The sequence below is a fragment of the Arthrobacter sp. TJ-217 genome (assembly GCF_058269255.1).
Genome location: NZ_JBZCNJ010000008.1, coordinates 1 through 223,713, shown reverse-complemented (window position 1 = coordinate 223,713; position 223,713 = coordinate 1). Strand labels below are relative to the sequence as shown.

Here is a 223,713-nt window from a genome sequence, read left to right as displayed (position 1 = left end):
TCAGCACCTTCGGTGCTTCCTCGGGGGCGTCCTTGGTGGCGGCCGAGGAGGTGCAGGCGGTGAACGCGAGCGACGCGGCCAGCGCGGTGGTGATGACCGCGAATTTGGGGGTGTATTTCATGTCAGTGCTCCGATTCGGTGGAGGGGGTTGTTCCTGATGCTGCGCGCCTCCGGCGCCGGTGCGCCCGGACAAGGAGTGCCACGCTGACGAGGATGACGACTCCGGAGGGGATCGAGAGCGCCAAGATGGGAACCACCGTGGTGGTCAGGACGTTGGCGGCCAGTGCTGCGGTGAGTACTGCCCAGAGCACGATGGTGCGGCCGGGTTCATGTCCTTGGACATGGGGATGGTGGGTCATGTGAAAACCATTCGGGTTGGAGGGCTAGTTGGTTGGTGGGTGGGGGGTGGTGGGTTAGAGGCTGCGGCGTTTCAGGGCGAGGGCGGCGCCGGTCAGCAGAAGCGCGGTCAGGACGGTGAGGGTTCCGAGAGAGCCCGCGCCGGCGAGTGCGTTGGGTGCGCTGATCAGGGCGTGGGATAAGGTCACGGGCATCAGCTGGGCCCAGATCGGAGAGGTCCCGGTGGCGAGCTGGATGATTCCCAGGAGGAGTGGTTCCAGGACCAGGACGGCGAGCATGACCAGGACCGCGGTGAGCTGGTTCCGCAGCAGCAGACCGACGGCCAGTCCGATCAGGCTCAGGAACGTGATGGCCAGGACGCCGCGGCCAAGGGAGCCCAGAATGTCGGGCAGGGCCGCGGCCAGGGCCGTTCCGTCAAGGATCAGCGTGAGGACCAAAGTGATGACGGACACGGCGGCGAGGATCAGTCCTGTTGCGGCGCCGATCAGCGCGGTGGCCCCGGTCTTGGCCAGGACGATGCGCTCACGGCGCGGTTGGGCCAGTGCCGTACCGACCATGCCGCCGAAGCGGAAATCGCTGATCCCGGCCAGGACGCCCAGGAGGATGACCGCGATCAGGACAATCCCGAGGGAACTACTACCTCCGAGGAGGTTCAGCACTGCCAGCTGCTCGGAGGCCAGCGTCATATCGATGACCGTCCCGCCGGCGGCTTCCGGGCCCGAGGCTCCGCTCTGGGCGAGGTAAGGATCCAGGACGGTGGCGAAGAGCTGCGTGGCAACCAGGCCAAGGGCCGCGATGAGGACCGCGATCCGCGTCGCAGGGATGGTGGTGAGTTTGAGGATTTCAGCGCGCAGCATGGGTGGTCCGTTCGGAAGAGCTGATCATGGAGAGGTAGAAGTCCTCAAGGTCGCCCTCGGAGGCGGCGAGGGCCTCGGTGAGCGTGGTCGCTGAGCGCACCTGCCCATCGGCGATGGCCACGATGTCATCCGCGATCTGCTCCACATCGGCGAGGATGTGGGAGGACAGCAGGACACTGCCGCCATGGTCGGCGAAGGAACGCAGGTAGTGCTTGAGCCAGTAAATGCCGGCAGGATCCAGGCCGTTGGCCGGCTCATCGAGCACCAGGATCTTCGGATCACCCAGGATCGCCGCAGCGATGGCAACACGCTGGCGCATGCCCAGGGAGTAATCACGGATCCGGCGGTCGGCGTCGGCGCTCAGGCCCACAATATTGAGCACCTCCTCCACACGGGCCACCGCATGGTAACCCTGCGCGGCGGCGATCCTCAGGTGCTGGCGTGCGGTGCGCCCGGGGTGAAGACCGCCCGCATCCAGGACCGCTCCAACGACCCGGGTGGGATCGGACAGGTCGCGGAAAGGCTTCCCGAACACCAGCGCGCTCCCGGCATCAGCGGCGATCAAACCCAGCAGCATACGGATCGTGGTGGTCTTACCGGCACCATTGGGCCCAAGCAGGCCCGTGATGCGGCCGGCGCCGACGCTGAAGCTAACATCCTCGACCCGGCGGACACCGCGGAAGGACTTCGAAAGGTGCTCAACGAGGAGGGGTTCAATCTCTTGCGTGCTCATACTTCCAAGATGCCAGCTGCGCGCCCCCCGCACCCCAGCCCCAGGGACAGTCCTTCACTAGCCCCAAGACCAGTCCTTCACTAGCCAAAAGGACAGTCTGCAGCCGTCCGAGCCACGCACCCGCTGTGGTGCTCCCCCGATGCCCTATTCCGTTGACTCAGCCCAGGAATATAAAACAACAGTGCCGTCACCACGGATACTTCGCGCATCTCATGTTGATACCGATGAAAGACTTCCGCTAGCCGGCCCGGGGGTCTCTTCAGTCGTGAGCAGTGGAAACCTGCTTACGGGTTCGAGCATCTGCTCCCTGGCGTACTGGAATGTAATCATCACTACGGCGACAGTGGGTGTGGCGAGGAAGGCCCCTTCGATTCCGAACAGGGATGCGCCGGCTGCTACACCGATGAGAACCACTGCAGGATGAAGCTTCAAAGATCGTCCGACCAGCAGTGGTTGAAGTACGTTGCTCTCAAGCTGCTGCACAAGCAGGACCAGGCCCAGCACGATCAAGGCTGTGATCCATCCTTCCGTAAGGAGTGCCACGATCGAAGCGAGGAGCCCGGTGGTTACTGCCCCAATAACCGGAAGGAATCCGCCGAAGAAGATCAACACCGCAAGGGGTAGAGCGAGCGGAACGCCGAGGAGCCAGAGACCGATCCCGATGAAGACGGCGTCAACAAGTGCTACTGCTGCCTGTGAGGATATGTAGGCCGATAATGTCCGCCAACTCCTCGATGTCACTTCCGCGGTATGAACGAGAGCCGTACCTGTTGTCCACCGCAGAAGCCACCCCGAAAACCGGTCTCCGTCCTTCAAGCAGAAGAAGGTGAGAATCAACGTCAGCAAGAAGGTCACGGTGAGGGAACCGACTGTTCCCAAGCCGAGGGAAACCTGCGTCAGGACCTGACCCGCGTTCTCCTGCAGCCAGGTAACCGCTGGCTTCAGGACTTCGTTGAGGTCCGCTTTCGAGAAGGACAAAGACTCAGCGAAAGCCTCAAGGTTCTGAAGGTTCGCGGCCATCTGCGTTGACAGCTCTCGCACCCCGTTCATGGACAACGCCGCGGCAGCCCAACCGATCCCGGCCGCAGCACCCGCCAACGCGACAATGGTGATGGCCGCCGCTGCGGCCGCTGGCATAGCGCGACGTAAGAACCGCGTGACCGGCCAGAGGACCGAGGTCAGCAGCAACGCGAGAATGAGTGGGAGAACCACCACCCACACCTTCGACAGCAAGTAACAAACCCCAATGACCGCGGCGGCGAGGATGAGTGCTCTGCCCGAAATTGCCGCTGCAGCTGTCAGTGCGGAGAGTAACGCTCCGCTGCGGATCCGTCGTATTGGCAAAGATTTCGTGGACGCAGCTGGCGTCACATCCTTGTCGTCCTCCATCACCTGATTTTGCTGCTTAGACATGCTTTTCCTTCTTCAATGCCGAATGACTCTTCCCTTGGCCGGTGCAGGTTCGTGATGAACGAATCTGAGTTGTCGGGTTGGTTTGCAGGGATGCTGAGGGCGTCGAGGAGGTTCCAGTACTGCGAATCGGTCGCCAGCAGTTCCTGATGTGTACCGAATGCACGGATCCTCCCTCGATCCATAAGGTAGATGCGGCCGTTAGAGGCTGCGGCGTTTCAGGGTGAACGCGGCGCCGGTCAGAAGAAGCGCGGTCAGGACGGTGAGGGCTCCGGTAGTGGCTGCGCCGACGGTGAAGCTAACATCCTCGACCCGGCGGACACCGCGGAAGGACTTCGAAAGGTGCTCTACGAGGAGGGGTTCATTCTCTTGCTTGTTCATACTTCCAAGATGCCAGCTGCGCACCCTCCGCACCCCAGCCCCAGGACCAGTCCTTCACTAGCCATAAGGACCAGTCCTGCACTAGCCAAACGGACAGTCCTTCACTAGCCAAAAGGACAGTCTGCAGCCGTCCGATTGGTGGGACCTTTCCCGGCCTTGACGGGGCGTCCGGGTATGCCGGTGCGTTCGTGGTTGACTTATCCCGTGAAGTCCATGCGAGCCCGGCGAAGGGCCCGAGACAGCGCGGCCGGCGCAACGTCGGAGTCCGAGCATCCACGGTCACTCCAACGCGTGGTTGCCCTCCCCGCCGTCGTCCTCGCGGTCGCGATCGCCAACCTCATCATCACAAGCATCGATCCCTCGGTGCCGCGTCAGCCACTGCTTCTGACGGCGCTGCAGGCGGCTCTCGTAGCCGGGCAGGCCGCTGCACTTCTCTTTCGCTACCGTGCCCCAGCGCCGGTGTTCGCGATCGTCGTGATGCTGCAGACGGTTCTCCTCGTCACCGGCGGGGCGGACCTGGGGCTCGGGACCCTGGCGGTCGTGGTTTCCGCCTTTTACCTCATTCGGTGGGCACCACGGCCCCGGGCGTGGTACGTCCTGATGGCACTTGCGCTCACGAGCAGCGCCCTCGTCCTTGGGGTGGCACTGGGCGGAACCCAACCCCCGCTGCTCGTCTTCGCCCTGATCGCCGGGCGTCTGTTCTTCGAGTTTGCGGCACCGGCCCTGGCCGCTGAACTCGTCCGCAACCGCGCTTACCTCGCCACTGCTGCGCGTGAGCGGGACGAGATGATCCGCCGTGAACAGGTACGGGATGAGGCTCAGCGCCGGCGGGCCGAGCAGACCGCCCTTGCCAGGGAGCTGCACGACATCTCAGGACACCACCTCTCCGGCATTATCGTGACGGCGCAGGCGGCAGGAACACTGATCGAGAAGGATCCGTTGCGCACACGGGCCATGCTCCGTGAACTCGAAGGAGAGGCCCGGGCGATGATGGTCGATCTGCGCAGGACTGTCGGGCTACTCCGCCCGGACCCAGAAACCGAAGGTGCCACCGGTGATATCCGGGCGTCCATCGGCACCCCGGGACTGGGTGATCTCCCGGAGCTGATCGATGCCGCCGTGCGCCGCGGACAGAGCGTCACTTTCGAATCGACAGGGGAAGCATCCCATCTCGGGCCCGTCGCCCAGGCGACCGTCTACCGCGTGGTGCAGGAATCGCTGGCCAACGCCGCACGCCACGCTCCAGGGGCTAAGTGCATGGTGACGATCGAGTACCTACCCGAGGCCACTGTCCTGACCGTGGAAAACACGTCGAGCCTCCACTACCGGGATATCACCTACGCTCAGCCGATACCGGTTCACGACCGGGCAAACCATGGATACGGGCTCGTCGGCATGCACGAGCGGGCGAAACTCATCGGAGCCGAACTGACCACCGGGCGTACGGAAACCGGCGGCTGGAGCAACCGGCTACGAATCCCGAACCTCGTACAAGGAGCACCACAATGATCCGTGTCCTGATCGCCGACGACCAGGTCATCGTTCGGGCCGGACTATCGATCCTGCTCGACTCAGCCGCCGACATCACCGTCGTCGGGGAAGCCGAAAACGGTCGGGAAGCCATCCGGCTGACCACGGAGCTTCGCCCCGACGTCGTGTGTATGGACATCCGCATGCCCGTCATGGACGGCGTCGCCGCGACACGCATCATCTCCGCCGATGCCACCCTGAGCAGCGAGATCCTGATCCTCACCACCTTCGACATTGACGACGACATTTTCTCCGCTCTCGAAGCAGGGGCCGCGGGCTTCCTCCTCAAAGGCGCCGACGAGGACACGCTGCTCAACGCCATCCGCTCGGTCGCACAGGGCGATGGAACCCTCGACCAGCGGCTGACACGGCGAATCCTGCAAGAGTTCGTGCAGCGCCGCCCATCGACACCGCCGGCCGGGATGCGCACGCCGCTTCCTTCGCCGCTCACCGACCGGGAAATCGACGTCCTGCAACTCCTCGCGCAGGGCCTCTCAAACGCCGAAATCGCTAAACAACTTTTCGTGGAACAATCCACCATCAAATACCATCTCGCCCATCTGCTCCAGAAAACCGGCGCCCGCGACCGCCTCCAGATTGTCCTCTGGGGCATACGCACAGGAACCGTCAGCATCGAGTAACAGGCGAGCCGGCCTCCACTGTCGTCCCCAAAATCCGGGCGCGGTGGGAGGCGACGCGCACCGACGCGCAGTTCGACCTGGAACAAGTAAGGCGAGTGGAAGCCGCTGTGGAAGGTGCAGAACTGGCGGTGACAGCGCTCCGGCAGAGGGACGACCGTGTGGGCGTCAGCTTCCCCCTCCGAGCTCTGCTGCCACCCCGGTTGGTGTCAGCAGAGCCCGGCCAGGACCCCTTGCAGTGGCAGGGGTCATTCCACCGCGAGACCCGCGACGGGGGAGAGGCGGGCTGCCCGTCGGGCCGGGAGGACCGAGGCCAGCAGGCCGGCGGCCACGGCGGCCGCGAGGACAGCCAGGAGCTGCCCGACCGGAATGGAGGGACTGACAGTGGCAATGGCGCCGAGCGCCGACAGGGCGCCGAGCCAGCCATAGACGATCCCAAGAACCGATCCGAGCAGGGCGGCAACGCCTGCGATGAGTGCCGCCTCGATCGCGAGTGTTCCCCGCAGCTGGCTCCGGGTGAGGCCAAGGGCCCGCAACAGCGAGTTCTCCCGGCGCCGCTCCAGGACCGACAGGGACAGGGTGTTGGCGACACCGATCAGGGCGATGAGCACGGCCACCGCGAGCAGAGCGGTCACGATCAGGAGCATGAAATCGATGATCTGGTTGTAGGCGGCCCGTTCGACTGCCGCTCCCGTGACCTGGTACTCAGACACTCCGGTGGTGTCCACGATCCGCGACTGAACCTCGACGATCGACGCGGTCTCCAGACCATCGTCGAGCTTGAGCCAGAAGGTCTGCCCCACGTACGCAGCGAGATCCTGCCCGGTGAGCCTTTGGTCGATCGCGGGGTCTCCCGTCTCACCGGCATAGTTCAGGAGTGCGTCCGGCGGTGTCCCGCCGAGCTGCTCGGCCGTCTTCGTGGTGATGAGCGGCAGGAAGAGGGAAGCGTCGGTCGGCGTGACGGGCAGGGTCGACGGCCCGCCGCCTCCGTCAAGGGTCACCTCGGTCTGCTTCCAGGCCTGCGGGGCGAGGAGCATGCCGTCGGTCAGCGCCACCCCGGTGGAGCGGAGGACGGCAGAGACCGCCTCAGCGTCGGCTGCGTACACCAGTTGCCCGCCGTCGTCGGAACTGGTCAGCATCACAGGGGTGAGCTCGACGACGTTCTGCACGCCGTCCACCCGCAGCAGGGTCGGGGCGTCCAGGCCTTCCGGTTCCACGGCAGGGCCGTCCGGTCCGGCCGCAGCCGTACCGGACCCCGCCACCGCGAGGTCGACGGCGTAGTTCCCGTCCAGTTCGCGATCGAACGACGTCCGCGCGGTTTGGGCGCCGACCATCATCATTGATACGAGGGTCACCCCGACCATCAGGGCCACCGAAGACGCGGTCGTCCGTGCGGGATTCCGCAGCACATTGACCGACGCGAGCGTACCGGCCACTCCAAGCGGCCGGGCGATACGCCCGACCACGGCGACGCTCCGGGGGATGAAGAAGGGTGCGAGGAGGACGATGCCGAGGAATGAGAACGCGCCACCGACAACCGCGGGGACGATGCTGGCCTGCAGGGAGCCGAAGAGGAGCAGGGCACCCCCGGCGGCAATTAATGCGACCCCGCCGGCCAGCCGTGTCCTGCCGCTCCTGCTCCTCACCGGCGTTGGATCGGCGGGACGGAGCGCGGCAAGCGGGGCGACCCGCGTGGCCGCCCGTGCAGGGGCGAACGCTGCGAGGATCGTCATCACGACGCCCACGGCCATACCGATCAGGACCGCTGACGCGGGTACAGAGAGCACGGCGAAGGAACCGAAGCCGGTTCCCTGTGCCAGGCCAACGAGGATCGCCATGACGCCGACCGCAAGGAGGACGCCGAGCACGGCGGATACCAGTCCGACGATGGCCGCTTCAACGAGCACCGAGGTTCGCACCTGCCGCTGTTCCGCCCCGATGGTGCGCAACAGGGCCAGCTCCCGCGTGCGCTGCGTCACCAGGACGGAGAACGTGTTCGAGATGACGAGCCCGGCGACGATCACGGCCACACCAGCGAAGGCCAGCAGGATTCCGGTGAGCCTGTCCGTGCCGTCGGATAACGCGGCGACGTCGCTCACCGTCTGGTCGGACGCCGTCTTCACAACCGGTTCCACTCCCTCCGGAGTGTCTCCGAGGGTTGCAATGACTTCGCTGGTGACGGCGGCGGCATCGGCGCCGGGGGAGAGCGCGAGCTGGACCCTCTGGAAACCCGCGACGTCGCCGGTGAGTTCCCGCACCACCGCCGGTGACGCGAGGACCTGGACGGCATGGGCTACCGTGGGATCGTCACTGGGCTCGATAAGGCCCGTGACGGTCAAGGCGTTCAACGGTGAGGTGGAGGGTGCCCCGGAATCGACGGCGACCGTGTCACCCGGCGCGACATTGAGCCGCGCCGCTGACGCCGCGTCGAGGGCCACCTCCTGCACCCCCGAGGGGTAGGACCCGCGGTCGATAACCGCAGTCTCCAGCTGTTCCGGCGCGGTGGAGGTTAGAACGGCGCGGGAGGCTTGCGAACCTGTGGTGAGCTTGGTGAAGACGCGCTCGAGCGGATGGACTGCCTCGACCCCTGGTACCGCGACCAGGTTATCGACGGCGTCCGCGGACAGATCCCCGCCGTCGGCCCCGGTAATGACAAGGTCGGCCCGTGCGTAGGACGCACCGATGCTTTGGGCGAGGCTCGCCTTGGTGGTTGCGCTGACCATGAGTGTCGCGGACAGGAAAGCGACGCCGAGCATGACGGCGAGTCCGACGGCGATGAAACGGCGGGCATGAACACGCAGCTGCGCAAGGGCTACCTGCAGCACGTCAGGCCCCCAGCTTCGCGAGGGCACCGAGGATAGCGTCCGGGGTTGACTTCTCGAGTTCGCCGACCAGTGCGCCGTCCTTCATGAGGACGACCCGGTCTGCGTAGGATGCCGCGACCGGGTCGTGGGTGACCATGATGATGCTTCGGCCCATTTCCCGGGAGCTGCGGCGCAGCAGGGACAGCACCTCGGCGCCCGTGGCCGTATCGAGGTTTCCCGTCGGTTCGTCTCCGAAGATGACGTCGGGGCGGGTCAGCAGGGCCCGTGCCACGGCAACGCGCTGCTGCTGGCCTCCGGAGAGCTCGTGCGGACGGTGGGAGAGACGGTCGGTCAACCCCAGCGAAGAGGCAATCTGCTGCAGCCAGGCCCTGTCCACCACCCCTCCGGCCAGGGCCACCGGCAGGGTGATGTTCTGCTCGGCAGTCAGGGTCGGCACCAGGTTAAAGGCCTGGAACACGAAACCGACCCGCTCCCGGCGCAGGCGGGTGAGTTCCGCATCGGCGAGTCCGGTGATCTCGGTCCCCCCGATCCACAGCTGCCCGGTGTCGATGCTGTCAAGACCGGCCAGGCAGTGCATGAGGGTCGACTTGCCCGATCCCGATGGGCCCATGATCGCGGTGAAGCGTTCCCGGCCGAAATCGAGGGAGACATCACGGAGGGCATGGACGGCCGTCCCGCCGTGCCCATAGCTTTTGGACACACCCCGGGCGACGACGGCACTGGCAGGAGTGGGCGAGGCAGCACCCGCGGGGGCACCTGGTGTATTGGTGGAAATGGTCATACTTCCACGCTACGGATCACGGCAGCCGGGGGAATCAGCGCCAGGTCGGAGATTCCGGCGCAGACGGTCATACCAGGGGATGACAGGGCCGGCGCCGACCGTGACCTGCCGGGAACCGGCCCCGGTCAGGGGCGGACGATGCCCGTTTCGTAGGCGATCACCACGGCCTGCACGCGGTCGCGGGCTTCGAGTTTCGCAAGGATCCGGCCCACATGGGTCTTCACCGTGGCCTCCGAAAGGAAAAGCTTCAGGGCGATCTCCGGATTGGAAAGCCCCTGGGCGATCAGTTCGAAGACCTCGTGCTCCCGCGGGGTCAGCCGGGCCACCGCGGCGGCGTGCACATCCTGGGCCGGGGAAGGCCTGCGCAGCATCGGTGCCACGTGATCGAGCAGGCGGCGCGTGGTCGAAGGTGCGATGACCGCGTCGCCCCGGTGCACCGTCCGGATCGCCTCGAGCAGCTCCTCCGGCGGGGCGTCCTTGAGCAGGAAACCGCTGGCGCCTGCCTGGATCGCCGAGAGCGCGTATTCATCGAGGTCGAACGTCGTCAGCACCACAATGCGGGGCAGGACAGCACCGGCTGCCCCGCCGGCAGCGGTGCCGGAGTCCGCCAGGATGCGCCGGGTGGCTTCAATGCCGTCCATGCCGGGCATGCGTACGTCCATCATGATGACATCGGCACCGGTTACGGCGCGTGTCCTGAGCGCCTCCTGCCCGTTGGCGGCCTCACCAACGACCTCAAGGTCAGGCTGGGAATTGATGAGCATGGCGAATCCGCTGCGCACCAGATGCTGGTCATCGACGATGGCGACCCGGATGGGTTCGGCCGCCGGACCAGCCCCGGACGGGATTGTCGGCGGGATTGTCCCTGCGGTGATGTCCACTGTGGTTCTGCTTTCCTTGGATCGGTTGTCCTGGGTGTTGTCCGGATGTTGGAGGCAGCTCAGGCCTGGGTGTACGGGATGAAGGCCTCGACCCGGTAGCCCCCGCCGGAGCGTGGTGCCGCCGAGACGGTGCCGTCGTAGAGGCGCACGCGTTCGGTCATGCCGGTGATGCCCAGCCCGGCTCCCGCGGTGGACGGGTCAGATGCTGCTCCCCGGCCGTCGTCGTCGACCGTGATGGTGAGCCCGCGCGGACCGTACTCGAGGGTGACCGCGGTGGTCGTGTTGGCCCCCGCATGCTTGAGCACATTGGTGAGGGCTTCCTGGACCACCCGGTAGGCGGTCAGTTCCGCACCAAGGGGAAGCGGCCGGCGGGGCGTTCCGATGCGGCGGTAGGAGACACTGACTCCTGCCCGGCCGACCGAGTGAACGAGGGCATCGATGTCGTCGAGCGTAGGAAGCGGGCGCGTTGAGGCGTTCTCGTCACCGCGAAGGACACCGAGCAGGCGCCTCATCTCGCGGAGGGAGCCCCGCCCCGTGTCGGCGATGGTGCCCAGCGTCTTTGCCGCGACGTCCGGTGCCTGCACACTGGCATAGCGTGCGCCATCGGCCTGGGTGATGATCACCGACAGGGAATGGGCGACGATGTCGTGCATCTCGCGGGCGATATGGCTGCGCTCGTCCGCTGCCGCCAGGTCGCGCTCCTGCTGGCGCTCGACCTCCAGGCGCCGGGCCCTGTCCTCCAACGCCTGGTACGTCAGCCGCCGCGACCGGGCGAGATCCCCCATCGTCCAAGCCAGCAATACGACGGAACCGATGATGAACACGGGCGGGACCGTCGGCACCGGCCCTGCGTAACTGGGCCCAAAGAGCGGCCCGTATGACGACTGGAACCCCAGTGCGGACCCCACCAGGGCGGACCCCAGCCCGGCCAGACCTGCCCACCGGGGGGCGTAGGCGGCCAAAGTGTAGACAGTGATAAGGATGACAATCTGCGCCGGTACCGCCGGAATCCCCGCAATCAGCTGCAGCACCGAGACTCCGGCGATGATGCCCGCAGAAAGTAGCATCCGGGAGCGGCGCCAGGCCAGCGGAACCACCAAGGCCGCCGTCAGAGCTACGAGCAGTGGAATTCCGGCCCCTGCGATCGGGGCGGCCAAAACGACAAGGAGGATCAGAGCGAGGCCGGTGTCGACCGTGCCCGGATGCGCGCGCACCCAGCGCGCGAGCCGGAGATGGAAGTCCATGAGAATCACTCTAAACGTGACGCTGCCGCCACCACATCCGACCCAGGGAGGACCTTCCTCACCGGCTGATGCATTCCGGAAGTCCCAATCACCCCCGAGCCGCTCTGGGCAGTGGCTGCAGCTGAACCCGCTGCTGATTTGCCCTGAACCGCGGCGCTGATCTGAGCAACCCCAGAGCAGATCCGGCATACCCGGCCGGATTCGCTCGGAGACCGGGATTGGCTAACCAGCCAGGCGCAAACCGGAGTCCCGGCCCGGTCTCAGCCGTCCGACAGGCGCTCGGTCAGCTCGTCGATGAAGCTTCGAGCTTCGCCTTGCGCCGGATCGTCAGCGGATGCGCGCTTGAGCGCACCCTGGAGGACCTTGGCGGCCTGAGCCACGTCCCCCTTGCTGTCAGCGAGGACGACCGCGTTCTGAACCGCCTCGCCCAACCGGCTGAGCTCGGGAGGCGAGGTCTCCGCGACCCCGTCGCGGAAGAAGCGAAGCCAGTTGCCAGCCGGGTCGACGAGACTGAATCCGCTCAGCCCGCCGGCGTTCTTGCGGGCGCGCGGCCGTGTGATCCTCGGGAAGCCCTTGATCGGCAGTTTTCCGTACGCCTCGCGGAGTCCTGCTGCGAACTCCTCCCAGATCGGGCCCGTGTCGTCGACGATGACGAGGCAGGAGCTGTGCGAGGCCTCTGGTGTGTGGCCGTCCAGTCCGTAGTACTGCAGGTCGAACCCGTGACCGTTGAGGCAGAGGGCCGGGTTCGGTCGAAGTTGGCGGTAGGTGGTGCGGAAGCCCAGGGCGGCGAAAAATGGTTCGATTTCGTCGATGTCGGCGCAAGGCAGCAGGGGGATCGTGCGGGGGTAAGACACGTCAGCACTTTACGCGGGTGCGAGTCGACGATCCAGACGGTGATTGCTCCCGAGGCGGTGGCGGGTCGAAGCGCGCTAGCCTGAACGGCGTGGACCGCATAGACATGGATGACGCTGCGACGCTCGTGACCCTGCTGCACGATGGAAAGCGTTCCTCGTCGCTTCGTGCGCTGCTGCCGGGGTGGGACATGCTGCAGGCCGACGTCCCTTCACGGGAACATCGATGGTGGTGGCCCGACCCATCTAGGCCCCGTCCATCGAAACCGTCGAACTAGAATCGTCGCGCCGCTGAGCATGCGGACGTTGTCGCGGAAAGCGCGTTCAGCACCGCCTTCCGCCGCGTGGTTGGATCATCACCCGCCCAATTTGGGAGTCAGGCACGGCAGACACTGCGCTCGACAGCGAGCGGAGGCTAACAAGGGTAGCCACTAGAAGCTACCCATCGTGGAACGAAATCAATGCTCTGCTGGGGTTGCTTTCCTATTGGGTGTGCCTGTCGAGCCGGTACGGGTCGACGAGGAGGTCCGCGTCCCAGGACCCGGTGGTCGCCGCGGCACGGTAGGTGGCGCGCAAGAACTCGAGCAAGGTGGCGTCGGGGTCCGCCGCCGTCCGCACGGCCTCGTAGGGCAGCAGGAACTGGCGGAATTCGTCGCTGTAGAGCGCCCCTTCGACGCCGATGGGTGCGTCCCGGTACCCCTCCGGCTCGGGATAGGCGTAGGAGTAGAAAGCTCCTTCCTCGCCGCCGCCGGCCCAGAAGCCGCAGCTGGAGAGTTCGTGGGAGTACCCCTCCTCCATGACCCAGTCGGGGCAGTTCGGGGCGCCGCCCGGGTGCGTGGGCGCGGGCCTGCCCGAAAAGCGCGTGCAGGCGAGGTCCATGGCGCCCCAGAAGTAGTGCACCGGGCTGACCTTCCCGAGGAACTCGGTCCTGAAACGGGTGATGACGCGCTCGGCCTGGATCAGCTGGCGCCAGTAGGCGGTGACGGCCTCCGCGTCGTAGGCGGTGTTGGCGTGGTCCGCGGCGAACGGGACGGCGGGATCCACCTCGGTGGGGACGGGGCGAATAGGCGCCTCGATCCCGAGCGCCGCCAGCGCCGCCATGGTCCGCTCGTGAAACTGCGCGACGGACTGCGGCTCGAGGGGCACGCTGCGGTCCTCACCGGAGCTGCTGCGCACCAGCAGGCGGTGCGAGACGACGTCGAACTCGATGTCGAACATGCCGTTTCCATACGGTATCGACGACGTGCCGAGGCCCCGCGGCGTCACGTACAGCGGCACCTGCCACCAGTGATTGACGAGCGGCGCATGCGCCATCCGGATCTTGCCGACAACCTGCAGCCACATGTGCAAAGTGGACTGCGTGTCCTGCCAATCGGCCACGCGCAGCGCAGGCCATCCCTCGGCCGTCGAACTCGACGCAGGACCCGCCTCATCAGTGTGCAGCATAGGTTTCGTTATGTCGTTGTGCATCTTGGTTCCCGTCCTTCGTAGACAAGCGTTTCGGTCTTAGGGCGTGGGCTCTTGGCCTTCTGCAGGGGGATCTGCGCTGCGCAAAAGGCCGTTGGCGATGATGCTGGCGCGGACGATAACGTCCCGCTGTGCGGGATTGTAGAGTGCCTGGATGGCCTCGACAACGGTGTCCTGAGTCACTTCAGCGCTTTTGGTCACGTGATCTTTCGGGTCGCTCAGCCAGGGATAGTCCTTGAGTGTCTTGGCCAGCGTGGGCGCGTAGCGTTCGGCGAGTTCCTGGCGCACACTCTCGTCCGCGTCGGGTGCCAGCGCATCGAGGTCTGCGCTCAGCTCATCCGGGTCCGCCTCCTGCATGTCCCGCAGGTCACTCATCGCCTCTTCGCTGTAGAGCTGGGAGTAGATCAGCACCAGGGACCGGTCCGCCTCCGACATTCGGGCTGCAACGTCCTCGAATCCCGGGGGAACGTCCGTCACCGACGATCCGTGAAGGATTGCCTGGATCTCGGCCCTGGCGCGCTGCAGCCGCTCGATGCTCAACCGGAGGTCGCTGTCGATGGCGCGCAGTGCCTCGGTCGACGACTCGCCATCGACGGCGACCTGGTCGATCTGGTCGAGCGGGACGCCGAGGTCGCGCAGGCGTCTGATCCTCAGGAGGCGAACGAGGTGTCTGACCTGGTATTGCTTGTAGCCGTTGGACATGCGGTCCGGCTGCTCAAGAAGTCCGATCTGATGATAGTGACGCACGGTATTTACGGTCGTCCCCGCCAGATCGGCGATTTCCCGTGTACTCCAACCCATCCCTGTCCCTCCCTCCTGGATCATTTTCGGCAGTTGGTTGTCGATGCGCGCCACGGCGGGTTCGTCATCCGGCCTCGGATCGATTGAACTCAATGTTCTCACCACACGCTCAAGGAAGGAGTTCCCCCGACGTTGGCGGGTTCGGGACGACGGATCGGACCGCATCGACGATCGGCGTCCGACCGCTGGTGACTTCCAGAATCTGCCGGGTCACCTCCGGCTGAAGGAGGAGTTCGGTCAGAACCTCTGCCACATCCTCCCCTGAAATATCCTCATGCACGGCCGCGGGGCCAAGGAAGACCGTCCCTTGGCCCGGGCGGTCCTGCAGGAGGGATGGCCGGAGGATCAGCCAGTCAAGGCCGCTTTGGCTGACTTTGATGTCCACGAGCTTCTTGACCGCGAAGTAGTATTCCTCGTCGTCGCTGAGGTCCCGCTCACGCCAGGCCTCCGGAAATACCGAAACGAGGGCGAATCGTCTGACGCCGGCACGCTCCGCCGCGGCCAGACTTTTGTCGACCGCGACACTGTCGATAGCGTCCGTCTCTTCCTTCGTGCCGCCATTGGAACCCGCTGCGAACACAACCGCATCAACACCGCTCAAGAGGGGTGCCAGAGCTGCCGCATCCATGGCAGCCAGATCGCCGATATATGTGGAGACGCCGCGTACCTCCAATCGGCGTTGCTGGTCTTCGGTGCGCACTAGCCCGGATACCTGGCTGCCCCTCTCAAGCAGACGTTCCGCAAGGAGCCCACCCACGGCACCGCTGATACCAATAATGAAGACTTTCACAGGCTCACTCCCTAACGTAGATATCGGACTCCGGCCGTCGCACGCCTTACCAGCCGAGCAGGCCCAGTACTCCGGTCGCGGCCGCGGCGACCGCGGCGGTCCACACGATGATGGCGATTGCCTGCCACAGCAGCACCCGCTGCTTGCTTACCCCTGAGGCGACGAAGAACGCTGCGGTCAGTTGCGTGGGAAGGGCCAGCGGCGCCAGCATGCTTGCCCCGGGCACACCGAACCTGGTCAGCCATCCCCGCAGGCGGGTTTGGCCCTTGGCCTGCCGGGCCGACCGCGGGGTCGATCCCGGAGTCGATCCCGGGGCCTCGAGCGTCTGGACGGTGCCGCCGGGTCCGCTGCGGCCTGCCCGCCGCGCGATGACCTGCTGGCGGAGGCTCGAGCTGAGCAGCACCACCACCAGGACGCTCAGGAAATTGCCCACGGCGCCGGCGATCCCTGCAATGATCGGGTTGACTCCCGCGATGATGCCCAGGGCCGCCGAGCCTTCGCCCTCGACATAGGGGATCATCCCGACAAGGCCCACACCGAGGGGCTGCAGGACCTCCGGGACCTGATTCACGAAGTCCTGGAGGCCTTCAAATAGAGTAGCCATGCTTATCTTCCTTACGTTTCCGGCCGGGAGTTCCCTCGCCGCCGGCCTGGTCGGGCCGTCGTGTGAAGGCCCTGAATGTTCTGACGTCGTCATTGAAGACCCTGTGCCAACAACACAGTCAAGGGCATGTGACCAAACCCACGTTGCAGGAGCCGCGGACGGTGTTGGACTCCGGGAGCCCCTGCGTTATCATCACCCCGCGCAGCGCAGATGGACGGATCGACGAGGCAGCGGAAGGGTACCGCAGAACCCGCCACGGTATGTGTGTGTCACGCTGCCGACGCCGCTAGAATTCAGCGCGCCAGCCGCGGATGAGCTGGGCGACCTCGTCGAGGTTCGATTCCAGCAGGAAGTGCCCTCCGTCAAGCAGCTGCACCTGGGCGTGAGGGGCGTCCCTGAGAAACGCCTTGGCACCGTCCGGGCCGAAGATCTCGTCGTTCCCGCCCCAGACCGCCAGGACAGGAATCTGCGATTCACGCAGCCACTGATGAACCGCCGGGTACAGCGTACGGTTCGTGTGATAATCACCGAACAGAGCCAGCTGCACCCGGTCCATCCCTGCCCGGCCCAGAAGGGCGAGGTCATGCTCCCACGCGTCCGGATCAATCGTGGTCACATCGGGGACCCCGTGCTTGTACTGCCATTCCACGGCTTCCCGTTCGAGCGCCGGCCGCAGAGCGAGCTCATTCGCGGGGGACGGGTCGGCGCCATACGCCCAGATGGGAGCCCAGAAGTCCGGCACGAAGCCTTCCTCATAGGCGTTGCCGTTCTGGGAGATGACCCCTTCAATCGACCCTGGGTTGGCCAACGCGAGCCGCCATGCGATCGGTGCTCCGTAGTCCTGGGTATACACGGTGTACTTTGTGACGCCAAGGCCCGCCAACAGCCCGGCCGTTATGTCCGCCAGCGAGTCGAAGGTGTATTCAAACTCATCCACCGACGGCGCCGAAGAGCGTCCAAAGCCGATGTGGTCGGGCGCGATGACGTGATACTCGTCCGCCAGGGCGGGGATGAGGTGCCGGAACATGTGGGAACTGGTCGGGTATCCATGCAGGAGAAGCAGGACGGGCGCACCCACCGGCCCGGCTTCCCGGTAGAACATGCTGAGACCGTTGACTGTGGCGACGCGGTGATGAACTGTAGCCAAGACTAACTCCTAAAATGGTCTATACTGGTTAGTGGAAATGTAGCACAAACGTTGACACCCTCTACAGGTGAGCAACGCGAAAGGGTGAGGATGGTTTCACAGAGCGCGGGCCCGGACGAAGACCTTCTCCTGGCCTTGCTGAACAGCGCCCCCGCCGTCAGCGGCCGGATCACGGAGGAGCTCCATGCAGGAGCAGCCGGAGAATTTGCGGTGAGGTTCGGCGGTGCCGGCTCCGATGCCGAGCTGCAGCATCTGCGGCTCATGAGGCAGGTGCTTCAAGACGTCATCCGGGGGGCCGAAGGGGCGACCGGGCGCCTGGCCGAGTTGCTCTCCGATATCTCTCTCGTGCCGGAGCCGTCTCCGGCAGGTATCCAGTGGCGGCTGGAAGCGGATCCGCCGAAACGACTCGCAGCACGTGCGGCCCTGGCGTGGTCCCGCTTCGCTGAGTCGACACCGGGTCGGCTCAAGGCGTGCGCGAACAGCGACTGCAACCTGTTCTTCATCGATCGCAGTCGACCGGGAACCGGTAGGTGGTGCTCGATGACCACGTGCGGGAACCGAATGAAAACCCGCGCGCATGCCCGCCGCCAGCGGACCAGCCGGGCCACGGACGCCCATTGACGCGGGGTCCGGATGGAGGCACGCGGTTCCCCGGTCCAGCCAAACCCAAAATAGAATGCGTCCTCAGCCACCTGGTCGACCGTGGCTCCTCTGGGGCTCATTGCCCAACGGGCGACGGGAATTCTGTCACCGGCGTTGAGGAAGACCCAGTCATCGTAGAGCAAAGGTTAGGGGAGGATCACGACGCGTTGGCAGGCAAGAACCCCGACCAGAGCTTGGCGGCTCGGGTCCCGCAGGGCTCTGCTCAGCCGGCTGTCGTGGCCGCACCGTTGGGCGGTTCGAAAAAAATCACTCGTCTGATGGCACGCCCGTCGGCAAGTTCGTCCATGGCTTTGTTGATTTCCTTGAGCCTGATTCGGGAGGCGATCAGTTTCTCGACAAGGAGTCTTCCTTCGCGCCAGAGCTGCGCATACTTGGGAATATCGCGTGCCGGTACAGCTGAGCCCGGGTAGCTTCCTGTGGCAGTGACATCGAGTACGTCTGCCCGAGGACCCAGTTCATCGATGGAGCGAGTCGTTCCTCCACGACGCTCGGCTCGTCTGCCTGAGGTGCGAGCTGGGGCACCAAGTCGATGTCCGACCAGTCGTCCTCAGTGTCCCGAGCGGCCGAACCCGCTAACGCGGCACCGGCAATACGCGGATCTTATCGTGCTGGAGTGATCAATTCTGCTTTCAGCTCCGAACGCTCTGCTGACGTAAACATACGAACTAATCAACTCCAGAAACAAGCCGCAGGCACCGCCCGCAATCCGTTCCCCATCTGCAACAGTCACGAGCTTGAGCAGCATGGCGGGCATCGCCTCCCACACTTGCTACCCTTCCAGAATGGAAGCCAAGTCGCGTCGATTGTCCACTAGCACTGAACGGCGTGCCGAGATCATTGATGCAGCTCTTGTGGTATTCGGTGTTCGTGGATATTACGGCACGACGACAGCCGCCATCGCTGCAGCAGCTAATTTGTCTGAGGGTTACCTCTACAAGATCTGGCCGAGCAAGGAGGCTCTCTTTGTCGCGGTCCTTGACGAGGTCAAGCTGCGTTTAAGGGCAGGGATCCTGGAAAGTCTTGAAGGCTTCGAGGCGTCCGGACACCCGTTCTCGGCAGGTGATGTATTGCGAGAACGCGCTGTGCGTACGGGGATTGATCGAAATGCGGCGATGGTCCTGCTTCATGCGACCGCCGCATCTTCCGTGCCGGCGCTTCGTCAGGCCGTGGCTGAATGCTATTCCGACCAAGTCGATTTTCTACGTCGACGCCTTGGTGCGACGGACGTAGAAATTCAGCAATATCTTGCCATTGGTCAACTCATCAACAGTGTCAATGCGTTGGATCCCACCCCGGAAGAAAGGAGTGCCTGGGCCGACAGTCTTCGAGGGTCAGGCGTGTGAGCTGCGGCTCTGTGCTCCCTCTAGGACATCCTGTCGTCCCTCGGCCCAACTCAGAGATGCCGTCATGCTTTGAATTCTCCAACTACCTTCCCGGACCACCATTTCGACTTCCCACTGACCTCCGTTTTTTGTAAGTTCGCCGGTTCCCCCTTCGGTCGGGCGAGCAAGGAGATAAGCCAGTACATTTGCCGAGACGTGAGCAACGTCTCCAATCACCGAGGCTCGAATGCCTCCGAGGACATGCTGTGACGCTTCCAACGGGTCGAGACGTTCCCGCCAGTTCTGTACAAGTTCGGTTCGGCTGATAACCGAACTTGTGCCTCGGGCGCGTGAGTAATCGAGGCTGACTTCCTGTGTGAAGAGAGCCTCGAGGTCCTGCCACTGCCGGCGGTCAACGAACCACGCCATCGTTGACAGTGCATCGCGTGCCGCCTCTTGGTCGGGACCTGCCCCTTCTCGGTTCTGCAATTCATCGGAGTGTGACCTGATGTACTGCTCGAGCTGATGAGCTGGGCGCCCGAGGAGCCGTTCGACGGTGTCTGTGACACGATCCTCAGCGCCGGCGGCAACAACCCGGTCCAAGGCGGCAAGTTCCCGAGCAGGAATGGCGGGAACACCGCTTTCCACCAGGAAGGATGCGAACTCATCAATATCCAAGGCAAGATGAGATACCTGGTGGCTTACTTCGCGCGAGATGAGCGAGGCCATCTCACGGAAGCTATGGGTGCTGGGCCCTGTCAGGACATGATCACCGGCGGGGAACGCTGCCTTGTCCTCCTGCAGTATCTTCACGGCGACCTCAGCGATGTCGTCTGGATCGATGAACGCCACCTTCGCCTCGCCGGTAGCGGAGACAACGACGGCGCGGTCACGAATGGCGCGTGCAAGCGGTGTGGAGCCGATCATGTTGGACATGAACCAGGAGGGCCGCAAGATGGCGACCTGTTCGAACTCGGAGCGCACGTACCGCGCGATCTCGATCAGAGGATGCCGGATGGACTCATCATCGGTCGGAAGCGAGGAAGAACTTAGGACAACGACCCGTTTTACTCCGTTTGCCTTCGCGACAGCAGTGAAGGCTTTGACCAGATCGAGCGCTGCAGGCTCGGCAACAGGAGCAACGAGATAGAGGGCACTGCACCCTTTGCTAGCAGCCGCGTACGTCGTCGGATCCGACCAGTCAAACGTCACGAGATTACGGTTGCTGCCAGGGGACCTGGTTGCGCCCCGAGCCGCTACTCCTGCTTGGAGAAGGAGCCTGAGCACCCGACTCCCCGTCGTACCTGTTGCACCTGTCACAAGGACGGTGCCTGAGTTTGCCGCAGGACTATTCATTACTATCTCCTCATCGTTGCACTGGACCATGTTCTGTCCGCGGGTCTTCATGAAACACCCAAGGCGAACCAAAATGGGTAAGTGAGTATTTACTCACGTAGTCTACAGCAGATCGACTGAGCGACGATTCTCGGATGTGGCTCTTGGAGGGGGGGTGGCCAGGCACCTGGTTGGTGGCAACAGGTGCGGCTGCTAGCGGCTTCACCTCCTCACGGTCCTACTACGCAATGCGGCCTCGGCTGCACGTGCCGACCCTTGAGCGAGATTGGCCGAGAAGTGTGTCCGGCAGCGGTGAGTTTTTCGATGGTTTCCCAGAGGCCGGTTTCACGGTCGGCGTTGCAGGACTCGTCCGATGAGCGGTCCCGCACTGGGGCTGTCCAGGAGTTACGAGCCTGCCGACGGCGCCGGGCTGCGGAATGGACGTTTACTCGGACGGTGAAATTGGACGCAGGGGTACCACAAGTGCAACGCCGATTCCGGTCGACTGCCACTGAAGGTGTCTCAGAAAGCTAAAGCTTTCCGAGACACCTTGGTGAGGTCGAATATGAGGCATCACCCCCGGGACGTTGTCTTCTCGTTCATCTCGGAATCCTCGTGCTGGTCGTGTGGGCCGGCGGTGATCAACGGTTTGCCGTGGACAGTGCGTGGTCGTCTTTGTCTTCGTCGCCGCGGGTCTTGAGCAGACTCGCGACGGTCGCTACGACAATGGTGGCGGCGATGAAGAGCAGCGAGAACCAGATGGGGATCTCGGGTACCCAGAGCAGCGGTTCCCCACCGTTTATGAAGGGCAGCTCGTTGACGTGCAGGGCGTGGAAGACGAGTTTCACACCAATGAACCCGAGGATGACGGCCAGACCCTGGGCGAGGTAGACCAGGCGTTCGAGCAGCCCTCCGATGAGGAAAAATAGCTGACGCAGACCCATTAACGCGAACGCGTTGGCGGTGAAAACGATGTAGGCCTCGTTGGTCAGTCCATAGATCGCGGGGATTGAATCGACAGCGAAGATGAGGTCCACAAAGCCGATCGCAATGATGGTCAACAGCATGGGCGTGACGAAACGCTTCCCGCCTTGCACCACGGTGAGTTTGTCCTGGTGATACTCATCAGTGACGGGTAGGACCCGGCGGATCAGTGTCATGAACTTACCGTTAGCCGGATTGGACTCGTGATTGCTGAACGCTTGCCGGTAGGCCAGGACGAGCAGCAGAGCGCCGAAGATGTAAAAGATCCAGGAGAAGTTCTCGATCAGGGTCGCTCCGATGGCGATGAACCCGCCGCGCAGGATTAGGGCGATGATGATCCCGATCATCAGCACCTTCTGCTGGTACTTCTTCGGTACCGCGAATCCGGCCATCACGATGAGGAAGACGAATAGGTTGTCGATCGACAGTGCCTTCTCGGTGAGGTATCCAGCGAAGTACTCACCACCGAACGTCCATCCGGACACCATGCCGATCCCGACCCCGAACAGCAGGGCGAGCCCGATGTAGAACGCCGACCAGCGCGCCGATTCTGCGATGGACGGCTCGTGGGGTTTACGCACGTGGGCGAAGAACTCGTAGACGAAAAACAGGATCGTCACAGCGATCGTGATGAGCCAGATCAGGGGTGTGATCTGCATAAGGATGCTCCCAAGGGTAGGCGTTGAACAGATACGCCAAGGTCTCCTCCGCCCGGACTATACCGGACCGCACGACCCGAGATGCCTCAGTGCATCCGTATTGACGGGCCGCTCACAGACGGGAGTACTCCCCTTGATAGGAGAACCCTAACCCACCCAAACCCGTCGTCCTAACCGGCATGAATCGGGACTGCCCCGGTCCTGTTGTGGTTGCGCTCGATCTGGGCGAAGGCCGACATGACAGTGAGCATCACTTTGCCCATGGGACCTGGGGTGCTGATGCCTTCGGTGACGCTGCGGAAATGCACTCCCCTGTGCTCCAGGTCATCGATCAGAGCCAGCAGGGCCCCAAAGGGTGGTGTAGCCCTCCATATCCTTAGCCAGGAGAAGCTGTAGTGACTTCTGCGCCACTTCACGCGCGGTAAGCATGGTCGACATGTTGCCCCCTAGATGTGCTTGGAACGGTATCGTTCCAAGCACATTTAGGAGAAAAGATCGAGCGGAGCAAAGTCATGAGCGATGAGCAGACCAACGTGCAGCGTTTGCAGCACGGCCTCGACCTCTTCCTGTCGAAGGACATGAAGGCCTGGACCGACTTGTGCGCGGAGGACGTCGTCGCCGAGTTTCCCTTCGCACCCGAAGGCAGTCCGTCGGTCATCGAGGGCCGGGCGGCGCTTTACGAGTACCTGCGTGGCTACCCTGAGACGATTGACGTCCATGAGCTCCCCACCACGACGATGTACACGACCGGCGACCCCGACGTCGTTGTCATGGAGTGGAGCGTCGCAGGAACGGTCGTGAGGACCGGCAACCCCTACGCCATGCGCTACGCGACCTTCGTGACGTTCCGCGGCGGTGAGATCGCAACCTACCGCGAGTACTGGAACCCGCAGGTCTTCCTCGCTGCCCTGGAGGGCCAGGGCTTCTGATGGGCGGCAATTGACCGCTAGAAACCTGCACCGAAACCCTGGCGGCGCATACCGCGTCTGCGTTGCGGACTTACGAGCCTGTCCCTACGGCACCAAGCCCGAGGAACACTGAAGCGTAGTGGACCTAGCTCATAAGGGCGGAGCGACCATCGCTGAAGGGCACGGCACTCGTGAAGTCAGTCCAGTCATTGAGAGGCCTGGTGGTTTAACCGGCCGGTAGGGGAGTCGGGTCGTTCTGGGGAACGTCTCGCACGTTCGATCAGCCATACCATGATCACGACTGCGACATTCATGAGCATCAGAATGATCATGGCCGGCCCGGGACCGGAATCAACGCCCCGGTTGAGCGCGCTCGTGCCGTTGCCGGAGAACACGGCGTTGACGATACCTGCGACGACGTTATTGGCGACATGGAACGCGATCGCCGCTTCGAGTCCTCCACTGATGAGCCCCATGATCACTGTGCAGGCGGAGAAGACAAAAAGATAACTGACGAACCACGGCTCCACTGATACGTGAACCAGGGCGAACAACACCCCCGAGACGATAATGCTGAAGGCAATTGCGGGGCGCACGCCACGGAACCACGACCCGGCTGCCGGGACGACCGCTCCCCGGAACAACACCTCCTCGCCTGCGGACTGCAACGGAATCGCTACCAGAGTCACGAGAATGAGGAGGAGTGTGGTGGTCCCAATTTCGATGGCACCCGTGCCGGTGGACTCAGGTGCGATCAGCCTGGTGATAGTGCCTCCGATCGCGACCAGCACGGCTGCACCGAGGAGATAAACGCGCAGGCGGCGCCAATCGAACGACCGGTTATGGCGGAACAGGCTCCGCCACGGGATATTTGCCAACCGGGCCATGAGTGCTGTTGTGATCAGCGCGGCAAGGGCGGTGCTGAGGCCGACCGCAAGGATCGTCAGCGGAGTAAGCACGGGTTTCAGTGGATCAGCAGGACCTTCGATCAGCGTCACAAACTGAAAGATCACGATCTGCGCAACGAGCAGAGTCACATGCGCCGCGATCAGGACGATCAAAGACTTCCACCGCTGCATCCGGATATGCACGCCAAAGGGCCGGGAGGGGATCGGGGCCGAGGTCTTCTTGCCGCCCTGCTCCTGCAGGGAGTGTGGCCGGTCCTGAGGGACTGCGCCGCTGCTCACAGGACCACCGACTCGGCCGCACCTGCGCGCGGCGCCGCGGGGTGGCACCCCCACATGTGACCACTTTGCGACCTCCGGCTCGGAGCAGAGCCGGAATCCCCGACGAGAAGATCGTCCATCCGTATGACCCTCATGTGTTCCTCTCAAGATAGTGTCGGCCAAAATCACCGAACCGCATGACAAAAGTGCTTCAACCAATCACCGAGTTCTCATCAAACGAGACCGCCACCGCACACTATCACGCCGTACTAGTACGGCGTGATAGTCGAGGGTTGTGTATCTATCGATAGGTCTTCGCCAGCTCATCCTGTGGTGCCTTCGTTGGCGGCGCCGGCTAGCACGATGTATCGATAACATGGAGCAGGAGGCATATATGGAGACGCACGACGGCGGGAACGTCAGCTCACGAGAGAAGGTCCTTGCTGCCGCGGCGGCGATGATGGCCGAGAACCCCGCGGCGCACCTCAGCGTGCGCGCGGTCGCGGCGCGTGCCGGGGTGAGTGTCGGATCGCTGAGGTTCCACTTCCCCACCCAGGATGCCCTCCAAGACGCCCTGCTGGCGCGGATTTACGACCACTTCTTTCCCGAGGACCCGATCCGCGATCCTGCGTTGTCGGCCCGGGATCGTCTGGTGGCGTGCCTGCGGCAAATCCTCGCTCCTACCGGAGTGGGAGCCGAAGCCCGCAAAGCCTGGGAAGCGGTATATACGAACTTCATCAAGCCAGAACAGACCGCAGACCTCCGCGCGGCCTACGCGGGGATCGAGCGGCAATCTTTGCGCCGCGTCACCTACTGGCTTACAGTCCTCGCGGGCGAGGGTGCGGTCCAACGGGCCGATCACACACCGCAGGCGCGGTTTCTCCTCACCGTCCTCAATGGACTCTCGTACGAGCGGGCCCTTCCGGCGAATGAATCGCTCCTGCAGTCCGAAACCGCCACACTTTACCTCGCCGTTGATGCGGTGCTCGGAACCGGCCGTACCGGCGAGACGCCAGCAGCGACGGGGGTTCCGGCCGGACAAGACTCCGGCCACGGTGGTAGCACTCGCTAGCTCCGTGCTGCCCAGGTCGCCCGCGCAGCAACCGCCAATCGGGCCCCCGCGCCGCGGAGAGGGTGCCGCAGGCTCGGTGAGGGTTCCACAGCGTTCGCTCTGTGGTTCCCTCACCGAGGGTTGGTGGCCCTGGCATTGGCCAGGGGAGGGGGTGGTTCCTTAGACGTCGCGCTTTCTGGTGACGATGAGGGCAGCGGTGAGGAATGCCAGGGACCAGGCGCCCATGACAAGCCCGCCTTGGAACTGGGTCAGGGCTCCCTCGGCGGCCGTCACGGCGACCATCTGGTTGCCTGCGTCCCCGGGCAGGAAACGTGCAGCGTCGGGAACCCAGTCGGCCAGACCCGAAAGCAGCTGCATGATGACCGGCAGGACGAAGAAGATTCCGACGGCCGTGACCACGCCGCCGGCGGTGTTGCGCAGCAGTATTCCCAGGGATATTGAGATGACCGCTACGAGGGCGAGGAACGTGCCGGTGTTGACGATGCTCGCCAGGACGCCGTCCTCGGTGAGGGCGAAATCAATGTCCTGGCTTCCAAGGATGGGCTGGGTGATCAGGTAGGACACCAGGGCGCTGAGCAGACCCACGAGGAAGGAGACGGCTGCGACGACGGCCGTCTTCGCCAGGAGCGCCGGGGTGCGCCCGGGGACCGCGACCATGGTGGAGCGGATCATTCCCGTCGCCCACTCGGAGGCGATCAGGACCACCGCCAGAGAGGCGATGAGCAATTGCCCGAAGATCAATCCGGACGATGGTGTGGTGAGCGCATCGTACGCGGGGTCGCCGGGGCCCTGCGCCTGGAAGTTGGCGGGCATGCCACCGTCATTCATGATCCGCGCGATCTGGGTGTATCCCCAGGCGGCCAGCACGGCGAGACCGACCATGACCAGAATGGTCGAGAGGATCAGGATCACGGTCGAGCGCACCGTGGTGACCTTGATCCATTCGGATCGAAGCACCCGGGAGAAGGTGATGCCGGAGCGGGGCCGGGGGGCGTGCCTGGTTGGTGAGGGCGATGTGGTTGTCTGTGCGCTCATGGTCGGTGTCCTTCCACGGGGATGGTGAGCTGCGTGGTGTCCGGGACGGTGGGGGAGAGGCTGTGGGACTGGTATTCCACCTCGGCCTGGGTGAGCTGCATGTAGGCGTCCTCCAGGGACAGCTGCAGGGGGGTCAGTTCGTAGACCAGGACGCCGGTCCGCTGGGCGGTTTCGGCGATCCGGCGCGGGTCGACGCCGGTGATCTCGATCAGTTCCGGTTCCAGGAGCTGTGAGCTGACGCCGTCGCCGGCGAGGGGATTCAGCAGGTCCTGCGGCCGGTCTGCGCGGACCCGGACCCGGGCCTTGCTTTGACCGTCGATAATGTCCTGGATCGGGGCGTCGGCGATGATCCGTCCGCGCCCGATCACGATCAGGTGATCGGCCGTCAGGGCCATCTCGGACATCAGGTGTGAGGACAGAAACACCGTGCGGCCCTCGGCGGCCAGGTCCCTAGCGAGGTGGCGGACCCACTGCACGCCCTCGGGATCGAGACCGTTGACCGGCTCGTCCAGGATCACCGTCTGGGGATCGCCCAGCAGGGCCACCGCGATGCCCAGGCGCTGACCCATGCCCAAGGAGAACCCACCCACACGCTTTTTCGCGACCGCGCCCAGCCCGGTGAGCTCGATGACCTCGTTGACCCGGGAGTTCGGGATGCCATGGGTGGCCGCCATCGCCCGGAGGTGGTTATACGCCGAGCGCTTGGTGTGAACCGCCTTGGCATCGAGCAGCGCTCCGACCTCGTGCAACGGGGCCTTGTGCTTCGCGTAGGGCCGGCCGTTGATGACCACCTGCCCACCGCTGGGATTATCCAGCCCCATGATCATGCGCATCGTGGTGGACTTCCCCGCACCGTTCGGGCCCAGGAATCCCGTCACCCTCCCCGGCTGGACGGTGAACGACACGGAATCCACCGCCGTCTTTGCGCCATAGCGCTTCGTAAGGGTCTGGGCTTCGATCATGGGCCAATCCTTCTAATCGATGTAGCAGTGAATGTCTTTTTCTGCACGTCTGGGCACCGCCTGCTCCCACCTGAGGGTCCGTTCGTCAAATCGTCGTCCTCGGATACGTGGGCAAGCTGGGTCGTGAAGTTTCCGGAAACGGAAAGGGATCATGGCGTTTCAGTTCCCGGCAATTATCAGAAACTGTGTTCACACAACAGGGTCAACTTGGAATGCCCGGCACCGACAGGTTCCACCCCGGGAGTAGGGGAGGATGCCTGGTGCTCACTGATACTGCACCGGGCCCTGCGGGATGGCTTGGCGACGCCGGGTGAAATCTCAACCAAGACTATCACAGCGTACTAGTACGCTGTATCGGTGGATCACGGCACACCCGTCCGTCCCTGCGACATTGTGGTGGGTGGCGGCGCACTGCTCGATTCGCCCGTTTTCCTTGAGGCACAGGAAGTATCTCCCTGTAGTGGCTGCCTGTCCGCGATGGCCATCCTTGAAACATCCGTACTGTTCTGAGAAGCGGGATCCGTGCGGCAGATCGACCGGTTTCGAGGCGGATGTCGCTGCCTCCTATGGGTGGATCAACCGCGCTATCCCTGCCAACGGTCTTGATGCGTTTGTCGACCGGCTCGCCCACAACATCGCCGACCTGCCCGAGGGGGTACTCGCCGCAGCCAAGCGGAATTTCAATCCCATCACACCGCTCAGGGGCTAAGGGCAGGACGAAACAGAATGGGGTGCGCTGTTCGGGCTTCCCGCAGCCCGGCACCTCATTGGCGACAGCCTCGAGCGCGGCGCCCAGACAATCGAAGGCGAACGGGACCTTGAGGGCCTCCTCCGAGGGATGAGCAAAGAATCACGGCCTCGTGACTCAAGTGAACAGCAACCCTGACAGTCAAGAGCGTGACGATCGATAGGGGCATCGACATTTACTTTTGCTACCCCAATTCACATGGCAGCGCGGGATTAGTGAGACCACCAATGGCTTAAGTCAGCATTTCCCGGACGGCACCGACTTGAGCATCCACAGCGCCATTGGAGGGGCATCAGGTGGGTTTTCTGGGACTTGGACGGGCTGGGCACTTGCCGTCGCGCCGGCCGGTCCAGTGTCGTGATGACCGGGGCCTCCCGCCCTGCTCGCCATCAGGGCTTCGCGAAGTCTTGGCCTTCCGCGTTTGGTGCCGGTAAGCCCGTGGTTGGCCGGGATCCGTGCCTTCGCCGCGGACGTGCGGCGGCTTCCTCAACGACGGCGGAATCATCCCCTGATGACCTATCACCTACACAGGCTTTTTCGGTGCTCCGCCGAAGATAGGGCGGATGCCCGCGCTCCTCAACCGGGGACTGCCCTGGCGCATCATCAGGTGGGAGGGCGCGGGGGTACACGCAACGCGCTGACTCCGACTAGCGAGTGGCAGCGGTTCCCACATTTGCTTCACGGTCGGCCGGGTCCTTCCCCTATCACTCAGTCAGCGGACACCCGCGTCGTAGCGGTTGCGCGCTGCCTCAATGCCGGGCAGATGAACCGCCGCCCATTCCAGGATCGTATCGACCGGTGCTCGAAGGGTCTTGCCCAATGCCGTGATGCGGTACTCCACCGCTACGGGACGGGCGTCGAGAACGACGCGTTCGACGACGCCATTGCGTTCAAGCCGGCGCAGCGTGCCGGTCAATGATTTCTGCGTGACCGCCGGAATGGCCCTGCGCAGCTCATTGAAGCGGCAGGGCCGCTCACACAACTCTCCCAGCACCTGCAGCGACCACTTATCGAGCACCTGATCCAGGAGCTCCCGGTGCGGCGCACTCAGTTCAAAGCGCTCCGTGGAATGGGCATCAGTATCCGGCATGAAACCTAGTCTCGTTGAAGTGTCCAAAACATACCAAGTACCTTGAGGATACCAATCACCAGCTGAAGGAGATTCCCGTGAGCGTCCGCCTGTCCTCCCCCCAGGGCATGATGCCCTCAACCCCTTACCATCACGTCGCCGTCGCCACCGGCGCCCGGCACGTGTACATCGCCGGCCAGGTTGCCACGAACCAGGACGGAGCACCGCAGAAGCCAGGCGACCTCGCCGGGCAGGTCGCCTCGGCCCTCCGCAACGTCCACCTAGGCCTGGCCAGCACCGGCGCCACCTTCAAGGACGTCGTACGCCTCACCTTCTACGTGACGGGCTGGGCCCCTGAGAAAATTGATGCCTTCATGGCGGGCATCGACTCCGTCGCAGAGGAACTCGCACTGCCGTTGCCGATGCCTCCCGCATCATTGATTGGGGTCGAATTCCTCTTTGAACCCGATGTTCTCGTCGAGGTCGAAGCCACCGCCATCCTCGACTGACCAGCCGGCAGGAACCGATCCCCGGCATCGCCGCGGTCCCGACCGCGCACGCCGGTGCCTTCCGTGCAGGCCGCAGCGTCGCCGGGAGACGACCCGGTAAGGTGTCTCCGCCATGGCACATGGTAAGGGTGTTACCCCTTATTTGGTCGATTAGTACCCGGCCCTTAGGTTGGTGGCATCCGGCAGGAGTGTACGCGGGAGCGCGGGAGCGTATTTGGGAAGTCGCTTATGCCGTTCCCCAAGCGCAGCGGTAAATCCTGCAGGTTATGCGAAGGAGTGCATAGCGCTTTGTGGCTGAGGTGGGCCCGCGGTACCGGGCGGGAGCGGTGCGTTTGAGCATCTTTCAGCGGGCGCACCTGCGGGCGGGTCTGACGCGGCGGGGGAGCGCTCGGCTGAGAAACTCGTGGGTCGAGCCACGTGGGCGAGAAGGCCCGCCGCTATGGGCAGGGCCTTCTCACGCTGCACTATGCTCCGGTCGAAGCTTAGATGCTATTGGAGATGCGCTCGTAATCCAGTTCGCCGTCGCGGGTTTGGACGCCGGCGGCGAGGAGCTTGTCGGCCAGCTCGAAAACTTCGTCGCCGAATGCCGCGTGCAGAGAGGTGTTTTCGACGGCGTAGGCCTCCAACGGCACTGCGGGTGCCATGGCGTTGACGGTTGTTTTGACTGCGGCGATGGTTTCCAGGCGAAGCCGCGCGATGCGACGCGCAAGAGCATCAACGTGTGCGTCGATCTCATCGGCGGGCAGGGCCCGGTTGACGAGGCCGTACCGCTCAGCCAGCTCCGCGTCGACAAGTTCAGCACCCAGGATGAGTTCCAGGGCTCGGGCACGGCCAATGAGGCGGGTCATATTTACGGTGCCGCCGCCGCCGGGAAGAATGCCCATCTGCACCTCGGGCTGGGCCTGTCCGGACTTGCCGATCGCCGCGAACCGCATGTCGAGGCTCATAAGGAACTCATTGCCCGCGCCACGGGCGAAACCTGCGAGCTTGCCGATCGTTACCTGGGGCAGGTTCCGCACATCATCGCTCAAAGCCTGAAGGATGTTCAGGCCCTCCGGGACATCCCAGCCGGGTGCGGCCGCGATAGCCGCATCGGTGGCGGCTGGAAGTGCCCCCGGATCTGTCAGATAGGCCATGTCCCCATGGGCGATGAAGAACTCCGGATCGGCCGACTGGAAGACGATGACCCGGACAGCGGCGTCATCGTGTATCTGGTAGAGAAACCCGCGCAGCGAGGGCAGCAGGACACCATCCATGAGGTTCAGCGGCGGGTGATCCAGCGTCACCGTGGCGACTCCCGCGTCGATGGAAATGTGGAGACCAGGCAGGTTGTCGTAAGTCAAAATATCTCGATTCGAAAGGGCCGCACGCAGCCGAAGGGTGGAGACACCGCACCTTGGGCACTCCGGCGTCATTTGTGACACTGAGTATCAGTTTAGCACTTGGACTCCATTCAAGGGACACAGGGTAGAGTTAAGGCATGCCTCCTAGTCCTGTCAGTGTTCGAGCCGTCAGTAGGCACGCAGTCCGGGCAGAACTCGCACGCGTAGCGTTCAACGAGTTCTGCGCAACCGGCTTCAATCAGGTCACGTTTGCTGACCTCGCGGGTGCTACCGGAGTGTCTCGAAGCACGTTCCTGCGGTACTTCACGAACAAGGAAGACGTCGTCCTGTTCCTCTTCGATCCGATCGGCGACACCATCGTCGAAGCCCTGGCCTCCGATGCCCGGTCAGACGACGACTGGCATGCGCTGCGGCGCGCTTTGAAGCCGGTGGTGGACTTCCTTATGCGGGACACAAGCGAAGTCATGGCATTCCTGGATTTGATCTACGAGACACCAGCACTCAGTGCCCGGTTCCGGGAGAAGCAGTTCGACTGGCGGCCGAATATTGTCCGCGAACTGCAACAAACCCATGCCGCACCGGATGCGTCACTCGTCACTCAGGTTCGGGTTGCGGCGGCGATGGAGTGCTTTGCGGCGGCGCTCGCGGCCTGGAGGGAATCAAGAGGAAGGGAGGACCTCTCGACGCTGATCAACACCTCCTTCAGCGCCCTGAACCCCACCATCGCGATTCAGGCCGGTTAGCCGGCTGCGCCGCTGCTCCCACCGGGCTGTAACAACCATCAGCAAGTGCCCGGAGCCCACAAGCCCGGGTCGTTGGTGCTGGATGCTGGTATAAGCGATCAATTGCCGCCAGGTCGGTCGTGGCGGCAAAACCCCCGGATCATTTTCGGCTTGAGGCACCAACCATGCCGGGACCGACCTATCAACACGCCCTCATCCTGCAACAGGACCTGGCTATGGCAAAGGTAACGGGGAACCCGTGTGCACGCGCGCAAGTGGCGCTGCACGATCACGATCGGCCGGCTTTGGAAGGGTGAGAATTTCTGTGCCATCGTCGGTAATTGCGATGGTGTGCTCGCTGTGTGCCGTCCGGCTGCCTGTCGCACTGCGCAGTGTCCACCCGTCGGCGTCGGTGATGAGCGTGGCGGTGTCGGCCATCACCGACGGCTCCAGTGCGAGCAGCAGCCCCGGGCGCAGTGTGTAGCCGCGGCCCGGCCGGCCGGTGTCCGCAACGTGCGGGTCCTGGTGCATTGTTAATCCGATGCCGTGGCCGCCGAATTCGGTGTTGATGGGGTATCCCGCCTCGCGGAGGACCGAGCCGATGGCGTGTGAGATATCACCGATGCGGGCCGCTGGTCCTGCTGCGGCGATCCCTGCGGTGAGCGCCCGTTCGGTAGCGCTGATCATGGCGAGGCTGTGCGGGGGCTTCGTTTCACCCACGATGAAGCTGATGGCGGAGTCTGCTGCGATCCCGCCTTTGGTGATGGCAAGGTCCAGGGTCAGCAGGTCGCCGTCGGCCAGCGCGTAGTTGTGCGGCAGCCCATGGAGGACGGAGAGAAACTCGGCGCGCTGACGCGTCTCGCCAGGGGGGAGCGGTCAATGCTCCATACGGCCCTGGCTGCGGGTGTCTCACCGGAAACCCTTCGGAAGATCGAGTCGGGCCGCGCAGCAACTCCCGCTTTTCCGACAATCGCTGCGATCGCGGAAGTTCTCGGTCTGTCCCTCGATGCGGTGTGGGCGGAGATCAACCGTCCAGAGAGCGGTGCTGATCCGGCCCGGTCTAAGGGCGATGCGCGCGAGGCGCGGGCCTCCTGGGCTCGAGGGCTGCACCCCAGAACGACGGTGACCAAAACTACGGGACCTACACGGCCCTGTACGGCTGAGCGGCGATCGACATTGCGGCACCTGAAATGCATTGGCCGTGCGCGCGGTTCAGTAGAGGGAACAGCCCGCCCTTGCGCGTTGCGCATCCCGACCCACGATGAGGAACACCACTATGACTGATCAGATGAAGGCCGTTGTGCTCGCTCGTTTCGGAGGCCCCGATGCTTTTGAGCTGCGCGACGTCCCCGTACCGAAGGTTGAACCCCGCCAGGTACGGGTGCGCGTCCATGCGACCGCCCTCAATCCCCTCGATTACCAGGTGCGACGCGGAGACTACGCCGACTACGTCCCTCTTCCTGCGATCACAGGGCACGACATCTCCGGCGTGATCGAGGAAGTCGGCTCCCACGTGACCGAGTTCCGCGTCGGCGACGAGGTCTACTACACGCCCCAAATCTTCGGCGGCCCCGGCTCCTACGCCGAACAGCACGTCGCCGACGTCGACCTCGTCGGCCGGAAGCCGGAGAACCTGACCCACCTGGAAGCAGCAAGTCTGACACTCGTCGGCGGAACGGTGTGGGAGGCCCTTGTGACGCGGGCTCAGCTCACCGTGGGGGAGACGATCCTAATTCACGGCGGTACGGGCGGTGTGGGTACGATCGCGATCCAGGTTGCCAAGGCCATAGGCGCGCGGGTGATCACCACCGCGAAAGCAGGTGACCATGAGTTCGTGCGCTCGCTCGGAGCGGATGCGGTCATCGACTACACCTCGACGGACTACGTCGACTCCGTGGCCGAGCTGACGCGGGGCAAGGGGGTCGACGTCGTCTTCGACACGATCGGCGGCGACACCCTCACGAAAAGCCCACTGATACTTGCCGACTTTGGACGCGTTGTCAGCATCGTCGATATCGCGCAGCCGCAGAACCTCATTGAGGCGTGGGGCAAGAACGCCGCCTACCACTTCGTGTTCACTCGTCAGAACCGCGGCAAGCTGGACGCGCTCACCACCCTGGTCGAGCGCGGCCTCGTGAAGCCGGTCATTGGCGCGATTCTTCCGCTGGCCCGGATGGGTGAGGCTCATGAGCTCCTGGAGAACAGGCGGTCGTATGCACTGCATGGCAAGGTCGCGATCGATGTGGCGGGCGACACTGTCGTGCTTCCCCCTCGCATCTCGTAGCTGAACGCTCAGGGCATTCGGGCGGGTATAGCTGTGGTCAGCCCCGCCCGGAGAAGGTGGCGCGGTACTCCGAGGGGGACGCATCCAGGAGCCGGCGGAAATGCAGTCGGAGGTTCGATCCGGTTCCCAGGCCGACCTGGTCCGCGATGCGGTGAACCGACAGCCTCGAGCATGTCGGCATCCGCGGGGGCGGATGCGGCGTAGCAGATCGACGCGACGCGGGCCCCGCGGTTCGTGAGCCTCACTCGTTGTCGTCATTGCTGTTATGGCCCTGCCGCGATCGTGGCAACTGCTGTACGCACGCTGCAACCTTTGTGGTTACCCGTGAGCGGGGCCGGTGAGCGCGCGCCAGCGGGGCTGGTCGGTGATGGGCACGAGAAGACACAGCGCAGTCACCGCGGCGGCGATCCATCCGCGCCAGAGTGTCCAGGCGGCCATCATTGCTGCAACGAGCTGAATCACCAGTATGAGGATGGTGACGATGCCAGGAACGGCGACCGGCCCATTCCCGCCGGGGCGGTCACCCGGGGTGCTGAATACGGCGGGAAGTCCGATGAGCAGGACCACTGCTCCGATGGCCAGTGGAATCGAGTGCGGCCACAGCGCCCAGGCAGAGCCGACCCAGGCTATGAGTTCGGCCGTGAAGCGCAGGCCGCCGCGGACGAGGTCGTGGCCGGGTGCCCGAGTGCCGGGTCCTGCAGGTTGTCGCGCGATGTTCATCCTGCCGGCCGACTGTCGATCACAGCAGCGGGGCCTGGGCGGCCACCACACGCCCATGCCCGGCACCGGCCGCTGCCGCCCGCAGGCCCTGGTCGATGAAGTCGACCATCCAGGTGAAGCTGGTGTCGACGTTGGTGCGCATCTGGAAGCCGTCTGAGATCTCGAGCGTCGCGAAACCGTGCAGCATGCTGCGCAGCGTCCGCACACCGTGAATCTCGTCGGCAGGATCCAGACGGTAGCCGAGCAGCACGGCCGAAAGGGGAGTGAGCGACCGCTCCAGCGCCGCGGCGAGGGGATCGTCCGGGCCCGTAGGCCGGGCCCCGACGGTCGCGGCGTAGCGTCCGGGATGGTCCTTCACGTAGCCCCGCAGCGCCTGGGCCGCCCCTTCGAGGGCATCCCTGCGTGCCCTGCCCTGCGTGGCATCACGCACTGCGTCGCCCAGTTCTGTGACGGCGAGGATGCAGATGCGGCGGGCGAGGTCGGCAATCCCATCGACGTGCTTATACAGCGAGGGAGTCCGCACCCCGAGACGTTCGGCGATGACGCTCATGCTGAGCTGGGTGAAGCCAATCTCATCGGCGAGGGCGGCGCCGGCTTCGGTGACGGCCGCGGCATCCAATCCGGCCCTAGGCATGATCCACGCCGGTGGTGGATGTCAGCGTCCTGCCCAGGAACGGCAGCAGCAGGGCGAGCAGCTCGTCCGGGGTCTGGGTGTGCGGGTAATGCCCGGCACCTTCGATGACGGCAAGTTCACCGACGCCGTCGGGAAGGTCGGCGATAATGCGTTCACCTTCGGCACGGGGGTCGGTCCAGTCAGGGTCGGCGCTGCCCTCGACGATCAGGACGGGGCGCCGGACGTTGGGCAGCTGGGCGCCGGCATCGGCTGGGGACGTCTTCATCATGGCGCGCAGTACCGCCATCCGCTCGGGCCGGCTCACGGCGGCCCGGATGCGGGCGGACTCGCTGTCCCAGTCGGCGGGTTTGGCCGGGACCGCCAGGTCCAGATAGGCCAGCCACGCCTTCACGCTCCCGCTGAGCATAACCTTCGCGAGCTGGACCGTGCCGGTCCGATAGTCCCTACGGCGGAACAGGCCGGCAAGGTCAACCGACTGTCGGCGGGTGAAGGGGGCCAGTTCCACGACGCCGGCAACCAGTCCAGGTTCCGCGGCGGCGGCGATGGTGGCCGCGCCGCCGCTGATCGAGTGGCCCACAATGACCGCCGGGCCGCCGAGTGCACGCATGAGGGCGACAAGGTCACCGGCGATGTCGGTGCGGCTGTAGCCCCTCCATCCCGTGCTGGATTCGCCGCAGCCGCGGATATCGACATTGGCAACCCGGTAGCCGGCGGCCACCAGGGCCGGCGCGATAAAACGGTAGGAGTGCCGGCTGTCGCCCATGCCATGGGCGAGGACCACGAGGGGACCCACGCCGCTTAGCTCGTAGGCGATGGTCCCCTCAGGGGTGCTCAGGTGCTCGGACATGACAGCCTCCAAATGGCTAATAGGAATAGCTTAAAGCTAAACTGTTTAGCCGAAGCTGTCAAAGCCCCAAGGCGCCACCATGTGGTGCTCGGAAAAGTGGTGTCGTTTCGGGGAGCGGGGAGTCAGCTGCGCCGGCGCAGTGACGGGTCGAGCAGGGCCGGCGGGGCGTCGTTCTTCTCCTGCGGTGCGAGATCGGTGCCGGGTGGCACGATGGCGTCGATCGCGTCAAGGATGTCCGAGGACAGGACGGTATCGGCGGCGGCGATCTGGGAGTGCAGGTGATTGATGGTGCGCGGTCCGATCAGTGCGCTGGTGACTGCCGGATGCGCTGTGACAAAGCCGAGCGCGAGCTGAATCATGGTGAGGCCGGCGCCGTCGGCTACCTTGGCCAGCTGTTCAACGGCGTCAAGCTTTGCCCGGTTGACGGGGATGGAGACGTCGAATCTGTGCTGCATAAAGCCCGAGCGGTTCGTGCTGATCTCCTGGCCCTCGCGGATGGCGCCTGAGAGCCATCCCGAGGCGAGGGGGCTCCACGCCAGGACACCCATGCCGTATTCCTGGGTGGCGGGGAGTACCTGGGTCTCGATGCCGCGCTGCAGGATCGAGTAGCTGGGCTGTTCCGTGACGTAGCGGCTCAGGCGGTGCGAGCTGGCGGCCCACTGGGCCTGGACGATGCGGTACGCCGGGAAAGTTGAGGAGCCGAAGTGGCGGATCTTGCCGGCCCGCTGCAGATCGGTCAGGGCGGAGAGGGTTTCTTCATCGCTGGTCCTGGGGTCCCAACGGTGGATCTGGTAGAGGTCGATGTGCTCGACGTTGAGCCGTCGCAGGCTCGCTTCAAGCTCCGTGATCAGCCAGCGCCGGGAGCTGCCCTGGTGGTTGCGCTCGTCCCCCATGGGCAGGCCCGCTTTGGTGGCGAGGACGACGTCGTCGCGGCGGCCGGCGATTGCCTTGCCGACCATTTCCTCGGACTGGCCGCCGCTGTATACGTCGGCGGTGTCGATCAGGTTGATCCCGGCCTCGAGGGCGGCATCCACCAGTGCGGTTGCGTCGTCCTGGGTTGTCCGGCCGATCTTCCCGAAGTTCATGGCGCCCAGCGCGAGGGAGCTGATCTGCAGGCCGGTGCGGCCGAGGGTGTTGTACTGCATGAGGGTGTCCTTTTCGATGTGGGGTGGGGTTGGGTTGTGAGGAGTTATTTACTGTCGATGCGTCCGAGGGGAGCGGGGTTCTCGTCAAGCGCGGCGACGCACTCGCTCCAGCTCGGATTGGTGGGATACAGCGCGCTGCGCAGGTAGGAGAAGGTGGCCTGCTGGATGAAGGCGACCCGTGCCGGGCTCCCCTCCGTGGTCTCCGCGGCTCCGTAGCCGGGAATTCCTCCGAGGGAGTGTTCTGCGCCGAAGACGGTCAACAGGCTCTTTTTGCCCGGACTGAGATGGTAGGGGTCCGCGCACCAGTCCGCACCCCGGACGCTGAGGGGGGTGCGGTCCCTGTCTCCCGCGACGACGAGGGCGGGGGTGGTCATTTCGGTGAAGCTTTGGTTCAGGAAGGGGTAATTCCCTGCGGCGAACTCCGTCAGACCGGCGCCGCCCCTCCCGGGGGCGGCTAGCAGCACGCCCGCCGAGATCCGCGGGTCGTGCAGGTCCACTCCCGGCCCGCCGTCCGGCCCCATGACACGGGCGCCGAGCAGCTGGCCTACCGTGTAGCCGCCCCAGGAGTGGCCGGCCGCGGCGATCTGGCTGTGGTCAAGGCGCCCGGCCAGGCCGGGCACGGCAGCTTCGATGTGGTCGAGCTGGTCAAGGATCTGCCGAAGGTCCCTGACCCGGAAGCGCCATCTCTCGGAGAACCGTGAGTCCTGTGGGTCGAGGCTCAACGTCCTTGAGTCGAGGTGGGTCGGCTGGATAACAGTGAAGCCGTGCGCTGCCCAGTGATCGACCAGCGGGCCGTAGTCCCTCATGGACGAACCATGGCCGTGGGAAAAACAATCACGGGCAGCCCGCGCCCGGTCACCGGAGCGGAGACCCGCACCTGGAGGTCCTCGCCGCGGCCGCGGGCCGGCAGCACCACCGGGCTGACGGACATGACCGGAACCGGAGCATCGACGGCCGGGTCTGAATGCGAGGAGATGAGAGCTGTCATGCCACGGGCTTTCTGTCGGGAGAGTTGACGTATTGCCCGGACGCCCACTGAAGGTGGGCTGTCCGGTCTGACATACTTACTAAGAGGAACGTTGCTCCGTTTGACTATATGGAACGCTGTTCCGTTTAGCAATGAGGGCGGAAGAGGATCAGGGATATGAGTCTGGACGCCGGGCAGGCAGGGCAGGGGACGCAGCGGAAGCGCGCCGATTCCGTACGCAACGAACAGGTGCTCCTTGCCGCTGCCGCTGCTGTCTTTGTCGCCTCCGGGGTGGACGCACCGGTACGCGAGATTGCAGGCAAGGCCGGAGTGGGGGTCGGCACGATCTATCGTCACTTCCCGACGCGCGCGGACCTCATCATCGCGGTGTACCGGCACCAGGTGGAGGCCTGCGCCGAGGCCGGTCCGGCGCTGCTGGCCGATACCGAATCCCCGCATTCGGCCCTTGGCCAGTGGATTGACCTTTTCGTCGAGTTCCTCGTCACCAAGCACGGCCTGGCCGCAGCACTGCAAAATGACAGGGATGGCTTTGACGCCCTGCACACCTACTTCGTCGACCGGCTGGTGCCGGTGTGCGCACATCTGCTCCGGGCCGCCGTGGCAGCAGGGGAGATCGACTCGGACGTAGGCGCCTATGAACTCATGCGCGGGGTTGGCAACCTATGTGCCGGCGACGGCAAGGATCCGCGGTACGACGCCGACCGCCTGGTCAAACTGCTCATCAAAGGACTGGCCCGACGCGCCCGGCCGGAGACAGGCGGCTGAAGGCACAAACGGTGTGGGCCCCGTCAACTCCTAGCCGGCGCGAAGTCCGGATCGGAGGCAAAGGCGAGGTGAGTATTCTTTCCGCAGGGGAGGTGGTTTCCAGGGAATTCATGTTCCTGCGTGCTTTGATGATGCCGGTGGGGCAGTGCTACTGCCCGCGTATAGGATCTGCCCGGTCGAGGACCCGCCCGATAGTCTTGGCGATCAGGTCAACGTCCTCGTCTCCCACTACGAATGGGGGGCTGATCTGGAGGGTGTTGCCGCGCAGGGGCCGTACGACGACGCCGTCATCTATGCATGAGTTGGCCACGGCCTCGGCGTCTGCCTCGGGTGCCAGCTGGACGCCGGCGAGAAACCCGACGCCGCTGCGGATTTCCTGCACGAGAGGATGGGAGGCAAGAGGGGTCAGGGCCTTATCGAGGACAGATTCAAGTTCCAGGGCCCGTGGAACGAGTTGTTCGTTCTCGAGGATGTCGAGGTTGGCGTGTGCAACTGCGCAAGCTGTGGCATGACCCGAGTACGTCATGCCGTGTCTCAGGACGGGGGCGTCGTGTCCCCGATAGAACCGTCCCCAGATCCGGTCGGAGACAAGGACGCCGCCCAGCGGGGCGTAGCCGGATGTTATTCCTTTGGCTAACAGAATCATGTCGGGCTCGAGATGGAACCGTTGGGAGGCGAACATGAAGCCTGTCCGGCCGAATCCGGTGATGACCTCATCAACGATCAGAAGAATGTCATTTTTACGGGCGATTTCCTGCAAACCTTCAAGATATCCGGTGGCAGGCGGAATTACCCCTCCGGTGCCTATGATTGGTTCGGTGATGATCGCGGCAATATTCCCGGGGCCGATTTCGTCTACGACCGCCCGGACGCCTTCAATATCGTTGGTGGGAACCAAGGCGGTCTCGGGAACGAGGGAATCGGAACCGTAGCCGTCCCGATTGAAGTCAAGCCCGGCGACACTGGTACCAAAGGCATGGAGCCCGTGGTATGAGTAAGTACGGCTGAGGACGGTTTTTTTGTCCGGCATGCCTTCAAGCTGCCAGTGGCGCCGTGCAATCTTGCAGGCCAGATCGACGGAGTCCGACCCGCCACTGTTGAACATTATTTTGGCGTCCGGTATCGGCCCCATGGCCACGAGCCGGTCCGCGAGGGAGAGAGCTACGTCGTTCGAGAACCGGCCGAAAACGTGGTAGGTCTCCAGTTTGCACATCTGGTCATAAGCCGCTTTCGCCACTGATTCCCTGCCATGCCCGATGTTTGCGTGCCACAGTCCGGCGGTGGCGTCGAGCAGGCGGCGTCCGTCCGAGGTCGTGAGGTACGCGCCGCGTCCTTCGGTAATGACGACGCGGCGTTGCAGGACCGAGGGCATGTGCGCCTGGGCGCTCCATAGCGACTCGCCCACGTGCTTGGGACGGTTTGCCGGGTTGAAAACGGTTGCTTCGGTAGCCATTGTTTGTTCTCCTAGGCAGGCCAATAGAGCAGTTCCATGTGCAGCCGCCGCCAGACTGCCCTATGCCTCCTGGGCTGGTCCCCATTTGAGCGTCGCTTGCGGGCGTGATAAGCGGATTCGGCATTTATGCGGGCGAAGTTGGACGTGGGCATTCCGGGGTTGGGGTGTGCCCGCGCCGGTTAGTCGAGAACGGCGAGTAGTTGTCCTTCCGCGACTGCATCCCCTTCGGACACGGAAATGTCCGTGACGACGCCGGATTCGGGCGCTTCAACCGGAATCTCCATCTTCATGGACTCAAGGATCATTATCGTTTCGTCTTCCTCCACAGACGCTCCCGGCGTCACGAGAATTTTCCAGACATTCGCCGCCAGATCCGACCGCACTTCACTCAATTTGCGTTCCTCTCCTCGAAAAACCGGGACAATAAGTTGCTGTGTTCGTCATGGACCTGCGGCGCTGGCCAGTGTGGTCCATATGTTGTTTGATTTGCTCGTCTAGGTCCGCGATGTTTCCTCCTTTCATGTTTGCCAGGAGCTCCTGGTGTTCGGCCGCTATCTCTTTTGGATCGGGATACGACTTCTCCAGCATCATTAGCGACAGGCGCGTTTCGGTGAGGAGGGTCTGGTAGAAGACCGTCAGACGTTTGTTGCCAAGGCTCCCGACCAAGACAGTGTGGAATGCCAGGTCCAAGTCGACCAGATCAGACCAAGGGCGTCCGCTTTCCGAGGCTGTCTTCATGTCGGCAATGATGCGGTGAAGCTCATCGAAGATTTGTTTTCTTGGATTTTTTGCAAGCTCCTCCGCTGCTGTCTTTTCAACGGACTGACGTGCGACAGATATGTCATCCATATCCGCCTCGGATAATTCCAAGACAAAAACCCCGCGGTTGCGTACCCGGTGCAGGAGGCCTTCCTGGATGAGCCGCTGCATTGCTTCGCGCACCGGCGAGCGGCTGACGTTCAGCTGCCTGGCTAGACTGGTTTCCCGAAGCTGTTGGCCGGGCGAGTAGGCGCCCTTTTCAATAGCGCCCCGCAGCCGGTTAACAATGGTGTCCACTGTTCCGTCGATGAGGATCGGCTCCAGCACCGGTTCACTCACCTGGTCGCTCCTATCCTTGCGGGGGTCAGGTTGATGCACACCTGGATCAACCCGGTTCCGTCGCCACGTTTTCGGCTTCCGTCAACGGACGCACAGATATGCCCGCATCCTGCAGGAACTGCCAGACCGTGCGGATAACCTCCACCGAGTTCGGTGCGTCCCCGTGCAGACAGATGCTCTCCGGGGAAATTTCGAGATCCCGCCCCGACACTGTGGCTACCTTCCCTTCCCTCACGAGCCTGATCGCACGTGAGGACACAAGTGCAGGGTCCCAAGCCTGCTTTTCCCGCTCGATAATGAGGCCGCCGGCGTCGTCGTAGCCGAGGTCGACAAATCCTTCCTGGACTAGCCGGACGCCGTAACGCGCGGCGAGCTCCGAGTGGCGCTTGTCGAAACAGTAGAGAGGGAGGGAGCTGTCTATTTCGGCTACCGCAGCGATGACAGCTTCGGCCAACTCTTCGTCCTCCAGCGACATCAGGTACATGACCCCATGCGGTTTTACGTGGGAAAGTTTCGACCCTTCGGCCTCAACGAAACCCTTTAGTGCGCCTATTTGATACAGCGTGTAGTCCTGGAGCTCTTCCGCTGAGACCGCTATCCGTCGTCGTCCGAAGCCCAGAAGGTCCGGCAGCGAGACGTGCGCTCCGATCTGCAGGCCTTGGCCGACTGCCGCACGGACCGTGTGGCGCATGATTCTCGGATCCCCGGCGTGGAAGCCGCAGGCGATGTTAGCGGCGCTGATATAGGGCATGAATTCTTCGTCCGGCGCGAAGCGCCAGCGGCCGTAGCCTTCTCCCATGTCGCAGTTGAGTTCGATGGCTGTGTTCATTGTTCGGTCCCTCCTGCTGCAGACATGAGCATGGATCGTTCCTCGTCCAATGCGTAAGCGTCGTCGATGGAAATTGGCTTGAACCGGATCGTATCTGTCCCCGGCCGCATCTGGCCGGTCTTCCATAGGCTCGCCTTGGGTACGACTCCGAATACGACAAAGCCGCCGGAAGTTGGCCCGTCAGGTCCGAGGATCACGGGCGTGTCACCATTGAGGTTGATCCCGCCGAGAGGGTAGCCGGTGTCGAGGATGTTGGATGGATGCCCGCCGGCAATACCGCCGTCGGACCGGGCCCACTGCAGCCTAGCCGGGTCCAGCCTGATACCGGTACGGTTTGAATTTTGGTCAACTGTCCATGAGCGTGCAAAGAAGTTTTCGACGTCCGCTTCCGTGACGAATTCAGGCGTAGCAAATGGCCCTGGCACGACTTCCAGTTCCCAGTCGTGCCGGTACTCGGGGATCCTTTCCTGCGGCAGTTCCGCTATAGGTGAGGTATCCGAGCTTCCGATGTCCAGAACATCTCCCTTGACGAGCGCGCGCCCTTCAACGCCTCCAAGCGAACCCATGGTGTAGGTGGACCGGGAACCGAGAACTTGGGGAACATCGATTCCTCCTCTGACCGCCAGATAAAACCTGAACCCGGATACGGCCAGGCCGATTTTCAATTCGGCACCTGCGGGAACGTTGACAGCGGCCCACTGTGGCACCGGGCTACCATCGACTGTCACTTCGCCGGCGGCGCCGGTTACTGCCACGGTGGCGGGGGACCGGAACCGGAATTTGGTCTTGCCTAGTGTGATTTCCAGACCGGCAGCGTCAGGGCTGTTGCCGACGGCGACATTGCCGAGCCGGAAGGCGAAATCATCCATCGGACCCGCGGGAAAATACCCGCGTGACAGCATTCCGATTCGTCCAGGCCAGTCTTGGACGGTTGTCTGGATGCCGGATTGAAGAACTTCAATGGACATGTGTGACTCCTCACGGGACGGCGGTTGCCGCGGCAGCGGTGTCCCGCTTGGCGGTGAAGTCTGCGGCTTCGGCCACGAGCGAGGCGCACCAAGCGTTATAGGTGCCGACGTCAAAGTCCTCGTCCTGTATGTCATAGACGTATTCGCCCCGGTGGACGGTTTCGAAGTAATCCGCTAGTTCCTGCTCGGAAACGGCATGGAATCTGATGCGGTCACATGGGCGCAGCAGCAGAGGCGACTGGGCGAAAGCAGGATTGCGCTGTTGGATGTCGTATACGGGCAGCGTTCTGCCGAGCAGCTGGTAACCGCCTGGCGATTCCACGGGGTAGATCGAGTAGCACGGTCCGCCCAGACCGATGGCTCCTTCCGCTGTCCAGGTACGTGTGGGGTTGTATTTGGGAGCGAAGAGGACCTTCCTCGGATCCAACGGGAAAGTGAAGGGTAGTCCGGGGAAGAACCCGATGAATCCAACCCAGAGGTCCGTCCCTGTTATGACTTCAATCAGCTCATCAACGTCCCGAAGCCCGTTGTAGGCGATCGTGTAATCGACATTGTTGTCGTTCACGCAGTTGGGGGCATCAGAACGGATGCTCCGGACATAACGGGCAACAGCTGCCTTGGACGTCGAATCGTGAAACGCAGCGGGAAGATTCACTCTTCGGCTGGGGAGGACCAGATTTTCCGTACCGGCTGCATTGTCATAGGCCTCATCCAGTGCCAGAACCAGGTTTGCGACGTTTGTTTCCGCGGGGTCATAGGAGAGCAGTATGGAACGGAAACCGGGGGATGTTTCGACCAGTCCCGGAGGGCGAGACTGGTTCACCTCGGTGTTGATGTTGTGGACAAAGAAGTTGAGGTTCAGGTCAAAATGCATGCCACCGAACTCAACGAGGAGATAACTGTCGCCGGCGATCCGGTACGTAACAGCAGGTTTGCCGTCAGTGGCCGCATGTTGCTCGTAAAGTGCGGATGGCACCCCTGCCCACTGTTCAGAGATGTACCGGTTGGAAACCTCGTGGGGCTTCATCGTACGTACTCCTCCTGATCTGTTTCGCCTTTTGCTATCGACTCCGCAGCCCGGTTCTGCACGTCGGCCACGATGCCGGTGCTGTAGCGGCCCGACCTGAATGCCGGATCGTTCAAAAGCATCCGAAAGAAGGGGAGATTGGTTTTTGGCCCCGATACTTGGAAGGCTGCGACGGCGGACTCGGCACGTGCGAGTGCTTCTTCCCGGTCCTGCCCCCGGACGATGAGTTTTGCCAAGAGCGGATCGTAGGCGGTGGTCACGGTATTGCCGGCTGCATAGCCGCTGTCGACGCGGACACCTTCTCCTGTTGGTTCCGTCCACTCACTGATGTGCCCGGGCGATGGCAGGAAGCGTTTAGGGTCTTCGGCATAGATGCGCATCTCTATGGCATGGCCTGAGGGTTGGAGGTTGTCGGCGTCGAACCCAACGTCCCGGCCGGCGGCGACGCGGAGTTGTTCCTCGACAAGGTCAATGGAAAACACGGCTTCGGTGACAGGGTGCTCCACTTGCAGCCGGGTGTTCATTTCCAGGAAAACGAAGGTCTGCCGCACGGGATCGACCAGGCATTCGACGGTACCGGCATTGCGGTAGCCGACAGCAGTCCCCGCTCTTACCGCAGCGTCCAGCATCCGGGATCTGAGTTCGGGTGTGATTCCTGGAGACGGAGACTCCTCGGCGACCTTTTGGTGGCGGCGCTGGACCGAGCAGTCCCGCTCTCCGAGCGCTATGACCCTGCCGTCGGGGAGCCCGAGGATCTGGACCTCGACGTGGCGGGCGTGCTGAATGAACTGTTCGATGAGGATCCGCGAGTCCCCAAAAAAGCGCTCTGCACGCGACCGTGCAGTATCGAAAGCTGCCCGCAGGTTTTCGTCATTATCGGCGACCATCATTCCGATGCCGCCTCCGCCTCCGGATGGTTTGACGATGACCGGATAGCCGACAGCGTTGGCGATCGTGACTGCCTCTGCGGGGTCGCTTACCGGTTCGGCTGATCCTGTCGCCACCGGCACTCCGGCGGCCTGCATCAGGTTTCGGGCGTTGATCTTGTCCGCCACCATTTCCATCGATTCCGGCGAAGGCCCGACCCACGCGATGCCGCTTTCGATAACCCGCCGGGCGAAGCCGGGATTTTCGGCGAGGAAACCGTAGCCCGGATGGATGGCCGAAGCCCGGACAGCTCGGGCTGCGTCCATCAGTTTGTCGACATTCAGGTACGATTCGGCAGGATTGGCCGCACCCAGGGGGACAAATTCCGATGCTTCCTTCACAAAGGGAAGCTCCACGTCGACGTCCGAGCAGACCGCTATCGTCCTGATGCCGAGCGCGTTCGCCGTCCGGATGATCCGCCGGGCAATCTCGCCCCGGTTGGCGACCATCAGCGATTCGAAGACCGGCTCCGTCATGACGTGACCCCTCTAGCGATGAGGCGAGCCTTGGCTGAAGCCCGGAAACGGTCCGCCACGACCGCGAGAATGAGAGCCAAACCCAGGGCGATGCTTTGCATGTTGGTATCAAGCCGCATGAAGTTCATACCGTTGCCGAGCAACATGATGAAAATGACCCCCAGGACCGTACCGCCAACGCCGCCTCTGCCGCCCTGGAGCGACGCTCCTCCAATGACGGCCGCCGTTATGGATTGAAGCGCAAAAGCACCGCCGAAAGTCGGTTGTCCCGAACCGCTGCGGGCGGTCAGGAGGAAAGCGGCTAGGGAGGCCAGAACCGCGCAGATCACGTACGTGGTGATCAAGTTCCGCCGCACCTGGATCCCCGCGGTCTTGGCCGCCAGGGCATTGCCGCCAATCGCATACAGGTGGCGGCCGAAAGTTGTCCATTTCAATACGACGAAGACAAGGATCAGGACCGGAAGAGCAAGGAGTACCAGGTTTGGAATGCCCAAGGTGAACCCGGCTCCGAGGCCGACAATGTACTCTCGCGGTAGACCGGAAACCGTTGCTCCCCCGCTGAAGACCATGGTGACGCCCGCGACGATCGTGGCGGTGGCAAGTGTGACAATGAACGGATTGACCTTGAGGAAAGCCACTCCGAGTCCGTTTGCCAGGCCGACTACGACGCCGACGGCAAGGCATACGACAAATCCCATGACCATGGACTGACCTGCAAATTCAGGTACGCCGCCGTAAACAAGTTTCATCATTGTGGCGGAAACGACCGACGACAGGGCAACGGTTGCTCCCACTGACAAATCAAATCCACCAGTGACTAGTACCAACATCTGTCCTAGAGAAATCAGCAGCAGCGCCACGGATTGCTGGGATACGGAGAGTAAATTATCGGGCTGCAGAAAACGGTCATTTGCCAGGGCAAAGACGACCACCATTACGAGTAGCAACGGCGGCAACGGGCCGACGTTGCTGAAGAACCTGAGCCAGTACTGGCGGTTTTCCTTCTGCGCCGCGCCTGCGGTGGCCGCAGAGCTTTTGACTTCGGTTGTTGACATGACAGTCCTATGCTGCCGCGCCTGCTGCATGCCCGAAGGCACCAGCAACTACGGCTTCGTTCGTGATCTGGTTTCCAACGAGCTCGACCTGCACCCGCCCTCCGTTCATCACATAGACCCGGTCGGCGAGTCCTACGACCTCCTCGAGATCAGAAGAGATCATCAGGACGCCGGCGCCATCGCGGCACAGTTGGCGCAGGTTGGCGTAGATCTCCTGGCGGGCCCCCACATCCACCCCGGATGTAGGTTCGGCTACTACGAAAACCTTGCGGTCGCGGGTCAGGGCACGGGCCAGAACGACCTTTTGTTGATTGCCGCCGGACAGAGCCCGGACCTCTGCTGTGACGGACCGCGGCCGAATGTCCAGCCGCTTGGCCAAAGCCTGGGCCAGGACACGGATCCTTGATCCGTAAATCAAACCAAAAGTGCTGTACTTCTTCGCTCGGTTAACTTCAAGCGCAATGTTTTCCTGGACGCTGAGATCGAGCGCGAGAGCTTCCCGCCTGCGGTCCTCCGGCATGAAACCGATGCCCGACTGAATCATGTCTCGAGGATTCGGTCGGGCATATTTTTTGCCTCCAACCAATACGTGCCCGCTTGAAAGGGGCAGTAGGCCGAGGATGGCCTTGGCGAGTTCGCTTTTCCCCGAGCCCACGAGGCCGGCCACAGCGACAATTTCGCCCTGGCAGACCCGCAGGGATGCCTGAGCGACCTTGCCGTCGGCTGTCGAGAGATCTTCGACCTCCAGCAGCGGAGGGCCGTTCATTTCCGCCTTATCCGGGTAAACAGCTGCCAGTTCACGGCCGACCATGTCATTTATCAGCCTCTCCTCGGAAAACTCGTCGAGAGTATTGGTCGAGATGAACCGGCCGTCCCGCATTACCGTCACCCGGTCACCTAGGCGCCGGACTTCCTCCATCCGGTGGGTGATATAGAGAAGCGCCCACCCCTCGTCCCGGAGCCGGTCAATAATCTTGAACAGCCTGTCGGCTTCCCGCTCACTAATCGCAGCAGTGGGCTCATCAAGAAGGAGGATGCCCGGAGTTCCCAGGAGTCCTTTCGTGATCTCAACAAGCTGCTGCTCGGCCCTGGGCAGCGAACCACACTCTGCCTCCGGATCTATCGCGCCCCCGAGCTGTCCGATTTTTTCCCGGGCGATGGCCCTCATCTTTGCGTTGTCGACGAGACCGAGCTTTTTCAGCTCGCGGCCAAGGAACAGATTCTCGGTCACCGACAGCGTTGGAGCTAAGCTGAAATCCTGCAGGACGACGTTGATGCCGAGTTTCCGGGCACGGGCCGGCGAATGGTGGACAACTTCGGTACCCCGAACCGTGATCGTCCCACTGTCGGGTTGGTAGTTGCCAAGGAGGATGTTGACAAGAGTCGATTTCCCCGCACCATTTTCGCCCAGCAGGATGTGGACTTCGCCGGGGTAGAGGTCGAGGGACATGCCGGTAAGCGCCTTTACGGCTCCGAACGATTTGACGATGTCCTTGAGGGAAACGACCGGTTCCTGCTCCAAACCTGCCTCACTTCCTTCCCATGCCGGCGGTCCACCGAGGGTACTGCAGCTTAGCTTCGTCGCGGCATCAGCTCTCGGGTGTCCAGCTCGTCACCGTCTTAAAGTCCCGGGGCGCAAACATCTCGGTGTAGGGCACGTCGGCGGCATTCTCCTGGGTGATCATCATGGGCACGGGTCCGGAGGTGGGCGCCTGCAGCTCCTCACCTTCAAGCATGCGGACTGCTTGATCGACCGCCATACGCCCCTGAATTGTTGTGTAATCCGTCGGGGACCCTACGGCGTCGCCAGCCACAATAGCGTCGTAAACAGGCGGGATGATATCGAAAGCGTAGACATCGATTTCTCCCGTCTTGTTGGCGTTGCGGACGGCATTCACGCCCGCTTCGGCCGCAATGTCCACTCCCACGATGTGGGTGATATCCGGATGAATTTTGAGGGTGTCCTCGATCAAGTTTTGCTGGATTTCCAAGCCGGGATCAGCGCGGCGCATCTCCGCGATCTCCACCTTGGTTCCTTCGATCGTGTCCTCGAAACCCTTAACCGCGGCGTCCGACCATCCGGCGCCCTCGGGTCCAGGGAAGAAGCCTACGCTTGCGGGCGACCCCGCAGTGTCCTCGATGATGTACTCGGCCGTCGTCACCGCAAGATCATGGAAGCTCACCAGTGCGTGCGAAAAGAGCGGGTTTTCCTCGGACTCCGGGCAATCGGTTCCATTGATGAAATCCACAACGGGAATTTTCTTCTCTAGGGCGGCGGCAACTTGAGGGCAAACACCCGTAGCGTTGATGGCGCCTAGAATAATGGCGTCATAACCACCGTTAATACAGTCCTGCATCTGGCTTAACTGCCTGTCGAGGTTGGTGTAGCCTCCGGCTTCAAACATGCTGTATTCGAGGTTATCCCTCTGCGCTTCGATCAGTGTTCCGTAGTTCGTTGCGGCCCAGTATGAGTCCTTCATATGCGGGAACAGCACGCAGAGCTTCCATTGCTCGGAAACCTTGTCTCGTGCGATGGGAGTGTATTCCGATTCGGTAGTCTGGCCGTCCGCGGCCGTGTGGATGGCCGGCGCGGTCCAATCCTGTGCCGACCCGGCGTCAGTGGTCTCGCTAGTCTGGCCGTTCCCGGAGCCTCCCATCGCCCCGCATCCGGTTGCCGCCAAGGTCGCCGCCAGCGCAAGCGCTCCAATGGTATTGGCTTTCCTATTCAGCTTCATGTGTCTCTCCCAGCGTTAGCCGAAGGCCGCGCCGCAGATGCCATCCAGTCGATTGCCTTTTGTACACAATCTGCAGCGGTGGTGTCAGCATAGCCCGTGAGCTGGGTCACATCAATATTTTTTTGTGCTGCTTGCGCGTCGCTTTCTGGCCTCAGTAGGTACAGCAGCGCGGTGCCCAGCAGAGCGTGTCGCCCAGTCGGATCGGGGTCAGGTGCACCGAGAGGTGGCCCGGCTCGGGGTGACCATTTAGCTGCTGTAGCAAGTATGCGGATGAGTTCGCCGTTGACGGTGAGTCGGTGATGGGTATGTCCGGTTCTGCAGGGCCTGCCAACGCCAAATCCCGGCCACGGGGCGGTGTCCCCGGAAGCGATATTCCCACGGGTACGGGTGTGCCGTCGAAAGACGGGCCACCGACTGTTGTCCGAGTGGGAAGCCCCTTGCGCACCGCACCAGGAACCGGCTCGTTGACGCCCCGTCCATCATCAGCGGGGGTCTGTGAACTTCGTTACCGCAGGTGCAGTCGTCTGATTGTCTATCAGACGTCTCAATGCGAGCCTATCGCCTCCCATGAGCAGACATCCCGCGCCAGTCTCTGGGCTACCAGCCTCAGAGTAAACTATGAAATTGTTGACTTAAGACATGTGACATGGGCAGCGCAGGTTACGCAGCTCAACCAGGAATTGTTGGTGAATCTCATTGCAGCAGGGGTGGAAAACAGGATGAAAAGGGGAGTGCTGGACCCGATAGTGCAGGAGTCTACGCCGGCCATTATCGCCCGTCGGATCCGTGATGCAATCGCCCGAGGTGATTTCGCTCCAGGCATCCAACTCGGTGAAGCGGAGCTTGCTAAAGAACTGGGAGTCAGCCGGGGGCCCCTGCGGGAGGCCATGCAACGGCTTACCCAGGAAGGACTGCTCATCAGTTATCGGAACAGGGGCCTCTTCGTCGTCAGTATGGACGAAGACGACTTCCGGGATGTGTACTGGGCCCGAACCGCGGTCGAAGCAGCCGCCATCCGCCGCGTGGCCAGCACAAACCCGGAGGGCAACGCGGCCCAGCTAATGAAAGCCGTGCATGCCATGGAGGATGCGGCGGAAAGCCCCAACGGCGAAGCTATGACCGAAGCGGACATGAGCTTCCATGCCCTCTTGGTTGAGCTCGCCGGCAGCCCTCGGCTGAAGAAGATGCACGACACTCTCCTGACGGAGACGCGGATGTGCCTCAACGCCCTGAAAAGTACGTACGCTACGGCTGACAAGCGCATCGCCGAGCATAAAGGCATCGCTGAAGCCATCTCCAAGAGAGATTCAGACCTCGCCGAGAAGCTTATGGCCGAGCACATGGAGGATGCACTGATGCGGCTGATTCCTTAACTTTTCTCTTGGACCTATGGCGATTCCTGTGAGGGCCGCCAAGCCTCGAGCCGTGTCATCTCTAAGGCACAAGAAGCTGCCCACCGGAGGAAATGCGCGCCGGAGCAGAAGGTAGTTCCACCCGGCGTCGACTCGGCGTGGGAGTGTGAGTCTTCCCCACGTTTACGCCAGCGCTCCCTCACTTTCCAGATATCCTGCGGGAAAGTGAGGAAGCCATTAGCTGGAGTGGCGTGGTGAGAGTAGGTTGGTGCGCGGAAAATAACGGAAGGTAGGGGAAGGCTTAATCCCTAGACCCGCGGGATGGCCATGTACTTGATCTCCAAGAATTCATCCAAGCCCACGCGTCCGCCTTCGCGGCCCAGTCCGGAGGCCTTGATGCCACCGAACGGCGCCGCTGGGTTGGAAACGATGCCTGTGTTAAGGCCGACCATGCCCGACTCCAGATCCTCGCCGACGCGGAAGGCACGGTCCAGGTCCTGTGTGAACACATAGCTGGCAAGGCCCCAAGGGGTATCGTTCGCCAGCCGCACCACCTCCTCTTCGGTGTCGAAGGGGATGACGGGCGCCACCGGACCGAAGATTTCTTCGCTCATCAGCGCGGCGTCGGGGCTGACCTCGGAAAGCACTGTTGGGGAGTAGAAGTAGCCGCTGCCCTCCGGGCGGGAGCCGCCGCAAACCACCTTGGCGCCCTTGGAAACGGCGTCATCTACGAGCTCCTGGACCTTGTTAAGCGCCTTTTCCTCCACGAGGGGGCCGACATCCGTGCCGCTCACTGCGCCGTCACCGACCTTCAAGGCGCTCAGTCGCTGCGCGAGACGGACGGAGAAGTCAGCGGCCACGGAGCGTCGGACGAAAATTCGGTTGGCGGCCGTGCAGGCTTCACCCATGTTCCGCATCTTCGCAGCGAAGGCGCCCTCAACGGCGCGGTCCAAGTCCGCGTCCTCAAAAACAATCAGCGGAGCGTTCCCGCCCAATTCCATTGAAGAACGCATGACGTTTTTGGCGGCCTGTTCCAATAAGCGGATGCCCACGCCGGTAGACCCGGTGAAGCTAACCTTTCGGGCAATGCCGCTTTCCATCCATGGGGTAACCACGTCGGAGGCTTTGGAGGTCGTGACCACGTTCAGAACACCCTTGGGCAAGCCAGCCTCTGCCAGGACGTCCGCCAGTGCCAGCGAAGACAGTGGAGTGAGGTTGGCAGGCTTGAAGACCATGGTGCAGCCGGCCGCTATGGCAGGGCCGATTTTCCGGGTGCCCATTGCCAGCGGAAAGTTCCACGGCGTCACCAAGACGCAGGGCCCAACGGGTTCCTTCGAGACGAGGATGCGGTTCTTGCCGTCGCCGGTGGTGGTCAGGTCTCCGTCGATGCGGACGGCTTCCTCTGAAAACCAGCGGAAGAACTCGGCGGCGTACGCCACCTCGCCTTTGGACTCGGCAAAGGGCTTGCCCATCTCCGTTGTCATAATCAAAGCCAGTTCGTCCTGGCGGGCCATGATCAGGTCGAAGGCGCGACGCAGGATTTCGCTGCGCTCCCGGGGAGGGATTTTAGCCCACTGTTTCTGGACCCGGCCGGCGGTTTCGATCGCACGGCGTGCGTCTTCGGGGCCCCCGTCAGCCACGCTGGCAATGACTTCCTCGGTGGCAGGATTAATGACATCGAACCGGGCACCGGAAGATGCTTCGGTCCACTCTCCGTCAATGTAGAGGTTCTTGCTGACCTTTGCGACGGCTTTGAGCGCCTCTTGCGAAGTTCGGGAGGCGGCTGACTGAATGCTCATGGGTGATCCTTTTCTTGGTTGGAAGGGGACCGGCATCCGGTGCGCCTGTTCGGCGGGTGCCCGTTGCTGGGCCTGCAGGGGAGCGAACACCATCCGTCATGGTGGACTCAATATTTCGCGGAAACGGCCGCCGTGACGGTGGCGATGGCGTCTTCGAAGCGTTTGAGGCCGGTGGAGATTTCTTCGGCGGTGACGATAAGGGCGGGGATGAGACGAACGACGTTGCCTGCGGGGCCGCAGGTGAGGGTGAGCAGGCCGTGGTTCGTGGTGGCCTGTTGGACTGCTGCTGCGGTGGCGGCGTCGGGGCGGCCGTCTTCGGTGGTGAATTCAATGCCTTGCATCAGGCCCTTGCCGCGGACGTCGCCAATGACGGGGAAGCGGGCCTGAGTTTCTTTGAGTCCGGTCTGGAGCTGCTCGCCGCGGATCCGTGAGTTCTCCACCAACCCTTCGTCACGGATGACGTCGAGGGTGGCGACGCCAGCGGCGGCAGCGACCGCATTCCCGCCGTAGGTTCCGCCCTGGGACCCGGGCCAGCCCTTGGACATCAGTTCGGAGGAGGCGGCGATTGCGGAAATCGGAAAACCGGAGGCGATACCCTTGGCGGTGATCAGGATGTCCGGGGTGGCGGTGGAGTACTGGTGTCCCCAAAACTTGCCCATGCGGCCCACGCCTGTCTGGACTTCATCGAAGATCAGCTGGATGCCGTGCCGGTCGGCCCGTTCGCGCAGTCCCTCCTGGAAAGCTGCCGGGGTGGGCAGGTACCCACCCTCACCGAGGGCCGGTTCGATCAGGAATGCTGCAGTATCGTCGGGCGCGGTGCGGGTCTGGAGCAGGTAGTCCAGTTCCTTCAATGCGAATTCCACTGCTGCCCCCTCATCCCAGCCGTACCGGTAGGCATACGGGAAGACGGACATGTGCACCCCCGACATCAGTGGGGAGAACCCTGCGGAAAACTTCGTTCCGGCAGTGGTCAGCGACGCCGCCGCAACCGTCCGACCATGGAAACCGCCCTGGAACACTACAATGTTTGGCCGGCCCGTGGCCATCCTTGCCAAACGCATCGCAGCCTCAACCGCCTCTGATCCGGAATTGGCGTAGAACAACGAATCCATGTCTTCGGGCAGTACCTCACCAAGCTTCTCGGTCAGCGCCAGCAAAGGCTCGTGCATCACCGTGGTGTATTGCGCGTGGATGATCTTCCCAACCTGATCGCGGGCAGCCTCAACTACCCGCGGATGGCAATGACCCGTGCTCGTCACACCGATGCCGGTAGTGAAATCAAGATACGACTTTCCATCAGTAGCGTGTAGCCAGCTGCCGAGGGCGTGATCAACCACCAGTGGGGTCGCTTGCTTCAGAAGTGGGCTAAGGGAAGTCATGTGTCCCATGGTGCGGGCCTGATTATCTTATTGTCAACAATTGCCTAGTGTGAAGCGGCGCGTCTTTGACGCCGAAGTTCGCAGTTCGGGGCAGACCCCTGCCAGGACTTCGGCTCTTCATTCCAGCGGCCGGGACAGGCGATGACGTCCTCGAGGTTTCGGGGGACGGGAACGCGCTCGCTGTCGGGCCAGGGGGTGATCTGCTCCGGCGGTGGGATGTCCGGTACGGATCGACTCCAAGGAATCCGGACTGTTACGAGAAGCCTTTACCGTCGCTCGCCAATCCGCTCACTGACCTTTGCGCTGGGCAGGACGTAAGCCGGGTCTACATCGAGCACCTCAGCGACGGCAGCGGACGAGATGGTGTACCAAGGGGAGGTCATAGGAGCCCTGTCCGTCACCGCTTCGACGTCGGCAAAAATTCCGCGGACCAAATCCGCACGGTGCTCGGCAAGAGGACGATGTCGTAACCGCGCTGCATGTATGGCACGAACGCCACCAAGACCCCGTCGTCATAAAGTTCGAATCGTCCACTAAGGGGATCGTCCTTCAGACTGCCGTGAGAGCGTCCCCGTGGCTCCTTGCGTAACCCCTGATGTGGCGCGTGACTCGCGGGTGGTTGAGCTGAGATTTTGGTCATGGTGTTCAACTGCTCCGTCAGCACGCGGGTCACAGTGATGCCCTGCGCCCTTGAACGGTTGGGCCGTCGTTATGGTCGAGCAGCACGCTGAGCGGTAACAGGAGTTCCACCGGCCTCGTTCCTTCTTCTATGGTTCGCGCGGCGGTTTTGTCCACGCACTGCTCTGACCGGTGACACCTGCGATCTGTGACTGTGGTGAACCCGGGGAATGGTTGTCGCGTCGCGGCATTCGCTGATTGGCACGAGGGTTTTGCACTTCGCCTGCCGGATCCTACTGTGGAATGGCATGCTGCCCGTCCGACCATCGCATACCTAGGACTCCAATGCCGTCCTCCACGCCCAGACCCTCCCTCATGCGTTCACGCTCGAACGCTGAGTCGCACCGGGTGTCATTTGTCGAGTTGTTCTTCGACCTCGTCTTCGTCTTCGCCATCACACAGATCGCCCACGGGCTCATCGACCACCCGGACGGCGGAACATTCGCCCGGACCCTCGTGCTGACGATGGCCATGTGGTGGGTGTGGGTATACACGACCTGGTCGATGAACTGGTTGAGTCCTGAGCGGTCGCTGATCCGGGTGGTGCTCATCGCCGCGATGCTGATCGTCCTGCTGATGTCCAGCGCCATACCGGAGGCATTCGACGAAGGTCAGGGGCTGATCTTCGCGCTGGGCTACGTATGCCTGCAACTCGGCCGCGCAATCTTTGTGGCTGCCGCATTACGTCATCATGATGCGGTGGTGAGCCTGAACTACATCCGAACGTCGATCTGGTTCGCAATGTCGGGCGTGTTCTGGATCCTCGGCGGACTCGCTCCATCCGAGGAACGCCTGTACTTCTGGGCCGCGGCAATCGCGATCGACCTGCTGGCACCCCTGCTCCGCTACGGGCTGCCGGTTCTGGGATCGACAGCGCCGTCCGCATGGACCGTCTCCGGGGAGTACATGGCCGAACGCACGGGACTTTTCATCATTGTGGTCCTGGGGGAATCGATCATCGTCACGGGCACTGCATTCGGCGAGCTCGAGGGCAATCCGACGCAGGTGAGTGCCTTCCTCTCGGCTTTCGCAAGTACTGTCCTGATGTGGCTGCTGTACTTCGCCCACGACGAGAGCCGGGGCCGGCGCTTCATCAACGCCTCCCAGAACTCGGGCATGGTCGCCCGATCGGCTTACACCTATGCCCCCGTGGTCCTCGTGCTCGGTCTAGTCCTCACCGCAGTCGCAGATGAACTCGTCCTGCTTCACCCAGACGACAACATAGGAACTGAGGACCAGTACATCCCGACAAACCTGCTGATTTGGACGGCATCATCCGTCTATCTGCTCGGCAACCTCCTGTTCAAACGAGCCATCGGCAGGCCGTGGTTGGCATCCCATATCGCCGGAATCCTCGCGCTCGCCGGCCTCTTCGCCGCCTCGAACGCCCTTACGCCGCTGGCCATGAATTGGGCCAGCAACGCCGTGCTGCTGGCAGTCATCGTGTGGGACTACCGCACCCGGTCCCGCGGCGAGAGCAACAGGCATGAGAACCAAGACGACTCCGCCACCATCGACTAGACGTCCCGACGGACCTTGAGAAAATCCGGGCGATTACGAGAAGTCTCGAGAGGTCTTCGTGGCCGCTCGCAAGGCAAGTCCAATTCCCAGCGCTGGGGCTTTCGAAGCCATTATGCCGCCGTCGTAACTGGCGGCGGACCTCCTCATCAACCCGGCCGGCACCACGAAGCGGCTGCTGGACAACTCCTGCTCTATACAGCCGGGTCTCTGGAGACATGCCGGCCTCCTTAGGCGGCTGGACACAGAAGGAGCCGGGAAAAATCTCCCGGCTCCTTCAATGTGGTTCAGGGACGGTTCAGGCGGACACCTTCACGCGGGTGTTCCGCGTGGCGATGGCGCGGTCCGCCGACAGGGGGCCGGCCCCGGCCAGGGCAAAGAACAGAGCGGCCGCCCCAAGGAGCAGCACGAGTTCGATGCCGCCCTCGGCGACGAAGAAGCCGGCAGAGAGGTGAACGAGTACGAGGGCGCCGAGTGCAATGAGCACCTGAAGGGCGGCGACAACGCGGGTTCCCAGGCCGACGATGAGCAGAATACCGCCAACGAGTTCGACCGCGGCGGCGAAGGGCGCGGCGATGACAGCCAGCGGGATGCCCATCTCGGAGAAGGCCGCCTGGGTGCCGGTGATGGTCCACTCGTTGACCTTCTGCCAGCCGTGCAGAGCGAAGGTAAGGCCCAGGACGACGCGGAGGATGATCTGCCCGAGAGCAGCTGAAGATTTGGGGAGGGAGGAGAAAGCCATGCTAACGACCCTAACGATCGAATAGTTGAATCTTCAACTTATCGGGTCCTTCCGTGACATTCATCATGTGAAGGCGTTCCACCCGGGTGCTTCTGGAATCCAGCCGGGGACCGATTCATGTGGACGAAAGTCCCAAGCGCAGGGTGGCCCGGCTGCCGCCGGTGAGCTTGAGTGCTCGGAACGCCACCGTCAGCAGGACCGGCCAGCCGGCCGCTATGAGCGGACTGTGCCCCGAGGCGCGGAGTTGGACGGGTTAGCGCGTGATGGCGAGCGGCTTGAACGGCTCCGCGCAGGATGCCCGTTCCAGGTTCACCGTTCCTTGTATGCGGTTGTTCCTGCCGGTGTCGTCGCACCAGTCAACATCGTGCGGCATCGCGGTGACGGCCGCTTCTCCAGCCGCCATCTGGGCCGGGACAGGGAAGGTGTAGGTGAATGCGCCGGCATCGGTCATGGGCGCCGTCGTGTTGATCACTTCCGCACCTTGCTCATCGGTGACTATCACCTGGATCTGGGCGTTCTCTCCGTAGCGGGGGTTGCAGTCGGCCCCGGGCGCCTCGACCGTGACCACATCTCCGGGCCCGGCCGTGGTGGGAGTGACAGAGTACTCGGGCGGGAAGCATGGCGGTTCAGCGAACAAATCGGAGGAGCATCCACTGGCGGCGGCGATCAGCGCCGACCCCACCACGAAGGCACCCACGAACCGCCCCTCGACCGTCCTGATGGAATACCTCGAAGGGAACTTCATGACCCCATTGTGGGTGCCGGTTGCGCGAAGTTCCCCTGCGGCTGGAATTCGTTCCCCTAACGTTGCGATGCCAGCCGACGTGGTGGACGCTCCACTGCCCTGCAGGGCCGCAGAATTCATAGGCTGGAGGGCCCCTGTTCGTTCTCTAGCCGATCTGCATTGATTGGACGTGTGAGGGGCAGCGCGATGGTGAAGGCTAGTGAGGTGGCGAGGAGACCTGCCAAGCCCAGCAGCATGAGGAGGAAGCCGCCGATATCTGCAACGGCTGCCTGCGGAGTGCGGAATGAGAAGAGGTAGATTCCGTTGGCTATGAGCATTGGCACTCCGGCGATCCCAAGGAGGATGGCGCCGAGTTTCAGCTGCGTGGGTCGGCACCTTGTTTTCCGGCCAGCCAAGACGAAGGCGATCGGGACGCTCACGCATACGACGGCCGAACCGATATGCGAGACAGTGAACAGGTTCAGCTGTCCCAACTGAGTCCAGAGGTATCCGCAGAGGAAAGACAGCACCAGTGCAATCAGGCCGGGCAACGCGCGAAGAAGGGCAGTCATGGATCACTGTCGCACACTCCAAGGAGCGCGTCGCGGCGCTACGCCCATGGGCGGCTTCCCGTTTGAAAGCCGCTTTCTCAACCGGGGCTTTCACGGTTCAGGCAGGGGTGCTTCATGGGCAGTACGGAACCCAGCAGCGCACACCGGTGAGCCGGCGGCCTCACTCCGGCAGATAGGGCCGATACGGGTCCAAGGTGCCATCGACCACCGGCACGAGGAGGTCGACCGTACCTTCACTGGTTTCGGCGGTCAGCGTCGTCCGTGCACCCGGGGCGTCCCCGGCGCTCTGGAGCAGCGTCGGGTTCGTATCCAAGGGCAGGCTGCCCTGCCCCGGCACGACGACGATTCTTTGCTCGTCTGCATCGCTGATGGTGACCTCAACCGGCGTCTCTGCGTTGTTCTCCAAGGTGCCCAGGATCCGGGCGGGGCCACCCTCTGCGGCGGTGACGAGAAGGACGCTGCGCAGGTCCACTGCTCCCACGCTCTTGTCATCACCCACCGCCGTCGAGTTCCAGTTGTCCTCGCCCCCGGAGGCACAGGCAGTGAGTGCGAGTGCTGCACCGGCGAGGACCCCTGCCAGCACGGCGGCGCGGGGTCGCCGGGGCCGAGGGGGCGGTCGGTCGGGTGGGTTCAAGACGGGGTGCACGGCTGCTCCTTGAGGACTTTCGGTTCCGCTTACGTCCTTCGACCGTAGGCAGTTCCGGGCCTGCAGGGGAATGGGCGAGACCTGACCGCAACACCATTCAGAGGCTCCATCCAGAAACTGCACAGCGGGCGTGCAGACTCCATACCGCGCGTGTCGGCATGCTGAAACCAGTCGCCGTCACCGGGTCAATCCCGTCCGAGACAGACCGCACGACGCCTTGCTCGCGCAGCAGGTTGACCGTGCCCAGCACGTCGACGGGTTATCGGCCTAGCCGGTCAGCGTGCCAGACAAGGGACAGCATGGGAGGTCTCTCTTGGGGCGAGTGTCTGCCGTCCGCGCGAACATCATGGTCTGTTAAAGCAGTGCGGTAAGGACGGGAATTGTGGTCATGAGCCCGAGTGCGATGAAGACCAGGCCGGAGACGCGGTGGATCCCTTGGGCGACGGTGGGGCGGTTGAGCCAGGTGCCGGCGGTGTGTGCCCCTAGGGCGACGATGACGAGGTAACCGCCGATAACTGCTGCTACGGTGCCGCCAATCACTGCCACAACGTAGAGGGGGCCCGCGCTGGTGGGTGTGAACTGCGGTATGAGGGCGAGGAAGAACAGCCCTGTTTTTGGATTGGTGAGGCAGCACAATACTCCTGCACTGAAGGCTGACCAGCCGGTCGGCATGGTGCCCCGTGGCTGAAGGTCAGCGGCAACGGTGTCAGCAGGGTCTTCCGCAATGAGGGTATTGGTGCGTGGTCCCTGCGCTCCGATGACGATGCCTGCCGTTGCCGGCGTCGTGGCTGTGGTCCGGGTGCGGATGTGTGTCGTGAGGGCGCGGTAGCCGAGGTAGAAGAGGTAGGCACCTCCGAGCACGCGAAGGATGTGGAAGGTCACGGGCGAGTCCTGGAGGAAGGCTGCGACACCGGCAGCGACCAGGGCTGCCCACACGAAGATTCCTAATGCGGTACCAAGGGCAGCGAAAAGTCCAGCGCTCCGCCTGCGCAGGGCGTGCTGCAGGGTCAGCAGGGTGTCCGGTCCTGGGGTAATGGCGAGGATGACGGCTACGCCGAGAAGGGCGAGGTAGTTCGATGCGTCCATGGAAGTGGCCTTTCGAGGGCGGCGTCGAGCAAGCATGCCGGCGACAATGACGCCATTCTGCCTCTCGAGCAGAGGTGTTCAGTGCGGAAGAAGGGGCGTGGGGACGTACGGTAGCCGCACCCTCAGGTCCACCATGACAGGCCTTTAATGTGTGGCACAAGCAAGTAATTGCTTTGTATTGGTAGTTATCGCCATACGATGGATGGATGCTGGATCCTCATAAGCTCATCATTCTCCGCGCCGTTATATCTGCCGGCTCTGTCCATGGTGCTGCCGCAGGGTTGCATCTCACTCCCGCCACGGTGAGCCAGCACCTGCGCGTCCTGGCCCGGCAGACCGGGCTGGTTCTCTTCGAGAAGAGCGGCCGTGGCATCGAGGCCACGCCGGCCGCGCTTCATCTGGCGGAGGAAAGCAGCCGGGCGCTTGCTGATCTGGAGCGCCTCGAGCGGACGGTGGCAGACCTTCGCGTTGGAAAGGCGGAGCGGATTACGTTCTCATGCTTCGCATCGGTCGCTCAGGCGTGGATGCCGCATGTCGTCGGCGTCCTGCGGACCGTCTCACCTGGGACCGTGGTGGAGATCAGCATCAACGAACTGCACCCGGGCGGTGGGCGGCGACAGCCGGACATCGAGATCCGCAACGAAGCACTCGATGCGGATGCCCTCACTGTTGAGGGTTACCAGCGGCACGTCCTGGCCGAGGAAGAACTGCGGCTGGTCCTGCCGGTGGACCACCCCTTGTGCTCTCAGGACGTGGTGGACATGGCCCAGCTGCGTGACGAAGCATGGATCGACCACGACATCCACGACGGGCCAACCGGCCGTATTATTGCCCGGGCCTGCACGACGGCCGGCTTTTCTCCGCGGTACGTCGCCCGCCTCGATGACCACCATGCGGCCCTCAGCCTTGCTGCTGCCGGCCTCGGAGTTACTGTCCTGCCCCCGATTGCCCTGACAGGGATGCCCGATAGTCTCGCCGTCCGGCCCCTCACCGGGCCTACGGTCGGTCGCCGCATCGTCGCTTTCACCCGCACCCACCCCGTCAGGGCCCGCCTCATTCACACCGCACTCACGGCACTCCGTGAAGCCGCGACGCCCTGAACTACTTCGAGTGCCCAGCCATTCGCTCGAAATGGAACGTTGAGGATTGGCTTACGGGTGCGTCTGCGGGGAGGGAAACGACTTGCTCGGCTCGGGCCCGGCGGGGGTCCTGTATTTCGAGTTCGGGTTCGTGGGCGGTGCCACAGATCTGACGGCCCTGCCCATGCGTGGGCCTGTCCGAACGACCCGACGGCGTTAGAGGCGGTGCGCAGGTATAAGTGAGGACGGCGGGTGGCCCGGCACGTCCGGCACGCAGCGGCTACCCTTTGGATCACCTGATGCTCTTCGAGCGGCCCGCGTTTGACCGGCAGGGCTGCACGAGGGGACCGACTAACCGATCCGGGGGATGAGCATGGGAAAGGCACCGATGGCAGTTCCTTCAGCGATAACGGCAGCGACGGCACTTGCAGCCCTGTTCCTGCTGGGTTCAAGAGGCACGGTTACTGCAGCCGACGTGTGGGGATCCACGAACGACGCCCATTTCTTCGTTATTTATTGGCTGCTCCTGCTGGTATGTGGGCTTGGAACCGTTCGGTGGGGCCATTCGATCGGCAGGTCGTGGTCGGCGCGGTCATCATGGATCGGCTATCTGACCGCCGCAGCAATTGCATTCCATCTCCTCGTTTGGATATCCCTCGGCGTATTCCTAGGCCATGCCTCCTATCAGGAGGAGGTGGGCGGCGCCGATGCCAGTGTTTGGCCCGTGCTGGTGCTGGCGCTGGCTCTATCCGGTCTCACCGCCGCCGCGCGAGCAATTTCCACCCGCCTCGCCATGATTGGAAGGGCTTCAAGGACCTAGGCGCCTCAAGGACCTAGGCGCGAATCCGGACGACGGGACGTTCATGGCCCGCCCACTTCAGGGGGAGGGGGCGCAGTCCTTGAGCCTGTAAACGCCGGCATGCCCTACTTCATGGACCAGCTCGAACGATCCCGAGATGGCCGCCCGGCTGACCCCCGGGTATCGGAGCTTCCCCGGGATGTCCGCCGCGGAAATCAGGTCGTCCCCGAAATCGAGAAGATACTCGACGCCGAGCCGCTGGGCGGCGGCGCATACGGCATCAGCGGCTCCGATCTCGTCGAGACGCCGCCGCAGCAGGTCGCGGTCCTCGTCCAGGGCCGCCATCGACATGTAGGGGTAGAGCATCCGGCGGTCCGACAGTGCCTCGGCCAGAGCCGAACCGTTCCATGGGTTGCTGATCACCAGGGCGTCGGCCGGCACATGGCGGTCAAGCTCCCGCAGGAGGGCCAATTCGTCACGGTCCAACTGCTTTTCGCGGTGGGGGGTGTTGGGCACGCGGAAGGCATCGCCGAGGTTGCCGGTCATCTGCCACAGGGTGACCGATGACGCGGCGACGACGGAGCCGAGCACCACCGCAGCCACGGGAGCCCTCAGCCAGGACCGCGAGAAGCGTTCGGAGACCCGTTTAAGCACCACCGCGGTGCCGACGGCGGCCAGCGGCACGCCGAACATCGGGGCGAGGGCGGCAATCCGGTCGGGGTTGCCGTACCACGGCGCGATCAGCAGGTTCGCGAGCCGGCTTTCGGAGCCGATGGCGAAGGCATAGGTGACGGCGGTGAGCACGACGGTGGCGACCAGCCACCCGCGGTGCTCGTGACGGGTCAGCCGGTAGAGCCCGAGCACCACCAGAATGGTGAGGACAAGCGGCGGGGTGATCGTGGGGGAGGGCCAGTTCGTGAATCCCCGCAGGAGGGCTTCGTAGAAGGGCATGCCCTGGGGGTGTTTCCACCCGAAGAGCCTCATGAACGTCGGGTTGGAGAGCAGCAGCGCGCCGAGCACCGCGGCAGACACCAGGACCGAGCCCAGGCGTTTCAGGCCGGAGGCGCGGGATCGGCGGAAGCCCTCCCTGAACCACCGCATAACCATGAGCACAATGAGCGGAGTCAGCAGGAACACCAGCGAGAAGACCGCGTTGGGCTGCGAAAGCGCGAGGCCGGGCAGGTAGAGGATGAACTGAACGACGGCAGCGGTGAGCGCCAGGGCCGGTTCCCGTCCCTGCCGGAGCAGGATCAGGGCCAGGGCGAGGCCGCCGGGCAGCAGCGCGTTCGCCAGGAAATTCGGGTAGACCGATCCGTAGTACAGGAGCAGGTACGGGAAGGCGGAGAACCCGGCGGCCAAGACGCCCGCCGCTGCGAGGACTCCGGGGACCGGGCCGACCAGCGTGCGCGTGAGGAACAGAACGTTCAGCGGCCAGACGACGGCGGCGGTGAGGATCCAGACGAGGTTCGTTGCCGCGGGGATGCTCGCCCCGGACAGCTGGATCACCAGGCTCACGACGTCGTGCCAGGCTGCCGGGTAAAAGGAGCCGCCCGCTGTGGGACGCACGTAGGCGTTGATCGCGAAGGATGAAGCGTCGCCGTCGACCAGGATGTAGCGGACGGCGTTGAGGTGGAAGACGGTGTCGTAGTTCTGGGTGACGCTCTCAAGGCCGCCGGCCGCAATGGCGAACCTCAGGGTCACGAGTACTGCGGCTGCGGCTACTCCAACCAGCCCCCACCGCAGGGCCGTGCGTTCCAGTCCGCCCGAGGTCCGTGCCAGGGTCTGCGGTGCCGGTTCCCCGGCCACCGCCGGTAGGAGCCTGCGAAGGATTCCCAGCACCACCAGGACCACAGCCAGTCCGGCTGCTGGAACCCACCAGCCCCAGCTCATGCCGAGCCACGGCCCCACGATGGCGCTGACGCTGACAATCGACACGGAGAGTGCCGGGGTGAGTGCGAAAAAGGCGAAGCCGCGCACGCGCAGCATTCGAAGGATGGCGGCACCAGGGAGGGTGAGAATCACCGCCGCTGCAAGCAGAGCCAGTGCGGCTTCGGCGGGAGAGGTCACGCCGCAAGCTTAGCGGCAGCGGGTTGATTCCCCGCACCCGGACGGTCCTGGGGAACCGCCTGCCCGAAGGAACTAGCGCCTGCCCGCTCCTGCCGCCACAGTGGCGGACACCCGTGCGGAACGCCGGGATACCTGCCGGGGCGCCGTCCGGTACGAGGATGAGGCAGGCGGGAGCCCGTCCGATCCCCATACCGGACGGGCCCGATGCCACCGCCATGAGCGTTGTGAGACCTATATGGCGGCCCAGACCACACTAATGCCCGGGCCTGAATCAGACAACGCCCCCGGAGCCTCCCGGTGAGCTCCGCCGGCCCGGGCGCCGCCGCGGCCGGCGTCCTGCTTTGGTTGCATCTCGGTAACAACCGCAGCGCCGCAATTGAATCGATACCCGCTGGTAACCGTCGGCTACTAGGCTTCTGCTCATGTGAGGGGCGCCACCCCACAATATGGCGCGTGGCCCGCCATGTAAGACCACATGGGGGGCTGAATCCACACCAATAAAATAGGAGGCGGAATGCGTTTCGGACGTATTTCCAAAGCGGTGAGTGTCGCGGCTGCCGCTGCACTTGCTCTTAGCGCGTGCGCTGCCAATACCGGTGCCGAAAACACCGAAGGCACTGACGGAGAACAAACCGGCGGCGAAATCCGAGTTGTTGAAGTGAACGCGTTCAGTTCTTTCAACAACGGAACCTCGGAAGGCAATGTCGATATCAACGGCAATATTGCCTACATCACGCATTCCGGCTTCAACTACATCAACAATGATCTTGAAGTGGTCCCCAACACCGATTTCGGAACCCTCGATGTGGTTTCCGAAGATCCATTGACCGTGAAGTACACGATCAATGAGGACGTTAAGTGGTCCGACGGCGAACCGGTCGATGCGGGTGACATGCTCCTGGCGTGGGCCGTCGGTTCCGGACACTTCAACGACGCGAAAACCGACGACGCCGGCGAGGTGACGTCGGGAACCAACTACTTCGACTACGCGGGGGACACCAGCGGACTTGCCCTCACCGACGTTCCCGAGATCGGTGACGACGGCCGCTCGATGACGCTCACGTATTCAGAGCCTTTCGCCGACTACGAAGTGGCCTTCGGCACGATGACGGAGGGTGGCATCGGGATGCCCGCCCACGTCGTCGCTACGAATGCCGGGCTCGCCGACGAAGACGCGCTCATCGAATTGATCCAGACGGAGCCCAAGGGCGATCCGGAGAAGCCGCAGGACCGCCCGGAGCTGAAGGCTGTCGCAGACTTCTGGAACACCGGCTTCGACACCAAGTCACTGCCGTCCGACCCCTCGCTGTTCCTCTCGAACGGCCCGTTCATCGTCTCGGCCATGACCCCGGACCAGAGCATGACCCTCGTGCGCAACGAGGACTACACCTGGGGGCCAATGCCCAAGGTCGACGAGATCACCATCCGCTACATCGGCGAGGCTCCTGCCCAGGTGCAGGCCCTGCAGAACGGCGAGGTCGACATAATCGCGCCGCAGGCATCGGCCGACACCGCCGAGCAGCTCGAAGCCCTCGAAGGCATCCAGGTCCTGCGTGGCAATGAACTGTCCTACGACCACCTCGACCTGAACTTCACGGGAGTCTTCAAGGAAGAGAACGTGCGCGAAGCGTTCATGAAGACGGTGCCGCGGACCCAGATCGTCGACTCGATCATCAAGAAGCTGAACCCCGAGGCCACTCCGCTGAACTCGCAGCTGTTCCTGGCCGACCAGGAAGGGTACGAGGAATCGGCCGAGAACAACGGGTCGGAAGAGTACAACGAGGTCGACATCGAAGGCGCCAAGGAACTCCTCGACGGGGCAACCCCCGAGGTGCGCATCATGTACAACCGGGACAACCCGAACCGTCTTGACGCTTACACGCTGATCGCCGAATCAGCGACGCAGGCCGGATTCAAGATCGTCGACGGCGGGCTCGGAGCCTCTGACTGGTCAGCGGCCCTGGGTAACGGCACGTACGACGCAACGATCTTCGGTTGGATCAACAACGGTGTTTCGGTCTCGGGCGTGCCCCAGATCTTCAAGACCGACGCGGGCTCGAACTTCAACACGTTCTCAAGCCCCGAAGCCGACAAGCTCATGGACCAGCTCATCGTGGAGACCGACCCTGCCGTCCAGCAGGATCTGCAGATCCAGATCGACAAGCTGATCTGGGACTCCAAGTATGGGCTGCCGCTGTTCCAGCTGCCCGGAATCAACGCCCATACCGACAACATCAAGGGTCCCGAGTACATGCCGAACCAGACCGGCATCTGGTGGAACTTCTGGGATTGGGAAGTCACCTCATAGTTTCGGTCGACCTCGTCACCGAATCCTGAAAGGTGCCGGAACCGCCTCAACCGGTTCCGGCACCTTTCGCATTTCCCCGCCCCCGGTCCACATAATTCCGGACACTGTGCGCTTGGATTAGAATTCAGCGATAGCCCGGAAAATCGGCGACACAGATATTGAGGCCTCGTCAGCATGGTCACCTACATCGTTCGGCGTCTTATAACAGCGCTCCTCATCCTGTTCGGCGCCTCATTCCTCGTCTACCTGCTCACGGCGGCGTCCGGGGATCCACTGGAGGAACTGCGCGCCAGCAACGCCCCCAACCGGGAGCAGCTCATCCAGGCGCGTACCGAACTGCTCGACCTCAATACGCCGGCCCCCCTGCGGTATTTCGGCTGGCTCTCCGGTGCGGTGCAGTGCGTTGTGCCGTTCCTTGGGAACTGCGACCTCGGGCGGAGCATCCAGGGCGAAGCCGTGACCGACGCGCTGATGCGGGCAACGGGCAACACGATCCTCCTTGTCACGACCGCGACGATCCTCGCGATCGTCATCGGAATCTCCCTGGGCATCATCACCGCCCTCCGGCAGTACAGCGGGCTGGACTACGGCGTGACCTTCATGTCCTTCCTGTTCTTCTCCCTTCCCATTTTCTGGCTCGCGGTGCTGCTCAAGGAGTTCGGCGCCATCGGCTTCAACAATTTCCTTCGCGACCCGGACATTCCCGTCTCGAGCATTGTTGTGCTCGCCGTCGTCAGCGGCGTGATCTGGATGCTGTTCGCCGGAGGCTCGGCCAAGCGCAAAGCCGTGGCCTTCGCGCTCGGGGCACTGGCCGCGGCGGCGTTCTTCTCCGTCCTCAACCTCGTCGACTGGTTCACCAACCCCGGCCTGGGACCGGTGGTGATCCTCGTATCCGGTGTGGCGCTGGCCTACGGAATCACACTGCTCACGGCGGGCCTCAAGAACCGCCGGGCGCTCGGCTCGGCGATGATCATGGTGGCGCTGGGGCTCGTGGCTTACTACGTGGTGAATCCCATGCTCGGCGCGGCAACCATCTGGCTGATGCTCGGGCTCGGCGTCCTCACCGTCCTTGTGGGAATCGGCGTCGGCTATGCGATGGGCGGCTACGACCGTGGCCAGAGCATGCGCGCCGCGGCCCTGACCGGCCTGCTCATGGGCGGGCTCATCGTCCTTGACCGGTTCATGGTCACCTGGCCCTCCTACGTCGACAATTCACGCGTGCGCGGCCGGCCGATCGCCACGATCGGCGCATCGACCCCCGGGCTGGATGGCAACTTCTGGATCGAGGGGCTCGACAGCTTCACCCACCTGCTGCTTCCGACGCTGGCCCTGCTGCTGGCCTCGCTCGCGAGCTACAGCCGCTACTCGCGGGCGTCGATGCTCGAAATCATGAACATGGACTACATCCGCACCGCCCGCGCCAAGGGCCTCTCCGAGCGCGTCGTCGTGATGCGCCACGCGTTCCGCAACGCCCTGATCCCGCTGGCAACCCTGGTGGCCTTCGATATCGGGGCGCTGATAGGCGGCGCCGTCATCACCGAACAGGTGTTTGCGTTCTCCGGCATGGGCCAGCTCTTCGTCCAGGCCCTCCACCGGACCGACCCCAACCCGATCATGGGATTCTTCCTGGTGGTCGGCATCCTCGCGCTCCTGTTCAACCTCATTGCAGACCTCGTCTACTCGGTCCTTGACCCACGCGTAAGGGTGAAAACATGACTATCCAGGATTCGTCCGAAACCCCGCGCGGCGAAGTAGGCCCTTCGCCCCGGGAGACGGGGCCGGTTGCCGATCCCGAGCTGAAGGGCATGTCGCAGGGCCAGATCGTCCGCAGGCGGTTCTTCGACAACACCGCAGCGATCATCAGCCTCGTCGTGTTCGCCCTGATCTTCATCCTGGCGTTCACCTCGCTGGGCTTCGCAGGGATCCCCGGGTGGTGGAAGTACAACCACACACAGTTCCTGCCCGTCGTCGGCGGCGGAGCCCCAACCGTCACCGGCCCCTTCAGCTGGGGCGATCACCCCTTCGGCCAGGATGCCATCGGCCGCGACTACTTCGCGATGACCATGCGGGGTGCGCAGAACTCGATCATCATCATGTTCCTGACCGGAGCCATTGCGGGCTTCGTCGGCGTGGTTGTTGGAGCCTGCTCCGGGTACTTCAGGGGCATGACCGAAGCGGTGCTGATGCGTTTCACCGACATCGTCATCATCATCCCGCTCATCGTCCTCGCAGCTGTGCTGGGCCGCACCGTCGGGGGCGGTCTCACCGGCGGGGCCGCCGTCTACTTCCTCGGGATCTTCCTCGGCCTTGTCGCGTGGACGGGCATGGCGCGGCTCGTGCGCGGGGAGTTCCTCTCCCTGCGTGAACGCGAGTTCGTCGATGCGGCCAAGATCGCCGGTGCGTCGAATGTGCGGATCATCTTCAAGCACATCCTGCCCAATGCCGTCGGCGTCATTATCGTGAACACCACGCTGCTGATGTCCGCGGCCATCCTGCTCGAGACGGCCCTCAGCTTCCTCGGCTTCGGCGTCCGCGCCCCGGATGTGTCGCTTGGCCTGATCATCAGCCAGAACCAGGAAGCCTTCCAGACGCGCCCTTGGCTGTTCTGGTTTCCCGGGATCTTCATCGTGCTCATCTGCCTGACGATCAACTTCATCGGTGACGGCCTGCGCGATGCATTCGATCCCCGGCAGAAGAAGTTCAACGCGCGCAAGGCCAAGGAATCAAGCCCTGCCGTGGACGCATGAGCGCGGTTCTGCGCCCGTCAGCGCACGCCCGCCGCGGCGGCGCCGGCGATCAGGAGCACACCGACGAGGATCGGCGCTGCGTTGATGCGCTTGGCGACGACGGCGGAATCGGTGGCGTCGATGTCAATAACGCCCTCGGCAAGAAGCTTCTCCCACTGGGATCGAACGAGGTAGGCGGCATGGCCGGAGTCGGTGTGCTTCAGGTCGCCGGGCCTGACCGAACCGCCGGGACCGTAGCTCGTTCCCGGGAGGTTGGTCAGGTGCTGGGGCTTGCCCGCATGGGTGCCCCAGACACCGGGGGCGGGTGCGGCCCACGCGGTGAACGACCCGCTCGGGGTCACAAGTTTCAGGGCGTACTTCGTATCGACGTGGATCAGTGCCGGCCAGGGCACCTGCACGGTGCTCAGCGGGTTGCGCAGAGTCACCCCGGAATCGTCGAGGATGACGCATGGGTACCAGAACAGCCACCACGCCACATAAGCGAAGGCTGCAAGCGGCACGACCGAGCCGAGCCCGGCCGATCCTTCGAAGGTGAGCACCGACGCGATGCCCACCGCGGAGATCGCGAAGGCGAGCCCGGTGAACCAGAGGCTGGTGCGGGCCTTGAAGACTGTAGCGCCGGAGGTGCTGCGGGGGCTGCTCATCGCTCTATAGTTTCAGGATTTCGCTCAGGCGGGTCAATCAAGCAATGCCGGGTGGATCGCCGGGGATACCCGGTGGGCGCCATAGTGAAGGGAAGTGCATCATGACGGCCAACATCATCGGCAGTGCCGACGACTCCGCCACCGGCACGCGCGGGCCGGTCCTCGAGGTCCGTAACCTCTGTGTCGACTTCGGCGTTGACAAGAAATGGGTGCCCGCGGCCAAGAACCTGAACTACCACGTGAACGCCGGCGAGGTCCTGGCGATCGTCGGTGAATCCGGGTCGGGCAAGAGCGCGAGTTCGATGTCGCTGCTCGGACTGCTTCCCTCGAACAGCAGGGTCACCGGGGAGGTGATCCTCAACGGCAAGTCGGTCCTGACAATGTCTCCCGCCCAGCTGCGTGAGGTGCGCGGCCGCGACGTCGCCGTGATTTTCCAGGAACCCATGACTGCGCTGAACCCCGTTTACACGGTGGGTTTCCAGATCGTGGAGACCCTCCGCCTGCACCGCCAGATATCCCCCGACGACGCAAAGGCGCGCGCCCTGCAGCTGCTCGCCATGGTTGAGCTTCCGGACCCCGAGAAGGCGTTCCGTTCCTACCCCCACCAGCTTTCCGGAGGGCAGCGCCAGCGGGCAATGATCGCGCAGTCCCTCTCCTGCGACCCAAGGCTGCTCATCGCCGACGAACCGACAACAGCGCTCGACGTCACGGTGCAGGCCGAAATCCTCGACCTGATGCGCAACCTGCGCACCAAGCTCGACAGCGCCATCGTGCTCATCACCCATGACATGGGCGTTGTGGCCGACCTGGCCGACCGGATCGCCGTCATGCGCAAGGGCGAGATCGTCGAGACCGGGACCGCCGCCCAGATCTTCGGGAACCCGCAGCACGAATACACCCGTGCGCTGCTCGCGGCCGTCCCGCACCTGGGGCAGGGCGCCGGCGGCGACGTCGACATCACGGCCGCTCTTGCCGCGGCAACGCACGCGGAGCTCGACGGGGTTGACCACGACGAGCTCGTGCGCCGGGAGCGGGAAGTGCTGGCAGGGCTCGAGGAGGAACTGGACAACCCGGTGGGCGCGGAGCCGGTCCTGTCCTTGAAGGACGTGGCCATCGAGTACCCGAAGCAGGGCCGGGTCCCCGCGTTCCGGGCGGTCGAAGGGGCGAACCTCGTTGTCTATCCCGGACAGGTGATCGGGCTGGTGGGGGAGTCGGGCTCGGGGAAGACCACGATCGGCCGCGCGGCTGTCGGGCTGCTTCCCGTGGCCGAGGGCACCCTGACCGTCGTGGGCACCAATATCAGCGCCATGAAACCGACGTCGAAGGAACTTGCGGCAGTACGCCGGCACATCGGCATGGTTTTCCAGGATCCCGCCTCATCCCTGAATCCGCGGCTGCCGATCGGTGAAAGCATCGGAGAGCCGATGCTGCTTGCGGGCGAGGCGAAGGGCGCCGAGCTGCAGAAGCGGATCGAGGTGCTCCTCGACCAGGTCGAACTGCCGCGCAGTTACCGCAACCGGTATCCCCACGAACTCTCGGGCGGCCAGAAACAGCGCGTGGGCATCGCCCGGGCGCTGTCGCTGAGGCCGAAGCTCATGGTCGCCGACGAGCCGACGTCGGCACTCGACGTGTCGGTCCAGGCGAGGGTGCTCGAGCTCTTCCAGAACCTGCAGCGCGAACTCGGGTTCGCATGCCTCTTCGTCACCCACGACCTCGCGGTGGTCGACGTGCTCGCCGACCACATCTGCGTGATGAGGCGCGGCCGGATTGTTGAACAGGGAACCAGGGACCAGATCCTGCGCAGTCCACAGGACCCGTATACCCAGCGGTTGCTGGCGGCGGTTCCCCTTCCCGACCCCGAACAGCAGCGGGAACGCCGGGAGCTGCGCGCAAGGCTTCTGGCGTCGTCGGACTAGCCGCCCGCGCCGGCCGACTATAGACCCCCCGGGCCCTGCCGGCGACCCCTGCGGGAAGTGTTATCGCTCACGGAAATGCCCCGGGGCACAGTACAGGGCCCGCCGCCACGGCGCGTTACCAAAACGTTACCTTCCGGCGGAGGGAACTGCTCCAGCGTTGAAACCCCGGGGTTGGGGCCGCCTTCCTGTGGCCGGGCTGGGAGTCGTCCAGCGCGCCGCACCTCATTTTGTTGCGTTGCACAATCTTTTCGGGCATATGATTTCCCGGTGTGAGTTGGCTCATGCGTACCAACCAAGCCAGCAGTCCCGGATGTAACATGCTCTGGGTCGATACCTACAACTAGGAGGCGGAATGCGTTTTGCGCGCAATTCCAAAATTCTCAGCGTGGCAGCGGTCGCTGTCTTCGCGCTGAGCGCATGCGGTGGCGGCGGAAGCAATGATGAAGCTGCAACCGGCGGCAACACCGATGCCGTGATCGTCGTGGACGGTTCTGAACCCCAGAACCCATTGATTCCCACGAGCACCAACGAGGTTGGCGGCGGCGCCATCCTCGATCTGATTTTTGCTGGCCTCGTAAGCTACGACGCCGACGGCAAGGTTCAGAACGAAATGGCGGAGTCCATCGAGACCGAGGACGCCCAGAACTACACGATCACCCTGAAGGAGGGCAAGACCTTCACCAACGGTGATCCCGTTACCGCAGCCTCCTTCGTTGACGCGTGGAACTACGGCGCAGCAGCCAAGAACGCACAGCTGAGCAGCTACTTCTTCGAGAGCATCGAAGGGTACGCCGAGGCAAGCGCCGAGGGCTCAACCGTCACCGAGATGAGCGGCCTCAAGGTCGTTGACGACAAGACCTTCACCGTTGCCCTGTCGCAGCCTGAGTCCGACTGGACCCAGCGCCTCGGCTACAGCGCGTTCTACCCGCTGCCCGAGGGAGCCCTCAAGGATCCCAAGGCCTTCGGCGAGAACCCGATCGGCAACGGACCCTACAAGTTCGCTTCCGAAGGTGCCTGGAAGCACAACGAGCAGATCGAACTCGTACCCAATGATGAGTACGAAGGTCCCCAGGAAGCTCAGAACGGTGGCGTGACGTTCAAGATCTACCAAAACGACACCACGGCCTACCAGGACCTGATCTCGGACAACCTCGACGTCCTTAAGACGATCCCGACGTCCGACATCAAGAACTTCAAGAACGACCTTGGTGAGCGCTCGATCGAGTCCCCGTACGCCGGCAACCAGACGATCGCCGTGCCGTACTACCTCGAAAACTGGGACGGCGAGGCAGGCAAGCTGCGCCGTCAGGCCCTGTCGATGGCCATCAACCGTGACGAGATCACCAAGGTGATCTTCAACAACGGCCGCACCCCTGCCAAGGAGTTCACCGCTCCCGTCCTCCCCGGCTACAAGGAAGACCTGCCCGGCAGCGAAAACCTTGAGTACAACCCGGAGAAGGCCAAGGAACTGTGGGCCGAGGCCGAGAAGCTCGAGCCTTACGACGATTCCGAAGCCCTGACCATCGCGTACAACGCCGACAAGGGCGATCACAAGACGTGGGTCGAGGCACTGGTCAACAGCGTCAAGAACACCTTGGGCATCGAGATCACCGGCAAGCCGTACGCCACCTTCAAGGAAGTCCGCACCGAGGCGACCGAGCAGACCCTCACCGGCGCGATCCGCTCCGGCTGGCAGGCTGACTACCCCTCGCTGTACAACTTCCTCGGACCGATCTACGCCACCGGCGCCGGATCGAACGACTCCGTGTACACCAACCCGGAGTTCGACAAGGCGCTGAAGGAAGGCCTTGCCGCCGACTCGATCGAAGAAGGCAACGAGGCAATGAACAAGGCGCAGGAGACCCTCCTCGAGGACCTCCCCGCCATTCCGCTGTGGTACCAGGTCGCCCAGGGCGGCTGGAGCAACAACGTGGACAGTGTTGAATTCGGCTGGAACGGCGTGCCGCTTTACCACGCCATTACCGGCAAGTAACCCGAACTCGGCATCGGGGCCTGCCTGTCACAGGGCAGGCCCCTTTTCCGTGCTCCAACGAAAAGGTTCAAACCCCAATGAACAACCCACAGCAGCGTTCCGTCCGAACGACTGATGCGCCGGGAGGTGCACGCTAATGGCCTGGTATATCTTCCGGCGCTTCTTGCAGCTGGTCCCTGTCTTCCTCGGAGCAACCCTCCTCGTCTATTTCCTGGTCTTCAGCCTTCCCGGCGATGCCACGGCAGCCATCTGTGGCGAGCGCGGGTGTACCCCCGCCGTCATTGCCGCGCTCCGCGAGCAGTACAACCTGGACCAGCCGTTCTGGGTCCAGTACCTGCTCTACCTCAAGGGCATCCTGACCTTCGACCTCGGCACCAACTTCTCCGGCCGCTCCATCGCCACGATCATCGCCGAGGTCTTCCCGACAACGGCGAAGCTCGCCGTTATGGCCCTGATCTTCGAAGCCGTCTTCGGCATCATCTTCGGCCTCATCGCCGGCCTGCGTAAGGGGAAGCTGTTCGACTCCTCCGTTCTGGTGCTCTCCCTCGTGGTCATCGCGGTGCCCATCTTCGTCCTCGGCTTCCTCATGCAGTTCCTGATCGGCGTCAAGCTCGGCTGGACGAACCCCACGGTGAGCGGTGACGCCACGGTCACCGAGCTGATCCTTCCGGCAGTCGTCCTCGGGCTTGTTTCGTTTGCCTACGTGCTGCGCCTGACCCGCACGTCCATCATCGAGAACATCAACGCCGACTATGTCCGCACGGCCACCGCCAAGGGGCTCAGCCGCAAGCGCGTCGTCGTCGTGCACATCCTCCGCAACTCAATGATTCCCGTGGTCACCTTCCTCGGCGCCGACCTCGGCGCCCTCATGGGCGGGGCGATCGTCACCGAGGGAATCTTCAACGTCAACGGCGTCGGCCTCACGCTGTACCGCGCCGTGCTGAACGGGGACGGGCCGGCGGTTGTTTCAATCGTCACGTTCCTCATCCTCATCTTCTGCCTAGCCAACCTGCTGGTGGACCTCCTGTACGCGTGGCTTGACCCAAGGATCCGGTATGCCTGAGATTGAAAAGAATATGAAGACGGTGGTCCGGACAAAGACCTCCGCCTACCCCATCGAGCACTTCGTGGCCGACGTTGAGGAAACTCCCGTGCGTCCGACCGACAGTGCGACGAGCGATGCCGCGCCCTCGAGCCTGTGGAGCGAGGCCTGGCGGAGCCTGCGCCGCCAGCCCCTGTTCCTGGTCAGCGCTGCGCTGATCCTGGCGGTTGTTTTCGTGGCAATCTTCCCCGGCCTGTTCACCAACGAACCGCCCAACGCAAACTGCCTGCTGGCCAACTCCGACGGCGGGCCCGCCCCGGGACACCCGCTCGGCTTCACCCAGCAGGGCTGCGACATCCTTTCGCGCGTTGTGCACGGCACCCAGTCCTCGCTGACGGTTGGACTGTTCGCAACCCTCGGCGTCCTCATCATCGGCGGGCTCTTCGGAGCCTTGGCGGGTTTCTTCGGCGGCTGGGTCGACGCGATCCTGGCCCGCATCGGCGACGTCTTCTTCGCACTGCCGCTGATCCTTGGCGCAATCGTCATCGTCCAGCTCCCGTTCTTCCAGCAGAACCGCAACGTGTGGACGCTCGTGGCGATCCTCGTCACGTTCGGCTGGCCGCAGATTGCGCGGATCACCCGTGCGGCGGTCATCGAGGTGCGCAACGCGGACTTCGTGATGGCGGCCCGTTCCCTCGGTGTCTCGCCGATCGGCGCACTGGTCAAGCACGTGATCCCCAACGCCATCGCACCGGTCATCGTCATCGCGACCATCTCGCTTGGCACGTTCATCGTGGCCGAGTCGACGCTGTCGTTCCTCGGCATCGGCCTGCCCCCGGAGGTCATGTCCTGGGGCAATGACATCTTCTCCGCGAAGTCCTCGCTGCGCAGCAACCCGATGGCGATCTTCTGGCCCGGTCTCGCACTGTCCCTCACCGTATTGAGCTTCATCATGCTGGGCGATGCCCTGCGTGACGCTCTCGATCCAAAGGCCCGCAAGCGATGAGCACCAGCATTGGAAATGAGATCCCGACCCCGGCGGCGGATCCAGCGGTCAAGCCGCTGCTTGAACTCCGCGATCTCGCCATCACCTTCACCACCTCGAACGGCGACGTCCCGGCGGTGCGCAATGCGCACCTGACTGTCATGCCGGGGGAGACGGTGGCGATCGTCGGCGAGTCCGGCTCGGGCAAGTCGACGACCGCGCTGGCCGCGATCGGGCTCCTGCCCGGCAACGGCAAGGTCTCCAACGGGACCATCCTGTTCGACGGCGAGGACATCACGCATGCCAGTGAAAAGCGCATTGTCGAACTGCGCGGCTCCTCGATCGGCATGGTTCCGCAGGACCCGATGTCGAACCTCAACCCGGTGTGGAAGATCGGCTTCCAGGTGCGCGAGACGCTGCGTGCCAACGGCCTGCCTTCGGCACCGAAGGACGTGGCCAAGGTCCTCGCCGAGGCCGGCCTGCCCGACGCGGCGTCCCGGGCCAACCAGTACCCCCACGAGTTCTCCGGGGGAATGCGGCAGCGGGCCCTGATCGCGATCGGGCTGTCCTGCAGGCCCCGCCTGCTGATCGCCGACGAGCCGACATCCGCCCTCGACGTGACGGTGCAGCGCCAGATCCTTGACCACCTGGACCGGATGACGGACGAGCTCGGCACCGCGGTGCTGCTGATCACGCACGACCTCGGCCTCGCCGCCGAGCGTGCCCACAAGGTCATCGTCATGTACAAGGGCCAGGTCGTCGAGGCCGGTCCCGCCCTCGAGCTGCTCACCAACCCCCGCCACCCCTACACGCAGAAGCTTGTGGCCTCGGCGCCCTCGATCGCGTCGCGGCGGATCGAGTCGGCCAAGAAGCTTGGCGTCGAAACGGACGACCTGCTCGCCCCGAACCCGGCGAAGGCCGACACCACGGACAAGGTGATCGAGGTCAAGGACCTGTCGAAGGTCTTCAAGATCCGCGGCAACTGGGGCAAGTCCAGCGACTTCACGGCGGTCGACAACGTTTCGTTCTCCATCGCCCGCGGCACAACCACCGCCGTCGTCGGGGAGTCGGGCTCCGGCAAGTCAACCGTTGCGCGCATGGTCCTCGGCCTCGAAACGGCGACGGAGGGGAACATCCGGTTCGACGGGGTGGACATCACCACACTGGGCCGGAAGGAACTGTTCAATTTCCGCCGCCGCGTTCAGCCCATCTTCCAGGACCCGTACGGCTCGCTCGACCCCATGTACAACATCTTCCGCACCATCGAAGAGCCCCTCCGGGTGCACGGGGTCGGCAACGGCAAGAGCCGCGAAAAGAAGGTCCGTGAACTGCTGGACCAGGTGGCGCTGCCCGCATCGATGATGCAGCGCTTCCCGAACGAACTCTCCGGAGGACAGCGCCAGCGCGTGGCCATCGCCCGGGCGCTGGCACTGGATCCGGAAGTCGTCATCTGCGACGAGGCCGTTTCGGCGCTCGACGTCCTGGTGCAGGCCCAGATCCTGAACCTGCTCGCCGACCTCCAGGCCGAACTCGGCCTGAGCTACCTGTTCATCACCCACGACCTGGCCGTCGTCCGCCAGATTGCCGACCACGTGGCCGTGATGGAAAAGGGAAAGCTCGTCGAGCAGGGCTCCACGGACGAGGTCTTCGACAACCCGCAGACCGCCTACACGCAGGCCCTGCTTGCGGCGATCCCGGGGGCGGGCCTCGTGCTTCCCCCAGAGGCCGCGTAGGTCGGCTTCGCTCTCAGCCGAAACGACGGCGGCGCTCCCTTCAATCCGGGGAACGCCGCCGTCGTTCGCCGTTTAAACCGCCCGCCGCGGGGCCGCGCGTGGAGGGCTCATTAGGTCTCGTTTTGTCAAACCCGTAGACTTGATGCAGGGCGCGCATTGCTGCCGCCGACAATTCCCCGCTTTAGATACTGAATTGAGCCTTAAGCATGTCTGAAACCACAGGCAACACCGCTGTCCGCAGCGATCTCCGCAACGTAGCCATCGTGGCCCACGTTGACCACGGAAAAACCACGCTGGTCGATGCCATGCTGAAGCAGACCAACTCCTTCGCCGCCCACGGCGACGTCGCCGACCGGGTCATGGACTCGGGCGACCTTGAGCGCGAAAAAGGCATCACCATCCTCGCGAAGAACACCACCGTGTTCTACGACGGCCCCTCGGCCAAGGGCGAGACGATCACCATCAACGTCATCGACACCCCGGGCCACGCCGACTTCGGCGGCGAGGTGGAACGCGGTCTGTCAATGGTCGACGGGGTCGTGCTTCTCGTCGACGCGTCCGAGGGCCCGCTGCCCCAGACCCGCTTCGTGCTGCGCAAGGCCCTCGCCGCGAAGCTCCCCGTGATCCTGCTCGTCAACAAGACCGACCGCCCCGACTCCCGCATCGAAGAGGTTGTCAGCGAGTCGATGGACCTGCTCCTGGGCCTGGCGTCCGACCTCGCCGACGAGGTTCCCGACCTGGACCTCGACTCGATCCTCAACGTCCCCGTCGTCTACGCCGCGGCGCGCGCCGGTGCGGCTTCGCTCGAGCAGCCCGCGGACGGCACGATTCCCTCGAACGAGAACCTGGAGCCCCTGTTCCAGACGATCATCGAGCACATCCCCGCCCCCTCGTACAACCCGGACGGCGTCCTCCAGGCGCACGTCACCAACCTTGACGCGTCGCCGTTCCTCGGCCGCCTCGCCCTGCTGCGCATCTTCAACGGAACCCTCCGCAAGGGCCAGACCGTTGCCTGGGCCCGCCAGAACGGCGAGCTGAAGAGCGTCAAGATCACCGAACTCCTGGCCACCAAGGCCCTGGACCGCGTTCCGACCGAGTCGGCAGGACCCGGCGAGATCGTGGCCGTCGCCGGCATCGAGGGCATCACCATCGGCGAGACCCTCACCGACGTCGACAACCCCCAGCCGCTGCCGCTGATCACCGTCGACGACCCCGCGATCTCCGTCACCATCGGAATCAACACCTCGCCGCTGGCCGGCAAGGTCAAGGGCGCCAAGGTCACGGCCCGCCAGGTTAAAGACCGCCTCGACAAGGAGCTCATCGGCAACGTGTCGCTGCGCGTCCTGCCCACCGCGCGTCCCGACGCCTGGGAGGTCCAGGGCCGCGGCGAGCTCGCCCTGGCCATCCTCGTTGAGCAGATGCGCCGCGAAGGCTTCGAGCTCACCGTCGGCAAGCCGCAGGTTGTCACCAAGACCATCGACGGCAAGATCCACGAGCCGATGGAGCACATGACCATCGACGTTCCCGAGGAATACCTCGGCGGCGTCACCCAGCTCATGGCCGCCCGCAAGGGACGCATGACGAACATGGCCAACCACGGCACCGGCTGGGTCCGCATGGAATTCATCGTTCCGGCCCGCGGCCTCATCGGTTTCCGCACCCGCTTCCTGACCGACACCCGCGGCGCCGGCATCGCGGCGTCGATCTCCGAGGGCTACGAGCCCTGGGCCGGCGACATCGAATACCGCACCAACGGTTCGATGATCGCCGACCGCGCCGGTGTCGTGACGCCGTTCGCGATGATCAACCTGCAGGAGCGCGGCTCGTTCTTCGTGCAGCCCACCTCCGAGGTGTACGAGGGCATGATCGTTGGCGAGAACTCCCGCGCCGACGACATGGAGGTCAACATCACCAAGGAAAAGAAGCTCACCAACATGCGTGCCGCTTCATCGGACAGCTTCGAGAACCTGACCCCTCCGCGCAACCTCACCCTTGAGGAGTCCCTCGAATTCGCCCGCGAAGACGAGTGCGTTGAGGTCACCCCGGAGTCGATCCGCATCCGCAAGGTGATCCTCGACGCCAACGAGCGCATGCGTGCCTCACGCTCGCGGGCCCGCGCCTAGGCCTGGACCGCTTCCCGTGCATTCCAACGTCGACGCCGGCCTTCCCGATCTCCGGGAGGGCCGGCGTCAGCCGGTTAACCGGGCGTCCCGGCCGCGCGCACTGGCGCTGGGTCTGGCCGGCGGGATAGTCACCGCCGTCCTCGGCACCGCGCTTCACGCCCACATCCTGCGCCTCGGCGCCGTCGACCTTCCGGCGGGTGCCCTCGCGGCGCTGCTCCTGGCCGGAAGCATCCAGGTCTGGTGCGGCCTGCGCCTGCGCAGCATTCTGGTGTCGGCCCTGAGCGGGGGCACGGCGTATGTACTCGTGGCCCTGATTTCGATGAGCCGCGAGACGCTCATCCTCACCGGCACCGACCGCGGCCCCGATCTTCCCTCGGCCGCGGCAGGCAATATCTGGATCTTCGGCCTCGCCGTGGTGACCCTGATCGGCGTCGGAGTGTGCGCCGCGCTGCTGGGTACCGGCCGGCGCCGCTGAACGCCGGCCCCCGCCGAGCCCTGGCCCGGCGGGCCGTTCCCGGCGGCGCTTCCGGCCGCGCCGCTAGTCTGCGGTGCGGTCGAGGTGGTGGGCGAGCATGATCGACGTGGCGGTGCCGTCGTCGTCGCCGCGCGCCGCATACTCCTCGAAAATCGCACGGATGCGGTCCATCATTTCCGACCGGTTTGCCTCATTGAGGCGCACCCCGAGGCGCCACACGTCGATTTCGGAGGGCGCGAGTCCCTCGATCTCCTGCAGGAACGTTTCCACAAGCACCGGGGCGGCATTGGGAAGGCTGCTGCCCCAGGACATCCCGGTGGCGCGGTAGGGGATCTCACGGGCACCGCGGTTCCCCGCGCGGGGCTCCTCGGCGCGCAGGTACCCCGCCGAGAGCAGGGTCCGAACGTGATGCAGCGCCGTCGCGGGATTGAGGGAGAGGACCTCGGCGATCTCCTTGTTCGTCCGTGCCTTGTGAAGGCAGAGACGGAGAATGCGTAGCCGGACCGGAGAGCTCAGGGCCCGGCCGCGTGCCTGGAGGTCCTCGTCGCTGTGCATAGGCACATCATACGGCAGCAGGCCTCCACGATTGGTAAAACCCAATGCCGAAATCCGGTGCAGGAATCGCCTCCTCCGGCGCCCCTGCCCACCGGTCGGCCGCTTCCGGTGGGCATGTCCGGACATGCCCACCGGAAGGTACCGTTCGGTGGGTAAACGCGCTGTTCGGGGGAGGGCGGGGCACCTGCCGGGCCGGCCTTGGGCCCGATGCTGGCCAGGTGCGCCCGGATTGTCCACACAGGGCACTTGCCAAAGTCCGCGCCTCCCGTCCGCAGCCAGAGTAGGCGGATGGACGTTGTTCAGGTTCTTGAGGGGCTTGGCGGTGTTGCGCGGCGGCATCAGCTCGCGGCTGCCGGAGTGGGCGGTTCGCAGATCGCCGCAGCACTGTCGGCTGGCAGCATGTCGAGGCCGGAACGCGGAGTTTTCGCTGTTCCCGGCGCCGATCCATCCCTCCTTGCCGCACGCTGCGCCAGGGCCGAACTGGCCTGCGTCAGCGCCGCGCAGTGGCATGGGCTCTGGGTGCTCCGGAAGCCGGCTCTGGTTCACGTTGCGGTCGATCACGGTCGTCAGCTGCCCGCTGGCCTGCTGGTGCACCGGGCACGGCGGCCGTTGACGCTTGTCGACATCTGCCTCCAGACGCTGCGGTGCCTGCCGGACCTCGACGCATTGTGCATTGTCGAGTGCGCCGTGGTGCAGCACGGAGTCAGGCTTGAGGAACTGCGCGGACGCCTTTCGGGCCGGCGTGATGGGCGGGACCGCGCAACGATCGGGCGTATCAACCCGCATTCCCAGTCGATCATCGAGACGGCCGCGCGGTTCCACATCACCAAGGCCGGTCTCAGCGTGCGGGCCCAGGTATATATCGCCGGGGTGGGCCGTCTCGACCTCTTCGTCGAGGGAGAGCTGGGCGTTGAGGTTGACGGCAGGGAGTACCACAGCGGGGCCGGTGACTTCGCCGAGGACCGCCGCCGGTGGAACCTGCTGACCGTGGCCGGCGTCCGGGTCCTGCGCGTCACCTATGCCATGGTGGTTCACCGGCCGGAGCTGTTTCTGACCCTGGTTCGGCAGGCGCTGGCGGGAATTCCGGCCCGCTGACTCCGGCGGACCCACCCCTCGACGTCCTCGGCGCCGCCCGGGGGTGTCCGAAGCCCGGTGACCGTTCCCGCGGAGTACTGCTGCCCACCGATGGCCCGTTCCGGGTGGGCATGTCCGGATATGCCCACCGATCGGGTTCGACCAGCGGGCAGGCTTGAAGTTGGCGGGCAGGGCTGGGCATGGCAGGCCCTGCGGGGGACGGGGCTGTGAAGGGGAGCTAGGAGGACCGCCGGGGCGCGCGCCGCGGGGGAGCGGGCGGAACTGGCTTGGCGGCGATGACATCCGCCAGCGGCACGACGTCGTCTCCCCGGCGGGTGCGGACAGTGCACGAAGCATCGTCAACCGCCATCAGATCCCCGAGCGCGTCGGTCAGTCCGCCCTCCACCCGGTAACGCACAACCACCCGGGTTCCCGCCGGAAGTGAGCGCAGGAGTACGGCGGGGTCGGTCATCTTCCCAGCGTAGCCGCGGGCGGAAGCACCCGCGGCCGCGTGGTCCGCACCGGCTGGCAGCGCGAGCCGGAAGCCCCGCATCCCGAGATCGTGTACCCCGACCCGGGAGCCCGTGGGCACGGGGCCGGGGGAGCAGTGCCGCCGCCGTCCCGGAACTGGGTAAGCTGGTAGGGCACCCGAGAGTGCCCGAAGCTCAACCGTCTCAAGGAAAGGCGTGGGAAGTGACCTACGTAATCGCACAGCCGTGCGTGGATGTTAAGGACAAGGCCTGCATTGAAGAATGCCCTGTTGACTGCATCTACGAAGGTGAACGGTCGCTTTACATCCACCCCGACGAATGCGTTGACTGCGGTGCGTGCGAGCCGGTGTGCCCCGTCGAGGCGATCTACTATGAGGACGACACCCCCGAGCAGTGGGCCGAGTACTACAAGGCCAACGTCGAGTTCTTCGACGACCTCGGCTCGCCGGGAGGCGCCGCCAAGGTCGGCAACACGGGCAAGGACCACCCCATCATTGCCGCGCTCCCTCCGCAAAACCAGCCCGCATGAACCCGGAGGGGCGTCCTTTCGGCCTGAGCCTGCCGGATTACCCGTGGGATGCGCTGGCTCCCTATCTTGAACGGGCATCCAAGCATCCGGGCGGGATCGTCAACCTGTCCATCGGAACGCCGGTCGACCCCACCCCGGAACTCATCCGCCAGGCGCTGACCCGCGCCGCCGACGCTCCCGGCTATCCCACGACGCACGGCACCGCTGCCCTGCGCGAAGCGATCAGCGACTGGTTCGCCAGGCGTCGGGGCGTGCCGGGCCTCGACCCGGCCAACATCATGCCCACCGTGGGTTCGAAGGAACTCGTCGCGTGGCTTCCGACGCTGCTCGGGCTCGGCCCGGGCGACATCGTCGTGCGCCCCCGGGTCGCGTACCCCACCTACGACGTCGGCGCCCTCCTGACGGGTGCGACACCGGTCGCCGCAGACTCCCTCGCCGAACTGACCGAGCAGGACCGCGCACGGGTCCGGCTCGTGTGGGTTAACAGCCCGGCCAACCCCACGGGCTCGGTGCTGCCGGCGGAGGCGCTGCGGGCGATCGTGGACGACGCGAGGTCGCTCGGGGCGGTTGTCGCCTCGGACGAATGCTACGCGGAGCTGGGCTGGGGCCGGTGGGACAGCTCGCAGGGCGGCGACCCGGTGCCGAGCGTGCTCGACCCGCGCGTTTCCGGCGGGAACAACGACCTGCTGCTCGCCGTGTACTCGCTGAGCAAACAATCGAACCTAGCCGGCTACCGGGCGGCCTTCGTAGCCGGAGACGGCGCGATTGTGGCGAATCTCATCAATTCCCGCAAGCACGCCGGAATGATCGTTCCATTTCCCGTGCAGGAAGCGATGCGGGCTGCGCTCGCCGACGACGCCCATGTGCAGGCGCAGAAGGACCGGTACCGGTCCCGCCGCTCCAAGCTCCTCCCCGCACTTGAATCCTTCGGGCTCACTGTTTCCGACTCAGAAGCCGGGCTCTACCTCTGGGCGAGCGACGGTTCGGCCACCTGGGACACCATGGGCCGGTTCGCCGATCTGGGGATCGTTGTCGGACCGGGGACCTTCTACGGCGAGGCGGGAAATGGATTTGTGCGGGTGGCGCTAACCGGCAGCGACGAGCGCGTCGACGCCGCCGCGTCAAGGCTTCAGGGCGGCCGCTGAGCGAAGGGGCTTGTTGCTTTTCAACAACGAACCCCCGCAGGATTAGTGTTCACGGATAACTTGGCGGTAGCGTTTCAGCTGAATATGCCAACGTCGCGCGGACCGTGTCCTCCATCGTTGCGATGAATTCACTCCAGCTCCTGAAGGAGAGTCAATGACTGAGCAGAACGGTGCCTCGCTGCACTTCAACGGCGGCGAACTCAGCCTGCCCACTTTGGCCGCGGCTGAAGGCAACAACGGCTTCGACATTTCGAAGCTCCTGAAGCAGACCGGGAACGTCACCTTCGACCCGGGCTTCATGAACACGGCCGCGACGACCTCGGCAATCACCTACATCGACGGCGACGCGGGCATCCTGCGCTACCGCGGGTACCCCATCGAGCAGCTCGCCGAGAACTCGAGCTTCCTCGAGGTGTCCTACCTCCTGATCTACGGCAACCTGCCGACGCCGGAGGAGCTTTCGACCTTCGACGGCCGCATCCGCCGCCACACCCTGCTCCACGAAGAGCTCAAGGGCTTCTTCGGCGGATTCCCCCGTGACGCCCACCCGATGCCGGTTCTTTCCTCGGCCGTATCCGCTCTTTCGACCTTCTACCAGGACTCCCTGGACCCGTTCGACGACGAGCAGGTGGAACTCTCCACGTTCCGCCTCATGGCCAAGCTGCCGGTCATCGCCGCCTACGCCCACAAGAAGTCGATCGGGCAGCCCATGCTGTACCCGGACAACTCGATGAACCTCGTCGAGAACTTCCTGAGGCTCTCCTTCGGCCTTCCCGCCGAGCCGTACGACCTCGACCCCATGGTGGTCAAGGCCCTCGACCTCCTCCTGATCCTTCACGCCGACCACGAGCAGAACTGCTCGACGTCGACGGTGCGCCTCGTCGGAAGCTCCCACGCGAACATGTTCGCGTCGGTCTCGGCAGGCATCAACGCCCTGTTCGGTCCGCTGCACGGCGGCGCGAACGAAGCGGTGCTGAACATGCTCCGCGACATCAAGGCCAAGGGCATGCAGCCCGAGGACTTCATGGAGAAGGTCAAGAATAAGGAAGACGGCGTGAAGCTCATGGGCTTCGGTCACCGCGTCTACAAGAACTACGATCCGCGCGCGAAGATCGTCAAGGCCACGGCCCATGACATCCTCACGAAACTCGGCGGCAACGACGAGCTGCTCGACATCGCGATGCGCCTCGAAGAGAAGGCCCTTGCCGATGATTACTTCATCGAACGCAAGCTGTACCCGAACGTGGACTTCTACACCGGCCTGATCTACAAGGCGATGGGCTTCCCCGAGAAGATGTTCACCGTGCTCTTCGCGATCGGACGACTCCCGGGCTGGATCGCCCAGTGGCGCGAGATGATGCAGGATCCGCAGACGAAGATCGGCCGGCCCCGCCAGCTCTACACAGGCTCGCTCGAGCGCAACTACCCGGCCAGGTAGGGCGGCGCATTGACGGTGCTCCGGCCAACCGAGGCTCAGTAGCACGGCAAACGGCGGCGGCCGCTCTCCTCGGAGAGCGGCCGCCGCCGTCGCTTAATCCCGGACCGCCGGGCTACTCGCCGGTGGCGTAGCCCTGGGGGTTGTTCTTCTGCCAGCGCCAGTGATCTTCGCACATCTGGTCGAGGGTGCGCACCGCGGACCAGCCAAGGTCGGCCAGGGCCGAGGAGGGGTCGGCGTAGCTCACCGCTGCGTCTCCGGGCCGGCGGGGAGCGAACTCGTAGGGAATCTGGTGCCCGGCCGCCTTGGAGAACGCGGCAAGGACCTCAAGGACCGATGAGCCGTTGCCGGTGCCAAGGTTCCACCGGTGCACCCCGGTGTGCTTGGTGAGGTAGTTCAGGGCGGCAAGGTGCCCTGCTGCGAGGTCGACGACGTGGATGTAGTCGCGCACGCCGGTTCCATCGGGGGTGGGGTAGTCGTTTCCGAAAACCATCACCTTCTCCCGTCTGCCCACCGCAACCTGGGCGACGAAGGGCAGGAGGTTGTTCGGAACGCCCGTCGGGTCTTCACCGATCCGTCCTGACTCGTGGGCGCCCACCGGGTTGAAGTACCGCAGGAGGGCGATGTTCCACCGGCCGTCGGCGGCACCGAGGTCCGTGAGGATGTCTTCGATCTGTTCCTTGGTCCGGCCGTAGGGGTTGACCGCGTCGAGGGGCATTTTCTCCGTCAGGGGAACCTCCTCGGATGCGCCGTACACCGTGGCCGAGGAGCTGAACACGAGCGTGCGCACGTCGTGGGCGTCCATGGCGCGCAGGAGGTTCAGGGTGCCGCTGACGTTGTTGTGGTAGTACCTCAGCGGCTGTGCCACCGATTCGCCGACGGCCTTGAGCCCGGCAAAGTGGATGACTGCTTCAATGTCCTCCGTGTCGAAGGCTCCATTGAGCCCCTGCTCATCAAGCAGGTCGACCCGGTGGAACCGCAGCTTGCGTCCCGCCAGTTCCTGGACCCGCGTCAGCGCGGTCTCCGTGGAATTTGCAAGATTGTCGACAACGATGACGTCGTGCCCGGCCTCAAGGAGCGCCAGCGCGGTGTGCGAGCCGATGTAGCCGCTTCCTCCGGTAACAAGAATTCTCATGATTGCCATTCTAGTTTGCCGCGGCGGCCGTCCCGGCACCGAGGCGGAGGGCCTCCCGGACTGGGCTCTGGAGCGGCCGGGACCCTAGGTCTATCCTTGGGAGCAGTACCTTCGTGCCTAAGGAGGCCCATGACGCATCAGCCGTCCCTTCCCGGCGGACGCTTCAGCGTCGACACCTCGGAGGTACTTCTCGTTGCCCTCTATCTGCGCGACCGTGTCGGCCTTCACGGCATCGGCGAACCTGCGATGCCACCGGTGCGCCCGGAGGTGCGGAGCGTCGATCCCACGCAGCTGATCGACGACGTGGGCGGCCATGAAACCCTGCGCGTCGAATGGGAGGCATGGTGGCACCTGCTGGTTTCCGGGAAGCTGTCCGATGCGGTCCTCCCGTCGCCTCCCGACTTCACCGAGCTCAACGGCTCTCCGGCCCTGCAGCGGGTGGCCCGAGCCCACTTCGGTACCGCGATCGAATGGGCGGAGGAGCGGTGCGCCGAGTATGCGATCCATTCCGGGGTGCGCGGCGGAAAACTCGAAGGAACCCTGACCCGGCTCCTTGAGGAGCGCGAACTCGAACTGGGACGGCGGGCGCGGCGGTTCACGCTCGATGTTGTCGAGCTGCCCCTCGGGGCCCGCCGGGCGTGGTGGGTGGAGCCCGAGCGGCTCCTGATGTGCCAGGACCTTGCCGACGATGAGGCCGCGCTGCGCAGTTATGTCGAACCGGTTGTGAGGATGCTCGCCTGATCGGGTGGTTATGCGGGTTCTCCGGCGACCGTGATGGTCAGCCGGTCCGCGGTGGTCGCAAAGGTCTGCCAGGTTCCTTCAGAGCGCTGCCACCGCTGCCCGCCGAACGACACGGCGGTGATGGACAGCCGCTCGGCGTTGCCGACCGCCCAGTGCGCGGCCGCCCACCCGGCCGCCTCCGCGGCGTCGACCGTGAACACCTCGCCTTCGGCCGACCCGCCGAGGGAGCCGAACGCGGCCTCGGCGGCTGCGGCGACCTCGACGGCGCTGCCCGCTGTCGAGGGCTCGCGCAGCACGCAGGTCAGGGCCGCAGGGGACTGTCCGGTGAGCGCCGACGCGAAGGCGCGGCCCTCGGGTTCATGGTCGGCATAGGCTTCGGGGTAGGCGCTTCGCTGGACGCTTTGCGCCGCCTCGGTGATGGGCAGCGATTCGTAGCCCGGTATCCGCACGAGTGCGTCGTAGAAGGCTCCGGCGGCGTACCCGGGGTCGAGAATCTGCTCCTCGGTGCCCCAGCCCTGCGAGGGCCGCTGCTGGAACAACCCCCGTGAATCGGGGCCGGCGTCGTCGCCGTAGTCAAGGTTCCGAAGCCCTGATTCCTGGATCGCCGTGGCAATCGCAATCGACGCGGCCCGCGCGGGAAGCCCGCGCGCCACTGCCACTCCCGCGATCAGGGCGGCGTTCTGCGTCTGCGGCGGAGTGAGCTCGTGCTGGACGCCGCCGACCTCGGCGGTGCAGCGCTCCCGGACCAGGATCTCCGAGTCGTTGAACTGGGCAACTGCAAGGCATGCCCCAGCCGCCGCGAGGGCAACCAGTGCCGCCGGAACCGCGATCCTCAGGGCGCGGCGCGGGGCCGGTGGCCGTGCGTATCCGCTCGTCACAGGAAGGCGTGCTCAGTTCGCATGGAGCGCGGCGTTCAGTGTGATCCCGGTTCCCGTCCTGGGCCGGGCCTCGACCACCCCTGTTGTCGAGTTGCGCAGGTAGAGGATTCCGGACTGCCCGGACAGCTCGGCGGCCTTGGTCACGCTGCCGTCGGGCAGGGTGACCTTTGTGCCGGCGGTGATGTAGAGCCCGGCTTCGACGACGCAGTCATCGCCGAGGGAGATGCCCACACCGGACTGCGCTCCGAGCAGGCAGCGCTCTCCGATCGTGATCTTCTGGGTTCCGCCCCCGGACAGGGTGCCCATGATCGAGGCGCCGCCGCCGACGTCGGACCCGTTGCCGACGACCACGCCCGCGGAGATCCGGCCTTCGACCATCGACTGGCCGAGGGTGCCGGCGTTGAAGTTGACGAAGCCCTCGTGCATCACCGTCGTGCCTTCAGCGAGGTGGGCGCCTAGCCGCACCCGGTCGGCGTCGGCGATGCGGACGCCGGAGGGGAGCACGTAGTCGACCATGCGCGGGAACTTGTCAATGGCGAAAACGGTCACCGGACCGCGGGCCCGCAGCGCGAGGCGTACTTCATCGAAGCCCGCGGCCGCGCACGGCCCATGGTTGGTCCACACGACGTTGGCGAGCATGCCGAAGATGCCGTCGAGGTTGATGCTGTTCGGTGCGACGAGCCGGTGCGACAGCAGATGCAGCCGGAGGTAGGCGTCGGCTGTGCCGCTCGGCGGCTCGTCGAGGCGGATCGACGTCGAAACCACTCCGGCCGAGGTGCGCCGCAGGGGGTCGGCGCCCTCCGCGGCGAGGCCTTCGAGCCGGGCACGGAGTTCCTCCGAGGCGGCCGGCGCGCCACCCAAGCCGGGCGCGGGGTACCAGACATCGAGGACGGCGCCATCCTCGGCGATTGTCGCAAGACCCAGCCCGTAGGCCGTCCGCGATCCTGCATCAGTTCCGGAAAGATCAACTGCGCTCTGCGTCATGGCCCCCAGTCTACCGAGGGATAGGGTTGGAAAATGACCCAGCCCAGCCTGAAACTCCTCGATCCGACAACCGACGTCGCCCTGCTCACGGCCGACCTGGTGAACATTCCCAGCGTGTCGGGCAATGAAAACGCACTGGCCGACGCCATCGAAAGCGCGCTGCGTGCGCTGCCCCACCTCGAGGTGCTCCGGGACGGCGACGCGATCATCGCCCGCACCTCGCTGGGCCGCGGCCAGCGCGTCATCCTCGCGGGCCACCTCGACACGGTGCCCCTGCCCGGGGCCGCCGGCGCACGCGGCACGGTGCCCGGGGTCTGGGACGGCGACGTGCTCTACGGCCGGGGAACAACGGACATGAAGGGGGGAGTGGCGGTGCAGCTCGCCCTTGCCGCGACCCTCGCCGACCCGCAGCGCGATGTAACCTACGTGTTCTATGACAACGAGGAGGTCGAGGCGTCACTGAGCGGGCTGGGGCGGCTGGTACGGAACCACCCGGCGTGGCTGGAGGGCGACTTCGCCGTCCTGCTCGAGCCGACGGCGGGCACGGTCGAGGGGGGCTGCAACGGCACCGCCCGCTTCGAGGTCACGCTCACCGGAAGGGCAGCGCATTCGGCGCGCGCCTGGATGGGGGAGAACGCCATCCACGCCGCCGCCGAAGTCCTGGCCCGGCTCCGTGACCACGTCCCGGCCACCGTTGCGGTCGACGGCCTTGACTACCGGGAGAGCCTCAACGCGGTGATGATCCACGGAGGAACCGCCGGCAACGTGATCCCGGACCGCACCGTTGTGGAAGTGAACTACCGGTTCGCGCCGGACAAAAGCCCCGACGAGGCCGAACAGTACGTCCGCCGGCTGCTCGAGGGCTTCGAGGTGGAACGCACTGACGCCGCGGCGGGAGCGCGCCCCGGCCTGCAGCACCCTGCGGCGGCGGACTTCGTGGCCGCGGTCGGGGCGGTTCCGCAGCCGAAGTACGGCTGGACGGACGTGGCCCGCTTCAGCGAACTCGGGATTCCCGCCGTGAACTTCGGGCCGGGGGATGCGCTTCTTGCCCACTCCGACAACGAGCACGTCCACGCCGACGAGGTGAGGCAGTGCCTCACGGCGCTGCGGACCTGGTTGTCGGCCTAGCCCGGATCTCCGCGGTGCCGGCGGGGATTCCCGCGGCACGGCAACAGCAGCAGAACGAAGGCAGGGCACGCGCCGCGGCGCGTGCCCTGCCTTCACTGTTTGTGCCGTGGACCCCGGACGGGGGCGGGTGCTAGGCCGCCGTCACCCCTTCGGGCTCGGCCTTCACGACTCCGTCCTGTTTGTCATTGGCCACCTTCGCCTTGGTGCGGAAGCTCAGCAGGCCCGAAAGCCGGGTTGCCAGCGCCGAGAGGGCGAAGTTGATGACGATGAAGATCAGGGCGGCAATGAGCAGGGACTGGAGCAGGTTGCCCTCGCCCACCCCGAGCCGGCGTGCGTTCTGCAGCAGCTCCGGGAAGCCGATGATGTAGCCCAGGGCCGAATCCTTGAGGATCACGACGAACTGGCTGACCAGGGCCGGCAGCATCGCGATCAGCGCCTGCGGCACCTCGATGCTGCGCAGCGAGCGCATTGGGGTCATGCCGATGGCAAGGCCGGCCTCGCGCTGGCCTTTGGGCAGGCCGTGGACGCCGGAGCGGATGAGCTCGGCGATCACCGAGCCGTTGTAGAGCGTCAGTGCCACGACGACGGCCACGAAGGGGGCATCGTCGACAAGGTTCGAACGCCCCAGCGCCAGCCAAAGGAAGATCATCATGAGCAGCACCGGAACCGCCCGGAGGAACTCGACGACTATCCCTGCAACCCAGCGCACCGGAGCCAGCGGGGCGAGCCGTCCAAGCCCGAAGACCAGACCGAACACGATGGAGGTGACCACCGCGACGGCGGCCGCCTTCAGGGTGCTGAGCAGGCCCGGAAGGATGAAGTACTGCCAGGTGCGGCCCTCGAGGAAGGGCGTCCATTTGGCGGGCTCCAGCTGCCCCTTTCCGGCCAGCAGGAAGATGATGTAGGCCACGAGGCCGGCGACCAGGAGGGCGCCGATCAGGTTTCCCACGAGGATGGTGCGCCGTGCCTTGGGCCCCGGCGCGTCGAACAGGACGCTTTGGGCGCTCATCGAGCCACCGCCAATCTCCTGGACGCCCAGGTGGTGAGGAGGCCGACAGGGATCACGATGATCACGAAGCCCAGGGCGAACGTGAAGAAGATCGGGATCACGAGGTCGGCGCGGAACTCGATCATGGTCTTCATCAGGCTTGACGCCTCAGCGGCAACGGACCCGGCCGCCGCAACGGTCGAGTTCTTGATCAGCGCGATCAGCACGTTGCCCAGCGGGGCGATCGCTCCGCGGAAGGCCTGCGGCAGGATGATCAGGCGGGCGGCGGGAAGGAAACTCAGCCCGATCGCACGCGCTGCCTCGGCCTGGCCGAGGGGAACCGTGTTGACGCCGCTGCGGATCGCTTCGCAGACGAACGCCGCGTGGTAGAGCGACAGGCCGAGCACGGCGAGGCGGAAGAAGTTGAGGTCAAAGTCCTGGGTGAGCACCACCTGCAACTGGCCGTACAGGCCCAGCACGCCGAACGCGATGATGATGGTCAGCGGCGTGTTGCGGAAGATGTTCACATAGGCGGCGCCCAGCCACTGCAGGCTCGGGATGGGTGAGATGCGCATCAGCGCGAGCAGCGTGCCGAGCAGCAGGGACCACAGCGCGGCCCAGAACGTCAGCTGGATATTGACCCAGAACGCGGCCGGGACGTCGTACGTCTGAAAGAGCGACAGGAAATTATCCAAGGTTCACCTCTTTGTTGGTGTTGAACATGCGATGGTGGGGCTGCCCGACGGGCAGCCCCACCAATACCGGGAGGTGATTACGCGCAGGCCTCGGGCTCCGGCGGGTTCAGTTCCTTGTTGTACGAGTAGTCGGCGCCTTCGGTGTTGGCCTTCAGCGCCTCTTCCCACGCACCATCGTCGATCATCTTGGTGATGGCTGTGTTGACGTCTTCGCAGAGTTCGCTGCCCTTGGGCAGGCCGACGCCGTACCGCTCCTCCGAGAAGGGGGCGCCGACGACCTTGAACTGGCCGGCATTGGCCTCCTGGGCGGCAAGGCCGGCGAGGATGATGTCGTCGGTTGTGACGGCATCGATCTGGCCGCCGCCCATCACGCTGACGCACTCCGCGTAGCCGGGCTGCTCAACGAGGTTGACGTCCGGGTACTTGTCCTTAATCTTCTGCGCCGAGGTGGAGCCGGTGACCGAGCACAGGTTCTTCCCCGCGAGGTCCTCCGGGCCCTTGATGTCGCTGTCCTTGGGGACGAGGAGATCCTGGCCGGCGACGAAGTACGGCCCGGCGAAGTCGACCGTCTGCTTGCGCTCGTCGGTGATCGAGTAGGTCGCGAAAATCATGTCGACTTCGTTGTTCGACAGGAGGTTCTCGCGGTTGGCCGAGGGAGCCTGGACGAATTCGATCTGCTCTTCCGTGTAGCCAAGCTCCTTGGCCACGTACTTCGCAACGTCCACGTCGAAGCCCGAGTAGGAGCCGCCTTCATCGAATCCAAGGCCCGGCTGGTCGAACTTGATGCCGATCTTGACGGATTCAGCGTCGCCCTCGCCGCCGGTTCCGCCGCTCTCATTTCCGCCCCCGCCTCCACAGGCCGAGAGCGTGAGGGCTGCGGCTGCTGCCATGGCGGCAGCTGCATAACGGGTCTTTCGCATGATTTCTCCTTGCGTTGCGGCCAACAGGCCTTGACGGTGCAGTAATGAAACTTGGGGTGGGTCAGTGGGCGAGGATCTTCCCGAGGAAGTCCTTCGCGCGGTCGCTCCGCGGATTGGTGAAGAACTCCTCGGGGGTGGCCTGCTCGACAATCTGGCCGTCCGCCATGAAGATGACGCGGTCGGCGGCCCTCCTGGCGAAGCCCATCTCGTGGGTGACAACGATCATTGTCATGCCCTCCTTGGCGAGCGAGACCATCGCATCGAGGACTTCGTTGATCATTTCGGGGTCGAGGGCCGACGTGGGCTCGTCGAAAAGCATAACCTTAGGCTTCATGGCCAGCGCCCGCGCGATCGCCACGCGCTGCTGCTGCCCGCCGGAGAGCTGCGCCGGCAGCTTCTGGGCCTGGTTGGCAACGCCGACGCGTTCCAGGAGGGACATCGCGAGGTCCTTGGCTTCCCTGGTTTTCATTCCCTTGACCTTCACGGGCCCGAGGGTGACGTTTTCAAGAATCGATTTGTGGGCGAAAAGGTTAAAGGACTGGAACACCATTCCCACGTCGGCGCGCAGTTTGGCCAGTGCCTTGCCCTCGGCGGGCAGCACTTTCCCGTCAATGCGGATTTCGCCATCGTCGATGGTTTCGAGGCGGTTGATCGCCCGGCACAGGGTCGATTTTCCGGAGCCCGAAGGGCCGATCACAACAACCACTTCGCCACGGGCAATTTCGAGATCAATATCTTTGAGAACGTGCAGCTCGCCGAAGTGTTTGTTCACCTTTTTCAGGGATACGAGGGGGGCCGCTGAAGACGCGGTCGTAGACGGCTGCGGTTCACTTGTCATGGGAAGAATCTAGCGAACGAATGCCCCCTGGCAACACTTACGCGCCCAAAAAGGAAAATTGTGATTCAAGAGCAACCAAATCCCGGGCGGGCTCCGGGGCGGCTAGCCTAGGAGGATGCCTCACCTGAACCGAGCCCCTAACGACGACGCCAGCCAGCCGGAAAACCCCGGACAGACGCCTCCTGCCACGCGCCGCCGCGGGCAGGTTGAACTCCGGCGGGCGCAGACGGCGGTGCCCCAATCCGACAGCTTCCTGCTCGACTCGGAGGAGGGGCCCCTCTTCACGAAGACCGACCCGTGGCGGGTGCTGCGGATCCAGAGCGAGTTCGTCGAGGGCTTCGGCACCCTGTCCCAGCTCGGCCCGGCAATCAGCGTCTTCGGGTCGGCCCGCACACCCCGCGACTCGCCGTTCTACGCGCTCGGTGAGGACATCGGGCGGCGCCTGGTCGGTGCCGGGTACGCCGTCATCACCGGAGGCGGCCCCGGGGCCATGGAGGCGGCGAACAAGGGCGCCTGCGAGGCGGGAGGAATGTCGGTCGGGCTTGGCATCGAACTGCCCTTCGAACAGGGAATGAACGAGTGGGTCGACCTCGGCATCAATTTCCGTTACTTCTTCGCCCGCAAGACAATGTTCGTCAAGTACGCCAGGGGCTTCGTCGTCCTGCCCGGCGGCTTCGGCACCCTCGATGAACTCTTCGAGGCAATGACCCTCGTCCAGACCCGGAAGGTCACCTCCTTCCCGATCGTGCTGATCGGCGTCGATTACTGGGGCCCGCTGTGGGACTGGGTAAAGGGAACCCTCCTCGCCGAAGGAATGATCTCGGAAAAGGACCTCGGGCTTGTCCACCTGGTCGACGACGCCGAGGAAGCAGTGCGGCTCGTCATCGCCGATACCAAAACCCATAAGGAGCCCTGACCGGCGGTCTCTGGCACGATGGCTCTGTGAGTATCTTCCTCGTTCTCCTCGCGATCGCGCTGCTGGGCGGCACCGCCGTCCTGGCCGCCGGCCTGCGGTTCCCACTCCGGGGCGGCCGGCGGGTCCCCGCGGCGGTTCCCGGGCTCGCCGAACCGGTCGCCTCCCTGCCCCCGGTGCTCCTGCCGGACAACCCCGCCGCTGCCGACGTCGGACGGGTGCGTTTCGGACTGGGCCTGCGGGGGTACCGCATGGATCAGGTCGACGAGGTCCTTGACCGCCTCGCCGAAGCGCTCGCAGCGCGGGACGCCCGGATCGAGGACCTGCTGCGGCGGTGCCCCAGCGGCGGAGCGGAACGGTGACGGGCGCAGTTCCCGGATCGGACGGGCGGCTGAGGTGCGGGTGGGCGGTGTCCACCACCGAGTACGAGCGCTACCACGACGACGAGTGGGGCAGGGCCGTCACCGGTGACGCCGCGCTGTTCGAACGTCTGAGCCTCGAGGGCTTCCAGTCCGGCCTGAGCTGGCTGACCATCCTGCGCAAGCGTGAAGCGTTCCGGGAGGCGTTCGCAGCGTTCGACCCGCTGTGTGTTTCCCGTTTCACCGACGACGACGTCGCGCGGCTGATGGCTGATGCGGGTATCGTGCGCAACCGGGCGAAGATCCTTGCCACGATCGCGAACGCCAAGGTCGTCGCCGCCTTCCCGGAAGGCACCACCCTGGGCGGGATCTTCGAAGCCTTCCGCCCGCCGGCCGGACCGGCCCCGGCGTCCCTTGAGGAAGTGCCGGCTGTCACGCCCGAGTCGACGGCGCTGGCCAAGGAACTGAAGCGGCTGGGCTTCCGTTTCGTTGGCCCAACCACCGTCTACGCGATGATGCAGGCAACCGGTTACGTCAACGACCACCTCGACGACTGCTGGGTCCGGCACACCCGGCCCGCGGGTAACAGCTCCGCGCCGTCGGCGCCTTGACCGGAGTGCATCCGCGCGCCTGGCCCTGGCCGGTGCAGGTCCTGCTGGTCTACGGTGCGGCGCGCATCCTTTCCGCGGGGGTGCTCCTTGCCGCCGCGGCCGTCCAGGCGCCGAGCCCCTGGGCGGCGGCGTCGCCCGGATACCTGTCGTTCGTCGCGTTCTGGGACAGCGGCTGGTACGAGAGGATCTTCGAGGAAGGGTATCCACCGGAGCTTCCCCGGGACATCGACGGCGCCGTCTCACCCAACCAGTGGGCGTTCTACCCCCTGTTCCCGGCCCTGGTCCGGCTGCTCCACTCCCTTACGGGCGCAGGATGGCCGGTGCTCGCACCAATCGCCGCAACGGCGTGCGGGTTCGCCGCGGCCCTGGTCATCTACCGGTTGTTCCGGCTCGCCGCGGAACCCCGCGACGCACTGTGGGGCGTGGCCTTTGTCGCGTTCCTTCCGGTTTCCCCGATCCTGCAGATCCCCTACGCGGAGTCACTGAACCTGCTGCTGCTGGCGTTGTCGCTGCTGCTGGTCTTCACGCGCCGGTACCTCACCGCCGTTCCCGTGGTCGTCGCCATGTGCCTCTCCAGGCCCGCGGGGGTCCCCTTCGCGTTGCTGCTGCTGATCCTGTTCGTGATCGAACTGCTGGCGCTGCGCCGGCGGCCCCCGGATGCCCCAGCCGACCGAAAAACCGGCAGCGGGCCGCTCCGGCTCGCCGTGCTGGGCCTGGTCACCGGAGCCGCGGCGCTGGCCTGGCCTGCCGCGGCGTGGGCCGTCACGGGGGAGGCGAACGCCTACGTCGAAACGGAGACGGCGTGGCGCGGTGAGGAACTTGCACCGTTCGCACCCTGGCCGAACGCGGCGGTGGCCTACCTCGGGCCGGTGGGAGGGCCGCTGGCGCTGCTGGTCCTCGCGGCAGGGTGCTTCCTCCTGTTCCGGTCACGGCCGGTCCGCAGCCTGGGCGCCGGCCCCGTGAGCTGGTGCGCGGCCTATCTTGTGTACCTCGCCGCGTTCTGGAATCCCCAGTCGAGCACCTTCCGGATCCTGCTTCCGCTCTTTCCCCTCGCGCTCGCGGCGGCCCTCGCCTCGCGGTCCCCGGCGTACCGGTGGGCCGTCCTGGCGGTGTGCCTTGTCCTCCAGATCGTGTGGGTACGGGTGCTCTGGGCGTGGAGCCCGGTGGTGGGAAATGCCGACTATCCACCATGAAACTGTGATCCACGCCGCACGCGGATTAGCTCGCCGGTTGATTGTGCTGAATAATGTATTCGATGACGTGTGCTGGCGCGTCGTGCCCAGCAGGGCGCTGCCACACACCGCTTACTGACGCGGCGCCGCTGGCCGGCAACGCACTGTTGAAAGGGACGATCCTTATGGCTGCCATGAAACCGCGAACCGGCGATGGACCGATGGAAGTCACTAAGGAGGGGCGCAGCTTGATCATGCGCGTGCCCATCGACGGCGGAGGTCGCCTGGTGGTCGAACTCAATGCCGAAGAGGCAGGGAAGCTGAAGGACTGCCTGCTGACGGTGACCGGCTAGCAGCCGCTCACTTCTGGCGTTTCACGGCGAGCAGGAGCCCCGACCCAGTCGGGACCAGGGCCGAGAGGAGCTGGTCGTTCTCGCGGATCGTCTTACCCACCTGGCGCAGCGCATTCGTAGAGGATTCGCGGATAGCGGGATCAGCAACCCGGTCGGAGTCCAACGCGTCGTTGACGATCAGCATCCCGCCCGGCTTCAGCAACCGCACCGCCTGGTCGACGTAGAGCGGCAGTCCCGCTTTGTCGGCGTCGATGAAGACGAGGTCGTAGGCGGCGTCGGTGAGGCGCGGGAGGACATCCGAGGCGCGTCCGGAAATCGTGCGCGTCCGATTGCCCGGGATCCCGGCCTCGGCGTAGGCCTCGCGCGCCGTGCGAAGGTGGTCGACATCGGAATCGATCGTCGTGAGCACCGCGTTCCGGCCCAGTCCGCGCAGGAGGCACACCCCCGAAACTCCTGCCCCGGCACCCACCTCGACGGCTGTCTGTGCCTTCGAGCCTGCGGCGAGGACGGTCAGCGCGGCCCCAACTCCGGGGGACACCGGCGTCACTCCCAGCTCGTAGGAGCGGTCGCGGGCGCGGAGGAGTACTTCGTCCTCGACGGGAAGTCCCTCAGTGTATGACCAGCTGCTCTGCTTGTCCGCGGCCATCGGTGTCCGTTCTTTAGTAATGTGCAATGTCGCAGGTCCCCCAACCCGCCTCCAACACTACTGCCGAAGCCGGAGCCCCGCGCGCACCGCTGCCCGGTGGCTCCCGCATAATTACCAGCCAGTTCCCAGCTTTGTGCTGAAGAATTTTCTTTATTGGGGCATCCAGCCACCCCGCCGCAACGAATCACGGTGATCAGGACCGCATCACCGCGGCCTTGACCGGCACCGCAGCGAAATGGCTGTTGAAAGGTGATAAGGGGAAACAGATGTCTAGCCCTAGGGCGGCAGTCGTCGCCGAGCAGACCGTCCCGCATGTCGACAGTCCCTACGGGGGCGACGGGCAGGAGGCCGACTGGGTCGCACCCACGTGGGAAGAAGTAGTTACGGTGCACTCGCCAAAGGTGTACCGGCTCGCATACCGGCTGACCGGCAACAAGTTCGACGCGGAGGACCTCACCCAGGAGGTGTTCGTCCGCGTATTCCGGTCACTGGCAAATTTCAAGCCCGGCACGCTCGACGGCTGGCTGCACCGGATTACCACTAACCTCTTCCTCGACCAGGCCCGGCGCAAGACACGGATCCGGTTCGACGGGCTCTCCGAGGAAGCCGAAGCCAGGTTGCCTACCGGGCACCCCGGCCCCGAGCGCAGCTTCGAGTTCAACAATCTCGACATCGACGTCCAGGCGGCCCTCGATGAGCTGCCGCCGGATTTCCGCGCCGCTGTGGTCCTGTGCGACCTTGAGGGGCTTGCCTACGACGAGGTGGCGCGTGTCCTCGGCGTGAAGCTCGGAACAGTCCGTTCGCGGATCCACCGGGGCAGGACGATGCTCCGCGAGAAGCTGGCGCACCGCGACCCGCGTAAGCCCGCGAAGCCTCCCGTGCTGCAGCTCCCGCGGATCGCCGGCATCGGGTAGTTCCCCCGGCGGCCGACGAATCGCCCGGCCGCGGGAGGGAAAGGTAGTCTTTTCACGTGTTCGGAATCAACGGTCTCGAGTTTGTGGTCTTGGTGATGCTCGCCGTTGTGATCCTGGGTCCGGAGCGGCTTCCGGAGTACGCGGCGCAGCTCGCCCGCCTGGTAAAGGGCCTGCGCAGGATGGCCAGCGGTGCCCGCGAGCAGCTCCGCGAAGAGGTGGGGCCCGAACTTGATGAAGTCGATTGGCGGAAGCTCGATCCCCGCCAGTACGATCCGCGGCGCATCATCAAGGAAGCGCTCCTCGAAGACCTCGACGACACCTTCAAGCCCGTCAGCCCCGACGGCCCGGCGGTCGCCCGATCCACCATGCCGCCGACGGCGGCTCACACCGCTGCGGCTCCGGTGCGGCTCGCCTCAGGCCAGCCGGCACCGTACGACGCCGAAGCGACGTAGCCAGGCGTCCGCAGGGCGGTCAGCGGGGCGATACCGACAGTCTGGTTCCCGCAAGGCCACGGGGCCGGCGCGCGAGAGAATGGGCGATGCTCCGGAGGGCGCCAGCGGCCGGCGAAGAGGTCGTTTCGAGCACGATCGGGGCTCCGGCGTCGCCGCCCTCGCGCAGCGCGATTTCGACTGGGACACTGCCCAGCAGGGGCACTTCCGCCGAAAGGGTTGCGCTCAGCCGCTGGGACAGTGCCTGCCCTCCGCCGGAACCGAACAGCTCGATGCGTTCCCCTCCAGGCAGGTCAAGCCAGGACATGTTCTCGACCACCCCGACGACCTTCTGGCCCGTTGAGGCCGCCATGGCCCCGGCTCGTTCGGCCACATCTGCGGCCGCGCTCTGCGGGGTGGTGACGACGAGAAGCTCGGAGCGGGGCAGCAGCTGCGCCACCGAGATGGCGATGTCCCCGGTTCCGGGGGGCAGATCGAGGAACAGGGCGTCGAGGTCGCCGAAGTAGACATCCGTGAGGAATTGCTCGAGCGCCCGGTGGAGCATCGGGCCCCGCCAGGCCACCGGCTGGTTGGTATTGACGAACATGCCGATCGAAATGACCTTCACCCCGTAGGCAACCGGCGGAAGGATCATCTCGTCAACACGCGTTGGCTGCTGAGTGATCCCCATCAGGGCGGGGACGGAAAAACCGTAGACGTCGGCATCGATGATGCCCACGCGCAGGCCCTCGGCGGCCATCGCCGTCGCCAGGTTCACGGTGACCGTGGACTTGCCCACTCCGCCTTTTCCGCTCGCCACGGCGTAGACGCGGGTGAGGGATCCTGGGTCGTTGAAGGGGATTTCCCGCTGCCCGCCGGCGCCGCGCAGCATCGTCTTGAGCGCATCGCGCTGCTCCTGGTTCATCACTCCGAGGTCGACGCTGACGGAGCTGACGCCTTCAACCCCGGCCAGCGCGTGCTCGACGTCTGCGGTGATCGTTTCCTGCAGCGGGCAGCCGGAGATTGTGAGCAGCACCCTCACCGTCACCGCACCTGAGGGATCGGCGTCCACACCGTCAACCATCCCCAGCTCGGTGATCGGCCGGCGGAGTTCGGGGTCAAGAACGGAGCCGAGGGCCCCGAGGACCGCAGCCTCTGAAATCACTGGCTGTCGCTCGCGACCGGTGGGGTCACGCGGGGCAGGCCCATGGTGTTCTCCGACGGCTTCCTGCGCGGTTTCTTGGTGAGGGTTATCTCCTGGCCGTCGGCCGCTTCAAGGATTTCCTCAAGGGCCGAGCGAAGCTCGGACCGGACATAGTCCCTTGTGGCAACCTCCCGGAGGGCAATGCGGAGCTCCGCGATTTCCCGGGTCAGGTACTCGGTGTCGGACAGGTTCCGCTCCGCCCGCTGCCTGTCCTCACGCAGTGACACGCGGTCACGGTCGTCCTGCCGGTTCTGGGCCAGCAGCAGCAGCGGTGCAGCGTAGGAGGCCTGGAGGGAAAGCATCAGCGTCAGGGCCGTGAACCCCAGGGCCGCGCTGTCCCACCGGGCGTCCGCCGGTCCCCAGGTGTTCCAGACCAGCCACAGCACGCAGAACACGGTCATGTAGAAGAGGAACTGCGGCGTGCCCATGAAGCGCGCGAAGTTCTCGGTTGCACTGCCGAACCGGTCGGGGTTGGGACGCAGCCGGGGAATCACCCGTTTGCGGCTCTCCCGTGGGGTGTCAAGACCGGTCGAGGTCGATCGGATTCTCTCAGCCACGTGTTCCTCCCCGCCTTAGTGCGCGTGTGTCGTCCTGGGCCCGCCAGTCATCGGGCAGGAGATGGTCAAGCACGTCATCGACGGTGACGGCGCCCACCAGCCTGCCCTCCTTGTTGATGATGGGCAGGGAGTTGAGATTGTAGGTTGCAAGGATGCGGGAGACCTCGCTGATATTGGCCTGGTCACTGACCGGTTCGAGGTCGGCATCGAGGATGTTGCCCAGCTGCTCCGGCGGCGGGTATCGCAGGAGCTGCTGGATGTGCACCACGCCGAGGTACCTGCCGGTGGGCGTCTCAAGCGGCGGGCGGCAGACAAAGATCGATGAGGCAAGGGCCGGGGTGAGCTCCTCTCGGCGCACGTGGGCCAGGGCTTCGGCCACCGTCGCCTCGGGCGGGAGGATGACAGGAACGGTCGTCATCAGCGAACCGGCGGTGTCCTCCTCGTACTGCAGGAGCCGGCGCACGTCGTCGGCGTCGTCGGGCTCCATGAGCTGGAGCAACTCCTCCTTCTGCGCCTCGGGCAGTTCGTTGAGCAGGTCGGCGGCGTCGTCGGGGTCCATCTCTTCGAGGATGTCGGCGGCGCGCTCACGGTTCAGCGAGGAAAGGATCTGGACCTGGTCATTGTCGGGCATCTCCTGGAGGATGTCCGCCAGCCGGTCGTCCTGGAGCTCCCCGGCCACCTCGAGGCGGCGCTTGTTGCTCATCTCGTGAAGGGCTTCGGCAAAGTCGGCGGCCTTGAGGTCCTCGTGCTGCGCGACGAACTGGGAGGCGCCCTGGGGCTCGTCCGCGGCGCCGTGGTAGGCGTCGAGCCAGTTGATGATGAGACGCTCACCTCCCCTGCGAAGACTGCGCAGTGCAGAGGTGGGGCCGCCGCGTCGGATGAACAGCTGCGACACGTGCCAGTCGCCGGTCCTGTTCTTCTCCATCGCGATGTCCTCGATGACCGCGTCGCCGGAGCCGTCCCGCAGGGTGACCCGCCGGTCGAAAAGCTCTCCCACAACGAGCAGTTCGGCGCCGCGCTGCTCAAAGCGGCGCAGGTTCACCAGTCCCGTGCAGATGATCTGCGACGTGTCCATTGAAGTGACCCGGGTCATCGGGACGAAAATGCGTTTCTTCCCCGGGACCTCGATGACGATTCCGACTACCTGGGGTTCCTTGAGGGGCCCGCGGTCGATCACGACGACGTCGCGCAGCCGGCCCAGACGGTCGCCCAAGGGGTCGAAAACATCGAGGCCGAGCAGGCGTGCTACAAAGACGCGGGTCGGATTGGTATTCACATGCCAAGGCTACTTCCCGGCGCGCCTTCCGGTGTATTCGGTGACGGTTTCGAGCCCTGGCGCCCACCGGACGGGCGCCGCCGGAGCCCCGGGCGGCATCGACGGGGGACGGGGAGGGGGTGCCGGCGACTACGCGGCTTCCCGGTAACGCGGCCCCGGGGTGGCGTTTGCGAGGGCGAAGTAGATTCCGGCGCCCATTGTCGTGAAGCCGAGGATGCCGACCAGGATGCTGGTGGTCGGGTCGGGCAGCATTACCGCGATGAGCAGGGTCAGGAACCCGGCGAGGTCGGCGAGCACGCCGAGAACGATCCGGCGGTTCGAGACGGTGGAGGCCCGGGCTGGGGCCGGGGCAAGTGCCGCGGCAAGCCGGGGGTCGTCGTCCCGGAGCTGTTTCTCAAGCTGGTCGAACAATTTCTGCTCGTGGTCCGAAAGCGCCATCGGGATCTCCTTGGGTGTCCTTGAGGGGCGGGGAGGTGGGGAAGTGGTGTGAGGAAGCGGGCGGGAGGGCGTTTTCCTGGTCAGGCGGACCGTACCGGCCACCGGAGTGCTTGGCATACAGTCAAAGTCCTAAATTAGGATTGTTTAGTCCCAACAAACTGTCAACTCGCCGCCGCCGGCGATAATTCCCTGCTCGGAGAAAGCAAGGGAGGCTTCCATGGATGGCCCTCGGCCCCGACCGCTCCGCAGGAGCCCTTCTGACGCTGCGCTGCGCCGGTTGTCCGCGCCCCCAGTGGGCGCAGGCATAGGCGTCAGGTGGTTGCGCGGTTGACCGGAGTTGCGCAGGGCGCGCAACCGCTGCCGCACTACCCGCTTCACCCTGCCGCGGGATGGGCGCGGTGGAGCGGTTGGACACGCCCTGGTGGGGCCGGCCGGGAATTCGAGGCTTAGCTGGCCAGTTCGGCAACTCCGCGCAGCCGCGTGGGCGGTACGGAGAAGAGGGTGAAGAATTCAGCCGCGACGGCGGGGTCGCCCTCCAGGGTGATCCGCCCGGAGGCGAGGGCATCCGGAACCGTCTCCCCGCTGAAGATCAGGTCCCACAGGGCAAGCACATCGCCTGTCACGTCGACGTCGACCGATCCGGCCGTGGTCCGGCGGACATCGATTGACTGTGGTGTAACGGAAACCGTGAAGACGTCCCGCCCGATATGAAGGCGAAGCTTTGCTTCGAGCATCGACTCCGTGGGTGGATAGTAAAGCGCCTTCAGCAGGAGGATAAAGGCGTCGGAGCTCATGCCCTTGGTCGGCCGGTGTGCGATATGAGAGCCCCAGCGCGAGAGTTCCAGAAGGATTGTCTCAAGCTGGTACCCGCGCTCGGTGAGTTCGTAGGCCGGAACGCTTGCCGGCGGGCCCAGTTTGACGCGATGGAGGAGGCCGGATCCCTCGAGGTCCTTAAGGCGCTGGCTCAGGACGTTTGGACTTGCGTTGGGCAGCCCGGCCCGCAGGTCGCTGAATCGTTTGGGTCCAAGCAGGAGTTCGCGGACAACCAGCATCGACCACCGCTCGCCCACCGCGTCCATCGCGAGGGCCGCTCCACAAGAGTCGTCGTAGCTTCTTTGTGCCATATGGGAATTATATCGCAGCCGCAGAAGTTGGTACTAGGCAAGGATCAAACTGTCCTACATTCGGACTACTGGAATCACCCGGCGCATCGAGGAGCAACGATGGAAACCGCAGTCATCCCCGCGGACCGTATCTTTGGAACCGACTGGACCCCGGCCCAGCTTCAGGCCATTGCGGAGCGCTACGAGTTCATCCAGTCGCACACCCTGTTCAGCAGCACCGCGGTCCGGGTTGCTCCGAAGACCCCGGTGATCGACCGCGCGGCCCTGCGGGCGCTCGTTGCCCGGACCATGGGCCGGGTGGAGGGAACCTACTGGATGGTTGCCGCAATGACGATGGCCCATCTCGCCATCAGTTTTCCTCAGTTGCTGACAGAGGAGCAAGTTTGTCTGTTGCTTGACCCGATCGCCGCGGGGGAGAGCCTCGCCCAGGCCGGCCGGGTTCATCAGGTCACTGTCCTGGCTGCCTGAACCGCTGCCCTCTACCCGACCCTTCCCGAACCACCCAGCCCGACCGAAGAGGATCCGATGGCAAATTTCACCTCGCTGCGTGCAGCGGCCCTGACCTTCCTGGCCGCCGCAACACTTGCGGCATGCGCCGGCTCCACCGCCACACGCGCAGCGTCCGGCCCTTCAACGACGGCTTCGTCGAGCACCGCTTCCTCGCCGGTCCTCCCGTCTCCGACGCTCGCCGAGGGGCGTGTGAGTGAGTCGCGCAGCCTTCGGGGATCGGTGACGGCGGCTCCGGCGCTCTGACATCCACGGGTGCGGGTGGGCCACCGCAGCTGGAGGCGCTTTTCACTCATCCGGCATCTGGATGAACGCGCGGCCCGCCTTTCGTCCAGCCGCGGTCCAGGCGATGCCGGGCTGAAACTGCGGGTTCAGCCGGAGAGCCGGACGTCGTCGACGTCGAGAAGGATCGCAGCGAAACCGTGGTCGGCGATGTTGTTTTCGTCCCGGAGCAGCACGCGCCGGCGGGTCGGAACCGGCAGCCCGCCGAAGGCCCGGTGCTCCGAGGTGTAGTGCGCGACCTCGACCCGCCCGTTGACCTCGACGTCATAGTCCATGCGGCGCTGGAGGCCGGTGGCGGAGTCGAAGTAGTAGGTCTGCACCGTGCTGTGGCTGGCAATTCCCGGAGGGAAGGTGACTTCGAGGCGGCGCCAGGACTCGCCGTCCTCCTGCCATGGTTCCAGCTCCCGGGTCTGAACCCCTGAAAGGGTGAACAGGAGGGGCTCGGTGAGGTAGAGCCACGTGGCGTAGGAGATGAAGTATCCCATCTGCGTGGGAGACCACTGGGTGTCGGCGACGAAGCCTGCCATGCTGGCGCGGGGATGGAACAGCTCGTCGACCACCGTCCCGCTGGCATCGGTGATCCTGACAAGGTCTGCCGCGGCGTCAAAGCTGAGCGTGCGGCCTTCGCCGTAGGGGCCCATGCTGATCCGCTGGCGGGAAAGATCGGCCGTCACCGTTTCGACGCCGAGGAGGTCCGGCTGGCCCTTGAAGGGCCAGAACACGCCGTGGACGTTCACGGTTGCGGAGACCGTCCGGGCGCCGCGCCACAGGTCGGCGCCGCCGTGCTTGGCGAGGATGAAATTCAGGAGCTCACTCATGGGCAATGCCTTCTGCTATCCCGCTTTAGCACGGGTGGTGCGTAATGGTCATCGAATGATGGACTCTTACTATGCAGGAGGCAACCACGCGCCGGACTGTTACGGATCGGCCGATGGGGAAGTACGGTGAAGCAATGCCCGCCAAGCAAGCACCGGGGTACAACAGCCCGCAGACACTTGAATGCGCCGAAGCGCTCGTCGCCCTGCTGAACACGCGCCCTCACGCGCGGTACGAAGAGTCCCTCGTGCCCGGGGCAGACTCCGAAGACATTCTGGGACGTTTCGCCGGCGGGAAGCACGCCGGGCCACCCGATCTGGATGCCGTCGGACGGCTTCGCGACGCGCTGTTCCGGACTCTGGATGAAGACCCGGCGGATCAGGAGCGCGCATGGTCGGAGGTGTCGGAACTGCTCAGCTCGGTGACCTTCAAGCGTGTGTTCACCCCCTCGGAGGTCCGGCTGCGGCCCGTCGCGGGCGACGCCGTTCTGGGAGGCATCGCAGCAGCGGTGCACACCCTCGTGGAGGCGAACGGCTGGTCGCGCCTGCGCGTGTGCCCGAACCACCTGTGCGACATGGCGTTCTACGACGCCACCCGGAGCCGCACGCAGAAATGGGACTCCTTCGAGACCTGTGGCAACAAGGCGAACGTCGCCGCCCACCGGGCGAGGCTGCGGGAGCGCGAAGGGAACTAGCAGCATTCGGTGGTCCGCAGGGACAGGGGGCAGGAGGACGCGGCACGAGTTCACTCCCAGCGATACTCCAGCGCGATGGGCCGGATGTGGTGAAGAATGGGCCCATGTCGAATCCTCTTGGACGCACACCCTCCCGCGATGAATCCCGCACGCTCCCGCGCGGTGAGACCGTGGGCCGGTACACCGCCTACCTCGACGCGCAAAAGGCCGTCGACTATCTGGCGGACAATAAGTTTCCCGTCGAACGGGTCTCGATCATCGGCAATGACATCAAGACAGTCGAGCGGGTCACCGGCCGGCTCAGCTACCCCCGCGTCGCGCTGGCCAGCGCCGCGACAGGCGCCTGGTTCGGCTTCTTCGTCGGACTCATCCTCACCCTCTTCGGGGGAAGTGAGCCCTACACGAGTCTGCTCTCCTCGATGGCGCTCGGCGCCGTCTTCTGGATGCTCTTCGGGGTGCTCACCTATGCGTTCCAGCGGGGCAAGCGCGACTTCACCTCCACCAGCCAGGTCGTCGCGACAAGCTACGACGTGATCGTTGACCCGACGGTCGCCGCCGACGCCCGCCGCAGGCTCCAGGACCTGCCCATGAACGGGCAGGCCCAGCACCCGGGCGGCGGCGCGGTCTGGGGACCTCCGCAGGGTGCCGCCGGGCAGCCGGAGGTCAGGCCCGAGGTTCCGCAGGACGCCCGGCCGGCCGTTCCGGCCGACGCAGCGCCGGGTGCCGAGGGGCCAGACGCGGAGCCGGAAGGACCGCGGCGCGGGCAGTTCCCCGACCTCCCCGACGGACGCCCGCAGTACGGCGTGCGGGTTGATGCTCCTGCACCTCCCCGCGCCGACCCCGGCTCCGAGCCCGAGGTCCGCCCCGAGCCCTCCGGCTCAACGCAGGTCCAGCCACCCAAGGACCGCTGACCGGCGCGGCCGGCGGCCAGAACCGAGCGCCGGCGACAAGCGGCCGAAACAGCGAAGTGCCCGGCACCGGGAAACGGTGCCGGGCACTTCGCTGTTGAAGGGATGTGGAAGGCTACTCGCCGGTGGGGCTGTAGATTCCCGCCATCCAGGCTTCGACGTCGTCAGGATCGCGGGGGAGCGCGGCGCTGAGGTTGACGGGGCCATCCGCAGTGATGAGGATGTCGTCTTCAATCCGCACGCCGATTCCGCGGTACTCCTCGGGAACCGAAAGGTCTTCTGCCTTGAAGTAGAGCCCGGGTTCAATGGTGAACACCATGCCTTCGGTGATGACCCCGTCGAGGTACAGCTCCCTCCGGGCCTGGGCGCAGTCGTGGACATCCATGCCGAGGTGGTGGCTCGTGCCGTGGGGCATCCACCGCCGGTGCTGCTGGCCCTCGGAGGAGAGGACCTGCTCAAGCGGTGCGGGCAGCAGGTTCCATTCGTTGAGCCGCTCGGCCAGGACGGTCACCGCGGCAGTATGCACGTCGCGGAACTTCCGCCCCGGCTGGGCTGCGGCGAATCCCGCGTCGGCGGCCTCGAGCACGGCCATGTAGACCCGGCGCTGCACCTCGGAGTACGTGCCGTTGACCGGGATGGTGCGCGTGACGTCGGCGGTGTAGAGGCTTTCCGCTTCGACGCCGGCGTCGAGAAGCAGCAGGTCACCGGCGTCGACGCGGCCGTTGTTGCGGATCCAGTGGAGCACCGTCGCATTGTTCCCTGAGGCTGCGATCGTGTCGTAGCCGAGGTCGTTGCCCTCCTCCCGGGCGCGTGCGAAAAACGCACCCTCTACGACGCGCTCGCCCCGCGGGTGGGAGATCGCCCGCGGGAGCTGGCGGACCACTTCATGGAAGCCGTTGACCGTCGCGGCGACCGCCGTGCGGAGCTGCTCAATCTCCCATTCGTCCTTGATCAGGCGCAGCTCCGAGAGGGCCTCGGCGAGCTTGGCATCGAGCGCGTCGGACTTCTCCAGGTCGACGCCGGTGTTGATGCGGGAGGTGTCCACGAGCGCGTCGACGTTGAAGTCGACCTCGCGCAGCAGGCGGATGCTCCGCCCCCCGATCTGCGGCACTCCGGCGTCCTTGGTGATCGCGGTCTCGAGCTCGGCGAGGTCCGCGGTATCGAGGGCGAGCTGGGCTCCGAGCTGGGCGCGGGAGGGGCGCGGGCCAATCCAGAACTCTCCGTACCGCGCATTGGCGTAGAACTCCGCGCTGTCGCGGCCGGCGAGCTCACGGAAATACAGGGTGGCGACGTGGTTTCCGCCGTCGTCGCCCGTGCCGTTCTCGACGGGCTCCATGACCAGCACCCCCTCGGGCTCGTGGTCGAGCCCAAGACCGGTGAGGTGCGCGAATCCCGAGTGGGGGCGGAAGCGGTAGTCGGTGTCGTTCGAGCGCACTTTCAGCGGGCCCGCGGGCACGACGAGGCGTTCACCCGGGAACTGCTCGGAGATGGCCCTGCGCCGCCGGGCCGCGAAGGACGCCACGGGCGCCATTTCCGGCAGTTCGGAGGCATCGGCGGCCCAACTCGAGGCCATGAAGGCCTTGAAGGCATCCGAATCCGGGCGCTGCGACCGGTTTTCATTGCGGCTGGATAGGGGCTGCTCTTCGGGGGTCACCGGGGTGGCATCGGGTTCGGTCATTGGCGCTTTCGGGTTCTCTGCTGTAGTCACCCGATCATCGTCTCACCGGTCCCTCGGGCGGCCAAACATTTGGGCGCGGGGCCGCACCCCGGGGCTCCGCGGGCCAAATGCCGCGGCGGATCCGGCCCGCTGCGGGTGCCCGGGTGCGTTGCCCCTTTGTGCAAGGGCGTAGATTGGGGTGGTGAGAATTGACCTGCACACGCACTCAAACATCTCCGACGGCACCGAAGATCCCGCGGAGCTGATTGAGTCGGCGCATCGGGCCGGGCTCGATGCCGTGGCGCTGACCGACCACGATTCGACCGGTGGCTGGAACGCCGCCGCCGCGCGCGCCGAGGCCCTCGGGGTGACCTTCGTCCCCGGTATGGAAGTCTCCTGCCAGACCGACACCGGGATCAGCGTCCACGTCCTGTCCTACCTTCACGACCCGGAGCACCCGGGCCTGCGTGCCGAGATCGAACGCTCCCGCACCGCACGCCGGACCCGGGCCCGCCGGATGGTTGAACTCCTGTCCGAAGACTTTCCGATCTCATGGGACCTCGTCCAGGAGCACCTCAGCGACGGCGCCACGGTGGGGCGTCCGCACATCGCCGACGCCCTGGTGGCGCTGAAGGCGGTGCCCACACGCAGCGAGGCGTTCGAGAAGATCCTCACAGTGCGTTCAAAGTACTGGGTGGGGCACTACGCGCCGCCGCCCGCCGAGGCTGTCGAGCTGATCCGCCTCGCCGGAGGGGTTCCGGTGTTCGCCCACCCCTGCGCCTCCAACCGGGGCAGGGTGGTGGGAAACCCCGTGTTCAACGACATGATCGACGCCGGGCTCCTCGGGCTGGAGATCGACCACCGCGACAACCCCGAGCCTTCACGGATCGAACTGCACCGGATCGCCGCCCGGCACGACCTCTTGGTGACAGGGTCCAGCGACTATCACGGGACGGGCAAACCCAACCGGCTGGGCGAGAACCTCACCCACCCCGACGCGCTCGCGCGAATTGCCGAACGCGCCACCGGCCGCGCCCTGCGCTGACCGGACGACGGGCTGGGCAAAGCTGCGCCCGGTCCGGGTGCGCTCAGGCCGGCGTGCGCCCGGCCTCGGCTCCGCAGAACGCGGCGAGCCGGGTGCGCATGACCGCCACCGCCTGCGGGTTCTGGTCAACGCAGACGAACCTGCGGCCGAGTTTCCCCGCAACGGCGCCGAGCGTCCCGGAGCCTGCGAAAAAGTCGAGCACCCAGTCGCCCTCGCGGCTGCTGGCTGCGACGGCGCGCCGCAGGAGCCCCTCCGGTTTCTGCGTCGGGTATCCCGTCTTTTCCCGACCGGTGGGGGAGACGATCGTGTGCCACCACACGTCCGTTGGCAGCTTGCCCAGCGCCGCCTTCTCGGGCGTCACGAGCCCGGGCGCCATGTACGGCTCGCGGTCCACTTCCGCACTGTCGAAGTGGTAGCGCTCAGGGTTCTTCACGTACACCAGGATGTTGTCGTGCTTCGCGGGCCACTTCCGCTTGGCCCGGGCGCCGTAGTCGTACGCCCAGATGATCTCGTTGAGGAAGCATTCCCGCCCAAACAGGGCGTCGAGCATCACCTTGGCGTAGTGGACTTCCCGGTAGTCGAGGTGCAGGTAGAGCGTCCCCTCGTCGGAGAGGAGCCGCCAGGCCTCGACGAGGCGCGGTGCGAGGAACTCCCAGTAATCCTCGAACGCGTCGTCATAGCTTGCGAGCATCCCCTTGACGGTGGAGTAGCTCATGCCCTTGAACCCGACCCGGTCGCCGGTTCCGGGCTCGCTGCGCACCATCGTTGTCTGCTGCCGCCGCTGGGCCCGCCCCGTGTTGAAGGGCGGGTCCACGTAGACCATCGCGAACGAGGCATCGGGCAGCGTTGGAAGGTAGTCGGCGTTGTCTGCGTAGACCACGAGGTTGTCGCCGTCCGGGGTCCAGACAGGTACCGTCATTGCCGCCTAGTCCTCCGTGCCGCCGGCGGGCTTGGCAACGACCTCGCCGTTGCGCCTGCGCGTGCGGCTGCGGCGGGGCCGCTCGGGAGAGGTGCCTGCCGCGGCGGGAGCCTCGGTGCCGCTGTCGGATCCGGCGGCAGCCGGACGACGGCGTCGGCTGCCGGCGGCGTCGGACTGTCCGCGCGGTTCAGGGTTGTCCGATCGGCCCGCGCCGGAGCGGGACCGCGAACGGCCGGAGCGGCCGCTGCCGCCGCGTGAATCGTCGCCGCGGCCCGCCGAGGAGGCACCGCCCGTGCGGCCCTTCTTGCCGGTTTCGCCGAGGTCCTCAAGCACCTCCGCGTCGATTCCGGCGAGTTTGCGGGCATTGCGCGGAAGCCGGCCCTTGGTTCCCTCGGGGATGTCAAGGTCCGTGAAAAGGTGCGGCGAGGAGGAGTAGGTTTCAACCGGCTCGGGCGAGTTCAGCCCCAGGGCCTTGTTGATCAGGCCCCAGCGGGGGACGTCGTCCCAGTCGACGAAGGTGACGGCTGTGCCCTTCTTGCCGGCCCGGCCGGTGCGTCCGACACGGTGCAGGTAGGCCTTTTCGTCCTCGGGGCACTGGTAGTTGATCACGTGGGTGATGTCTTCGACATCGATGCCGCGCGCGGCGACCTCGGTGGCCACCAGGACATCGATCTTGTCGCCGCGGAAGGCACGGAGCGCCTGCTCGCGGGCGCCCTGTCCAAGGTCGCCGTGGATGGCGCCGGCGGCGAAGCCTCGGTCGATCAGCTCCTCGGAAAGCTTTGCTGCGGTGCGCTTGGTCTTGGTGAAGATGATGGTGCGTCCACGGCCGCGGGCCTGCAGGATCCGCGCCACAACCTCGGCCTTGTCGAGGTTGTGGGCCCGGTAGATGACCTGGCGGATGTCCTTCTTGGTGATCCCCTCGTCCTCGGGATCGGCCGCCCGGATGTGCGTGGGCTGCGTCATGTAGCGGCGGGCCATGGCGATGACGGGGCCGGGCATCGTCGCGGAGAACAGCAGGGTCTGGCGCACCGGGGGCGTGGCGGCGATCAGGGTTTCGACGTCGGGCAGGAAGCCGAGGTCGAGCATCTCGTCGGCCTCGTCGAGGACGACGGTCTTGACGTTCTTGAGCACCAGAAGCTTCTGGCGGTGCAGGTCGATCAGGCGGCCCGGCGTTCCCACAACGATCTCGACGCCGCGCTGCAGTGCCTCGATCTGGGGCTCGTAGGCCCTTCCGCCGTAGATGGTGACAATCCGCGCGTTGCGCTTCTTCGCCGCGGTTGTGAGGTCGCCGGCGACCTGCACGGCCAGCTCGCGCGTCGGGACGATGACGAGCGCCTGGGGGGCCCCGGGCACCGGCAGCTTCTCGTAGCCGGCGTCGTCGGGGCCGACAACCCGCTGCAGGGCGGGAATGCCGAAGCCGAGCGTCTTGCCGGTTCCGGTCTTCGCTTGGCCGATGATGTCGTGCCCGCCCAGGGCGATCGACAGCGTCATCGCCTGGATGGGGAAGGGGTGGAGAATGCCGGCGTCGGCGAGCGACTCGACGATGTCCGGGCGCACGTTGAAGTCGGCGAAGGTTTCGGGGACCTCCTTGTGCGGCTCCTCGGTGGTGACGAGGCTTTCTTCGACGTCGATTGCGTCGTCGCTGTTGTCCGCCTGAAGGTGCAGGGGCTCAGCGTTCGGGGTGTTCGGAGTGTTCAATTAGGTACCGTTCAATTAGGCCCGGCGGCAACCAAGGCTCGACGGCGGCTGAAGGATTGGGTCCAGCTCGGAGCACATTGGAGGCACAGGGCGTCCAGTGGAAGCCGATCGCGGGCTTGCAACTGCGTGCCGGCTGGGCGTTGAGGGCCAGCGCCGGCGGAACTACTCGGGATCGAGGAGGTACTGCGGGTCATCGGTGATTGGCGATAACGACCGGGCATCCATTAATACCGTCAAGTCTACCTTGCCGAGCGGCTCGCCTCGGGCGGTGCTGTCTCAACGCCGGGCGCGCCGTCGAGTTCGAAGCGCACGGTGCGGCGCAGGATGTCCGCCTCGACGAGCCGGACACGTACGCGCATGCCTGCCGTGAGCACCCCGAAGCATTTCGCCTCAATGGGCGGCTGGATCAGCTGGACCGTTCCGGTGGGGCGTGTTTTCGCCGAAGCGTCGCCGTTGCTTGGCTTCGACCCGGTGAGCACAACGGCATCGAAGACACTCCCGACCCGGTCATTCAGCAGGGCGGCCTCGACGGCGTCGACGGCGCCGGATTCGAGCCGGGAGGCGATTGTGTTCGAGGCGGCCATCAGGGCGCTCAGTTCCGGCAGCGCTTCGCGGACCCACCCGGGTACCTCCTCTCCGGCGCACAGCGCCTCGCAGGTGACGAGAACGAACCGATCGACGAGGCGCCGCAGCGGTGCGGTGGTGTGCGCGTAGGGGGCGGCAATGGCCGACTGGGTCACGGCGTCGGGCACGTCGCCGTCGAACGCGGTGTAGCCGGCGCCGCGGAACAGGGAAGCTGCGGCATGCATCAGGGCGAGCTGTTCGGGGTGGTCGGTGTTCAGGCTGCGCAGGAACTCCCCGTAGGCAATGTCCGCCGGCCACGGCGCACCGCACGCACTGGCCTGGCTGCGGAACTTCGATAGGGCGGCATCGTCGGGGGCCGGCAGGGTACGGAGGATACCGATCCCGCCGTCGAGCATGATCTGCGCCGCCGCCATGCCGGTCATGAGCGAGATCTGGGCGTTCCAGTCCTCCGAGGGCAGCGATGGCGCGGTGAGGAGCGTGTAGCGGCCCTTTTCGAAACCGATCTCCTGGGCAGGAAGGTTCAGGCTGGCTCCTCCGCGCTGGAGTTCCAGGTCGATGCGTCTGGTGCCGACCTCCCGCAGCAGCAGCAGCCCGTCGGAGGCCGTGCCCGAGCGAAGCTGCTCCTCGACCTGTGCGTAGGTCAGCTGTGCCCGGCTCATCACCGTTGCGCGCCGGACGGTGGCCAAGGAGACGTGAGCGGCGGCGTCGAGGTCGAACTCCCAGACGTACGCGCCGCGGCGCCGCTCCGGGAGCAGGCTCGCGGCGTCTTCGGAAATCTCCTCGGGATGCAGCGAGATGCGCCCGTCGGGGGCGTAGATCGTCTGGCCCCGCCGCCGCGCCTCGGTATCAACGGCACCGCCGGGTTCAACGAATCCGGGGACGTCGGCGATGGCGTACCAGACCTTGTACCCGGCGCCGGCCCGCTCCAGGTGCACGGCCTGGTCGAGGTCGGTGGAGCCGGGGGGATCGATGGTGATGAAGGGAAGATCCGTGAGGTCCTCGGCCGGCAGTTCGTAGGCGGCCACGGCCTGCCGGGCTTCGCGGGTGACCTCCGGCGGAAAGTCCTCGCTCAGTTCGAGGTCATCGCGCAGAGCGCTGAGCGCTTGGGTGAGGTGATGATGCGAAGCGCTGTTCCTGATTTCAAGATGCGTAAACGGCACACGCTCACCGTAATACACGCACCCGCCTACCGGCAGGGAGGCCCGCTGCGCCGCTACGCCGGTGTGCCGGTCCCGCGCAGGGACGTCAGCGCCTTTTCCACACGCCGCGCCCGCGTCTCGTCGGCCTTCGCCTGTGAAGGACAGCGTGAGGCCTGCGCGGGCCGCGCTTTCTGTACTGTTAGGAGAATGAGCAACCGCGCTAACGAAGGCGTCAATTCCGGCACGGAAACCGCCGGATCACCCCCGAACCCGGCAGCGCCGGCCGATGAGCGCGTGGAGGATCCGCGGTACGCCCGGTTCATTGCCGACCTCCTGGGGGTTATCGCCTACGGCGAGCTTTCAGGCTTTGAACGGCTTTCCTCCGATGCGCGCTTCTCACCGACCCTTGCCGACCGCGCAAGCATCGGCAGGCTTGCCGTCCAGGAATTCGAGCACTTCGAACTCGTCAGCAGCCACCTCGCCGCCCTGGGGGTCGAGGTTGAAGAGGCGATGGCGCCCTTCCAGTCGTCGGTTGACGCGTTCCACGAACGGACCCGGCCGGCCGACTGGTACGAGTCGCTGATGAAGGCGTACGTCATCGATTCGATTTCGGGAGATTTCTACCGTGCCCTCGCGGACCGGCTCGATCCCGCCACCCGCGACCTGATCGGACGGATCGAGGCCGACGACGGAACGCCCCTGCTTCACCGCAGGCTCAAGCAGGCGCTGGGCGACGACCCGCGCCTTGCGTCGCGTCTGGCCCTGTGGGGCAGGCGGCTTGTGGGGGAGGCGCTGACGCAGGCGCAGCGGATCGGGATCGAGCGCGAATTCCTCGGGGGGCTGCTCTTCGCCGATACGGCCGACCACGTCGAGCACACCACGGCGCTGTTCGCGCAGCTCACCCGGAACCATTCACGCCGGATGGGAGCGCTCGGCCTCACCGCCTGAGCGGTGAGGGGGTGTGTCCCGGGACGGGGACCGCCGCAGCGGCGGGCGGCCCCCGTCGGAACCAACAGGCAACTCCGCCGGGCTAGAGCGCCCCGAAGCCTACGCGGCGCTGTTCCTCTGCACCGATCTCCACGTACCCGAGCACGCTCGAGGGAACGATGACCCTGCGGCCCTTGTTGTCGGTCAGGCGCAGCTCGGCGCCGCCGTTCATTGCCTGCGCCACCGTCTCGGCGATCGCATCCGCGGGTTCCGAGGACTCAAGCAGAATCTCCCTGTTGACGTGCTGAATACCGATTCTTACTTCCACGGCGGATGCCTCCTGTGTTGTTAACCAATGAGCTCTTGGAAACCTACTCTAGATTTCCTTGGGGAACCGGCTGATTCCGCGCCAAGCTAAACGGTAGATGAGCTCGCTTGCCGAATCGATGTCGAGGCTGCCGTCGGTCTCAAGCCAAAAGCGGGCACTGATTTGCGCCATACCGGCCAGCGCACGGCCCAGCAGGGTGGCCTCGACCTCGGACAGCTGGGTGTCTTCGGCGATGACGCCGGCGATTTCGGCGGCGAAGTGCGCGTTGAACTCCTCGAGCCGGCTGCTGACATCGGGGTCGTTGCTGACATCGGATTCAAAGACCAGCCGGTGAGCCCGGCTGTCCTGGGCGATGAACTTGAAGTACGCGCGCATCGTTGCCTGGACGCGGAGCTTGTTGTCGTCAGTGGACCGCAGCGCCTCGAGCAGCAGGGCCGTCAGCTCAGCGAGATGGCTGTCAAGCAGGGCGAGGTAAAGTTCCCGCTTCCCCGGGAAATGCTGGTACAGCACCGGCTTGCTCACCTTGGCCGCTTCGGCGATATCGTCCATCGCGGCGCCGTGGAAGCCGTGAACGACGAACACTTCGTGGGCGGCATTGAGCAGCTGGCGCCGGCGTTCGTTCCGCGGCAGCCGCAGGGCCTTTCCGCCCGATGATGCTTCTGCGCTCACTTCCTGCAACCCTCTGTTCCTTGGTGTCGTCGGGTTCAGTTTACCTATGAAGCGCTGCAGCGCCCCCGTACGGCTGGCAGGGGCGGCGGCACGGGCATACATTGAGTGCATGAGCGCTCCCCATTCCGCCGCCGCGCAGGCCGAGGCAGCCGCCCTTCCGGCGCTCGTCGAACCGTTCCCGGAGCTGACGCGCGAAGAGACCGAGCGGTACTCCCGCCACCTCACGCTCCCCGAGTTCGGCAGCGAGGCCCAGCGGCGGCTCAAGAACGCGAAGGTGCTGGTGATCGGCGCCGGCGGTCTCGGTTCGCCCGTGCTGCTCTACCTGGCCGCCGCCGGGGTTGGCACCCTCGGGGTGGTCGACGACGACGTGGTTGACACTTCGAACCTGCAGCGGCAGGTGATCCATGGGGTGGGCGACGTCGGCGGCCTCAAGGCCGAGTCCGCCGAACGCAGCATCCGGTCGGTCAACCCGCTGGTGGAGGTTGTGCTGCATCCGCTGCGCCTCGACACCGGGAACGCGCTCGAGGTGTTTTCCGGGTACGACCTCGTGATCGACGGGACCGACAACTTCGCAACCCGCTACCTTGTCAACGACGCTGCCTCGCTGCTGGGCAAGCCCTACGTCTGGGGGTCGATCCTGCGCTTCGACGGCCAGGTGAGCGTCTTCTGGGACAGGCATGGGCCCAGCTACCGCGACCTCTACCCGGAGGCGCCGCCCCCGGGAACCGTCCCCTCCTGCGCCGAGGGCGGAGTTCTGGGCGTCCTTTGCGGGCAGATCGGCTCGGTGATGGCGAATGAGGCGATCAAGCTGATCACCGGGATCGGCAGGACCCTGCTGGGCCGGGTTCTTGTCTTTGACGCCCTGCGCATGTCCTGGCGGGAGCTCAAGGTGCGCCGGGACCCCGAGCGGGAGCCGGTGCGGGAGCTCCAGGACTACGAGGCCTTCTGCGGCACCGGAACGACGGGCGGCGCGCCGCCGTCAATCAGCGTCACCGAGCTCGCCGGGCTGTTGGGGCGCCGGCGCAGGGGAGAGGCCGACTTCGACCTTCTCGATGTCCGCGAGCCCGGCGAGTACGAGATCGTGAGGATCGACGGTGCCGAACTCGTTCCGAAGGACCGCATCCTCTCGGGCAGCTACACCCCGGATCCGACGCGGACCGCGTACCTCCACTGCAAGTCGGGGGCGCGCTCGGCCGAAACGGTCCGCCAGCTCCGGGCGCGCGGGTTCGACACGGTGTTCGACGTCGAGGGCGGAATCCTCGAGTGGGTTCGGCGGATCGAACCGGACAAACCCGTCTACTGACGATACTTTTCGGCCGCGTCGCCGCGCGGTCCTGCCCGGGCCGGGCCAATTTTCGCCGGCCGGGAAAGGCCGGGGGCGAGGAGTCAGGCCGAGGCTGCCGGGGGTTCGTGGACGACCGGGCACTGGATGCCGTCCTGCATCGCCTGTGCGTGCCCGGGGTGCCCGGAGCCGTGCGGCGCATCGGCAGCGCGCAGGGGCGCTGCGGGAGCCTCGGCCGCCGGCTTCACGTCGAGGCCGTACAGGGCTTCAAGGCCCGCAAGGTAGTCGTCCTGCCTGCCGTCGGCCGCGAGTTCCCGTGCCCGCACCGTGGGGACGTGGAGCAGTTGGCGGACCATGCGGCGAAGGGCGAACTCGACTTCCTCGGCGGCAGCGGTGCAGCCGTGCTGGGCGCGCACCCGCTCCATCTCGGCGTCGAGGACCTGCTGGGTATGCTTGCGCAGCGCAACGATCGCCGAGTCCATCGCACGGGTTGTCTGCTGCTGCTGGAAGTTCTGTGCGGCCTCCTGCACCAGGTCGCTCGCCTGGCGCAGCGTGTCGGCCTGCTCTGCGGGGGCTGCGAGCCGCACCGATTCGAGGGTGAGCAGTTCGACGTTCGGAACGGTGGCCACGGCCGGATCGAAGTCGTGGCTCAGGGCCAGGTCCACGACGACCAGGGGCTTGTCAGAGCCGCTGCGGATGGTCTCGAGCTCCGAGGCTTCGATGCGGGCGTCGGAACCACTGCAGCCGATGATCACGTCCGCCCCGCGCATGGCTTCCGGCAGTTCCGCGGCGCTCAGTGCCTTTCCGCCGCGGGAGGAAACGAAGGCCTCGGCACGGCCGGAGGAGGAGAAGACCGAAATGTCGGTGCAGTGCTTTTCGTTGAGCAACGCCATGGTCGCGCCGGCGTAGGCGCCGGTTCCGAACAGGACAACCTTGCGGTCCGACCAGTCGGTGCTTCCGGAGATGTCTCCGGCAAGCTCAAGGGCCACCGACACGATGGAGCGGCCGTGGCTGCCGAGGATTGTCTGCGCGCCGACGTCCTTGGCGGTCCGTGACGCCGCCTGGAACAGGCGGACCAGACCGCCGCTGGCGGCACCCGAGGCCTGCGCTTCGATCAGGGCCCGGCGCACCTGACCGGCGATCTCGCGCTCGCCGACCACCGCCGAGTCGAGTCCGGCCCCCACGGCGAAGAGGTGTTTGGCGACGGATTCGCCGGTCTTTGTAACAAAGGATGAGGAGACCGAGGATTCGGGAATCCCGGCGTAGCTGCTGATCGCGGAGATCACCGATGAGCGGGCCGCCTCGACGTCTTCCTCGGAGGGAGCCTCGCAGTAGATTTCGAACCGGTTGCAGGTGGCGAGGACAACCGCTCCGGAGACGGCGGTTCCTTCGGCGAGCACGGCTGAGGGGACCTGGGGTGCTCCGACGCTGAGGCGGGCAACAGTTTCCAGATCCACATTCGAGTGTGTCGCAACAAGAGATAGTAAAACCACGGCGTGTTCAGCATACCGAGGTCGTGCCCGCTGGAGGTAATAGGCACACCTTACCCAAAAACCGGAATCCGCTTGATTCCGCGGGAGAACTCGGCTTCTGTCCGGGCGTGATTTTGGTTACCCGCCCCGGTGCCCGCCGCTGCGGGTTAACGATCGGCGGCGATCTTCGGCAGAATCAAGGTATGACCCTTGGAGCAACCCACCCGCTGGTGGACGGCCGAACCTCGAATTCCGCCCTCGTGGCGGCCTACCGCGGCAGGAAACCCCACCGCCGGCCCGTCTGGTTCATGCGCCAGGCCGGGCGGTCGCTTCCCGAGTATCGGGAGCTGCGCACCGGCACGGCGATGCTTGACGCCTGCCTCGATCCGGCAATGGCCTCGGAGATCACGCTTCAGCCCGTCCGGCGCCACGGCGTCGACGCCGCAATCTTCTTCTCCGACATCGTCATTCCGCTCAAGCTTGCAGGCGTCGACGTCGACATCGTTCCGGGCGTCGGCCCGGTGCTCGGCTCCCCGGTGCGAACCGCGGCCGATGTGGCGGCCCTCCCTGTGCTCACCGAGGAATCCCTTGAACCGATCCGCCAGGCGGTCGCGCTTACCGTCGCTGAGCTCGGCTCAACGCCGCTGATCGGCTTTGCCGGGGCCCCCTTCACCCTCGCCGCCTACATGGTCGAGGGCAAGCCCTCACGGGACCACCTCGGCCCGCGCACGATGATGCACGCCGACCCCGGCACCTGGCACGCGCTCGCCGACTGGGCTGCCGACGCATCCGGGAAGTTCCTGCGGGCGCAGCTTGAGGCGGGAGCCAGTGCCGCCCAGCTCTTCGATTCCTGGGCCGGTTCACTGGGCCTCGAGGACTACGAGCGGCATGCGGCGCCGGCGTCCACGCGCGCGCTCGACCACGTCCGGGGCCTTGGCGCACCGCTGATCCACTTCGGGACCGGGACCTCCGACCTGCTCGTGGCGATGCGCGACGTCGGGGTGGACGTAATCGGGGTCGACTACAGGCTCCCGCTCGACGAGGCCAACAAGCGTCTGGGCGGCACCGTGCCGCTGCAGGGCAACATCGATCCCGCGCTGCTGAGCGCCCCCTGGCCGGTGCTCGAGCGGCATGTGCGCGCGGTGCTCGAGGCCGGAAGCGTCGCACCCGGGCACGTGGTGAACCTCGGGCACGGCGTTCCGCCGGAAACGGACCCGGATGTCCTCACCCGGGTCGTTCAGCTCATCCACTCGGTGGAGCCGTAACCGTGCCGCAGGGCGGCCCCGACGCCGTTGTCGTCGGAGGCGGAATCGCAGGGCTTGTTGCAGCACGTATCCTCCTGCTGCGGGGCGCGTCGGTGACGGTCCTTGAGAAGGCGGGGGAGTTCGGCGGCTGCGTTGGTGCGCACGAGCTCGGCGGGTTCCGCCTCGACAGCGGGGCCGAGTCGTTCTCCACGAGGTCGAGCACTGTGCCCGACCTCGCCGCCGCCCTCGGACTGGCGGACCGGATTGTCTCCCCTGAGGGCCCGGGGGCCTGGGTGCAGCTGCAGGGCAAGGATCTGCAGCGAAGCGCCCAGCCGCTGCCGAGCTCAGGGATCCTCGGCATCCCGGCCGATCCCGCCGACGCCCAGACGGTTGCGGCAATCGGCCGAGCCGGAGCGCTGCGCGCCTCCCTTGACCGGGTCCTGCCGCTGGGGTCGCTTGCCACCCGCCCCGCTGTGAGCCTCGGCGAGCTGGTCCGCACCCGGATGGGCGACGAGGTGCTCAACCGGCTCGTGGCGCCCGTGGCCGGCGGGGTGTTCTCGGCCGACCCCGACACCCTCGACGTCGACTCCGTTGCGCCGGGGCTGCGCGCCGCAATGGCCCGCCTGGGGTCGCTGGGTGCTGCGGCCGGCGCGCTGCGGCAGGCCGCACCGGCAGGTTCGGCGGTGGCCGGCCTCCGCGGTGGCATGTTGGTGCTGCGCGACGCCCTGGTCCATGCGCTCACTGATGCGGGGGCTGACCTGCGCACCGGTGAGACAGTCGGCGGCCTTCGGCGCTCACCCTCCGGCGGCTGGGCGGTGTCGACCGAGCACTCGACCCTGCAGCGGAGCATCACCGCCGCGGCGGTGGTCCTCGCCACGGAGGGGCCGGCTGCCGTTGACCTGCTCGCCGGCGAACTTCCACGGCTCGCCGCAGAACGACCCGCCTCGGTTCCCGGAGTCGCCCTGGTGACGCTGGTGGTCGACGTGCCCGAACTGGATGCCTCCCCGCGCGGCACCGGTGTCCTCGTCGCGCGGGGCATCAACGGCGTGAGCGCGAAGGCGTTGACCCATGCGACGGCAAAGTGGAAGTGGCTGCGCGACCAGGCCGGACCCGGCTCGCACGTGCTGCGGCTTTCCTTCGGCAGGGCCGGCGGGAGCCCGGGTGAGGCAGGTCCGGAAACCGGCGACGAGGCGCTTTTCGAACTCGCGCTCGCCGACGCGTCGACACTGCTCGGCGTCCCCATCGGCCGTTCCGACGTCGTCGACTGGGACGTCGTGCGCTGGGCCGGAGCCCTTCCGCATGCGGCCGTGGGCCACCGTGAAAAGGTGGCGCGCATCCGGGCCGCTGCGGCGGAGGCGGGCATGCTCGAACTCACCGGCGCCTGGCTTTCGGGAACGGGCCTCGTGGCAGTGATCGACGACGCCACAGTGCGCGCCGAGGCGCTCGCGGACCGCCTTGGACTGCCGCCGCTGCCCGAGCGCGCCGCCCCCTGATGCGATAAGGTGAGACAACCTACTTCTACAGTGCGTAGAAGTTGGGAATTTCGGATTGAATCGGCGCAGGAGGCAGACTAGTAGCATGACCGAGCTAACCGGCGACACCCTATCCACAGCCCCCGCCCAGGACTCCCGGGAAACCGGTGAAGCCGAAGCGCCCGAGGAGCTGTTCTTCACCCTGTGGACGGTCTTCAAGCGGGCCGCCGCGGCCCCCGGTGCCTCCGCCCATTCCCTTGAGGACGTTCTCGGCTCCTTCGAGGAGTCGGGGGTGACCCTCCGCGGCTTCTACGACGTCTCGGGCATGCGCGGCGACGCCGACGTCATGGTGTGGCTGCACGGCCCCCGTGCCGAGGACCTGCAGGCAGCGGTCCGCCACATCCGCCGCTCCGAAGTCTTCGCCGAGACCGAGATCGCCTGGTCCGCCATGGGCGTCCACCGCGACGCCGAATTTTCCCGGAGCCATGTGCCCGCCTATGCCCGCGGCGTCGCCCCAGCGGAATGGGTCTGCGTCTACCCGTTCGTGCGCTCCTACGACTGGTACATCCTGCCCACCGAGGAACGCCGCGAGATGCTCTACGACCACGGCATGAAGGGCCGCCAGTACCCGCAGGTCATCTCCAACACCGTTTCCTCCTTCGCGCTGGGCGACTGGGAATGGATCCTCGCGCTCGAAGCGCCCGACCTCGTCGACCTTGTGGACCTCATGCGCCACCTGCGCGAAACCGAGGCCCGCCGCCACGTTCGCGAGGAGATCCCGTTCTACACGGGACGCCGCATCAGCCCCAACGAAATCGCAGAGGTGCTCCAGTGACAGCCCAGGCGTTCAACCCGCTCGACGGCGTCGACGAATCCGGCCGCATGGCACCGAAGGACTACGACGCGATCGTCCTCGCCTCCTTCGGCGGGCCCGAGGGCCAGGACGACGTCATCCCCTTCCTCCGCAACGTGACGCGCGGGCGCGGCATCCCCGATGAACGGCTCGAAGAGGTTTCCCACCACTACCGCGCCTTCGGCGGCGTCAGCCCGATCAACAGCCAGAACCGGGCGCTGCGCGCGGCAATGGAGGCCGAACTGCGCCGGCGCGGCATCGACCTGCCCGTGTACTGGGGAAACCGCAACTGGGCCCCGTTCATCGCCGACACCCTCCAGGAGGCATACGACGCCGGCCACCGCCGCGTCCTTGCCGTCACCACCAGCGCCTACTCCTCCTACTCGAGCTGCAGGCAGTACCGCGAAGACCTCGGGATGGCCCTGATCGAGGCCGGGCTGGAAGGCCGCCTCGAGGTGGACAAGGTCAGGCAGTACTTCGACCATCCCGGATTCGTCGAGCCCTTCGTCGAGGGCGTCACGAACGGGCTCGCAGCTGTGCGCGCCGGCCTCGCCGCACGCAACGAGGGTGATGCCCCGGTGCACATCATGTTCGCCACCCACTCCATTCCGACCGGCGACGCCGACGCGTCGGGCCCGCGCGACGCCGAGGGTGGCCCGGCGTACGAGGACGGCGCCTATGTGGCACAACACCTCGCGACCGCGCAGGCAGTTCTCGACCGCGTTCCCGAAGCCGCCGGCGTCGAATGGTCGCTTGTCTACCAGTCCCGCTCCGGCGCCCCGCACATCCCCTGGCTCGAACCCGACATCAACGACGCCCTCCGCGACCGCGCTGAAACCGGGGTGAAGGGTGTCGTCATCGTTCCCCTCGGCTTTGTCAGCGACCACATGGAGGTCGCCTGGGACCTCGACACCGAGGCCCTTGAAACCTGCGCCGAGCTCGGGCTTGTCGCCGACCGGGTGCCGACCCCGGGCACGCACGAGAAGTTCGTCGCGGGCCTGATCGACCTCGTCTCCGAGCGCACGGTCAGCAATAACATCACCGACCGGCCCGCCGCCACCGCGCTGGGCCCCTGGTTCGATGTGTGCCGGCCCAACTGCTGCGCGAACCGGCGGGGCGAAAAACCAACAATCGCGGCAGTGGACTCCACCGTGGGAACCGCGCTGCCCAACCCCGGAGCCTGATGAACGCCTCAATCCGCGTCGGAACCCGCGGCAGCGCCCTGGCGCTGACCCAGACCACCACCGTGGCGGAGCGGATCTCCGAACTGGCCGGTGAGCAGTACGAGCTTGTGCGCGTCCGCACCGACGGCGACGTCCTGAAGGGCCCCCTGTCCCAGATCGGCGGCACGGGTGTCTTCGTCGTCGCCCTGCGCGAGGCGCTCCTCGACGGGCGCTGCGACCTCGCCGTCCACTCGCTCAAGGACCTCCCCACCACACCCGCTCCCGGACTGACGGTGGCCGCCGTCCCCGAGCGTGCCGATTTCCGCGACGCGCTGTGCGCCCGCGACGGCCTGACCCTCGCCACCCTGCCCGACGGCGCGAAGGTCGGCACCGGCTCGCCGCGCCGCGCCGCGCAGCTCAAGGCCGCGCGGCCGGGACTTGAGATCGTCGACATCCGCGGCAACGTCGACACCCGTCTGGGACGCGTGGCGGGCCTCGTCGACGGCGCCCCCGGCGACCTGGACGCCGTCGTCCTGGCCTCGGCGGGCCTGCACCGCCTCGGGCGGCAGGCGGCGATCACTGAACTCATCGATCCTGCGGTGATGCTCCCGGCCCCCGGCCAGGGAGCGCTTGCGGTCGAGCGCCGGCTCGGTGAACCCGACGGGCCCCTCTCCGCGGCGCTTGCCGCCTACGACCACGCGGAGACCCGGGCGGCAGTCACGGCGGAGCGGGCGGTGCTGCTGCAGCTCGAGGCCGGATGCGCCGCACCGATCGGCGCTCTTGCGGAAGTGCGCGGGGGAGTGCTGCGCCTCGAAGCCGTTGTGTGCAGCCCGGACGGACGGACGATCCTGCGGCGTGCCGGATCCACTCCCGACACGGGCCCCGAGGGCGCGGCACGGCTCGGCGTCCTCCTGGCCGAAGAGCTCCTTGAGGCGGGAGCTGCGCGGATTGCTCCCCTGAGCAGCTGACCGTCGTGCCTCAACACCCGGACAGCGGCGACCTGGACGGCATGCAGGTGGTCCTCCTGCGTGCCCCGGAGCGGTGCGCGGGAATGGCCGCCGAGCTCGAGCGGCGGGGCGCGGCACCCCTGGTGCTGCAGTTGATCGACTTCGAGGAGCCCGAGGACCCGGCTCCGCTCGAGGCGGCGCTCGGGGCGCTCTCCGCAGGCGGGTATGCCTGGCTGATCGTCACAAGTGCCACGACCGTGGCCTCGCTGAAGCTTGCCGCGTCCCGCCGCGGGCATCCGCTGTCCGCCGCGGTGGGAGCAGGAGTCTCCGTCGCGGCAGTCGGTGACGCAACCCGCCGGGCCCTGGCCGGAGAAGGCATTCCGGTGGCCCTGGTTCCGCCGGGTGAGGAATCCTCCCTCGGGTTGATCAGCGCCATGCCCGACGGGCCCGGAGCGGTGCTGCTGCCCCAGGCCGCGATCGCCGACGATGTCCTTGCCGACGGCCTCGCCGCCAAGGGGCTGCAGGTGAGCCGCGTCGATGCCTACCGGACCGTCGATTACCCGGCGGACCCGTCCCGGCGCCTCCCTTCCCGGCCCGCGCCGGCCGGTCTCCGCCTGATCGACACCGCACGGTTCCGCGACCTTGCCGCACAGGGCAGCGTCGACGCTGTCGTGCTGACCTCCCCGAGCACCGTCCGCCGGTTCTGCGCCGTGCTCCCCGACGCTGCCGGGTTCCACGTCGTCGCCATTGGTTCACGCACCGCAGCCGAAGCCGCCGGCATGGGCCTGGTCGTCGGTGCCACGGCGGCCGCCCCGACCCCGCGCGGAGTCGCCGACGCCGTGCGCGCCGCGGCCGAGACCACACGTCCACCCTCACCGAATGGAGTTCCACAATGAGCTTTCCCCAGCACCGGCCGCGCCGTCTGCGGGCCACCCCCGCGCTGCGTCGGCTTGCGGCGGAGCACCGTGTCAGCGCCTCGGACCTGATCCTTCCCGCCTTCATCCGCGAGGGCCTCTCGGAGCCCTCGCCGATTGCCTCGATGCCCGGAGTGCTCCAGCACACCACCGATTCGCTGCGGCGGGCCGCAGCCGAGGCCGTGGAACGCGGCGTCGGCGGGATCATGCTCTTTGGCATCCCCGCGCACCGCGACGCGACCGGAAGCGCGGGCCTCGACCCCGACGGTGTGCTCAACCGCGCCATCGCCGACGTCCGCTCCGAGGTGGGCGACGACCTCGTGGTCATGAGCGACGTCTGCCTCGACGAGTTCACCGACCACGGCCACTGCGGAGTGCTCGCCGACGACGGAACCGTCGATAACGATGCGACCCTGGCCGTCTACGCGCAGATGGCCGTGGCGCAGGCCGACGCCGGAGCGCACGTCCTTGGTCCCTCCGGCATGATGGACGGGCAGGTCGCCGTCATCCGCCAGGCCCTCGACGAAGCCGGCCACACGACCACGGGGGTGCTTGCCTACGCCGCCAAGTACGCGAGCGCCTTCTACGGCCCCTTCCGCGAAGCCGTCGACTCCCAGCTCAAGGGCGACCGCCGCACGTACCAGATGGATGCCGCGAACCGGCGCGAGGCCCTTCTCGAGGTGGAACTCGACCTCGAGGAAGGAGCGGACATGGTCATGGTCAAACCCGCGATGAGCTACCTTGACATCCTCGCCGACGTGGCCGCGATGTCCCCGGTCCCGGTGGCCGCCTACCAGGTCTCCGGCGAGTACGCGATGATCGAGGCTGCGGCGGCCAATGGCTGGATCGACCGCCGGCGTGCCATCGAGGAATCGGTCCTTGGCATCAAGCGGGCCGGGGCCAACATCGTCCTCACCTACTGGGCCTCGGAGCTTGCGCTCTGGCTCAACGAAACCCCGAGCTGAAGGAAACCCAACAATGAGCACTTCCGAAGAACTCTATGAGCGTGCCCGCGGCCTGATGCCCGGCGGCGTCAACTCCCCGGTGCGCGCCTTCGGATCGGTTGGCGGCACTCCGCGGTTCCTCGTCGACGCACACGGGGCCCACGTGACCGACGCGGACGGGAAGGACTACGTCGACCTCGTCTGCTCATGGGGTCCCGCCCTCCTTGGGCACTCCCACCCCGCGGTGATTGAGGCGGTCCACCGCGCGGTCGACCACGGGCTGACCTTCGGCGCCTCAACGCCCGCCGAGGCGGACCTCGCCCAGCTCGTGAAGGAACGGGTGCCGGCTGTCGAGCTGCTCCGGATGGTCTCAACCGGAACCGAAGCAACAATGACCGCAGTCCGCCTCGCCCGCGGCTTCACCGGCCGCAACCTGATCATCAAGTTCGCCGGCTGCTACCACGGCCATGTGGACAGCCTCCTTGCCGCCGCCGGTTCCGGCGTCGCGACCCTCGCCCTGCCCGGATCGGCAGGCGTGACCGAGGCGACGACCGCCGAGACCCTCGTGCTTCCCTACAACGACGTCGCCGCCGTCGAGGAAGCCTTCCGGGAGCACGGCGAAAACATCGCCGCCGTCATCACGGAGGCCGCGCCCGCCAACATGGGCGTCGTGACTCCGCAGGACGGGTTCAACGCGTTCCTGTCACGGATCACCACCGAACACGGCGCGCTGTTCATCGTTGACGAGGTCATGACCGGGTTCCGCACCCACCGCGGCGGGTACTGGCGGCTGACGGGCGGGGCCCCCGACGCCGCCGACCCGTGGACGCCGGACCTGCTGACCTTCGGCAAGGTGATCGGCGGCGGCATTCCCGCTGCTGCCCTCGGCGGCCGGGCGGACGTCATGAACCACCTCGCACCCCTCGGGCCGGTCTACCAGGCCGGCACGCTCTCGGGCAACCCGCTCGCGATGGCCGCCGGGGTCGCCACGCTGACGGCCGCGACCGACGACGTGTACCGCCACGTGGACGCCCGGTCCCTCGAACTCTCCACCGCCCTGTCCGAGGAGCTCGGCCGGGCCGGGGTCGACCACTCGATCCAGCGGGCGGGAAACCTCTTCAGCGTTGCCTTCGGCACCTCCGAGCGGGGCGTCAGCAACTATGCCGATGCCCAGGCCCAGGAGGCGTTCCGCTACGGCCCGTTCTTCCACTCGATGCTCGACTCGGGGGTCTACCTCCCGCCGTCGGTCTTCGAGGCGTGGTTCCTCTCCGCGGCCCACGACGACGCCGCGATGGACAGGGTCTTTGCGGCGCTTCCGGACGCCGCCAAGGCAGCAGCAGCCGCCCAGCCTTAAAGAACAGATCCACTGCGCAGTAATGACGGCCCCAGGAGGGTTTTTCCTGTCATTACTGCGCAGTGGATTGTCTTGGGGCTAGAACGCGGCGGTTACGTCTCCGCTTGGCCACTGCTCCTCGATGAAGGTGCGCACCTCGGGGGAGTGGAGCAGCTCCTCGAGCTTCTCGATCCGGGCGTCACCCTCCGACGCCGTGTTCCAGGCGAGGAAGTTGGCGTACGGGTTGCCCTCGGTTGATTCGACGATGAGCGCGTCCTCGGTGCTCAGCCCGGCATCGAGGATGTAGTTGCCGTTGATGATCGCCAGGTCGACGCTCGGATCCTTGACGTCGTTGAGGAGAAGCTCCGGCTGGTTCTCGATGAACTCGAACTTGCGGGGATTCTGTTCCTCGGTCAGGTTGAGCACCGAGGCGTCCTCGGCGATGTCTTCAAGCAGGCCCTCCTCCGCGAGCAGGGTAAGCGCGCGGGCCTGGTTCGAGGGATCGTTGGTAATCGCGATGCGGGCGCCGTCGGGAAGCGCCGCGACGTCCTTATGCTTCTCGGAGAACGCCGCGTACGGTTCGATGTGCACGCCTTCCCCATGGGAGAACTCGTAGCCCTGGCCCTCGACCTGCTGCTCGAAGTAGGGGAGGTGCTGGAAGTAGTTGGCGTCAAGGTCGCCGTCGCGGAGGGCGATGTTCGGCGTCGTGTAGTCATCGAATTCGACGATGTCGAGGTCGATGCCGCTGCCCTCCGCGAGGTTCTCGTCAACGAATTCAAGGATGCGTGCATGCGGCTGGGGGCTGGCACCGACGGTGACGGTGGCAGGCTTGGCGGGGTCGAGCGACTCGGTGACTTCGGCTTCGGCCGTGGCGCCGCCGCAGGAGGAAAGGGCGAGGGACGCGGCGATGCCGGCCGTGGCGATTGAGAGTAGTTTGCGCACGAAGAACGTGTCCTTTCAGGTGCCCGGCGCCCGAAGGGCCGGAAGTGGGGCAGCTAGCGGCTACTGGCTGCCGTCCGCGCCCTCCCGGAAAAAGCACCGGGGCAAGGCGGGAATACTTAGGTGGCGCGGGCCGGCCGCGCCGTCCTGGTCAGAGCGCGGTGTCCGGCTGGCGGAGCCCCGCCCGGCGCCGACGCCCGGACCCGGCGGTCGCGGCGGTGCGGTGGTCGAACCGGGCCGCCGCGCTGTCGCCCACCCGCTGGATGAGCTGAACAATCAGCACGATGATGACGATGATGACCACCATGACGGTTGTGTCGAAACGCTGAAGGCCGTAGTTGTAGGCGAGGCGCCCGAGCCCCCCGCCGCCGATGATTCCGGCCATCGCCGAGTACCCGACTAGGGTGACGAGCGTCGTGGTGCAGGCGGCGATGAGGCCGGGGAGGGCCTCCCGGAGCAGGACCTTGGTGACGACCTGCATGCGCGTCGAACCCATGACCAGCGCGGCGTCGACCTTGCCGGCGCCGACCTCCCGCAGGCTCGTCTCAACGAGGCGGGCGAAGAACGGGATGGTGCCGATGCTCAGCGACACCGAGGCTGCGACGGGGCCGATCGACGTTCCGGTGAGCAGCCGCGCGAGCGGGATGAGGGACACCATGAGGATCGCGAACGGGACGGACCGGGTGATGTTGACGATGACGTCCGACATCAGGCGGTGGACGACCGGAAGCGGGCGGAGGCCTTCGGGAGCGCTCGTGTGAAGGAACACGCCAAGGGGCAGCCCGATCAGTACGGTGAAGAACCCTCCGATGGACACCATCTGGATTGTCGCCATGAACTCTTCGGGCAGGGCCCGGGTGATGCCTGGATTGTTTGCGAGCTCTTCGAGGAAGTTCATGCCGCAACCTCCACAGCGACGCCGCGTGCGCGCAGGTGTGCGACGACGTCGTCCACCGGCAGCAGGTGCGGCTCACCAGGGGCGCTGCCCGTGGCCGATCCGGCAGGTTTCAGTTCAACGCGCAGCCGGCCGAACCGCTCGCCGGCCAGTTTTTCCACGCTTCCGGCGAGAAGCGTGATGTCGAGCGAGAACCGCCGCGCCAGGTCGGAGAGGACCGGGTCGGACCCGCCCTCGCCCGAGGTGAGCAGCTCAAGCTCCGGCCAGCCGGTGACGGCGTCGCGGGCGGGAAGGGGGAGCAGCGCCTGCATGAGCTTTCCGTTGAGGGATCCGGCGAGGTCGCGGAGCTGGCCGTGTTCGGCGATGCGCCCGTTCTCGAGCAGTGAGACCGAATCGCACACCTTCTTCACGACGTTCATCTCATGGGTGATGATCAACACGGTCAGCCCGAGCGTGTCCGAAAGGTCGCGGATGAGTTCGAGGATGCCCTCGGTGGTGGCCGGGTCGAGGGCGGAGGTCGGTTCATCGCACAGCAGGACCTCGGGATCGGCGGCAAGTGCCCGCGCGATCCCCACCCGCTGCTTCTGCCCGCCCGAGAGCTGCGAGGGGTAGGCGCCGGCGAAACCCTCGAGCCCGACAAGGCCGAGCAGGCGCGAGACCTTCGCCTCGATCTCGGTCTTCGGGGTCCGGATAAGTTCAAGGGGGTGGGCAACGTTCCCGGCGGCGGTGCGCGAGTCAAGGAGGTTTGCGTGCTGGAAGACCATGCCGATCTGGCGCCGGGCGCTCCGGATTTCGGAGTTGCCGACCCGCGTCAGGTCCCGACCGTTGATTGACACCGACCCCGACGTCGGGCGGTCAAGGAGGGTCAGGCAGCGCACCAGCGTCGACTTTCCCGCACCAGAGTGGCCGATGATGCCGTGGATCGAACCGCGGGGGACCTCGAGGCTGACGCCATCGAGGGCAGCGATGGTGCGGTCACCCTGACGGTAAGTCTTGCGCAGGTCGGTGACGGTGATCATAGGTCCTCAGTATTGGGTCTGCGGGAAGGTGCGGGGGAGGTGCGGAAAAGCACGGCCTCATCGTTGCACGCATGGAGAAACCGGCTGAAATTGTGTGCGTTGCGTCACCTGCAGAACGCACGAAAGGCGTAAAGAAAGGTAATGATTCCGCCGCGGTATTGCTTCACCGGCAGCGGCAATGCCCCAATTCCGTTGCTTTTGGAGCGGCGGCGGTCCGCCGCCGGCTACGCCCCGATCAGGGCCGCTTGGATGCCCCCGTGGCCGGCGCCCGCACCCGTGTTGGCCGCATCGGCGGCCCCGAGGACGGGCCATTCGCCCTCGACAATTGCCGCGGGATCCGAGCGCCGTAGGTACTCCTCGAGGCTTTGGGCCTGCCGGGCCGCCCACGTCACCTGCGACTCATGCAGTTCGGTTGCCGGGCGGCACAGCGTGGGAAAGCGTGAAGCGAGCGCGTCGGCTACCCGCAACGTGGCGGCGACGTCGGCCGCGGAGGTGTGCGCATTCTCGAACCCGATCCCGTAGTGGTCGCACATTGCGGTCAGGGTGCGTTTGCCGGGCCGGTACCGGTCGGCGTGCTTGTCCATCACATAGGGATCAAGCACGAGCCTCGGGTGCGGGGTCGGCACCCCGTGCCGGATGCCTTCCCGGGCCAGGACGGTGAAGTCGTAGCGCGCGTTGAAGGCAAGAACCGGCATGTCCGCATCGAACAGCCGGTGGAGCACGCTGCTGATCTGTTCGACGGCAACGGCCGGTGGAAGTCCGTGGGCCCGGGCGTGCTCGGTGTCGACGCCGTGGATCGCGGCCGCTTCGTCGGGGATGACGACTCCCGGGTCGGCGAGCCACTCATGGTGTTCAAGAACGCTTCCCGCGCCGTCCACCACAAGAATCGACGCAGTCACAATGCGTGCCTCCCGAGGATCACGTCCGGTGGTTTCGAGATCGAACGCCGCGCGGGGAAGACTGTGCCAACTGCTCATGGGGCAACGCTAACCGGGCCCGACGACATTTCCCGGGAGCCGCTCCGGCTAGGGTTGAGGGCATGTGCCAGGATCCGCCCGACCGCCGCAGAACCGGCGCCGGAGCCGCGCACTCCGATCCCGGGCCGACCGGGGAGGACCGCTCAGTGCCGCCGCCGCTGCTGGATTACGCGGAGTCGGTGTTCGATGTTGTGGCGCTGATCCCGCCGGCCCGCGTGCTGACCTACGGTGACATCGCCGAACTGCTTGAAGCCGGCGGCCCACGGCAGGTTGGTGCGGCAATGAGCCGGGCTGGAGGAGCCGTTCCGTGGTGGCGGGTCATCCGTTCCGGCGGCTATCCGCCCCGAGGGCTCGCCCGCGACGCTCTGGCCCACTACCAGGCCGAAGACACCCCGCTCAAGACACGGAAACGGGCGCGCGCGGGCGACGCCGACTACGCGGTCGATCTCCGCCGCGCCCGGTGGAGCCCCTCGGAGGAGGAACTCTCGGTGATTGCCCGGGTGCGCCGGCAGCAGCGGGACGGAATTTCGGGCTCCCACCGGCGCGCGTCGCTCAGACTGTCGGCGCCGGATGATGAAGTGGAAGCATGACCACAACCGTCCACCAGCCTGCCGTCCAGCCGTCAGGGCCAGCGGCTGCGCCCGGCCAAACCTCCTCCGCGGAGGCCGCCTCGGTCATGACGAGTGCTCCGGGGTCGGGCCCGGTTTTGGTTCTGGGCGGACCGGGCACGGGGAAGTCAACGCTGCTTGTCGATACGGCGCTCCACCGCATCAACTGGGGGCTGCTCGATCCGTCGGCATTGCTGCTCCTTGCCCCTTCCCGGGCCGCTGCGGCACGCCTGCGCGATGACCTCACGCAGCGCCTCAACCGAAGCCTCAGCGGCGCACCGGCCCGGACCTGGGGGTCGTACGCCTTCGACCTGATCCGCAGGGCACGGGCCGAGGGCCGCATGCCTCACGTGCTTCGCCCGCCGCGGCTGCTCTCGGGCGCCGAACAGGACCTGATCATCAAGGAGCTGCTCGCAGGCCACGGCAGGGAGGGCGCACCGGCCATCGCCTGGCCGCAGAGTCTTGCCCTGGCCCTCGGCACCCGGGGGTTCCGCCAGGAAATCCGCGAGCTGTTCGACAGGGTGAGCGAGTACGGTGCCTCGGCGGGCGAGCTCCGGGACTGGGGAGTCCGTTTCGACCGCCCCGACTGGGTGGCCGCCGCCCACCTCTACCGCGAATACCGCGACGTGCTTGACCTCAGGATGCCCGAAGCTTTCGACCCCGCCGGCATCCTGACCGCCGCCCGGGAGCTCTTGGAACAGGACCCGGAGTTCCTCGAAGACGAGCGGCGGCGCCTTGAGCTGATCCTTGTCGACGACTACCAGGAGGCGAATCCCGCCGTCCACGCCCTGCTGGGGCTGCTCGCCAGGGACAAGGACGTCGTTGTCACGTCGTGCCCCGACACCGCCGTCCAAGGCTTCCGCGGCGCCCGCCCGGAGCTGACGCACCTGCTCGCGGATCAGCTCGACGCCGGCCGCGGGTTCCGCACCGTCGTGCTGCCCGCCTCCTTCACCCTTCCGGCACCGCTGCTTGAGTCCTGGCGGACGGTGGCCTCCCGCATCGCCACGGCGGGCGGAAGCAGCGCCTACCGCCATGCCGCACCGCGGGCGGACTGGCCCGGTTCCGACGGGCCGGAGGACACTGGGTGGGAGAACACAGCACCGGAGAATGCACCACCGGCTCATGGCGCCCGCGGTACCGGTGGCCGCGTCGGAGCCCACCTCGTGAACTCCGTCTTCCACGAGCAGCGGTACATCGCCCAGCGGATCCTCGAGGCGCACCTGTTCGGCGGAAGGAGCTTCGAGGACATCGCCGTGATCGTCCGCACGGGCGGCCAGGTCCGGTCCATCCAGCGCTTCCTTTCGGAGCAGGGAATTGCCGTCAACGTTCCGGCCGCCGAGACGGCCATCCGCGACGAGCCCGCCGTGCGCCCGCTGCTCGAGATTTTTTCGGTCGTCGTCGGGAAGACCGATCTCACCCCGGAGCTGTGCGTTGCCCTGCTGACCTCGCGCATCGGCGGGGCAAGCAGCCTTGAGCTACGCCGCCTGCGGCAGGTGCTGCGCCGGCGTGAGCTCGGTGACGGCGGCGGGCGCAGCAGCGACGAGCTGCTCGTTGAACTCCTCTCACACCCCTCCTACGGCGCGGGTCTGCCGCGGGAGGCCCGGCCGGCCCTGCGGATTGCACGGATGATCGAGGCGGGACGGGCCGCCGTTGAGTCGGCGGCCAACGACCCCGAATCGGTCCTCTGGGCGCTGTGGTCCGCCTCGGGGCTCTCCCCGCGGTGGTCGGCTGCCGCGCTCGCCGAAGGGCCGGGGGCGGTCCGGGCCGACCGCGACCTCGATGCGATGCTCGCCCTGTTCCAGGCGGCCGAGCGGTTTGTTGACCAGATGCCCGGCGCACCGGCCGAACTCTTCCTTGAGTACCTCCTCAGCCAGGAGATCCCAATGGACACCCTCGCCGCCCGGGCGCACCGGCGGGCCTCGGTGTCCGTGCTGACCCCGGCCAGCGCCGCGGGCCGGCACTGGCCGGTGGTCATCGTGGCCGGCCTGCAGGAAGGAACGTGGCCGAACCTGCGCCTTCGCGGTGAGCTGCTTGGCTCCGGCGAGCTGCGGGCGCTTCTCGACTACGGTGCGTCATTCCGGGACCACCGCGACCCGCTCAGCCTGCTCCGGGAGATCCGTTTCGACGAGCTGAGGACGTTCGCCACAGCCGTTTCCCGAGCGACCGAGGAGCTTATCTGCTGCGCCGTGTCATCCGAAGACGACCAGCCGTCGCAGTTCCTCGATCTCGTTGATCCGCTTCCGGCCGGTGTGAGCGAGCGGGTGATGACCGAAGTGCAGCGGCCCCTGACCCTTCGGGCGCTGGTCGCCGAGTTGCGCAAGTCCGCCCAGGACGCCGCCCGCCATCCCGTGCTGGCCGCCGAAGCGGTCTCCCACCTGGGCAGGATGGCGGCTTCGGCTCTGCCGGTTCCCGGCGCCCACCCCGCCCAGTGGTGGGGGCTGCTGCCGTTGAGCTCCACCGAGCCTGTGGTGCCGCCCGAGGCTCCGATCCCCGTGTCGCCGTCGAAGGTCGAGTCGGTCCTCCGCTCACCGCTCAACTGGTTCGTTTCCGCAGCCGGCGGTGAACCCGCCACAGACTTCGCACGCTCGCTGGGCACCCTGGTCCACCAGATCGCCCAGGACCTCCCGGAGGCGAGCGGCGGCGAGTACGTGGAGGAACTGGTCCGCCGCTGGCCTTCGCTGGGCATGAAGGACAACTGGGAAGGCAAGGTCGATTTCCGGCGTGCCGAGACAATGGTGCGGAAACTTGCCGCGTACGTCATCACGGCCCGGTCGACGGGCCGGAAGCTCGTGGCGACGGAGGTCGATTTCTCTGTCGATATTCCAGTGGCGGTGAATGACGACGAGCGGGTCGCCCGCCTGAAAGGGCAGATCGACCGGCTCGAAATCGACGCGGACGGACGCCTCGTGGTGGTGGACCTGAAAACCGGAAAGTCGGCCCCTGCCAAGGCGGAGATCGCAGCCCACCCCCAGCTTGCCGCCTACCAGGCCGCAGTGGCCGAGGGCGGACTCCACGACGCCGCAGGCAGCCAGGTCCCCGGAGGCGCGGCGCTGGTGCACCTCGGAACGAAGAACAAGGAAGTCTCAACCCAGGAACAACAGCCGCTCGAACACGGCGAGCAGTGGGCGCACGCCATGATCGCCGAGGCCGCGCGACGGATGGCCGCAGCAGACTTCGAAACGGTGCACGACCCGGCACGGTCGGGGTATGGCGGCACCGGGTGCCGCCTGCCGGAAATCTGTCCGCTGTGCGCCGAAGGAAAGCAGGTAACCGAGTGAACCGCCCGGAGCCTGGAACCGGCCCCGATATGCGGTTTTCCGCACGTGAACTGGCCGAGCTTCTCCACACCGATCCCGGGTCGCCGGTGCTGTACCCGACGGCCGACCAGGCCCGCGTCATCGAAGCACCCCTTGAACCGCTGCTGGTGATCGCTGGAGCGGGTTCGGGCAAGACGAAGACGATGGCGGACCGTGTTGTCTGGCTTGTCGCGAACCGGCTGGTGCGACCTGAACAGATCCTTGGCGTGACCTTCACCCGTAAGGCCGCCGGAGAGCTCGGCACGCGGATCCGGCAGCGCCTCGCCGCCCTGTACCGCATCATCGACGGCGACGGCCTCGAAGCCGGGGAGGACCGCCTCGACCCCGCGGTGTCGACCTACCACTCCTTCGCCAACGGGATCGTTCAGGACTACGGGCTCAGGATCGGCGTCGAACGCGATTCGGTGATGCTGGGAACAGCCCAGGCCTGGCAGCTGGCAAGCTCCGTCGTCGAGGCGTACCGCGGCGAATGGAGCCATTTCACCGCTGCGAAGTCAACCCTCGTCAAGGCGGTGCTCGCGATGGCGGGCGAGTGCGCCGAACACCTCACCTCCCCGGCGGAGGTGCGTGCTGTCCTCCGCGCGCACATCGATGTGGTGGAGGCGCTGCCCTATTCGTCCAAGGCCTCCCGCCGCCCCGCCCAGGCCGTGGGCGGCCTCCTCGACCGCCTGCGGACGCGGGTGAGCGTCACCGAACTTGTCGAGGAGTACGCCGAGGCGAAACTGGCCCGCCGCCAGCTCGACTTCGGCGACCTCGTCGCCCTGGCGGCGCGCATCGCCCAGGAGATTCCCGAGGCAGCCGCCATGGAGCGCAGGAAGTACCAGGTGGTGCTCCTCGACGAGTTCCAGGACACCTCGCACGCGCAGATGGTTCTCTTCTCCCGCCTTTTCGCCGACGGCCGCGCCGTTACGGCTGTGGGTGATCCCCATCAGTCGATCTACGGTTTCCGTGGAGCCTCCGCGGGCCAGCTCGGCACGTTCCGCACCGCGTTCCCCGCGCCGGCGGAAGGGGGCAGGCGGACACCGTCGCCGGTTGCCAACCTGTCGGTGGCCTGGCGCAACTCAACGTCGATCCTCGCCGCCGCCAACACCGTCTCGGGTCCGCTGGGTGTTCCCGCGCCGTGGCTGCGGTTCGCCCCGTCCCTTGAGGTGCCGGAGCTGCTGCCCAAACCGGGCGCGCCCCGGGGGGAGGTGTATCTCGGACGCTACCTCCTCGATGCCCGGCCCGCCGGGGACACGCTGCCCGGAACCGCGGACGGGGAGCCCCATGCGCCCGGTCCTGTCAGCGAGGCTGAAGCGCTGGCCCGGCAGGTGATCCACCACTCCCGCAAAACGTTCGAGCGGGACGAGGACGGAGCCCGGGTGCGCCCCAGCATCGCCGTGCTGTGCCGGGGACGGAAGCAGTTCGAGCCGATCCGGCGCGAACTCGAAAAACACGGCATCCCGGTGCAGATTGTCGGACTCGGCGGGCTGCTCCGCACCCCCGAGATTGTCGAACTGCTCGCGGTACTGCGGGTCCTCGGAGACCCCGACCGGTCCGACTCGATGCTGCGGCTGCTTGCCGGAGCCCGCTGGCGGATCGGGCCGGCGGACCTCATGGCTCTCGGTGACTGGTCGCGGCAGCTGGCGCGCACGCGGGAAGCGGCGGCACGACGCGATCCGCGGGGCGGCCCCGCGGGAACGGCCGGCGCGGCTCCCGCGCCGGGCACCGTGCGGCCCGCACCCGCTGACGGCGGCATGGCGGACGGCGGCATGATGGACGGCTTTGCGCCGGAGGACGGCGCCGCCGTCGAGGGTGTCGTCGAGCACGATGCAGCGGAGAGCGGGAGCCTCGTCGAAGCGGTGGACCAGCTTCCCCCTGCGGGTTGGGTTTCATCTGCCGGACGCTCCCTCAGCGTGCCGGGACGGCACCGGCTTGAGCGGCTCCGCGGAGAGCTGCGCCGGCTTCGGGACCACGTGGGGGACGACCTCGGCACGATCATCGGAGAGGTCGAGCGTTCGATCCTGCTCGACATCGAGGTCGCGGCGAAGCCCGGCGTCGGCATCCACGAGGCGCGCCGGAACCTCGACGCGTTCTCCGAAGCGGTGGCAGGCTTCAGCTCAAGCGCCGAACGGGTCGACCTCCCCGCCTTCCTCGCCTGGCTTGAGGCGGCCGACGCGGAGGAGGACGGTCTCCCCGTGGCCCAGCTTGAGGCAAGCCGCGAGGCCGTCCAGCTTCTGACGGTCCATGCGTCCAAAGGCCTGGAATGGGATGTCGTGCTTGTGCCCGGGCTCAATGAAGGAAGCTTCCCCAGCGGCGGTAACTCGCGGTGGAGCAGCGGCGATTCGGCGATCCCCTGGAACCTCCGCGGAGACGCCCCCGAACTGCCGCAATGGGACTGGGAGCAGCCCGACCAGAAGGAATGGCTCGACAGCGAGAAGCGCTTCGCCGACGAGGCCGGTGCCCATGCCGAACGGGAAGAGCGAAGGCTCTCCTATGTCGCCTTCACTCGGGCCAAGCATGTGCTCGTGTGCACCTCGTCCGTCTGGGGCAGCGGACGCAGCAAGCCAACCCCTCCCTCCGGATACCTCCTTGATCTTCACGGGCTGGCCGAGCAGGGCGAACCGGGCTTCACCGTCTCGTCGTGGGTGGGACAGGATGAGGAGGGGAGCGAGAATCCGGCCAACGCTGTTCCGCTTCGGGCGGTGTGGCCGATCGATCCCCTCGGACTCCGCCGCCCCGCCGTCGAGGACGCGGCCGCGGCGGTAGCCGCGGCAACCGCGGCCTTCGCAGAGGCGGACGACGAACGGATGCAGCTGCTGCTTCCACGCAACGGGCGCTGGACGGACGAGGTCGAGTTGGCGCTGGCCCGGCAGGCGAGCGACGAAGAGGTGCTTCCCGTGCGGCTCCCACCCCACATTTCGGCATCGACGCTCGTGGAGCTGGGGGAGGATCCGGCCGCGGTCATCCAGCAGCTTCGCCGGCCCGTGCCGCGCCAGCCGGGGTCTGCGGCGCGCAAGGGGACCGCATTCCACGCGTGGATCGAGGAGTTCTACGGCACCAGCGGGATGCTCGACCTCGGGGAGTACCCCGGCGCCGCGGATGCCCATGTCGATTCGGCGCTCGGGCTGGCGGACATGGCCGACATTTTCCGGAGCTCGGAATGGGCGGCAAGGACGCCTGACGGCATCGAAGTGCCAATCGAGACGAACGTCGGTGGCGTCGTCGTCCGCGGCCGGATCGATGCCGTCTTCCGGGATCCCGACGGCGCCTGGGACCTCATCGACTGGAAGACCGGCAGGCCTCCAAGCGCGGCGGAACGCGCGGCGAAATCCGTCCAGCTGGCCCTCTACCGGCTGGCCTGGTCCCGGCTCAAGGGCGTCCCGCTCGAGGAGGTGCGCGCAGCGTTCTTCTACGTGGCGGACAACCTGCTGGTCCGCCCGCACGACCTCGCGGGCGAGGCCGAACTCGAACGCATCATCGTGCGGGCCGTCGACGCAGGGCAGCAGCAGGGCGACTCGCCCCGGTGAAGCGCAGGCCGCGCCCGGTCAAACCGTGAGGCACGCGATGCAGCGCGGCTGCGTGCGTCGCGGTGCGGCCTGCGATGGGGCAGGATAACGCGGCCGTACGCGAAGGGTGGGACCCGGCAGGGTGGAAAGGGGCGGCTAGCTCCGGGAGGAAACGATCGGCAGTGCCGTCGTTTCGGTGTCGTTCGCCGAACCGGCAGTGCCGGGGCGGAGGACGGTCACGGCCGAAGAGCCACCGGCGCGTCCGGAAACGCTGGGGGAGTAGGCTCCGCCGCCGAAGGCTGCGTCGTCGAGCGGGTTGTCATCGTGCACGGTGCCGACCACGGTGGCCCGGGGAGAAGGTTCGGCCGGAGCGGGCAGTCCGTCGTCCTCCGGGCCCGCGGCTCCGGTGCCTCCCGCGCTTCCGGCAATTCCGGCGATTCCCGGCGAGGCAGCGGCAGCCGAAGGGGCGGCCGGATCGGCCGGCGGCGATCCGGCATCGGGACGGTCCGCGCCGGAGGGTGCGTCTTTTGATGGCGCGGGTGCTTCCCCGGTCGGCGGGAGGAGCGTGGCACCGGAGCGAAGGCCGGCGTGCGGGACATTCTTTCCCCCCTCGGTGCGGGCGCCTCCCGCGGGGCCCGACGCCGCAGGTGCCGCGGCGGGCGGCGCCTCGTGCTGCGCCAGTTCGATCTCCCGAACGTCGGCCTCGAGGATCGACATCATCTCCTGGGCTTCGGCGATCATCTGGCGGTCCTCCATCGCCAGACCGCGCACCAGCCACTGCGCGAGGGCAAATTCCGCGGCAAGGGCGGCGCGCCGGGCAATATGCGGATCGACCGAGGTGGTGCGGGCTTCCGCATAGGCGGCGTAGACGGCCTCGACGAACCCGCTGTCCTCCACCGCGGCAAGCCACGCAAAGTCATCGGCCGGATCACCGATGCGCAGGTCGGTCCACCCCGTCACCGCCGAGACCTTCCCCCGCGCGATCAGCAGGTGGTCTTCATGGAGGTCTCCGTGGACGACAGTGGGGCTGAAGCGCCACAGGGTCACGTCCTCGAGCGCGTGCTCCCAGCGCCGCAGCAGGATCGGGGGGATGCGCCCTGTCGTTGCGGCCTGGTCAAGCTCGTTGAGCTTGCGCTGCCGGAACTCGTTCGCCTCATAGCTTGGAAGGTTCGCCTGCTGGACGAGGTCCTGCGGCAGGTCGTGGATTGCGGCGAGCACCCGCCCCAGTTCGGCGGCCATGGGGCGCCCGGCTGCGGCAAGCGACCCAAGGTCGCGCGTGCTTCCTTCGAGGTGTGAATAGACGAAGGTGCTGAGGTTGCCCTGACGGACGCTGCCGGCAATGTGCGGGATGAGGAACGGCAGTTCCGCCTTGACCGCGGGTGTGAACGCCCGGAGTGCCTGCAGTTCGGTTTCCAGCCGCATGCTCGCCTCGGGGTGCCGGGGGGAGCGGACCCGCCACTGTTTTCCGGCAGCGTCGACCAGCAGCGCCGAGTCGAAGTCGGCGGCGTCGTCGGGTGCGCCGGTGACGCCGGTGGGGGCTAGCCCAGGCACAGCGGCGCTGGCGATTGCAGCAAGTTCCATGGGTGTCCGTTTCACACTGTCAACGGTAGGTGCATCAACGGGCAGCGTCCCGTTCCCCTGCGGCGAGTCGTCAGATGGCTGTAATTCTTCAACTCCTCCTCCACCGGGGAGCCGCCAAATGTCTTTTGAGGGAGCAAGAAAGTACCGTAGAAGGATGAGTGAACCGCTGCGCACCGCTGTCCTCCCGCCGCTTGGTTCGCTACCCCTGGCACGGTCCAACGTCGACCGCGGCGGGGATTTCCGCATGATGCCCGGCCTGTTCGATACGTTGTGGGATTCACCTGAGACACGGGTCATGCTGCTGGCGGAGGGCCGCTCCCCGCTCGCGGGCGGCGCTCTGCGGCTGTACGGTGCCGCTGAGATTGAACGGCCCGAGAACCCGATCTACCTTGGGCAGGTGCTCGACGGCGCCCCCGATGCGGGCCGCCATGTGGTGCTGGTAACGCTCGAGGAGCCCGACCCCGCCCTTGCCCCGGCGGAATCCTGGCTGGGCCTGCGCGACGTCGCGGCTTCGCTGAGCGCCCGCGACGCCGGGTTCTTCGTCCAGGCCGCGGCGATCGCGAACTGGCATGCCACCCACAAGCATTGCCCGCTGTGTGGAACGGCCACCCTCCCGATCGACGGCGGATGGGTGCGCCGCTGCCCCGCCGACGAGTCGCTCCACTATCCCCGGACCGACCCGGCCATCATCGTCTCGGTGATCGATTCCAACGACCGCATCCTCCTTGGTTCGGCGGTTTCCTGGGCCGTTGGAAGGTTCTCCACCCTTGCCGGGTTCGTTGAGCCCGGCGAGTCCCTCGAGGCTGCCATCGCCCGCGAGGTCGGTGAGGAGGCGGGGGTCGAGATTCACTCAGCGGAGTACCTGGGCTCGCAGCCGTGGCCATTTCCCGCGTCCCTGATGCTCGGGTTCACCGCTGTCGCCTCTGGCACCGAGCCGGTGCCCGACGGCGTCGAAATCCGCGACCTGCGGTGGTTCACCCGCGCCGAGATCCACGAGGAGGTCCGGGCCGGACACATCACGGTGGCCGGAGAGATTTCGATTGCGCGCGCCATGATCGAACGCTGGTACGGCGGCCCCCTCGACCAGACGCCCGGCGAGGTTTCCGCACAGTGACCGACCTGACCGTGGAAGAACGGATCCTTGAGGGTCTCGATGAGGAACAGCGTGCCGTTGCGAGCACGCTTGCAGGCCCCCTGTGCGTGCTGGCCGGAGCAGGTACAGGCAAGACCCGTGCCATCACCCACCGCATCGCGTACGGCGTCCACACCGGCGTCTACAAGCCGCAGCAGGTCCTCGCCGTCACCTTCACGGCCCGGGCGGCCGCCGAGATGCGGACCCGCCTGCGCGATCTCGGTGCCGGCGGGGTGCAGGCCCGGACCTTCCACGCGGCGGCCCTGCGGCAGCTGCAGTACTTCTGGCCACAGGCCGTCGGCGGCCCGCTCCCGGCGCTGGTAGACCACAAGGCACAGCTCATCGCGGAATCGGCCCGCAGGCTGAGGCTCTCCACCGACCGCGCGGCCATCCGCGACGTTGCGGCGGAGATCGAGTGGGCGAAGGTGTCGATGCTGATGCCCGACAGCTATGTCGCAGCGGCGGCCGGACGATCCCAGCCCGCCGGCATGGACGCCACCACCGTGGCGAGGATCTTCTCCACCTACGAGGACCTCAAGATCGACCGCAACCTGATTGATTTCGAGGATGTGCTGCTGACCACGGTGGGGATCCTCGAGGAGGACGACAAGGTCGCCGCCGCAGTGCGGAGCCAGTACCGGCATTTCGTCGTCGACGAATACCAGGACGTCTCGCCGCTCCAGCAGCGCCTCCTTGACCTGTGGCTCGGCGAGCGGCGGGAGCTGTGCGTCGTCGGTGACGCCAGCCAGACCATCTACTCGTTCACCGGGGCCACCTCACGGCATCTGCTCGACTTCACCCGGAGGTATGAGGGCGCCCAGGTTGTGAAGCTTGTCCGCGACTACCGGTCAACGCCCGAGGTGGTGAGGCTGGCCAACACCCTCCTCGCGGCCCGCGACGGCGAGAAGGACACAAGGGCCGGGGCTACATCCTGGTCGGCACCGCTCGAACTCATCGCGCAGCGCCCTTCGGGCCCCGAACCGGTCTTCACCGAATGCAGCGACGACGAAGCCGAGGCGGCCGACGTCGCCCGCAAAATCACCCAGCTGCTCGAGTCCGGCGTCGCCGCAAGCGAGATCGCGATCCTTTTCCGCACGAACGGGCAGTCGGAGGCGTACGAACAGGCGCTGGCCAGCGCCGGAATCGGTTACCAGCTGCGGGGCGGCGAGCGCTTCTTCGCCCGGCGCGAGGTGCGCGACGCACTGCTTCAGCTTCGGGCGGCGGCACGAACGGAAGGCAACGACGACGTCCCGCAGCAGGTACGGGATGTGCTCGCCTCGCTCGGCTACACCTCGACGGCTCCGGCGAACTCGGGAGCCGTCCGTGAGAAGTGGGAATCCCTTGCGGCACTGGTGGGCCTCGCCGATGAAATGAACGAGGCCCGCGGGGGCATCACCCTTCGGGAGTTCGTAGCGGAACTCGAAGAGCGCGCCGCGGCCCAGCACGCGCCGACAGTGCAGGGCGTCACGCTCGCCTCGCTCCACTCGGCCAAAGGCCTGGAGTGGGATGCGGTGTTCCTCGTCGGACTCAGCGAAGGCCTCATGCCGATTTCCTTTGCGGACACTCAGGAGGCCGTCGACGAGGAGCGCAGGCTCCTCTACGTCGGCATCACCCGGGCGCGCGCCCATCTTTCCCTGTCCTGGTCCACCTCGCGCTCACCGGGCGGCAGGGCGTCCCGGAAGCCCTCGCGGTTCCTCGATGCCCTGCGACCCGCCGGATCCGGAGGGCGGGTCTTCCGGCAGCCCGTGGTCAAGCGGAGCAGGAAAACGTCGGCCCCCGCGGTGTGCCGGGTCTGCGGACGCGCCCTGGGCACCGGCTCGGAGCGGAAGATCGGCCGGTGCGGCGACTGCCCGGTCAGCTACTCGGAGGAGACCTTCGACGCCCTTCGCAGCTGGCGTCTTGACCAGGCGCGCGAGAAGGACGTCCCAGCCTTCGTTGTCTTCACCGATGCCACCCTGATTGCCATTGCGGAGGCAAGGCCGCAGACGCTCGATGAGCTCGGGGAACTGGCCGGAGTGGGCTCGGCCAAGCTTGAAAGGTACGGGGAGGCGGTCCTTGAAATCATCGGCGACAACAGCTGAGGCGGAACCGGTGCCCGCGGCACCGGCGGCCGGAGGACCGGCTCGAGAAGAATCCCGGGCCGAGGCGGGGCCAGGGGGACGCCACGCCGCGGTGCCGATGCCCGTTGAGGTGCGGCGCTCGGCGCGGCGCCGGCGCACGGTAAGCGCCGATGTCCGCGACGGGACGGTTATTGTCTCGATCCCCGGCCACTTCTCGAAGGCCCAGGAGGAGGAGTGGGTCGCCCGGATGCTGCGCAAGATCAGCGGGAAGTACGCCGCAGCTTCAGCCTCCCCGGGTGCCGGCGGGGAGCTCCTGCAACGGGCCGCCGACCTCGCTGACCGGTACCTCGGCGGAAAAGGCATCCCTGCCAGCATCGGGTGGGTCACCAACCAGAACACCCGCTGGGCATCGGCAACACCCTCGAGCCGGTCGATCCGCCTCTCGCACAAACTCCAGGGAATGCCGGACTGGGTGGTCGACTACGTGCTCCTCCACGAGATGGCACACCTCATCGAGCCCTCCCACAACCGGGTTTTCTGGGCACTGCTCGAGGGGTACGCCCACACCGAGAAGGCCAAGGCCTTCCTGGCCGGCGCCGCGTTCGCAGCGGACCGGGGCCTGTCCGGGCGGTAGGCCCAAGGCCTCACTCCCGCATGACGGACCAGGGCGGCAAGCCCGGCCGGTCACCTTAGCCGACTGCCTCAACAGCCGATCAGCTGAGCGCGGATGACTCCGCCTGCAGACCCGGACCTGCCACCCGGGGCCATGACTTCGGGTCACGGCCCCGGCGGACGATGCCTAGGCGACCGACGGGCCCTTTGGACTGTCGCCGCCGTCAACGTCGCCCGCGCCGCTTCCGGCACCGTCACCGGCGTCGCCGTCCGTGGTGCCGGCGTCCGGATCGGTCCCGGCTGCGGATCCACCGGGAGCCTCATCGGGGGAGGCAGGGTCATCGAATCCGCCGTCCAGCAGCCGTTCCAGGGCGGCGTCGACGTCGGCGCCCGAGGACTCGAGCAGCTTGCGCCTCTCGGTGAAACCCTTTGGGTCATCGAGGTCTTCGGCGCTCGGCAGGAGGTCGGGGTGCTGCCAGATCGCGTCGCGTCCTTCGATGCCGCGCTCGTCGGCAAGGTGGGACCAGAGCACCGCTGCATCGCGGAGGCGCCGGGGCCTGAGCTCAAGGCCGACCAGTGAGGCGAAGGCATGCTCGGCAGGGCCGCCTGTCGCACGGCGCCGCCTCACCATTTCGCGCAGCGCCGGCGCCGAGGGCAGGTTCTCGGCCGCGGCGGCGGTGACTTCGTCGACCCAGCCCTCGACCAGGGCCAGGGTCGTCTCAAGCCGGGCCAGCGCCGTCTCCTGCTCGCGGGTGCGCTCGGGCATGAACACGCCCTGGGAGAGGGCGGCCTGCATCGACTCTGGGTTGGTGGGGTCGATGTCGCGCGCGGCCTCCTCGATCTTGGTCATGTCGATGTGAATGCCCCGCGCATAACCTTCGATGGTGCCCATCAAGTGGCCGGCAAGCCAGGGCACGTGGGTGAACAGGCGCACGTGCGCGGCTTCACGGGCGGCGAGGAAGAGCATCACTTCCTGCTCGGGTACGTCGAGGCCCTCGCCGAAGGCTGACACGTTCGCCGGGAGCAGTGCCATGCGCCCGTCAGCCAGCGGGATGCCGATGTCGGTGGAGCCGACGACGTCCTTGGACAGGGCGCCCACGGCCTGCCCCAGCTGCATGCCGAACATTGCCCCGCCGATGTTCTGGAGCATCGACGACGGGCCGCCGAGCATGCCCATCTTCGACTTCATTTCCTCGGGCAGCTGCCCCGAGATGGTGTCGGAGAGCGCCTTGGCGATGCTCGTCGCAACGGGCTCGGTCAGCCGGCGCCAGGTGTCCATTGTCGCCTCGACCCACTCGGCACGCGACCACGCACGGCCCAGCTGGCCGGTACTTGGGAAGGCCGTGACCGGATCGATCCACAGTTCGGCAAGGCGGAGGGCTTCATCGACGGAACGCCGCTGCAGCGGCGTGACTGACGGGTCGTTGTCGGAGGCGGCGACCCGGCGGGCGTGGTCATGGGCCAGCTTCCAGTTGACCGGGCCTTCGCTCGTGCCGGAGAACATGGCCTGAACCTGCTGCATCATCATCGCCATGGCCTGGGGGTCGGAGGGAAGGCCGGCGGCCTTGGCGATCTCCTGGGGATCGAACCCCTGGGCGTCCCCGCCAAGCATGCGGGCGATCATCTCCGACAGCGGGTCTTTCGGCGAATCGTCGTCGCCGAAGGGGTTGGATGGGTTGGTCACTGATACCACCGGTCCTGGGAGTCGCTTGAAAGTCCTGCCCGTCCCGGCACGCGATTGCACCGGTCCGAGCAGCTGTGGGGCCAACGTTACCGGCAGACCAGCCCGTGGCCTAGAACGGCGCTGGGCGTTCGCTGAGGGCAAAGCAGGGGCGGGAGCAAGCCGCCGTTCCGGAGCGTTTAGGCTTAGACCCCGGATATGTTGTGGCTGGCCCGGCCACGAGGCCCATGCCATCGAGAAGGATGTTCAACCGTGTCGAAGTCAGCCCAGCCCGCAACGCTGGACCCGGTGGGGCCCCGACGCCCCAAGGATCCCCGGTTTGGGGCAATGGTTGTTTCAGGTGCGCTGGCGCTCCTGCTCGGCGGAGCGGCGCTTGTGCTTCCGGCGCCCTACGTCCTCGAGGCTCCCGGGCCGACGTTCAACACCATCGGCCAGATGGATTCGAAGCCCCTCATCGAGATCACCGGGCGGGAAACCTTCACCCCGGAGGGCGAGCTTGACCTGACGACCGTGTACGTGAGCGGCGGCCCGAACGGAAGCGTCAGCATCTTCGACGCGCTGTACGCCTGGATCGACCCCAGCCAGAACGTCGCCCCGGAAGAGCTGGTGTACGCGCCGGGGACGACCGAATCCGACGTTCGGGAACAGAACGCCGTCGCTATGGTTTCCTCGCAGGAAGCGGCGATTGCCGCCGCGCTTGAGCACCTCGACATCCCCTTCAGCGAGAGCCTCTCGGTGATGGACCTCGCCGAGGACTCGGCGTCCGAGGGCATCCTCGAAGCGGGCGACGTCCTCCAATCGGTGGCCGGGAAGCGCATCACCAACATCGACACGCTCCGCTCGGCCGTCGCGGAAGCCGCCGGCGACGGCGTCACGCTCGGTGTCCTGCGCGACGGCGCGGAGACCGAGGTCTCGGTGACGCCCCGGCGGTCGGCCGAAGGCGACTACCAGCTGGGCGTGCTTCTCACCTCGGAGTTCGACTTCCCCTTCGATGTGACAATCGCCCTCGACAACGTCGGCGGCCCCTCGGCGGGAAGCATGTTCGCCCTGGGCATCATCGACAAGTTGACCGAGGGTGACCTCACCGGAGGACGCCACTTCGCCGGCACCGGAACCATCGACTCGGCCGGAAACGTCGGAAGGATCGGCGGCATCCAGCAGAAGCTGGTTGGGGCGCAGGCGGACGGAGCCGAATTCTTCCTCGCACCGGCCGAGAACTGCGACGAGGTCATCGGCCACGTGCCCGACGGGCTGCAGGTGGTCGCGGTGGAGACGCTCGACGACGCCGTCGACGCTGTCGAACTGCTCGGATCCGGGGCTGACGGCTCCTCCCTTCCGACCTGCAACTGACCGCGGGCGGCTCCTTGGTTGGCCGCGGAGCCGCCGGAGCAGCGCGCCTGCGGGTCCGGATCCCGGCGCTTTAGCGCAGCTAGGACACGGTTGGGAAACGATCCGGCCTCCCGGGGCGTAAATCAGGAACTGAATTGCGCCGCCCGATCGTGGACAGGGCAGAATGGAACAACGAAGACAGAGGCTGCACGCCGTTTCCGGCCCCCAGGTCGGCGACTGTTCAGTCAGCGTCGTCGTGACCCGATGCAGCCAACGATGAGGTAAATGTGACATCCGGACCAGACCGGCCCTTCGGCAGCAGGCCGAGCCCCTCAAGTTCCACCGCCGCCAACGCCCCACGACGACGCAGCCCCTTGATTCCGACGATCATCGTGGTCGCGCTGCTTGTCATCGCCTTCGTCTACTTCTCGCAGGTCTACGCGGACATCCTCTGGTACAACCAGTTGGGTTTCCTCGAGGTGTTCCTCACCGAGAACCTGTCACGGATTGCCCTGTTCGTCATCGCCTTCGTGGTCATGGCCGGTGCCGTGTACGCCAGCCTCCAGATTGCCTACCGCAGCCGGCCCATCTACGCGCCGGACAGCGTCATGCAGGACAATCTCAACCGCTACCAGGCGCAGCTTGAGCCGATCCGCAAACTGCTGATGATCGGCATCCCCGTGGTCCTCGGCGCCTTCGCCGGAACCGCTGCCGCCTCGCAGTGGCAGCAGATCCTGCTGTTCATCAACCAGGTGCCCTTTGGGCAGGCGGACCCCGAGTTCAACCTCGATTTCAGCTTCTACATGTTCACCCTGCCCTTCTTCGGTTTCCTCACGGGGTTCCTGACCAGCGTTGTGGTCATCGCTGCAATCGCCGCGGTGCTCACCCATTACCTCTACGGCGGAATCCGGCTTGAGGAAAAGGGGCTCTTCACCACGAAGGCGGCGCGCGTCCAGATCGCTGTCCTCGCCGCGCTTTTCCTCATCCTGCAGGGCATCAACTACTGGCTTGACCGCTACGGAACCCTGCAGGGCTCGGGCGGCCGCTGGACCGGCGCGCTCTACACCGATATCAACGCCGTCATCCCGACCAAGGCAATCCTCGCCGTCGCGGCGCTGATCGTGGCGGTCCTGTTCATCCTGTCGGCGGTCATCGGCCGCTGGAGGCTTCCCATCATCGGCACTGCGATGCTGATCATCACCGCGATCCTCGCCGGCGGCGTGTACCCGTGGGTGGTCCAGCGGTTCCAGGTCACCCCCTCCGAACTTACCCTCGAACGCGAATACATCCAGCGCAACATCGACCTGACCCGGGTGGCGTACGGGCTCGACAAGGTCGAAGCGGTTCCCTATAACGCCGTCACCGATCCCGAGTCCGGGGCCCTGCGGGAGGACGCCGAGACGACGGCGAACATCCGGCTGCTCGACCCGAACCTCGTTTCCGACGCCTTCAGCCAGCTCCAGCAGTTCCGGCAGTACTACCAGTTCCCGCGCACCCTCAACGTCGACCGGTACACGGTTGACGGCGAGGTCCAGGACACCGTGATCGCCGCCCGGGAACTCAAGCCCGAAGGCGTCCCGGCGGGATGGGTCAACGAGCACGTGCTCTACACGCACGGCTACGGCGTCGTCGCCGCCCGCGGTTCGGTCGTCGAGGCCGACGGAAAGCCATCCTTCACCCTCTCGGGCATCCCGTCCGCCGGCCCACTGGGCACCGACGAGACGTATGAGCCCCGGATCTACTTCGGTGAAGCATCACCCGAGTACTCGATCGTGGGCGCACCCGAGGGATCCGAGCCCCGCGAGATCGACCGGCCGCAGAGCGACGATTCCGACGAGGAATCAAAGAACACCTTCGTGGGTGAGGGCGGCCCGAGTGTCGGGAACCTCTTCAACAAGCTCGTTTACGCGATCAAGTTCCAGTCAACCGACCTGATGCTTTCGGATGCTGTCAACGGCGAATCGCAGATCCTCTACGACCGCACCCCGCGTGAACGCGTCGAGAAGCTCGCTCCGTACCTGACCATCGACGGGAACACCTACCCGGCGATCGTTGACGGACGGGTCAAGTGGATCGTTGACGGCTACACCACCAACAAGTTCTTCCCGTACTCCACCCAGCAGGAGCTGGAGTCGGCGACGATCGATTCGCAGACCGCGGAAAACCTTTCAACGCCGCTCCCTGCGGATCAGGTCAACTACATCCGCAACGCGGTCAAGGCGACCGTTGACGCGTACGACGGCTCCGTCGAACTGTATGCGTGGGACGACCAGGACCCTGTCCTGAAGGCTTGGCAGAAGGTGTTCCCCACAACGATCCAGCCGTACTCCGAGATGTCGGCGGACCTGATGGCTCACGTGCGCTACCCCGAGGACCAGTTCAAGGTGCAGCGCGAGCTGCTGGCCCGCTACCACGTGACGAACGTTGACGTGTTCTTTGCCAACAGCGATGCCTGGAGCGTCCCGGACGATCCGACCGGAGGCGACACCGACGTCAAGCAGCCGCCGTTCTACCTCTCGCTCAAGGTGCCCGGCCAGGAGGAAGCGGCGTTCTCCTTGACGACGCCGTTCATCCCGTTCGTCGAACCCGGGGGGGAAGCACGCAACGTGCTCTACGGTTTCCTCTCCGCCGAAGCGGACGCGGGAACGGAGGCCGGCGTGAAGTCCGAGGACTACGGAAAGCTGAGGCTGCTCGAACTGCCGCGCTCGACGTCGGTGCCGGGCCCGGGCCAGGCGCAGAACCGCTTCAACTCCGATCCGACCGTCTCCAACGCGCTGAACCTGCTGCGCCAGGGCGCCTCGGAAGTGAGGAACGGAAACCTGCTGAGCCTGCCCGTCGGCGGCGGCATGCTGTACGTGCAGCCGGTGTACGTCCAGTCCTCGGGTGCGTCGTCGTACCCGACGCTGCAGCGGGTCCTGGCCAGCTTCGGCGAGCGGGTCGGGTTCGCGCCCACCCTCGATGAGGCGCTTGACCAGGTGTTCGGCGGCGACTCGGGGGCAGATGCCGGAGATTCCGAAAATGCCGGTGAGACACCGACCGACCCGGAGGTCCCGGCGGAGGACCCCTCGGCCCAGCAGGCCCTCCGGGACGCCCTCGCCGACGCCCGCGATGCGCTTCAGGAAGGGCAGGCAGCCCTGGCGGAAGGTGACTTCGCGGCCTACGGCGCGGCACAGGACCGGTTGAACGCAGCGCTGCAGCGGGCGATCGACGCCGAGGGCGGCCTCGAGGGAGCCGAGGTTCCGCCGGCCGGAGCCGAGGGGGAAGCCCCGGCCGAAGCAGCTCCTTCCCAGGCGCCGGAGTCGGGCGGATAGTCCCGCTCCAATTTGCTTCAGTGCGCCGCGGCCGGTAATGTAAATACCACGCCGCGGGGTGGAGCAGTTCGGTAGCTCGCTGGGCTCATAACCCAGAGGTCACAGGTTCAAATCCTGTCCCCGCAACAGAAACAGAAGTCCCGGCCTCGAAAGAGGCCGGGACTTCTGCTTTAACCGGCAGCCGCACGCCGTTCTCGCGGGCCAGGGGCCGCCTCCCGCGGGAGGTAATGAAAGCGGCAACATCGCCCAACTCCCTTGACTGCCCTCCATAGGCACTTCCACACTCGAATCACGGAGCGCTCGTGCCCGGGTCGAGTGCCGCGGATGCCCTAGGAGGAACAATGCGTGTCCTTGTTGCCGGTGCCGGTGGTGCGATCGGACGCCCTATCGTCCGCCGTCTTGTGTCCTGGGGCCATGAGGTGTCCGGGCTCGTGAGGGGAGATGCCGGGGCTGCGCGCGTTCGGGAGGACGGGGGCACCCCCGTCATCGCCGACGTGCTGGACATCGACCATGTCGAGCAGGCGGTCGCGGGAGCCCGGCCCGAAGTGGTGGTCGACCAGCTCACGGCCCTGCCCCAGCGCTATACGCCGCAGGCTATGCGCGACTCCCTGGCCCACACCAATGATGTGCGCGTGATCGGGGGAGGGAACGTGCAGCAGGCCGCCCTGAGGGCCGGAGCGAGACGCTTCGTGGGCCAGTCCGGCTGTTACTTCTACGAGCCGGGCGAGGGGCTGGCCGAAGAATCGGAGCCCTTCGTCTCGGACGGGCCTCCACTGGTCGCCGGGAACGTTTCCGCGTTCAAGCAGATCGAAGAGCGGATTTTCGGGCTTCCGGGGGGAACCACGGGCCTGGTGCTTCGCTACGGGTTCTTCTACGGCCCGGGAACCTGGTACTCGGAAGATGGCGACATGGGCGAGCAGGCGCGTGCGGGTCAGCTGGGGGTGCTCGGCTCCGGCGACGGCGTATGGTCATTCGTCCATCTTCAGGACGCAGCGGACTTCACCGCGCATGCCGCCGTCGACTCGGATGCAACAGGCCTGGTGAACGTGACGGACAGCGACCCGCTCCCCATGCGGGAGGTGATCCCCGCCTTCGCCGCGTTCGTAGGTGCTGAGCGGCCCGCCGTGTACCCGATCACGGAGGAGACGGACACGGATGGGGTCTTCTACGCGACAGCGATGCGGGGCGCGAGCAACCGCCGTGCCCGCGAGGAATTCGGCTTCCGCCCCCGCCGGCTGGAGTGGCTCGGTGGGAACGATTAGCGGGCTGCCGCAACAACCGCAGAAGCCGCAAAGGCTGGGGAGTTCGGTGGTGGATCAGGTCCCCGAGATGGCCTTGTAGGCTGCCAGCGCGCGGGCGCGTGTCTCGGCAAGGTCGACGATCGGCGGCGGATACCCCGGTGCGGGGCCCCTCCACGGCTCGTGGAGGTTTTCGGCATCGGCGAGTTCGGGAACATACCGCAGCAGGTAAGCGCCGTCGGGATCGAACTTCCTGCTCTGCGTCACCGGGTTGAAGATGCGGAAGTAGGGGCTCGCATCGGCCCCCGAACCGGCGACCCATTGCCAGTTCGCGGCGTTGCTCCCAGCATCGGCATCGACGAGGTTGTCCCAGAACCAGCGCTCGCCGATCCGCCAGTCGATCATGAGGTTCTTGATCAGGAAGGACGCCGTCGCCATGCGTGCGCGGTTGTGCATCCAGCCGGTCTGGCGCATCTGGCGCATGCCGGCGTCGATCATGGGGTAGCCGGTGCGGCCATGCTCCCAGGCGGCGAGTTCGTCGCGGGTCTCGCTCTCCCAGGCGAAGGCGTCGAACTCCTTGCGGTAGTTCGTGGTCGCGAGTTCGGGGTTGAAGTAGAGGAGCTGCCAGCAGAACTCCCGCCAACCCAGTTCCGATCCGAAGACCCGGAGGTCATCGGCAACCTGCGGCTCAGTCCGCTCCTGCAGTGCCTTCCACACCTGGTAGGGGCTGATCTCGCCGTAGCGCAGGTGGGGTGAGAGCCGGCTGGTTCCCTCAGCGCCGGGGAGGTCCCGGTTGGCCGCATAGCCTTCCGCCCGGGATTCCATGAAGGAGTCGAGCCGCTCCAGCGCCGCTTCCTCTCCGGGCACCCAGGTGTCACGGAGCCCCTGCGCCCAGTCCGGCTTTATGGGAAGCAGGCCCCAGTAGTCGAGATCGTCCGACGACGCAGCCGGGCCGGCGAGTGAGCGGGGAGCGGCAAGCGGGGCGCGCGGGGCCGGCTCCTTGAGGCAGGCACGCCAGAAAGAGGTGAACACCTTGTAGGGTTCGCCGGACCCGTTGCGCACCTCCCATGGCTCAAACAGCAGGTTCGCCTTGTGGCTGACCGCCGCAATCCCGCGTTCGGTGCACCACGCCTTCAGTGCGGCGTCGACCTCCCGTTCGGCGAGGCCGTACCGGCGGTTCCAGACGACACCGGTGGCGCCGACGTCCTCGATGAGTTGCGGCAGCGCGTTCCCGGCGGCCCCGCGGCGCAGCACCAGCGACCCGCCTCGGTCCGCGATTGACGCCGACAGGGCGGCGAGGGAATGGTGGAGCCACCAGCGTGAGGCGCCTCCCAGGGGGCGGATTCCGTCGCTCTCTTCGTCAAGGATGTAGCAGACGACGACGTCGTCGCCGCTCGACGCCGCAGCGGCAAGCGCGGGATTGTCTTGGAGCCGGAGATCGTCGCGGAGCCACACCAGAGTTACGCCCATCCGCCCAATCTACCGGGGCGGCCGGGGTGCCACCCTTTCCAGATTCGGTTTGACGGATCCGGAAGGGAGTGCCGGTGAGGGGCGGGATGAGCGGCGGGCGGCAGCGCACGCGTTAGGCCGCGCCTGACGCAGCGCGGTTAAAGCAGCAGTGCCGCAGCGGATCCGCTGCGGCACTGCTCATCGCCTGTCCACCGGCCGGCTGGACGTCCAGCCGGAACCGGACCCGGAGCCCGGGCGGCGGGCTCAGGAAGTCGTGGTTTCCGTGCCCTGGCCGATTGCCGACGGAGCCGGCGACCCACCGGACTTCAGGGCGGCAAGCCGGGCTTCGATCTCCGTCTGCTCACCGAGATCCTCGAGGCTCTCGAACTGCGCGTCAAGGCTTGAGCTCGCGAGTTCCTGCTGTCCGCGGACCTTGGCTTCCTCCCGGCGGATCTTCTCCTCGAAACGGCCAACCTCGCTCGTGGGGTCGAGGAAGTCGATGCTCTTGACTGCGTCGTGGACCTGCTGCTGCGCCTGGGCCGTCCGCGCGCGGGCAATGAGCTGGTCCCGCTTGCTGGTGAGCTCGCCCAGCTTGCCCTTCATCTGGTTGAGGCCGGTCTTCAGCTTCTCAACGATTTCGGTCTGGGAGTCGATGGTGGGTTCGGCGCCCTTCGCCTCGTTCTCCGCGGCAATCTGCCGCTGGAGCGCCACCTTCGCCAGTTTGTCGAACTTCTCGGCATCCACTGCATCGCCGGCGGCCCGGTACTCGTCCGCCTTCTTCGATGCGGCGAGGGCCTTGTTGCCCCAGCTGCGGGCGTTCTCAACGTCCTCGTTGTAGTCGTCCTGGATCATCCGGAGGTTCCCGATGGTCTGCGCTACGGCGCTCTCCGCCTCGGCGATGCTGTTTGTGTAGTCGCGGACCATCTGGTCCAGCATCTTCTGCGGATCCTCGGCCTGGTCGAGCACGGAGTTGATGTTCGCCTTGGCGAGCTGGGCAATCCGACCAAAAATTGACTGCTTTACCATGAGGTTTCCTCTCGATCTGTGAATGTTTTCCGTTCGTTCTGATGCGGCGGTCCTGCTGCCGCGTCTCGGTGCTAGAAGTCGCCTCCACCCCCGTCGAAGCCGCCGAACCCGCCGCCGCCTCCCTCGAAGCCGCCGAACCCGCCGCCGCCGAATACGTCGCCGCCTCCGCCGTCGCCCCCGCCGCCGAAGAATCCGCCGCCACCGCTGTTGAGCAGGCCGCCGAGCAGGATGCCGCCGAGCAGCGCCCCGCCCACGCCGTCGCCGCGTCCGCCGTACCGGCCGCCGTAGCCGCCCCCGTACCCGCCGTAGCCGCCCATTGCGCGTCCTCCGAAGCCCGAGACATCCTGCTCGGCGAGCTGGGCCGCCTGGTCGGCAAGCATCACCGCCTGCTGGGCGTGGGAGAGAGCAGTGACCGGATCGGAATCCTGGATTCCCAGCGCGTAGTCGAGGTTTCGTCCGGCTTCGGCGAGGCGCGTCCGGGCCTCACTGCCGACCCCTCCGCGCCGGGCACGGATGTAGTCCTCGGTCCCTGAAATCCGCGACTGGGCGGCGACGAGGGTGTGCTGAAGGGATTCGCGGGCCCGCCGTGCCTGGTCGTTCTGGTCACGCACACCTCCGATGGCGCCGTCAAGCTGCCGGTGGGCGCCTTCGACGCGTTCGAGCAGCGCGATCGGATCGAACGGCCCCGCCTGCCGCTGCGAGCGCACCGTCTGGAGCGCGGACTCCGCCGCAGCCACGGGGCCGACAAGGTCGTCGTGGCGTCCGGTGCGGACCATGGCCGTGGCCTGCGCGAGGTCCTGGGTGGTGTCGATGACGGCCCGCTCAAGTTCAGCCTGCGCTGCCTCGAGTTCGGTGGCACGCTTGTCGATCGCATCGAGCAGCAGGTTCGCCTGGCTGACTGCCTCCTCGGCGGCGCGTACGGCGACAACGGCCGGGCCGGTTTCACCGGCGTCCATCCTGGTCCGGGCCTCGGCGGCGGCGCTTTCGACGAAGGCCAGCCGTTCCCGCGCCTGGTCGACGTTGTCCTGGACCTGCGAGGTCGCGGAGTCCGCGTACCGCCGGCGCAGGGCGTCAAGGCGCTGTTCGGCGGCGACGAACCGGGTGCCTGCCGCGTTAGCCGCACTCCGGGCGGCCTCAAGTGCCTTGGGTGCATTCCGCTCGAGCTCGCGCAGGGAGTCAAAGTCGGCCTTGTGCGCCTGGAGGGACTCATTGACCGCCTCGCAGCGTCGGATGATGTCGCCGAGCCAGGACCGCTGCTGCTCCTCGGTATCGGGGATGTGGTCGTCGAGCTGCTGCTGCAGCTTGAACGATTCGCTCATGTGCAGCTTGGCCGCGGCGATGTCGGCTGCGAAGGGCTTCACGGCGGCGTCGCCGTACGAGGCCTGGGCGAAGCCAAGCTCCTGTTCGCTGGACTTGATGGCGTCGTCCGCGGCAACCAGCAGGCTCCCGGCGCGCTTGCGCAGGTCCTCAACGCTGAGCGAGGCGAGCGGGTCGACGACCGCTCCATCGGCCGCCTGCCCCGGGCCGTAGGTGATGGCCTTGTTCTCTGCAGTCTTGGGCCTGCGGGAGCGCAGAAAGAAGTAGCCGCCTGCGCCTGCGAGGGCTACGAGCCCGACAACGAACCCGAGACCGCCCAGTCCGCCGGCGTCACCGGCCGCCCCGCCGGGTGTGTCGGCGCCGGCAAGGACCGCCTCTGTTCCCTCGACTGCCGCGATGGCTGCCTCGGCGTAGTTCTGGGCATCGAGCTGCGGGTCGATCTGCCGGGCAAAGATGTCGTTCGTGTTCCCTGCGACCTCGGTGCCGTTGCCCGCGACGAACCGGGCCTGACCGGAGTCGACCGCCACCGCCAGCAGTGCGTCGTCCGGGCCCAGGTTGCTCGCCTCGGCTGTCTGTTGAGCCCAGGCCAGCGGATCCGAGGGGTTGGCGAAGGTGTCCACGTAGACGACCTGGACGGTGTAGCCGTACTGGCCCTCGAGGTCGCTGATCGCGGCCTCGACATCGCTGACGTCCGCGGGGGTGAGGACCCCTGCCTCATCGACGACAGTCTCGCCGTCGGGGAAATCGATCGGATCGGCGGCAAATGCTGCACCGGCAGTCCACAATGGCAGCGCAATCAGGGCGCTGAGCGCCGTGGCGGCGCCCATCCGCCTGGTCATCGGTTGCATTCAATACCCTTCAGCATGTTCCCCCGGTCACGCCCGTCGGGAAGAAAGGCGATCGACGCCGGGGCTCTCTGAATTTTGATTCTATGGCCGGTGGTTGGGGCCGTCCACCGCAGGGTCTATGCCACAAGCGAAACAGCCGTTCCCGGCAGGGCAGGCGAGGGGGCCGCCAAAGGGGAATAATGGATAGTCCACCGGTGCCCCGGAGACTTCCAGCCGACGTCCAGCAAACGTCCGAGGAAGCTCCAGCCTCAGGGACGATAGTTAAGGCACCGAGATGAAAGGAAAGTAGATGGCTGACCAGTTTGGCGGACCCTTCGGTTCCGAGCGCCCGATTCCGCCGAGGCCGAGCGTGCCGCCCGCACGGGAGGCCGACACCGCGCGCTTTCCCGCCGCGGCCGGACCGCGGCCGGAGGACCAGCCCACCGCCGGTTACCCGTCACCAACCGCCACCCAGCAGTTCCCCGGCGCCGCCGGGGGTCACCACGGTACCTTCGGCCCTCAGCCGGCGCCCCACGCAACGCCTCGGAAGAAGGACCGGAAGCGCATCGGAGTTCCGACCTTCGTGGCGGGCGTGCTTGCGGCCGGCCTGATCGGCGGCGGAGTCGCGGCAGCCGCCGATGGAGTCTTCGACGGAGGAAATCCGGCGGCCGGCGTCACTGGAGAACGCGGCGGATCGGTGGTTGTTAACAACGCCGACAGCGTCACCGAGATCACCGGCGCAGCAGTGAAGGCTTCCCCCAGCGTGGTGACGATCGCCGTGAGTGGAAACGGATCCGGCGGATCGGGCTCGGGCATCATCATCGACCAAGAGGGCCACATCCTGACCAACACGCATGTCGTGACTCTGGGTGGCCAGGTTTCCGATCCCGAGGTGGAGGTGAAAACCAATGACGGTCGGGTGTTCAAGGCAGAGGTCGTAGGAACCGACCCCCTCTCGGATCTCGCCGTCATCAAGATCAATGCGCCCGACCTGACGCCCGCAACCCTGGCCAACTCGGACGAACTGAACGTGGGCGACACGGCGATCGCCATCGGCGCCCCGCTCGGCCTGAGCGGGACCGTGACCGACGGAATCATCTCAACGCTCAACCGCACGATCAGCGTTGCGTCATCGGCGGTGCCCAAAGGCCAGTCCGACACCCCCGAAGGGGATCCGGGCGACGGGTTCAACTTCCTGCCGCCTGACGGCTCGCGGAACCAGCAGCCGCAGTCGCAGGGCTCGATCTACCTCAACGTGATCCAGACCGACGCCGCGATCAACCAGGGCAACTCCGGGGGTGCCCTCGTCGACTCGCAGGGCCGCATCATCGGCGTGAACGTGGCCATCGCCTCAAGCGGATCCGGTGAGAGCGCGGGCAACATCGGCGTCGGCTTCTCGATTCCGATCAACTATGCGCACCGCGTGGCTGAGGAACTCATCGCGGACGGCAAGGCAAGCCACGGCTTCCTCGGCGTGAGCGTCCAGGGAGCCGCCGCCGGCACGTCCTCAACCTTTACCGTCGGCGCGAAGGTGGCAACGATCGAGCCGGATTCGCCGGCAGCCGCGGCGAAAATCCAGGAGGGCGACGTCATCACAAAGGTGGGCGAATTCCCCATCGGCGATCCGCAGGCGCTCACGGCGGCCGTGCGGATGCAGGAGGTCGGCAAGAGCGTCCCGGTCGAGGTGCAGCGCGACGGCGAGACCCTCACCATTCCGGTCACCCTCGCCGAGGCGCCCGCAGCCTGAGCACCGCGGCCGGCGGCCGGGACCGCCCGGCCGCCGGCGCACCGGCGTGCCCGGGCGCCAGTATGGTTAGCTATGTTGCGGGTTGAATTGCCGCATCCGATCAGAAAGGGACCCATGGACGAGGCCCAGGCCGCTGGAGTTGACGCTGCGGGACTGAACATCGCCGTCCTGGTCAAACATGTGCCCGACGCACAGTTCGACCGGCACATCGGCGGCGAGCACAACACCACCCAGCGCTCCGAAAGCATCCTCTCGGAACTCGACGAGTATGCACTCGAGGCTGCGCTGCAGCTCGTTGAGAAGGATCAGGGCGGAGCCGGCAACCACCGGATCACGGCCGTCACAATGGGCCCGGCAGCGGCGGTGGCCGCTGTCAAGAAAGCCCTGCAGATCGGCGCCCAGGAGGGCGTGCACCTCGCCGACGAAGCCCTCGCAGGCTCCGACGCAGCGGCGACGTCACTGGCCCTTGCCGCCCTGCTGCGCCACCTCGGCGGCTTCGACCTGGTGATCACCGGGATGGCCTCCACCGACGGCGAGACGTCCCTGGTCCCGGCGCAGCTTGCCGAGCGCCTTGAGCTTCCGCAGGTCACCTTTGCCTCAGCCCTCGAGGTAGCCCGGGACGACTCCGGCTGGAGGCTCACCGCCCGCCGGGACGGCGATACCTACTCGGAGACCCTGGAATCGTCCCTTCCCGCACTCGTTTCGGTGACCGATCAAATCAATGAGCCCCGTTACCCGAACTTCAAGGGCATCATGGCGGCGAAGAAAAAGCCGATCCGCACCCTGGCCCTCGCCGACGTGGGGCTGACTCCGGACGATGTGGGCCTCGCCGGTTCGTGGACCGCCGTCCAGTCCGCCAGCCCGCGGCCACCGCGCACGCAGGGCATTGTGATCACGGACGAGGGCGACGCGGGCCTGCGGCTCGTTGACTTCCTCGCAGGGCAGAAGCTTCTCTAGGCCGGCTGCAGCCGACCCCAACATTTCCTTCAGGAGGCCGCACGATGGCTACGGTACTTGTATTCCTCGACGACCGCGGGGCGGTGCTCTCCAAGAGCGAGCGCGAACTGCTTTCGCTCGCCGCCTCCCTTGGGGAGCCCGCGGTGGCGATGCCCACCACGGCGGACCAGCCCTACCTTGACGGCGTCGGTTCCTACGGCGTCGCCCTCGCCTACGTGCCCGAGGACCCTGTGCTCGCGGACACCCTCGTGGCGGGCAAGGCCGCGTTCCTGGCCGAGGCAGCGCGGCAGTCAGGCGCCGGCGTGGTTTTGCTCGGCAATTCCTATGAGGCAAAGGAGATTGCGGCACGGGTGGGTATCCGGCTCAATTCCGGGGTCATCACCGATGTCGTCGACGTCGCCCCGGATCTCACAGCGACGAAGTCGGTGTTTGCCGGGTCCTACACGGTGCAGGCGAAGGTCACCACCGGGGTTCCCATCCTGACGGTGAAACCCAACACCTTTGAGGCGGTCGAAGCCGGACTGCCCTCGTCCCCGAAGCTGGTCTCCGTCGCGGTGCAGCCGCCGGCGGCCGCAGCACGCATCACCGGGCGCGTCGAGAAGCCCGCCACCGGACGGCCCGACCTCGCCGAAGCCAGGGTTGTGGTTGCGGGCGGCCGTGGCGTGAACGGCGACTTCGGGCCCCTTGAGGAACTCGCCGACGTCCTCGGCGGAGCGGTTGGGGCATCGCGGGCCGCGACCGACGCCGGATGGATCGAACATTCAGCGCAGATCGGGCAGACCGGCAAGACGGTTTCGCCCCAGCTTTACATCTCCGCCGGCATTTCCGGCGCCGTTCAGCAGAAGGCGGGAATGCAGACCGCGAAGGTTATCGTCGCCGTCAACAAGGACGCCGATTCGCCGGTCTTCGAGATCGCCGACTTCGGGATCGTTGGAGACCTGTTCACGGTCCTGCCCCAGGCAACCGAGGAAATCCGGAAACGGAAGGGCTGACGTGGCCGTGTACAACCCGGCCTCCGGCGCCGTCCGGCGGGTCCTGTGCTTTGGTGCCCACCCGGACGATCTCGACTTCGGCGCCGCGGGAACCATCGCCGCCTGGACCGCGGCAGGGGTGGACGTGCGCTACTGCATCCTCACCGACGGCGACGCCGGCGGGTTCGCCGAAAAGGACCGCCCCGAGATCCTTGAGACACGGCGCGCCGAGCAGCGTGCTGCCGCAGGCCTGGTCGGCGTGACCTCGGTGACGTTCCTGGGGGAGCGGGACGGCTATCTGCAGCCCAGCGAGCCCGTGGTGAGGGCGATCGTCGCCCTCATCCGCGAAGTCCAGCCGGACGTCGTCCTGTCAATGCACCCGGAACGGAACTGGGACCGGATCCAGAAAAGCCACCCCGACCACCTCGCGTGCGGGGAGGCCGTAACCCGGGCCGTGTATCCGGCTGCGGAGAACCCTTTTGCGTTCCCCGACCTGGCGGCGGCGGGCCTGCAGGCATTCCGGGTGCCGTGGCTTTGGTTCTATGGCGGCCCGGACGCCCTGGAGAACACCTTCGTCGACATCACCGACCATGTTGAGCAGAAGCTTGCGGCAATCCGGGTCCATGCCAGCCAGCACCCGGACCCGGAGCGGATGGACGCAGCGGTGCGCCAGATCCTCCAAAGCTACGGGGCACGGGGCGGGCTGCCCGCCGGACGCAGCGCAGAGGTGTTCCACGCAGTGGCGGTCAATACCGAGCAGACGATCGCCGGGTTCTAGCCACCGGGTTCAGCCGTTCCGGATCCGCCGGCCCCTCCCGGGCCGCTCAGGTCTGGAAGGGGATCTCCGCAACGGCGGGCAGGGTCGGTGCAGCGGAGCCGCCGGCCGGCTCAACCGTAATCGCCAGGGCGCGGTCGGTGACGATTCCCTCGACCTCGGTGATCTTCGTTCCCGAGACATCCTCGGCGGTCATCGTTCCAACCGAGACGGGCGCGGAACCGTCGGCGGGCAGGCGCCACATCTGGTAGACCGATCCCTCGGGGGGCGCCGGTACTCCCTTCAGCGTCACCACTGCCGCGTTCTCCTCCCGCGACACCGCCAGCCCGGCAGTGCCGCCTGCGGGGATGATGAACTCATCCTGGCGCACGTCGGAGGCTGAAAGCACCTCGTCCTGCACGGAGGGCTGGTCAAGGTTCTGGGCCACCGTCACGCCGCCAACGGCTACGACGGCGGCCGCGGCGGCCGCGAGGAGCCAGCGGGCTCCGGGCAGCCGGCGGCGTCGCCGCTGGGCGAGTTCGTCGACGGGCGGCGCCGGTGTGGCGCCGGTTCCCACAGGGGGCTCTTGGCCTGTGCCTTGGGGCCCGGGAAGCTGGTCAAGGATCCGGTCGAGCAGGCCCGCAGGGGGCTCTTCCTCCTGGAGCGCATAGGCCTGGGTGATCGCCTCGCGGCCGGACCGCACGCTTTCCTCGAACGAACGCCGGAGCGCGGGATCGGAATCCGCGAGGAACGCTTCAATCGACCGGCGTTCCTCATCGGTGACGGCGTCGAGGGCGTACAGTTCCGCCCACTCGAGCACGTTGCCCCGCTCAAGATCCTTGTGGAGATCATCGGCGAATTGTTTGTTCATATCCTTGTCCTGCACCTTAGCTCACTCCCAGGCATGCCTTGAGCCGGAGTAATCCGTCGCGGATCCTCGACTTGATGGTGGGCACGGCAACGCCGAGCTTCTCTGCGACTTCCCGGTATGTGAGCCCGCCGTAATAGGCGAGCTTCACCGATTCCCGCTGGGTTTCGGTGAGGGATTCAAGACACCTGACCACGGTCTCGGCTTCGAGCCGCTGGGTCACTGTGTCGACCACGTCATCGTGGTCGGGGGTCTGCATTGCCGCGCCGTACCGGGCCTCGCGGTCCGTGGAGCTCTGCTCGGAGCGGACCTTGTCCACGGCCCGGCGGTGGGCGAGGGTCATAAGCCAGGCCATGGGGCTGCCGACGGCGGGATCGAACCGGCCGGCGCTGTTCCACACCTGAAGGTAGACCTCCTGGGTAGCGTCTTCACTGAGGTCGGGGTCGATGAGCACGCGCCGAGCCAGGCCATAGACCCGCCGGGAGGTCTGCTCATAGAAGGCAGCGAACGCGCCGGTGTCCTGCTGCGCGATGCGTTGGAGGAGTTCCGTCAGGGTGGGCTCGGCGGTGGACGCCTCGTCGAGTCCCCTCGCTGCGCGCCCCCCGGGGCCGGTCCGGCTTACTCGTGGCGTGTCCATAGAGTCCAAGCATAAAGCGCGATTGCCGGGAGCCGGTACAAAACGGCTGTATGCGCATGGCGCACTGCGCACACGATGCACTAGTTGACTCACTCCATCACCCACCCTGCTCAAAGTGCTCCGGAATTCCGATTCAGATACGCCGTCCGCGCTTCTGCGGTGGGATCGCTTCCCCGCCGAATTGCAGCGGGCGTTGCTGACATAAGGCATTCGGAGTGCCGGGGGTGGCGGATGGGGCCGGCCCCTGCCGATCCTTACTCCGCGGTGCGGGCGACGGCCACGAGGGAATCGGCCTGGAGCACGAAGTTCTCCCCGAGGCTCTCCAGGAGGCGGATGCGCACCCGCTCCAGGGCCTGCGGTTCCTGGGGAAGCACAGTGCGGTAGCCGCTGCCCAGGGCAAGGGACCACGCCATGGCCGGCTCAAGCGGTACGGACAGCGGGACCCGCTGCACCATCGTGTCGCTGAAGCCGTGCCCGGTGAGCCATGCGCCAAGCTTTTCCTCGGACGCCAGCCGCTGCCAGTTCGCCGCGAACGCCGGGAGTTCATGGCGGGACGGGTCCTCCTGCTCGGCCGCGCATGCCTCAAGGAGATGTTCCTCGAACTCGCTGACGGTTCCCTCGTCCCAGGTGCTCATGGCGAACCGGCCTCCCGGCCGGAGCAGCGACGCGATGCGCGACGTCGTCGCTGCCATGTCGGCAACGAGGAAGAGCCCGTAGCAGCACAGGACGGCGTCGTAGGGGACGTCGGTGCGCCAGTCGGAGGGGTCGGCGACAGTGAACCGAACGTTGTGAAGGTTCATTGCCTCGGCCTTCCCCCGCGCGAGTTCAAGCATCGCCGATGACGGGTCGACGGCGTCGATGAACCCGTCCGGTCCCGCCAGCTGCGACGCGGGGATGGTGCCCGCGCCGGTCCCTGCCCAGGCGTCAAGAATCCGCTCGCCGAGCAGCACGTCGGCCGCCGCCACAACGGCGTTGCCGATGGGATTCCACAGGGCGGGGGCGAGCTGCTCGAAATCCTCGGCGCCCTGGTCAGGTGCGGCCGATGCATGGCGGGGGGTCATTTTCTGGCTCCTAGATCGGTCAGCGGACGGCGCCGGCGAAGTCGTGCTGGCGCCAGGCCTCATAGAGGGCGATTGATGCGGTGTTGGCCAGGTTGAGCGAACGCCGCGAGGCGAGCATCGGCACGCGCACCCTCGCGGTGACGTGGGGGTCGTGCTTGACCTCTTCGGCCAGGCCCACCGACTCCGGGCCGAACAGGAGCACATCGGAGGCCCGGTACTGGATGTCGGTGTAGGAGACCTCGCCCTCGGAGGTGAAGGCGAAAACGCGCTCCGGCTGCAGCGCGGCCCACGCGCTCTCCAGGTCGCGGTGCACGTGAAGCACGGTGAGGTCGTGGTAGTCCAGGCCCGCCCGGCGCAGTTTCGAATCTTCGAGGCTGAAGCCAAGAGGCTCTACGAGGTGCAGTTCCGCACCGGCGACGGCGGCAAGGCGGATTGCGTTGCCGGTATTGCCCGGAATTTCGGGGGAATGGAAGAGGATACGGAACACCGGTCCATCCTAGCCCGCGGCCGCACCGATCAGCCGTCCCAGGACGGGAAGCTGCACCACGTAGGGCTGTGGCCCGGAAGCGAGGAACGCCCTGAGCGACCGGACCGCTGTTCCGGCGTTGACCACCTGCACCATGGAGGTCGCAGAGCGGTCGAACCCGGGCGGAACGTCGATCACCGGGTCGAAGGGATTGTCCGGTGCTCCGTGGATCACGATCCAGCCGCTGACATTGCATTCAGGGAACAGTTCCTGCACCGCGCCGACCATCCCCTGGATCCGCAGTCCGGGCACCTGGCGCCCTTGGTGGCGAAGGGTGCGGCCATCCCAGTTGAAGTTGCCGGGCGAGGCGGTGAACGAGTCGATCACAGCCATCCGGTACCCGGCGAGCAGAGCGTGCCCGGCGGCGGCGCCGGAGCTCTTGCCGAATTCAAGGCCGTTCACCAGCCGTGCCGCAGGGAACGAGGGGAGGAGGGCGGCCTCGATCAGCCCGGCCGTCCGCGCTTCACCGTCAAGCCGGGAGCGGGTGCCTGCTCCGAGCCTCGCGAACAGTCCGGGCTGGCGCGGCGATCCGTGGGATTGCTTGCCGGCCAGGAGCAACGGAACCACGGGCGGCCGACCCGGTGAAAAGGGCGGAACGTATTCGGGCGGGCGCTGGTAGGCGTCGTTGCTTCCCGCCGGGGCGGGCCCTGCTGGGCTTCCCGCACCCGGTGCGCCGCCGTCGGCGCCGAACCGCCTCGGGGTCTCCTGGCCGGTTCCCTTGTCGTAGCGTTGGCGCCTGACCGGGTCATTGAGCGTCTCGTAGGCGACGGCGACCGAATGGAACAGTTCGGCGTTTCCGCCGAGGTCGGGATGGGCCCTGCGCGCCGCACGGCGGTAGGCGTCCTTCACCTGTTTGGCGGTGGCTCCGGGGGCAAGGCCCAAAATGTCGTAGTAGGACCGCTCCGACGGTTCAGGCATCTCACGCCTTCCTTTGTGCTGGTTCCTGCGCCGGGGCTTGCCTGCGGGGGAACGGGCACCGCGGGCTGGCTCAATGAACGGGTTGTCTCTGCTGTCTCACTTAACGGTTCACCCAGCGGTTCATTCCGGCCGGAGTGCTCCTGCCTGACCTTAAGCCGCCGAAGGGCGCTGCGCCAAACACCCGAGAGGCCACCCGGAACCCGAACGTGCGGGCCTCCTCACCCCGCCCGCACATACCGCGCAAAAAGGGCCGAGTCCTCGTGCAGCAGCGACGCGAGCGTAAGGGCCTGGGCCGGTCCCGTCCTTCCTCCCATTGAGATCCGCGGGTCCTCACCGCCGACCAGCAGCGGGCTGACCGAAAGGCAGAGCTCGTCCACCGCCTGCGCGGCCGTGAAGGAACCAAGGACCGACGGGCCCCCCTCACACAGAACCCGCATGAGGCTGCGCTCACCCAGGGCGCTGACAAGCCGTGCAACCTCGAGCGTCTCGGTGCCGCAGTCCACCACCTCCGCCACGGCCTCCAGGGCCCGCCGCCGCAGCGGGTCGGCCGCCTCGCAGGTCAGGATCAGCGGTCGGACGGGCGGTGCCGCAAAGAACCTTCCCACGGGGTCAAGGTCGAGGGAGCCGGAGATCACGGCGACCGAGGGGTGCGGGGCGAGGCCTCGATGCCCGCGGCGGGCGCGGGCGTCGTCGCCGACGAGGTTTCCCGCGTACCCCTCGGACCTCACGGTTCCCGCTCCGACCAGGATGACGTCGGCGAGTTCGCGCAGGAGCGCGAAGATGCGGCGGTCACCGGCATTCCCCAGGCCCGCGGTAAGCCCGCCGGCGGTTGCGGCACCATCGGCGGCGGCAATGAAGTTGAACCGGATCACAGGCCCGGGCGCGTCGGGGTAGGCGTAAAGCCGCTGGAGGTCCGCCTCGGTGAGGGGGCCGGGACTGTGCGGAACGAAGGCCTCCATCAGTGCGCCGCCGGCCCGTTGTGTTCGCCCATGTTGTGGCGGAGGTACGCCGGCTGCCTCCAGCCGAGGACGGCCTCGGTGAGCTGGATGGCCGAGCGTGCTGCCGCAACGTTGTGCATGCGGACCACCCGTGCGCCGCCGAGGATGCAGATGACCGCCGCGGCAAGGGAGCCCTCAACCCGTGATTGCTTTGGAAGGTCGAGGGTCTCCCCGATGAAGTCCTTGTTGGATACGGCCGCAAGTGTGGGATAGCCGAGTCCTGCGATCTCGGAAAAGCGGCGGGTGATCTCCAGGGAATGGAGGGTGTTCTTGTTGAGGTCGTGTCCCGGGTCGATCAGGATGCGGTCCTCGGCAACCCCGAGCGTTACCGCCTGGTCCACCTTCCGCAGCAGGAAGTCGACGACGTCGGCGATGACGTCCTCATAGTGCGGCCGCGGATACGCCGTGCGCGGCTGGGCGAGACTGTGGGTGATGACCAGGTGCGCCCCGTGTTCGGCCACCACCGCGGCGAGATCGGGATCCCGCAGCCCGGTCGTGTCGTTGACCACGTTCGCCCCCGCCTCAAGGGCTGCGGCTGCGACCGACGGGTGGAACGTGTCGGCGGAGATGACCACGTCCGAGACGGCCCTGACCGCCGCGATCACCGGAACGATGCGCGCGGCCTCCTCGGCGGCCGGAACGGGAGTGCCGGGGGCGAACGGAACGCCCCCGATGTCGATCCAGTCCGCTCCGTCCTCGACGGCCCTGAGGGAGGCACTGACCGCCGCGGAAAGCCCGAAGGTCTCACCCCCGTCGTAGAACGAGTCGGGGGTGCGGTTGATGATCGCCATGAGCGCGACCCGCCGGCTGAAGTCGAACGCCTTCGACCCGAACACCTGTACCGGGTGTCGAAAGCGCGGCAGGAACATCGCGGGCGGGGGAGGAGCCACGGCTTGACTGTCCACCCGCTATTTCTACCAGAGCCGGCCCGGTGCGGGGCTGGAAAACGCCCTGCGGCGCCGGACGGGCAAGACGGGCGGCCCGCGAATCGGCGCATCGGCGGCGCGCCGGTAGAATCGAGGGATGCCCGTGTATTTGGACCACGCGGCGACCACGCCAATATCGGCGCCAGCGCTCGCCGCACTCACCTCCGAACTCAGCCGCAGCGGAAACCCCTCCTCGCTGCACGGCTCCGGCCGGCGTGCCCGGCGCAGCGTCGAAGACTCGCGCGAAACACTCGCCCGGGCGGCCGGCGCCCACCCCTCCGAGGTGATTTTCACCTCTGGTGGCACCGAAGCGGACAACCTCGCGGTCAAGGGCCTGTACTGGGCGCGCCGGAGCGAGGACGCCCGGCGGGTGCGCATTCTCGCCTCGCCGGTCGAACACCATGCCGTGCTCGACGCCGTCGAATGGCTCGAGCGCCACGAAGGGGCCCGCGTCACCTGGCTGCCGGTCGACGCCCAGGGCGTCCTCTCTGTCGACGCCCTGCGCGCGGAACTGGCCGCGGACCCCGGCTCGGTGTCGCTTGTGACGGTCATGTGGGCCAACAACGAGGTGGGTACGGTCCAGAGAATCGCGGAAATCACCAGGGCCGCGGCCGACTTCCAGGTGCCGGTCCATTCCGACGCCGTCCAAGCCTTCGGGTCGCTTCCCATCTCCTTCGCCGAGTCGGGCCTGGCCACAATGGCTGTGAGTGGCCACAAGATCGGCGGGCCGGTGGGCATCGGCGCGCTGTTCGTTGGCCGCGCGGTGAAACTCACGCCGATTCAGCACGGCGGCGGGCAGGAGCGCGACATCCGCTCCGGAACCCTCGACGCCCCGGGAGCCGCTGCGTTCGCCGCCGCCGCCGAGGACGCGGTGCGGCACCTGCCCGAGGAAGCCGAGCGCATCGGCGCACTGCGCGACCTCCTCATTGACGGCGTCCGCACGGCGGTTCCCGGCGCCGTGCTGCGCGGGGTCCCCCCGGAGGCGGGGGAGGGGCTTCGGCTCGCCGGCAACGCCCACTTCACCTTTCCCGGGTGCGAGGGCGATTCCCTGTTGTTCCTGCTGGACCTCGCGGGCGTTGAGTCCTCGACGGGCTCGGCCTGCACAGCCGGTGTGCCGCGACCCTCCCACGTGCTCCTGGCCATGGGCCTGACCGAAGACGAAGCGCGGGGCGCCCAACGCTTCACCCTGGGGCACACATCAACGCGCGAGGACGTCCAGGCGCTCCTGGCCGCCCTTCCCGAAGCTTACGAACGCGCCCGCAAGGCAGGAATGGCGGGCCATGCATCATCCATCCAGACAGCAGGAACAGGTTTTTCATCATGAAGGTACTTGCAGCAATGAGCGGCGGCGTTGACTCGGCCGTTGCCGCGGCCCGTGCGGTCGACGCCGGCCACGACGTCGTCGGCGTCCACCTCGCACTTTCGCGCATGCCGGGCACCCTCCGCACCGGCAGCCGCGGCTGCTGCACCATCGAGGACTCCCGGGATGCCTGGCGGGCCTGCGACATCCTCGGGATTCCCTACTACGTGTGGGACTTCTCGGAACGCTTCAAGGAAGACGTCGTCGACGACTTCATCGCCGAGTACGCGGCGGGGCGCACGCCGAACCCCTGCATGCGGTGCAACGAGCGGATCAAGTTCGCCGCCCTGCTTGAGAAGGCGATAGCGCTCGGCTTCGACGCCGTGTGCACCGGCCACTACGCCAAGGTCATCGAGGACGCCGACGGCAACCCGGAGCTTCACCGTGCCGCTGACTGGGCGAAGGACCAGTCCTACGTGCTCGGCGTGCTCACCCACCAGCAGCTTAAGCATTCGATGTTCCCGCTGGCCGAGACTCCGTCGAAGGCCGAGGTGCGCGCCGAAGCCGAGCGCCGCGGGCTGTCCGTTGCCAACAAGCCCGACAGCCACGACATCTGCTTCATCCCCGACGGCGACACACGCGGCTGGCTTGAGGAGCGCATCGACCTCAGCGAGGGCGACATCCTCGACGTCGACGGCACCAAGATCGGCAGCCACCCGGGGGCGAACGCCTTCACCGTGGGTCAGCGCAAGGGCCTGAAGCTGGGCCGGCCGGCCGCCGACGGCAAGCCGCGCTTTGTCCTCGAGATCCGGCCCAAGGACAACACCGTCGTCGTCGGACCCGAGCAGATGCTCGCGATCGACGAAATGCGCGGCATCAAGGTCTCGTGGGCGGGCCTGCCGATCGGCGAGGTCGAAGCCGGCGAGGCATTCGAGTGCATGGCGCAGGTCCGCGCGCACGGCGACCCCGTCGCGGCCCGGGCCTGGGTCGAATCCGGCCAGGACGGCCGCCAGGAGCTTGTCGTGCGGCTGATCGAGCCGATGCGCGGCGTGGCGCCCGGCCAGACGGTTGTCCTCTACCAGGGCACCCGCGTGCTGGGTCAGGCGACGATCGACTCGGCGCGGTCGGCCCTGCGGCCCGAACTGGCAGCAGCGGGAAGCTGACGTGGAGGCTGCCGGGCCCGCAGCCCGGCGCCGACACGGTTCTTCGCTGGGAAATCCATCTGCTTAACTGAGGTTATGACCAAACAGCCCCGCGCCTTCAATCCCGAGGCAAGCTCGCTGGCGGGCGAGATCGAGCCGCATGTGATGACCGAACTGCTCGCCGTGCGCAGCAGCATCGACAACATTGATGCCGCGCTTGTCTATCTTCTTGCCGAGCGCTTCAAGGCCACTCAACGGGTGGGGCATCTCAAGGCCGAGCATCGGCTTCCCGCGGGGGATCCGGACCGGGAGGCGGCTCAGATCGCCCGGCTTCGCGCCCTCGCGGCCGAAGCGAACCTCGATCCGGCCTTCGCCGAGAAGTTCCTCAACTTCATCATCTCGGAGGTCATCCGGCACCACCAGGCCATCTCCGATACCCGCAACGCCCAGCCCGGCACGCGCAGCGAGGGCGGTCCAAGTGGCGCTTGACGCCGATGCGGCGCAGGTCACGGCAACTGCGTTGGGCGAGTGGCCGGGCACCGACCCGCTTGAGGCACACCGCAGTGTGCGCGGCGAACTCGGCGACCCGCACCTCCCGTTCCTTGCCTCGCTGCCGCACCGCGGCCCGGGAAGCGACCCTGTCGGGCGCACGCTCGGGGTCCTGGTCGAGCTTCCCTTCGACCTTCAGCCGCACGGGTGGCGGCTGACAGGCCGCCCGGGGAAGGATCAGCGAAGGGCCGAGTCCGCGCTGTCCTCCGACCTGAACGCCCTTGGCGATATCGCCGGCGCCGAGGAGTTTCCCGCCCGCCGGTTGAAGCTCCACCTCCGCGGCCCGCTGTCGGTCGCGGCGAATGTCCATCTTCACAATGGGGAGCGGGCCCTCCTCGACGCCGGGGCGCGGCGGGAGATCTACGCCTCGCTTGCGGCAGGAGCGGCAGCGCTGACAGCGCGCGCGGCGGCCGTCTCCCGCGGTGCGGCACTCGAGGTCCAGCTTGACGAGCCCGAAGCCAGGGAAGTGCTGGCCGGACGGATCCCCACAGCCAGCGGCTACCGCACGCTCCGCGCCCTTCCCCGCCAGGAAGCGACCGACGCGTGGACCCTCGTCGCCGACGCCGTGGCGGGGGCCGGGGCGTCACGCCTCAGCCTGTCACTGCCGGGGGGCGACGACGTGCTCGAAGCGGCGATCGCCAGCCCGGCCCAGGTGCTGGGGCTGCCCTTCACCACGGTGTCGGACCGGCAGTGGGAGGTGCTCGCGGCCGCCGTGGAGTCGGGCAGGGCGCTCCGCGCGGGCATCCTCGAGCCGGGGTCGGGCCTTCCCCAGGTCAGTGCCCTGGTCCGGAGGGTCCTTGACCCCTGGCAGCGGGTCGGGCTCTCGGTGGCTGCGCTCGCTGGCGTCAGTTTGGCTCCGGTTGAAGGTCTTGCGGCGCTGGCCCCCGGTGAGGCGCGGAAGGTCCTTGGGCGGCTGGTCCAGACTGCCGACGCACTCACCCAGGTGCTGACCGAGAACTAAGCCGACGGGACTAGACGCGGCCCTCCCACCGCAGCGGGCGGGCCTCGGGTGGCAGGACGCCGTCAAACGGGGCAAGGGCGTAATCGAAGCTGCCGGCATAAACGAGCAGGGTGCCCAGCTGCCGGTGCACAACGCGCGTGGAAATGCGGAAGCGGCCCGTGGAATCGTCCCAGTACTGCTCCATGTATGCCTTGGCGCCGACGGCGTCGGGAACGGGAAGCCTGATCCCGGCGAACACCCGGGTCCGCGAGGACACCATGCGCATGCGCCCGTCCGGGGTCACTGAGCACTCAAGCGCTGTCGCCATGCGGCGGCGGGACCCTACATAGTCGGTCAGCCGGCCGTCGTGGAGCGCCGTCGTATCTTCGAAGACCCGCAGCGCCTTTCGGAAGCGCAGCTCCCGGCGGGCCGTCAGGGCGGGCCGGCCGAACGGATCGGTGTGGGCGTAGTTGGCGATGGTGAACGGGACCTGGCCTTCGTATTCCGGAAAGAACGCGTTGTCGAGGGCGGTCAGCCGGAATGCAGGCCTTGTGAACCACGCCGGGGATCCCGCGACGTCGAACTCCCCGGTTCCCACGCCGTAGGTGCCGCTTCCCGTGTGGAGCCCGAAATACTCCCTCAGTTCCGGCTGAAGCCGCCCGAAATCCGAGCCGAGCACTTCCTGGTACACGGATTTCATCGCACCGGCTTCCACTGGGCCTCCCTCGTCGCGCTGGGCCTCATGTGTCGTCCGGCCAAGTCACTCGTTCAAGTCAACCACGGGCCGGCCCACCACGCCTCAGAGCCGCCCGGTCGCCTTGAGCCTGATGTAGGTGTCCGCCAGGCGCGGCGGCAGGTCAAGCGGATCCTCATCGACCACGTCGGCGCCGAGGGCCGTCAGGGCGGCCGTCATGGCTTCGCGGTCGAGCAGCGCCCGTTCCGCGGCGGCGGCCCGGTACGTTTCCGAGGCCGTTGAGCGCTGCGCGCGCATCTCGTTCAGCTGGGGGTCCCGGACCGAGGCAACAACCACGGCGTGCTGGGCCGTGAGGCCGGGAAGCACGGGAAGCAGGCCTTCCTCCGCGGCGCCGGAATCCAGGGAGGTGAGCAGCACGACGAGGGCGCGGTGGGGGGAGACGGCGCGGATCTGGGCAGGAAGGCGGGACCAGTCGGCTTCGATCAGTTCGGGTTCCAACGGGGCCATGGCCCGGACCAGGGAGTTCAGGAGGTTGTCCTTGGCCGCCGAACTCACCCTTGCCCGGACCCGACGGTCGAAGGCAAGGAAATCGACCTTGTCACCGCCGCGCTGGGCGAGCACCCCGAGCAGCAGCGCCGCCTCGATTCCGGTGTCAAGGCGCGGCTCGTCAGCGATGCGGGCGGCGGAGGTCCGGGAGGTGTCAAGGACGATGACGACCCTCCGGTCCCTCTCAGGGCGCCACGTGCGCACCACGGTGTCGCGGCGCCGGGCGCTGGCGCGCCAGTCGATGGAGCGCACGTCGTCGCCGCGCACGTAGTCGCGCAGCGAGTCGAACTCCGTGCCGGCTCCACGGATCTGCACGGCCGCGCGGCCGTCGAGTTCCCGCAGCCGGCGCAGCTTCGACCCGAGGTGCCGCTGGGAGTGGAACGGCGGGAGCACCCGCAGGCTGCCGGGAGCCGGAAGTGAAGCCTGCCGCGCCGCAAGCCCGAGCGGCCCGGCGCTGCGGATTGTCACGCCCGTCACCGCCAGCAGCCCGCGGCGTTCCGGACGGAGGGCGACCTCGAGGAGCCGGGCCTCCCCGGCCGGCACGGCGAGCCGCTGCTCGGGATTGACCGCTCGCGCGGAGGGCTGCCAGGCCTCCCTGATTGTCGCCCGCAGCCGCCGCCGGTTGTGGTTCGCCACGGTCAGGGAACTCGTGCAGGGTTCACCGAGGCGAACGCTCTCGGGAATCCTGCGCGAAACTCCCACCCGCCGGGGCGAAGCCGCAAGCATCAGGTCAACCCCGACCCCGGCGGCCAGCAGCGCGGACCAGACCAGCAGCGGCGTGATACCGGGAAACAGCACGATCGGAAGGACGCCAAGGAGCGCCAACAGCAGCAGGCGCCCGCTAAGAGCCATGTGCCAACCCGCCCCGCGGCGGACACGGCGAGCCGGTGGAGACGGTTCTCACCGCGGCACCGGAACCGTGGCGAGGATCCCGGCGAGCACCTCGTCCGCGCTCACCCCGTCCATGTGCGCCTCCGGACGCAGGGCGACCCGGTGGCGCAGGGCGGGAAGGGTCAGCGCCTTGACATCGTCCGGAGTGACGAACGCGCGTCCCGACAGCCAGGCCCAGGACCGTGACGTGGCGAGCAGCGCCGTCGCCCCGCGCGGCGAGACGCCGAGCTGGAAGGAAGGGGCCTCCCGCGTTGCCCGGACCAGGTCCACGATGTACGCGAGGACCTCCGGCGCGATCGACACTTCGCGCACCGCCGCGCGCGCCCGCTCAAGGTCCGCGGGGCCGGCGACCGCGCGGACACCGGCACCGGCGAGGTTCCGCGGATCGAACCCTTCGCTGTGCCGCCGGATCACTTCGATCTCGTCGTCGCGGCCGGGAAGCGGCAGGGTCAGCTTCAGGAGGAAGCGGTCAAGCTGGGCCTCGGGCAGGGGGTAGGTTCCCTCGTACTCCACCGGGTTCTGCGTCGCGGCGACGATGAAGGGATCGGGAAGGGCCCGGGAGACGCCGTCGACCGACACCTGGCGCTCCTCCATCGCCTCGAGCAGCGACGCCTGGGTTTTGGGCGGGGTCCGGTTGATCTCGTCGGCGAGCAGGATGTTGGTGAAAACGGGCCCTTCCCGGAAGGTGAACTCGGAGGTGCGCGACTCGTAGATCAGCGACCCGGTGACATCGCCGGGCATGAGGTCGGGCGTGAACTGCACGCGTTTGGTGTCAAGGCTCAGCGCCGCCGAAAGGGTGCGGATCAACAGGGTCTTCGCCACTCCCGGGACGCCTTCGAGGAGCACGTGCCCGTTGGAGAGCAGGGCGATCAGCAGGCCCGTCACCGCGGCGTCCTGGCCCACGATCGCTTTCCCCACCTCGTAGCGCACGGCCAGGAGCGCCCGCCGTGCCGGATCCGCTCCCTGGCCTGGTGCGGCGGCTCCGGCGCCGGTGCCGTTGGCTCCGACGGCACTGGGACCGTCGGTCCTGACCGCGGCGTGCGCGCCCGGACTGCGCCCCCACTCATACTGTTGATTCATTGGGAAATGATCTCCTTTTCCAGCTCGAGAAGTTCCTGCGACAACCGCACCAGTTCCCGGTTATTGGGAGGGGCGTAGCTTACAAGCATGCGTTCGAGGTCCCCGTGCGGGCGGCCCGTGGCACGTGAGGCGGCGCCGATGACCTCGGCGGGCGCGGCGGCGTGAGGCAGTCTCAGGCGGACGGCAATCCGGCTCAGGGAGGCCGCCCGCAGGGTTGCCGCGGCGTGCGCCACCGCCCGCGAGTCCTGGTAGAGGCGCGCCCGGCCCTCGGCGGTCTCCGCGGAGCGGACAAGCACGGGAAGCGGCTCGGCGGCGAGCGGCCCCATCCGCCGGCCGCGCCACACCATCGCCAGGAACGCGCATCCGAGCAGCCACAGCATTACGGTGTTCGTCCAGCCCGGAAGCAGGTTCAGCGGGTCGCTGGGCGTTCCTGTCACCGCGAGGTCCGCGGTGGTCGGCTGGTACCACACCAGCGTTGCGTCGCGGCCGAGGGCGCCGAGCGCAAGCGCCGCGTTGCCCTCCTCGGTGATGAGGCCGTTCGAGAGGATCTCGGGGTAGCCAAGGACCGCCGTCCGCCCGTCCTTCGATGCAACGTAGGAGGCACCGGTTCCTTCCGACAGGGTGGGCGCAGTGAAACATCCGGTGCCGCCGGTGTATGCCAGGCCGCCGGCGCTGATCGTGCCCGCCGCGGCGGCTTCCTCGACTGGGCAGTCCGCGGGTGCCGGCGCCGCACCGCCATCGACCGCGCCGGCCGGTTCCACTTCCGGCGCGAAGGAGCGCAGCTGAACCTCCGAGGGCGCGGCAAGCACCCTCCGCTGGGAAGCCGCGCTCAGGAGCCCGAGCTGATCCTCATTGAGCCAGCCGTTCGGGTCGTGGAGGAACAGGGTCGCGGGGCCCGCTCCAAGGGCATCCTCGGCTTCGGCAAGGGAGCCGGGAGCAACCACGCGGACGCCACGGTCCTGCAGCACCTGTGCCAGCGCTCGCGCTCCGGTGGGAGCGGCGTTGGCGGGGGAGAGCGGCGCGGGCGCGTCGGCGCGCGTGAGCAGGCCCAGGACCACCACACCGACCATCAGCAAGCCAAGGAAGATGACCGTGCGTGCGCCACGCAGCCGCAGCCGTACGGCCCTCGAAGTGCCGTCCCGGGCGCCGGCTTCCGGTCCAGGCCCGGGCGGCGCGGGGTCCGGGTTTTCCGCAGGCGCGAGCCCGGCCGGCGCAGCGGTGGCCGTCGGATCCTCGGGCGCCGCGTGCCGCGGGGTCACCGTGGGGCCGCCAATCCGGGGGTGGCCGAGCTACGCGCAGGCGAACTGGAAAGGAGGGAAGCATCAAGGGCAGCCGCCCGCGTGCAGTCGGCCTGGCCGGCGCGTGCGCCGCCGTAGACCACCTCGTTGAACCGCTCGGTGAGCCAGCCGATGTCGGCGGCGGCACCTGGGAACACGGCGCTGAGCTGGTCGGAGGCCTCGGTTGCCGTGCGTCCCGGCTGGCGGTCGAGGATGACCCGCTCCTCGGCTTCGCGGATCACGGCCCGCAGCCGCTCGGTGAGGGCCTCATTCCAGTTCTGGGCTGCAGCGGCCTCCGCCGCACGACGGCGGTGATCCGCCGCCGTCGAGATGTCCGACCCCATGAAGACCTGCCGGGCGGCGCGGGCGGACGGCGAAATGCGCCGCCCAACGAGTACGGCGGTGATTGCGACAACGAGGAAAATCCCGCCCGCGAGCAGGACGGTGCCCAGCCCGGCGTCGAGGGAGCGCACCTCGGAGAGCGTCCCGAGGAACCAGTCGATGACCGACTGGAAGGCCTGATCCAGAAGGGAGGGCTGCGCCTCCTGATAGGCGGGCTTCGCCAGCTCGCCCTCCAGCAGCCGCCGAGCCTCGTCCCTGCCCGGTCCGGCAGTGGACATCGTGACCGCGTGCGGCGCATGGATCGGCGCAGGGATCATTGCGCCGCACCGCCACGCGGACAGCGGGATCCGTTTTCAGGAAGGTTCATGCGGGGTTGCCCCAGCCGCGCCGACCCTCAGGCGCGGCCGCGCCAAACTGCCCGGTGCCGCCGGCGGGGAAGCCGGGCACCCCGTCCACCGAACGCTCGTGTTCCTTCATGAGCACGACGTCGAAGCCTTCCCTGCGGATGCGCAGGTCAATGTACAGCAGCGCCGTCACACCCGCCTGGAAGGCGTAGCCGATCGCGGCAAAGAACGATGTGATGCCCTGGGTGATCAGCAGCACCGGAAGGGAGTCGAGGGCATTCATCGTGGACGCCGCCGGGGCGTCGGAAAAGCTGAAGAGCGCCGTGACGAGGAAGGACACGGGGGTGGCAATCACGGTGGAGATGATCGACACCATGATGCTGGTGAGGATCAGGATGCCGAATGTCCGCCACCAGTTGCCGCGGGTCAGGCTCCACGAGCGCCGGAACGAGTGGAGCGGGCCGGTCCCCTCGAGCATGAGCGCGGCGGGCGCGACCACGAGCTTGATGCTGACCCAGACGGCACCTGCGGCGAGAGCAAGGGCCAGCGGAATGATGATGTAGAGCGAATAGAGTTCCATTGCCGCGGCGGCGGCGACGGCGATGAGGACGACCACGCCGACAACAAGGGCCGAGGCGATGGTGCCGATCACTCCGAGCAGCAGCAGCGGCAGCAGCCGCCGTGCTGAAAGCCGCCACAGCTGGCCGAACCCGGTCCGCTGGTTGAGCACGGCGCGGGCCACCGGAATGACAAGCACGCCCTGCAGGATGAGCAGGGCCCCTCCCGACACAACCGAGATGACCGTGGTGAAGGAGGCGAGTGAGGCAAGGAGGCCGCCGAGCTGCTCCGGGGAAGCCGTTTCAGGGTTGATCTGGTCAAGGCTGGTGATCAGGCCAGTCGACATCAGCACCGTGACCACGGCGACGAACGACTGGAAAAGGATCGCCGTTCCAAAGGTGGAAAGGGGGTTCCGGCGGCACGCCTGGAAGGCGCCGTCGAGGATCTCACCGAGGCCGAGGGGCCGCAGTGGAATAACGCCCGGCTTCGGCGGAGCCACGTACCCCGACTGCTGCGGCGGGCCCGGCTGCAGCCCGCCCCACCGGCTTGCCCCGCTGCCCCAGGACTCGCCCCAGGGGGTGCCGGCCGGCCGGGGGCCCGGCCCGGCCGGAACGCCCGGTGCCGGCCACCCCGCGGCGGGCCCGGGTGCGGCCGGCGGCTGGCCTCCGGGAGGGTGCCAGGAAGTGTCGTCCGGACGCCTGTCCTGCGGATCGTTGCTCATGCTGTCCTTCGGGAAACAAGCGCGGCCATGGGTTGTTATCTTGAACTATAATTACCAGCACGTCGAACGTGCAGCGCCGCGGCAGGCCGAATGGGCCCGAAGCGGTTTTCCTCCTTCTGCAGGGCAGCAGCCCCGCAGCGCTTCCGCGGCGCGCGGAAACGCCGCCAGTGGGACATTGGAGGCTCAATGGGACACTATGGACCTATGAAGGCACGCATTCTGGTAATCGATGACGACGAGGCACTGTCCGAAATGATCGGCATCGTGCTGCGCAATGACGGTTTCGACCCGGTGTTCTGCGCCGACGGCGCGGCGGCACTCGCGGTATTCAAATCGACGCAGCCCGACCTCGTCCTCCTCGACCTCATGCTGCCGGGGCTCGACGGCATCGAAGTCTGCCGCCAGATCCGCGCGGAATCCGACCTTCCGATCGTCATGCTGACCGCCAAGTCCGACACCTCCGACGTGGTGCGCGGCCTCGAATCCGGTGCCGACGACTACGTGCCCAAACCGTTCAAACCCGCCGAGCTGGTGGCCCGGGTGCGGGCGCGGCTGCGCCCCGGAGACACGAAGGCGCCGGAGACCCTGCGCATCGGCGACGTGAGCATCGACGTCGCCGGCCACTCCGTGACCCGCGGCAGTGACCGCGTCTCGTTGACCCCGCTCGAATTCGACCTGCTTGTTGCGCTCGCACGGAAGCCCTGGCAGGTCTTCACCCGCGAGCTGCTCCTTGAGCAGGTATGGGGATACCGCCACGCGGCGGACACACGGCTCGTGAACGTCCATGTGCAGCGCCTGCGTTCGAAGATCGAACGCGATCCCGAAGCACCCGAGATTGTCCTGACCGTCCGTGGTGTCGGGTACAAGGCAGGCCAAGGCTGAGTTGAAGACCGCCGCAGAGCGCGCCGCACGGCGTTCGGCGCAGACGGCGAAGGAACTGCTCAGGCGGTCCCGCCGTACCGCGCTGGACGTCGCGGCGCACTGGCGCCGTTCCCTGCAGTTCCGCACCGTGGTATCGACGGTGCTGCTGACCGCGCTCGCGTTCATCGTCGTCGGCGGCTTCCTGTCCAGCCAGATCGCGAATGCGCTGTACAAGGAGCGTTTCGGGCAGTTCCAGAGCGAAGCCAGCCGTGGCCTTTCGGACATCAAGGATGTCTTCCGCGACACAACGACCACCGACCGCGACTCGACCGACCGCCTGGCCAAGGACACGCTCCTGAGGCTCCAGGGACGCGGCGCCGACGCCCCCCGCCAGTGGCTGCTGACACCGCTCCCCGGGCAGCAGGGCTACTTCGTTCCCCCCCGGGCCAGCCACGACAACATGACCGAGTCGGCGCTGATCCCCCCGGACCTGAAGAACGCCATAACGAACGGCGAGGAGCAGTACTGGACGCCGATCCAGATTCCGGTTTCGGCAACCACGGGGGACCGGAACGTCCCGGGAGTGGCTTTCGGAACGAAGGTCACCCTGCCGCCGGACCGCACCGCCTACGCGCTGTACATCATCTACGACCTCTCCTCCATGCAGAAGACGTTGAGCTACATCCACATAGTGCTGTGGATCGCCGGATTCGCGCTGCTGGCCAGTGTCGGCGCCATCGCCTGGTTCGTGACCCGCAGCGTCGTGCGCCCAGTGGGCCACGCCGCCATGGTCTCCGAGAAGCTCGCGGCCGGTGAACTCCACGAGCGCATGGAGGTCAAGGGAGAGGACGAGGTGGCGCGGCTTGGCGCCTCGTTCAACCACATGGCCAACAGCCTCCAGGACCAGATCACCCAGCTCGCGCAGCTGTCCCAGATGCAGCAGCGCTTCGTCTCCGACGTGTCCCACGAACTGAGGACCCCTTTGACGACGGTACGTATGGCGGCCGAGGTGCTCCACGACGCGCGCGCGGAGTTCGACCCCGTCAATAAGCGGTCCGCGGAGATCCTCTACGACCAGGTGGAGCGTTTCCAGGCGCTCCTCGCGGACCTTCTCGAAATTTCCCGGTTCGACGCCGGCGCCGCGGTGCTCGAGCCCGAACCCACTGACATCTTCCAGGTGGTCAGGCACGTGATCGAGGGTGCCCAGCCCCTCGCCGACAGTTTCGGATCGGAACTGAAGATCATCTCCGACGAGACAACCTGCGTCGTCGACGCCGACCCGCGCAGGATCGGCCGCATCCTCCGCAACCTGGTGGTCAATGCCCTTGAACACGGCAGGGGCAAGGCGGTGCATATTTTCATCGGGTCGAGCCCCGATGCCGTGGCGGTGGCAGTGCGGGACTACGGGATCGGCATGACGCCCCTCCAGGCCTCCCGCGTCTTCGACCGCTTCTGGCGGGCGGATCCCGCCCGTGCCCGCACCACCGGCGGCAGCGGGCTTGGCCTGTCGATCGCAACCGAGGACGCGCGCCTCCACTCCGCGTGGCTCCAGGCCTGGGGCTCGCCCGGTGAAGGCTCGTGCTTCCGGCTGACCCTCCCCAAGCACCGCGACAGCGAACTCAAGGTCTCACCGCTGCCGCTGCCGCCGCGTGCAGTGGCAGAACTGCCGGCGTCATCCGGCTCTGCACCGGAGCCCGGGGACGGCCCGCCCGCGGATGCCGGGACGGTACCGGACGGGCAGCAGCAGGAACCGGAAAAGGAAAAAAGTGAGATTCAGTAGGCCGTTCTGGGCCGCACGCGCCGTTGCCGCACTTCTCGTTGTGCTCTTCGCTATTGCTGGCTGTTCGTCGATTCCCACGGGCGGCCCGGTGCAGACCCTCCCCGCCGCGGATGAGGAGCAGGATTCGACCTCGCAGGTCTTTTCCCCCGAGGGGCCGCGACAGAACGCCCCGCCAGAAGCCCTCCTCCAGGAATTCATCACCGCAGGAACGGGAGCCGCCGACGGCTATAAGGTGGCCCGCGAGTTCCTTACCCCGGCGCTTGCACGGACCTGGCAGCCGGAGGAGCGCATCGTGATCTTCGAGGCTGATCCGCGGATCGTCGAGCGTGAAGCCGAGGGGTCCCTGCAGATCCAGCTTGAGATCACCGGAATCATCGATTCCCAGGGCGTGCGGACCGATCCGCCGAACCCGACGACGGAGAGCATCCGTGCCGAGATGGTGAAACTCAACGGGCAGTGGCGGATCAGCGAGATTCCCAACGGCATAATGGTCACCGAAAGCAACGCCTCGTTGCTGGCCACCGCTCACAACCTCTACTTCTACAGCAGCAGCTACCGGTTCTGGGTGCCCGATGTGCGGTGGTTCGTCCGCCGTCCGGGCATTGCGGCGCGCATCGTGCAGACGATGCTCGCCGGCCCGGCGCCGTATCTCCAGGGTGCCGTGACAAGCGCTTTCCCGGAAGGTGTGACGCTGGCCCAGGAATCGGTGCCGATCCGATCCGGCGTCGCGTCCGTTGAGCTTTCGGCGTCGGTGCTCCAGGATGCGACGGACCTTCGGCTGCAGCAGATGGAGCAGCAGCTGAGGGCGAACCTGACGACCCTCAACGATGTCACCTCCGTCGAGATGACGGCCGGCCAGCCGATCGACCTTGGCGCACCCGACCCCGCGCTGGTCATCCCGGACTTAAGCCCGCCGGTGGGCAACGAGCAGGTGGTCATCGCCCAGAATGAGATCAAGGCCTACCGGGACCTCAGTGTGGCCCCCATCGACGGCCTTCCCTCGGTTGCCTCCTACAGGCCCCGGGACCCGGCTCGATCCGTCGAGGGAAGCAACTTCGCCTTCCTCAACGGGCGTGCCACGTCCCTGCTCGCGACAGCGCCGGGCAGCGAGGTGCGCACTGTCATTGAAGGTTCGGGCCTCACCGCCCCCAGCTTCGACCCCGAGAACTGGGTGTGGACCGCGCGGGCCGTGGACGGCGGGCCGACGGGCCGCGGGTCCGAAGTCATCGCCGTGCCCCCGGGCGGGGTTGCAGCCAACGCCGTTGTCGTTTCGGCCTCATGGTTAGCCGACCGGACGGTGAAGGACCTGCGGATCTCACGCGACGGCGCACGGGCCTTGTTCGTCGTCGAACAGGGAGGGGTGTCTCAGGTGCTGTTGGCGGGCATCACCCGCAGTGCGCAGGGCATTCCGCAAAGCTTCGGCGAGCCGCTCATGCTGAACGCCGGTGACAACATCGGAACGGCGAAGTGGGCAGGCGAAAGCACCATCGTCGCATCACCGGTCTCGTCGACGGCGGAGGTGCGCCCGGTCATCCTCCAGCTCAGCGGCGAGCTTGAAGAGATGAAGGGACTCAAGGGCATCGTTAACATCAGTGCGGGCAGCGATCCGGCTGAGGACTTCTACGTCCAGACCGACGAGGCGCTTTTCAACCGCGTGGGCCGGAGCTGGATCCGCAGCGTCGAGGGCGTGCGGGACCCGGCGTTCCCCGGCTGAACCGGGCACTTCTCCACATACCGCGCATTCCCGGCCTGCGCGCCGCCGCCACGGCCCACCCTCGAAGCATGGCATGGGAAACGGTGGCCGGGGCGGCAGACCACCTGCGGACGGTCCCCTGCATCAGGGAGTTCGGAGCAGCGCTGGCCGGTTTCTGGTCCCTGGTGCTTCCGACGTCCTGCGTGGGCTGTGGCCGGGCCGATGCTTCGATGTGCGCCCCGTGTGCCGAGGCTTTCCGCCGCGCCACCGTCCGCCCGTTCTTCGCCGAGGCGAACGCCCTGGCCCTTCCGGAACACCTTGATCTTCCCGGAGCCCCCGCCCTTCCCGGGAGCCCGGCCCGTTCCGAACCATTTACCCGGCCGGACGGAGGGCCCGGCGAGGGGGCCGAGTTCATCCCGCTGCCGGTCATCGCCGCGGGAAGCTATACGGGCGTCGTGGCCCGGACCGTCCTCGCCTACAAGAACCACAACCACACCGACGTCCAACGGCCGTTCGCCGCAGCCCTCGGCGGTGCGCTTCATCACGCGCGTTCCGCGCTCGGCCTCCCCGACGGTTCGCCGTTCTTCCTGGTCCCCGTGCCCGCCCGGGCCTCCTCGCGCCGGTGGCGAGGCTACGATCCGCTTGGCATGCTCGTCGCCGGGCTTTCCCGGCGCGGTGAGCTGCCCGCCGGCGCGATCGTGCTCAGGGCCGTGGTCTTCCGCCGCGGGACGGCCCCGGACCGGGCCGCTTTGGCCGGCGTCCTGGGAAGGGGGCGGTCCGGCGGGCAGAAAGGACTCGGCCGGCGTGCGCGGCGTACCAGCACCGCCGGAACGATGGCGGTTTCCCGGCGGCACGCGCGCAGCCTTGCCGGTTCTCCCTGCATCGTCGTCGACGACGTCCTGACGACCGGTTCCACGATCGCCGAAGTGGTGAGGGTGCTCCGTTCGAACGGTGCCCGTGTGGCAGGAGGGGTCATTGTGGCAGCAACACCGCCGCCTGGGGCAACGGATCGGCTGAAAGCGAATTTCGAAGAAATCGGTGTGGGGAGGGATGAATAAAGGGCCTCGGTGATCTACCGTGAAGTACGGGAACCAAGAGAAGGACCGGAACCCGTCGGCAGCGGTCTGGGGGCCGTATTGGGCCGCTGTTGTGTCACCTTAGCGATTTGGAGGGCACCATGGAATTTGTGATCAATGGCCGGAATCTTGCAGTATCCGACCGTTTCCGCGAGTACGCCGCAGAGAAGATCGACAAGATCGAGCAGCTCGGCGATAAGGTCCAACGGGTGGACGCCAAGATCACCAAAGAATCAAGCGCCCGCATGGCTGAGACCTCACTCACCGTCGAACTCACAGTGCTGTGCAAGGGGCCGGTGGTGCGGGCCGAGGCCAGTGCTGCCGACAAGTTCGCAGCGTTCGATCTCGCGTACAACAAACTCCTCGAGCGCCTGCGCAGGGCCCGCGACCGCAAGAAGGTCCACCACGGCCGGCACACCCCGGTTGCCGTCGGCATTGCCACTGCAGGACTTGAGCCAGTGAGCACCTCCCAGCCGATCTACGCCGAGCAGCCGGCCGACTCCGCCCCGGTCACCGAAGCGTCTTCGGCCGACGGATACGAATCTCCCGATGACATTCCCGCCGGCGACTCGCCGGTCCTCATCCGGCGCAAGGTATTCTCCGGAACCCCAATGAGCCTCGACGACGCTGTCGACAACATGGAACTGGTCGGCCACGACTTCTACCTCTTCGTCGATTCGGCAACCGGTGCGCCGTCCGTTGTGTACCGTCGGCAGGGCTGGACCTATGGCGTCATCACCCTCGATGCCAAGTGCGCTGAAGGAACGCAGGAGCCGCAGGAAGAACTGCTCGCCTACCGAGCGAAGGAAGCCACAGCTGCAACCGCATAGTACGGTGCCGGCGCGGCGGCGGATTTCCGCCGCCGCGGCCGGCGCTTCATCGAATCGTGCCCGGTGCACGCCGCACGCGCGGGGCGTGCAGCGCGGCGCCCGCCCATGACGACCCTTTCGCTTTCGCAGGCACGCCGGATCGCACTCGCAGCCCAGGGACTCGCACGGCCACGCCCCACGGGGCCGCCGTCGTCGCGCGCCCTGGCCCGGGTCCTCGGCCAGGTGCAGCTGCTGCAGATCGACTCGGTCAACGTCCTCTCACGGTCGCACTACCTTCCGATCTTTTCCCGGCTCGGCCCGTACGACACAGGGGTGCTCGACCGGTTCTCCGGAACCCACCCGCGGCGCCTTACCGAATACTGGGCCCACGAAGCCAGTTTCATCGACCCGGCCCTATTCCCCTACCTGCGCCCCTGGCAACGCCGAAGCTGGGTCAGCGCCGCCGGCATGGACCCGGACCTGCGTGCCTCCCTTGAGCAGAGGGTCCTCGAAGTGCTCGGCAGGAGCCGGCCGCTGACCTCGGCGCAGCTCCAGGAGCGGCTCGGCCACGAGGAGCTTCGGAACACCGATGGCTGGGGATGGCGCTGGAGTGCGGTGAAGCGGGTGCTCGAGGATCTTTTCGCCAGGGGCGAGATCAGCTCGGCCGGCAGGACGGCCCAGTTCGAGCGCAGGTACGCCCTCACCTCGAAGGTCATGCCGTCGGACGGGCTCGCCGCCGTCGACGTCGATGCGCGGGAGGCGCTGCTGATCCTTGCGGAGCGGGCCGCAGCGGCGCTCGGCGTGGGGTCGGTCCGGGATATCGCCGATTACTTCCGCACACCCGTCCGCGACACTGCGGCGGCCGTCGACATACTCGTCTCCCGCGGCGTGCTCAAGCCCGCCGAGGTGCGGGGCTGGAAGCGGCAGGCATACCTGCATGAGGCGGCGGTCCTTCCCCGCCAGGCCCTCGGGCGGGCACTGCTGAGCCCATTCGATTCAATGGTTTTCGAAAGGGCCCGCCTCGAAGCCCTCTTCCACTTCCACTACCGGATTGAGATCTACACCCCTCCCGCGGCGCGGCGCTACGGATACTACGTCCTGCCCTTCCTCGTGGGAGAGACGATGGCCGCCCGGGTCGACCTCAAAGCGGACCGCCTTACCGGGCGGCTCCTGGTGCGTGGAAGCCACGCCGAACCGGACGCGCCGTCGACAACGGCAGCGGAGCTCGCGCAGGAGCTGGTGAGCATGGCAGGATGGCTCGGGCTGCAGGAAGTCGTCGTTGAACCGGTCGGCGACCTTGCCGAACCGCTGGCTGCGGCAGTGCGCTGGAGCTGACCGCAGGGAACTAAATCGAGAGACCGAGCGTCTCTCCCGTAGACTGAACACGCCACGTTTGGGCAGCCTTAGATTGGGAGCGAATACCAGTGCCATCACTTCTTGAACGAGTTCTCCGCACCGGCGATAAGAAGACACTGAAGAAACTCCGGAACTACGCAGACGCGATCAACGTCCTCGAGGACGAATTCCGTGGGATGTCCGACGCCGAACTGCGCGGTGAGACCGACCGGCTGAAGAAGCGCCACGCCGACGGCGAATCCCTCGACGCGCTCCTGCCCGAGGCGTTCGCCGCGGTCCGCGAAGCCTCGAGCCGCACGCTCGGCCTGCGCCATTTCGACGTCCAGCTCATGGGCGGCGCAGCGCTCCACCTCGGCAACATCGCCGAGATGAAGACCGGCGAGGGCAAGACCCTCGTCGCCACAGCCCCCGCCTACCTGAACGCGCTGACCGGCAAGGGCGTCCACATCGTCACGGTCAACGACTACCTCGCCGAGTACCAGTCCGACCTCATGGGCAGGGTCTTCCGCTTCCTCGGAATGACGAGCGGCTGCATCCTCTCCAAGCAGGATCCCGCGGCCCGCCGCGAGCAGTACGCGGCGGACATCACCTACGGCACCAACAACGAATTCGGCTTCGACTACCTGCGCGACAACATGGCTTGGAGCGCCGCGGAGCTCGTCCAGCGCGGGCACAACTTCGCCATCGTCGATGAGGTCGACTCCATTCTCATTGACGAGGCCCGTACGCCGCTGATCATCTCCGGCCAGGCCTCAGGCGACGTGAACCGCTGGTACAACGAGTTCGCGAAGGTCGTCAAGAAGCTCCACGTCGACACCGACTACGAGGTCGATGAGAAGAAGCGCACCGTCGGCGTGCTCGAGGCAGGCATCGAGAAGGTCGAGGACTACCTTGGCATCTCCAACCTGTACGAGTCGGCGAACACCCCGCTGATCGGTTTCCTCAACAACGCCATCAAGGCCAAGGAACTGTTCAAGCGCGACAAGGACTACGTGGTCCTCAACGGCGAAGTCATGATCGTCGACGAGCACACCGGCCGCATCCTCGCCGGCCGCCGCTACAACGAGGGCATGCACCAGGCGATCGAGGCCAAGGAAGGCGTCGAGATCAAGGCCGAGAACCAGACCCTGGCCACGGTGACCCTTCAGAACTACTTCAGGCTCTATGACAAGCTCTCCGGCATGACCGGTACGGCCGAGACCGAGGCCGCCGAGTTCATGTCCACCTACAAGCTCGGCGTGGTGCCCATCCCCACCAACAAGGACATGGCCCGCAAGGACCTTTCGGACCTGATCTACAAGAACGAGGTGGCGAAGTTCGACGCCGTCGTCAAGGACATCGTCGAGCGCCACGAGGCGGGCCAGCCCGTCCTCGTCGGAACCACGAGCGTCGAGAAGAGCGAGTACCTCTCCAAGCAGCTGGCCAAGGCCGGAGTCCGCCATGAGGTCCTCAACGCCAAGAACCATGCGCGCGAAGCCGCGATCGTCGCCCAGGCCGGCCGCAAGGGCGCCGTCACCGTTGCAACGAACATGGCGGGCCGCGGCACCGACATCATGCTCGGCGGAAACGCCGAATTCAACGCCGTCGCCGAAATGGAGAAACGCGGGCTCGATCCGGCGGATAACCCCGAAGAGTACGAGGCACAGTGGCCCGCAGTCCTCGAGGCGGCAAAGAAGGCCGTTGAGGCGGAGCAGGAAGAGGTGCGCGAACTCGGCGGGCTGTACGTGCTGGGCACCGAGCGCCACGAATCACGCCGCATCGACAACCAGCTCCGCGGACGCTCCGGCCGCCAGGGGGACCCCGGGCGGTCGCGCTTCTACCTTTCGCTCACCGACGACCTGATGCGCCTTTTCAACTCCGGCGGCGCGGAGCGCATCATGAACAGTTCGACGATGCCCGATGACATCGCGCTTGAGTCGCGGCTTGTCTCAAAGGCAATCGAGAACGCCCAGGGCCAGGTCGAGGGCCGCAACGCCGAGCAGCGCAAGAACGTCCTGAAGTACGATGACGTCCTGAACCGCCAGCGCGAAGCCATCTACGGCGACCGCCGGCGCATCCTTGAGGGCGGAGACCTCAAGGAGAAGGTCGGTTACTTCCTTGAGGACGTCGTGACGGCAATGGTCGACGAAGCAACGTCGCAGGGCCACGGCGATGACTGGGACTACGAACTGCTGTGGACCAACCTGAAGACCCTTTATCCGATCACCCTGACCATCGACGAAGTGATCGAGGAGGCCGGAGGCAAGTCCAAGATCACCCGCGACTTCCTCCACGCTGAAATCCTTTCCGACGCCAAGCTCGCCTACCAGGCGCGCGAGGATGCCCTCGGCGAGCAGACGATGCGCGAGCTGGAGCGGCGCGTCGTCCTCTCGGTCATTGGGCGGAAGTGGCAGGAACACCTCTACGAGATGGATTACCTCAAGGAGGGCATCGGCCTGCGCGCCATGGCCCAGAGGGATCCCCTCGTCGAGTACCAGCGCGAAGGATTCGTCCTCTTCCAGGCCATGATGGAGGCCATCCGCGAGGAGACCATCGGCTACCTGTTCAACCTCGAGGTCGAGGTCGCGGCACCGGCGTCGACGGGACTGCCCGGCGTCCAGGACGCCCGCGGGCTTGTGCAGGGACCCACCGTCCGTGCGGCGGGCCTCGAAGCCCCGCGGCAGCCCGCGACGCTGAACTTCTCGGCACCGAATGCCCAGGGCGAGGCCGAAACCCACGTCGAGCGCCTCAAGACGGCCGTAGCCGAAACGAAGGCACGCACGGCAGGGCGCTCCAACGGCAAGCGCCCGAAGAAGTAGCTTCAGCCGATCTCCAGGGCGGTGATGCGCCAGGATCCGCGGCGCTCCTCCACCCGGAGCGCAACGGCCCGGGCCCTCGTGCAGTCGTGCACCACGAGGGCGGCCTCGAAGGCGGTGTCGGACACCCGGCACAGCCTCGCTGCCCGCACCGTCGCACCCCGGTTGCGCCGCTGCGCTGCGGGCGGGGCAAGCCGGTGTCCCTTCGGAGCCGCTGCTGCGGAACGCATGAGCGAAGCCCTGACCTCAAGCCGGTCGTAGCTGTCCTGGTCCAGCCAGCGCGACATCTGGTGGGCAGGGCGGGTACCTCCGAGCACCTCCACGGCGCCCTGGGCGACAGCGCAGGCAATGGCGCCCACCCGGGCCTCCACCCCGCCGGTTCGGCTCCCGTCACCCCCAGGCCCGCTCTGCCCGGCCTTGGCTCCAGCCGGGACTCCGGGGGACCGTGGGGAGCCTTCCGTGCCTCCATTCGGGGGCCGCGGAGCCGTCCGTGCGCCGGGACCCGCGCCCGGGGAATGGCTGCGGGAAGCGGTCAGTAAATCGACAGTGAGGGGAGCCGGGTCCGGCATGGTCTTGGCCTTTCATGTGAGGCGGCGAGCCCGGGGAGGGCTGAGGGCTGCAGGTCGAAGGGTTTCAGGTCACCGGTCACCGGGTGGTTTGAGGATCTCGCCGGGGGTCAGGAGTGACGGGTCAGGCCCGATCACCCGCGCGTTGGCGGAGTACCAGCGCGGCCATTCGAGGGCTATCTCCGCATCGGTGGCAAAGGGGCCAAGGTGCTCGGCGGCGATCGCCCAGAGGGTGTCCCCCTCCTCGACGACCACCGTGGGCTCGGCATGCGCCGTCGAGGGCCGGGGCGCCGGCTGACGACCAAGCAGGCCAGGCTGGCAGAAGGAGGGCAGCGGCTTCCACCGTGGCGTGACCTTCTGCTCCTCGGCGGGCGCACCGGAATGCGCGGGCGAATCGGAACGCGCCAGCACCGCCGCACCCCGTGCCGGGGAGAGCGCGGTGGTGGTGCCGCCGGCCGGTATGAACCCGCCGGCCGGCGCGGCGTCGGCGGTGATCGGTACCGCAACGAGGTGGGCGCCGAGCACGGCTGCGGCGAGGCGGCGCATGAACGCGGGGGACAGGCGCCGCGCCTGCGCGGCGGAGCGCGGATGCCCGAGACGGGTGAGGGCTTCCGCCGCTATGGCGAAGAGCAGTGCCGCAGACCAGCAGGCGAGGACCGCAAGTCCAGCGACCGAGACAGCAAGCCCAAGGCCGTCCTCTAGTTGAAAGCGTGTTGCGGCGGGGCCGTTGCGGAGAATGGCACGCCCGGCGCCCCACAGCAGCAGGCCCAGGAGGGCAAGTGCCGCGGCCGATACGGCATCCCTTGAAGCAATACTCACGGTGCCTCCCGTCAGAACGTTTGGCTTAATTTGATGCCGTTTGATGCGGTTTGTCTATACTTGTTTTTGATGGCTGCAGTTGACGGGGGCTTTCCGGAAACCTAGGGTCGGAAAATGCGGTGGAACGCGTTATTCGATGATCTTGAGGACCAGTTCGCTGCGGCACGCGCCGCCGAAGGAGAGGCGCTGGTCGGTGAGCTTCACCGGGCAGAGCAGTCCCAGGTCAGTCTGGCTGAAAGGCTCGCGGGCCAGCCGTCGAACATCCTCAATGTGCGGACCACTTTCGGGCAGGACTTCGCAGGCCAGCTCTCCCACGTCGGCTCCGAATGGCTCGTTCTCGAAGCGGGCGGGCAGTCGGTCCTGATTCCGTATGCCTCCGTGCAGACGATCGAGGGGCTTGGGCGCCACCCCGGGCCCGCGCTGCCGCGGGTGCAGGCCCGGCTCGGCCTCGGCTCGGTATTCCGCGCACTCGCCCGTGACCGCGCCCTGGTGACGCTCCACGCAGGGCACCAGGGCTGGGGATACACAGGGACCATCGACCGCGTCGGCAGGGATTTCCTTGAACTCGCCGTCGTTCCGGCGGGCGATCAGCGCCGCGCGGGAAACGTGGTCTCGGTCCTCGCGCTGCCGTTCGGAGCAGTCTCAGCGGTTCTCTCCGCGAACTGACCCCTGCCGGCCGGCCCTGGGCCGACGACAGGTCAAGCTGGGGATTGGGACGGCGGCGGAGAGTCGGAACAGCCCTAGGCGTTGTTGACGGCGCGCGGGTTGTCGCGGAGAGCGGAAGCCGATTTCTCGTAGGCCTTCGCGATGTAGTCCTCGAGGACCTTCGCCTCGACCCGCCACTGTCCGCGTCCGCCCACCTGGATCGCGGGCAGCTCGCCCGAGCGCACCAGGGCGTATGTCTGGGAGGAACTGATGTTCAGGACCTCACCAACATCCGCAAGAGTCAGGAACCGCTTTTCAGCCACAACAATTGCCCTTCCTTCCGCCGGATGCCCTGTCTTCCCCTAATGATGTCACCGATCAGCATCATGATGACATCGATGGGCCCCGAAGAATCAAGTTGTCCACAGAATGGGCTCATTTGGCTGGACGAGGTTTATTTTGCGGCACCGCTGCACAACAATGGCAGGGAGTCGGGCCCCGCCGTTCGAACATTCCCCAGCCAGGGCGGACCCGCAGGGGGAGTCGAATGAGCGTCGAAAGCCGACCCTCGACCGCGGTGCCGGCGCCACGGTTGCGGAAGCCGTCCTTGAAGGACCCCCGTCTGCTCATTGGCGTGCTCCTGGTCCTCGCCTCCACCGCCGGAGTCGTCGCCCTGATCGGGAGCCTCGACAAGACAACCGACGTCCTTGCGGCAAGAGGGGAGATCCCGGTGGGGGCGCCGCTCGGGCCGGATGACTTCTCGACCGTAGCTGTGCGCCTGGGCAGCCTTGAGGACGCCTACCTCCCCGCAGCGGCGGGCGTGCCCGAGGGCGCGGTTGCCACCCGGCTGGTGCGGGCGGGAGAGCTGGTGCCCGCGGAAGCGGTGGGCACCCCCGATGAACTCGACCGCAAACCGGTCGGCCTGACGGTCTCCGATCCATTGCCCACCGGCACGGCGGCCGGAGCGCGTGTGGACGTGTGGGTCGCGCTCCCGCTGGAGGGGCAGAGCGGAAGGTACCAGGAGCCGCGGCTGCTGCTCGAGGCGGCGGAGATCGCGGAGCTGACCGTCAACGAATCGGCCCTCGGCGCAAACCCGGCAACACTGGTGCACGTGCTTGTCGAAGACGCCACCATGCCCGCCCTGCTCAACGCCCTGTCGAACGAAGCGAGAATAGCGGTCGTCCTCAATCCCGGCGGCGGACCGTGAGCATACCGGTCGTCACCGTCGGAAGGGCGGCAGGCGAGCAGGTGACGGGCCTTGAGAAACTGCGGGGACCGGTGACCGTCGTGCGCCGGTGCGCCGACTTCACCGAAATGCTCGCCGCGGGCCAGACGGGCCTCGCCCGCGCCGCCATCCTCTCACCCGATGCGGGGGAGCTGACAGCATCACTGCTCGAGCGCCTGCGCACCGTCGGGGTAGCGGTCGTCGCGCTCACCGACAGCGCCGCGTCCGCTGCGCAGACGCAGGCTCTGGGCGTTGCCTCAGCCCCGACATCAATAGCGGCCGAAGCACTCGCCGAGCTGGTCTCCTCCGCGGTGGCAACCCTTGAACCCTCCAATCCGGCGGGCCACCCGGGCACCGCCTACGCCGACCCCGCTGCCGCACTGCGGCCCATCGAGGCCGGAAACGGCAACGATGGCGAGCAGGGGAAGGGGAAGGTCACCGCGGTCTGGGGACCCACCGGGGCCCCGGGCCGGACCACTGTGGCGGTGAACATGGCAGCCGAACTTGCCGCCTCCGGATCACCGGTGCTGCTGATCGACGCCGACACCTACGGCGCGAGCGTCGGTGCGTTCCTGGGCCTGCTCGATGAATCGGCGGGACTGGCCAAGGCGTGCCGGCTGGCGGACCAGGGGGTTTTCGATGCCGCCGCCCTGGACCGGGTTTCGGCAACCGTTGCTGTGCGCGGCGGGAGGATGCAGGTGCTCACGGGGCTGACCCGCCCCGACCGGTGGCCCGAGCTGCGGCCCGCCGCCCTGGCCCGGGTCATCACTGTTGCACGCACCGCGGCCGCCGTCACAATCATCGACGTCGGTTTCTGCCTCGAGACGGACGAGGAACTGAGCTTCGACACTGTCGCACCGCGGCGCAACGGCGCCACGCTGCGCTGCCTGGAGCTCGCCGACGCCGTCGTGGCCGTTGGCGCAGCCGACACCGTCGGGGTGCCCCGGCTCGTCCGCGCGCTGGCGCAGCTGCAGGAGGCCGTTCCCTCGGCGGTCCCGCGGGTTGTCCTCAACCGGGTCAGGCCGGCTGCGGCGGGCCGTGCCCCGGAACTGCAGCTGCGCGAGGCGTGGGAGAGGTTTGGGCCGCCCGCCGGGATAGCGGCGTTCCTTCCGGACGACTCCGAGGCCGCCGATGCGGCGCTCCTGACCGGCTCGGTTCTCCTTGAAACCTCGCCCGCTTCGGCCCTCCGGACGGCCATCGCTGCCCTTGCCGATGTGACGGTTGAACAACGGCAGCGCCGCCGGTTTGGATGGGGCTCCAACGAAGTGAAGTTTTCGAGGATGCCCGTTAGGCTTCCAAGGTAAGGGGCTGCAACGGGGCGGCCTTTAATCTCGTTATGGAGGCGTTTTTCATGTCGTCTGGATCCAGCGTCACGGATCAGTTCAGTTCAGACACTTCGCTTGAGGATTTCATTGAGCACTACTATGAACACCTCGCCGGGGAGGACGCAGAGACCATCAGCGGTGAAGGGCTCCGCAGCCGGGCCCTCGCACACAGGACGCTCGCAGCGTCCCGCCCGGTAGGACAGCCCGTCGTCGACGTCATCGATGTCGGCGACTCAAGTGTCGTGATGATCGCGACTGACGACATGCCGTTCCTCGTCGACTCGGTCACCGCCGAGCTCGTGCGCCAGAACGCGGCAATCCGCCTCGTGATCCACCCGACGTTCATGGTGGAGCGCGACCGAAGCTCCTCCTCGCTGACCAACCTCCGGCGGGTTCCCTCAACGGCAGGAGCCTCAAGCGGCGACACCGCCGCCCTTCCCCGCATCTCCGACCCCCACGACGAGCGCATCACGTCGATCGAGTCCTGGATCTCCATCGAGATCAACCGGGTGCGGGACGAGGCCGGCCGTCAGGCAACCATCGAGGGGCTCCGGAAAGTCCTTGGCGATGTCCGCCTCGCCGTCGAGGACTGGCAGGAAATGCGCAGCAAGGCGCAGAGCATCGCCGATTCCCTGGGATCGGTCGAAGGCGCCGGAGACATCCCGGACCTGCGGCAGGCACAGGAGCTGCTTCGCTGGCTCGACGACGGCAACTTCACCTTCCTCGGCTACAAGGAATACGACCTGGTCGAAGATTCCGGCATCGACGCTCTTCAGGTCAGGCCGGGCAGCGGGCTTGGCCTGCTGCGCCACGGCGGGGACACCCGGCGCATCCAGCACCTGACGACGGCCGGCAGGGCGAAGGCGCGCGAGAAGCGGGCCCTGCTCATCACCAAGGCCAACTCACGCTCCACGGTCCACCGTGCGGCCTACCTCGACTACATCGGCATCAAGAGCTTCGACGCCCAGGGCAACGTCAACGGGGAGCGGCGGTTCATCGGCCTCTTCGCAACCAGCGCCTACACCGGCTCCGTGCGCAACGTGCCGATCGTCCGCGACAAGGTCGCCGAAATGCTCAGCCGCTGCGGGTTCCCCTCGAACTCCCATTCCGGCAAGGACCTCCTGTCGATCGCGGAAACCTATCCGCGTGACGAGCTGTTCCAGATCGAGGTCCAGGACCTCATCAACACCGCCATGGGCATCCTGCGCCTCCAGGAACGGCGCCGCACCAGGCTGTTCCTGCGCCCCGACGTGTACGGACGCTTCATGTCCGCCCTCGTTTTCCTTCCCCGCGACCGCTACACGACGAGCGTGCGGCTGCGCATCGAGGATGAGCTCAAGCGCACCTTCGACGCCGACTCAATCGACTTCGAGGCACGCGTCAGCGAGTCGGCGCTCGCCCGGCTGTTCTTCCGCATCCGGCTGCCCCGGGGCGAGGAGGTGCCTGCGGTCGACACCGCAGAGCTCGAGGGGCGCCTGGTCCGGGCGGCCCGGTCCTGGTCCGAAGGCATCGACGAGGTGGCCAAGACCCGCTTCGACGCCGAGACCGCCAAACACCTCGCCTCCCTGTGGGATGAGGCATTCCCGGCCGGATACCGCGTTGACTACGAGGTGGAGGAGGCACTCGAGGACGTCGTCCGCTTTGAGTCGCTCGGCGCCTCGCGGACAGGCGCGCCCGGCATGCACGTCTACGTGCCGGAGGGCGCTGGAGACACCGTCAAGGAAGACGCCCGGCTCAAGCTCTACCTCCGGGAACCGCGCAGCCTCACGCAGATCCTCCCCTTCCTGCACAACCTGGGGCTCGAAGTCCTCGATGAGCGCCCGTTCGAGATTTCCCGGGCCGACGGCGAGCAGTTCTTCCTCTACGACCTCGGCCTGAAGTACCCGGCCGGAATCGACCCCCTCACCACCGCCGACCTGTTCAAGGAGGCCTTCGCGGCGGCCGTTGTGGGCGACAGCGAATCCGACACCTTCGACCGCCTCGTCCTGCGCGAGACCCTCAAGTGGCGCCAGGTGCTGATCCTGCGCGGCTATGCCAAATACATGCGCCAGATCGGCAACACCAACTCCTACGGGTTCGTCGCCGACACCCTGCTGCGCAATCCCGTGGTTGGACGGGCGCTCGTGGCGCTCTTCGAGGCGCGGTTCGATCCGGAGCTGGCGGGCGACCGCACAGAGGCGGCCGATGCGGTGCGGCGGGAGCTTACCGAAGGGCTCGAGCAGGTCCTCACGCTCGACGCCGACCGGGTGCTGCGCACCTTCATCAACCTGATCGAAGCGACTCTGCGCACGAACTTCTTCCAGGACAAGCGCCACGTCAGCTTCAAACTGAACACCCCGATCATCGACGGCGCGCCGTTCCCACGTCCCAAGTACGAAATCTGGGTCTACTCGCCGCAGGTCGAAGGAGTGCACCTCCGCTTCGGCGAAATCGCCCGGGGAGGCCTGCGGTGGTCCGACCGCCGCGAGGATTTCCGCACCGAGGTCCTCGGCCTGGTCAAGGCGCAGACCGTCAAGAACGCCGTCATCGTTCCGACCGGCGCCAAGGGCGGGTTCTTCCCGAAGCAGCTGCCCGATCCGAGCATCGACCGCGCCGCCTGGATGGCTGAAGGACAGGCCAGCTACCGCACCTTCATCCGGGGCCTGCTCGACATCACCGACAACCTCGTGACGACGGACGGAAAAGAGTCCGTCGTCGTTCCCGACCGCGTGGTCCGCCATGACAGCGACGACTCCTACCTTGTCGTTGCTGCTGACAAGGGCACTGCGTCCTTCTCCGACATCGCCAACAGCCTGTCGGAGGAGTACGGCTTCTGGCTTGGCGACGCGTTCGCCTCGGGGGGCTCGGTGGGCTACGACCACAAGGCGATGGGCATCACGGCCCGCGGCGCCTGGGAATCGGTCAAGCGCCACTTCAGCGAGTTCGACATTGATACCCAGACCCAGGACTTCACGGTCGTTGGCGTCGGCGACATGAGCGGCGACGTCTTCGGCAACGGAATGCTCCTGTCGGAGCACATCAAGCTCGTTGCGGCCTTCGACCACAGGCACATCTTCCTCGACCCGAATCCCGACACCGCGGCCTCCTACGCCGAACGGCGGCGGCTGTTCGAGCTGCCGCGCTCAAGCTGGGAGGACTACGACGCCTCACTGCTCAGCGAGGGTGGCGGCATCTACCCCCGCCAGGCGAAGACCATTCCCGTGTCGCAGCAGGTCCGGGAGGTGCTGGGCCTCGACGGCTCGGTCAGCACCCTCAGCCCGCCGGAGCTGCTGCGGGCCATCCTCAGCGCGCCGGCCGACCTGCTCTACAACGGCGGCATCGGCACCTACGTGAAGTCCTCTGCGGAGACCAACGCGGAAGTCGGTGACCGAGCCAATGACGCAATCCGGATCAACGGCAGTGACCTGCGCGTCAAGGTCGTCGGAGAGGGCGGCAACCTGGGCATGACCCAGCGGGGCCGGATCGAGGCCGCACTCAACGGGGTGGTCCTCAACACCGACGCGATCGACAACTCGGCCGGAGTCGACTGCTCCGACCACGAGGTCAACATCAAGATCTTCGTCGACCGCATGGTGAGCCTTGGCCGGATGACGGAGGAGGAACGTCCGGCGTTCCTTCACTCAATGACGGATCAGGTCAGCGAGCTCGTCCTGCGCGACAACATCGACCAGAACGTGCTGCTGCTGAACGACCGCCAGCGCATCATCGAGTGGAGCCCTAGCTTTGAGCGGCTGATGGACTGGCTCGAGGTGAAGGCGGACCTCGACCGCGGCCTCGAATCCCTGCCGACGACCAAGGAGCTCCGCGCACGGCTCGAGACAGGCAAGGGCCTCACCTCGCCCGAGCTGTCGGTCCTCGCCGCCTACGCAAAGATCGAACTGGCCAAGGCACTCACCGCCAGCAACCTGCCCGACGATCCGTGGTTCTCGGGTACCCTGCGCCAGTACTTCCCGTACCAGCTCGTTGAGCGCTTTGGGGACATGCTCGATACGCACCCGCTCCGTCGGGAGATTATCGCGACCACGATCGCTAACGACATGGTGAACATGGGCGGCATCACCTTCGCCTTTAGGGTGATGGAGGAGACCTCCGTTCCCGAAGCCGTCGTGGCCCGGGCCTTCGTCGCGCTGCGCGAGATCTACGAGCTTGACTCGATCGTCAGCGCGCTCGAGGACCTGCCCGCCGACTTCTCAACCGAGCACTGGTGCGAGGTCCACCTCGACCTGCGCCGTCTGCTCGACCGTGCCGTCCGCTGGTTCGTGAACCACGTCGAAGCCGGAACCACAGTCGAAGAGGACATTGCGGCGTTCAAGCCCCTCATCGATCCGCTGCGGTCCCGGCTCGCCTCCTTTGTCCGCGGCTGCGACCTTGAGCGCGTTGAGAAGTGGCGGGCAGCGGCAGAGGAGCGGGGCCTTCCCGAGTCCATCCGCTCCACGTGGGCCGAGCAGTTCGAATCCTTCGCCCTGCTCGACATCGCGTACAGCACCCGCCGGGTCGATGAACCCGTTGAGGACATCGCCCGGGTCTACTACGCGGTCTATGACCGGTTCCGGGTCGACAACCTGCTTGAGCGCATCACGCTGCTCCCGCGGACCGACCGGTGGCAGGCGCTCGCCCGCGCGGCATTGCGCGATGATCTCTACTCAACGGTCGCTGACATCACGGTGGCGGTGTTGAAATCGTCGCAGCGGGGCGCCGACGCGTTGGAACGGCTCGGTCAGTGGGAGGCTTCGAACGCCGACCAGCTGGAACGGGCCCGCAGCATGTTCGCTGAGGTCAACAGGCTGGAGCGGGACGACATTTCGTCGCTCTCGGTGGCGCTCCGCCTCCTGCGATCCATCGTCCGCTGATCCGGTCCAATGGCGATCTTCACCGACCCGATCCGGGACTACAAGGGGTTTGCCCCGGGCGACGCCGAATGGCTTCACTTGCTCGTGGGCGACTGGCAGATGGTCGCCGACCTTGCCTTTGCTGACCTCGCACTGTGGTTCCCGCTCGAGGAGGGCGGCTACGTGGCGCTCGCCCACGCGCGCCCGTCCACATCGCAGACCGTCTTCCACAGCGACTTCGTGGGGGAGCGGATCCGGGCGGATCTGCTCCCGCTGGTGGACCGCGCCTGGGAAAGCCAGCGGATCGAGCGCACGCCCGAGACAAGCTGGACCACCGATATGGCCATGCGCGTCGAGGCGGTCCCCATGGTGCGCAACGGGCGGACCCTTGCGGTCGTGACCACGCACATGGACCTCTCAAGCTCGCGCATGCCCTCCCGGCTGGAGCTGACCTACCGCCAGTGTGCCCACGACCTGCTGCGGATGGGCACGCTCGGGCTCTGGCCGGACTTCGCGACGCCCACCGGTTCCCGCCGCGGCGCCCCCCGCGTGGGCGACGGACTGATCCGCCTCGACGTTGAAGGAGTCGTGCAGTATGCGAGCCCCAACGGCGTCTCCGCCTTCCGGCGGCTCGGCGACGTCGAGACCCTCGAGGGACGGCCGCTGGCCGAAATCACAACGCCGCTGCTGAAGGACCGGCGGATGGTCGACGAGACCCTTCCGCTCGTTGTCACCGGCCGCATGCCGTGGCGAACGGAAATAGCCTCGCGGGGAGTCAGTCTTTCCCTTCGGGCCATTCCGCTGCGGGACGAGAAGGAACGCTTCGGTGCCCTCGTGCTCGTGCGCGACGTCTCCGAACTGCGGCGGCGCGAAATGGAGCTCGTCTCAAAGGACGCGACAATCCGGGAAATCCACCACCGTGTGAAGAACAACCTGCAGACCGTCGCAGCGTTGCTGCGCATGCAGTCGCGCCGCATGGTCAGCGAGGAGGGGAAACAGGGCCTGGAGCAGGCGATGCGCAGGGTCGGCACGATCGCCCTCGTCCATGAGACGCTCTCCCAGGGCTTGTCGCAGAGCGTCGACTTCGACGAGCTGATTGCGCGACAGTTCAGGCTCTCCGCCGAAGTCGCATCACCGGCGCAGACCGTACGCACGGAACGCAGCGGAGATTTTGGGGAACTGCCCAGCGACTTCGCCACTCCGCTTGCCCTCGTGATCAACGAGCTCGTCACCAACGCCGTCGAGCACGGCCTCGCCGAGCGGGGAGGCACCGTATGGCTGCTGGCGAACCGGCGCACGGACCACAGTGGAGAGGAAGTCCTCGACGTGACGATCGCCGACGACGGCATAGGACTGCCGCCCGGCGGCCACGCCGAGGGGCTCGGCCTCCAGATCGTCCGCACCCTTGTGACAAGCGAACTCGGCGGGACCATCGAGTGGAGCGCCCGCGAAGGCGGGGGGACCTCGGTGACGATCGAGGTCGGCCTGAGCGGGGAAAACGCTTAACGTTCCCCGCTGTGGTGCGGCCAACCGCAGTAAAGCCCACGCAGGAAAGCGCACGCAGGAACGCAGGCAGAAAAAGGAAGGGCCGCCCATCGGGGCGGCCCTTCCTTTTAGTATGGCTGAGAAAGTCTCAGATCTGCTACTCCACCCGGTTAGGAGGCCCGGCGGGCGCGGGCTGCACGGCGCTTGAGTGCCCGCCGTTCGTCTTCGCTGAGGCCACCCCAAACGCCGGAGTCCTGGCCGGATTCTATGGCCCACTGAAGGCAGGTGTCGATCACCGGGCAGCGGCGGCAGACGCTTTTAGCCTCTTCGATCTGAAGAAGCGCCGGTCCGGTGTTTCCGACCGGGAAAAACAACTCCGGGTCTTTATCCAGACACGCAGCGCGGCTACGCCAATCCATGTTGATCACATTCTCCTTTAGCTCCTTGTGAAAAGATTCACGAAGGGCCTCATAGTAAAGGGGCCCTATCCGGCCCCCGCGTTTTCCTTTATCAAGGCTGTCACGTTACCGTCTGGTAAACAAGGGGTACGGGGCCGTGAGTTGCCTGGTAGGAGTGAGCGTTACATCACAGAAGCGGCATATTTGCGTTTTGGCCCTCGATGTGGCCCACGCAGTCGGGAGCGCTGGGCAGTCCGTGGGATTTGCAATGCGGCGCTCCAACCGCCCAGTCCCTTCGCGGCGGCGCCGTCCATCCGATAGGGTTCCGGTGTGACGAAATCCCCCCGATCGGAACCACCGCGTCCCCAATCCGGTCGCAAATCCCGACCGAAAACCGGTCCGAAGGGCTCGGAAACCCAGCCAGCACGCAATGCACCGCAAGCGGCCGAGCCGGCGGAGGCGAAAACACCGTTGGCTGTGCGCCCGCCCGGTGTCGTCATCATCGCGGGGCTGCTCGCTTTTGAATCCCTCGGGCTGCTGGCAATCGCCGTGTGGTATATCAACGGGCTTTTGACTTCGACCCCCCTCTCGGTGGGCGGCGCGGTCTTTATCGTGGTGTTCCTGCTGCTTCTCGCGGGCTGGCTGGCGGCGGTGGCCAGGGCGCTGCTGCGCGGATTCCGCTGGCCGCGCACTGCAGCCTTGGTGTTCCAGTTGTTCCTTGTGATTCTTTCGATGTCGCTGTTCTCCACGGGCGCCGTCCTCGGCGGCCTGGTGATGGTGATCCCCGGCGCCATTGTGCTGCTGCTGCTCTTCACGCCCCGGGTGCTTGCCTACACGGTGCGGACGGTGGATTCCGGCAGGGCCCTGTAAGGACGCACTTCAACCGCGCACCCTAACCCCGCACTCCACCGCACTCTCCAACGCAGTGCGGCCACCTGCGGGTAGGCAGTGAAGCGCCCCTCCTGGTGGTTACACCCAACCGGGTGAAGCGGCCTCAGGAACTGACACCGCTGCACAGCGCCACCTGCAGCTCGGTCGCGGTCCCGCCGTCGATGAGGAATCCCCGGCCGGGCAGTAAAGGTCCGTACACATCGAGCCGCACTCCGAAGAAATCTCCATCGGCTGCCGCGCGGGGCGCGAGGACCAGCCCGGACCCGGACGCCCGGGCCTGCAACGCCAACGGAACGCGCGTCGTCAGGAGGGGGCCCGGCGCCGCAGTCAGCACCGCCCGCGCACCCCGGGCAAGAAGTGAGGAGGCGGCCTGATGGACCTCCGGGGCCAGCCGGTCGGCGTCGTCAAGCAGTAGGACGCACTCCTCGGGCGGAACCGCCGAGGCACTGTCAGCGGACAGGCCCCAGTACTCGGCTTTGCCGCTGCCGCGAGCCGGCCGGAGGCATAGCATCCCGGGCGGGAGACACAGCGCAATATGGTCGAGCAGGTTGCTGCGTCCGGAGCCCGGGACTCCGAGCGCCAGGACGGGCAAACCCACGGGCAGACTGAGGTGGACCGTTTCAAGCTCGTCCCCCGCCACCCCGATGGGAACGGCACACCCAAATCCAGCCGCGGCGGCAACGGGAGGAGCCGGTGCCGCCGCGAGCGCCGAGGCCGGCACGACGGCAGGCAGCGGCTCCACCCTGAACGGCCGGCGCCGGGGCGGCGGCAGGAACGCGGGCAGCGCGGGGGTACCGCCGGCGTCAATGAACTGCGCTACGGCCGGAGCTTGCCCCGCCATCCTTCCGAGAACGAAGCCCCGCCCTGGAACCCTGTCCATTGCAGGCAGCGGCGGCCAGGTCATGAGGGTGTCCTCGTGTGCCCCGGTGGGAAAGTATGCCCTGCTGGGAATGGCAGCGAAGGGGCGTCCCGTGATCAGTTCTCGCATGCCCGTCGTCGCGACGACGACCCCAACGTCGCCTCCGTCCCTCATCACGGCGAGCAGTGCTTCCTCGGCGGCCGCATACCTGCCATCCCGGAAGAGGCCACTCCATCTGCCCCACCCCGAAATGAATGCGCAGACCAGCTGTTCAGGAGGGCCCTCGGTACCGGCGAGCCGGCCGCCGACAAGGTCGGCCAACCGGTGAAGGACCCGCGCTGCCCGTTTGGCCTCATGCCCGGCGACATACGCACCTGTCTGGGCCGCGTGAGCCGTGAATCGGAGCGATCCGTCACCGTCGAGGACATACGCATGGATGTTGGGCTCCGCCGACAGAGTCTCGCGGGCCAGGACCTGGAGAGCCTGGACGGACCCGGACCCCGCGGGTCCGATGAAGGCAACGTGCGAATGTTCCCGCGGCGTCCACCCGAGGCACTGCTGTTCCTGGCGGTCGGGTCGGTCGATGACGCCCAGAACCGCCCTCCCGCCGCCCTGTGGCACCCGCGTGCGCGGCAGGACCGGCGGGAGCTGCGGGAGGACCGGCCGCCGCAGCGGCGCTGCACCGGACTCGCGCCACGCTCCGGCAAGCGCCGCAACGAGGCAGTGGAGTCCGGCCGCCCGATCCTCCTCTGCGTGTGGGCGGGGAACTGCGGAGCCGGCACGCGGGCGGAGGTACTCAGCGAGGTCGGCAACAGGATCACGCAGCGACCGCGGGCGCGCGATGTCCGCCGACTGGAATCCCACCGCGGCGGCAGGTCCGACTTTGAGGAACGCCCGCCCGGGGCAGCCCACCGGGATCACCGATGCCTCCTCCGACCCGAGGACATCCTGGGAGTCCTGTGCCCCCTGCATGCGGAACGCGATCGTCGTCGTGACGTTGGCGCGGATATCGGCGCCGATTGCGCCCTGGGGGCGCTGGGTCGCCATCACCAGGTGGATTCCGAGCGAACGGCCCAGGGAGGCGAGCTTCATGAGGTCGGCGGCCGCTCCCGGCACGGCGTCGGTAAGCATGCGGAACTCATCGATCACCACCACGAGGCGGGCGACCGGCGGCGCCGATGCTGTCCGAGGGAACTGCTCAAGGTCCGGTGCTCCCCATTCGGCGAAGAGCTGTTCCCTCCGGCGCAGCTCGGCAATCAGGGAAGTCAGCGCCCGAGCCATCGACTCGAGGGTCAGGTCGGTGAGCAGCCCGACACAGTGGGGGAGGTCCGCGAGCGCCCCAAGTCCCGAACCGCCCTTGAAGTCGATCAGGAGGAAGTTGACGGCTTCAGGAGGATAGGCGGCCGCGGTGGCCAGCACGAGGACCTTGAGGAACTCGGATTTCCCCGACCCGGTGCTTCCGGTAACGAGCAGGTGCGGGCCCTGCGCAACGAGGTCAAGGACCAGGAAGCCACGCTCGGTGCAGCCGATCGGGACGCGCACCCCAGTGACGCTCCTTGTGGCATCCCAGCGGCTTGTCACCTCGCCCGCTGCCGGGCTGCTCGATGAGCCGATGCAGTCCCAAAAGGAGCAGCTGCGCGGCAGGGAAGCTCTAGTTTCCCCTGTCGCCGGTGCAGTGCCCGAGCCCAGTGCGCGGGCGGTCCGCTCGAACGTAAGGGCACCGACAAGATCCGGCGCGAACGGCAGTACCCGCCCCTCCGTCTCCATCTCCATGACCGCCGGTCCCGCCCGCTTGCCCGCATCTTCCCTCGGCGCGGCGCTGATGAAGCGGACGACCGCGGCTGTCCCCTCCGGAAGCGCAGGCAGCGGGCTGAACTGCAGGACCCCGGTACAGCCACCATGCGTCATGAGGTCCTCGAGGCTTTCCGGAGTCGAGGCAAGGTGCACCCCGGGGAGGAACCGTGCGCTGAGGGGCAGCTGCCACGGCTCGCCCCAACACACAACCCCCGGCAAACACCCCTGTGCAGCGGCCCACTGGAGCAGAATGCACCGCGCGAGGCCGAGGAGGTCGCTGCGGGATCCCCGGAAAACCACCTCGGCCGAAACCGCGGGATGGGCCGGGCGCAGGGGAAGGTCGACGAGCACCGGAACCGACCTGAGCACCGGAGGTTTCCAGCCCGGGATGGGTGGGCTGACCTCAAGCCGCGCCGGCTGGTCGGCGGTGCCCGCCCGCAGCCGCACGTGCTCGGCCCGCACCCCCGGAGCTGCGACCCCTGAACCCGCCACCCCTGAACCCGCCACCCCTGAACCCGCCACCCCTGAACCCGCCACCCCTGAACCCGCCACCCCTGAACCCGCCACCCCTGGACCCGCGACCCCTGAACCCGCAGCGGCCGGCTGGATAAAGGACGCCGCTGCCGCAGCAAGGGCGACACGTCCCACATCCGGCGCCGCATGCCGCCGCTCCTCGTGCCGGCGGGCGGCATCCTTTACATCGGCCGCGAAGCGCCGCGCTCGCCGTCGTCCCACAAGCAGTGACACCACGGCCGTCAGCGTCGACAATGCACTGAAGGCGAGGAAGAGCCCCATCTGGGTAACCGCCGCAATGCCTGCCCCAAGCAGCAGTGACACCAGCGCCGCGGCGAGCACCTGGCGCCCGCGGTCCGTATCGGGGGGAGCGGTCACCTCCAGCGGAAGGTCAATCGGCTCCGGTGGACCCGGCGGCGTCGACGGCTTCCGGAACACGGCAAGCGAACAGGTCGAGCCGCCGATCCGCAGCGACGATGCTGTGGTGATCACCGCTTCGGTGATCCTGCGCCCGTCGACCCAGGTACCGTTCGCCGATCCGGCATCCCGAAGACGGACGGCATTTCCTCCAAGGTCCAGCGTGGCGTGCCAACGCGAAAGCTCCGGGTCGCGGATGACAATGTCGCAGCCGTCCCGGCCGATCGTGTAGCGCCCGCGGCCCAGCGCGGTGAGCTGCCCCGCGTCCGGGCCGGTGCCGACGACGAAGACGAGGCCGGGCCCGCCACGGGGGGCACGCGACCACCTTCCCGGGCCGCGGTGCAGTGCACCGCCGGCCACGAGCACGGCGCCGTTGACCAGCGGGGGAATGCCCGGGGTGAGGTGTTCGAGAGGAATCCCCGACACCGTGAAGAACGCGCCGCCGAAGGTTGAGTGGAGATGCTCCTCAAGGTCCGCCCCCGTAGCCGCCGACCGCAGGTCGACCACCACCTCCCGCGGGAGCATGGCGGCAACGCCGGAGGGTGTGTCAGGGCCGGCAACCAGCGTGACATGCAGGGCCACGACGCCTCCTTCAGGCTCAGTACGGATGTGAGTGGAAGGTTAGGCAGGACCACAGCTCGCGGCGGCTCGTCGGACCGGGGTTGTGGACAACCCGGGGGTGCCCTTCCACACGCGGGCCGGCGTGAAAGCGGCAATTCGAAGGCCCTGCCTATAGGCTTGCTTCCGATGCCATCGAAGGCGTAGCCCTCAAAAATCGAGAAAAAGGTCACTCTGCTGTGAAGATTGCTGTTATCGCACTGGGAAAGATCGGTCTGCCTCTGGCGGTCCAGTTCGCATCAAAAGGCCACGACGTGGTCGGCGTTGACGTCAACGCCACCGTGGTCGACCTGATCAACAAGGGCGAAGAGCCCTTCCCGGGAGAAGCACACCTGCAGGAAAAGCTCTCGGAGCTCGTCCCCGCCGGCCGGCTTCGGGCAACCACCGACTACGCCGACGCGGTGCCCGGTGCGGACGCCGTCGTCCTCGTTGTTCCCCTGTTCGTCGATGCCGAGGCGAAGCCCGACTTCGGGTGGATGGACGGAGCAACCGCCGAGCTGGCCAAGCACCTCACTCCCGGCACGCTCGTCTCCTACGAGACGACCCTGCCCGTGGGCACCACCCGCAGCCGGTGGAAGCCGGCCCTCGAGGAAGGCTCGGGGCTCGTCGAAGGCCAGGACTTCCACCTCGTGTTCTCTCCCGAGCGTGTACTGACGGGCCGCGTCTTCGAGGACCTGCGCAAGTACCCCAAGCTCGTCGGCGGGCTTTCGGCCGAAGGCGCCAAGCGCGCCGTCGAATTCTACGAAGCCGTCCTCGACTTCGATGACCGCCCCGACCTCGAGCGCGGCAACGGTGTCTGGGACCTCGGCTCCGCCGAAGCCTCCGAACTGGCGAAGCTTGCCGAGACCACGTACCGCGACGTCAACATCGGCCTCGCCAACCAGTTCGCCCGTTACGCCTCGACCGTGGGCATCGACATCTACCAGGTCATCGAAGCATCGAACTCCCAGCCCTACAGCCACATCCACCAGCCCGGCATCGCCGTCGGCGGTCACTGCATCCCGGTCTACCCGAGGCTCTACCTGTGGAACGACCCCGCGGCGACAGTCGTCCGGGCAGCACGTGAAGCGAACGCCGGAATGCCCGACTACACCATCGGGCTGCTCGAGGGCGCCTACGGCTCGCTCGATGGAGCAAAGGTCGTCGTCCTCGGTGCCGCCTACCGCGGCGGCGTGAAGGAGACCGCCTTCTCGGGCGTCTTCGCCGCCGTCGACGCGCTGAAGGCCCGCGGAGCAAGCGCCCTGGTCCACGATCCGATGTACACGGACGAGGAACTGAACAAGCTTGGCTTCGACGTGTACCACCTGGGCGAGCAGGTCGACGCTGCAGTCGTGCAGGCGAACCACGCCGAATACGCGTCGCTGTCACCGGCGGACCTGCCGGGCATCAAAGCCTTCATCGACGGCCGCCGCGTGAGCAGCGCCGATCAGTGGGACGGCGTTGTCTACCGGGTCATCGGCAAGGCCTAGGCCGGGGTCCTCTTGAGGAAGAAAGGTGTGTCGTGAGCTATATCGCGGAAAGCGCGGACGTTTCATCCGAAGCCGTCATTGGTGAGGGCTCCAAGGTCTGGCATTTAGCGCAGGTGCGCGAAAAGGCCCGGCTGGGGGAGAACTGCATCGTCGGCCGCGGAGCCTACGTGGGAACCGGGGTCAACGTGGGTGCGAACTCCAAGATCCAGAACTACGCCCTGGTCTACGAGCCGGCTGAGCTGGGTGAGGGAGTGTTCATCGGTCCCGCGGTCGTGCTCACCAACGACACCTACCCGCGCTCGATCTCCCCGGACGGGAGCCTGAAGAGCGCAAGCGACTGGGTGCCGGTCGGCGTCACCATCGAAAAAGGCGCATCGATCGGCGCACGCGCCGTCTGCGTCGCCCCGGTAACAATCGGGGCCTGGGCCACGGTCGCCGCGGGGGCGGTTGTCACGAAGGACGTGCCGCCCTACGCCCTGGTCGCCGGCGTACCCGCCAAGCGGCTTGGCTGGGTGGGCCGGGCCGGCCACCCGCTGCGCGCCGAGGACGGCGTGTGGGTCTGCCCCCAGACCGGAGAGCGGTATGTGGAATCGAACGAAACACTTAAACCAGTAGAGGTAGAAGCATGAGCAAGGGATTCATTCCAGCAGCGAAACCGATCGTCGGAGACGAAGAGCGGAAGGCCGTTGACGCGGTGCTCCTGTCGGGCATGCTTGCCCAGGGTGCCGAAGTTGCGGCGTTCGAGAAGGAGTTCTCGGACGTTCTCCTCGACGGGCGCGCCGCCGTTGCGGTGAACTCAGGCACCGCCGGGCTCCACCTCGGGCTCCTTGCCGCCGGAATCGGTCCCGGCGACGAAGTGATCGTGCCTTCCTTTACCTTCGCCGCGACCGCGAACTCGGTTGCCCTCACCGGCGCCACGCCGGTGTTCGCCGACATCGAACTCGAGCACTACTGCCTGGACATCCGCCACGTGGAATCGCTCATCACCGAGAAGACCAAGGGGATCATGCCCGTGCACCTGTACGGGCACCCCGCCGACATCGCGGAGTACCGCACCCTTGCCGACAAGCACGGCATCGCCCTCTTTGAGGACGCAGCCCAGGCCCACGGAGCCTCGCTTGGCGGACGCCAGGTCGGCACCTTTGGCGACTTCGCCATGTTCTCGCTCTACCCGACCAAGAACATGACCTCGGGCGAGGGCGGCATGGTCTCAACGGGCAACGCGGAAATCGAACGCCGGCTCCGGCTCCTGCGCAACCAGGGCATGGAGCGCCAGTACGAGAACGAGCTGGTCGGCTTCAACGCGCGCATGACGAACCTGCACGCCGCCATCGGCCGGGTCCAGCTCACGAAGGTCGGCGGGTGGACGGCCCAGCGCCAGTCCAACGCCGCGTTCCTCACCGAAAACATCAACGGCGTGGGAACCCCCGCGGTCGCCGACGGCGCTGTCCACGTCTACCACCAGTACACCGTGCGTGTCGAAGGGGACAGGGACGGCTTTGCCGCGGCCCTGAAGGACGAATACAACATCGGCTCCGGCGTCTACTACCCGATCCCGAACCACCGCCTGCCCTCGTTCAAGCGCACGGAGGACCTGCCCAACACCGAGATCGCCTCCCGCGAGGTGCTTTCGCTTCCGGTCCACCCCTCGCTCGACGCCGAGGACCTCGACCGCATCGTCACCGCGGTCAACGCCCTTGCCAAGGCAGGTGCCTGACCGATGGCCGATCTGAAGGTCGGACTCATCGGCCTGGGCATGATGGGCCGGCACCACGCCCGTGTCATCCGTGAAGTGGAGGGCCTCGAACTCGTCGCCGTCGCCGATGCCTACGGTGATCCGCACGGTGTCGCAGGGGATCTTCCGCTCTGCGCCTCGGTCGATGAACTCATTGGTCAGGGCATCGACATGGCGGTGTGCGCGGTACCGACCGGGCTCCACGAGAAGGTCGGCCTCGCCCTTGCCGCCGCCGGCGTCCACACCCTTGTCGAAAAGCCGATCGCCGACACAGTCGAAGCCGGCCAGCGCCTCGTTGACGCGTTCGAAGCGGCCGGACTGATCGGGGCCGTCGGACACATCGAACGGTTCAACCCCGCGCTTCAGTCGCTCCGTGCCCGCATCGCCGAAGGCGACCTGGGGGAGGTCTACCAGATTGCCACCCGCCGTCAGGGCCCCTTTCCGGCGCGCATCGCCGACGTCGGCGTCGTGAAGGACCTGGGAACCCACGACATCGACCTCACGTCGTGGCTCGCGCAGTCGCCCTTCACCTCCGTCTCCGCCCGCACCAGCACCCGCTCCGGCAGGCCCCACGAGGACATGGTCACCGCCTCGGGCCAGCTGGCCAACGGCGTAATCACCAGCCACCTCGTGAACTGGCTCTCCCCGATGAAGGAACGGCTCACCGTCGTCACCGGCGAAAAGGGTGCATTCGTCGCCGACACCCTCACCGCTGACCTCACGTTCTACGAGAACGGAACCTTCACCACGGAATGGGAAGCCGTCTCGAACTTCCGCGGGGTCTCCGAAGGCAACATCACCCGCCTCGCGCTCACGAAGCGCGAGCCGCTGCGCGTTGAACACGAGGCATTCCGCGACGCCGTGCTGGGGCTCTCGAACAACACCGTGACGATGCGCGAGGGGCTCAACACCCTCCGCGTGGCCGAGGCGATGATCGAGGCAGCCAACACGAATACGACGATCGGCCTGCCTGCGTGAGCTTGAAGGCTGTCATTGCAACACGGCTGTATCCGCCCGAGGTGGGCGCCGCGGCCTTCCGCCTCGAGGCCCTGTCGCGGGGCCTGAAGGAGGCCGGGGCCGAGGTGTCGGTGCTCACCACGCGGCCGCCCGGGCCCGGGGGCCCGGCGGCCGACGGCGTGAAGCGCTGGCCGGTCCTGCGCGACGGCAGCGGCAACGTCCGCGGGTACATCCAGTACCTCAGTTTCGACCTGCCGCTGTTCTTCCGGCTCCTTGCCACCCGCGCCGACATCGTGGTCTCCGAGCCGCCTCCGACGACGGGCATGATGGTTGCCGCGTCCTCGCTGCTGCGCCGCCGCGGCTACGTCTACTACGCTGCCGACATCTGGACCGACGCGCTTGCCGCAACGAGCGCGCCCGCGCCGGTGGTGAAGCTGATGGGGCTCATCGAAGGGCTCGCCCTGCGCCGGGCGCGCAAGGTGATCGCCATTTCCGACGGGGTGGCGGAGCAGACCCGCCAGTTCGGCGTCAACCCCGGCAGCGTCGTCGTCGTCGGCAACGGCGTCAACACCGACGTATTCTCGGCCCAGGGGCCGACGGCGGACCCGGGATACCGGTACTTCGTCTACACCGGAACGATGTCGGAGTGGCAGGGCGCCGACGTCTTCATCGATGCGATGGCGGAGGTGCTGCAGCGCTTCCCCGACACCCGGCTCCACTTCTTCGGACAGGGCTCGGCGGAGGCCGCACTGCAGGCCAAGGCCAAGGAAACCGCTCCGGACCGCATTGTCTTCAGCGGAGTCGTGCCGCCGGATGAGGCCGCCCGCTGGATCCGCGGTGCTGCAGCCTCGCTGGTGAGCATCGTGCCCGGCCAGGGATACGACTTCGCCAAACCGACGAAGATCTACGCCGCGGCAGCCTGCGGAACCCCCGTGGTTTATGCAGGGGTCGGTGACGGTTCCCGCATGGTCGACGACAACGATCTCGGCGCCGCGAGCGCCTACTCCGCCGCCGACGTCGCCAAGGCGATGCTTCGGTTCCTCGAGGAGCCGGACACGAAGCGGGCGGAGCGGTCGGCCTGGGTCGAGGCCAACGCGTCGCTGCGGCTCGCCGGCCGGCGTGCCGCAGCTGAAGTGGTCAGCGCTGCCCGAGAAGTGCGCTGACCACGGCCTTGGCCGCCTCTCCGGTGCCGTAAGGCGCCGCGGAGGTGGCGCCGGGCATTGGACGCTGGACCACCGAGGCGAGCGAGCCGAGGTCGTCGGAGACGAGCACGTTCCAGCCAAGTTCCACCGTCTCCACCCATTCAGTCTCGGGCCGGATAGTGGTGCAGGGAACGCGCAGGAGGAACGCCTCCTTTTGGAGCCCTCCCGAATCGGTGACGACGCCGGCACTGTTCATCACTGCGTTGATCAGCTGCGGGTAGGCAAGCGGTGAGGCAACCCGGATCGCACCTGACTCTAGGTCGAGCCCGTGCCGGGCAGCAAGGTCGACAAGGCGCGGGTGGGCCAGCAGCACAACCGGCTTGTCGAGCGAAGCCAGGGATGCGACGATCTGCTTCAGCCGGTCCGGGTCGTCGGTGTTGTCGGGGCGGTGGATGGTGCTGACGTAGTAGCCGCCGGCCTCGAGGCCCAGCGGAAGCGCCTCGCCCCGGGATTCAAGCAGCGACCGTGTGCCGAAGAGGACGTCGGTCATCACATCACCGACGAGGACGCTCCGCTCGGCAAGCCCCTCATTCGCCAGATGCCGCATCGCAACCTCGGTCGGCGCGAGCAAAAGGTCGGAGGCGTGGTCGGTGAGCACGCGGTTGTGTTCCTCGGGCATGCGCCGGTTGAACGACCGCAGGCCGGCTTCGAGATGTGCGAGCGGGATATGCAGCTTGACGGCGGCCACGGCGGCGGCGAGCGTCGAGTTGGTGTCTCCGTAAACGAGCACCCAGTCGGGGCGCACTTCCTCGAAAATCTCCTCAAGACCGGCGAGCATTGCACCGGTCTGCTTGCCGTGCTTGCCGGAACCGACTCCGAGGTTGAAGTCGGGGGCGGGGATGCCGAGATCCTTGAAGAACACATCGGACATCAGCTCGTCATAGTGCTGGCCGGTGTGCACGATCAGGTGATCGGCCCTGCCCCTCATCGCGTCTGCGATCGGTGCGAGTTTCACGAACTGGGGGCGGGCGCCTACAACGCTCAAAGTACGCATTGATCCGACTTTACCGTCTCAGTGCCCGACCGTTGATTCGGGGGACTCCTGCCGCAGCAGCCGCCGAAGCACCCCGCGCTGTGCTTCTTCATCAACGTCGGAACTAAGCGCACGGGCCGCCGCGTGGGTGTGTGCCTTATAACGGGAAACATCTTCCCTGCTCATGCCCCGCACAGCCTCGGCCAGCGCCTCGGCGGAGAAGTCCTTGGTAATAGCGCCGAGGTCGTGCTCTTCGATCAGCCCCGACGTCTCGGGGGAGGGGCTGAACACGATCGCCAGGCGCGCCTGGACGAAGTCGAAGAACTTGTTCGGCAGCATCAGGGCGTGGTTGCGGGTCTGCGGCGGGAGGCTGAAGATCCCCACGTCGTAGCGGTTGAGGACCCGCGGCAGCTCCTCGGGGGCGACGGGCGGGTGCACGGTGACCTTGTTCGGCCCCGAGGCGAGCGATTCAAGAATCCGCAGGTACTTGCCGCCGTCGCGGGCGGGCACGAGGTAGAGGTCGAGGCTGTAGCCCGGACCGAGGAGCCCAACCGCCTCGATCATTCCCTCAAGGTTGCGCCCGGGCACCGCCGCGCCGCTGTGCACCAGGCGGATGACACCCGGCACCTCCTCGCTGGGCTGAAGGTCAACAAAGGGCCGGGCGTTGCGCACCGTCACCGTTGCGGTGCCGAACTGTTCCTCATAAAGGCGGGCAATCGAGTCGTTGACCACAGTGACCGCGTGCGTGCGCGGCAGGTACTTGGCGCAGACGGCGGTCATGAAGGGCTTGATGAGCAGCCTCCACGAAAGGACATGGACCCGTTCCTCCGGAGCCCACTCGTGCATGTCGCCCCACACGGGCGCGCCGTCCGCGATGGCGTGCGCCAGCGGAAGCGCGCGTGCCTCGTTCGCGACGACGAGGTCGAAGGAGCGCCCGGCCGCAAGTCTCAACGCTTCCTTCACCGCAGGGGCCGCAAGCTCGACCCGCCCGTAGGCGCGCAGGGCGAGGAGGGCGACGCCGGAGGGCGTCTGGGGCAGGGACGGCAGCGCCGCGTCCAGCTCAAGGTGCTCCGCCGCTGCGGCCGGTTTCGCTCCATAACCGAGCGTCGTCACCTCCCCGAACTCGGCGAGGATATCGAGCTGGCGCAGCACGCGTGCGTCCGCCTGAATGTCGGAGAAGGAGATGCAGAGGATTCTTGGGCGCATGTTCCAACTCTAGGGCGATTCGTGCCTGCCCCCGTGACGGTTTGGCCTGTGCGCGCCGCAGAAACACTGCACGGACGGGCCGAACGGGGCGCGGCGCGGGGACGGCGCGTGAGTGATCCCGTTCAATGGTCGGGTATTCTTGACCCGCGGGCATGGGCTCTCCCTGCCGCGCCACCTCAATCCAGGAGACTTTGTGAACGCTGACCTCGTCGTCGTAGGATCAGGCTTTTTTGGCCTGACAATTGCGGAGCGGGCCGCCACGGAACTTGGCCTCAAGGTACTGGTCATCGACCGCCGCAGCCACATCGGCGGTAACGCCTACAGTGAGCGCGACGCCGAAACCGGCATCGAGGTCCACAAGTACGGAGCGCACCTCTTCCACACCTCGAACGAGCGCGTCTGGGAGTACGTCAACCGGTTCACCACCTTCACCAACTACGTGCACAAGGTCTACGGAGTCCACAACGGCGAGGTGTTCTCCCTCCCGATCAACCTTGCGACGATCAACCAGTTCTTCCGGGCCAACTTCACGCCCGATGAGGCCCGGGCCCTGATCCAGGAGCAGGCGGGAGAGCTTGCCGGGTCCGACCCCCAGAACCTCAACGACAAGGGGATCCAGCTCATCGGCCGCCCCCTGTACGAGGCGTTCATCAAGCACTACACCGGCAAGCAGTGGCAGACGGATCCCAAGGACCTTCCCGCAGGGATCATTTCGCGGCTCCCCGTGCGCTACAACTACGACAACCGGTACTTCAACGACAAGTACGAGGGCCTTCCCACCGACGGTTACACCGCCTGGATCGAGCGCATGGCCGACCACCCGAACATCACGGTGCAGCTCAACACCGACTTCTTCGACGAATCCCAGCCGCTCAACAAGAAGGCGATCGTCGGAACCGTCCCCGTGATCTACACCGGGCCCGTCGACCGGTACTTCGACTACACCGAGGGCGAGCTTTCCTGGCGCACCATCGACTTCGAGCAGGAGGTCCTCGACACCGGAGACTTCCAGGGCACCTCGGTGGTCAACTACAACGACGCCGACACCCCTTACACGCGGATCATCGAACCGCGCCACTTCCACCCCGAACGCGATTACCAGACGGAGAAGACGCTGATCATGCGCGAATTCTCGCGCTTCGCGGAATCGGGCGACGAGCCTTATTACCCCGTCAACACGGCGGATGACCGGCTGAAGATGCTCGCCTACAGGGACCTGGCCAAGGCCGAGGACTCTGTCCTGTTCGGCGGGCGCCTCGGAACGTACAAGTACCTCGACATGCACATGGCCATCGGTTCGGCCCTGACCATGTTCGACAACAAGATCAAGCCCCACTTCAGTGGCGGGGAGAAGCTTGAAAGCGGAGGAGTGGACGCATGAGTGCAACCGCGGCAACCGAAATGCCGGTAAACCAGGACGCCGAGGCCTCGGCGTGGCACACCATCCAGCGGGTGATCCTGCCGGCCCAGAGCCAGCTGGACACCGCGGCGCTCTACATCGACCGGGGCAGTGCCCTCGGCATGCAGCTCAACACGATGGGCGGCAGCGCCCAGTCCGCCACCGGGGCCAAGGCGCAGGGCGGCACGCGGGAAGTCCACGTCGAGGACTTCCTCTCCCGCCGGTCCACCCTGGTCCGTGCAGGCGAGCGCATCTCCTTCGGGACCTATTTCAACGCCTTCCCCGCCAGCTACTGGCGGCGCTGGACCAACCTGCGCGAGGTGAGCCTCAGCGTGCGCACCAGCGGCGGGGGCGCGGTCAGTGTCTACAAGTCGAACGCCCGCGGGTCGCTCCAGCACGTCGAGACCCAGCAGGTCGAAGGGGACGCAACAAGCACCTTCACCCTGTCCCTCAACCCCTTCGGGGACGGCGGCTGGTACTGGTTCGACCTCGTCGCCGGCTCCGATGCCCTGGTGCTCGAAGAAGCCGAATGGCAGGCCCCCGGCGAGGCGCCGACGGCCGGGTCGATCACCCTCGAGATCACAACCCTCAACAAGCCCGATTTCTGCCTGAACAACCTCTCGATCCTCGCCGACCACCCCGAGGCGCTGACGAACATCCGCGAAGTCCTCATCGTGGACCAGGGCACCAAGAAGGTCGCCAACGAGCCCGGCTTCGCCGAGGTCGCCGCCCGGATCGGCGGGAAGCTGCGCATCATCGACCAGGCGAACCTTGGCGGCTCCGGCGGGTTCGCCCGCGGGATGTACGAGGCCGTCGAGAACGGCAGCGACTACGCGCTGCTGCTTGACGACGACGTCGTCATGGAGCCCGAAAGCATCTCCCGGCTCCTGGGCTTCGCGGACCACTGCAAGACGCCGACCATTGTCGGCGGACACATGTTCGACCTGTACAACCGCACCGTTCTCCACACCTTCGGCGAGATCGTGAACCCCTACCGGTTCCAGCCGGACCAGCCGGTCGCCGAGCAGGTACTGGGCCACGACTTCGTGCGGTCCAACCTCCGCCACACGCCGTGGCTGCACCGCCGGATCGATGTCGACTACAACGGCTGGTGGATGTGCCTCATCCCCACGAAGATCATCCGGGAGATCGGGCTTTCCCTGCCGATCTTCATCAAGTGGGACGACGCCGAATACGGACTGCGGGCCAAAACCGCGGGCTACCCGACTGTTTCGATGCCGGGAGCGGCCGTCTGGCATGTCTCATGGGTGGATAAGGATGACATGGTGGGCTGGCAGGCCTACTTCCACACCCGCAACCGCATGATCGCCGCGCTCCTCCACAGCCCCTACGAGCACGGCGGCAGGGTGGTCAAGGAGTCCGGCTACTCGGACATCAAGCACCTGGTGTCGATGCAGTACTACACCGCGCGCGGCCGGGTCATGGCAATGCGCGATGTCCTCAAGGGTCCCGACCAGCTTCATTCGATCCTCGCGACGAAGCTGCCGGAGATCCGCGCCATGGCGGCGGAGCACTCCGACGCGCAGTTCAAGGAGGATCCGGACGCCTTCCCGGCCCCCAAGATGGACAAACCCCCGCGGCACGGCCGCGGCTTCAAGGCTCCCTCCTACACGACCCTCGTGCCGTGGGCGCTGAAGACCATCGCGCGGCAGCTCAGCAAGCCCGTCGCACCGCTGAGCACGCAGCGGCCGCAGGCGTTCATTCCCCACCAGGACAACAAGTGGTGGCGCATGTCGCAGTACGACAGCGCCGTCGTCTCGAACGCCGAGGGCACCGGGGCGTCCTGGTACCAGCGGAATCCGCGCGAGCTGCGGAGCCTGCTGGCCGAGGCCGGCAGGCTCAACGCGGAAATCCTCCGGAAGTGGCCGCAGCTCAAGAACCAGTATCGGGCGGCCGCGGCGGACATCACCTCGTTTGAATCATGGAAGCAGACGTTCGATGCGCACTCTTCGGGTGAAGGCAAGCGGTTTGACCTCTGAAGCGCTGACCACTCCCGGCCTGGGCGGTGGTCTCCGAGACGTCGTCCGATCGCGTTACCTGCTGAAGCTCCTTGTATCGAAAGAACTGAAGGTCCGCTACCGCGGATCGGTCCTGGGGCTGCTCTGGTCGTACGTGAAGCCGGGAGTGCAGTTCTTTGTTTTCTGGTTCGCGCTGGGGATCTTCCTTGGGCTGAACAAGAACACCGAGAACTACCCGATCTACCTGTTCGCCGGCATCGTGCTTGTGAACTTCTTCAGTGAGGCACTGAGCAACGCATCGCGCTCGATCGTCATCAACGGCGGGCTGATCAAGAAGATCTACCTGCCCCGCGAGCTCTTTCCCGTCGCGTCGGTGTGGGTATCGGCCGTCCACTTCTTCCCGCAGCTGCTTGTGCTGCTCGCGGCCTGCCTCTTCACCGGGTGGCGCCCGGGAATCCCCGAGCTCATTGCAGGAGTGGTCGCCTTCGCGATCGTGGCGATGCTCGCCATCGGGCTCGGCCTGTTCTTCGGGTCGGTCAACGTCTACTTCCGCGATTCCGAGAACTTCGTCGACATGCTCCTGATGATCGCCACCTGGGCATCTCCCGTCCTGTACCCGTGGACGATGGTGCGCGACGGGCTGCGCGATGCCTTCGGCCCCGCCGCCGGCGAGGTGCTCCTGACGATCTACCTGTCCAATCCGCTCACGATCGCCGTCGAACTGTTCCACTACGCATTTTGGGCGCCCACCACCTCCTCCGCGACCGATCCGGCCAGCGTGGTTCCGCCCGACCTGATCTTCATGTGGACTCCCATTGCCCTGCTCACCGCGATCGTCGTGATCGTAGCTGGCCAATTCACCTTCAGGCGGCTTGAAGGCCGCTTCGCGCAGGAGCTCTAACCAGTGGCAACAGCTATCGAAGTCCGCAGCATTTCCAAGCAGTTCGTCCTGCGCCACACCCGCTCCATCAAAGAGGCGTTCGTGTGGATCATGAAGGGGCGCAAAGGCGACCTGTCGAAGAAGTTCCACGCACTGCACGACGTAACCCTCGACGTTGCGCAGGGGGAATCGGTCGCTCTGCTGGGGCTCAACGGCTCTGGGAAGTCGACCCTCCTGAAGCACATCTCCGGGGTTATGCTCCCCGACACCGGGACCGTACGGACGCGGGGAAGGGTTGCCGGACTCATCGAGGTGGGCGCCGGATTCCATCCCGACCTCAGCGGGCGGGACAACGTGTACCTCAACGGCGCCATCCTCGGCATGTCGGAGCAGCAGATCGAGGAGCGCTTCGACGAGATCCTCGAATTTTCGGAGATCGGCGAGTTCATCGACACCGAGGTGAAGTTCTACTCCTCGGGCATGTACCTGCGGCTTGCGTTCTCGGTCGCCGTCCACACCAACCCCGAGGTGTTCCTCGTCGACGAGATCCTTGCCGTTGGCGACGAACCGTTCCAGCGTAAATGCATCGCGAAGATCAAGGAACTGGCGGAGGCTGGAAAGACACTTGTGGTCGTCAGCCACGACCTCGACCTCGTCGCGTCGATCTGCCGGCGCGGGGTGCTGCTCGAACACGGGCGGATCATCCTCGATGCCCCCGTGCATGAAGCGGTCGCCCGCCTGCGCGGCGAAGGCTAGGCACTCCCCATGTCCTGGTTCGATACCCTACCGGCCTTTGCCCTCGTCTTCTCCGTGCTCTTCCTGCCCGGGGGGCTGATCGCCCTGGCGCTCGGTGCGCGGGGGGTGCCGCTCATTGCGGCCGCCCCGGCCCTGGGCGTGGGCGCAATTGGGGCCTCCGGCATCGCCGGCGGCGTCCTCGGTGTCCCCTGGAGCATTCCGCTGCTGGCTGCAGGGACCGTGGCAATTGCGGCGGGCGCGTGGCTCTTCGCGCGCTTTCTCGGCTCCCGGCCCCCGCGGCAGCCGGGCGCCTGGCAGTGGCGGGGACTGCTCGGCATGGCTGCGGGCGCCGCCTTCGCCGCCGTTGTCATCGGGCAGCAGCTGAAGTTCGGAATCGACCGCCCGGACCACTTCTCCCAGCGGTACGACAACGTCTTCCACCTCAATGCGGTCCGCTACATCCTCGAGACCGACAACGCCTCGATGCTCACCCTCGGCAGGATGATCTCGCCGAGCAAGGCACTGGCCATCTACCCTTCCGCCTGGCATTCGATCACGGCCCTGGTGGTCGACGGAACCGGGCTGGCCATACCCGTCGCAAGCAACGTGGTGAACATCGCGGTGGCGGCGGTCGTCTGGCCGCTCTCGTGCATCTTCCTCTCCTACATCCTCTTCGGTGCGCGGCTGTTCCCGCTCGCCCTGACCGGCGTCGCCTCCGCTTCGTTCCCCGCCTTTCCGACAGCCCTTTTCGAGTTCGGCCCGCTCTTTCCGAACACGCTGTCCTACGCGGTCCTTCCCGTAGCGGCGGGGTTCCTTGCAGTTCTCTTCGGCCTCGGCCGGCCAACGGGCATGAGCACCGGCGGGCTGATCGCCGCCCTGGCCGTGAGCTGCGCCGCGCTGGGCACCGCCCAGCCCAACGGGCTCGTGGCGCTCATGGCGTTGTTCGCTCCGGTCGGGCTCGCGGCCTGGGCGCGGTGGTGGACCAGAACGCGTGGGGAGTCCCGCACCCGACGGTTCCTGCTGGTGCAATGCGGAGTCTTGCTGGGTGCTGCCGCGTTGTTCGTCGTGTTTTGGAAGGTCCTGCTCCTTGGCTACGACAGCCGCGAACCCTTCACCACAGGCGGCGCGGCGCTGGGGGAGGCGCTCACCGGCTCGGCAAGTAGCACGCACACCACCTGGGTCCTCGCGGCGGCGATTCTGATCGGTGTGGCGACGCTGTTCCGCCAACGGGAGTCCTGGTGGATCCTCGGCTGGTTCGCCGTACTGGCAACGCTCTACATCGTTGTCGCATCGGTGCCGCGGGGGCCGCTGCGCATGGCGTTGACCGGCGCCTGGTACCAGGACGCACCGCGCCTTGCCGCGTTGCTGCCGATGATCAGCGTGGTTCTCGCCGTAGCGGGGGCGGCCTGGCTCGCGGCGCGGCTCACCGACGCCGTCAACGCGCGCGCCGGGGTGCCGGGCGGACTAAAGAGGGCCGCTCCCCTCGTTATCGGCGCCGCGCTGCTGGCGCTCGTGATCCCGGGCGCCTTCTCGCAGGCAATGGATGATTCGGCCGAGGATGTCCGCCGGGCCTACAGCTTCGACCCCAAGTACGCCGACATCCTCACGCTCGACGAACGGGCCCTGATCGGCAAACTGCCAAGCCTTGTGCCCGAAGGCAGCGTCATCGGAGTGAATCCCTGGAACGGGGGAGCCCTTGCCTACTCCTACACCGGGCTTGAGGTGAGCCAGTACCACATGACCAAACCGGATGAATCACTGGCCAGCGTCGCGCAGAGCGCCGACAGCGCCGATGCCGGTTCGGAAACCTGTAGCGCGGCCCGTGAACTGGATATCGAGTACGTCCTGGATTTCGGTGACAACTATCTTCTCGATTTCGACCAGGCCTTCGCCTATCCCGCCTTCGATAACGCGGAAGACTCCCGCTACAGCCTTGTTGAAAAGGTCGGCGAAGCAAGGCTTTACCAGCTGACCAACTGCTTTGAGGAAGCGGCACCGTGAGCACCGGGGTGGCACCGGAATCGGGCAGGGAGACCGCGCTATGCGATACTGGCCTAGTGAGTCGTACCTGGATTGTGATCCCCCTGTTCAACGAGGCTCCCATCATCGGCTCCGTCATCAAGGACCTGCTTCCGGTGTTTCCCCACATCGTCTGTGTTGACGATGGAAGCACCGACACCTCGGCCGAAGCGGCGCGGGCTGCGGGCGCCATGGTGGTGCAGCACCCTGTGAATCTTGGCCAGGGCGCGGCCCTGCAGACCGGTTTTGAGTATGTGCTGCAGGACCCCGAGATGAGCTGCGTCGTCACCTTCGACGCCGACGGCCAGCACCGGGTCGCCGATGCGGAGGCCATGGTTCAGCGCATCCAGTCGGGCGAAGCCGATGTGGTGCTTGGTTCCCGGTTCCTCGATGGCAGGACGAAGCTCGGGCCCCTGAAGCGCATCGTGCTGCGCACAGCCGCCGTCCAAATCCGGTGGAGCACGGGCATGCACCTCACCGATGCGCACAACGGCCTCCGCGCGTTCAACCGGCAGGTCACCTCCAACCTCCACCTCACCCAGAACAGGATGGCCCACGCCTCCGAACTGATCCATGTGCTCTCCACTCTCAAGCCTCGCTGGACGGAGCATCCCGTAGAGATCGTCTATACCGAATACTCGAAATCCAAGGGACAATCCCTCCTCAATTCCGTCAATATCCTGGCGGACCTGCTTTTTAGGTAACCCACATGCTCATAGTCGTCCAAATAGTCCTCCTGCTTGTCGTCATTTTCTTTTCGCTCGTGCTCATCCGCGGCGGCTCGAATGCGAAACATATGGCAATCCGCAGGATCATGGTGCTGCTCTTCGCCATTGCGGCAGTGCTCTCCATCTTCTTCCCGACGATCCTGACGCAGCTCGCCAGGATCGTCGGCGTGGGCCGCGGCACCGACCTGATGCTCTACGCGTTCATCGTTTCCTTCCTCGTTTACATGTCGACCACCCACCAGCGGTTCCGGCAGATGGAAGCGACACTGACCAAGCTTTCGCGCCGCATCGCCCTCGACGAGGCGGAAAAGCCATGGGAGGCGGTCCCGGCCCCACGGGTTGAAGAAAGCACGACGCCTGGGGAGACGTACGGTGCGCGGGTAGCCGCGGATAAGAAATGAAGTCACTGATCCGGATCAACCGCCGGCTGCTTGAGGTTCTCCCCGATTCCGCCCGCAGGTTCCTCATCCGCTATGCGGTGCTGTCGTCATCGCTGGCGCTCATTGACATCGTGGCCCTGGGCCTGTTGGCCGTGACAATGTCGAGCATTATCTCCGAGGCCCCCGTCGGGTTCGGGCCCGTGGTCATCGACTCGGTCTCCGACTACGCAGTCGTCCTCGCGATCTTCTGCACGCTGGTCATCGTGAAAAGTGCCATGAACGTCCTCCTGCTCCGCATCGCCACAGCACGCTTCGCGGCCCACGAGGTGTCCATCGGCGACCGGCTCCTTGGCGCCTACATGCGAGCACCATGGGTCGACCGGCTGAAGCGGAACTCCTCGGAACTCGTGCGGTCGGTGGACTCGGGTGTGTCGATCACCGTGTCCGGCGTCCTGATGCCGTCGATGGGCCTCGCCGGCGAGATCGTCACCGTCCTCGCCGTCGTCGTGGTGCTGCTCGCAAGCAACTGGATCACGGCGATCACGGCGATCATCTACCTCGGCCTCGTTGCCCTGTTCCTCTCGCGGGGTATCTCCAAGCGCGCCGTCGCGAACGGGCGGCGCAACCGCCAGTTCTCCCTGCGGACGGTGCGCCTGATCACCGAGGCAATGGGCGCGCTGAAGGAAGTGACCCTCAAGGGCGCGACGGCGGACGTGGAGAAGGCGGTCCACGCAAACCGCATCCAGTCCGCCAAGGCCCGCTCGATGGCCCTCTTCCTCGGACAGGTGCCGCGCTTCGTCCTCGAGTCGGCACTGATCGGCGGCTTCATGCTGGTGGGCATCGTCGGATACCTGACGAGCCCCGCCGGAGTCGACCCTGTCACCAACACCCTTGCCGCGATCGCCCTGTTCGGTGTTGCGGGCTTCCGCATTGTTCCCTCGCTGACCCGGTTCCAGTCGATCCTCTCGACGGTCCACTCAAGCACCCCCTTCGCGGAGCAGGTGCTTGCGGACATCAAGGAAGCCGAGGCCCGGGCCAAGGACGAGGAGTCCCCCGACCAGACGGCCCTTCCGCCAGGCGTTCCCGACATCGTGCTCACGAATGTCAGCTTCAGCTACCCCAACACCGATGCTCCCGCGCTCGTCGACGTGAACATGACGATCCCCGCGGGCTCGCGCGTTGCGGTTGTCGGCGCCTCCGGGGCGGGGAAGTCGACACTGATCGACCTGCTGCTCGGGCTGCTCCTTCCCAGCTCGGGAGACGTCCTCATCGGGGGCGTCCCCATGCGCGAGGTGCTCCACTCCTGGCGCTCCCGGGTCGGCTACGTGCCCCAGGAAGTTTCGCTCTTCGACGCGTCGATCGCGCAGAACGTCGCACTCACCTGGGACCCCGACGAGGTCGACCCCGACCGGGTGCGCCGCGCCCTGAAGCGCGCACAGATGCTCGACGCCGTCGAATCGCGTCCCGACGGCATCTACGGTGCAGCGGGGGAGCGCGGCATGGCCCTCTCCGGCGGCCAGCGCCAGCGCCTCGGCATCGCGCGCGGGCTGTACCGCGATCCGGCCGTCCTCGTCCTCGACGAGGCGACAAGCGCGCTCGACACCTCAACCGAGGCCGCCGTCACCGATGCCATCCGGAACCTCGCCGGAAGCGTCACGACCATCACGGTTGCCCACCGGCTCTCAACGATCAAGGACAGCGACGTCGTCTTCTTCTTCGCGGACGGCCGCTTGGCCGGACGGGGAACCTTCGACGAGGTTGTTGCCCAGATGCCCGATTTCGCCAAGCAGGCCGCACTGGCGGGCCTGGCCTGAAAACCATCGATCCCGCGGGCCGGGATTGCGACGTAGTGAAAGTGTGGAAACGATGAACGACGGAAGTATGCGCGCCGGCCGGCCCCGGGTATTGGTTCTCTCCTTTTCCCCGATCATCCGCGATCCGCGGGTCCTGCGGCAGATCAACCTGCTCAAGGAGTTCGCCGACGTCATCTCGTGCGGCTACGGCGAAGCGCCGGCGGGCGTCGTCGAGCACGTCCAGATCCCCGATGCCCTCGCGGCATGGCGGAGCAGCTTCAAGGTCACCGCGATGCTCCTTGCCGCGCGGTACCACGAGAAGCTCTACTTCGACTCCGAACGGGTCAAGTTCGTCCGGCGCGCGATCCCTGCCGGGTCGGTCGACGTCGTTGTGGCTAACGACGTCATCGCCGCACCGCTCGCCCTCGCCCTGCGGCCCACCCGGGGGGTCCACGCCGACCTCCACGAGTACGCGCCCCGCCAGGGCGAGGACAGGCTGCAGTGGCGGCTCCTCATCGGGCCCCTGATGCACTGGGCCGCCCGCAAGTACGTCACCAAAGTCGACTCGGCAACGACAGTCGCAAAGGGCATCGCCGAGGAGTACGCCCGCGTCTACCGGATGCCGGAGCCGCTTGTCGTTCCCAACGCGTCGTCCTACGACGACCGCTACAGCCCCACGGAAGTGCAGGAGCCGCTCCGGCTGATCCACACCGGCGCCGCAGGGCGCGGACGGAAGATCGAGGTGATGATCGAGGCGGTGGCGCGGGCCAACGAGCTGCGACCGGGCACGGCGACGATGGACCTCGTGATGGTTCCGGGTGAGCAGAAGTACATCGACGAACTCACCGCACAGGCCGCCGAGGTTCCGGACGGAGCCGTGCGGATGGTGCCGCCGGTGCCGTTCGAACAGATCGTTCCGCTGCTGCAGAACTACGACGTCGGAATCTTCATCTGCCCGCCGAGCACCTTCAACCTGCTCCACGCACTGCCGAACAAGCTCTTCGAATTCGTGCAGGCCCGCCTGGCCGTCGTGATCGGCCCGTCCCCCGAAATGGAACGCGTTGTCCGCAAGCACGAATTGGGTGTCGTGTCCGACGGGTTCGACGCCGAATCGGTTGCCCGGCTCCTCACCAGCCTCACCCCCGAGGCCGTCGCGGCGATGAAGCAGGCCTCACACAAGTCGGCCCGGGAGCTCAGCGCCGAAGAGGTAGTTGGCCCGTGGGAAGACGCAGTGCGGAAGCTGATCGGGGCCGCATGATGCCGGGCGACGCTGCGGGAGTACGCGCCCTCCACGTCCACGATGCGGCAAACGTGGGCCGCAACCTCGTGGACACGGCCAACGAGATGGGCCAGTCCTGGTCGATGACCGGCATCCCCTGGTACTACCGGCGCGACTGGACGGGCATCCTCAAGCACCCGGCCCTGCGTACCCGGCCCGTGCTGTGGGACGGGACCCTCGCCCTGATGAGCGCGCGGGCCGATGTTGTCCACTTCCACACGGGCGGGCTTTCCCAGCACGCCCGCTGGCTGCGGACCCCCTGGGTGCTCCACTTCCATGGCACCGACGTGAGGTCGCGCCAGTACGACGGCTGGGCTCCCAAGCTGAAGTACGGTGTTGAACACGCCGACGCGATCCTCTACTCGACCCCCGATCTTGCTCCCCACGTCCGGAACCTCACCGACAGGGGAGAGTACTTTCCCGTCACTATCCGGGCCGACCGCCTGCCTGCCTGGCAGCCGCGTCCCAGGCGCGTCGTCTTCGCCTCCCGGTGGGACGACGTCAAGGGGGCGGCACAGCAGATCGAGGTGGCCAAGCGCGTACGCGAGGCGCACCCCCAGGTCGAGCTCGTGGGGCTGGATTGGGGGGAGCGGGCCGCGGAGGCGGCGGAAGCCGGAATCACGCTGGTGCCCAAGATGGCGCCCGAGCAGTTCCACGCCTGGCTCGCCACCGCATCGGTTGTCGTCGGCCAGATGACGAGCATCCTCTCAGTGAGCGAGCTCGAAGCGCTGGCGATCGGAGCGCCGCTTGTCAGCACCGCCGACCGGTCCTTCTATCCGCAGCTCACCCACCTCGGCGGAACCAGCGTCGAGTCGGTCACAGGCGGGGTGGTCAGCGCCCTCGAGGATCCGCAGGCCGCCTCACGGCAGCAGGACGGGCCGGGATTCGTCGCAAAGGAACACGACGCCAGGGTCGGCGTCGAACGCCTGACCCGGTTGTACTCTTCGCTGCTCTCCAACGGGAAACGCCGCGGCGCCGACGCCGCCGACTGAGCAATCCTCCAACACTTCAATAAACGCCGACGGCGGGGCCCCCTTTCGGGAGGCCCCGCCGTCGTCATTTGGAGTTAGAGTTTTCCGGCGGGGGTCCGGGTGGTGTAGCCGGGGTTGGGGGGCATGCCGGTTCCGGTGTAGCGCCAGAGGGATCCGTCGGTGCGGGTGGCCAGGAGGTCGGCTTTGGTGTCGCCGGTGA

General features: G+C 66.4%; 197 protein-coding genes, 1 tRNA gene and 3 pseudogenes. 99 read left to right on the top strand and 102 right to left on the bottom strand.

What is annotated here, in order from left to right:
* Positions 1-122 precede the first annotated feature (122 nt).
* The 5 genes from AC4D2R_RS15045 to AC4D2R_RS15025 all read right to left on the bottom strand — a co-directional run bounded on the left by AC4D2R_RS15045 (position 123) and on the right by AC4D2R_RS15025 (position 3,738).
* Positions 123-359 carry a hypothetical protein gene (locus AC4D2R_RS15045; protein WP_490940933.1) on the bottom strand — a complete coding sequence of 79 codons (237 nt, stop codon included), beginning with the start codon at positions 357-359 and terminating at the stop codon, positions 123-125.
* 54 nt (positions 360-413) lie between these two features.
* Positions 414-1,214 (bottom strand): hypothetical protein, encoded by an 801-nt coding sequence (locus tag AC4D2R_RS15040; RefSeq protein ID WP_490940932.1) that lies wholly within the window; start codon positions 1,212-1,214, stop codon positions 414-416.
* Positions 1,201-1,947, bottom strand: a complete 747-nt coding sequence (locus AC4D2R_RS15035) for an ABC transporter ATP-binding protein (protein WP_490940931.1) — start codon at positions 1,945-1,947, stop codon at positions 1,201-1,203. The genes AC4D2R_RS15040 and AC4D2R_RS15035 overlap by 14 nt, the downstream gene beginning before the upstream one ends.
* A gap of 210 nt (positions 1,948-2,157) precedes the next feature.
* The gene (locus AC4D2R_RS15030; RefSeq protein ID WP_490940930.1) at positions 2,158-3,336 is read right to left on the bottom strand and encodes an AI-2E family transporter; all 1,179 of its coding nucleotides are present in this window, start codon (positions 3,334-3,336) and stop codon (positions 2,158-2,160) included.
* 222 nt (positions 3,337-3,558) lie between these two features.
* A complete protein-coding gene (locus AC4D2R_RS15025; protein WP_490940929.1) occupies positions 3,559-3,738 on the bottom strand; it encodes a hypothetical protein in 180 nt (59 codons plus the stop codon).
* 213 nt (positions 3,739-3,951) lie between these two features.
* Between AC4D2R_RS15025 and AC4D2R_RS15020 the strand changes: the two genes are divergently transcribed.
* Together AC4D2R_RS15020 and AC4D2R_RS15015 are read left to right on the top strand one after the other, a co-directional pair.
* Complete coding sequence (locus tag AC4D2R_RS15020) at positions 3,952-5,247, top strand: sensor histidine kinase (protein WP_490940945.1); 1,296 nt, start codon at positions 3,952-3,954, stop codon at positions 5,245-5,247.
* Positions 5,244-5,909 carry a response regulator gene (locus tag AC4D2R_RS15015; RefSeq protein ID WP_490940928.1) on the top strand — a complete coding sequence of 222 codons (666 nt, stop codon included), beginning with the start codon at positions 5,244-5,246 and terminating at the stop codon, positions 5,907-5,909. Before AC4D2R_RS15020 ends, AC4D2R_RS15015 begins: the two co-directional genes overlap by 4 nt.
* Positions 5,910-6,154: 245 nt before the next feature.
* Here AC4D2R_RS15015 and AC4D2R_RS15010 read toward each other — a convergent pair whose 3' ends face one another.
* The 10 genes from AC4D2R_RS15010 to AC4D2R_RS14965 all read right to left on the bottom strand — a co-directional run bounded on the left by AC4D2R_RS15010 (position 6,155) and on the right by AC4D2R_RS14965 (position 17,297).
* Positions 6,155-8,731, bottom strand: coding sequence for an ABC transporter permease (locus AC4D2R_RS15010; RefSeq protein WP_490940927.1), 2,577 nt, complete (start codon positions 8,729-8,731; stop codon positions 6,155-6,157).
* Between the two features lies 1 nt (position 8,732).
* The gene (locus AC4D2R_RS15005; RefSeq protein ID WP_490940926.1) at positions 8,733-9,512 is read right to left on the bottom strand and encodes an ABC transporter ATP-binding protein; all 780 of its coding nucleotides are present in this window, start codon (positions 9,510-9,512) and stop codon (positions 8,733-8,735) included.
* A 125-nt stretch (positions 9,513-9,637) separates the two neighbouring features.
* The gene (locus tag AC4D2R_RS15000; RefSeq protein WP_490940944.1) at positions 9,638-10,360 is read right to left on the bottom strand and encodes a response regulator; all 723 of its coding nucleotides are present in this window, start codon (positions 10,358-10,360) and stop codon (positions 9,638-9,640) included.
* A 92-nt stretch (positions 10,361-10,452) separates the two neighbouring features.
* Positions 10,453-11,637: a sensor histidine kinase gene (locus AC4D2R_RS14995; RefSeq protein ID WP_490940925.1), complete on the bottom strand. Its 1,185-nt coding sequence runs from the start codon at positions 11,635-11,637 to the stop codon at positions 10,453-10,455.
* A gap of 260 nt (positions 11,638-11,897) precedes the next feature.
* On the bottom strand, positions 11,898-12,491 hold the full coding sequence (locus AC4D2R_RS14990) for a DUF8817 family protein (RefSeq protein WP_490940924.1): 594 nt from the start codon (positions 12,489-12,491) through the stop codon (positions 11,898-11,900).
* Positions 12,492-12,971: 480 nt separating this feature from the next.
* Positions 12,972-13,934 (bottom strand): DUF5996 family protein, encoded by a 963-nt coding sequence (locus AC4D2R_RS14985; RefSeq protein WP_490940923.1) that lies wholly within the window; start codon positions 13,932-13,934, stop codon positions 12,972-12,974.
* Positions 13,935-13,994: 60 nt separating this feature from the next.
* On the bottom strand, positions 13,995-14,849 hold the full coding sequence (locus AC4D2R_RS14980) for a MerR family transcriptional regulator (RefSeq protein WP_490940922.1): 855 nt from the start codon (positions 14,847-14,849) through the stop codon (positions 13,995-13,997).
* Positions 14,850-14,865: 16 nt separating this feature from the next.
* Complete coding sequence (locus AC4D2R_RS14975) at positions 14,866-15,546, bottom strand: NAD(P)H-binding protein (RefSeq protein ID WP_490940921.1); 681 nt, start codon at positions 15,544-15,546, stop codon at positions 14,866-14,868.
* 46 nt (positions 15,547-15,592) lie between these two features.
* Entirely contained in the window at positions 15,593-16,150 is a 558-nt protein-coding gene (locus tag AC4D2R_RS14970) for a small multidrug efflux protein (protein WP_490940920.1), read from the bottom strand.
* A 286-nt stretch (positions 16,151-16,436) separates the two neighbouring features.
* Positions 16,437-17,297 carry an alpha/beta fold hydrolase gene (locus AC4D2R_RS14965; protein WP_490940919.1) on the bottom strand — a complete coding sequence of 287 codons (861 nt, stop codon included), beginning with the start codon at positions 17,295-17,297 and terminating at the stop codon, positions 16,437-16,439.
* A 90-nt stretch (positions 17,298-17,387) separates the two neighbouring features.
* Here AC4D2R_RS14965 and AC4D2R_RS14960 point away from each other — a divergent pair, with 90 nt between their 5' ends.
* Complete coding sequence (locus AC4D2R_RS14960) at positions 17,388-17,918, top strand: CGNR zinc finger domain-containing protein (protein ID WP_490940918.1); 531 nt, start codon at positions 17,388-17,390, stop codon at positions 17,916-17,918.
* 824 nt (positions 17,919-18,742) lie between these two features.
* A complete protein-coding gene (locus AC4D2R_RS14955) occupies positions 18,743-19,303 on the top strand; it encodes a TetR/AcrR family transcriptional regulator (RefSeq protein WP_490940917.1) in 561 nt (186 codons plus the stop codon).
* Here AC4D2R_RS14955 and AC4D2R_RS14950 read toward each other — a convergent pair.
* The 3 genes from AC4D2R_RS14950 to AC4D2R_RS14940 all read right to left on the bottom strand — a co-directional run bounded on the left by AC4D2R_RS14950 (position 19,292) and on the right by AC4D2R_RS14940 (position 22,676).
* Complete coding sequence (locus tag AC4D2R_RS14950; RefSeq protein ID WP_490940943.1) at positions 19,292-20,638, bottom strand: nuclear transport factor 2 family protein; 1,347 nt, start codon at positions 20,636-20,638, stop codon at positions 19,292-19,294. The genes AC4D2R_RS14955 and AC4D2R_RS14950 overlap by 12 nt on opposite strands.
* Positions 20,639-21,258: 620 nt before the next feature.
* Complete coding sequence (locus AC4D2R_RS14945; RefSeq protein ID WP_490940916.1) at positions 21,259-22,260, bottom strand: TerC family protein; 1,002 nt, start codon at positions 22,258-22,260, stop codon at positions 21,259-21,261.
* A 170-nt stretch (positions 22,261-22,430) separates the two neighbouring features.
* Entirely contained in the window at positions 22,431-22,676 is a 246-nt protein-coding gene (locus AC4D2R_RS14940) for a recombinase family protein (protein WP_490940915.1), read from the bottom strand.
* A 96-nt stretch (positions 22,677-22,772) separates the two neighbouring features.
* Here AC4D2R_RS14940 and AC4D2R_RS14935 point away from each other — a divergent pair, with 96 nt between their 5' ends.
* Positions 22,773-23,189, top strand: a complete 417-nt coding sequence (locus AC4D2R_RS14935) for a nuclear transport factor 2 family protein (protein WP_490940914.1) — start codon at positions 22,773-22,775, stop codon at positions 23,187-23,189.
* Positions 23,190-23,374: 185 nt separating this feature from the next.
* Here the strand turns inward: AC4D2R_RS14935 and AC4D2R_RS14930 are convergent, their stop codons facing one another.
* Positions 23,375-24,355, bottom strand: coding sequence for a CPBP family intramembrane glutamic endopeptidase (locus tag AC4D2R_RS14930; RefSeq protein ID WP_490940913.1), 981 nt, complete (start codon positions 24,353-24,355; stop codon positions 23,375-23,377).
* Between the two features lie 373 nt (positions 24,356-24,728).
* Between AC4D2R_RS14930 and AC4D2R_RS14925 the strand changes: the two genes are divergently transcribed.
* Positions 24,729-25,406: a TetR/AcrR family transcriptional regulator gene (locus AC4D2R_RS14925; protein ID WP_490940912.1), complete on the top strand. Its 678-nt coding sequence runs from the start codon at positions 24,729-24,731 to the stop codon at positions 25,404-25,406.
* A gap of 159 nt (positions 25,407-25,565) precedes the next feature.
* On the opposite strand, the gene AC4D2R_RS14920 is transcribed toward AC4D2R_RS14925, so the two are convergent.
* Positions 25,566-26,441 (bottom strand): ABC-2 transporter permease, encoded by an 876-nt coding sequence (locus AC4D2R_RS14920; protein WP_490940911.1) that lies wholly within the window; start codon positions 26,439-26,441, stop codon positions 25,566-25,568.
* Positions 26,438-27,403: an ABC transporter ATP-binding protein gene (locus tag AC4D2R_RS14915; RefSeq protein ID WP_490940910.1), complete on the bottom strand. Its 966-nt coding sequence runs from the start codon at positions 27,401-27,403 to the stop codon at positions 26,438-26,440. Before AC4D2R_RS14915 ends, AC4D2R_RS14920 begins: the two co-directional genes overlap by 4 nt.
* An 891-nt stretch (positions 27,404-28,294) precedes the next feature.
* On the opposite strand from AC4D2R_RS14915, the pseudogene AC4D2R_RS14910 reads away from it, so the two are divergent.
* Positions 28,295-28,428: pseudogene (locus AC4D2R_RS14910) on the top strand (IS30 family transposase); the annotation flags it as partial.
* A gap of 435 nt (positions 28,429-28,863) precedes the next feature.
* Here AC4D2R_RS14910 and AC4D2R_RS14905 read toward each other — a convergent pair.
* Entirely contained in the window at positions 28,864-29,241 is a 378-nt protein-coding gene (locus AC4D2R_RS14905; RefSeq protein WP_490940909.1) for a winged helix-turn-helix transcriptional regulator, read from the bottom strand.
* Between the two features lie 77 nt (positions 29,242-29,318).
* On the opposite strand from AC4D2R_RS14905, the gene AC4D2R_RS14900 reads away from it, so the two are divergent.
* Positions 29,319-29,729 carry a RidA family protein gene (locus AC4D2R_RS14900; protein ID WP_490940908.1) on the top strand — a complete coding sequence of 137 codons (411 nt, stop codon included), beginning with the start codon at positions 29,319-29,321 and terminating at the stop codon, positions 29,727-29,729.
* Between the two features lie 482 nt (positions 29,730-30,211).
* On the opposite strand, the gene AC4D2R_RS14895 is transcribed toward AC4D2R_RS14900, so the two are convergent.
* Positions 30,212-31,072 (bottom strand): enoyl-CoA hydratase/isomerase family protein, encoded by an 861-nt coding sequence (locus tag AC4D2R_RS14895; protein ID WP_490940907.1) that lies wholly within the window; start codon positions 31,070-31,072, stop codon positions 30,212-30,214.
* A 137-nt stretch (positions 31,073-31,209) separates the two neighbouring features.
* Here AC4D2R_RS14895 and AC4D2R_RS14890 point away from each other — a divergent pair, with 137 nt between their 5' ends.
* The gene (locus tag AC4D2R_RS14890; RefSeq protein ID WP_490940906.1) at positions 31,210-31,815 is read left to right on the top strand and encodes a TetR/AcrR family transcriptional regulator; all 606 of its coding nucleotides are present in this window, start codon (positions 31,210-31,212) and stop codon (positions 31,813-31,815) included.
* Between the two features lie 213 nt (positions 31,816-32,028).
* On the opposite strand, the pseudogene AC4D2R_RS14885 reads toward AC4D2R_RS14890, so the two are convergent.
* Positions 32,029-32,628, bottom strand: a pseudogene (locus tag AC4D2R_RS14885) (M24 family metallopeptidase); the annotation flags it as partial.
* Here AC4D2R_RS14885 and AC4D2R_RS14880 point away from each other — a divergent pair.
* Positions 32,617-32,886, top strand: a pseudogene (locus tag AC4D2R_RS14880) (helix-turn-helix transcriptional regulator); the annotation flags it as partial. The pseudogenes AC4D2R_RS14885 and AC4D2R_RS14880 sit on opposite strands and share 12 nt — an antisense overlap.
* Before the next feature lie 184 nt (positions 32,887-33,070).
* Positions 33,071-34,078, top strand: a complete 1,008-nt coding sequence (locus tag AC4D2R_RS14875) for a zinc-dependent alcohol dehydrogenase family protein (RefSeq protein WP_490940905.1) — start codon at positions 33,071-33,073, stop codon at positions 34,076-34,078.
* A 318-nt stretch (positions 34,079-34,396) separates the two neighbouring features.
* Here AC4D2R_RS14875 and AC4D2R_RS14870 read toward each other — a convergent pair whose 3' ends face one another.
* The 6 genes from AC4D2R_RS14870 to AC4D2R_RS14845 all read right to left on the bottom strand — a co-directional run bounded on the left by AC4D2R_RS14870 (position 34,397) and on the right by AC4D2R_RS14845 (position 38,412).
* Positions 34,397-34,798 carry a hypothetical protein gene (locus AC4D2R_RS14870; protein ID WP_490940904.1) on the bottom strand — a complete coding sequence of 134 codons (402 nt, stop codon included), beginning with the start codon at positions 34,796-34,798 and terminating at the stop codon, positions 34,397-34,399.
* Between the two features lie 19 nt (positions 34,799-34,817).
* On the bottom strand, positions 34,818-35,432 hold the full coding sequence (locus AC4D2R_RS14865) for a TetR-like C-terminal domain-containing protein (RefSeq protein ID WP_490940903.1): 615 nt from the start codon (positions 35,430-35,432) through the stop codon (positions 34,818-34,820).
* Positions 35,425-36,279 (bottom strand): alpha/beta fold hydrolase, encoded by an 855-nt coding sequence (locus AC4D2R_RS14860; protein WP_490940902.1) that lies wholly within the window; start codon positions 36,277-36,279, stop codon positions 35,425-35,427. The genes AC4D2R_RS14865 and AC4D2R_RS14860 overlap by 8 nt, the downstream gene beginning before the upstream one ends.
* Positions 36,280-36,401: 122 nt before the next feature.
* Positions 36,402-37,424 (bottom strand): aldo/keto reductase, encoded by a 1,023-nt coding sequence (locus AC4D2R_RS14855; protein WP_490940901.1) that lies wholly within the window; start codon positions 37,422-37,424, stop codon positions 36,402-36,404.
* A 44-nt stretch (positions 37,425-37,468) separates the two neighbouring features.
* On the bottom strand, positions 37,469-38,230 hold the full coding sequence (locus AC4D2R_RS14850) for an alpha/beta hydrolase family protein (protein ID WP_490940900.1): 762 nt from the start codon (positions 38,228-38,230) through the stop codon (positions 37,469-37,471).
* Complete coding sequence (locus tag AC4D2R_RS14845) at positions 38,227-38,412, bottom strand: hypothetical protein (protein WP_490940899.1); 186 nt, start codon at positions 38,410-38,412, stop codon at positions 38,227-38,229. Before AC4D2R_RS14845 ends, AC4D2R_RS14850 begins: the two co-directional genes overlap by 4 nt.
* A 156-nt stretch (positions 38,413-38,568) precedes the next feature.
* Between AC4D2R_RS14845 and AC4D2R_RS14840 the strand changes: the two genes are divergently transcribed.
* Positions 38,569-39,177: a TetR/AcrR family transcriptional regulator gene (locus AC4D2R_RS14840; RefSeq protein ID WP_490940898.1), complete on the top strand. Its 609-nt coding sequence runs from the start codon at positions 38,569-38,571 to the stop codon at positions 39,175-39,177.
* 148 nt (positions 39,178-39,325) lie between these two features.
* Here the strand turns inward: AC4D2R_RS14840 and AC4D2R_RS14835 are convergent, their stop codons facing one another.
* The 10 genes from AC4D2R_RS14835 to torT all read right to left on the bottom strand — a co-directional run bounded on the left by AC4D2R_RS14835 (position 39,326) and on the right by torT (position 49,745).
* Positions 39,326-40,630 (bottom strand): aminotransferase family protein, encoded by a 1,305-nt coding sequence (locus AC4D2R_RS14835; protein ID WP_490940897.1) that lies wholly within the window; start codon positions 40,628-40,630, stop codon positions 39,326-39,328.
* 179 nt (positions 40,631-40,809) lie between these two features.
* Positions 40,810-41,013 carry a biotin/lipoyl-binding carrier protein gene (locus AC4D2R_RS14830; protein ID WP_490900457.1) on the bottom strand — a complete coding sequence of 68 codons (204 nt, stop codon included), beginning with the start codon at positions 41,011-41,013 and terminating at the stop codon, positions 40,810-40,812.
* A gap of 1 nt (position 41,014) precedes the next feature.
* On the bottom strand, positions 41,015-41,728 hold the full coding sequence (locus AC4D2R_RS14825) for a GntR family transcriptional regulator (protein WP_490940896.1): 714 nt from the start codon (positions 41,726-41,728) through the stop codon (positions 41,015-41,017).
* A gap of 46 nt (positions 41,729-41,774) precedes the next feature.
* Positions 41,775-42,557, bottom strand: coding sequence for a LamB/YcsF family protein (locus AC4D2R_RS14820; RefSeq protein ID WP_490940895.1), 783 nt, complete (start codon positions 42,555-42,557; stop codon positions 41,775-41,777).
* Entirely contained in the window at positions 42,554-43,525 is a 972-nt protein-coding gene (locus AC4D2R_RS14815; protein WP_490940894.1) for a 5-oxoprolinase/urea amidolyase family protein, read from the bottom strand. Before AC4D2R_RS14815 ends, AC4D2R_RS14820 begins: the two co-directional genes overlap by 4 nt.
* A 10-nt stretch (positions 43,526-43,535) precedes the next feature.
* The gene (locus AC4D2R_RS14810) at positions 43,536-44,552 is read right to left on the bottom strand and encodes a carboxyltransferase domain-containing protein (protein WP_490940893.1); all 1,017 of its coding nucleotides are present in this window, start codon (positions 44,550-44,552) and stop codon (positions 43,536-43,538) included.
* Positions 44,549-45,955, bottom strand: a complete 1,407-nt coding sequence (locus AC4D2R_RS14805) for an acetyl-CoA carboxylase biotin carboxylase subunit (RefSeq protein WP_490940892.1) — start codon at positions 45,953-45,955, stop codon at positions 44,549-44,551. The genes AC4D2R_RS14810 and AC4D2R_RS14805 overlap by 4 nt, the downstream gene beginning before the upstream one ends.
* Positions 45,952-47,010, bottom strand: coding sequence for an ABC transporter permease (locus tag AC4D2R_RS14800; RefSeq protein WP_490940891.1), 1,059 nt, complete (start codon positions 47,008-47,010; stop codon positions 45,952-45,954). The genes AC4D2R_RS14805 and AC4D2R_RS14800 overlap by 4 nt, the downstream gene beginning before the upstream one ends.
* A 7-nt stretch (positions 47,011-47,017) precedes the next feature.
* A complete protein-coding gene (locus tag AC4D2R_RS14795; RefSeq protein WP_490940890.1) occupies positions 47,018-48,532 on the bottom strand; it encodes a sugar ABC transporter ATP-binding protein in 1,515 nt (504 codons plus the stop codon).
* A gap of 67 nt (positions 48,533-48,599) precedes the next feature.
* A complete protein-coding gene (gene torT, locus AC4D2R_RS14790; protein WP_490940889.1) occupies positions 48,600-49,745 on the bottom strand; it encodes a TMAO reductase system periplasmic protein TorT in 1,146 nt (381 codons plus the stop codon).
* A 719-nt stretch (positions 49,746-50,464) separates the two neighbouring features.
* Between torT and AC4D2R_RS14785 the strand changes: the two genes are divergently transcribed.
* Entirely contained in the window at positions 50,465-51,118 is a 654-nt protein-coding gene (locus tag AC4D2R_RS14785) for a GntR family transcriptional regulator (RefSeq protein WP_490940942.1), read from the top strand.
* Between the two features lie 287 nt (positions 51,119-51,405).
* Here the strand turns inward: AC4D2R_RS14785 and AC4D2R_RS14780 are convergent, their stop codons facing one another.
* Together AC4D2R_RS14780 and AC4D2R_RS14775 are read right to left on the bottom strand one after the other, a co-directional pair.
* On the bottom strand, positions 51,406-52,896 hold the full coding sequence (locus tag AC4D2R_RS14780) for an NAD-dependent succinate-semialdehyde dehydrogenase (protein WP_490940888.1): 1,491 nt from the start codon (positions 52,894-52,896) through the stop codon (positions 51,406-51,408).
* Positions 52,897-53,003: 107 nt separating this feature from the next.
* The gene (locus AC4D2R_RS14775) at positions 53,004-54,275 is read right to left on the bottom strand and encodes an aspartate aminotransferase family protein (protein WP_490940887.1); all 1,272 of its coding nucleotides are present in this window, start codon (positions 54,273-54,275) and stop codon (positions 53,004-53,006) included.
* A gap of 993 nt (positions 54,276-55,268) precedes the next feature.
* On the opposite strand from AC4D2R_RS14775, the gene AC4D2R_RS14770 reads away from it, so the two are divergent.
* Positions 55,269-56,474, top strand: a complete 1,206-nt coding sequence (locus tag AC4D2R_RS14770) for a low temperature requirement protein A (RefSeq protein ID WP_490940886.1) — start codon at positions 55,269-55,271, stop codon at positions 56,472-56,474.
* A gap of 295 nt (positions 56,475-56,769) precedes the next feature.
* Here AC4D2R_RS14770 and AC4D2R_RS14765 read toward each other — a convergent pair whose 3' ends face one another.
* From AC4D2R_RS14765 to AC4D2R_RS14745, 5 genes are all read right to left on the bottom strand, one after another.
* Positions 56,770-57,213 carry a DoxX family protein gene (locus AC4D2R_RS14765; protein WP_490940885.1) on the bottom strand — a complete coding sequence of 148 codons (444 nt, stop codon included), beginning with the start codon at positions 57,211-57,213 and terminating at the stop codon, positions 56,770-56,772.
* Positions 57,214-57,466: 253 nt separating this feature from the next.
* Positions 57,467-57,958: a hypothetical protein gene (locus tag AC4D2R_RS14760; RefSeq protein ID WP_490940884.1), complete on the bottom strand. Its 492-nt coding sequence runs from the start codon at positions 57,956-57,958 to the stop codon at positions 57,467-57,469.
* 116 nt (positions 57,959-58,074) lie between these two features.
* Positions 58,075-58,509, bottom strand: a complete 435-nt coding sequence (locus AC4D2R_RS14755; RefSeq protein WP_490940883.1) for a hypothetical protein — start codon at positions 58,507-58,509, stop codon at positions 58,075-58,077.
* A 160-nt stretch (positions 58,510-58,669) separates the two neighbouring features.
* Entirely contained in the window at positions 58,670-59,155 is a 486-nt protein-coding gene (locus AC4D2R_RS14750) for a hypothetical protein (protein WP_490940882.1), read from the bottom strand.
* Positions 59,156-59,509: 354 nt separating this feature from the next.
* The gene (locus AC4D2R_RS14745) at positions 59,510-60,241 is read right to left on the bottom strand and encodes a LysE family translocator (protein WP_490940881.1); all 732 of its coding nucleotides are present in this window, start codon (positions 60,239-60,241) and stop codon (positions 59,510-59,512) included.
* 206 nt (positions 60,242-60,447) lie between these two features.
* Between AC4D2R_RS14745 and AC4D2R_RS14740 the strand changes: the two genes are divergently transcribed.
* Positions 60,448-61,341 carry a LysR family transcriptional regulator gene (locus tag AC4D2R_RS14740; RefSeq protein WP_490940880.1) on the top strand — a complete coding sequence of 298 codons (894 nt, stop codon included), beginning with the start codon at positions 60,448-60,450 and terminating at the stop codon, positions 61,339-61,341.
* Positions 61,342-61,708: 367 nt separating this feature from the next.
* The gene (locus AC4D2R_RS14735) at positions 61,709-62,140 is read left to right on the top strand and encodes a hypothetical protein (protein ID WP_490940879.1); all 432 of its coding nucleotides are present in this window, start codon (positions 61,709-61,711) and stop codon (positions 62,138-62,140) included.
* A 57-nt stretch (positions 62,141-62,197) separates the two neighbouring features.
* Here AC4D2R_RS14735 and AC4D2R_RS14730 read toward each other — a convergent pair whose 3' ends face one another.
* Entirely contained in the window at positions 62,198-64,186 is a 1,989-nt protein-coding gene (locus tag AC4D2R_RS14730; protein ID WP_490940878.1) for a DUF6541 family protein, read from the bottom strand.
* Between the two features lie 514 nt (positions 64,187-64,700).
* Between AC4D2R_RS14730 and AC4D2R_RS14725 the strand changes: the two genes are divergently transcribed.
* From AC4D2R_RS14725 to AC4D2R_RS14715, 3 genes are all read left to right on the top strand, one after another.
* Complete coding sequence (locus tag AC4D2R_RS14725) at positions 64,701-66,494, top strand: ABC transporter family substrate-binding protein (RefSeq protein WP_490940877.1); 1,794 nt, start codon at positions 64,701-64,703, stop codon at positions 66,492-66,494.
* Between the two features lie 174 nt (positions 66,495-66,668).
* Positions 66,669-68,210, top strand: a complete 1,542-nt coding sequence (locus tag AC4D2R_RS14720) for an ABC transporter permease (protein WP_490940876.1) — start codon at positions 66,669-66,671, stop codon at positions 68,208-68,210.
* Positions 68,207-69,241: an ABC transporter permease gene (locus AC4D2R_RS14715; protein ID WP_490940875.1), complete on the top strand. Its 1,035-nt coding sequence runs from the start codon at positions 68,207-68,209 to the stop codon at positions 69,239-69,241. The genes AC4D2R_RS14720 and AC4D2R_RS14715 overlap by 4 nt, the downstream gene beginning before the upstream one ends.
* A 17-nt stretch (positions 69,242-69,258) precedes the next feature.
* Here the strand turns inward: AC4D2R_RS14715 and AC4D2R_RS14710 are convergent, their stop codons facing one another.
* On the bottom strand, positions 69,259-69,885 hold the full coding sequence (locus tag AC4D2R_RS14710; protein WP_490940874.1) for a PH domain-containing protein: 627 nt from the start codon (positions 69,883-69,885) through the stop codon (positions 69,259-69,261).
* A gap of 101 nt (positions 69,886-69,986) precedes the next feature.
* Between AC4D2R_RS14710 and AC4D2R_RS14705 the strand changes: the two genes are divergently transcribed.
* From AC4D2R_RS14705 to AC4D2R_RS14675, 7 genes are all read left to right on the top strand, one after another.
* A complete protein-coding gene (locus AC4D2R_RS14705; protein WP_490899581.1) occupies positions 69,987-71,801 on the top strand; it encodes an ABC transporter ATP-binding protein in 1,815 nt (604 codons plus the stop codon).
* A 352-nt stretch (positions 71,802-72,153) separates the two neighbouring features.
* The gene (locus AC4D2R_RS14700) at positions 72,154-73,794 is read left to right on the top strand and encodes a peptide ABC transporter substrate-binding protein (RefSeq protein ID WP_490940873.1); all 1,641 of its coding nucleotides are present in this window, start codon (positions 72,154-72,156) and stop codon (positions 73,792-73,794) included.
* Between the two features lie 136 nt (positions 73,795-73,930).
* A complete protein-coding gene (locus AC4D2R_RS14695; RefSeq protein WP_490899583.1) occupies positions 73,931-74,857 on the top strand; it encodes an ABC transporter permease in 927 nt (308 codons plus the stop codon).
* A gap of 13 nt (positions 74,858-74,870) precedes the next feature.
* Complete coding sequence (locus AC4D2R_RS14690) at positions 74,871-75,842, top strand: ABC transporter permease (RefSeq protein ID WP_490940941.1); 972 nt, start codon at positions 74,871-74,873, stop codon at positions 75,840-75,842.
* Positions 75,839-77,554: an ABC transporter ATP-binding protein gene (locus AC4D2R_RS14685; RefSeq protein ID WP_490940872.1), complete on the top strand. Its 1,716-nt coding sequence runs from the start codon at positions 75,839-75,841 to the stop codon at positions 77,552-77,554. The genes AC4D2R_RS14690 and AC4D2R_RS14685 overlap by 4 nt, the downstream gene beginning before the upstream one ends.
* A gap of 206 nt (positions 77,555-77,760) precedes the next feature.
* Complete coding sequence (gene typA / locus AC4D2R_RS14680) at positions 77,761-79,677, top strand: translational GTPase TypA (protein WP_490940871.1); 1,917 nt, start codon at positions 77,761-77,763, stop codon at positions 79,675-79,677.
* A 16-nt stretch (positions 79,678-79,693) separates the two neighbouring features.
* Entirely contained in the window at positions 79,694-80,152 is a 459-nt protein-coding gene (locus AC4D2R_RS14675) for a hypothetical protein (protein WP_490940870.1), read from the top strand.
* 63 nt (positions 80,153-80,215) lie between these two features.
* Here the strand turns inward: AC4D2R_RS14675 and AC4D2R_RS14670 are convergent, their stop codons facing one another.
* The gene (locus tag AC4D2R_RS14670; protein ID WP_490940869.1) at positions 80,216-80,707 is read right to left on the bottom strand and encodes a helix-turn-helix domain-containing protein; all 492 of its coding nucleotides are present in this window, start codon (positions 80,705-80,707) and stop codon (positions 80,216-80,218) included.
* A 288-nt stretch (positions 80,708-80,995) separates the two neighbouring features.
* Between AC4D2R_RS14670 and AC4D2R_RS14665 the strand changes: the two genes are divergently transcribed.
* Positions 80,996-81,802 (top strand): hypothetical protein, encoded by an 807-nt coding sequence (locus AC4D2R_RS14665; RefSeq protein WP_490940867.1) that lies wholly within the window; start codon positions 80,996-80,998, stop codon positions 81,800-81,802.
* 217 nt (positions 81,803-82,019) lie between these two features.
* Here the strand turns inward: AC4D2R_RS14665 and AC4D2R_RS14660 are convergent, their stop codons facing one another.
* Positions 82,020-82,253, bottom strand: a complete 234-nt coding sequence (locus tag AC4D2R_RS14660; RefSeq protein WP_490940865.1) for a putative acetyltransferase — start codon at positions 82,251-82,253, stop codon at positions 82,020-82,022.
* Between the two features lie 221 nt (positions 82,254-82,474).
* Here AC4D2R_RS14660 and fdxA point away from each other — a divergent pair, with 221 nt between their 5' ends.
* The 3 genes from fdxA (at position 82,475) to AC4D2R_RS14645 (ending at position 85,384) form a co-directional block, all read left to right on the top strand.
* On the top strand, positions 82,475-82,801 hold the full coding sequence (fdxA, locus tag AC4D2R_RS14655) for a ferredoxin (RefSeq protein ID WP_120164998.1): 327 nt from the start codon (positions 82,475-82,477) through the stop codon (positions 82,799-82,801).
* Positions 82,798-83,946 carry a succinyldiaminopimelate transaminase gene (gene dapC / locus AC4D2R_RS14650; protein ID WP_490940863.1) on the top strand — a complete coding sequence of 383 codons (1,149 nt, stop codon included), beginning with the start codon at positions 82,798-82,800 and terminating at the stop codon, positions 83,944-83,946. The genes fdxA and dapC overlap by 4 nt, the downstream gene beginning before the upstream one ends.
* A gap of 154 nt (positions 83,947-84,100) precedes the next feature.
* Positions 84,101-85,384 carry a citrate synthase gene (locus AC4D2R_RS14645; protein WP_490940861.1) on the top strand — a complete coding sequence of 428 codons (1,284 nt, stop codon included), beginning with the start codon at positions 84,101-84,103 and terminating at the stop codon, positions 85,382-85,384.
* A gap of 112 nt (positions 85,385-85,496) precedes the next feature.
* Here AC4D2R_RS14645 and galE read toward each other — a convergent pair whose 3' ends face one another.
* Positions 85,497-86,516 carry a UDP-glucose 4-epimerase GalE gene (galE, locus tag AC4D2R_RS14640; protein WP_490940859.1) on the bottom strand — a complete coding sequence of 340 codons (1,020 nt, stop codon included), beginning with the start codon at positions 86,514-86,516 and terminating at the stop codon, positions 85,497-85,499.
* A 129-nt stretch (positions 86,517-86,645) separates the two neighbouring features.
* On the opposite strand from galE, the gene AC4D2R_RS14635 reads away from it, so the two are divergent.
* Complete coding sequence (locus AC4D2R_RS14635) at positions 86,646-87,257, top strand: hypothetical protein (protein WP_490940857.1); 612 nt, start codon at positions 86,646-86,648, stop codon at positions 87,255-87,257.
* Between the two features lie 8 nt (positions 87,258-87,265).
* Here AC4D2R_RS14635 and AC4D2R_RS14630 read toward each other — a convergent pair whose 3' ends face one another.
* Together AC4D2R_RS14630 and dapD are read right to left on the bottom strand one after the other, a co-directional pair.
* Positions 87,266-88,135, bottom strand: a complete 870-nt coding sequence (locus AC4D2R_RS14630) for a hypothetical protein (RefSeq protein WP_490940855.1) — start codon at positions 88,133-88,135, stop codon at positions 87,266-87,268.
* A gap of 12 nt (positions 88,136-88,147) precedes the next feature.
* Positions 88,148-89,119, bottom strand: a complete 972-nt coding sequence (gene dapD / locus AC4D2R_RS14625) for a 2,3,4,5-tetrahydropyridine-2,6-dicarboxylate N-succinyltransferase (protein ID WP_490940853.1) — start codon at positions 89,117-89,119, stop codon at positions 88,148-88,150.
* A gap of 33 nt (positions 89,120-89,152) precedes the next feature.
* Between dapD and dapE the strand changes: the two genes are divergently transcribed.
* Positions 89,153-90,247 carry a succinyl-diaminopimelate desuccinylase gene (gene dapE, locus AC4D2R_RS14620; RefSeq protein WP_490940851.1) on the top strand — a complete coding sequence of 365 codons (1,095 nt, stop codon included), beginning with the start codon at positions 89,153-89,155 and terminating at the stop codon, positions 90,245-90,247.
* A 130-nt stretch (positions 90,248-90,377) separates the two neighbouring features.
* Here the strand turns inward: dapE and AC4D2R_RS14615 are convergent, their stop codons facing one another.
* From AC4D2R_RS14615 to AC4D2R_RS14600, 4 genes are all read right to left on the bottom strand, one after another.
* Positions 90,378-91,256: an amino acid ABC transporter permease gene (locus AC4D2R_RS14615; protein WP_490940849.1), complete on the bottom strand. Its 879-nt coding sequence runs from the start codon at positions 91,254-91,256 to the stop codon at positions 90,378-90,380.
* On the bottom strand, positions 91,253-91,930 hold the full coding sequence (locus tag AC4D2R_RS14610) for an ABC transporter permease subunit (RefSeq protein WP_490899598.1): 678 nt from the start codon (positions 91,928-91,930) through the stop codon (positions 91,253-91,255). Before AC4D2R_RS14610 ends, AC4D2R_RS14615 begins: the two co-directional genes overlap by 4 nt.
* Positions 91,931-92,007: 77 nt before the next feature.
* On the bottom strand, positions 92,008-92,850 hold the full coding sequence (locus tag AC4D2R_RS14605; RefSeq protein WP_490940847.1) for a glutamate ABC transporter substrate-binding protein: 843 nt from the start codon (positions 92,848-92,850) through the stop codon (positions 92,008-92,010).
* 61 nt (positions 92,851-92,911) lie between these two features.
* Entirely contained in the window at positions 92,912-93,688 is a 777-nt protein-coding gene (locus AC4D2R_RS14600; RefSeq protein ID WP_490899600.1) for an amino acid ABC transporter ATP-binding protein, read from the bottom strand.
* A gap of 115 nt (positions 93,689-93,803) precedes the next feature.
* Here AC4D2R_RS14600 and AC4D2R_RS14595 point away from each other — a divergent pair, with 115 nt between their 5' ends.
* From AC4D2R_RS14595 to AC4D2R_RS14575, 5 genes are all read left to right on the top strand, one after another.
* Entirely contained in the window at positions 93,804-94,604 is an 801-nt protein-coding gene (locus AC4D2R_RS14595; protein ID WP_490940845.1) for an LOG family protein, read from the top strand.
* Between the two features lie 26 nt (positions 94,605-94,630).
* On the top strand, positions 94,631-94,963 hold the full coding sequence (locus AC4D2R_RS14590) for a DivIVA domain-containing protein (RefSeq protein WP_490899602.1): 333 nt from the start codon (positions 94,631-94,633) through the stop codon (positions 94,961-94,963).
* Positions 94,960-95,571, top strand: a complete 612-nt coding sequence (locus tag AC4D2R_RS14585) for a DNA-3-methyladenine glycosylase I (protein ID WP_490940843.1) — start codon at positions 94,960-94,962, stop codon at positions 95,569-95,571. The genes AC4D2R_RS14590 and AC4D2R_RS14585 overlap by 4 nt, the downstream gene beginning before the upstream one ends.
* Before the next feature lie 5 nt (positions 95,572-95,576).
* A complete protein-coding gene (locus tag AC4D2R_RS14580; protein WP_490940940.1) occupies positions 95,577-96,764 on the top strand; it encodes a hypothetical protein in 1,188 nt (395 codons plus the stop codon).
* 164 nt (positions 96,765-96,928) lie between these two features.
* Complete coding sequence (locus AC4D2R_RS14575) at positions 96,929-97,096, top strand: DUF3117 domain-containing protein (protein ID WP_081737717.1); 168 nt, start codon at positions 96,929-96,931, stop codon at positions 97,094-97,096.
* 7 nt (positions 97,097-97,103) lie between these two features.
* Here the strand turns inward: AC4D2R_RS14575 and AC4D2R_RS14570 are convergent, their stop codons facing one another.
* Positions 97,104-97,742, bottom strand: coding sequence for an O-methyltransferase (locus tag AC4D2R_RS14570; protein ID WP_490940841.1), 639 nt, complete (start codon positions 97,740-97,742; stop codon positions 97,104-97,106).
* Positions 97,743-98,008: 266 nt separating this feature from the next.
* Here AC4D2R_RS14570 and sigE point away from each other — a divergent pair, with 266 nt between their 5' ends.
* Positions 98,009-98,656, top strand: a complete 648-nt coding sequence (gene sigE, locus AC4D2R_RS14565) for an RNA polymerase sigma factor SigE (protein WP_490940839.1) — start codon at positions 98,009-98,011, stop codon at positions 98,654-98,656.
* 56 nt (positions 98,657-98,712) lie between these two features.
* Positions 98,713-99,108, top strand: a complete 396-nt coding sequence (locus tag AC4D2R_RS14560) for a sec-independent translocase (RefSeq protein ID WP_490940837.1) — start codon at positions 98,713-98,715, stop codon at positions 99,106-99,108.
* 19 nt (positions 99,109-99,127) lie between these two features.
* Here the strand turns inward: AC4D2R_RS14560 and AC4D2R_RS14555 are convergent, their stop codons facing one another.
* From AC4D2R_RS14555 to AC4D2R_RS14535, 5 genes are all read right to left on the bottom strand, one after another.
* Positions 99,128-100,249 carry an Mrp/NBP35 family ATP-binding protein gene (locus AC4D2R_RS14555; protein ID WP_490940835.1) on the bottom strand — a complete coding sequence of 374 codons (1,122 nt, stop codon included), beginning with the start codon at positions 100,247-100,249 and terminating at the stop codon, positions 99,128-99,130.
* A complete protein-coding gene (locus AC4D2R_RS14550; protein ID WP_490940833.1) occupies positions 100,246-100,845 on the bottom strand; it encodes a DUF1003 domain-containing protein in 600 nt (199 codons plus the stop codon). Before AC4D2R_RS14550 ends, AC4D2R_RS14555 begins: the two co-directional genes overlap by 4 nt.
* Complete coding sequence (locus AC4D2R_RS14545) at positions 100,838-102,121, bottom strand: magnesium transporter MgtE N-terminal domain-containing protein (RefSeq protein ID WP_490899611.1); 1,284 nt, start codon at positions 102,119-102,121, stop codon at positions 100,838-100,840. The genes AC4D2R_RS14550 and AC4D2R_RS14545 overlap by 8 nt, the downstream gene beginning before the upstream one ends.
* 129 nt (positions 102,122-102,250) lie before the next feature.
* The gene (locus AC4D2R_RS14540; RefSeq protein WP_490940831.1) at positions 102,251-102,559 is read right to left on the bottom strand and encodes a DUF3040 domain-containing protein; all 309 of its coding nucleotides are present in this window, start codon (positions 102,557-102,559) and stop codon (positions 102,251-102,253) included.
* Between the two features lie 446 nt (positions 102,560-103,005).
* Positions 103,006-103,683 (bottom strand): winged helix-turn-helix transcriptional regulator, encoded by a 678-nt coding sequence (locus tag AC4D2R_RS14535; protein WP_490940829.1) that lies wholly within the window; start codon positions 103,681-103,683, stop codon positions 103,006-103,008.
* 99 nt (positions 103,684-103,782) lie between these two features.
* Between AC4D2R_RS14535 and AC4D2R_RS14530 the strand changes: the two genes are divergently transcribed.
* Entirely contained in the window at positions 103,783-104,151 is a 369-nt protein-coding gene (locus tag AC4D2R_RS14530; protein ID WP_490940827.1) for a hypothetical protein, read from the top strand.
* 11 nt (positions 104,152-104,162) lie between these two features.
* Here the strand turns inward: AC4D2R_RS14530 and AC4D2R_RS14525 are convergent, their stop codons facing one another.
* Together AC4D2R_RS14525 and AC4D2R_RS14520 are read right to left on the bottom strand one after the other, a co-directional pair.
* Positions 104,163-104,486 (bottom strand): hypothetical protein, encoded by a 324-nt coding sequence (locus AC4D2R_RS14525; RefSeq protein WP_490940825.1) that lies wholly within the window; start codon positions 104,484-104,486, stop codon positions 104,163-104,165.
* A gap of 75 nt (positions 104,487-104,561) precedes the next feature.
* Complete coding sequence (locus AC4D2R_RS14520) at positions 104,562-105,290, bottom strand: hypothetical protein (RefSeq protein WP_490940823.1); 729 nt, start codon at positions 105,288-105,290, stop codon at positions 104,562-104,564.
* A 134-nt stretch (positions 105,291-105,424) separates the two neighbouring features.
* On the opposite strand from AC4D2R_RS14520, the gene AC4D2R_RS14515 reads away from it, so the two are divergent.
* Both AC4D2R_RS14515 and AC4D2R_RS14510 read left to right on the top strand, forming a co-directional pair.
* Positions 105,425-105,982 (top strand): CGNR zinc finger domain-containing protein, encoded by a 558-nt coding sequence (locus tag AC4D2R_RS14515; RefSeq protein ID WP_490940821.1) that lies wholly within the window; start codon positions 105,425-105,427, stop codon positions 105,980-105,982.
* A 104-nt stretch (positions 105,983-106,086) separates the two neighbouring features.
* Entirely contained in the window at positions 106,087-106,893 is an 807-nt protein-coding gene (locus AC4D2R_RS14510; protein ID WP_490940819.1) for a YflT domain-containing protein, read from the top strand.
* Between the two features lie 112 nt (positions 106,894-107,005).
* Here the strand turns inward: AC4D2R_RS14510 and AC4D2R_RS14505 are convergent, their stop codons facing one another.
* Positions 107,006-108,568 (bottom strand): aminopeptidase P family protein, encoded by a 1,563-nt coding sequence (locus AC4D2R_RS14505; RefSeq protein ID WP_490940939.1) that lies wholly within the window; start codon positions 108,566-108,568, stop codon positions 107,006-107,008.
* Between the two features lie 181 nt (positions 108,569-108,749).
* On the opposite strand from AC4D2R_RS14505, the gene AC4D2R_RS14500 reads away from it, so the two are divergent.
* Positions 108,750-109,592, top strand: a complete 843-nt coding sequence (locus AC4D2R_RS14500; protein WP_490940817.1) for a PHP domain-containing protein — start codon at positions 108,750-108,752, stop codon at positions 109,590-109,592.
* A 43-nt stretch (positions 109,593-109,635) separates the two neighbouring features.
* Here AC4D2R_RS14500 and AC4D2R_RS14495 read toward each other — a convergent pair whose 3' ends face one another.
* From AC4D2R_RS14495 to AC4D2R_RS14485, 3 genes are all read right to left on the bottom strand, one after another.
* Positions 109,636-110,511, bottom strand: a complete 876-nt coding sequence (locus AC4D2R_RS14495; RefSeq protein ID WP_490940815.1) for a DNA-methyltransferase — start codon at positions 110,509-110,511, stop codon at positions 109,636-109,638.
* Positions 110,512-110,517: 6 nt separating this feature from the next.
* Entirely contained in the window at positions 110,518-112,209 is a 1,692-nt protein-coding gene (locus AC4D2R_RS14490) for a DEAD/DEAH box helicase (protein WP_490940813.1), read from the bottom strand.
* 239 nt (positions 112,210-112,448) lie between these two features.
* Positions 112,449-113,954 (bottom strand): RNB domain-containing ribonuclease, encoded by a 1,506-nt coding sequence (locus AC4D2R_RS14485; protein WP_490940811.1) that lies wholly within the window; start codon positions 113,952-113,954, stop codon positions 112,449-112,451.
* 186 nt (positions 113,955-114,140) lie between these two features.
* On the opposite strand from AC4D2R_RS14485, the gene AC4D2R_RS14480 reads away from it, so the two are divergent.
* Complete coding sequence (locus AC4D2R_RS14480) at positions 114,141-114,881, top strand: ferritin-like fold-containing protein (protein ID WP_490940809.1); 741 nt, start codon at positions 114,141-114,143, stop codon at positions 114,879-114,881.
* An 82-nt stretch (positions 114,882-114,963) separates the two neighbouring features.
* Here AC4D2R_RS14480 and AC4D2R_RS14475 read toward each other — a convergent pair whose 3' ends face one another.
* Entirely contained in the window at positions 114,964-115,188 is a 225-nt protein-coding gene (locus tag AC4D2R_RS14475; protein WP_490940807.1) for a DUF3107 domain-containing protein, read from the bottom strand.
* Positions 115,189-115,236: 48 nt separating this feature from the next.
* A complete protein-coding gene (locus tag AC4D2R_RS14470) occupies positions 115,237-115,857 on the bottom strand; it encodes a TetR/AcrR family transcriptional regulator (protein ID WP_490899625.1) in 621 nt (206 codons plus the stop codon).
* 109 nt (positions 115,858-115,966) lie between these two features.
* Here AC4D2R_RS14470 and moeB point away from each other — a divergent pair, with 109 nt between their 5' ends.
* A complete protein-coding gene (moeB, locus tag AC4D2R_RS14465; RefSeq protein ID WP_490940805.1) occupies positions 115,967-117,160 on the top strand; it encodes a molybdopterin-synthase adenylyltransferase MoeB in 1,194 nt (397 codons plus the stop codon).
* Positions 117,161-117,243: 83 nt separating this feature from the next.
* Here moeB and AC4D2R_RS14460 read toward each other — a convergent pair whose 3' ends face one another.
* Positions 117,244-118,632, bottom strand: a complete 1,389-nt coding sequence (locus AC4D2R_RS14460) for a glutamyl-tRNA reductase (RefSeq protein ID WP_490940803.1) — start codon at positions 118,630-118,632, stop codon at positions 117,244-117,246.
* Positions 118,633-118,814: 182 nt separating this feature from the next.
* Between AC4D2R_RS14460 and hemE the strand changes: the two genes are divergently transcribed.
* The 8 genes from hemE (at position 118,815) to hemL (ending at position 127,502) form a co-directional block, all read left to right on the top strand.
* Positions 118,815-119,876, top strand: a complete 1,062-nt coding sequence (gene hemE / locus AC4D2R_RS14455; RefSeq protein ID WP_490940801.1) for a uroporphyrinogen decarboxylase — start codon at positions 118,815-118,817, stop codon at positions 119,874-119,876.
* A 2-nt stretch (positions 119,877-119,878) separates the two neighbouring features.
* Positions 119,879-121,348, top strand: coding sequence for a protoporphyrinogen oxidase (hemG, locus tag AC4D2R_RS14450; RefSeq protein ID WP_490940799.1), 1,470 nt, complete (start codon positions 119,879-119,881; stop codon positions 121,346-121,348).
* Between the two features lie 85 nt (positions 121,349-121,433).
* Positions 121,434-122,162, top strand: coding sequence for a hydrogen peroxide-dependent heme synthase (hemQ, locus tag AC4D2R_RS14445; RefSeq protein ID WP_490899630.1), 729 nt, complete (start codon positions 121,434-121,436; stop codon positions 122,160-122,162).
* A 47-nt stretch (positions 122,163-122,209) separates the two neighbouring features.
* Complete coding sequence (locus AC4D2R_RS14440) at positions 122,210-123,364, top strand: ferrochelatase (protein ID WP_490940938.1); 1,155 nt, start codon at positions 122,210-122,212, stop codon at positions 123,362-123,364.
* Positions 123,364-124,311 (top strand): hydroxymethylbilane synthase, encoded by a 948-nt coding sequence (gene hemC / locus AC4D2R_RS14435; protein WP_490940797.1) that lies wholly within the window; start codon positions 123,364-123,366, stop codon positions 124,309-124,311. The genes AC4D2R_RS14440 and hemC overlap by 1 nt, the downstream gene beginning before the upstream one ends.
* 5 nt (positions 124,312-124,316) lie before the next feature.
* Positions 124,317-125,186 carry a uroporphyrinogen-III synthase gene (locus AC4D2R_RS14430; protein WP_490940795.1) on the top strand — a complete coding sequence of 290 codons (870 nt, stop codon included), beginning with the start codon at positions 124,317-124,319 and terminating at the stop codon, positions 125,184-125,186.
* Positions 125,183-126,169: a porphobilinogen synthase gene (hemB, locus tag AC4D2R_RS14425; protein ID WP_490940793.1), complete on the top strand. Its 987-nt coding sequence runs from the start codon at positions 125,183-125,185 to the stop codon at positions 126,167-126,169. The genes AC4D2R_RS14430 and hemB overlap by 4 nt, the downstream gene beginning before the upstream one ends.
* Before the next feature lie 13 nt (positions 126,170-126,182).
* Positions 126,183-127,502 carry a glutamate-1-semialdehyde 2,1-aminomutase gene (gene hemL / locus AC4D2R_RS14420; protein ID WP_490940791.1) on the top strand — a complete coding sequence of 440 codons (1,320 nt, stop codon included), beginning with the start codon at positions 126,183-126,185 and terminating at the stop codon, positions 127,500-127,502.
* Positions 127,503-127,580: 78 nt separating this feature from the next.
* Here hemL and AC4D2R_RS14415 read toward each other — a convergent pair whose 3' ends face one another.
* The 4 genes from AC4D2R_RS14415 to AC4D2R_RS14400 form a co-directional block, all read right to left on the bottom strand.
* Positions 127,581-128,423 carry a MetQ/NlpA family ABC transporter substrate-binding protein gene (locus AC4D2R_RS14415; protein WP_490940789.1) on the bottom strand — a complete coding sequence of 281 codons (843 nt, stop codon included), beginning with the start codon at positions 128,421-128,423 and terminating at the stop codon, positions 127,581-127,583.
* A 148-nt stretch (positions 128,424-128,571) separates the two neighbouring features.
* A complete protein-coding gene (locus AC4D2R_RS14410) occupies positions 128,572-129,318 on the bottom strand; it encodes a methionine ABC transporter permease (RefSeq protein WP_490940787.1) in 747 nt (248 codons plus the stop codon).
* Positions 129,315-130,334, bottom strand: coding sequence for a methionine ABC transporter ATP-binding protein (locus tag AC4D2R_RS14405; RefSeq protein WP_490940785.1), 1,020 nt, complete (start codon positions 130,332-130,334; stop codon positions 129,315-129,317). The genes AC4D2R_RS14410 and AC4D2R_RS14405 overlap by 4 nt, the downstream gene beginning before the upstream one ends.
* 224 nt (positions 130,335-130,558) lie before the next feature.
* Positions 130,559-131,311 (bottom strand): 3'-5' exonuclease, encoded by a 753-nt coding sequence (locus AC4D2R_RS14400; protein ID WP_490940783.1) that lies wholly within the window; start codon positions 131,309-131,311, stop codon positions 130,559-130,561.
* Between the two features lie 62 nt (positions 131,312-131,373).
* On the opposite strand from AC4D2R_RS14400, the gene AC4D2R_RS14395 reads away from it, so the two are divergent.
* The 3 genes from AC4D2R_RS14395 to AC4D2R_RS14385 are packed head-to-tail and all read left to right on the top strand — an operon-like array spanning position 131,374 to position 138,745.
* Positions 131,374-131,901, top strand: a complete 528-nt coding sequence (locus tag AC4D2R_RS14395) for an MGMT family protein (RefSeq protein WP_490940781.1) — start codon at positions 131,374-131,376, stop codon at positions 131,899-131,901.
* Positions 131,898-135,197: an ATP-dependent helicase gene (locus AC4D2R_RS14390; RefSeq protein ID WP_490940779.1), complete on the top strand. Its 3,300-nt coding sequence runs from the start codon at positions 131,898-131,900 to the stop codon at positions 135,195-135,197. The genes AC4D2R_RS14395 and AC4D2R_RS14390 overlap by 4 nt, the downstream gene beginning before the upstream one ends.
* 29 nt (positions 135,198-135,226) lie before the next feature.
* A complete protein-coding gene (locus AC4D2R_RS14385; protein WP_490940777.1) occupies positions 135,227-138,745 on the top strand; it encodes an ATP-dependent helicase in 3,519 nt (1,172 codons plus the stop codon).
* A gap of 135 nt (positions 138,746-138,880) precedes the next feature.
* Here the strand turns inward: AC4D2R_RS14385 and AC4D2R_RS14380 are convergent, their stop codons facing one another.
* Positions 138,881-140,320, bottom strand: a complete 1,440-nt coding sequence (locus AC4D2R_RS14380; RefSeq protein ID WP_490940775.1) for a phosphotransferase — start codon at positions 140,318-140,320, stop codon at positions 138,881-138,883.
* A gap of 139 nt (positions 140,321-140,459) precedes the next feature.
* Between AC4D2R_RS14380 and nudC the strand changes: the two genes are divergently transcribed.
* The 3 genes from nudC (at position 140,460) to AC4D2R_RS14365 (ending at position 144,131) form a co-directional block, all read left to right on the top strand.
* Positions 140,460-141,419, top strand: coding sequence for an NAD(+) diphosphatase (nudC, locus tag AC4D2R_RS14375; RefSeq protein WP_490940773.1), 960 nt, complete (start codon positions 140,460-140,462; stop codon positions 141,417-141,419).
* Positions 141,416-143,518 (top strand): ATP-dependent DNA helicase UvrD2, encoded by a 2,103-nt coding sequence (locus tag AC4D2R_RS14370; protein ID WP_490940771.1) that lies wholly within the window; start codon positions 141,416-141,418, stop codon positions 143,516-143,518. Before nudC ends, AC4D2R_RS14370 begins: the two co-directional genes overlap by 4 nt.
* A gap of 97 nt (positions 143,519-143,615) precedes the next feature.
* Positions 143,616-144,131 (top strand): M48 metallopeptidase family protein, encoded by a 516-nt coding sequence (locus tag AC4D2R_RS14365; RefSeq protein ID WP_490940937.1) that lies wholly within the window; start codon positions 143,616-143,618, stop codon positions 144,129-144,131.
* 165 nt (positions 144,132-144,296) lie between these two features.
* Here the strand turns inward: AC4D2R_RS14365 and AC4D2R_RS14360 are convergent, their stop codons facing one another.
* Positions 144,297-145,733, bottom strand: a complete 1,437-nt coding sequence (locus AC4D2R_RS14360) for a zinc-dependent metalloprotease (RefSeq protein WP_490940936.1) — start codon at positions 145,731-145,733, stop codon at positions 144,297-144,299.
* 309 nt (positions 145,734-146,042) lie between these two features.
* Between AC4D2R_RS14360 and AC4D2R_RS14355 the strand changes: the two genes are divergently transcribed.
* The 4 genes from AC4D2R_RS14355 to AC4D2R_RS14340 all read left to right on the top strand — a co-directional run bounded on the left by AC4D2R_RS14355 (position 146,043) and on the right by AC4D2R_RS14340 (position 151,692).
* Positions 146,043-147,140 carry a YlbL family protein gene (locus tag AC4D2R_RS14355; RefSeq protein WP_490940769.1) on the top strand — a complete coding sequence of 366 codons (1,098 nt, stop codon included), beginning with the start codon at positions 146,043-146,045 and terminating at the stop codon, positions 147,138-147,140.
* A gap of 266 nt (positions 147,141-147,406) precedes the next feature.
* On the top strand, positions 147,407-150,430 hold the full coding sequence (locus AC4D2R_RS14350) for a UPF0182 family membrane protein (RefSeq protein WP_490940767.1): 3,024 nt from the start codon (positions 147,407-147,409) through the stop codon (positions 150,428-150,430).
* A 52-nt stretch (positions 150,431-150,482) separates the two neighbouring features.
* Positions 150,483-150,556: transfer RNA gene (locus AC4D2R_RS14345), tRNA-Met, on the top strand.
* Positions 150,557-150,771: 215 nt separating this feature from the next.
* A complete protein-coding gene (locus tag AC4D2R_RS14340) occupies positions 150,772-151,692 on the top strand; it encodes an NAD-dependent epimerase/dehydratase family protein (RefSeq protein WP_490940765.1) in 921 nt (306 codons plus the stop codon).
* A 54-nt stretch (positions 151,693-151,746) separates the two neighbouring features.
* Here the strand turns inward: AC4D2R_RS14340 and AC4D2R_RS14335 are convergent, their stop codons facing one another.
* The 3 genes from AC4D2R_RS14335 to AC4D2R_RS14325 form a co-directional block, all read right to left on the bottom strand.
* Positions 151,747-153,138 carry a cryptochrome/photolyase family protein gene (locus AC4D2R_RS14335; protein WP_490940763.1) on the bottom strand — a complete coding sequence of 464 codons (1,392 nt, stop codon included), beginning with the start codon at positions 153,136-153,138 and terminating at the stop codon, positions 151,747-151,749.
* A gap of 243 nt (positions 153,139-153,381) precedes the next feature.
* The gene (locus AC4D2R_RS14330; protein ID WP_490940761.1) at positions 153,382-154,143 is read right to left on the bottom strand and encodes a PspA/IM30 family protein; all 762 of its coding nucleotides are present in this window, start codon (positions 154,141-154,143) and stop codon (positions 153,382-153,384) included.
* Positions 154,144-154,214: 71 nt separating this feature from the next.
* Positions 154,215-156,308, bottom strand: coding sequence for a TPM domain-containing protein (locus AC4D2R_RS14325; protein ID WP_490940759.1), 2,094 nt, complete (start codon positions 156,306-156,308; stop codon positions 154,215-154,217).
* Between the two features lie 289 nt (positions 156,309-156,597).
* Between AC4D2R_RS14325 and AC4D2R_RS14320 the strand changes: the two genes are divergently transcribed.
* From AC4D2R_RS14320 to AC4D2R_RS14305, 4 genes are all read left to right on the top strand, one after another.
* Positions 156,598-158,034: a S1C family serine protease gene (locus AC4D2R_RS14320; protein ID WP_490940757.1), complete on the top strand. Its 1,437-nt coding sequence runs from the start codon at positions 156,598-156,600 to the stop codon at positions 158,032-158,034.
* Positions 158,035-158,148: 114 nt separating this feature from the next.
* Positions 158,149-158,991 (top strand): electron transfer flavoprotein subunit beta/FixA family protein, encoded by an 843-nt coding sequence (locus AC4D2R_RS14315; protein ID WP_490940755.1) that lies wholly within the window; start codon positions 158,149-158,151, stop codon positions 158,989-158,991.
* Positions 158,992-159,035: 44 nt separating this feature from the next.
* Entirely contained in the window at positions 159,036-159,983 is a 948-nt protein-coding gene (locus AC4D2R_RS14310; protein WP_490940753.1) for an electron transfer flavoprotein subunit alpha/FixB family protein, read from the top strand.
* A 1-nt stretch (position 159,984) separates the two neighbouring features.
* Positions 159,985-160,740 carry a PIG-L deacetylase family protein gene (locus AC4D2R_RS14305; protein ID WP_490940751.1) on the top strand — a complete coding sequence of 252 codons (756 nt, stop codon included), beginning with the start codon at positions 159,985-159,987 and terminating at the stop codon, positions 160,738-160,740.
* A 46-nt stretch (positions 160,741-160,786) separates the two neighbouring features.
* Here AC4D2R_RS14305 and AC4D2R_RS14300 read toward each other — a convergent pair whose 3' ends face one another.
* The 7 genes from AC4D2R_RS14300 to folP form a co-directional block, all read right to left on the bottom strand.
* Positions 160,787-161,587, bottom strand: coding sequence for an anti-sigma factor (locus tag AC4D2R_RS14300; RefSeq protein ID WP_490940749.1), 801 nt, complete (start codon positions 161,585-161,587; stop codon positions 160,787-160,789).
* Between the two features lie 16 nt (positions 161,588-161,603).
* Positions 161,604-162,221, bottom strand: coding sequence for an ECF RNA polymerase sigma factor SigK (sigK, locus tag AC4D2R_RS14295; protein WP_490940748.1), 618 nt, complete (start codon positions 162,219-162,221; stop codon positions 161,604-161,606).
* A 254-nt stretch (positions 162,222-162,475) separates the two neighbouring features.
* On the bottom strand, positions 162,476-163,282 hold the full coding sequence (locus AC4D2R_RS14290) for a class I SAM-dependent methyltransferase (RefSeq protein WP_490940746.1): 807 nt from the start codon (positions 163,280-163,282) through the stop codon (positions 162,476-162,478).
* A gap of 19 nt (positions 163,283-163,301) precedes the next feature.
* Complete coding sequence (locus tag AC4D2R_RS14285; RefSeq protein WP_490940744.1) at positions 163,302-163,769, bottom strand: tRNA (cytidine(34)-2'-O)-methyltransferase; 468 nt, start codon at positions 163,767-163,769, stop codon at positions 163,302-163,304.
* A 9-nt stretch (positions 163,770-163,778) separates the two neighbouring features.
* Positions 163,779-164,726 carry a J domain-containing protein gene (locus AC4D2R_RS14280; protein WP_490940742.1) on the bottom strand — a complete coding sequence of 316 codons (948 nt, stop codon included), beginning with the start codon at positions 164,724-164,726 and terminating at the stop codon, positions 163,779-163,781.
* 218 nt (positions 164,727-164,944) lie between these two features.
* Positions 164,945-165,685 (bottom strand): pyrimidine reductase family protein, encoded by a 741-nt coding sequence (locus AC4D2R_RS14275; RefSeq protein WP_490940740.1) that lies wholly within the window; start codon positions 165,683-165,685, stop codon positions 164,945-164,947.
* The gene (gene folP / locus AC4D2R_RS14270) at positions 165,685-166,593 is read right to left on the bottom strand and encodes a dihydropteroate synthase (protein ID WP_490940935.1); all 909 of its coding nucleotides are present in this window, start codon (positions 166,591-166,593) and stop codon (positions 165,685-165,687) included. The genes AC4D2R_RS14275 and folP overlap by 1 nt, the downstream gene beginning before the upstream one ends.
* Before the next feature lie 154 nt (positions 166,594-166,747).
* Here folP and AC4D2R_RS14265 point away from each other — a divergent pair, with 154 nt between their 5' ends.
* The 4 genes from AC4D2R_RS14265 to AC4D2R_RS14250 all read left to right on the top strand — a co-directional run bounded on the left by AC4D2R_RS14265 (position 166,748) and on the right by AC4D2R_RS14250 (position 170,602).
* Positions 166,748-167,974, top strand: coding sequence for a cysteine desulfurase family protein (locus AC4D2R_RS14265; RefSeq protein WP_490940738.1), 1,227 nt, complete (start codon positions 166,748-166,750; stop codon positions 167,972-167,974).
* Positions 167,971-169,113 (top strand): tRNA 2-thiouridine(34) synthase MnmA, encoded by a 1,143-nt coding sequence (mnmA, locus tag AC4D2R_RS14260; protein WP_490940736.1) that lies wholly within the window; start codon positions 167,971-167,973, stop codon positions 169,111-169,113. The genes AC4D2R_RS14265 and mnmA overlap by 4 nt, the downstream gene beginning before the upstream one ends.
* Before the next feature lie 75 nt (positions 169,114-169,188).
* A complete protein-coding gene (locus AC4D2R_RS14255) occupies positions 169,189-169,581 on the top strand; it encodes a chorismate mutase (protein WP_490899663.1) in 393 nt (130 codons plus the stop codon).
* A complete protein-coding gene (locus tag AC4D2R_RS14250; protein WP_490940734.1) occupies positions 169,571-170,602 on the top strand; it encodes a uroporphyrinogen decarboxylase/cobalamine-independent methonine synthase family protein in 1,032 nt (343 codons plus the stop codon). The genes AC4D2R_RS14255 and AC4D2R_RS14250 overlap by 11 nt, the downstream gene beginning before the upstream one ends.
* 10 nt (positions 170,603-170,612) lie before the next feature.
* Here the strand turns inward: AC4D2R_RS14250 and AC4D2R_RS14245 are convergent, their stop codons facing one another.
* The 6 genes from AC4D2R_RS14245 to AC4D2R_RS14220 all read right to left on the bottom strand — a co-directional run bounded on the left by AC4D2R_RS14245 (position 170,613) and on the right by AC4D2R_RS14220 (position 177,034).
* Entirely contained in the window at positions 170,613-171,281 is a 669-nt protein-coding gene (locus AC4D2R_RS14245; RefSeq protein WP_490940732.1) for a DUF4166 domain-containing protein, read from the bottom strand.
* 99 nt (positions 171,282-171,380) lie between these two features.
* A complete protein-coding gene (locus AC4D2R_RS14240) occupies positions 171,381-172,673 on the bottom strand; it encodes a DUF58 domain-containing protein (RefSeq protein WP_490940730.1) in 1,293 nt (430 codons plus the stop codon).
* A gap of 48 nt (positions 172,674-172,721) precedes the next feature.
* A complete protein-coding gene (locus tag AC4D2R_RS14235; RefSeq protein ID WP_490940728.1) occupies positions 172,722-173,792 on the bottom strand; it encodes an AAA family ATPase in 1,071 nt (356 codons plus the stop codon).
* The gene (locus AC4D2R_RS14230; RefSeq protein ID WP_490940726.1) at positions 173,789-175,051 is read right to left on the bottom strand and encodes a DUF4350 domain-containing protein; all 1,263 of its coding nucleotides are present in this window, start codon (positions 175,049-175,051) and stop codon (positions 173,789-173,791) included. Before AC4D2R_RS14230 ends, AC4D2R_RS14235 begins: the two co-directional genes overlap by 4 nt.
* Positions 175,048-175,728, bottom strand: a complete 681-nt coding sequence (locus AC4D2R_RS14225) for a DUF4129 domain-containing protein (protein WP_490940724.1) — start codon at positions 175,726-175,728, stop codon at positions 175,048-175,050. Before AC4D2R_RS14225 ends, AC4D2R_RS14230 begins: the two co-directional genes overlap by 4 nt.
* Positions 175,729-175,774: 46 nt before the next feature.
* Positions 175,775-177,034: a DUF7847 domain-containing protein gene (locus AC4D2R_RS14220; protein ID WP_490940722.1), complete on the bottom strand. Its 1,260-nt coding sequence runs from the start codon at positions 177,032-177,034 to the stop codon at positions 175,775-175,777.
* Between the two features lie 204 nt (positions 177,035-177,238).
* Between AC4D2R_RS14220 and mtrA the strand changes: the two genes are divergently transcribed.
* The 7 genes from mtrA to secA all read left to right on the top strand — a co-directional run bounded on the left by mtrA (position 177,239) and on the right by secA (position 187,407).
* Positions 177,239-177,916 (top strand): MtrAB system response regulator MtrA, encoded by a 678-nt coding sequence (mtrA, locus tag AC4D2R_RS14215; RefSeq protein ID WP_490899671.1) that lies wholly within the window; start codon positions 177,239-177,241, stop codon positions 177,914-177,916.
* A 1-nt stretch (position 177,917) separates the two neighbouring features.
* A complete protein-coding gene (gene mtrB, locus AC4D2R_RS14210; protein WP_490940720.1) occupies positions 177,918-179,675 on the top strand; it encodes an MtrAB system histidine kinase MtrB in 1,758 nt (585 codons plus the stop codon).
* Positions 179,662-181,389: an LpqB family beta-propeller domain-containing protein gene (locus AC4D2R_RS14205; protein ID WP_490940718.1), complete on the top strand. Its 1,728-nt coding sequence runs from the start codon at positions 179,662-179,664 to the stop codon at positions 181,387-181,389. The genes mtrB and AC4D2R_RS14205 overlap by 14 nt, the downstream gene beginning before the upstream one ends.
* A 68-nt stretch (positions 181,390-181,457) precedes the next feature.
* Complete coding sequence (locus AC4D2R_RS14200; protein ID WP_490940716.1) at positions 181,458-182,426, top strand: ComF family protein; 969 nt, start codon at positions 181,458-181,460, stop codon at positions 182,424-182,426.
* 119 nt (positions 182,427-182,545) lie between these two features.
* On the top strand, positions 182,546-183,274 hold the full coding sequence (gene hpf, locus AC4D2R_RS14195; RefSeq protein WP_490899674.1) for a ribosome hibernation-promoting factor, HPF/YfiA family: 729 nt from the start codon (positions 182,546-182,548) through the stop codon (positions 183,272-183,274).
* A gap of 105 nt (positions 183,275-183,379) precedes the next feature.
* Entirely contained in the window at positions 183,380-184,588 is a 1,209-nt protein-coding gene (locus AC4D2R_RS14190) for a winged helix-turn-helix domain-containing protein (protein ID WP_490940714.1), read from the top strand.
* Positions 184,589-184,677: 89 nt separating this feature from the next.
* Positions 184,678-187,407 (top strand): preprotein translocase subunit SecA, encoded by a 2,730-nt coding sequence (gene secA, locus AC4D2R_RS14185; protein ID WP_490940712.1) that lies wholly within the window; start codon positions 184,678-184,680, stop codon positions 187,405-187,407.
* A gap of 2 nt (positions 187,408-187,409) precedes the next feature.
* On the opposite strand, the gene AC4D2R_RS14180 is transcribed toward secA, so the two are convergent.
* Both AC4D2R_RS14180 and AC4D2R_RS14175 read right to left on the bottom strand, forming a co-directional pair.
* Positions 187,410-187,763: an Rv3235 family protein gene (locus AC4D2R_RS14180; RefSeq protein WP_490940710.1), complete on the bottom strand. Its 354-nt coding sequence runs from the start codon at positions 187,761-187,763 to the stop codon at positions 187,410-187,412.
* Between the two features lie 279 nt (positions 187,764-188,042).
* Positions 188,043-188,789, bottom strand: a complete 747-nt coding sequence (locus AC4D2R_RS14175) for a LysM peptidoglycan-binding domain-containing protein (protein ID WP_490940708.1) — start codon at positions 188,787-188,789, stop codon at positions 188,043-188,045.
* 114 nt (positions 188,790-188,903) lie between these two features.
* Here AC4D2R_RS14175 and AC4D2R_RS14170 point away from each other — a divergent pair, with 114 nt between their 5' ends.
* On the top strand, positions 188,904-189,455 hold the full coding sequence (locus AC4D2R_RS14170; RefSeq protein ID WP_490940706.1) for a hypothetical protein: 552 nt from the start codon (positions 188,904-188,906) through the stop codon (positions 189,453-189,455).
* 74 nt (positions 189,456-189,529) lie between these two features.
* Here the strand turns inward: AC4D2R_RS14170 and AC4D2R_RS14165 are convergent, their stop codons facing one another.
* Positions 189,530-189,757 (bottom strand): helix-turn-helix domain-containing protein, encoded by a 228-nt coding sequence (locus tag AC4D2R_RS14165; RefSeq protein WP_490899682.1) that lies wholly within the window; start codon positions 189,755-189,757, stop codon positions 189,530-189,532.
* A gap of 224 nt (positions 189,758-189,981) precedes the next feature.
* On the opposite strand from AC4D2R_RS14165, the gene AC4D2R_RS14160 reads away from it, so the two are divergent.
* From AC4D2R_RS14160 to AC4D2R_RS14145, 4 genes are read left to right on the top strand one after another with little or no spacing between them, the layout of a single operon-like run.
* The gene (locus AC4D2R_RS14160; protein WP_490940704.1) at positions 189,982-190,641 is read left to right on the top strand and encodes a CpaB family protein; all 660 of its coding nucleotides are present in this window, start codon (positions 189,982-189,984) and stop codon (positions 190,639-190,641) included.
* Positions 190,638-191,963, top strand: coding sequence for a CpaE/TadZ family protein (locus AC4D2R_RS14155; protein ID WP_490940702.1), 1,326 nt, complete (start codon positions 190,638-190,640; stop codon positions 191,961-191,963). The genes AC4D2R_RS14160 and AC4D2R_RS14155 overlap by 4 nt, the downstream gene beginning before the upstream one ends.
* A 47-nt stretch (positions 191,964-192,010) precedes the next feature.
* Entirely contained in the window at positions 192,011-196,834 is a 4,824-nt protein-coding gene (locus AC4D2R_RS14150) for an NAD-glutamate dehydrogenase (protein ID WP_490940700.1), read from the top strand.
* A 9-nt stretch (positions 196,835-196,843) separates the two neighbouring features.
* A complete protein-coding gene (locus AC4D2R_RS14145) occupies positions 196,844-198,319 on the top strand; it encodes a sensor histidine kinase (protein ID WP_490940699.1) in 1,476 nt (491 codons plus the stop codon).
* 149 nt (positions 198,320-198,468) lie between these two features.
* Here AC4D2R_RS14145 and AC4D2R_RS14140 read toward each other — a convergent pair whose 3' ends face one another.
* Positions 198,469-198,717 (bottom strand): WhiB family transcriptional regulator, encoded by a 249-nt coding sequence (locus AC4D2R_RS14140; protein WP_490940934.1) that lies wholly within the window; start codon positions 198,715-198,717, stop codon positions 198,469-198,471.
* Positions 198,718-199,173: 456 nt separating this feature from the next.
* Here AC4D2R_RS14140 and AC4D2R_RS14135 point away from each other — a divergent pair, with 456 nt between their 5' ends.
* Positions 199,174-199,566 carry a hypothetical protein gene (locus AC4D2R_RS14135; protein ID WP_490940697.1) on the top strand — a complete coding sequence of 131 codons (393 nt, stop codon included), beginning with the start codon at positions 199,174-199,176 and terminating at the stop codon, positions 199,564-199,566.
* Between the two features lie 124 nt (positions 199,567-199,690).
* Here the strand turns inward: AC4D2R_RS14135 and AC4D2R_RS14130 are convergent, their stop codons facing one another.
* Entirely contained in the window at positions 199,691-203,752 is a 4,062-nt protein-coding gene (locus tag AC4D2R_RS14130) for a type VII secretion EssC family protein (protein WP_490940695.1), read from the bottom strand.
* A gap of 215 nt (positions 203,753-203,967) precedes the next feature.
* On the opposite strand from AC4D2R_RS14130, the gene AC4D2R_RS14125 reads away from it, so the two are divergent.
* The 5 genes from AC4D2R_RS14125 to AC4D2R_RS14105 are packed head-to-tail and all read left to right on the top strand — an operon-like array spanning position 203,968 to position 209,112.
* A complete protein-coding gene (locus AC4D2R_RS14125) occupies positions 203,968-205,257 on the top strand; it encodes a nucleotide sugar dehydrogenase (RefSeq protein WP_490940693.1) in 1,290 nt (429 codons plus the stop codon).
* A gap of 32 nt (positions 205,258-205,289) precedes the next feature.
* Positions 205,290-205,886: an acyltransferase gene (locus tag AC4D2R_RS14120; RefSeq protein WP_490940691.1), complete on the top strand. Its 597-nt coding sequence runs from the start codon at positions 205,290-205,292 to the stop codon at positions 205,884-205,886.
* Positions 205,883-206,974 carry a DegT/DnrJ/EryC1/StrS family aminotransferase gene (locus AC4D2R_RS14115; protein WP_490899692.1) on the top strand — a complete coding sequence of 364 codons (1,092 nt, stop codon included), beginning with the start codon at positions 205,883-205,885 and terminating at the stop codon, positions 206,972-206,974. Before AC4D2R_RS14120 ends, AC4D2R_RS14115 begins: the two co-directional genes overlap by 4 nt.
* Positions 206,975-206,977: 3 nt before the next feature.
* The gene (locus AC4D2R_RS14110) at positions 206,978-207,970 is read left to right on the top strand and encodes a Gfo/Idh/MocA family oxidoreductase (protein ID WP_490940689.1); all 993 of its coding nucleotides are present in this window, start codon (positions 206,978-206,980) and stop codon (positions 207,968-207,970) included.
* Complete coding sequence (locus tag AC4D2R_RS14105; RefSeq protein WP_490940687.1) at positions 207,967-209,112, top strand: glycosyltransferase family 4 protein; 1,146 nt, start codon at positions 207,967-207,969, stop codon at positions 209,110-209,112. Before AC4D2R_RS14110 ends, AC4D2R_RS14105 begins: the two co-directional genes overlap by 4 nt.
* Here AC4D2R_RS14105 and wecB read toward each other — a convergent pair.
* Both wecB and AC4D2R_RS14095 read right to left on the bottom strand, forming a co-directional pair.
* On the bottom strand, positions 209,087-210,145 hold the full coding sequence (gene wecB, locus AC4D2R_RS14100) for a non-hydrolyzing UDP-N-acetylglucosamine 2-epimerase (RefSeq protein WP_490940685.1): 1,059 nt from the start codon (positions 210,143-210,145) through the stop codon (positions 209,087-209,089). The genes AC4D2R_RS14105 and wecB overlap by 26 nt on opposite strands.
* A gap of 18 nt (positions 210,146-210,163) precedes the next feature.
* Positions 210,164-211,330: a glycosyltransferase family protein gene (locus AC4D2R_RS14095; protein ID WP_490940683.1), complete on the bottom strand. Its 1,167-nt coding sequence runs from the start codon at positions 211,328-211,330 to the stop codon at positions 210,164-210,166.
* Between the two features lie 193 nt (positions 211,331-211,523).
* Here AC4D2R_RS14095 and glf point away from each other — a divergent pair, with 193 nt between their 5' ends.
* Genes glf through AC4D2R_RS14045 form a run of 10 tightly spaced genes read left to right on the top strand, consistent with a single transcriptional unit; the run spans position 211,524 to position 223,514 of the window.
* Complete coding sequence (glf, locus tag AC4D2R_RS14090; RefSeq protein ID WP_490899698.1) at positions 211,524-212,711, top strand: UDP-galactopyranose mutase; 1,188 nt, start codon at positions 211,524-211,526, stop codon at positions 212,709-212,711.
* Positions 212,708-214,729: a glycosyltransferase gene (locus tag AC4D2R_RS14085; protein WP_490940681.1), complete on the top strand. Its 2,022-nt coding sequence runs from the start codon at positions 212,708-212,710 to the stop codon at positions 214,727-214,729. Before glf ends, AC4D2R_RS14085 begins: the two co-directional genes overlap by 4 nt.
* On the top strand, positions 214,689-215,609 hold the full coding sequence (locus tag AC4D2R_RS14080; RefSeq protein WP_490899701.1) for an ABC transporter permease: 921 nt from the start codon (positions 214,689-214,691) through the stop codon (positions 215,607-215,609). Before AC4D2R_RS14085 ends, AC4D2R_RS14080 begins: the two co-directional genes overlap by 41 nt.
* 3 nt (positions 215,610-215,612) lie before the next feature.
* Positions 215,613-216,344 carry an ABC transporter ATP-binding protein gene (locus tag AC4D2R_RS14075; protein WP_490899702.1) on the top strand — a complete coding sequence of 244 codons (732 nt, stop codon included), beginning with the start codon at positions 215,613-215,615 and terminating at the stop codon, positions 216,342-216,344.
* 9 nt (positions 216,345-216,353) lie between these two features.
* On the top strand, positions 216,354-218,324 hold the full coding sequence (locus AC4D2R_RS14070; RefSeq protein WP_490940679.1) for a DUF6541 family protein: 1,971 nt from the start codon (positions 216,354-216,356) through the stop codon (positions 218,322-218,324).
* A gap of 56 nt (positions 218,325-218,380) precedes the next feature.
* Positions 218,381-219,046 carry a glycosyltransferase family 2 protein gene (locus AC4D2R_RS14065; RefSeq protein WP_490940677.1) on the top strand — a complete coding sequence of 222 codons (666 nt, stop codon included), beginning with the start codon at positions 218,381-218,383 and terminating at the stop codon, positions 219,044-219,046.
* A gap of 5 nt (positions 219,047-219,051) precedes the next feature.
* Positions 219,052-219,471 carry a DUF2304 domain-containing protein gene (locus AC4D2R_RS14060; RefSeq protein ID WP_490940675.1) on the top strand — a complete coding sequence of 140 codons (420 nt, stop codon included), beginning with the start codon at positions 219,052-219,054 and terminating at the stop codon, positions 219,469-219,471.
* Positions 219,468-221,264 (top strand): ABC transporter ATP-binding protein, encoded by a 1,797-nt coding sequence (locus tag AC4D2R_RS14055; RefSeq protein WP_490940673.1) that lies wholly within the window; start codon positions 219,468-219,470, stop codon positions 221,262-221,264. Before AC4D2R_RS14060 ends, AC4D2R_RS14055 begins: the two co-directional genes overlap by 4 nt.
* Before the next feature lie 52 nt (positions 221,265-221,316).
* The gene (locus AC4D2R_RS14050) at positions 221,317-222,501 is read left to right on the top strand and encodes a glycosyltransferase family protein (RefSeq protein WP_490899709.1); all 1,185 of its coding nucleotides are present in this window, start codon (positions 221,317-221,319) and stop codon (positions 222,499-222,501) included.
* Positions 222,462-223,514 carry a glycosyltransferase family protein gene (locus tag AC4D2R_RS14045; RefSeq protein WP_490940671.1) on the top strand — a complete coding sequence of 351 codons (1,053 nt, stop codon included), beginning with the start codon at positions 222,462-222,464 and terminating at the stop codon, positions 223,512-223,514. The genes AC4D2R_RS14050 and AC4D2R_RS14045 overlap by 40 nt, the downstream gene beginning before the upstream one ends.
* Positions 223,515-223,713: the final 199 nt, after the last annotated feature.

Excerpts from the sequence above, each read along its gene's own strand:
- AC4D2R_RS15045 (WP_490940933.1), bottom strand. The coding sequence starts at position 359 with ATGACCCACCATCCCCATGTCCAAGGACATGAACCCGGCCGCACCATC.
- AC4D2R_RS15040 (WP_490940932.1), bottom strand. The coding sequence starts at position 1,214 with ATGCTGCGCGCTGAAATCCTCAAACTCACCACCATCCCTGCGACGCGG.
- AC4D2R_RS15035 (WP_490940931.1), bottom strand. The coding sequence starts at position 1,947 with ATGAGCACGCAAGAGATTGAACCCCTCCTCGTTGAGCACCTTTCGAAG.
- AC4D2R_RS15030 (WP_490940930.1), bottom strand. The coding sequence starts at position 3,336 with ATGGAGGACGACAAGGATGTGACGCCAGCTGCGTCCACGAAATCTTTG.
- AC4D2R_RS15025 (WP_490940929.1), bottom strand. The coding sequence starts at position 3,738 with ATGAACAAGCAAGAGAATGAACCCCTCCTCGTAGAGCACCTTTCGAAG.
- AC4D2R_RS15020 (WP_490940945.1), top strand. The coding sequence starts at position 3,952 with ATGCGAGCCCGGCGAAGGGCCCGAGACAGCGCGGCCGGCGCAACGTCG.
- AC4D2R_RS15015 (WP_490940928.1), top strand. The coding sequence starts at position 5,244 with ATGATCCGTGTCCTGATCGCCGACGACCAGGTCATCGTTCGGGCCGGA.
- AC4D2R_RS15005 (WP_490940926.1), bottom strand. The coding sequence starts at position 9,512 with ATGACCATTTCCACCAATACACCAGGTGCCCCCGCGGGTGCTGCCTCG.
- AC4D2R_RS14995 (WP_490940925.1), bottom strand. The coding sequence starts at position 11,637 with ATGGACTTCCATCTCCGGCTCGCGCGCTGGGTGCGCGCGCATCCGGGC.
- AC4D2R_RS14985 (WP_490940923.1), bottom strand. The coding sequence starts at position 13,934 with ATGCTGCACACTGATGAGGCGGGTCCTGCGTCGAGTTCGACGGCCGAG.
- AC4D2R_RS14970 (WP_490940920.1), bottom strand. The coding sequence starts at position 16,150 with ATGGCTACTCTATTTGAAGGCCTCCAGGACTTCGTGAATCAGGTCCCG.
- AC4D2R_RS14960 (WP_490940918.1), top strand. The coding sequence starts at position 17,388 with ATGGTTTCACAGAGCGCGGGCCCGGACGAAGACCTTCTCCTGGCCTTG.
- AC4D2R_RS14955 (WP_490940917.1), top strand. The coding sequence starts at position 18,743 with ATGGAAGCCAAGTCGCGTCGATTGTCCACTAGCACTGAACGGCGTGCC.
- AC4D2R_RS14950 (WP_490940943.1), bottom strand. The coding sequence starts at position 20,638 with ATGAATAGTCCTGCGGCAAACTCAGGCACCGTCCTTGTGACAGGTGCA.
- AC4D2R_RS14945 (WP_490940916.1), bottom strand. The coding sequence starts at position 22,260 with ATGCAGATCACACCCCTGATCTGGCTCATCACGATCGCTGTGACGATC.
- AC4D2R_RS14935 (WP_490940914.1), top strand. The coding sequence starts at position 22,773 with ATGAGCGATGAGCAGACCAACGTGCAGCGTTTGCAGCACGGCCTCGAC.
- AC4D2R_RS14925 (WP_490940912.1), top strand. The coding sequence starts at position 24,729 with ATGGAGACGCACGACGGCGGGAACGTCAGCTCACGAGAGAAGGTCCTT.
- AC4D2R_RS14920 (WP_490940911.1), bottom strand. The coding sequence starts at position 26,441 with ATGAGCGCACAGACAACCACATCGCCCTCACCAACCAGGCACGCCCCC.
- AC4D2R_RS14915 (WP_490940910.1), bottom strand. The coding sequence starts at position 27,403 with ATGATCGAAGCCCAGACCCTTACGAAGCGCTATGGCGCAAAGACGGCG.
- AC4D2R_RS14905 (WP_490940909.1), bottom strand. The coding sequence starts at position 29,241 with ATGCCGGATACTGATGCCCATTCCACGGAGCGCTTTGAACTGAGTGCG.
- AC4D2R_RS14890 (WP_490940906.1), top strand. The coding sequence starts at position 31,210 with ATGCCTCCTAGTCCTGTCAGTGTTCGAGCCGTCAGTAGGCACGCAGTC.
- AC4D2R_RS14875 (WP_490940905.1), top strand. The coding sequence starts at position 33,071 with ATGACTGATCAGATGAAGGCCGTTGTGCTCGCTCGTTTCGGAGGCCCC.
- AC4D2R_RS14870 (WP_490940904.1), bottom strand. The coding sequence starts at position 34,798 with ATGAACATCGCGCGACAACCTGCAGGACCCGGCACTCGGGCACCCGGC.
- AC4D2R_RS14865 (WP_490940903.1), bottom strand. The coding sequence starts at position 35,432 with ATGCCTAGGGCCGGATTGGATGCCGCGGCCGTCACCGAAGCCGGCGCC.
- AC4D2R_RS14860 (WP_490940902.1), bottom strand. The coding sequence starts at position 36,279 with ATGTCCGAGCACCTGAGCACCCCTGAGGGGACCATCGCCTACGAGCTA.
- AC4D2R_RS14855 (WP_490940901.1), bottom strand. The coding sequence starts at position 37,424 with ATGCAGTACAACACCCTCGGCCGCACCGGCCTGCAGATCAGCTCCCTC.
- AC4D2R_RS14850 (WP_490940900.1), bottom strand. The coding sequence starts at position 38,230 with ATGAGGGACTACGGCCCGCTGGTCGATCACTGGGCAGCGCACGGCTTC.
- AC4D2R_RS14845 (WP_490940899.1), bottom strand. The coding sequence starts at position 38,412 with ATGACAGCTCTCATCTCCTCGCATTCAGACCCGGCCGTCGATGCTCCG.
- AC4D2R_RS14840 (WP_490940898.1), top strand. The coding sequence starts at position 38,569 with ATGAGTCTGGACGCCGGGCAGGCAGGGCAGGGGACGCAGCGGAAGCGC.
- AC4D2R_RS14835 (WP_490940897.1), bottom strand. The coding sequence starts at position 40,630 with ATGGCTACCGAAGCAACCGTTTTCAACCCGGCAAACCGTCCCAAGCAC.
- AC4D2R_RS14820 (WP_490940895.1), bottom strand. The coding sequence starts at position 42,557 with ATGAACACAGCCATCGAACTCAACTGCGACATGGGAGAAGGCTACGGC.
- AC4D2R_RS14815 (WP_490940894.1), bottom strand. The coding sequence starts at position 43,525 with ATGTCCATTGAAGTTCTTCAATCCGGCATCCAGACAACCGTCCAAGAC.
- AC4D2R_RS14810 (WP_490940893.1), bottom strand. The coding sequence starts at position 44,552 with ATGAAGCCCCACGAGGTTTCCAACCGGTACATCTCTGAACAGTGGGCA.
- AC4D2R_RS14805 (WP_490940892.1), bottom strand. The coding sequence starts at position 45,955 with ATGACGGAGCCGGTCTTCGAATCGCTGATGGTCGCCAACCGGGGCGAG.
- AC4D2R_RS14800 (WP_490940891.1), bottom strand. The coding sequence starts at position 47,010 with ATGTCAACAACCGAAGTCAAAAGCTCTGCGGCCACCGCAGGCGCGGCG.
- torT (WP_490940889.1), bottom strand. The coding sequence starts at position 49,745 with ATGAAGCTGAATAGGAAAGCCAATACCATTGGAGCGCTTGCGCTGGCG.
- AC4D2R_RS14785 (WP_490940942.1), top strand. The coding sequence starts at position 50,465 with ATGAAAAGGGGAGTGCTGGACCCGATAGTGCAGGAGTCTACGCCGGCC.
- AC4D2R_RS14780 (WP_490940888.1), bottom strand. The coding sequence starts at position 52,896 with ATGAGCATTCAGTCAGCCGCCTCCCGAACTTCGCAAGAGGCGCTCAAA.
- AC4D2R_RS14775 (WP_490940887.1), bottom strand. The coding sequence starts at position 54,275 with ATGACTTCCCTTAGCCCACTTCTGAAGCAAGCGACCCCACTGGTGGTT.
- AC4D2R_RS14770 (WP_490940886.1), top strand. The coding sequence starts at position 55,269 with ATGCGTTCACGCTCGAACGCTGAGTCGCACCGGGTGTCATTTGTCGAG.
- AC4D2R_RS14765 (WP_490940885.1), bottom strand. The coding sequence starts at position 57,213 with ATGGCTTTCTCCTCCCTCCCCAAATCTTCAGCTGCTCTCGGGCAGATC.
- AC4D2R_RS14760 (WP_490940884.1), bottom strand. The coding sequence starts at position 57,958 with ATGAAGTTCCCTTCGAGGTATTCCATCAGGACGGTCGAGGGGCGGTTC.
- AC4D2R_RS14755 (WP_490940883.1), bottom strand. The coding sequence starts at position 58,509 with ATGACTGCCCTTCTTCGCGCGTTGCCCGGCCTGATTGCACTGGTGCTG.
- AC4D2R_RS14745 (WP_490940881.1), bottom strand. The coding sequence starts at position 60,241 with ATGGACGCATCGAACTACCTCGCCCTTCTCGGCGTAGCCGTCATCCTC.
- AC4D2R_RS14740 (WP_490940880.1), top strand. The coding sequence starts at position 60,448 with ATGCTGGATCCTCATAAGCTCATCATTCTCCGCGCCGTTATATCTGCC.
- AC4D2R_RS14735 (WP_490940879.1), top strand. The coding sequence starts at position 61,709 with ATGGCAGTTCCTTCAGCGATAACGGCAGCGACGGCACTTGCAGCCCTG.
- AC4D2R_RS14725 (WP_490940877.1), top strand. The coding sequence starts at position 64,701 with ATGCGTTTCGGACGTATTTCCAAAGCGGTGAGTGTCGCGGCTGCCGCT.
- AC4D2R_RS14720 (WP_490940876.1), top strand. The coding sequence starts at position 66,669 with ATGGTCACCTACATCGTTCGGCGTCTTATAACAGCGCTCCTCATCCTG.
- AC4D2R_RS14715 (WP_490940875.1), top strand. The coding sequence starts at position 68,207 with ATGACTATCCAGGATTCGTCCGAAACCCCGCGCGGCGAAGTAGGCCCT.
- AC4D2R_RS14710 (WP_490940874.1), bottom strand. The coding sequence starts at position 69,885 with ATGAGCAGCCCCCGCAGCACCTCCGGCGCTACAGTCTTCAAGGCCCGC.
- AC4D2R_RS14705 (WP_490899581.1), top strand. The coding sequence starts at position 69,987 with ATGACGGCCAACATCATCGGCAGTGCCGACGACTCCGCCACCGGCACG.
- AC4D2R_RS14700 (WP_490940873.1), top strand. The coding sequence starts at position 72,154 with ATGCGTTTTGCGCGCAATTCCAAAATTCTCAGCGTGGCAGCGGTCGCT.
- AC4D2R_RS14695 (WP_490899583.1), top strand. The coding sequence starts at position 73,931 with ATGGCCTGGTATATCTTCCGGCGCTTCTTGCAGCTGGTCCCTGTCTTC.
- AC4D2R_RS14690 (WP_490940941.1), top strand. The coding sequence starts at position 74,871 with ATGAAGACGGTGGTCCGGACAAAGACCTCCGCCTACCCCATCGAGCAC.
- AC4D2R_RS14685 (WP_490940872.1), top strand. The coding sequence starts at position 75,839 with ATGAGCACCAGCATTGGAAATGAGATCCCGACCCCGGCGGCGGATCCA.
- typA (WP_490940871.1), top strand. The coding sequence starts at position 77,761 with ATGTCTGAAACCACAGGCAACACCGCTGTCCGCAGCGATCTCCGCAAC.
- AC4D2R_RS14670 (WP_490940869.1), bottom strand. The coding sequence starts at position 80,707 with ATGCACAGCGACGAGGACCTCCAGGCACGCGGCCGGGCCCTGAGCTCT.
- AC4D2R_RS14665 (WP_490940867.1), top strand. The coding sequence starts at position 80,996 with ATGGACGTTGTTCAGGTTCTTGAGGGGCTTGGCGGTGTTGCGCGGCGG.
- AC4D2R_RS14660 (WP_490940865.1), bottom strand. The coding sequence starts at position 82,253 with ATGACCGACCCCGCCGTACTCCTGCGCTCACTTCCGGCGGGAACCCGG.
- dapC (WP_490940863.1), top strand. The coding sequence starts at position 82,798 with ATGAACCCGGAGGGGCGTCCTTTCGGCCTGAGCCTGCCGGATTACCCG.
- AC4D2R_RS14645 (WP_490940861.1), top strand. The coding sequence starts at position 84,101 with ATGACTGAGCAGAACGGTGCCTCGCTGCACTTCAACGGCGGCGAACTC.
- galE (WP_490940859.1), bottom strand. The coding sequence starts at position 86,516 with ATGAGAATTCTTGTTACCGGAGGAAGCGGCTACATCGGCTCGCACACC.
- AC4D2R_RS14635 (WP_490940857.1), top strand. The coding sequence starts at position 86,646 with ATGACGCATCAGCCGTCCCTTCCCGGCGGACGCTTCAGCGTCGACACC.
- dapD (WP_490940853.1), bottom strand. The coding sequence starts at position 89,119 with ATGACGCAGAGCGCAGTTGATCTTTCCGGAACTGATGCAGGATCGCGG.
- dapE (WP_490940851.1), top strand. The coding sequence starts at position 89,153 with ATGACCCAGCCCAGCCTGAAACTCCTCGATCCGACAACCGACGTCGCC.
- AC4D2R_RS14615 (WP_490940849.1), bottom strand. The coding sequence starts at position 91,256 with ATGAGCGCCCAAAGCGTCCTGTTCGACGCGCCGGGGCCCAAGGCACGG.
- AC4D2R_RS14605 (WP_490940847.1), bottom strand. The coding sequence starts at position 92,850 with ATGCGAAAGACCCGTTATGCAGCTGCCGCCATGGCAGCAGCCGCAGCC.
- AC4D2R_RS14600 (WP_490899600.1), bottom strand. The coding sequence starts at position 93,688 with ATGACAAGTGAACCGCAGCCGTCTACGACCGCGTCTTCAGCGGCCCCC.
- AC4D2R_RS14595 (WP_490940845.1), top strand. The coding sequence starts at position 93,804 with ATGCCTCACCTGAACCGAGCCCCTAACGACGACGCCAGCCAGCCGGAA.
- AC4D2R_RS14575 (WP_081737717.1), top strand. The coding sequence starts at position 96,929 with ATGGCTGCCATGAAACCGCGAACCGGCGATGGACCGATGGAAGTCACT.
- AC4D2R_RS14570 (WP_490940841.1), bottom strand. The coding sequence starts at position 97,742 with ATGGCCGCGGACAAGCAGAGCAGCTGGTCATACACTGAGGGACTTCCC.
- sigE (WP_490940839.1), top strand. The coding sequence starts at position 98,009 with ATGTCTAGCCCTAGGGCGGCAGTCGTCGCCGAGCAGACCGTCCCGCAT.
- AC4D2R_RS14540 (WP_490940831.1), bottom strand. The coding sequence starts at position 102,559 with ATGGCGCTTTCGGACCACGAGCAGAAATTGTTCGACCAGCTTGAGAAA.
- AC4D2R_RS14535 (WP_490940829.1), bottom strand. The coding sequence starts at position 103,683 with ATGGCACAAAGAAGCTACGACGACTCTTGTGGAGCGGCCCTCGCGATG.
- AC4D2R_RS14530 (WP_490940827.1), top strand. The coding sequence starts at position 103,783 with ATGGAAACCGCAGTCATCCCCGCGGACCGTATCTTTGGAACCGACTGG.
- AC4D2R_RS14525 (WP_490940825.1), bottom strand. The coding sequence starts at position 104,486 with ATGAGTGAAAAGCGCCTCCAGCTGCGGTGGCCCACCCGCACCCGTGGA.
- AC4D2R_RS14520 (WP_490940823.1), bottom strand. The coding sequence starts at position 105,290 with ATGAGTGAGCTCCTGAATTTCATCCTCGCCAAGCACGGCGGCGCCGAC.
- AC4D2R_RS14515 (WP_490940821.1), top strand. The coding sequence starts at position 105,425 with ATGCCCGCCAAGCAAGCACCGGGGTACAACAGCCCGCAGACACTTGAA.
- AC4D2R_RS14510 (WP_490940819.1), top strand. The coding sequence starts at position 106,087 with ATGTCGAATCCTCTTGGACGCACACCCTCCCGCGATGAATCCCGCACG.
- AC4D2R_RS14505 (WP_490940939.1), bottom strand. The coding sequence starts at position 108,568 with ATGACCGAACCCGATGCCACCCCGGTGACCCCCGAAGAGCAGCCCCTA.
- AC4D2R_RS14495 (WP_490940815.1), bottom strand. The coding sequence starts at position 110,511 with ATGACGGTACCTGTCTGGACCCCGGACGGCGACAACCTCGTGGTCTAC.
- AC4D2R_RS14480 (WP_490940809.1), top strand. The coding sequence starts at position 114,141 with ATGAGCAACCGCGCTAACGAAGGCGTCAATTCCGGCACGGAAACCGCC.
- moeB (WP_490940805.1), top strand. The coding sequence starts at position 115,967 with ATGAGCGCTCCCCATTCCGCCGCCGCGCAGGCCGAGGCAGCCGCCCTT.
- hemE (WP_490940801.1), top strand. The coding sequence starts at position 118,815 with ATGACCCTTGGAGCAACCCACCCGCTGGTGGACGGCCGAACCTCGAAT.
- hemQ (WP_490899630.1), top strand. The coding sequence starts at position 121,434 with ATGACCGAGCTAACCGGCGACACCCTATCCACAGCCCCCGCCCAGGAC.
- AC4D2R_RS14440 (WP_490940938.1), top strand. The coding sequence starts at position 122,210 with ATGGCACCGAAGGACTACGACGCGATCGTCCTCGCCTCCTTCGGCGGG.
- hemC (WP_490940797.1), top strand. The coding sequence starts at position 123,364 with ATGAACGCCTCAATCCGCGTCGGAACCCGCGGCAGCGCCCTGGCGCTG.
- hemB (WP_490940793.1), top strand. The coding sequence starts at position 125,183 with ATGAGCTTTCCCCAGCACCGGCCGCGCCGTCTGCGGGCCACCCCCGCG.
- hemL (WP_490940791.1), top strand. The coding sequence starts at position 126,183 with ATGAGCACTTCCGAAGAACTCTATGAGCGTGCCCGCGGCCTGATGCCC.
- AC4D2R_RS14410 (WP_490940787.1), bottom strand. The coding sequence starts at position 129,318 with ATGAACTTCCTCGAAGAGCTCGCAAACAATCCAGGCATCACCCGGGCC.
- AC4D2R_RS14405 (WP_490940785.1), bottom strand. The coding sequence starts at position 130,334 with ATGATCACCGTCACCGACCTGCGCAAGACTTACCGTCAGGGTGACCGC.
- AC4D2R_RS14400 (WP_490940783.1), bottom strand. The coding sequence starts at position 131,311 with ATGAGCAGTTGGCACAGTCTTCCCCGCGCGGCGTTCGATCTCGAAACC.
- AC4D2R_RS14395 (WP_490940781.1), top strand. The coding sequence starts at position 131,374 with ATGTGCCAGGATCCGCCCGACCGCCGCAGAACCGGCGCCGGAGCCGCG.
- AC4D2R_RS14390 (WP_490940779.1), top strand. The coding sequence starts at position 131,898 with ATGACCACAACCGTCCACCAGCCTGCCGTCCAGCCGTCAGGGCCAGCG.
- AC4D2R_RS14385 (WP_490940777.1), top strand. The coding sequence starts at position 135,227 with ATGCGGTTTTCCGCACGTGAACTGGCCGAGCTTCTCCACACCGATCCC.
- nudC (WP_490940773.1), top strand. The coding sequence starts at position 140,460 with ATGAGTGAACCGCTGCGCACCGCTGTCCTCCCGCCGCTTGGTTCGCTA.
- AC4D2R_RS14365 (WP_490940937.1), top strand. The coding sequence starts at position 143,616 with ATGCCCGTTGAGGTGCGGCGCTCGGCGCGGCGCCGGCGCACGGTAAGC.
- AC4D2R_RS14360 (WP_490940936.1), bottom strand. The coding sequence starts at position 145,733 with ATGATCGCCCGCATGCTTGGCGGGGACGCCCAGGGGTTCGATCCCCAG.
- AC4D2R_RS14340 (WP_490940765.1), top strand. The coding sequence starts at position 150,772 with ATGCGTGTCCTTGTTGCCGGTGCCGGTGGTGCGATCGGACGCCCTATC.
- AC4D2R_RS14335 (WP_490940763.1), bottom strand. The coding sequence starts at position 153,138 with ATGGGCGTAACTCTGGTGTGGCTCCGCGACGATCTCCGGCTCCAAGAC.
- AC4D2R_RS14330 (WP_490940761.1), bottom strand. The coding sequence starts at position 154,143 with ATGGTAAAGCAGTCAATTTTTGGTCGGATTGCCCAGCTCGCCAAGGCG.
- AC4D2R_RS14325 (WP_490940759.1), bottom strand. The coding sequence starts at position 156,308 with ATGCAACCGATGACCAGGCGGATGGGCGCCGCCACGGCGCTCAGCGCC.
- AC4D2R_RS14320 (WP_490940757.1), top strand. The coding sequence starts at position 156,598 with ATGGCTGACCAGTTTGGCGGACCCTTCGGTTCCGAGCGCCCGATTCCG.
- AC4D2R_RS14315 (WP_490940755.1), top strand. The coding sequence starts at position 158,149 with ATGGACGAGGCCCAGGCCGCTGGAGTTGACGCTGCGGGACTGAACATC.
- AC4D2R_RS14310 (WP_490940753.1), top strand. The coding sequence starts at position 159,036 with ATGGCTACGGTACTTGTATTCCTCGACGACCGCGGGGCGGTGCTCTCC.
- AC4D2R_RS14300 (WP_490940749.1), bottom strand. The coding sequence starts at position 161,587 with ATGAACAAACAATTCGCCGATGATCTCCACAAGGATCTTGAGCGGGGC.
- sigK (WP_490940748.1), bottom strand. The coding sequence starts at position 162,221 with ATGGACACGCCACGAGTAAGCCGGACCGGCCCCGGGGGGCGCGCAGCG.
- AC4D2R_RS14290 (WP_490940746.1), bottom strand. The coding sequence starts at position 163,282 with ATGACCCCCCGCCATGCATCGGCCGCACCTGACCAGGGCGCCGAGGAT.
- AC4D2R_RS14280 (WP_490940742.1), bottom strand. The coding sequence starts at position 164,726 with ATGCCTGAACCGTCGGAGCGGTCCTACTACGACATTTTGGGCCTTGCC.
- AC4D2R_RS14275 (WP_490940740.1), bottom strand. The coding sequence starts at position 165,685 with ATGGAGGCCTTCGTTCCGCACAGTCCCGGCCCCCTCACCGAGGCGGAC.
- folP (WP_490940935.1), bottom strand. The coding sequence starts at position 166,593 with ATGTTCCTGCCGCGCTTTCGACACCCGGTACAGGTGTTCGGGTCGAAG.
- AC4D2R_RS14265 (WP_490940738.1), top strand. The coding sequence starts at position 166,748 with ATGCCCGTGTATTTGGACCACGCGGCGACCACGCCAATATCGGCGCCA.
- mnmA (WP_490940736.1), top strand. The coding sequence starts at position 167,971 with ATGAAGGTACTTGCAGCAATGAGCGGCGGCGTTGACTCGGCCGTTGCC.
- AC4D2R_RS14255 (WP_490899663.1), top strand. The coding sequence starts at position 169,189 with ATGACCAAACAGCCCCGCGCCTTCAATCCCGAGGCAAGCTCGCTGGCG.
- AC4D2R_RS14245 (WP_490940732.1), bottom strand. The coding sequence starts at position 171,281 with ATGAAATCCGTGTACCAGGAAGTGCTCGGCTCGGATTTCGGGCGGCTT.
- AC4D2R_RS14240 (WP_490940730.1), bottom strand. The coding sequence starts at position 172,673 with ATGGCTCTTAGCGGGCGCCTGCTGCTGTTGGCGCTCCTTGGCGTCCTT.
- AC4D2R_RS14235 (WP_490940728.1), bottom strand. The coding sequence starts at position 173,792 with ATGAATCAACAGTATGAGTGGGGGCGCAGTCCGGGCGCGCACGCCGCG.
- AC4D2R_RS14225 (WP_490940724.1), bottom strand. The coding sequence starts at position 175,728 with ATGATCCCTGCGCCGATCCATGCGCCGCACGCGGTCACGATGTCCACT.
- AC4D2R_RS14220 (WP_490940722.1), bottom strand. The coding sequence starts at position 177,034 with ATGAGCAACGATCCGCAGGACAGGCGTCCGGACGACACTTCCTGGCAC.
- mtrA (WP_490899671.1), top strand. The coding sequence starts at position 177,239 with ATGAAGGCACGCATTCTGGTAATCGATGACGACGAGGCACTGTCCGAA.
- AC4D2R_RS14200 (WP_490940716.1), top strand. The coding sequence starts at position 181,458 with ATGGCATGGGAAACGGTGGCCGGGGCGGCAGACCACCTGCGGACGGTC.
- hpf (WP_490899674.1), top strand. The coding sequence starts at position 182,546 with ATGGAATTTGTGATCAATGGCCGGAATCTTGCAGTATCCGACCGTTTC.
- AC4D2R_RS14190 (WP_490940714.1), top strand. The coding sequence starts at position 183,380 with ATGACGACCCTTTCGCTTTCGCAGGCACGCCGGATCGCACTCGCAGCC.
- AC4D2R_RS14170 (WP_490940706.1), top strand. The coding sequence starts at position 188,904 with ATGCGGTGGAACGCGTTATTCGATGATCTTGAGGACCAGTTCGCTGCG.
- AC4D2R_RS14160 (WP_490940704.1), top strand. The coding sequence starts at position 189,982 with ATGAGCGTCGAAAGCCGACCCTCGACCGCGGTGCCGGCGCCACGGTTG.
- AC4D2R_RS14150 (WP_490940700.1), top strand. The coding sequence starts at position 192,011 with ATGTCGTCTGGATCCAGCGTCACGGATCAGTTCAGTTCAGACACTTCG.
- AC4D2R_RS14145 (WP_490940699.1), top strand. The coding sequence starts at position 196,844 with ATGGCGATCTTCACCGACCCGATCCGGGACTACAAGGGGTTTGCCCCG.
- AC4D2R_RS14140 (WP_490940934.1), bottom strand. The coding sequence starts at position 198,717 with ATGGATTGGCGTAGCCGCGCTGCGTGTCTGGATAAAGACCCGGAGTTG.
- AC4D2R_RS14115 (WP_490899692.1), top strand. The coding sequence starts at position 205,883 with ATGAGCAAGGGATTCATTCCAGCAGCGAAACCGATCGTCGGAGACGAA.
- AC4D2R_RS14110 (WP_490940689.1), top strand. The coding sequence starts at position 206,978 with ATGGCCGATCTGAAGGTCGGACTCATCGGCCTGGGCATGATGGGCCGG.
- wecB (WP_490940685.1), bottom strand. The coding sequence starts at position 210,145 with ATGCGTACTTTGAGCGTTGTAGGCGCCCGCCCCCAGTTCGTGAAACTC.
- AC4D2R_RS14095 (WP_490940683.1), bottom strand. The coding sequence starts at position 211,330 with ATGCGCCCAAGAATCCTCTGCATCTCCTTCTCCGACATTCAGGCGGAC.
- AC4D2R_RS14085 (WP_490940681.1), top strand. The coding sequence starts at position 212,708 with ATGAGTGCAACCGCGGCAACCGAAATGCCGGTAAACCAGGACGCCGAG.
- AC4D2R_RS14080 (WP_490899701.1), top strand. The coding sequence starts at position 214,689 with ATGCGCACTCTTCGGGTGAAGGCAAGCGGTTTGACCTCTGAAGCGCTG.
- AC4D2R_RS14070 (WP_490940679.1), top strand. The coding sequence starts at position 216,354 with ATGTCCTGGTTCGATACCCTACCGGCCTTTGCCCTCGTCTTCTCCGTG.
- AC4D2R_RS14060 (WP_490940675.1), top strand. The coding sequence starts at position 219,052 with ATGCTCATAGTCGTCCAAATAGTCCTCCTGCTTGTCGTCATTTTCTTT.
- AC4D2R_RS14055 (WP_490940673.1), top strand. The coding sequence starts at position 219,468 with ATGAAGTCACTGATCCGGATCAACCGCCGGCTGCTTGAGGTTCTCCCC.
- AC4D2R_RS14050 (WP_490899709.1), top strand. The coding sequence starts at position 221,317 with ATGAACGACGGAAGTATGCGCGCCGGCCGGCCCCGGGTATTGGTTCTC.